Source organism: Streptomyces sp. NPDC026672, assembly GCF_040638185.1.
Classification (GTDB): Bacteria; Actinomycetota; Actinomycetes; order Streptomycetales; family Streptomycetaceae; genus Streptomyces.
Window position 1 is genome coordinate 1 of record NZ_JBEZXS010000011.1, and the last position, 228909, is coordinate 228909.

The 228909-nt window shown below is 71.1% G+C and carries 203 protein-coding genes, 14 tRNA genes, 1 other RNA gene, 7 pseudogenes and 1 riboswitch (1 of these 226 only partly in view); of the genes and pseudogenes, 104 read left to right on the plus strand and 121 right to left on the minus strand.

All coding sequences use genetic code 11. The annotated features are described in order from the left end of the window. Nucleotides 1–578 precede the first annotated feature (578 nt). The 5 genes from AB0F77_RS14820 to AB0F77_RS14840 form a co-directional block, all read right to left on the minus strand. Nucleotides 579–651: transfer RNA gene (locus AB0F77_RS14820), tRNA-Lys, on the minus strand. 94 nt (nucleotides 652–745) lie between these two features. Continuing rightward, nucleotides 746–2281: an amino acid permease gene (locus tag AB0F77_RS14825; RefSeq protein WP_361947146.1), complete on the minus strand. Its 1536-nt coding sequence runs from the start codon at nucleotides 2279–2281 to the stop codon at nucleotides 746–748. A gap of 160 nt (nucleotides 2282–2441) precedes the next feature. Continuing rightward, nucleotides 2442–4724, minus strand: coding sequence for a DEAD/DEAH box helicase (locus AB0F77_RS14830; RefSeq protein ID WP_361947149.1), 2283 nt, complete (start codon nucleotides 4722–4724; stop codon nucleotides 2442–2444). A gap of 207 nt (nucleotides 4725–4931) precedes the next feature. Next, nucleotides 4932–5447, minus strand: a complete 516-nt coding sequence (locus AB0F77_RS14835) for a hypothetical protein (RefSeq protein ID WP_361947152.1) — start codon at nucleotides 5445–5447, stop codon at nucleotides 4932–4934. Between the two features lie 78 nt (nucleotides 5448–5525). Then, nucleotides 5526–5876 (minus strand): metallopeptidase family protein, encoded by a 351-nt coding sequence (locus AB0F77_RS14840; protein ID WP_055637702.1) that lies wholly within the window; start codon nucleotides 5874–5876, stop codon nucleotides 5526–5528. Nucleotides 5877–5982: 106 nt separating this feature from the next. On the opposite strand from AB0F77_RS14840, the gene AB0F77_RS14845 reads away from it, so the two are divergent. The 9 genes from AB0F77_RS14845 to AB0F77_RS14885 all read left to right on the plus strand — a co-directional run bounded on the left by AB0F77_RS14845 (nucleotide 5983) and on the right by AB0F77_RS14885 (nucleotide 14846). Further along, complete coding sequence (locus tag AB0F77_RS14845) at nucleotides 5983–7635, plus strand: metallophosphoesterase (RefSeq protein WP_361947156.1); 1653 nt, start codon at nucleotides 5983–5985, stop codon at nucleotides 7633–7635. An 80-nt stretch (nucleotides 7636–7715) separates the two neighbouring features. After that, nucleotides 7716–7788, plus strand: a tRNA-Glu gene (locus tag AB0F77_RS14850). A gap of 37 nt (nucleotides 7789–7825) precedes the next feature. Beyond that, nucleotides 7826–7900: transfer RNA gene (locus AB0F77_RS14855), tRNA-Asp, on the plus strand. 24 nt (nucleotides 7901–7924) lie between these two features. Further along, a tRNA-Phe gene (locus AB0F77_RS14860) sits at nucleotides 7925–8001 on the plus strand. A gap of 229 nt (nucleotides 8002–8230) precedes the next feature. Continuing rightward, entirely contained in the window at nucleotides 8231–9523 is a 1293-nt protein-coding gene (locus tag AB0F77_RS14865) for an alkaline phosphatase (RefSeq protein WP_361947159.1), read from the plus strand. 178 nt (nucleotides 9524–9701) lie between these two features. Beyond that, nucleotides 9702–10031, plus strand: a complete 330-nt coding sequence (locus AB0F77_RS14870) for a hypothetical protein (RefSeq protein ID WP_361947162.1) — start codon at nucleotides 9702–9704, stop codon at nucleotides 10029–10031. 91 nt (nucleotides 10032–10122) lie between these two features. Then, nucleotides 10123–14076 (plus strand): ATP-dependent RNA helicase HrpA, encoded by a 3954-nt coding sequence (hrpA, locus tag AB0F77_RS14875; RefSeq protein WP_361947165.1) that lies wholly within the window; start codon nucleotides 10123–10125, stop codon nucleotides 14074–14076. 93 nt (nucleotides 14077–14169) lie between these two features. After that, a tRNA-Asp gene (locus tag AB0F77_RS14880) sits at nucleotides 14170–14244 on the plus strand. 404 nt (nucleotides 14245–14648) lie between these two features. Further along, entirely contained in the window at nucleotides 14649–14846 is a 198-nt protein-coding gene (locus tag AB0F77_RS14885; protein ID WP_361947168.1) for a DUF6274 family protein, read from the plus strand. Between the two features lie 481 nt (nucleotides 14847–15327). On the opposite strand, the gene bldC is transcribed toward AB0F77_RS14885, so the two are convergent. Next, on the minus strand, nucleotides 15328–15534 hold the full coding sequence (gene bldC / locus AB0F77_RS14890) for a developmental transcriptional regulator BldC (protein WP_003949541.1): 207 nt from the start codon (nucleotides 15532–15534) through the stop codon (nucleotides 15328–15330). 506 nt (nucleotides 15535–16040) lie between these two features. Further along, nucleotides 16041–16892 carry a hypothetical protein gene (locus AB0F77_RS14895; protein ID WP_361947171.1) on the minus strand — a complete coding sequence of 284 codons (852 nt, stop codon included), beginning with the start codon at nucleotides 16890–16892 and terminating at the stop codon, nucleotides 16041–16043. A gap of 255 nt (nucleotides 16893–17147) precedes the next feature. Here AB0F77_RS14895 and AB0F77_RS14900 point away from each other — a divergent pair, with 255 nt between their 5' ends. Further along, complete coding sequence (locus AB0F77_RS14900) at nucleotides 17148–18248, plus strand: Glu/Leu/Phe/Val dehydrogenase dimerization domain-containing protein (RefSeq protein ID WP_361947174.1); 1101 nt, start codon at nucleotides 17148–17150, stop codon at nucleotides 18246–18248. Nucleotides 18249–18537: 289 nt separating this feature from the next. Next, a complete protein-coding gene (locus AB0F77_RS14905; protein WP_361947177.1) occupies nucleotides 18538–18792 on the plus strand; it encodes a DUF3073 domain-containing protein in 255 nt (84 codons plus the stop codon). A gap of 68 nt (nucleotides 18793–18860) precedes the next feature. Here the strand turns inward: AB0F77_RS14905 and purM are convergent, their stop codons facing one another. The 7 genes from purM to purS form a co-directional block, all read right to left on the minus strand. Next, nucleotides 18861–19961, minus strand: coding sequence for a phosphoribosylformylglycinamidine cyclo-ligase (purM, locus tag AB0F77_RS14910; protein ID WP_361947180.1), 1101 nt, complete (start codon nucleotides 19959–19961; stop codon nucleotides 18861–18863). Nucleotides 19962–19995: 34 nt separating this feature from the next. Then, complete coding sequence (gene purF / locus AB0F77_RS14915; RefSeq protein ID WP_361947183.1) at nucleotides 19996–21525, minus strand: amidophosphoribosyltransferase; 1530 nt, start codon at nucleotides 21523–21525, stop codon at nucleotides 19996–19998. Between the two features lie 73 nt (nucleotides 21526–21598). Next, nucleotides 21599–21787, minus strand: coding sequence for an META domain-containing protein (locus tag AB0F77_RS14920; protein WP_361947186.1), 189 nt, complete (start codon nucleotides 21785–21787; stop codon nucleotides 21599–21601). Between the two features lie 15 nt (nucleotides 21788–21802). Further along, complete coding sequence (locus AB0F77_RS14925) at nucleotides 21803–22600, minus strand: sterol carrier family protein (protein ID WP_361947189.1); 798 nt, start codon at nucleotides 22598–22600, stop codon at nucleotides 21803–21805. Nucleotides 22601–22695: 95 nt separating this feature from the next. After that, nucleotides 22696–24954, minus strand: a complete 2259-nt coding sequence (purL, locus tag AB0F77_RS14930; protein WP_361947192.1) for a phosphoribosylformylglycinamidine synthase subunit PurL — start codon at nucleotides 24952–24954, stop codon at nucleotides 22696–22698. Further along, nucleotides 24951–25655 (minus strand): phosphoribosylformylglycinamidine synthase subunit PurQ, encoded by a 705-nt coding sequence (gene purQ, locus AB0F77_RS14935; protein ID WP_361947195.1) that lies wholly within the window; start codon nucleotides 25653–25655, stop codon nucleotides 24951–24953. The genes purL and purQ overlap by 4 nt, the downstream gene beginning before the upstream one ends. Then, nucleotides 25652–25915, minus strand: coding sequence for a phosphoribosylformylglycinamidine synthase subunit PurS (purS, locus tag AB0F77_RS14940; protein ID WP_015659417.1), 264 nt, complete (start codon nucleotides 25913–25915; stop codon nucleotides 25652–25654). The genes purQ and purS overlap by 4 nt, the downstream gene beginning before the upstream one ends. 280 nt (nucleotides 25916–26195) lie before the next feature. Here purS and AB0F77_RS14945 point away from each other — a divergent pair, with 280 nt between their 5' ends. The 8 genes from AB0F77_RS14945 (at nucleotide 26196) to AB0F77_RS14980 (ending at nucleotide 30875) form a co-directional block, all read left to right on the plus strand. Next, nucleotides 26196–26513: an Lsr2 family protein gene (locus AB0F77_RS14945; protein ID WP_133049042.1), complete on the plus strand. Its 318-nt coding sequence runs from the start codon at nucleotides 26196–26198 to the stop codon at nucleotides 26511–26513. A 137-nt stretch (nucleotides 26514–26650) separates the two neighbouring features. After that, nucleotides 26651–26722, plus strand: a tRNA-Gly gene (locus AB0F77_RS14950). An 80-nt stretch (nucleotides 26723–26802) separates the two neighbouring features. Next, nucleotides 26803–26875, plus strand: a tRNA-Gly gene (locus AB0F77_RS14955). 175 nt (nucleotides 26876–27050) lie between these two features. After that, a complete protein-coding gene (locus AB0F77_RS14960; RefSeq protein WP_361947199.1) occupies nucleotides 27051–27989 on the plus strand; it encodes an ABC transporter ATP-binding protein in 939 nt (312 codons plus the stop codon). A 68-nt stretch (nucleotides 27990–28057) separates the two neighbouring features. After that, nucleotides 28058–28801, plus strand: coding sequence for an ABC transporter permease (locus AB0F77_RS14965; RefSeq protein WP_361947743.1), 744 nt, complete (start codon nucleotides 28058–28060; stop codon nucleotides 28799–28801). 20 nt (nucleotides 28802–28821) lie between these two features. Continuing rightward, entirely contained in the window at nucleotides 28822–30168 is a 1347-nt protein-coding gene (locus AB0F77_RS14970; protein WP_361947202.1) for a histidine kinase, read from the plus strand. After that, nucleotides 30165–30779, plus strand: coding sequence for a response regulator transcription factor (locus AB0F77_RS14975; protein ID WP_361947205.1), 615 nt, complete (start codon nucleotides 30165–30167; stop codon nucleotides 30777–30779). Before AB0F77_RS14970 ends, AB0F77_RS14975 begins: the two co-directional genes overlap by 4 nt. A gap of 23 nt (nucleotides 30780–30802) precedes the next feature. Next, nucleotides 30803–30875 (plus strand) — tRNA-Gly (locus AB0F77_RS14980). Nucleotides 30876–30921: 46 nt separating this feature from the next. On the opposite strand, the gene AB0F77_RS14985 is transcribed toward AB0F77_RS14980, so the two are convergent. The 7 genes from AB0F77_RS14985 to ffs all read right to left on the minus strand — a co-directional run bounded on the left by AB0F77_RS14985 (nucleotide 30922) and on the right by ffs (nucleotide 40983). Beyond that, complete coding sequence (locus tag AB0F77_RS14985) at nucleotides 30922–31821, minus strand: phosphoribosylaminoimidazolesuccinocarboxamide synthase (protein WP_361947208.1); 900 nt, start codon at nucleotides 31819–31821, stop codon at nucleotides 30922–30924. Nucleotides 31822–31889: 68 nt separating this feature from the next. Continuing rightward, nucleotides 31890–33389 carry a N,N-dimethylformamidase beta subunit family domain-containing protein gene (locus AB0F77_RS14990; RefSeq protein ID WP_361947211.1) on the minus strand — a complete coding sequence of 500 codons (1500 nt, stop codon included), beginning with the start codon at nucleotides 33387–33389 and terminating at the stop codon, nucleotides 31890–31892. A 177-nt stretch (nucleotides 33390–33566) separates the two neighbouring features. Continuing rightward, complete coding sequence (locus tag AB0F77_RS14995) at nucleotides 33567–34532, minus strand: DUF1152 domain-containing protein (RefSeq protein WP_361947214.1); 966 nt, start codon at nucleotides 34530–34532, stop codon at nucleotides 33567–33569. A gap of 51 nt (nucleotides 34533–34583) precedes the next feature. Then, nucleotides 34584–36590 (minus strand): hypothetical protein, encoded by a 2007-nt coding sequence (locus tag AB0F77_RS15000; RefSeq protein WP_361947746.1) that lies wholly within the window; start codon nucleotides 36588–36590, stop codon nucleotides 34584–34586. A 429-nt stretch (nucleotides 36591–37019) separates the two neighbouring features. Further along, nucleotides 37020–38273 carry a phosphoribosylamine--glycine ligase gene (gene purD, locus AB0F77_RS15005; protein ID WP_361947217.1) on the minus strand — a complete coding sequence of 418 codons (1254 nt, stop codon included), beginning with the start codon at nucleotides 38271–38273 and terminating at the stop codon, nucleotides 37020–37022. 235 nt (nucleotides 38274–38508) lie between these two features. Beyond that, nucleotides 38509–40839, minus strand: a complete 2331-nt coding sequence (locus AB0F77_RS15010) for a DNA polymerase III subunit gamma and tau (RefSeq protein ID WP_361947220.1) — start codon at nucleotides 40837–40839, stop codon at nucleotides 38509–38511. 45 nt (nucleotides 40840–40884) lie between these two features. After that, nucleotides 40885–40983, minus strand: an RNA gene (gene ffs / locus AB0F77_RS15015) — signal recognition particle sRNA small type. Nucleotides 40984–41055: 72 nt separating this feature from the next. Between ffs and AB0F77_RS15020 the strand changes: the two genes are divergently transcribed. Further along, nucleotides 41056–41143, plus strand: a tRNA-Ser gene (locus tag AB0F77_RS15020). 169 nt (nucleotides 41144–41312) lie between these two features. Here AB0F77_RS15020 and AB0F77_RS15025 read toward each other — a convergent pair. From AB0F77_RS15025 to AB0F77_RS15045, 5 genes and pseudogenes are all read right to left on the minus strand, one after another. Continuing rightward, nucleotides 41313–41465, minus strand: a pseudogene (locus AB0F77_RS15025) (site-specific integrase); the annotation flags it as partial. 55 nt (nucleotides 41466–41520) lie between these two features. Then, on the minus strand, nucleotides 41521–42075 hold the full coding sequence (locus tag AB0F77_RS15030; RefSeq protein ID WP_361947223.1) for a hypothetical protein: 555 nt from the start codon (nucleotides 42073–42075) through the stop codon (nucleotides 41521–41523). Beyond that, the gene (locus AB0F77_RS15035; RefSeq protein WP_361947226.1) at nucleotides 42072–43895 is read right to left on the minus strand and encodes an alpha/beta hydrolase; all 1824 of its coding nucleotides are present in this window, start codon (nucleotides 43893–43895) and stop codon (nucleotides 42072–42074) included. The genes AB0F77_RS15030 and AB0F77_RS15035 overlap by 4 nt, the downstream gene beginning before the upstream one ends. 8 nt (nucleotides 43896–43903) lie before the next feature. Further along, nucleotides 43904–44371, minus strand: a complete 468-nt coding sequence (locus AB0F77_RS15040) for a hypothetical protein (protein WP_361947228.1) — start codon at nucleotides 44369–44371, stop codon at nucleotides 43904–43906. A gap of 430 nt (nucleotides 44372–44801) precedes the next feature. Continuing rightward, entirely contained in the window at nucleotides 44802–45233 is a 432-nt protein-coding gene (locus AB0F77_RS15045; RefSeq protein ID WP_361947231.1) for a DUF1877 family protein, read from the minus strand. 280 nt (nucleotides 45234–45513) lie between these two features. Between AB0F77_RS15045 and AB0F77_RS15050 the strand changes: the two genes are divergently transcribed. Further along, complete coding sequence (locus AB0F77_RS15050; RefSeq protein WP_361947234.1) at nucleotides 45514–45693, plus strand: hypothetical protein; 180 nt, start codon at nucleotides 45514–45516, stop codon at nucleotides 45691–45693. 123 nt (nucleotides 45694–45816) lie between these two features. On the opposite strand, the gene AB0F77_RS15055 is transcribed toward AB0F77_RS15050, so the two are convergent. Further along, a complete protein-coding gene (locus tag AB0F77_RS15055; RefSeq protein WP_361947237.1) occupies nucleotides 45817–47874 on the minus strand; it encodes a PA14 domain-containing protein in 2058 nt (685 codons plus the stop codon). A gap of 166 nt (nucleotides 47875–48040) precedes the next feature. Between AB0F77_RS15055 and AB0F77_RS15060 the strand changes: the two genes are divergently transcribed. Beyond that, complete coding sequence (locus tag AB0F77_RS15060) at nucleotides 48041–49507, plus strand: nitronate monooxygenase (RefSeq protein ID WP_361947240.1); 1467 nt, start codon at nucleotides 48041–48043, stop codon at nucleotides 49505–49507. Nucleotides 49508–49582: 75 nt separating this feature from the next. Here AB0F77_RS15060 and AB0F77_RS15065 read toward each other — a convergent pair whose 3' ends face one another. From AB0F77_RS15065 to AB0F77_RS15080, 4 genes are all read right to left on the minus strand, one after another. Next, nucleotides 49583–50128: a hypothetical protein gene (locus AB0F77_RS15065; protein WP_361947243.1), complete on the minus strand. Its 546-nt coding sequence runs from the start codon at nucleotides 50126–50128 to the stop codon at nucleotides 49583–49585. Continuing rightward, a complete protein-coding gene (locus AB0F77_RS15070; protein ID WP_361947749.1) occupies nucleotides 50112–50603 on the minus strand; it encodes an RNA polymerase sigma factor in 492 nt (163 codons plus the stop codon). Before AB0F77_RS15070 ends, AB0F77_RS15065 begins: the two co-directional genes overlap by 17 nt. 179 nt (nucleotides 50604–50782) lie before the next feature. Further along, nucleotides 50783–51409 carry a class F sortase gene (locus AB0F77_RS15075; protein WP_361947246.1) on the minus strand — a complete coding sequence of 209 codons (627 nt, stop codon included), beginning with the start codon at nucleotides 51407–51409 and terminating at the stop codon, nucleotides 50783–50785. Continuing rightward, the gene (locus tag AB0F77_RS15080) at nucleotides 51406–51801 is read right to left on the minus strand and encodes a sortase-dependent protein (RefSeq protein ID WP_361947249.1); all 396 of its coding nucleotides are present in this window, start codon (nucleotides 51799–51801) and stop codon (nucleotides 51406–51408) included. Before AB0F77_RS15080 ends, AB0F77_RS15075 begins: the two co-directional genes overlap by 4 nt. Nucleotides 51802–52027: 226 nt before the next feature. On the opposite strand from AB0F77_RS15080, the gene AB0F77_RS15085 reads away from it, so the two are divergent. After that, complete coding sequence (locus AB0F77_RS15085; RefSeq protein ID WP_361947252.1) at nucleotides 52028–52246, plus strand: hypothetical protein; 219 nt, start codon at nucleotides 52028–52030, stop codon at nucleotides 52244–52246. A 16-nt stretch (nucleotides 52247–52262) separates the two neighbouring features. On the opposite strand, the gene AB0F77_RS15090 is transcribed toward AB0F77_RS15085, so the two are convergent. From AB0F77_RS15090 to AB0F77_RS15115, 6 genes and pseudogenes are all read right to left on the minus strand, one after another. Further along, nucleotides 52263–52676, minus strand: a complete 414-nt coding sequence (locus tag AB0F77_RS15090) for a metalloregulator ArsR/SmtB family transcription factor (protein ID WP_361947255.1) — start codon at nucleotides 52674–52676, stop codon at nucleotides 52263–52265. A gap of 140 nt (nucleotides 52677–52816) precedes the next feature. Then, nucleotides 52817–53227: an ATP-binding protein gene (locus AB0F77_RS15095; RefSeq protein ID WP_361947258.1), complete on the minus strand. Its 411-nt coding sequence runs from the start codon at nucleotides 53225–53227 to the stop codon at nucleotides 52817–52819. Further along, the gene (locus AB0F77_RS15100; protein WP_361947261.1) at nucleotides 53227–55056 is read right to left on the minus strand and encodes a SulP family inorganic anion transporter; all 1830 of its coding nucleotides are present in this window, start codon (nucleotides 55054–55056) and stop codon (nucleotides 53227–53229) included. The genes AB0F77_RS15095 and AB0F77_RS15100 overlap by 1 nt, the downstream gene beginning before the upstream one ends. Then, complete coding sequence (locus AB0F77_RS15105; RefSeq protein ID WP_361947264.1) at nucleotides 55053–55406, minus strand: metalloregulator ArsR/SmtB family transcription factor; 354 nt, start codon at nucleotides 55404–55406, stop codon at nucleotides 55053–55055. Before AB0F77_RS15105 ends, AB0F77_RS15100 begins: the two co-directional genes overlap by 4 nt. 163 nt (nucleotides 55407–55569) lie before the next feature. Further along, nucleotides 55570–57597, minus strand: a complete 2028-nt coding sequence (locus tag AB0F77_RS15110; protein ID WP_361947752.1) for a copper resistance protein CopC — start codon at nucleotides 57595–57597, stop codon at nucleotides 55570–55572. Nucleotides 57598–57726: 129 nt separating this feature from the next. Beyond that, nucleotides 57727–57876, minus strand: a pseudogene (locus AB0F77_RS15115) (siderophore biosynthesis protein); the annotation flags it as partial. A gap of 111 nt (nucleotides 57877–57987) precedes the next feature. Here AB0F77_RS15115 and AB0F77_RS15120 point away from each other — a divergent pair. The 4 genes from AB0F77_RS15120 to AB0F77_RS15135 all read left to right on the plus strand — a co-directional run bounded on the left by AB0F77_RS15120 (nucleotide 57988) and on the right by AB0F77_RS15135 (nucleotide 59919). After that, a complete protein-coding gene (locus tag AB0F77_RS15120) occupies nucleotides 57988–58587 on the plus strand; it encodes an HhH-GPD-type base excision DNA repair protein (protein ID WP_361947266.1) in 600 nt (199 codons plus the stop codon). A gap of 62 nt (nucleotides 58588–58649) precedes the next feature. Next, complete coding sequence (locus AB0F77_RS15125; RefSeq protein ID WP_361947269.1) at nucleotides 58650–59318, plus strand: HdeD family acid-resistance protein; 669 nt, start codon at nucleotides 58650–58652, stop codon at nucleotides 59316–59318. Nucleotides 59319–59405: 87 nt separating this feature from the next. Next, complete coding sequence (locus AB0F77_RS15130; protein ID WP_361947272.1) at nucleotides 59406–59723, plus strand: hypothetical protein; 318 nt, start codon at nucleotides 59406–59408, stop codon at nucleotides 59721–59723. 70 nt (nucleotides 59724–59793) lie between these two features. Then, nucleotides 59794–59919 carry a hypothetical protein gene (locus AB0F77_RS15135; RefSeq protein ID WP_361947275.1) on the plus strand — a complete coding sequence of 42 codons (126 nt, stop codon included), beginning with the start codon at nucleotides 59794–59796 and terminating at the stop codon, nucleotides 59917–59919. A 29-nt stretch (nucleotides 59920–59948) separates the two neighbouring features. Here AB0F77_RS15135 and AB0F77_RS15140 read toward each other — a convergent pair whose 3' ends face one another. Next, nucleotides 59949–61550, minus strand: coding sequence for a helicase HerA-like domain-containing protein (locus tag AB0F77_RS15140; protein WP_361947278.1), 1602 nt, complete (start codon nucleotides 61548–61550; stop codon nucleotides 59949–59951). Nucleotides 61551–61655: 105 nt separating this feature from the next. Here AB0F77_RS15140 and AB0F77_RS15145 point away from each other — a divergent pair, with 105 nt between their 5' ends. Beyond that, nucleotides 61656–61952 carry a type II toxin-antitoxin system VapB family antitoxin gene (locus AB0F77_RS15145; protein ID WP_003999914.1) on the plus strand — a complete coding sequence of 99 codons (297 nt, stop codon included), beginning with the start codon at nucleotides 61656–61658 and terminating at the stop codon, nucleotides 61950–61952. 119 nt (nucleotides 61953–62071) lie between these two features. Then, nucleotides 62072–62704 (plus strand): LytR C-terminal domain-containing protein, encoded by a 633-nt coding sequence (locus AB0F77_RS15150; protein WP_361947281.1) that lies wholly within the window; start codon nucleotides 62072–62074, stop codon nucleotides 62702–62704. Nucleotides 62705–62803: 99 nt separating this feature from the next. Here the strand turns inward: AB0F77_RS15150 and upp are convergent, their stop codons facing one another. Continuing rightward, nucleotides 62804–63439: a uracil phosphoribosyltransferase gene (upp, locus tag AB0F77_RS15155; RefSeq protein WP_361947284.1), complete on the minus strand. Its 636-nt coding sequence runs from the start codon at nucleotides 63437–63439 to the stop codon at nucleotides 62804–62806. 94 nt (nucleotides 63440–63533) lie between these two features. Between upp and AB0F77_RS15160 the strand changes: the two genes are divergently transcribed. The 4 genes from AB0F77_RS15160 to AB0F77_RS15175 all read left to right on the plus strand — a co-directional run bounded on the left by AB0F77_RS15160 (nucleotide 63534) and on the right by AB0F77_RS15175 (nucleotide 65174). Continuing rightward, on the plus strand, nucleotides 63534–63710 hold the full coding sequence (locus AB0F77_RS15160) for a hypothetical protein (protein WP_361947287.1): 177 nt from the start codon (nucleotides 63534–63536) through the stop codon (nucleotides 63708–63710). A 301-nt stretch (nucleotides 63711–64011) separates the two neighbouring features. Beyond that, entirely contained in the window at nucleotides 64012–64548 is a 537-nt protein-coding gene (locus tag AB0F77_RS15165) for a hypothetical protein (protein WP_361947755.1), read from the plus strand. Nucleotides 64549–64604: 56 nt separating this feature from the next. Then, nucleotides 64605–65036, plus strand: coding sequence for a tRNA adenosine(34) deaminase TadA (gene tadA, locus AB0F77_RS15170; RefSeq protein WP_361947758.1), 432 nt, complete (start codon nucleotides 64605–64607; stop codon nucleotides 65034–65036). A gap of 53 nt (nucleotides 65037–65089) precedes the next feature. After that, nucleotides 65090–65174: transfer RNA gene (locus AB0F77_RS15175), tRNA-Ser, on the plus strand. Between the two features lie 65 nt (nucleotides 65175–65239). Here the strand turns inward: AB0F77_RS15175 and AB0F77_RS15180 are convergent. From AB0F77_RS15180 to AB0F77_RS15255, 16 genes and pseudogenes are all read right to left on the minus strand, one after another. Next, nucleotides 65240–66517 (minus strand): tyrosine-type recombinase/integrase, encoded by a 1278-nt coding sequence (locus AB0F77_RS15180; protein ID WP_361947290.1) that lies wholly within the window; start codon nucleotides 66515–66517, stop codon nucleotides 65240–65242. Between the two features lie 77 nt (nucleotides 66518–66594). Beyond that, nucleotides 66595–66828: an excisionase family DNA-binding protein gene (locus AB0F77_RS15185; protein WP_361947293.1), complete on the minus strand. Its 234-nt coding sequence runs from the start codon at nucleotides 66826–66828 to the stop codon at nucleotides 66595–66597. A 179-nt stretch (nucleotides 66829–67007) separates the two neighbouring features. Further along, nucleotides 67008–68156 (minus strand): DUF3631 domain-containing protein, encoded by a 1149-nt coding sequence (locus tag AB0F77_RS15190; protein ID WP_361947296.1) that lies wholly within the window; start codon nucleotides 68154–68156, stop codon nucleotides 67008–67010. Continuing rightward, nucleotides 68153–68500 (minus strand): hypothetical protein, encoded by a 348-nt coding sequence (locus tag AB0F77_RS15195; RefSeq protein ID WP_361947299.1) that lies wholly within the window; start codon nucleotides 68498–68500, stop codon nucleotides 68153–68155. Before AB0F77_RS15195 ends, AB0F77_RS15190 begins: the two co-directional genes overlap by 4 nt. Next, nucleotides 68497–69396, minus strand: coding sequence for a bifunctional DNA primase/polymerase (locus tag AB0F77_RS15200; protein ID WP_361947302.1), 900 nt, complete (start codon nucleotides 69394–69396; stop codon nucleotides 68497–68499). The genes AB0F77_RS15195 and AB0F77_RS15200 overlap by 4 nt, the downstream gene beginning before the upstream one ends. Continuing rightward, nucleotides 69393–69976, minus strand: a pseudogene (locus AB0F77_RS15205) (SAM-dependent methyltransferase). Before AB0F77_RS15205 ends, AB0F77_RS15200 begins: the two are co-directional and overlap by 4 nt. Continuing rightward, nucleotides 69973–70317: a hypothetical protein gene (locus AB0F77_RS15210; RefSeq protein WP_361947304.1), complete on the minus strand. Its 345-nt coding sequence runs from the start codon at nucleotides 70315–70317 to the stop codon at nucleotides 69973–69975. The pseudogene AB0F77_RS15205 and the gene AB0F77_RS15210 overlap by 4 nt, the downstream one beginning before the upstream one ends. 113 nt (nucleotides 70318–70430) lie before the next feature. Further along, nucleotides 70431–70640, minus strand: a complete 210-nt coding sequence (locus tag AB0F77_RS15215; protein WP_361947307.1) for a hypothetical protein — start codon at nucleotides 70638–70640, stop codon at nucleotides 70431–70433. 76 nt (nucleotides 70641–70716) lie between these two features. Then, nucleotides 70717–72621, minus strand: coding sequence for an FtsK/SpoIIIE domain-containing protein (locus AB0F77_RS15220; protein ID WP_361947310.1), 1905 nt, complete (start codon nucleotides 72619–72621; stop codon nucleotides 70717–70719). A gap of 355 nt (nucleotides 72622–72976) precedes the next feature. Next, nucleotides 72977–73285: a hypothetical protein gene (locus AB0F77_RS15225; RefSeq protein ID WP_361947313.1), complete on the minus strand. Its 309-nt coding sequence runs from the start codon at nucleotides 73283–73285 to the stop codon at nucleotides 72977–72979. Nucleotides 73286–73302: 17 nt separating this feature from the next. Then, a complete protein-coding gene (locus AB0F77_RS15230; protein ID WP_361947316.1) occupies nucleotides 73303–73626 on the minus strand; it encodes an RRQRL motif-containing zinc-binding protein in 324 nt (107 codons plus the stop codon). Between the two features lie 98 nt (nucleotides 73627–73724). Next, nucleotides 73725–74855, minus strand: coding sequence for a DUF2637 domain-containing protein (locus AB0F77_RS15235; RefSeq protein ID WP_361947319.1), 1131 nt, complete (start codon nucleotides 74853–74855; stop codon nucleotides 73725–73727). Beyond that, a complete protein-coding gene (locus AB0F77_RS15240; protein ID WP_361947322.1) occupies nucleotides 74852–75043 on the minus strand; it encodes a hypothetical protein in 192 nt (63 codons plus the stop codon). The genes AB0F77_RS15235 and AB0F77_RS15240 overlap by 4 nt, the downstream gene beginning before the upstream one ends. Further along, complete coding sequence (locus AB0F77_RS15245; RefSeq protein WP_361947325.1) at nucleotides 75040–75501, minus strand: Pycsar system effector family protein; 462 nt, start codon at nucleotides 75499–75501, stop codon at nucleotides 75040–75042. Before AB0F77_RS15245 ends, AB0F77_RS15240 begins: the two co-directional genes overlap by 4 nt. Continuing rightward, nucleotides 75498–75767: a DUF6284 family protein gene (locus AB0F77_RS15250; protein WP_361947328.1), complete on the minus strand. Its 270-nt coding sequence runs from the start codon at nucleotides 75765–75767 to the stop codon at nucleotides 75498–75500. The genes AB0F77_RS15245 and AB0F77_RS15250 overlap by 4 nt, the downstream gene beginning before the upstream one ends. Before the next feature lie 88 nt (nucleotides 75768–75855). Then, nucleotides 75856–76008 carry a hypothetical protein gene (locus AB0F77_RS15255; protein ID WP_361947330.1) on the minus strand — a complete coding sequence of 51 codons (153 nt, stop codon included), beginning with the start codon at nucleotides 76006–76008 and terminating at the stop codon, nucleotides 75856–75858. Nucleotides 76009–76898: 890 nt separating this feature from the next. Here AB0F77_RS15255 and AB0F77_RS15260 point away from each other — a divergent pair. The 6 genes from AB0F77_RS15260 (at nucleotide 76899) to AB0F77_RS15285 (ending at nucleotide 81592) form a co-directional block, all read left to right on the plus strand. Next, complete coding sequence (locus AB0F77_RS15260) at nucleotides 76899–77708, plus strand: GntR family transcriptional regulator (protein WP_361947333.1); 810 nt, start codon at nucleotides 76899–76901, stop codon at nucleotides 77706–77708. Beyond that, the gene (locus tag AB0F77_RS15265; RefSeq protein WP_361947336.1) at nucleotides 77705–78370 is read left to right on the plus strand and encodes a YdcF family protein; all 666 of its coding nucleotides are present in this window, start codon (nucleotides 77705–77707) and stop codon (nucleotides 78368–78370) included. Before AB0F77_RS15260 ends, AB0F77_RS15265 begins: the two co-directional genes overlap by 4 nt. Before the next feature lie 540 nt (nucleotides 78371–78910). Continuing rightward, the gene (locus tag AB0F77_RS15270; RefSeq protein ID WP_361947339.1) at nucleotides 78911–79090 is read left to right on the plus strand and encodes a hypothetical protein; all 180 of its coding nucleotides are present in this window, start codon (nucleotides 78911–78913) and stop codon (nucleotides 79088–79090) included. 11 nt (nucleotides 79091–79101) lie between these two features. Beyond that, nucleotides 79102–79395 carry a Dabb family protein gene (locus tag AB0F77_RS15275; protein WP_361947342.1) on the plus strand — a complete coding sequence of 98 codons (294 nt, stop codon included), beginning with the start codon at nucleotides 79102–79104 and terminating at the stop codon, nucleotides 79393–79395. A 158-nt stretch (nucleotides 79396–79553) separates the two neighbouring features. Beyond that, a complete protein-coding gene (locus AB0F77_RS15280) occupies nucleotides 79554–80387 on the plus strand; it encodes an RNA polymerase sigma factor SigF (protein WP_361947345.1) in 834 nt (277 codons plus the stop codon). A 299-nt stretch (nucleotides 80388–80686) separates the two neighbouring features. After that, entirely contained in the window at nucleotides 80687–81592 is a 906-nt protein-coding gene (locus AB0F77_RS15285) for an RNA polymerase sigma factor SigF (RefSeq protein WP_361947348.1), read from the plus strand. A gap of 169 nt (nucleotides 81593–81761) precedes the next feature. Here the strand turns inward: AB0F77_RS15285 and AB0F77_RS15290 are convergent, their stop codons facing one another. Then, nucleotides 81762–81956, minus strand: coding sequence for a hypothetical protein (locus AB0F77_RS15290; RefSeq protein ID WP_361947351.1), 195 nt, complete (start codon nucleotides 81954–81956; stop codon nucleotides 81762–81764). A gap of 243 nt (nucleotides 81957–82199) precedes the next feature. Between AB0F77_RS15290 and AB0F77_RS15295 the strand changes: the two genes are divergently transcribed. The 4 genes from AB0F77_RS15295 to AB0F77_RS15310 all read left to right on the plus strand — a co-directional run bounded on the left by AB0F77_RS15295 (nucleotide 82200) and on the right by AB0F77_RS15310 (nucleotide 86760). Then, nucleotides 82200–82733 (plus strand): MarR family transcriptional regulator, encoded by a 534-nt coding sequence (locus tag AB0F77_RS15295; protein WP_361947354.1) that lies wholly within the window; start codon nucleotides 82200–82202, stop codon nucleotides 82731–82733. Between the two features lie 20 nt (nucleotides 82734–82753). Next, nucleotides 82754–85300, plus strand: coding sequence for an MFS transporter (locus AB0F77_RS15300; protein WP_361947357.1), 2547 nt, complete (start codon nucleotides 82754–82756; stop codon nucleotides 85298–85300). A 119-nt stretch (nucleotides 85301–85419) separates the two neighbouring features. Continuing rightward, the gene (locus AB0F77_RS15305; protein ID WP_361947360.1) at nucleotides 85420–86241 is read left to right on the plus strand and encodes a YceI family protein; all 822 of its coding nucleotides are present in this window, start codon (nucleotides 85420–85422) and stop codon (nucleotides 86239–86241) included. Between the two features lie 48 nt (nucleotides 86242–86289). Continuing rightward, the gene (locus AB0F77_RS15310) at nucleotides 86290–86760 is read left to right on the plus strand and encodes a PPOX class F420-dependent oxidoreductase (protein WP_361947363.1); all 471 of its coding nucleotides are present in this window, start codon (nucleotides 86290–86292) and stop codon (nucleotides 86758–86760) included. A 46-nt stretch (nucleotides 86761–86806) separates the two neighbouring features. On the opposite strand, the gene AB0F77_RS15315 is transcribed toward AB0F77_RS15310, so the two are convergent. The 9 genes from AB0F77_RS15315 to AB0F77_RS15355 form a co-directional block, all read right to left on the minus strand. Continuing rightward, nucleotides 86807–87565 carry a TetR/AcrR family transcriptional regulator gene (locus tag AB0F77_RS15315; protein ID WP_361947366.1) on the minus strand — a complete coding sequence of 253 codons (759 nt, stop codon included), beginning with the start codon at nucleotides 87563–87565 and terminating at the stop codon, nucleotides 86807–86809. Nucleotides 87566–87678: 113 nt separating this feature from the next. Beyond that, complete coding sequence (locus AB0F77_RS15320; RefSeq protein ID WP_361947369.1) at nucleotides 87679–89778, minus strand: glycosyltransferase family 39 protein; 2100 nt, start codon at nucleotides 89776–89778, stop codon at nucleotides 87679–87681. Further along, nucleotides 89775–91106 carry a bifunctional glycosyltransferase family 2/GtrA family protein gene (locus AB0F77_RS15325; RefSeq protein ID WP_361947372.1) on the minus strand — a complete coding sequence of 444 codons (1332 nt, stop codon included), beginning with the start codon at nucleotides 91104–91106 and terminating at the stop codon, nucleotides 89775–89777. Before AB0F77_RS15325 ends, AB0F77_RS15320 begins: the two co-directional genes overlap by 4 nt. A 14-nt stretch (nucleotides 91107–91120) precedes the next feature. After that, a complete protein-coding gene (locus AB0F77_RS15330) occupies nucleotides 91121–92749 on the minus strand; it encodes a HAMP domain-containing sensor histidine kinase (RefSeq protein WP_361947375.1) in 1629 nt (542 codons plus the stop codon). Then, nucleotides 92746–93498 (minus strand): response regulator transcription factor, encoded by a 753-nt coding sequence (locus AB0F77_RS15335; RefSeq protein WP_361947378.1) that lies wholly within the window; start codon nucleotides 93496–93498, stop codon nucleotides 92746–92748. Before AB0F77_RS15335 ends, AB0F77_RS15330 begins: the two co-directional genes overlap by 4 nt. A gap of 169 nt (nucleotides 93499–93667) precedes the next feature. Beyond that, entirely contained in the window at nucleotides 93668–94570 is a 903-nt protein-coding gene (locus AB0F77_RS15340; protein ID WP_361947381.1) for an amidohydrolase family protein, read from the minus strand. 26 nt (nucleotides 94571–94596) lie between these two features. Next, complete coding sequence (locus AB0F77_RS15345; protein WP_361947384.1) at nucleotides 94597–95679, minus strand: DUF2797 domain-containing protein; 1083 nt, start codon at nucleotides 95677–95679, stop codon at nucleotides 94597–94599. Nucleotides 95680–96020: 341 nt separating this feature from the next. Continuing rightward, a tRNA-Arg gene (locus AB0F77_RS15350) sits at nucleotides 96021–96093 on the minus strand. A 176-nt stretch (nucleotides 96094–96269) separates the two neighbouring features. Further along, nucleotides 96270–96360, minus strand: a tRNA-Ser gene (locus tag AB0F77_RS15355). Nucleotides 96361–96575: 215 nt separating this feature from the next. Between AB0F77_RS15355 and AB0F77_RS15360 the strand changes: the two genes are divergently transcribed. Both AB0F77_RS15360 and AB0F77_RS15365 read left to right on the plus strand, forming a co-directional pair. Then, on the plus strand, nucleotides 96576–97088 hold the full coding sequence (locus tag AB0F77_RS15360; RefSeq protein WP_361947387.1) for an SSI family serine proteinase inhibitor: 513 nt from the start codon (nucleotides 96576–96578) through the stop codon (nucleotides 97086–97088). Nucleotides 97089–97417: 329 nt separating this feature from the next. Beyond that, on the plus strand, nucleotides 97418–103138 hold the full coding sequence (locus AB0F77_RS15365) for a PAS domain-containing protein (protein WP_361947390.1): 5721 nt from the start codon (nucleotides 97418–97420) through the stop codon (nucleotides 103136–103138). A 109-nt stretch (nucleotides 103139–103247) separates the two neighbouring features. Here AB0F77_RS15365 and AB0F77_RS15370 read toward each other — a convergent pair whose 3' ends face one another. From AB0F77_RS15370 to AB0F77_RS15380, 3 genes are all read right to left on the minus strand, one after another. Then, nucleotides 103248–104933, minus strand: coding sequence for a long-chain fatty acid--CoA ligase (locus AB0F77_RS15370; RefSeq protein WP_361947393.1), 1686 nt, complete (start codon nucleotides 104931–104933; stop codon nucleotides 103248–103250). Between the two features lie 193 nt (nucleotides 104934–105126). Next, a complete protein-coding gene (locus tag AB0F77_RS15375; protein WP_361947396.1) occupies nucleotides 105127–105699 on the minus strand; it encodes a SigE family RNA polymerase sigma factor in 573 nt (190 codons plus the stop codon). 397 nt (nucleotides 105700–106096) lie between these two features. Then, entirely contained in the window at nucleotides 106097–106408 is a 312-nt protein-coding gene (locus AB0F77_RS15380) for a hypothetical protein (protein ID WP_361947399.1), read from the minus strand. Between the two features lie 378 nt (nucleotides 106409–106786). Between AB0F77_RS15380 and AB0F77_RS15385 the strand changes: the two genes are divergently transcribed. Beyond that, nucleotides 106787–107656: a bifunctional DNA primase/polymerase gene (locus tag AB0F77_RS15385; protein WP_361947402.1), complete on the plus strand. Its 870-nt coding sequence runs from the start codon at nucleotides 106787–106789 to the stop codon at nucleotides 107654–107656. Between the two features lie 116 nt (nucleotides 107657–107772). Here the strand turns inward: AB0F77_RS15385 and AB0F77_RS15390 are convergent, their stop codons facing one another. Then, nucleotides 107773–108309, minus strand: coding sequence for a hypothetical protein (locus AB0F77_RS15390; protein WP_361947405.1), 537 nt, complete (start codon nucleotides 108307–108309; stop codon nucleotides 107773–107775). 476 nt (nucleotides 108310–108785) lie between these two features. On the opposite strand from AB0F77_RS15390, the pseudogene AB0F77_RS15395 reads away from it, so the two are divergent. Beyond that, a pseudogene (locus AB0F77_RS15395) lies at nucleotides 108786–108950 on the plus strand (NUDIX hydrolase); the annotation flags it as partial. A gap of 209 nt (nucleotides 108951–109159) precedes the next feature. Here AB0F77_RS15395 and AB0F77_RS15400 read toward each other — a convergent pair. From AB0F77_RS15400 to AB0F77_RS15430, 7 genes are all read right to left on the minus strand, one after another. Then, entirely contained in the window at nucleotides 109160–110233 is a 1074-nt protein-coding gene (locus tag AB0F77_RS15400; RefSeq protein WP_361947408.1) for a hypothetical protein, read from the minus strand. Nucleotides 110234–110266: 33 nt separating this feature from the next. After that, nucleotides 110267–112831, minus strand: coding sequence for an AAA family ATPase (locus tag AB0F77_RS15405; protein ID WP_361947411.1), 2565 nt, complete (start codon nucleotides 112829–112831; stop codon nucleotides 110267–110269). A gap of 371 nt (nucleotides 112832–113202) precedes the next feature. Then, the gene (locus AB0F77_RS15410; protein ID WP_361947414.1) at nucleotides 113203–113505 is read right to left on the minus strand and encodes a hypothetical protein; all 303 of its coding nucleotides are present in this window, start codon (nucleotides 113503–113505) and stop codon (nucleotides 113203–113205) included. After that, nucleotides 113502–114242, minus strand: a complete 741-nt coding sequence (locus tag AB0F77_RS15415; RefSeq protein WP_361947417.1) for a GntR family transcriptional regulator — start codon at nucleotides 114240–114242, stop codon at nucleotides 113502–113504. Before AB0F77_RS15415 ends, AB0F77_RS15410 begins: the two co-directional genes overlap by 4 nt. Continuing rightward, a complete protein-coding gene (locus tag AB0F77_RS15420) occupies nucleotides 114239–114463 on the minus strand; it encodes a hypothetical protein (protein WP_361947420.1) in 225 nt (74 codons plus the stop codon). The genes AB0F77_RS15415 and AB0F77_RS15420 overlap by 4 nt, the downstream gene beginning before the upstream one ends. Next, complete coding sequence (locus AB0F77_RS15425) at nucleotides 114460–114651, minus strand: hypothetical protein (RefSeq protein WP_361947423.1); 192 nt, start codon at nucleotides 114649–114651, stop codon at nucleotides 114460–114462. The genes AB0F77_RS15420 and AB0F77_RS15425 overlap by 4 nt, the downstream gene beginning before the upstream one ends. A 314-nt stretch (nucleotides 114652–114965) precedes the next feature. Beyond that, nucleotides 114966–115244: a hypothetical protein gene (locus AB0F77_RS15430; RefSeq protein ID WP_361947760.1), complete on the minus strand. Its 279-nt coding sequence runs from the start codon at nucleotides 115242–115244 to the stop codon at nucleotides 114966–114968. Nucleotides 115245–115322: 78 nt separating this feature from the next. On the opposite strand from AB0F77_RS15430, the gene AB0F77_RS15435 reads away from it, so the two are divergent. Beyond that, nucleotides 115323–116078: a GntR family transcriptional regulator gene (locus tag AB0F77_RS15435; RefSeq protein ID WP_361947425.1), complete on the plus strand. Its 756-nt coding sequence runs from the start codon at nucleotides 115323–115325 to the stop codon at nucleotides 116076–116078. 186 nt (nucleotides 116079–116264) lie between these two features. On the opposite strand, the gene AB0F77_RS15440 is transcribed toward AB0F77_RS15435, so the two are convergent. Together AB0F77_RS15440 and AB0F77_RS15445 are read right to left on the minus strand one after the other, a co-directional pair. Further along, nucleotides 116265–116351 (minus strand) — tRNA-Ser (locus tag AB0F77_RS15440). Nucleotides 116352–116412: 61 nt separating this feature from the next. After that, the gene (locus AB0F77_RS15445) at nucleotides 116413–117975 is read right to left on the minus strand and encodes a trypsin-like peptidase domain-containing protein (RefSeq protein ID WP_361947428.1); all 1563 of its coding nucleotides are present in this window, start codon (nucleotides 117973–117975) and stop codon (nucleotides 116413–116415) included. 287 nt (nucleotides 117976–118262) lie between these two features. Here AB0F77_RS15445 and AB0F77_RS15450 point away from each other — a divergent pair, with 287 nt between their 5' ends. The 3 genes from AB0F77_RS15450 to AB0F77_RS15460 all read left to right on the plus strand — a co-directional run bounded on the left by AB0F77_RS15450 (nucleotide 118263) and on the right by AB0F77_RS15460 (nucleotide 121217). After that, nucleotides 118263–119090: a glycerophosphodiester phosphodiesterase gene (locus tag AB0F77_RS15450; protein WP_361947431.1), complete on the plus strand. Its 828-nt coding sequence runs from the start codon at nucleotides 118263–118265 to the stop codon at nucleotides 119088–119090. A 267-nt stretch (nucleotides 119091–119357) separates the two neighbouring features. Further along, nucleotides 119358–119996, plus strand: coding sequence for an ATP-binding protein (locus tag AB0F77_RS15455; RefSeq protein ID WP_361947434.1), 639 nt, complete (start codon nucleotides 119358–119360; stop codon nucleotides 119994–119996). Between the two features lie 231 nt (nucleotides 119997–120227). Continuing rightward, complete coding sequence (locus AB0F77_RS15460; protein ID WP_361947437.1) at nucleotides 120228–121217, plus strand: DUF5926 family protein; 990 nt, start codon at nucleotides 120228–120230, stop codon at nucleotides 121215–121217. 234 nt (nucleotides 121218–121451) lie between these two features. On the opposite strand, the gene AB0F77_RS15465 is transcribed toward AB0F77_RS15460, so the two are convergent. Both AB0F77_RS15465 and AB0F77_RS15470 read right to left on the minus strand, forming a co-directional pair. Then, nucleotides 121452–122057, minus strand: coding sequence for a hypothetical protein (locus AB0F77_RS15465; RefSeq protein ID WP_361947440.1), 606 nt, complete (start codon nucleotides 122055–122057; stop codon nucleotides 121452–121454). Nucleotides 122058–122112: 55 nt separating this feature from the next. After that, nucleotides 122113–122778 (minus strand): bifunctional DNA primase/polymerase, encoded by a 666-nt coding sequence (locus AB0F77_RS15470; protein WP_361947443.1) that lies wholly within the window; start codon nucleotides 122776–122778, stop codon nucleotides 122113–122115. 609 nt (nucleotides 122779–123387) lie between these two features. On the opposite strand from AB0F77_RS15470, the gene AB0F77_RS15475 reads away from it, so the two are divergent. After that, nucleotides 123388–124797, plus strand: a complete 1410-nt coding sequence (locus AB0F77_RS15475) for a PP2C family protein-serine/threonine phosphatase (protein WP_361947446.1) — start codon at nucleotides 123388–123390, stop codon at nucleotides 124795–124797. A 253-nt stretch (nucleotides 124798–125050) separates the two neighbouring features. After that, nucleotides 125051–126517: an aminopeptidase P family protein gene (locus AB0F77_RS15480; protein WP_361947448.1), complete on the plus strand. Its 1467-nt coding sequence runs from the start codon at nucleotides 125051–125053 to the stop codon at nucleotides 126515–126517. 55 nt (nucleotides 126518–126572) lie between these two features. On the opposite strand, the gene AB0F77_RS15485 is transcribed toward AB0F77_RS15480, so the two are convergent. Together AB0F77_RS15485 and AB0F77_RS15490 are read right to left on the minus strand one after the other, a co-directional pair. Then, the gene (locus AB0F77_RS15485; RefSeq protein WP_361947451.1) at nucleotides 126573–127163 is read right to left on the minus strand and encodes a GNAT family protein; all 591 of its coding nucleotides are present in this window, start codon (nucleotides 127161–127163) and stop codon (nucleotides 126573–126575) included. After that, nucleotides 127130–127573: an ATP-binding protein gene (locus AB0F77_RS15490; RefSeq protein WP_361947454.1), complete on the minus strand. Its 444-nt coding sequence runs from the start codon at nucleotides 127571–127573 to the stop codon at nucleotides 127130–127132. The genes AB0F77_RS15485 and AB0F77_RS15490 overlap by 34 nt, the downstream gene beginning before the upstream one ends. 185 nt (nucleotides 127574–127758) lie before the next feature. Between AB0F77_RS15490 and AB0F77_RS15495 the strand changes: the two genes are divergently transcribed. The 9 genes from AB0F77_RS15495 (at nucleotide 127759) to AB0F77_RS15535 (ending at nucleotide 137648) form a co-directional block, all read left to right on the plus strand. Continuing rightward, entirely contained in the window at nucleotides 127759–128700 is a 942-nt protein-coding gene (locus AB0F77_RS15495) for a hypothetical protein (RefSeq protein ID WP_361947457.1), read from the plus strand. Between the two features lie 140 nt (nucleotides 128701–128840). Beyond that, nucleotides 128841–129578, plus strand: a complete 738-nt coding sequence (locus AB0F77_RS15500) for a YcnI family protein (protein WP_361947460.1) — start codon at nucleotides 128841–128843, stop codon at nucleotides 129576–129578. A gap of 90 nt (nucleotides 129579–129668) precedes the next feature. After that, entirely contained in the window at nucleotides 129669–130322 is a 654-nt protein-coding gene (locus tag AB0F77_RS15505) for an SCO family protein (protein WP_361947463.1), read from the plus strand. Further along, the gene (locus tag AB0F77_RS15510; protein WP_361947466.1) at nucleotides 130319–130777 is read left to right on the plus strand and encodes a copper chaperone PCu(A)C; all 459 of its coding nucleotides are present in this window, start codon (nucleotides 130319–130321) and stop codon (nucleotides 130775–130777) included. The genes AB0F77_RS15505 and AB0F77_RS15510 overlap by 4 nt, the downstream gene beginning before the upstream one ends. Before the next feature lie 13 nt (nucleotides 130778–130790). Continuing rightward, a complete protein-coding gene (locus AB0F77_RS15515; protein ID WP_361947469.1) occupies nucleotides 130791–132722 on the plus strand; it encodes a copper resistance protein CopC in 1932 nt (643 codons plus the stop codon). Nucleotides 132723–132730: 8 nt separating this feature from the next. After that, a complete protein-coding gene (gene efeB, locus AB0F77_RS15520) occupies nucleotides 132731–134014 on the plus strand; it encodes an iron uptake transporter deferrochelatase/peroxidase subunit (protein WP_361947472.1) in 1284 nt (427 codons plus the stop codon). Nucleotides 134015–134094: 80 nt separating this feature from the next. Then, a complete protein-coding gene (gene pheA, locus AB0F77_RS15525; RefSeq protein ID WP_361947475.1) occupies nucleotides 134095–135027 on the plus strand; it encodes a prephenate dehydratase in 933 nt (310 codons plus the stop codon). Between the two features lie 528 nt (nucleotides 135028–135555). Then, a complete protein-coding gene (serS, locus tag AB0F77_RS15530) occupies nucleotides 135556–136833 on the plus strand; it encodes a serine--tRNA ligase (protein ID WP_361947478.1) in 1278 nt (425 codons plus the stop codon). Next, complete coding sequence (locus AB0F77_RS15535; protein WP_361947481.1) at nucleotides 136830–137648, plus strand: HAD family hydrolase; 819 nt, start codon at nucleotides 136830–136832, stop codon at nucleotides 137646–137648. Before serS ends, AB0F77_RS15535 begins: the two co-directional genes overlap by 4 nt. A gap of 116 nt (nucleotides 137649–137764) precedes the next feature. On the opposite strand, the gene AB0F77_RS15540 is transcribed toward AB0F77_RS15535, so the two are convergent. The 5 genes from AB0F77_RS15540 to AB0F77_RS15560 all read right to left on the minus strand — a co-directional run bounded on the left by AB0F77_RS15540 (nucleotide 137765) and on the right by AB0F77_RS15560 (nucleotide 141585). Next, nucleotides 137765–137983 (minus strand): hypothetical protein, encoded by a 219-nt coding sequence (locus AB0F77_RS15540; RefSeq protein ID WP_361947484.1) that lies wholly within the window; start codon nucleotides 137981–137983, stop codon nucleotides 137765–137767. Nucleotides 137984–138074: 91 nt separating this feature from the next. After that, entirely contained in the window at nucleotides 138075–138794 is a 720-nt protein-coding gene (locus AB0F77_RS15545; RefSeq protein WP_361947487.1) for an ABC transporter permease, read from the minus strand. A 10-nt stretch (nucleotides 138795–138804) separates the two neighbouring features. Continuing rightward, a complete protein-coding gene (locus AB0F77_RS15550; protein WP_361947490.1) occupies nucleotides 138805–139716 on the minus strand; it encodes an ABC transporter ATP-binding protein in 912 nt (303 codons plus the stop codon). After that, a complete protein-coding gene (locus AB0F77_RS15555) occupies nucleotides 139713–140621 on the minus strand; it encodes an ABC transporter permease subunit (protein ID WP_361947493.1) in 909 nt (302 codons plus the stop codon). Before AB0F77_RS15555 ends, AB0F77_RS15550 begins: the two co-directional genes overlap by 4 nt. Further along, entirely contained in the window at nucleotides 140611–141585 is a 975-nt protein-coding gene (locus tag AB0F77_RS15560; RefSeq protein ID WP_361947763.1) for an ABC transporter ATP-binding protein, read from the minus strand. The genes AB0F77_RS15555 and AB0F77_RS15560 overlap by 11 nt, the downstream gene beginning before the upstream one ends. Nucleotides 141586–141829: 244 nt before the next feature. Here AB0F77_RS15560 and AB0F77_RS15565 point away from each other — a divergent pair. From AB0F77_RS15565 to AB0F77_RS15580, 4 genes and pseudogenes are all read left to right on the plus strand, one after another. After that, nucleotides 141830–142898: pseudogene (locus tag AB0F77_RS15565) on the plus strand (SDR family NAD(P)-dependent oxidoreductase). A 245-nt stretch (nucleotides 142899–143143) separates the two neighbouring features. Further along, nucleotides 143144–143716 (plus strand): RNA 2'-phosphotransferase, encoded by a 573-nt coding sequence (locus tag AB0F77_RS15570; protein ID WP_361947496.1) that lies wholly within the window; start codon nucleotides 143144–143146, stop codon nucleotides 143714–143716. 99 nt (nucleotides 143717–143815) lie between these two features. Continuing rightward, complete coding sequence (locus AB0F77_RS15575) at nucleotides 143816–144736, plus strand: LLM class flavin-dependent oxidoreductase (protein WP_361947499.1); 921 nt, start codon at nucleotides 143816–143818, stop codon at nucleotides 144734–144736. Between the two features lie 51 nt (nucleotides 144737–144787). Further along, nucleotides 144788–145708 carry a Cof-type HAD-IIB family hydrolase gene (locus tag AB0F77_RS15580; RefSeq protein WP_361947502.1) on the plus strand — a complete coding sequence of 307 codons (921 nt, stop codon included), beginning with the start codon at nucleotides 144788–144790 and terminating at the stop codon, nucleotides 145706–145708. Nucleotides 145709–145724: 16 nt separating this feature from the next. Here the strand turns inward: AB0F77_RS15580 and AB0F77_RS15585 are convergent, their stop codons facing one another. The 6 genes and pseudogenes from AB0F77_RS15585 to hisC all read right to left on the minus strand — a co-directional run bounded on the left by AB0F77_RS15585 (nucleotide 145725) and on the right by hisC (nucleotide 155142). Next, the gene (locus AB0F77_RS15585; RefSeq protein ID WP_361947505.1) at nucleotides 145725–146816 is read right to left on the minus strand and encodes a M23 family metallopeptidase; all 1092 of its coding nucleotides are present in this window, start codon (nucleotides 146814–146816) and stop codon (nucleotides 145725–145727) included. Nucleotides 146817–146915: 99 nt separating this feature from the next. Further along, nucleotides 146916–147089: pseudogene (locus tag AB0F77_RS15590) on the minus strand (histidine kinase); the annotation flags it as partial. 41 nt (nucleotides 147090–147130) lie between these two features. Next, entirely contained in the window at nucleotides 147131–150670 is a 3540-nt protein-coding gene (cydD, locus tag AB0F77_RS15595; protein ID WP_361947509.1) for a thiol reductant ABC exporter subunit CydD, read from the minus strand. A 60-nt stretch (nucleotides 150671–150730) separates the two neighbouring features. Next, entirely contained in the window at nucleotides 150731–151738 is a 1008-nt protein-coding gene (gene cydB, locus AB0F77_RS15600; protein ID WP_361947512.1) for a cytochrome d ubiquinol oxidase subunit II, read from the minus strand. Between the two features lie 17 nt (nucleotides 151739–151755). Next, a complete protein-coding gene (locus tag AB0F77_RS15605) occupies nucleotides 151756–153264 on the minus strand; it encodes a cytochrome ubiquinol oxidase subunit I (RefSeq protein ID WP_361947515.1) in 1509 nt (502 codons plus the stop codon). Nucleotides 153265–154062: 798 nt separating this feature from the next. Beyond that, nucleotides 154063–155142, minus strand: a complete 1080-nt coding sequence (gene hisC / locus AB0F77_RS15610; protein ID WP_361947518.1) for a histidinol-phosphate transaminase — start codon at nucleotides 155140–155142, stop codon at nucleotides 154063–154065. 438 nt (nucleotides 155143–155580) lie between these two features. Here hisC and AB0F77_RS15615 point away from each other — a divergent pair, with 438 nt between their 5' ends. From AB0F77_RS15615 to AB0F77_RS15625, 3 genes are all read left to right on the plus strand, one after another. Then, a complete protein-coding gene (locus tag AB0F77_RS15615; RefSeq protein ID WP_361947521.1) occupies nucleotides 155581–156693 on the plus strand; it encodes a LacI family DNA-binding transcriptional regulator in 1113 nt (370 codons plus the stop codon). A gap of 718 nt (nucleotides 156694–157411) precedes the next feature. After that, the gene (locus AB0F77_RS15620) at nucleotides 157412–158485 is read left to right on the plus strand and encodes a metallophosphoesterase (RefSeq protein WP_361947524.1); all 1074 of its coding nucleotides are present in this window, start codon (nucleotides 157412–157414) and stop codon (nucleotides 158483–158485) included. Nucleotides 158486–158676: 191 nt separating this feature from the next. Then, the gene (locus tag AB0F77_RS15625) at nucleotides 158677–159546 is read left to right on the plus strand and encodes a hypothetical protein (protein ID WP_361947527.1); all 870 of its coding nucleotides are present in this window, start codon (nucleotides 158677–158679) and stop codon (nucleotides 159544–159546) included. Between the two features lie 135 nt (nucleotides 159547–159681). On the opposite strand, the gene AB0F77_RS15630 is transcribed toward AB0F77_RS15625, so the two are convergent. Further along, nucleotides 159682–161100: a VWA domain-containing protein gene (locus tag AB0F77_RS15630; RefSeq protein WP_361947530.1), complete on the minus strand. Its 1419-nt coding sequence runs from the start codon at nucleotides 161098–161100 to the stop codon at nucleotides 159682–159684. A gap of 304 nt (nucleotides 161101–161404) precedes the next feature. Here AB0F77_RS15630 and AB0F77_RS15635 point away from each other — a divergent pair, with 304 nt between their 5' ends. Then, nucleotides 161405–162514, plus strand: coding sequence for a hypothetical protein (locus AB0F77_RS15635; protein WP_361947533.1), 1110 nt, complete (start codon nucleotides 161405–161407; stop codon nucleotides 162512–162514). Nucleotides 162515–162524: 10 nt separating this feature from the next. Here the strand turns inward: AB0F77_RS15635 and thiC are convergent, their stop codons facing one another. After that, the gene (gene thiC, locus AB0F77_RS15640) at nucleotides 162525–164372 is read right to left on the minus strand and encodes a phosphomethylpyrimidine synthase ThiC (RefSeq protein ID WP_361947536.1); all 1848 of its coding nucleotides are present in this window, start codon (nucleotides 164370–164372) and stop codon (nucleotides 162525–162527) included. After that, nucleotides 164365–164545: riboswitch (TPP riboswitch) on the minus strand. It overlaps the preceding gene by 8 nt. Nucleotides 164546–164616: 71 nt before the next feature. Here thiC and AB0F77_RS15645 point away from each other — a divergent pair. Continuing rightward, a complete protein-coding gene (locus AB0F77_RS15645; RefSeq protein ID WP_361947539.1) occupies nucleotides 164617–166110 on the plus strand; it encodes a YibE/F family protein in 1494 nt (497 codons plus the stop codon). A gap of 107 nt (nucleotides 166111–166217) precedes the next feature. Here the strand turns inward: AB0F77_RS15645 and AB0F77_RS15650 are convergent, their stop codons facing one another. The 5 genes and pseudogenes from AB0F77_RS15650 to AB0F77_RS15670 all read right to left on the minus strand — a co-directional run bounded on the left by AB0F77_RS15650 (nucleotide 166218) and on the right by AB0F77_RS15670 (nucleotide 168473). Beyond that, a complete protein-coding gene (locus tag AB0F77_RS15650) occupies nucleotides 166218–166655 on the minus strand; it encodes an SsgA family sporulation/cell division regulator (RefSeq protein ID WP_361947542.1) in 438 nt (145 codons plus the stop codon). An 11-nt stretch (nucleotides 166656–166666) separates the two neighbouring features. Next, a pseudogene (locus AB0F77_RS15655) lies at nucleotides 166667–166756 on the minus strand (hypothetical protein); the annotation flags it as partial. Then, a complete protein-coding gene (locus AB0F77_RS15660; RefSeq protein WP_361947545.1) occupies nucleotides 166755–167657 on the minus strand; it encodes a helix-turn-helix domain-containing protein in 903 nt (300 codons plus the stop codon). The gene AB0F77_RS15660 and the pseudogene AB0F77_RS15655, both read right to left, overlap by 2 nt. A gap of 154 nt (nucleotides 167658–167811) precedes the next feature. Then, nucleotides 167812–168024: a DUF5326 family protein gene (locus AB0F77_RS15665; protein ID WP_361947547.1), complete on the minus strand. Its 213-nt coding sequence runs from the start codon at nucleotides 168022–168024 to the stop codon at nucleotides 167812–167814. 131 nt (nucleotides 168025–168155) lie between these two features. Then, nucleotides 168156–168473 (minus strand): cupin domain-containing protein, encoded by a 318-nt coding sequence (locus tag AB0F77_RS15670; protein WP_361947550.1) that lies wholly within the window; start codon nucleotides 168471–168473, stop codon nucleotides 168156–168158. A gap of 60 nt (nucleotides 168474–168533) precedes the next feature. On the opposite strand from AB0F77_RS15670, the gene AB0F77_RS15675 reads away from it, so the two are divergent. From AB0F77_RS15675 to AB0F77_RS15695, 5 genes are all read left to right on the plus strand, one after another. Further along, nucleotides 168534–168914: a phage holin family protein gene (locus AB0F77_RS15675; protein ID WP_361947553.1), complete on the plus strand. Its 381-nt coding sequence runs from the start codon at nucleotides 168534–168536 to the stop codon at nucleotides 168912–168914. Between the two features lie 5 nt (nucleotides 168915–168919). Continuing rightward, complete coding sequence (locus tag AB0F77_RS15680) at nucleotides 168920–169411, plus strand: low molecular weight protein-tyrosine-phosphatase (protein WP_361947556.1); 492 nt, start codon at nucleotides 168920–168922, stop codon at nucleotides 169409–169411. Continuing rightward, nucleotides 169408–170556: a cystathionine gamma-lyase gene (locus AB0F77_RS15685; RefSeq protein WP_361947559.1), complete on the plus strand. Its 1149-nt coding sequence runs from the start codon at nucleotides 169408–169410 to the stop codon at nucleotides 170554–170556. Before AB0F77_RS15680 ends, AB0F77_RS15685 begins: the two co-directional genes overlap by 4 nt. Before the next feature lie 205 nt (nucleotides 170557–170761). Then, nucleotides 170762–171667 (plus strand): LysR family transcriptional regulator, encoded by a 906-nt coding sequence (locus tag AB0F77_RS15690; protein WP_361947562.1) that lies wholly within the window; start codon nucleotides 170762–170764, stop codon nucleotides 171665–171667. A gap of 87 nt (nucleotides 171668–171754) precedes the next feature. Then, the gene (locus AB0F77_RS15695) at nucleotides 171755–172237 is read left to right on the plus strand and encodes an NUDIX hydrolase (RefSeq protein ID WP_361947565.1); all 483 of its coding nucleotides are present in this window, start codon (nucleotides 171755–171757) and stop codon (nucleotides 172235–172237) included. A gap of 21 nt (nucleotides 172238–172258) precedes the next feature. Here the strand turns inward: AB0F77_RS15695 and AB0F77_RS15700 are convergent, their stop codons facing one another. Then, the gene (locus tag AB0F77_RS15700; RefSeq protein ID WP_361947766.1) at nucleotides 172259–173359 is read right to left on the minus strand and encodes a globin domain-containing protein; all 1101 of its coding nucleotides are present in this window, start codon (nucleotides 173357–173359) and stop codon (nucleotides 172259–172261) included. Nucleotides 173360–174625: 1266 nt separating this feature from the next. On the opposite strand from AB0F77_RS15700, the gene AB0F77_RS15705 reads away from it, so the two are divergent. After that, nucleotides 174626–175492: a GNAT family N-acetyltransferase gene (locus AB0F77_RS15705; RefSeq protein WP_361947568.1), complete on the plus strand. Its 867-nt coding sequence runs from the start codon at nucleotides 174626–174628 to the stop codon at nucleotides 175490–175492. A gap of 101 nt (nucleotides 175493–175593) precedes the next feature. On the opposite strand, the gene AB0F77_RS15710 is transcribed toward AB0F77_RS15705, so the two are convergent. Further along, a complete protein-coding gene (locus AB0F77_RS15710; RefSeq protein ID WP_361947570.1) occupies nucleotides 175594–176022 on the minus strand; it encodes a heme-binding protein in 429 nt (142 codons plus the stop codon). Between the two features lie 53 nt (nucleotides 176023–176075). Next, nucleotides 176076–177287 (minus strand): MFS transporter, encoded by a 1212-nt coding sequence (locus AB0F77_RS15715; RefSeq protein ID WP_361947573.1) that lies wholly within the window; start codon nucleotides 177285–177287, stop codon nucleotides 176076–176078. 143 nt (nucleotides 177288–177430) lie between these two features. On the opposite strand from AB0F77_RS15715, the gene AB0F77_RS15720 reads away from it, so the two are divergent. Both AB0F77_RS15720 and AB0F77_RS15725 read left to right on the plus strand, forming a co-directional pair. Further along, nucleotides 177431–177889 carry a MarR family transcriptional regulator gene (locus tag AB0F77_RS15720; protein ID WP_361947576.1) on the plus strand — a complete coding sequence of 153 codons (459 nt, stop codon included), beginning with the start codon at nucleotides 177431–177433 and terminating at the stop codon, nucleotides 177887–177889. 9 nt (nucleotides 177890–177898) lie between these two features. Further along, complete coding sequence (locus AB0F77_RS15725; RefSeq protein ID WP_361947579.1) at nucleotides 177899–178351, plus strand: GNAT family N-acetyltransferase; 453 nt, start codon at nucleotides 177899–177901, stop codon at nucleotides 178349–178351. Nucleotides 178352–178417: 66 nt separating this feature from the next. Here AB0F77_RS15725 and AB0F77_RS15730 read toward each other — a convergent pair whose 3' ends face one another. Together AB0F77_RS15730 and dnaB are read right to left on the minus strand one after the other, a co-directional pair. Then, complete coding sequence (locus AB0F77_RS15730) at nucleotides 178418–179842, minus strand: serine hydrolase domain-containing protein (protein ID WP_361947582.1); 1425 nt, start codon at nucleotides 179840–179842, stop codon at nucleotides 178418–178420. Nucleotides 179843–179926: 84 nt separating this feature from the next. Beyond that, complete coding sequence (dnaB, locus tag AB0F77_RS15735) at nucleotides 179927–181405, minus strand: replicative DNA helicase (protein WP_361947585.1); 1479 nt, start codon at nucleotides 181403–181405, stop codon at nucleotides 179927–179929. Between the two features lie 459 nt (nucleotides 181406–181864). Here dnaB and AB0F77_RS15740 point away from each other — a divergent pair, with 459 nt between their 5' ends. Next, nucleotides 181865–183202, plus strand: a complete 1338-nt coding sequence (locus AB0F77_RS15740; RefSeq protein WP_361947588.1) for an MATE family efflux transporter — start codon at nucleotides 181865–181867, stop codon at nucleotides 183200–183202. Nucleotides 183203–183340: 138 nt separating this feature from the next. Here the strand turns inward: AB0F77_RS15740 and rplI are convergent, their stop codons facing one another. From rplI to rpsF, 4 genes are all read right to left on the minus strand, one after another. Next, complete coding sequence (gene rplI / locus AB0F77_RS15745; protein ID WP_361947591.1) at nucleotides 183341–183787, minus strand: 50S ribosomal protein L9; 447 nt, start codon at nucleotides 183785–183787, stop codon at nucleotides 183341–183343. Between the two features lie 18 nt (nucleotides 183788–183805). Further along, a complete protein-coding gene (gene rpsR, locus AB0F77_RS15750; RefSeq protein ID WP_003949403.1) occupies nucleotides 183806–184042 on the minus strand; it encodes a 30S ribosomal protein S18 in 237 nt (78 codons plus the stop codon). 57 nt (nucleotides 184043–184099) lie between these two features. Next, complete coding sequence (locus tag AB0F77_RS15755; RefSeq protein ID WP_361947594.1) at nucleotides 184100–184684, minus strand: single-stranded DNA-binding protein; 585 nt, start codon at nucleotides 184682–184684, stop codon at nucleotides 184100–184102. A gap of 74 nt (nucleotides 184685–184758) precedes the next feature. Further along, nucleotides 184759–185049 carry a 30S ribosomal protein S6 gene (gene rpsF / locus AB0F77_RS15760; RefSeq protein WP_006604399.1) on the minus strand — a complete coding sequence of 97 codons (291 nt, stop codon included), beginning with the start codon at nucleotides 185047–185049 and terminating at the stop codon, nucleotides 184759–184761. Nucleotides 185050–185313: 264 nt separating this feature from the next. Here rpsF and AB0F77_RS15765 point away from each other — a divergent pair, with 264 nt between their 5' ends. The 3 genes from AB0F77_RS15765 to AB0F77_RS15775 all read left to right on the plus strand — a co-directional run bounded on the left by AB0F77_RS15765 (nucleotide 185314) and on the right by AB0F77_RS15775 (nucleotide 188032). Beyond that, the gene (locus AB0F77_RS15765; RefSeq protein WP_361947597.1) at nucleotides 185314–185625 is read left to right on the plus strand and encodes a hypothetical protein; all 312 of its coding nucleotides are present in this window, start codon (nucleotides 185314–185316) and stop codon (nucleotides 185623–185625) included. Nucleotides 185626–185803: 178 nt separating this feature from the next. After that, entirely contained in the window at nucleotides 185804–186925 is a 1122-nt protein-coding gene (gene femX / locus AB0F77_RS15770) for a peptidoglycan bridge formation glycyltransferase FemX (RefSeq protein WP_361947600.1), read from the plus strand. A gap of 75 nt (nucleotides 186926–187000) precedes the next feature. Further along, nucleotides 187001–188032 (plus strand): alanine racemase, encoded by a 1032-nt coding sequence (locus AB0F77_RS15775; protein WP_361947603.1) that lies wholly within the window; start codon nucleotides 187001–187003, stop codon nucleotides 188030–188032. Nucleotides 188033–188113: 81 nt separating this feature from the next. On the opposite strand, the gene AB0F77_RS15780 is transcribed toward AB0F77_RS15775, so the two are convergent. Both AB0F77_RS15780 and AB0F77_RS15785 read right to left on the minus strand, forming a co-directional pair. Beyond that, a complete protein-coding gene (locus AB0F77_RS15780; protein ID WP_361947606.1) occupies nucleotides 188114–189622 on the minus strand; it encodes a glycosyltransferase 87 family protein in 1509 nt (502 codons plus the stop codon). Between the two features lie 108 nt (nucleotides 189623–189730). Next, the gene (locus tag AB0F77_RS15785) at nucleotides 189731–192406 is read right to left on the minus strand and encodes a transglycosylase domain-containing protein (protein WP_361947609.1); all 2676 of its coding nucleotides are present in this window, start codon (nucleotides 192404–192406) and stop codon (nucleotides 189731–189733) included. Nucleotides 192407–192769: 363 nt separating this feature from the next. Here AB0F77_RS15785 and AB0F77_RS15790 point away from each other — a divergent pair, with 363 nt between their 5' ends. The 4 genes from AB0F77_RS15790 to AB0F77_RS15805 all read left to right on the plus strand — a co-directional run bounded on the left by AB0F77_RS15790 (nucleotide 192770) and on the right by AB0F77_RS15805 (nucleotide 196581). Then, the gene (locus AB0F77_RS15790) at nucleotides 192770–193453 is read left to right on the plus strand and encodes a PadR family transcriptional regulator (RefSeq protein WP_361947612.1); all 684 of its coding nucleotides are present in this window, start codon (nucleotides 192770–192772) and stop codon (nucleotides 193451–193453) included. A 43-nt stretch (nucleotides 193454–193496) separates the two neighbouring features. Next, on the plus strand, nucleotides 193497–194579 hold the full coding sequence (locus tag AB0F77_RS15795) for an inositol-3-phosphate synthase (protein WP_361947615.1): 1083 nt from the start codon (nucleotides 193497–193499) through the stop codon (nucleotides 194577–194579). 91 nt (nucleotides 194580–194670) lie between these two features. Continuing rightward, nucleotides 194671–195948: an MFS transporter gene (locus AB0F77_RS15800; RefSeq protein WP_361947618.1), complete on the plus strand. Its 1278-nt coding sequence runs from the start codon at nucleotides 194671–194673 to the stop codon at nucleotides 195946–195948. A 120-nt stretch (nucleotides 195949–196068) separates the two neighbouring features. Next, complete coding sequence (locus AB0F77_RS15805) at nucleotides 196069–196581, plus strand: hypothetical protein (protein WP_361947621.1); 513 nt, start codon at nucleotides 196069–196071, stop codon at nucleotides 196579–196581. 106 nt (nucleotides 196582–196687) lie between these two features. Here the strand turns inward: AB0F77_RS15805 and AB0F77_RS15810 are convergent, their stop codons facing one another. Beyond that, entirely contained in the window at nucleotides 196688–198130 is a 1443-nt protein-coding gene (locus tag AB0F77_RS15810) for a CCA tRNA nucleotidyltransferase (protein ID WP_361947624.1), read from the minus strand. Between the two features lie 254 nt (nucleotides 198131–198384). Between AB0F77_RS15810 and AB0F77_RS15815 the strand changes: the two genes are divergently transcribed. The 7 genes from AB0F77_RS15815 to trxA all read left to right on the plus strand — a co-directional run bounded on the left by AB0F77_RS15815 (nucleotide 198385) and on the right by trxA (nucleotide 208161). Further along, nucleotides 198385–200748, plus strand: coding sequence for a DUF6049 family protein (locus tag AB0F77_RS15815; RefSeq protein ID WP_361947627.1), 2364 nt, complete (start codon nucleotides 198385–198387; stop codon nucleotides 200746–200748). 47 nt (nucleotides 200749–200795) lie between these two features. Then, nucleotides 200796–203114 carry a murein biosynthesis integral membrane protein MurJ gene (gene murJ, locus AB0F77_RS15820; RefSeq protein WP_361947630.1) on the plus strand — a complete coding sequence of 773 codons (2319 nt, stop codon included), beginning with the start codon at nucleotides 200796–200798 and terminating at the stop codon, nucleotides 203112–203114. A gap of 118 nt (nucleotides 203115–203232) precedes the next feature. Then, nucleotides 203233–204957, plus strand: a complete 1725-nt coding sequence (locus AB0F77_RS15825) for a protein kinase family protein (RefSeq protein ID WP_361947633.1) — start codon at nucleotides 203233–203235, stop codon at nucleotides 204955–204957. A gap of 27 nt (nucleotides 204958–204984) precedes the next feature. Beyond that, nucleotides 204985–205710 carry an RNA polymerase sigma factor SigM gene (gene sigM, locus AB0F77_RS15830; protein WP_361947636.1) on the plus strand — a complete coding sequence of 242 codons (726 nt, stop codon included), beginning with the start codon at nucleotides 204985–204987 and terminating at the stop codon, nucleotides 205708–205710. After that, nucleotides 205707–206648: a hypothetical protein gene (locus AB0F77_RS15835; RefSeq protein ID WP_361947639.1), complete on the plus strand. Its 942-nt coding sequence runs from the start codon at nucleotides 205707–205709 to the stop codon at nucleotides 206646–206648. The genes sigM and AB0F77_RS15835 overlap by 4 nt, the downstream gene beginning before the upstream one ends. A gap of 170 nt (nucleotides 206649–206818) precedes the next feature. Continuing rightward, nucleotides 206819–207787 (plus strand): thioredoxin-disulfide reductase, encoded by a 969-nt coding sequence (trxB, locus tag AB0F77_RS15840; protein ID WP_361947641.1) that lies wholly within the window; start codon nucleotides 206819–206821, stop codon nucleotides 207785–207787. A gap of 41 nt (nucleotides 207788–207828) precedes the next feature. Then, entirely contained in the window at nucleotides 207829–208161 is a 333-nt protein-coding gene (trxA, locus tag AB0F77_RS15845; protein WP_361947644.1) for a thioredoxin, read from the plus strand. Between the two features lie 80 nt (nucleotides 208162–208241). Here trxA and AB0F77_RS15850 read toward each other — a convergent pair whose 3' ends face one another. The 9 genes from AB0F77_RS15850 to rpmH all read right to left on the minus strand — a co-directional run bounded on the left by AB0F77_RS15850 (nucleotide 208242) and on the right by rpmH (nucleotide 215196). Further along, entirely contained in the window at nucleotides 208242–208859 is a 618-nt protein-coding gene (locus tag AB0F77_RS15850) for a GNAT family N-acetyltransferase (RefSeq protein ID WP_361947647.1), read from the minus strand. A gap of 323 nt (nucleotides 208860–209182) precedes the next feature. Next, the gene (locus AB0F77_RS15855) at nucleotides 209183–210289 is read right to left on the minus strand and encodes a ParB/RepB/Spo0J family partition protein (RefSeq protein WP_361947650.1); all 1107 of its coding nucleotides are present in this window, start codon (nucleotides 210287–210289) and stop codon (nucleotides 209183–209185) included. Further along, the gene (locus AB0F77_RS15860; RefSeq protein WP_361947768.1) at nucleotides 210286–211359 is read right to left on the minus strand and encodes a ParA family protein; all 1074 of its coding nucleotides are present in this window, start codon (nucleotides 211357–211359) and stop codon (nucleotides 210286–210288) included. Before AB0F77_RS15860 ends, AB0F77_RS15855 begins: the two co-directional genes overlap by 4 nt. A 278-nt stretch (nucleotides 211360–211637) precedes the next feature. After that, a complete protein-coding gene (rsmG, locus tag AB0F77_RS15865; RefSeq protein WP_361947653.1) occupies nucleotides 211638–212354 on the minus strand; it encodes a 16S rRNA (guanine(527)-N(7))-methyltransferase RsmG in 717 nt (238 codons plus the stop codon). A 116-nt stretch (nucleotides 212355–212470) separates the two neighbouring features. Beyond that, entirely contained in the window at nucleotides 212471–212983 is a 513-nt protein-coding gene (locus AB0F77_RS15870; protein WP_361947656.1) for a R3H domain-containing nucleic acid-binding protein, read from the minus strand. 15 nt (nucleotides 212984–212998) lie between these two features. Beyond that, a complete protein-coding gene (gene yidC, locus AB0F77_RS15875; RefSeq protein WP_361947659.1) occupies nucleotides 212999–214312 on the minus strand; it encodes a membrane protein insertase YidC in 1314 nt (437 codons plus the stop codon). A 3-nt stretch (nucleotides 214313–214315) separates the two neighbouring features. After that, nucleotides 214316–214669 carry a membrane protein insertion efficiency factor YidD gene (gene yidD / locus AB0F77_RS15880; RefSeq protein ID WP_361947662.1) on the minus strand — a complete coding sequence of 118 codons (354 nt, stop codon included), beginning with the start codon at nucleotides 214667–214669 and terminating at the stop codon, nucleotides 214316–214318. Beyond that, the gene (gene rnpA, locus AB0F77_RS15885) at nucleotides 214666–215037 is read right to left on the minus strand and encodes a ribonuclease P protein component (protein ID WP_361947665.1); all 372 of its coding nucleotides are present in this window, start codon (nucleotides 215035–215037) and stop codon (nucleotides 214666–214668) included. Before rnpA ends, yidD begins: the two co-directional genes overlap by 4 nt. Nucleotides 215038–215058: 21 nt before the next feature. Beyond that, the gene (rpmH, locus tag AB0F77_RS15890; RefSeq protein ID WP_003956500.1) at nucleotides 215059–215196 is read right to left on the minus strand and encodes a 50S ribosomal protein L34; all 138 of its coding nucleotides are present in this window, start codon (nucleotides 215194–215196) and stop codon (nucleotides 215059–215061) included. A gap of 374 nt (nucleotides 215197–215570) precedes the next feature. Here rpmH and dnaA point away from each other — a divergent pair, with 374 nt between their 5' ends. The 10 genes from dnaA to AB0F77_RS15940 all read left to right on the plus strand — a co-directional run. After that, the gene (dnaA, locus tag AB0F77_RS15895) at nucleotides 215571–217472 is read left to right on the plus strand and encodes a chromosomal replication initiator protein DnaA (protein WP_361947668.1); all 1902 of its coding nucleotides are present in this window, start codon (nucleotides 215571–215573) and stop codon (nucleotides 217470–217472) included. 1085 nt (nucleotides 217473–218557) lie between these two features. After that, nucleotides 218558–219688: a DNA polymerase III subunit beta gene (gene dnaN / locus AB0F77_RS15900; RefSeq protein WP_361947671.1), complete on the plus strand. Its 1131-nt coding sequence runs from the start codon at nucleotides 218558–218560 to the stop codon at nucleotides 219686–219688. Nucleotides 219689–219828: 140 nt separating this feature from the next. Continuing rightward, nucleotides 219829–220704, plus strand: coding sequence for a phosphogluconate dehydrogenase (NAD(+)-dependent, decarboxylating) (gene gnd, locus AB0F77_RS15905; protein WP_361947674.1), 876 nt, complete (start codon nucleotides 219829–219831; stop codon nucleotides 220702–220704). A 52-nt stretch (nucleotides 220705–220756) separates the two neighbouring features. Then, nucleotides 220757–221878 (plus strand): DNA replication/repair protein RecF, encoded by a 1122-nt coding sequence (gene recF, locus AB0F77_RS15910; protein ID WP_361947677.1) that lies wholly within the window; start codon nucleotides 220757–220759, stop codon nucleotides 221876–221878. Beyond that, on the plus strand, nucleotides 221875–222417 hold the full coding sequence (locus AB0F77_RS15915; protein WP_361947680.1) for a DciA family protein: 543 nt from the start codon (nucleotides 221875–221877) through the stop codon (nucleotides 222415–222417). Before recF ends, AB0F77_RS15915 begins: the two co-directional genes overlap by 4 nt. A gap of 362 nt (nucleotides 222418–222779) precedes the next feature. Then, nucleotides 222780–224864, plus strand: coding sequence for a DNA topoisomerase (ATP-hydrolyzing) subunit B (gene gyrB, locus AB0F77_RS15920; protein ID WP_361947683.1), 2085 nt, complete (start codon nucleotides 222780–222782; stop codon nucleotides 224862–224864). Nucleotides 224865–224906: 42 nt separating this feature from the next. After that, nucleotides 224907–227501 carry a DNA gyrase subunit A gene (gyrA, locus tag AB0F77_RS15925; protein ID WP_361947686.1) on the plus strand — a complete coding sequence of 865 codons (2595 nt, stop codon included), beginning with the start codon at nucleotides 224907–224909 and terminating at the stop codon, nucleotides 227499–227501. Between the two features lie 19 nt (nucleotides 227502–227520). After that, entirely contained in the window at nucleotides 227521–228270 is a 750-nt protein-coding gene (locus tag AB0F77_RS15930; RefSeq protein ID WP_361947689.1) for a DUF3566 domain-containing protein, read from the plus strand. Nucleotides 228271–228394: 124 nt separating this feature from the next. Continuing rightward, nucleotides 228395–228471 (plus strand) — tRNA-Ile (locus AB0F77_RS15935). A gap of 368 nt (nucleotides 228472–228839) precedes the next feature. Next, nucleotides 228840–228909, plus strand: partial view of a PRC-barrel domain-containing protein gene (locus tag AB0F77_RS15940; protein ID WP_361947692.1) — the beginning only. Its footprint extends 287 nt past the window's final position; the window shows 70 of its 357 coding nt (coding positions 1–70); the start codon lies at nucleotides 228840–228842; its stop codon lies beyond the right edge, outside the window.

The following is a 228909-nucleotide window of genomic DNA, read 5'->3' on the forward strand; positions in this document are numbered from 1 at the left end:
CGACGACCCGACAGGTCACGACTCCCACGGAATCACCACTGCTATCCCCGACCAGCGGAAACGCACCGATCACGCCCGAAAAGACAACAGCTTCTGAGATGTCCCAGCGTGTCACAGCACCGGTGATCTCTTTGGCCATCAGCAGGAGCCCTCCGTGATTAAGCGTTGTGTACGTGCCCAAGCCTAGAGCGGCGTGGGATTCCGCTGTCCCGCACGCAGTAGCCCACTGAAGTTTGATGTTGAGGTGGCTGCCGTCAGTCATGACAGATCAGTTGGAAGGTGTGGGCCACTGCTCTGACTTCGCAGGCTGAGAAAACGACGGATGAGCTAGTTGGCTTCAGCTGCGGCCGGTCCATCGTCTATCGCAGCGCGGAGCGAGAGGCACCGCGCCGCTGCGACGCCTCGCAGACACACCCGCGAGGGATCTTGTCAGCATCACCCAACGTGCGGCCCTGATCGAACATCCGCTCACGCATCGCTCACGCAGAACCCCGAAAACGCCACAGCGCCCGACCCGACCGAAGCCGACCCGAGCGCTGCGTAGCAGGTCAGAAGGGGTTTCCCCTCCCCCGCACCGGTAGGCCCTGTGGGACTCGAACCCACAACCAATGGATTAAAAGTCCACTGCTCTGCCAATTGAGCTAAGGGCCCCGGCGGTGTTGCCTCCCCGAGCATAGCCGGACGAGGCCGGGTCTCCGATCGGGTATCGGGGACGCGGCCGCGTCGGGGCGTGGGACGGGCCGGCTCACGGCTCCGTCGCGGGCGTGCGGGACGCCCCCGGGGCCGCCGTGCGGGCGCGGTCCGGCCGCAGGAACCAGTGGCGGGCCGAGACCAGCCACCACGTCGCCGCGAAGCCCAGGACGACCAGGACGGCCACCGGCGCGTAGTTGAACGTCTCCCCGGTGACCGGGGAGACCTGCGGGAGCATGAAGAGGACCGTGATGACGCCGACCCACACCACCGACACCACCCCGATCGCCTGCGACCAGCGGCCCAGGTGCCACGGCCCCCGCTCGAACGCCGCGCCCTTGCGCACCCGCAGCAGCGTCGGGACCACGTACGCGATGTAGAGGCCGATCACGGCGATCGAGGTCACCGCCGCGTACGCCGTCACATTGATCAGGTACGGCAGCCCGAGCACCAGCGCGCCCGCCGCCGCCAGCCAGACCGCCGCGACCGGGGTGCGCGTGCGCGGGCTGACCGTGTGCCAGACCCGCGAGAAGGGCAGCGCGCCGTCCCGCGAGAAGGCGTAGATCATACGGCTGTTGGCCGTCACCGACGCCATCCCGCAGAACAGCTGCGCCCCGATCACGACCAGCAGGAGCAGCTTCCCGGCGGTGGCCCCCAGCGCGTCCAGCAGGATCTGGGCCGGCGGCGCCCCGGTCGGCGACGCCAGTTCCTTGTCGTACGACTGGATCGCGAAGGTGAAGCCCAGGAGGAGGACGAAGCCGGCTATCCAGGACGTCCAGATCGAGCGGACGATGCCCTTCGGGCCCGCCGTGGACGCGTCGTGCGTCTCCTCCGTCATGTGCGCCGAGGCGTCGTACCCGGTGAAGGTGTACTGCGCCATCAGGAGGCCGAGCAGGACGACGTACACCCCGCTGCCCCAGCCCGTGTTGTTCACGAAGTGCGTGAACACGAAGGACGCCGACTGATGGTGGTCCGGTACGAAGGCCAGCGCGCCGACGATCACCCCGACGCCCAGCACGTGCCACCACACGCTCACGCTGTTGAGGAACGCCACGATCCGCACGCCGAAGGTGTTCAGCAGGCCGTGCAGCACCAGGATCGCCGCGAAGAGGAGGACCGTACGGCCCGGTGTCACCTCGAAGTCGAACTGGAGGTTCAGATACGCGCCCAGGAACGACGCGGCGCCGAAGTCGATGCCCGCGGTCACCGCCACCTGGCCGAGCACGTTGAACCAGCCCGTGAACCACGCCCAGGCCGCCGCCGAGCGGGGCGGCGCGAGGCGGTGCGCCCAGAAGTAGAGGCCCGCCGACGTCGGGTACGCCGAGCAGATCTCGGCCATCGACAGACCCACGAACAGCGTCATCAGGCCGACCCCGACCCAGCCCCAGACGATCACGGCGGGCCCGCCGGTGTTCATCCCGAAGAGATAGAGGGTCAGGCACCCGGACAGGACCGAGATGATCGTGAAGGAGACCGCGTAGTTGGAGAAGGCCGACATGCGGCGGGCGAGGACCTGTGTGTAGCCGAGTTGGGCGAGCCGTTCCTCGTCGGACAGCCCGCTCGCTCCCTGGGGCATGGCGTCATCTGTCATGCCCCCAGCGATTCCCCCGTCGACAGCGTGACATGCGTCACTCCGTGGCCGGAACGCGCCGTCGTATACGCAATCGCCTTACGCCAGGCGTCGTACACACGCGAGCGGGCCCGCACGACCGTGTGGTCGTGCGGGCCCGCTTCACACGGTCCGGCCGGGGTCAGCCGTTGCGCTTCCAGCGCGGCTTGTCGTCCCGGCGGCCGAAGGAACCGGAGCCGGAGCCGGAGGAACCGCCGCGGTGGTCGTCACGACGGCCGTACGGGCGGTCGTGGCCGGAGGGGCGGAAGCCCGGACGGTCGCTGCCCTGCCGGTCGCGGTTGAACGGGCGGTCGCTGCCCCGGTGCCCACCGCGCTCGTCCCGGCGGAAGCCGCCACGGTCGTCGCGGCGCTCGAAGGAGCGGCCACCGCGGTCGTCACGACGGTCGTCGCGGCGGTCACGGTCACGGTCGAAGGAACGGTCACGGTCGAACGGACGGCGGTCGTCGCGACGCTCGAAGGAACGACCACCACGGTCACCCCGGTCGTCACGACGCTCGAAACCACGGCCGCCCCGGTCGTCACGGCGGTCGTCCCGACGGTCACGGTCGAACGGACGACGGTCGTCGCGACGCTCGAAGGAGCGGCCACCCCGGTCGTCACGACGGTCGTCACGGCGGTCACGGTCACGGTCGAAGGAACGGTCACGGTCGAACGGACGACGGTCGTCACGACGCTCGAAGGAACGACCACCACGGTCACCCCGGTCGTCACGACGCTCGAAGGAGCGGCCACCGCGGTCGTCACGACGGTCGTCGCGGCGGTCACGGTCACGGTCGAAGGAACGCTCCCGGTCCCTGCGCTCGTACGAACCGGTCCCCGCCGGGCGCTCCTGCCGCTCCTGCCGCTCCGAGCGGTCCACGTCCTGCGCGACCGGCTGCTCCGGCACGACCGCACCGGTCGGCGCGGTCGCCTCGGCGACCGTCTCCGCCTCGGCCACGACCTGTGCCTCGGCCACCGCGGCCTCGGGGTCCTCGCCCCGCTCGCGGGCGACCCGTGCGACGAGGCGGTCGGCCTCCTCGCGCAGCTCGGTGGCGCGGCGCTGGGCGCGCTCCAGCTCCTTGGTGAGCTGCGCGACCTCGCGCTCGGCCTGCTGGGCGGCGTTGCCCGCGGACTCGGCCTGGACTTCGGTCATGGACCGGGCGCCGGTGATGTCGGCGACCTCCGGGTCGAAGGCGGCGCCGCCCTGGATGATGTGGCGCGCGGCGTCGACGCCCGCGTCCTCCATCAGCCGGAAGATCTGGCGGCGCTGGTGCGGCAGCGAGAGGGAGACGACGGTGCCCGTGCGGCCGGCGCGGGCCGTGCGGCCGGCGCGGTGCAGGTAGTCCTTGTGGTCGCCCGCCGGGTCCACGTTCAGGACGAGGTCGATGCCGTCCACGTGGATGCCGCGCGCCGCGACGTCGGTGGCGACCAGGACGTTGACGTACCCGTCCTTGAAGTCGGCCAGCGTGCGGGTGCGCGCGCCCTGGGTCATGCCGCCGTGCAGCGCGTCGGCCTTCACACCCGCGTCGCGCAGCTGCTCGGCGACGCGGTCGGCGCCGAGCTGGGTGCGGACGAAGATGATCGTGCGGCCCTTGCGGGAGGCGATGGCCGCGGTGACCGGCGCCTTGTCCTTGGGCTTCACGATCAGGATGTGGTGGGACATCGTCGTGACCGCGCCCTGGGCGGCGTCGACCTCGTGCGACACCGGGTCGACGAGGTAACGCTTGACCAGCGTGGAGATCTCGTTCTCCATCGTGGCGGAGAACAGCATGCGCTGGCCGCCCGCCGGGACCTGGTCGAGCAGTTCGGTGACCTCGGGCAGGAAGCCCAGGTCGGACATCTGGTCGGCCTCGTCGAGGACGGCGATCTGCACGTCCTCCAGGGAGCAGGCGCCGCGGTTGATGATGTCGCGCAGCCGGCCGGGCGTGGCGACCAGGACGTCCACGCCGCGCTCCAGGGCGTAGATCTGGTTGCCCATGGAGGTGCCGCCGCAGACGACCTTCATCTTCAGGCCGAGGACGTCGCCGTACGGCTGGAGGGCGTCGGCGACCTGCATGGCCAGCTCACGGGTGGGCGTGAGGATGACGGCGCGCGGGCGCTTCTTCTCCGTGTGGCCGTCGGCCAGCGTGGCCAGCGTGGGCAGGCCGAAGGAGAGGGTCTTGCCGGAGCCGGTGCGGCCGCGGCCGAGGATGTCCTTGCCGATCAGGGCGTCCGGGATGGTCGCGGCCTGGATCGGGAAGGGGACGGTGACGCCGTTCTGCGCGAGCTTGCGCACCACACCCTCGGGCAGGCCGAGGTCGGCGAAGGTGGTCTGGGGGGTGTCAGCGGTCTCGGTGACCGGGGTCGCGTCGTCGTGAACGGTGTTCTCGTTCTCGTTGTTCGAGTTTTCGGACACGACGATGTGATCAGTACTGGACACGGACATGCGAATGCGAAACCTTCCGGAGTCTCGTCGGCACGCGCCCGTCAACTCCGTGATTCGTCTACGACCGCCTCTATGCGGTCAGCCACGGCAAAGGAGAGAACGCGCCACACGGCGCGCTCTGCGTTGGCGCCGGGCAAATGGGATCAAACGATCTACCACCATACGCACCCACCACCCCTCAAGGCAAACCGAGCCCATAGTCGCAGGTCAGACCGGCGCTCCGGCCGCGGGCGCCGGTTCCCGCCGGACCAGTTGCGGCCCCGTCTCCTCGTGGGCGGACGACGACGGTTCCGCGGTGGGGAGCGTGGGCGGGGAGGCCGGCGGCTCGGCGGGCGGCGGGGTCGGCGTGGGGTCCGAGGGCCGGGTGGGGGTCGGCTGCTCCTGGCTCGGGAGCTGGACGCCCGGACCGTCCGTACCGCGGCCCGGCCGCGCCGGCGCACCGGACGCGTCCGCCGTGCCGGACGGCGAGGCCGACGCGCGCCCCGACTCCCCCGGCTTCGCCTTGCCGCCGTGGCCCCGATCACCGTCTCCCGCCCGGCCGCCGTACCCGGCGACCCCGCCCGGCACGGCCGCGCCGCCGTCCGGCGCCTCACCGCCGCGCCGCCCCGCCGAGTGCGAGGGGCCGGCCCGGCCGGCGTCCTCACCCACGTTCACACAGCCGGCGGCCGCGGCCACGGTCAGCACCGCGGCGGCCAGTCGGACGGGTACGTACAAGGGGCGCACGGCGGCCACCTCCGGGGGCGGATCGGGAAGTCAAGCTGCCCAACTCCCGTCGCCCGCAAGAGGACACGCGTGCAGCACTCACCCGTAGCCGAGGGCGTGCAACCGGGCGTCGTCGATCCCGAAATGGTGGGCGATTTCGTGCACCACGGTCACCTCGGTCTCGGCGACGACCTCCTCGCGGGTGGCGCACATGCGCAGGGTCGGCCCGCGGTAGATCGTGATGCGGTCCGGCAGCACCCCCGCGTACCACTCGCCGCGATCGGTCAGCGGGGTCCCCTCGTACAGCCCGAGCAGCTCGGGGTCGTCGGCGGGCGGCTCGTCCTCGACGAACACCGCGACGTTGTCCATCAGCCGTGTCAGCTCCGGCGGAATCCGGTCCAGCGCCTCGGCGACCAGTTCCTCGAACTCCTCGCGCGTCATCTCCAGCACGAGCCCATTGTCCGGTACGCGCGGGCCGTACGAGAGTGCTCGCGCGGGTCGGCACGAGGTTCCGGAGTGCCGCATATCCGCCCGCGTGTCTGGGCATACGGCACGAATGGTCAGCGTCACCACCGTCCTCCTCGACCGCGTACGGAAGGCGATCCGCACCCGAACGGCCCGCCGCACGGCCCCCGGGCGCGACTCATCGGTCCCCGGGCGCGGCGCGACGACCCCCGGGCGCGACGCCGCAGGCCGCGGGCGCGGTGCGTCCCGCTCCCCGACGGCCCTGCCCGCCCTCGAACTCGCCGGCGCGCCGCGCCCGTGGGTGCGGGCCCTCGGGCTGACGGCGGTGGTGCTGGTCGGCGCCTGGCTGGGGCTGCTGATCGTCGGGAACGTGCGCGCGCCGGTCGGGCCGATGAACACGACGATGACCCTGCGCCCGTCCCTCACCGGCGGCACGAAGATCAACGTGTCGCCGCTGGGCGCGCTCACCCTCGACAGCCACGTGGCACCCGTCCGGCTCGACGTCAACGTCGACCAGCTCGACCCCGAACGCGCGCAGGCCCTGGTCGACCACCCCGAGCGCCTGTCCGGCCTCCAGGACGAGGTGGCGACGGACGTCGAGCACGGCACGCTCGACCTCGCCGTGCGCTCCTGCGTGGCCGTGGTGGGGGGCGCGACGGCGCTCGGCCTCGCCGTCTACCGCCGCCCGCGCCGCGCCCTGGCGGCCGGCGGCCTCGCGCTCACCCTCCTCGCGGCCTCGGGCGCGACGGCGTACGCCACCTGGAACCCCAAGTCGGTGCTGGAGCCGAAGTTCTCGGGCCTGCTGTCCTCGGCGCCCTCGGTGGTCGGCAACGCGCGCAACATCGTCACCGAATTCGACGTCTACCAGAAGGAGTTGGCCCGTCTGGTGACGAACGTGACGAAGCTGTACGACGTCACGTCCACGCTTCCCGCCTACGAACCCGACCCGACGACCATCCGGGTGCTGCACGTGTCCGACATCCACCTCAACCCGGCGAGCTGGAAGATCATCGCCTCGCTGGTGAAGCAGTACGACGTGAACGTGATCGTCGACTCCGGCGACACGATGGACCACGGCACGGCGGCGGAGAACGGCTTCCTGGACCCGGTCGCCAACCTGGGCGTGCCGTACGTCTGGGTGCGCGGCAACCACGACTCGCTGGAGACGCAGCGCTACCTGGCCCGCATGAAGAACGTGCGGGTGCTGGACGACGGGCGGGCGCGGACGGTCGCGGGGCTGCGCTTCGCGGGGATCGGCGACCCGCAGTACACCCCCGACCGCTCGGTGGTGCCGGGCGGCGACGCGGCGGAGCGGCTGGCCGGGGACCGGCTGGCGTCGGCGCTGCGCGACCAGAGGGCGGCCGGCACACCGGTGGACGTGGCGGTCGCCCATGAGCCGGTGGCGGCGCGGGAGACGGACGGCGAGGTGCCGATCGTGCTCGCCGGCCATCTGCACCACGAGGGCGACGAGGTCATGCGGTACGGCACCCGGCTGCGGATCGAGGGGTCGACGGGGGGCAGCGGACTGCGGGCCGTGGAGGGCAAGTACCCCGATCCGATCGAGGCGTCGATCCTCTACTTCGACCGGGACAGCCGCACGCTCCAGGCGTGGGACGAGATCAAGCTGGGCGGTCTGGGGCTGACGACCGCCGAGGTCAGCCGTCACCTGCCGGAGTCGAACCAGCCGGGGGCCACACCGAGCCCCCCGAATCCCTCCGGCACGGCCTCTCCCAGCGGTCCGTAAACCGTTTTGGCGATCCTCCCCGCCATCCCATATGCTTCTCACGTCCCCGACGCGCTGAGAAGCGCCCAGGCGGGCCGATAGCCCTCATCGTCTAGCGGCCTAGGACGCCGCCCTTTCAAGGCGGTAGCACGGGTTCGAATCCCGTTGGGGGCACGCAAGATCGTGTGCGACACTGTTGCACGCACAGCTTGGTCCTGTGGAGCAGTTTGGAGTGCTCGCCACCCTGTCAAGGTGGAGGCCGCGGGTTCAAATCCCGTCAGGACCGCTGAGGTTCCCTCGGGAACCTCGTGGCTGGGTAGCTCAGTTGGTACGAGCGTCCGCCTGAAAAGCGGAAGGTCGCCGGTTCGACCCCGGCCCCAGCCACCACAGCCCTCATCAGGGCACACACCCCCTCCGGGTTCTTTCGGAGGGGGTGTTTTCGTGTGCCGTGCGGCGGTCGCTCTCGCCTGACCTGTTCGGACAAGTTTTGGGTGGGGGGCTTTACCTTGCGCTGGAGGGCTCGTCGTGTTCTGGTCATCTTGACTTGGTCAATCACCCACCAAAGATCCTTATGTTCACGGTCAAGCAAAGGACAAGAACACCAACGGAGGATGTTGTGTCCCTGGATCTTCGTGGGGCTCGGCGATTCGCCGCTCCCGCGGCCGCCGCAGTCGCCGCGGCGGTCGTGACGATGGTGGTCAACCCGACGCTGGGCGCGTCGGCTTCGGCTCCGCACGACTCGGCCAAGGCCAAGAACCCGGCTGTCAAGAACGTCATCTTCATCAACGGCGACGGCATGGGCGCCGCCATGCGCCAGGCCGCCCGCCTGCACCTGAACGGCCTGGGCGGCCAGCTCGCGATGGACAAGCTGCCCGCCTCGGGCCAGCTGACCACCGAGCCGGACGACCCGAAGGCCGTCGTCACCGACTCGGCCGCCGCGGCGACCGCGTGGGCCACGGGCGAGAAGACCTACAACGGCGCGATCAGCGTCGACGTGGACGGCAACCCGCTGGCCACCCTCGGCCAGCAGGCCAAGGCGGCCGGCAAGGCCACGGGCCTGGTCACCACCGCCCAGGTCACCGACGCCTCGCCGGCGGCGTTCTTCTCGAACACCGCCAACCGCTCGGCGCAGGACGAGATCGCCCGCCAGTACATCGAGGTCAGCAAGCCCGACGTCATCCTGGGCGGCGGCGAGGACTGGTGGCTGCCCGCGGGCAGCGCCGGCGCCTTCAAGGACCAGCCCGCCGAGGACCCGTCCGAGGCGAGCAAGGGCACCAAGGGCGACCTGATCAAGAAGGCCCAGAAGGCCGGCTACTCCTACGTCAGCAACGGCGACCAGCTGAACCGCGCCAAGGGCGGCAAGCTCCTCGGCCTCTTCGCCAACGAGGAGATGTTCCAGCAGCGCGCCGAGGGCCAGGGCGACGTGTACAGCCCGGTGGTCGGTCTCTCCACCATGACCAGCAAGGCCCTGAGCACGCTGGACAAGAACAAGAAGGGCTTCTTCCTCATGGTCGAGGAGGAGGGCACCGACGAGTTCGCGCACTCCAACAACGGCACCCGCGTCCTGCAGTCCATGCAGGAGCTGGAGAAGGCCGTGGCCGTGGCCCGCGCCTACGTCGCCACCCACCCCGACACCCTGCTGGTCGTCACCGGCGACCACGAGACCGGCGGCCTGGCCGTCGAGGAGTCGGACGCCGCCGACGAGTCCGGCGACGGCATCTCCGCCGAGGACGGTCCCTTCACCATCCGCGGCAGCGAGAAGAACTTCTCCATCGACTGGACCACGTCCGGCCACACCGGTGTGGACGTTCCGGTGACCGCCGCGGGACCGCTGTCCGACCGCTTCACCGGCAAGCACGCCAACACCCACGTGTACGACGTGCTGCACCAGGCCCTGACGCGCCGCTGACCGCGTAGGACCCCCGCCCCGGCCACGCCCCTCGCCCCGCTCCACGGGTGTGAGGGGCGTGGCCGGAGTCCGTCGGTGGGGCAGGACGGTCGCTTGGTACGCAAGGGGCGCGGCGCTACGTTGTGCGGCGTCGGATCGGGAGTCGATCGGGAGTCGATCGGGAGTCGGGGGACGGGCGATGGCACGGGGCGGTACGGGAGTTGCTCAGGAGACCGAGCTGGAGAAGTACCGGGCGCGGTACGGACTGCTCGCCGTCATCGTCAGCAATCTCGCGATCACCGTGGTCGCCGTCTTCGGCGTCTGGCGGCTCGACGGCGACACCGCGGTCGTCGTCGGCGTACTGACCGCCGCCTTCACCGCGATGAGCAGCATGACCACGGCCTACCTGGGGATCAAGGCCATCTCCAACACCGCGCGCTCCATCGCCCTGGGCGACGGCGCCACGTCCCGGCGCGAGACCCCGGCCCCCGCCCCGCGCACCCCCGACCAGGCGCTGACCGGTCAGTGAACGGGTGATGACGAGGCGTTCCACATCATTCGGTCGCCACGGACAAAACCGTTCGCCAGCAATTTCCGCGGGGTGAGATCCTGGACCGCGTATGTCTACGCATCCAGCCCCCGCCCTCGGCGCCCTCGCCCCCCGCCTGACCGAGCTGTCGCTGCGCGACGCCCACCGGCTCGGACGCAGGCTGGAGGGTGCCCGCAGGATCCGCAAGCCCGAGGCCCGTGCCGCCGTCCTCGCCGAGATCGAGGCAGAGGTCGGCAAGGCCGAGGCCCGCATGGCCGAGCGGCGAGCCGGCGTGCCCCCGGTCGGTTATCCGGAGCAGCTGCCCGTCAGCCAGAAGAAGGACGAGATCGCGGCCGCCATCCGCGATCACCAGGTCGTCATCGTCGCCGGTGAGACCGGCTCCGGGAAGACCACGCAGATCCCCAAGATCTGCATGGAACTCGGCCGCGGCGTGCGCGGCATGATCGGCCACACCCAGCCCCGCCGCATCGCCGCCCGCACGGTGGCCGAGCGCGTCGCGGAGGAGCTGCGCACCCCGCTCGGCCAGGCCGTCGGCTGGAAGGTCCGCTTCACCGACCAGGTGAACCCGGACGCCACCTTCGTGAAGCTGATGACGGACGGCATCCTGCTCGCCGAGATCCAGACCGACCGCGAGCTGCGCGCCTACGACACGATCATCATCGACGAGGCCCACGAGCGGTCCCTGAACATCGACTTCCTGCTCGGCTACCTGGCCCAGCTGCTGCCCAAGCGCCCGGACCTCAAGGTCGTCATCACCTCCGCGACCATCGACCCCGAGCGCTTCTCCCGGCACTTCGGCGACGCCCCGATCGTCGAGGTGAGCGGACGCACGTACCCGGTGGAGGTCCGCTACCGGCCGCTCCTGGAGGAGACCGCCGAGGAGGAGGCGGACGCGGACCGGGACCAGATCACCGCGATCACGGACGCCGTCGAGGAGCTGATGGCGGAGGGGCAGGGCGACATCCTCGTCTTCCTGTCCGGCGAGCGCGAGATCCGGGACACGGCGGACGCGCTGGAGAAGAAGAGATACAGATTCACGGAAGTCCTGCCGCTGTACGCCCGGCTCTCGCACGCCGAGCAGCACCGGGTCTTCCAGCAGCACACCGGACGCCGGATCGTGCTCGCGACCAACGTCGCCGAGACCTCCCTCACCGTCCCCGGCATCAAGTACGTCATCGACCCCGGCTTCGCCCGCATCTCCCGCTACAGCCACCGCACCAAGGTCCAGCGCCTGCCGATCGAACCGGTCTCCCAGGCCAGCGCCAACCAGCGCAAGGGCCGCTGCGGCCGTACGTCCGACGGCATCTGCATCCGGCTGTACTCGGAGGACGACTTCCTCGCCCGCCCGGAGTTCACGGACGCGGAGATCCTGCGGACCAACCTCGCCTCCGTCATCCTCCAGATGACCGCGGCCGGCCTCGGCGACATCGAGAAGTTCCCCTTCATCGACCCGCCGGACCACCGCAACATCCGGGACGGCGTACAGCTCCTCCAGGAGCTGGGCGCCCTCGACCCGGCCCAGAAGGACGTGCGCAAGCGGCTCACGGACACCGGCCGCAAGCTCGCCCAGCTGCCCGTCGACCCGCGGCTGGCCCGCATGGTGCTGGAGGCGGACCGCAACGGCTGTGTGCGCGAGGTCATGGTGATCGCCGCCGCGCTGTCCATCCAGGACCCGCGCGAGCGCCCGGCCGACAAGCAGGCGCAGGCCGACCAGCAGCACGCCCGCTTCAAGGACGAGACCAGCGACTTCCTCGCCTATCTGAACCTGTGGCGGTACGTCCGCGAGCAGCAGAAGGAGCGCGGTTCCAGCAGCTTCCGCCGGATGTGCAAGCAGGAGTACCTGAACTTCCTGCGCATCCGCGAATGGCAGGACATCTACACACAGCTGCGCACGGTCGCCAAGCAGATGGGCATCCACCTCGACGAGGAGGATGCCCCGTCGGACCGCGTGCACGTCTCCCTCCTCGCCGGCCTGCTCTCGCACGTCGGGATGAAGGACGTGAAGGACGGCAACAAGAACGAGTACCTGGGCGCCCGCAACGCCAAGTTCGCGGTCTTCCCCGGCTCGGCGCTGTTCCGCAAGCAGCCGCGGTTCCTGATGTCGGCCGAGCTGGTGGAGACCAGCCGGCTGTGGGCCCGGGTCAACGCGAAGATCGAGCCCGAGTGGGTCGAGCCGCTCGCCGGCCACCTCCTGAAACGGACGTACAGCGAGCCGCACTGGGAGAAGGACCAGGCGGCGGTGATGGCGTACGAGAAGGTCACGCTGTACGGCGTGCCGATCGTCGCCCAGCGGAAGGTCAACTACGGGCGGATCGACCCCGAGGTCTCCCGCGAGCTGTTCATCCGCAACGCCCTGGTCGAGGGCGACTGGCGCACGCACCACAAGTTCTTCGCGGACAACCGCAGGCTCCTCAGCGAGGTCGAGGAGCTGGAACACCGCGCCCGGCGCCGGGACATCGTCGTCGACGACGAGACCCTGTTCGACTTCTACGACCAGCGGGTCCCCGAACACGTCGTCTCCGGCGCCCACTTCGACTCCTGGTGGAAGCACAAGCGGCACGAGCAGCCCGACTTCCTCGACTTCGGGCGGGAGATGCTCATCCGGGAGTCGGCGGAGGCGGTCACCAAGGCCGACTATCCGGACTCCTGGCGGCAGGGGCAGCTCAAGTTCCGGGTGACGTACCAGTTCGAGCCGGGGGCGGACGCGGACGGCGTGACGGTCCACATCCCGCTCCAGGTGCTCAACCAGGTCACGGACGAGGGCTTCGACTGGCAGATCCCGGGCCTGCGGGAGGAAGTCGTCACCGAGCTGATCCGCTCCCTGCCGAAGCCGATCCGCCGCAACTACGTGCCGGCGCCGAACTACGCGAAGGCGTTCCTGGAGAAGGCGGTGCCCCTCCAGGAGCCGCTGGCGGTGACCATGGCCCGTGAGCTGAAGCGGATGGTCGGGGTGCCCTTCGAGGCGGACGACTTCGACTGGGCGAGGGTCCCCGAGCATCTGAAGATCACGTTCCGGATCGTGGACGAACGGCGCCGCAAGCTGGCCGAGGACAAGGACCTGGAGGCGCTGAAGCTGCGGCTGCGGCCCAAGGCGCGCCAGGCGCTGTCGCAGGCCGCCGCGGCCACGGCGGAGCGCCGGGGCGGCGAGTCGCTGGAGCGCTCGGGCCTCACCGACTGGACGATCGGCACGCTCACCCGGGTCTTCGAGACGCGCCGGGCCGGGCAGCCGGTGAAGGCGTACCCGGCGCTGGTGGACGACGGCGACACGGTGTCCGTGCGGCTCTTCGACACGGAGGAGGAGCAGGCCGAGGCGATGTGGCGGGGCACCCGGCGGCTCGTCCTGCGCACCATCCCGGTGAACCCGGCGAAGTTCGCCTCCGAGCATCTGACGAACGCCCAGAAGCTCGGGTTGTCGGCGAACCCGCACGGGTCGATCCAGGCGCTGTTCGACGACTGCGCGATGGCCGCGGCGGACAAGCTGATCGCGGACTTCGGGGGGCCGGTCTGGGACGAGGAGTCGTACCGGAAGCTCTACGACAAGGTGCGGGCGGAGATCGTCGACACGACGGTCCGCACGGTCGGGCAGGTGCAGCAGGTCCTCGCCGCCTGGCAGGCCGCCGAGCGCCGTCTGAAGGGCGTACGGAGCCCCGCGCTGCTGCCGAACCTGACGGACGTGCGCACGCAGCTGGACGGCCTCGTGAAGCCCGGCTTCGTGACGTGGGCGGGGATACGGCGGCTGCCGGACCTGATGCGGTATCTGATCGCCGTGGACCGGCGGTTGCAGCAGATGGCGGCGAACGTGCAGCGGGACACCACGCGGATGGAGAAGGTGCACGAGATGCGGGACGAGTACGCGTGGCTCCTGGAGCAGCTGCCCCAGGGCCGGCCGACACCGGCCGCCGTGCTGGACATCCGCTGGATGATCGAGGAGCTGCGGGTCAGCTATTTCGCGCACGCGCTGGGCACGGCGTACCCCGTGTCGGACAAGCGGATCGTGAAGGCGATCGACGCCGCCGCTCCGTGACCGATCCCGTACGGAGGGTGAGTTCGACCCTGGGCTCACCCTCCTGTACAGTCTCTTCTCGCAGCGCAACGCACGAATGGCACTGCGAAACCAGGTCCTGTGGAGCAGTTTGGAGTGCTCGCCACCCTGTCAAGGTGGAGGCCGCGGGTTCAAATCCCGTCAGGACCGCACACGAAGGGCTCACCGCAAGGTGGGCCCTTTCTGCATGCCCCACACCGGGGGAGGCCGCGCCCGCGGCGGAGCCGCAATCAGACACAGCAAATCCCGTCAGGACCGCACGCGAAGGGGCTCGTCGGGAGGTGGGGTCGTCTGTGTGCACTGGGGGCCCACCACAAGGTGGGCCCTTTCTGCGTTTCCTCTTTTTCGGTCCGTTCGGCGGGAAGCGGGGGGTCCTGTTCTGTGTTCATGTCTTGGTGACGGGGGCGGGTGAGTGGGGTGAGTGGCGTTCGAGGGCGGTACGGCGGTTGTGCGGGCACGGGGCGGCCTCGGGGTCCCCGCACCTTGACGGAGTCACATTCGGTCGGTACGCAGGGAGGAGGGCCCGTTTTCGGGGCGGGCCGGGGAGGTGGCGCATGGCGACGTCCGCATCGGCCCGGCACGAGACACGCGCACTGCTCCGGGCACACCTGTCGGCCGCGTCCTCCTACGGGCACGTGACCCGGCACTGTCCCATCTGCCACCGCCTCCTGCGCCTGGCCATGGACGCGCCCCCGGGCACCGGCCGGCTCCCGGAGGACCCCGTCGAGGACGACGACCCGGCCCCCGCGTGAACGCGCCCGTCCGCTTCCGCCCCAACACCCGTGCCACGGTGGGTCGGTGGGCGGACGCACGGCCCTTTAGCGCACACAGGACGGCGCCAACAAGCTTCACGACATGTGACGGGTGTCACCGCATAAGTTCCTGAAGAGTACGTGCCCGCCACAGCCCTACAACCGGTCAATTTAATATGTGCAATTGCACCGGTTCCACAGCCCCTCCACAGCGGATCGAACACCGGCTCCCCACCCGTCCCCAGACTTCGACAGGCCCGCTCACGAACCGTCCGCAACCCGCTCCCCCGGCGCACAAAAAAGATCGCGCTGGACCCGGCGGAGTCCAGCGCGATCTACGACGCACCCTGTGCTGATGCCAGAACGTTCTTCTCGGCTTGGGCGTGGGCCCTGTTGGGGCAGGTCCCGCGTCGCTTGGAGCTAGGGTTTCGGGTGTGGCGACCAGTGGGGGACCGGCCGTTATGCCCGATTATGGAGTTGTTCAGGCCTCGCTGCGCTGCTGCGGGATGCCCGCGAGCAGTGCGCGGACCTCGGCCTCGCGGTAACGGCGGTGCCCGCCGAGCGTACGGATCGACGTGAGCTTGCCGGCCTTCGCCCACCGCGTGACCGTCTTCGGGTCAACGCGGAACATCGTGGCGACCTCAGCCGGGGTCAGCAGCGGCTCGGCATCAGGGGTGCGAGCGGTCATGAGCGGCCTCCTCGGGAGAACCGAACCTTCTCGGTTCTTTCCTCTAAATTCTGCACCTTGACCCGCGTTGCCCGAAATGGCGGACGCGAGTCGAGTCGGTTATAGGACGAACGGCTTGTCCTCGGCACTACAACTACACCATCTGTCCAGCCGCGTCGGCCAAACCGATGGAATTGCCCTCCCAGGTGTTCATCAGCGACGGAAGCCGATGGACCATGCCATAGCGGACAGTCACGCCACTGTGACGATCAGTCACAGTGGCGCGCAGGAGTCACCAGACCCCCCTAAAGCGTGCAATGCTGAGCCCTTCCCGAGCTCCTTGTCCTATTTTGGCATGAGGAGTGGCAAGAGACGCAAGAGCCGCGTAAGTGCGCTCCGTCACGCTTGACACATAAGCCCGGATCGGAACCAACGTCCCGTCAGGTCAGGGATGTGCGGTAGACCGTACGCGGTCACACGCTGTTTCGACCGTGACGTACGTCACATCAACCCCATTGATCGGCGCGTCAGTTCGCCGAACGCCGGTCCCGTACCGACCGCCACCGCTCCACGAGCCGCCCGTACGCCTCCCCGGCGGCCTCCCCGTCCCCCCGCCGCAGCGCGTCGATGCCCTCGGCGACGTCGGCCGCCGAGTGATCACCCTCCAGCTCGCCGGCCGGCAGCGCGTGCACCAGACCGCCGTAGTCCAACTCGACCAGCGAGCGCGGGTGGAACTCCTCCAGCCAGCGCCCCACGTCCACCAGACCGTCGATCAACGGCCCCTCGTCGATGGTGTCCTTGAGCGTGCGCAGCCCCCGCGCCACCCGCCGCCGCGCCTGCACCATGGGCGTGCGGTAGCGCAGCACCGGCGGCTCGCCCTCCGCCTCCGCGGCCCCCTTCGTGTACTGCCGCTCCTCGTCGGCGACCAGCACGAACCAGTTGAGCGGCACCTGCCAGGTCGCCGTGCGGATCCAGGGCCGGGCGTCGGGATTGCGGGCGAGCCAGCGCTCGTAGTCCTGGGTCGCCTGCCGGCGCACGACCGGCGGCAGCACCGCGTCCAGGACCGGCGGCGCCAACTCCTCCGCCAGGTCCCCGAGCGCCTGCCAGCCGCGCAGCCGGGTGCGCCAGGGGCACACGCAGACCACGCCGTCGACGTCCACCACGAAGGCCTCGCCGCTCTCGTGCACCGGAACCGCCACCGGAGGAGTGGGCAGCAGGTCGGCCAGCGAGCGCCGCAGCTCGTCCTGGTAGGAGGGGCGGTCGGGCCGGCGCGCGTAACGCGCCCAGTGGGTCCGCTCCGGCTCCGGGAAGGCGGCCAGGGGCTCGTAGACACGCAGGTACGTCGCATACGGGACGATCACCGAGGACACCTTGGGCACGCCTGCTCCCTCCCCACCGGACCCGGCTCGAAACCCGTACGGAACCCGCACGGGACCCGTACGAGCCGTGCTCGAACGGACGGGAAACCTCTGCAAATCGTGCCACGTCCATGCGTGCGCGCACGCCCTCGGAGGGTGATCCTGAACACTGCGCGGATGGCGGGCGGGCGCAGGCCCTACGCTCATGCCACGGCACCCGCCACCCGCACGGGAGCCCAGTCTCCACTCGCCGCTACTTACCCAGGAGTCACCACCGTGACCGACGTAACCGGCGCACCTGCTGATGTCCTGCACACCCTGTTCCACTCGGACCAGGGTGGCCATGAGCAAGTCGTGCTCTGCCAGGACCGGACCACCGGTCTCAAGGCCGTCATCGCCATCCACTCCACCGCCCTCGGCCCCGCGCTCGGCGGTACGCGCTTCTACCCGTACGCCACGGAGGCCGAGGCCGTCACCGACGCCCTCAACCTCGCGCGCGGCATGTCGTACAAGAACGCCATGGCCGGACTCGACCACGGCGGCGGCAAGGCCGTGATCATCGGCGACCCGGAGCGGGACAAGACCGAGGAACTGCTGCTCGCCTACGGGCGGATGGTGGCCTCGCTCGGCGGGCGGTACGTCACCGCGTGCGACGTCGGCACCTACGTCGCCGACATGGACGTCGTGGCCCGCGAGTGCCGCTGGACGACCGGTCGCTCCCCCGAGAACGGCGGCGCCGGCGACTCCTCCGTCCTCACCGCCTTCGGCGTCTACCAGGGCATGCGCGCCTCCGCCCAGCACCTGTGGGGCGACCCCTCGCTGCGCGGCCGCAAGGTCGGCATCGCGGGCGTCGGCAAGGTCGGGCACCACCTGGTCGGGCATCTGCTCGACGAGGGCGCCCAGGTCGTCGTCACGGACGTGCGCCGGGAGGCCGTGGGCCGGGTCTCCGACCAGTACCCGTCCGTGGCCGTGGCCGCCGACACCGACGCGCTGATCCGCGTCGAGGGGCTGGACGTCTACGCCCCGTGCGCGCTCGGCGGCGCCCTGAACGACGACAGCGTGCCCGTGCTCACCGCCAAGGTGGTGTGCGGCGCCGCCAACAACCAGCTCGCCCACCCGGGCGTGGAGAAGGACCTCGCCGACCGCGGGATCCTCTACGCGCCGGACTACGTGGTGAACGCCGGCGGCGTGATCCAGGTGGCCGACGAGCTGCACGGGTTCGACTTCGAGCGGTGCAGGGCCAAGGCGGCGAAGATCTTCGACACCACGCTGGCCATCTTCGCTCGTGCGAAGGAGGACGGAATCCCGCCGGCCGCCGCGGCCGACCGGATCGCCGAGCAGCGCATGCACGAGGCCGGTGCCGCCCGCGGACGCTGACGTTCCGCGGGGTTGGCCGGTACCCGCCGGGGGACAGTTGGAGAGAACTCTCACGTTCGTCGGCGGGTCGCCTGCCAAGAAGTGGTTAAAATCGCGGTTGACCAGCGGGGACGGGGCGCCCCGCGGGTTGGGGAGCTGGGCACGTGCTGCGGGCGACGTACCGTATGGGCGTGGGCTCAGGTACCGTGGAAGCCCTACGGACCGGCCTCTCTACGGAGAGTCCGTTCCGGATCATGAACGCGTGTCAGACTCTGGGGCCGTCGAGCCCCGTCGTTGAGGGGGTCGAGCCATGGGGCGCGGCCGGGCCAAGGCCAAGCAGACGAAGGTCGCCCGCCAGCTGAAGTACAACAGCGGTGGGACGGACCTCTCACGCCTGGCCGAGGAGCTGGGCGCATCGCCATCGAACCAGTCGCCGCCGAACGGTGACCATTTCGAGGACGATGAGCAGGACGATGACCTGTACTCACGTTACGCCGACCTCTACGAGGACGACGACGAGGAGGACGAGGACGACCAGTCCTCACGGCACCGTCGCGGAGCTTGACCTTGTACTGAGCACCCACCCGGTCGGTGACTTCGGTCACCGACCGGGTTCTGTGCTGCTTACAGGGATCAGCTCGCGTAGTCGCCCACCAGGGCGGCTCCCGTCGTGTGCGCACCGCGGTCGGTGATCTCGCCCGCCACCCAGGACCCGACCCCGCGGTCGGCCAGGGTCGCGAGGGCGACGTCCACCGACTCCTGCGGCACGACCGCGATCATGCCGACACCCATGTTCAGGGTCCGCTCCAGCTCCAGGCGCTCGACGTCGCCGGCCTTGCCGACCAGGTCGAAGACCGCGCCGGGCGTCCAGCTGGCGCGGTCGACGACCGCGTGCAGGCCGTCGGGGACGACACGGGCCAGGTTGGCCGCGAGCCCGCCGCCGGTGATGTGCGAGTAGGCGTGGACGTCGGTGGTGCGCAGCAGGGCCAGGCAGTCCAGCGAGTAGATCTTCGTGGGCTCCAGCAGTTCCTCGCCGAGGGTGCGGCCGAGGTCGTCGACGTGCGCTTCGAGGGCGAGGCCGGCCCGGTCCAGCAGGACGTGACGGACCAGGGAGTACCCGTTGGAGTGAAGCCCGGACGACTCCATGGCGATCACCGCGTCACCCTTACGGATACGATCCGCGCCGAGCAGCCGGTCGGCCTCCACGACGCCCGTACCGGCGCCGGCGACGTCGAAGTCGTCCTCGCCCAGCAGACCCGGGTGTTCGGCCGTCTCGCCGCCCACCAGGGCGCAGCCGGCCAGCACACAGCCCTCCGCGATGCCCTTCACGACGGCCGCGACACGCTCGGGGTGGACCTTGCCGACACAGATGTAGTCGGTCATGAACAGCGGCTCGGCGCCGCACACCACGATGTCGTCCATGACCATGGCGACCAGGTCGTGCCCGATCGTGTCGTACACGCCCATCCGGCGGGCCACGTCGACCTTGGTGCCCACGCCGTCGGTGGCGGAGGCGAGCAGGGGGCGCTCGTAGCGCTTGAGGGCGGAGGCGTCGAAGAGGCCGGCGAAGCCGCCGAGGCCGCCGAGGACCTCGGGGCGCCCGGTCTTGCGCACCCATTCCTTCATCAGCTCGACGGCGCGGTCGCCCGCCTCGATGTCGACGCCGGCGGCCGCGTAGGAAGCACCGGCGGAACGACCCGTCGCCGAAGAGGACTGATCAGACACAGCAGACATCGCCTGGGTTCTTTCGGGTTGGTTTCTACGGGGCTTACGGGCGACGGATCGCGTCGGCCGCGGCCGTGGCTGCCGGACCGGCGGCCAGCTCGGTCTCCAGGAGCTGCTTGCCGAGCAGCTCGGGGTCCGGGAGCTCCATCGGGTACTCGCCGTCGAAGCAGGCGCGGCACAGGTTCGGCTTGGCGATGGTGGTCGCGTCGATCATGCCGTCGATGGAGATGTACGCCAGGGAGTCGGCGCCGAGCGAGGTGCCGATCTCGTCGATGGTCATGCCGTTGGCGATGAGCTCGGCACGGGTGGCGAAGTCGATGCCGAAGAAGCACGGCCACTTCACGGGCGGGGAGGAGATCCGGATGTGGACCTCGGCGGCGCCGGCCTCGCGCAGCATGCGGACCAGGGCCCGCTGGGTGTTGCCACGCACGATGGAGTCGTCGACGACGACCAGGCGCTTGCCCTTGATGACTTCCTTGAGCGGGTTCAGCTTCAGCCTGATGCCGAGCTGCCGGATGGTCTGCGACGGCTGGATGAAGGTCCGCCCGACATAGGCGTTCTTCACCAGTCCGGCCCCGAAGGGGATGCCGCTGGCCTCCGCGTAGCCGATGGCGGCCGGGGTGCCGGACTCCGGCGTCGCTATCACCAGGTCGGCGTCCACGGGCGCCTCCGCGGCGAGCCGGCGGCCCATCTCGACACGGGAGAGGTAGACGTTGCGGCCGGCGATGTCCGTGTCCGGGCGGGCCAGGTACACGTACTCGAAGACACAGCCCTTCGGCTTCGCTTCCGCGAATCGCGAGGTGCGCAGGCCGTTCTCGTCGATCGCCACGAACTCGCCGGGCTCTATCTCGCGGACGTAGCTGGCGCCCGTGATGTCGAGGGCGGCGGACTCCGAGGCGACGACCCAGCCGCGCTCCAGGCGGCCCAGCACCAGGGGGCGGATGCCCTGCGGGTCGCGGGCGGCGTAGAGGGTGTGCTCGTCCATGAAGACGAGGCTGAAGGCGCCGCGCACCTTCGGGAGGACCGCGTGGGCGGCCTCCTCGATGGTCATGGGCTTGCCGTCGTCGTCGACCTGGCCCGCGAGGAGGGCGGTGACCAGGTCGGTGTCGTTGGTCGCGGCAACCCGGGTGGAGCGGCCGTTGGTGTCCTTCGGCAGGTCGGCGACCAGCTCGGCGAGGTGCGCCGTGTTCACCAGGTTGCCGTTGTGGCCGAGCGCGATGGAGCCGTGCGCGGTGGCCCGGAACGTCGGCTGGGCGTTCTCCCAGACGGAGGCGCCGGTGGTCGAGTAGCGGGCGTGTCCGACCGCGATGTGACCCTGGAGGGAGCCGAGGGAGGTTTCGTCGAAGACCTGGGAGACCAGTCCCATGTCCTTGAAGACGAGGATCTGGGAGCCGTTGCTGACCGCGATTCCCGCGGATTCCTGACCCCGGTGCTGGAGGGCGTAGAGCCCGAAGTACGTGAGCTTTGCGACCTCTTCGCCCGGAGCCCAGACACCGAAGACGCCACACGCGTCCTGGGGGCCTTTCTCGCCGGGGAGCAGATCGTGATTGAGTCGACCGTCACCACGTGGCACGGCACCGAGTGTAGGCGAGATCGCCCGCTGGGCCGAATGGGTCGGGCGGCCGTGACACTGTGTGCCTGCCTGGTCACAGAGGTGGGGCGACGAAGACGGTCTCGGTGTTTTCCCTGGTCAACGTGATGGCGCGAGGGCCGAGGCGGTAGGTGACGGCGCCGTCGGAGAAGCCCGGCGGCCGCTTTTCGGTGTGCATGAGTGAGGCGTCGCACATCATTCGGGTCGTCCTGGGAGTGCCCAGGGTGATTCGGGCGTCGCGCACCGTGGCGGGTGCGCCTCAGGCCATGAGCGGCAGCAGCGGGCCGAGGTCGGCGCGTTCCCCGCTCGCGCTGACCCGTGCCGCGTCGAGTGCGTCCGCCCAGGTCAGTCGGCCGGTGGCGAGCCGGATCCAGGTGAGCGGGTCGGTCTCGACGACGTTGGGCGGGGTGCCGCGGGTGTGCCGGGGTCCTTCGACGCACTGCACGACGGCGTACGGCGGGATCCGCACCTCGGTGGAGCCGCCGGGTGCCTTCAGGGCGAGCGCGTCGGCGAGCAGCCGGGTCGCGGCGGCGAGGGCCTGCCGGTCGTACGGGACGTCGAGCCCGGGGACGGCGTCGTTCAGGTCGTCGCTGTGGACGACGAGTTCGACGGTACGGGTGACGAGGTAGTCGGCGAGCGGCATGGGACCGGCGCCGGTGGCGAGCAGCCGGGTGCCGGGGTGCCGTTCCAGGTCCTCGGTGAAGCGGTGCCCGATGCCATCGAGGTAGGCGTCGGGGTCCGGGTTGGCCTCGGCGAGCCGGCGGCTCGTCTCCGCGATCCCGTCCGCGTTGACGGCGGTCGCGAACGGCCAGTCGAGGAGCGTGACGTCCTGGTGCGTGGGCGCGGGCAGGTCGATGAACCGGCTGACCACGCCGACGGCCATCCCGGTGTGGGCCACGAGGTCCCGCACGGTCCAGTCGCCGAGCCGCGTGGGCCCGTCCAGTTGCGCGGGAGTGAGGGTGCGCACCGCGTCCCGTACGTTCCCGAACTGGGCGAGCACGGCGGCCCGGATCTTGGCGGGGTCGTAGGTCCGTGCGCGCTTCTTGGCCGGTGGCATGCGGGTGAGCCTATGCCTCCGCGGAGCGTGCCCGGCACGGGGAAGGCCCCGCCCGGAACACCGGGCGGGGCCTTCCCCGTGCACCGCCGTCGCCGTCAGGCGAGCAGCGCCGGGATCGTGCCTTCGTGGAGCTCGCGGAGCTGGGCCAGGGGCAGCTCGAACTCGCCCTGGATCTCCACCGCGTCCCCGTCGACGACACCGACGCGCGTGGCCGGCAGGCGCCGGGCACCGCACATGTCGTTGAAGCGGACCTCCTCCGAGCGCGGCACGGCGACGATCGCGCGGCCGGCCGACTCGGAGAACAGGAAGGTGAACGCGTCGAGCCCGTCCGGTACGACCAGCCGGGCGCCCTTGCCGCCGAGCAGCGCCGACTCCACGACCGCCTGGATCAGACCGCCGTCGGACAGGTCGTGCGCGGAGTCGATCATGCCGTCGCGGGAGGCCGAGATCAGGATGTCGGCGAGCAGCCGCTCCCGCTCCAGGTCGACCTCGGGAGGCAGACCGCCGAGGTGGTCGTGGACCACCTGCGACCAGGCCGAGCCGCCGAACTCCGCACGCGTGTCGCCGAGGAGGTAGAGCAGCTGGCCCTCCTCCTGGAAGGCGACCGGCGTGCGCCGGGCCACGTCGTCGATGACGCCGAGGACCGCGACGACCGGGGTGGGGTGGATGGCCGCCTCGCCCGTCTGGTTGTAGAGCGAGACGTTGCCGCCGGTGACCGGGGTGCCCAGCTGGAGGCAGCCGTCGGCCAGACCGCGCACGGCCTCGGCGAACTGCCACATCACCGCCGGGTCCTCGGGCGAGCCGAAGTTCAGGCAGTCGGAGACCGCGAGGGGCCGGGCGCCGGTGGTGGCCACGTTGCGGTACGCCTCGGCGAGGGCCAGCTGCGCGCCCGTGTACGGGTCGAGCTTGGCGTACCGGCCGTTGCCGTCGGTCGCGATGGCGACACCGAGGCCGGACTCCTCGTCGACGCGGATCATGCCGGAGTCCTCGGGCTGGGCGAGGACGGTGTTGCCCTGCACGAAGTGGTCGTACTGCGAGGTGATCCACTTCTTGGACGCCTGGTTGGGCGAGCCGACCAGCTTGAGCACCTGGTCCTTCAGCTCGTCCGGCGTCGTGGGCCGGGGCAGCGCGTTCGCGTCGTCGGCCTGGAGGGCGTCCTGCCAGTCGGGGCGGGCGTAGGGGCGCTCGTAGACCGGGCCGTCGTGCGCGACCGTGCGCGGGTCGACGTCGACGATCTTGCCGCCGTGCCAGTAGATCTCCAGGCGGTCGCCGTCGGTCACCTCACCGATGACGGTGGCGATGACGTCCCACTTCTCGCAGATCTCCAGGAAGCGCGCGACCTTGGCGGGCTCGACGACCGCGCACATGCGTTCCTGCGACTCGCTCATGAGGATCTCCTCGGGCGAGAGCGTGGAGTCGCGCAGCGGGACGTCGTCCAGGGTGACGCGCATGCCGCCGGAGCCGTTGGAGGCCAGCTCGGAGGTGGCGCAGGACAGACCGGCCGCGCCGAGGTCCTGGATGCCGACGACCAGCTTCTCCTTGAACGCCTCCAGGGTGCACTCGATGAGGAGCTTCTCCTGGAAGGGGTCGCCGACCTGGACGGCCGGGCGCTTGGAGGGCTTGGCATCGTCGAAGGTCTCGGAGGCGAGGATCGAGGCGCCGCCGATGCCGTCGCCGCCGGTCCGGGCGCCGTACAGGATGACCTGGTTGCCCGCGCCGGACGCCTTGGCGAGGTGGATGTCCTCGTGCCGCATCACGCCGATGGCGCCGGCGTTGACCAGCGGGTTGCCCTGGTAGCAGGCGTCGAAGACGACCTCGCCGCCGATGTTGGGCAGGCCCAGGCAGTTGCCGTAGCCGCCGATGCCCGCGACGACACCGGGGAGCACCCGCTTGGTGTCGGGGTGGTCGGCGGCGCCGAAGCGCAGCGGGTCCACGACCGCGACCGGGCGGGCGCCCATCGCGATGATGTCGCGCACGATGCCGCCGACGCCGGTGGCCGCGCCCTGGTAGGGCTCCACGTAGGACGGGTGGTTGTGCGACTCGACCTTGAAGGTCACGGCGTAGCCCTGGCCGACGTCCACGACGCCCGCGTTCTCGCCGATGCCGACGAGGAGCGCGTCGCTCTGCGGGGCCTTCTCGCCGAACTGGCGGAGGTGGACCTTGGAGGACTTGTAGGAGCAGTGCTCGGACCACATCACGGAGTACATGGCGAGCTCGGCGCCGGTGGGCCGGCGGCCGAGGATCTCCACGACCCGCTCGTACTCGTCCTTCTTCAGGCCGAGTTCGGCCCAGGGCAGCTCGACGTCGGGGGTCGCGGCCGCGTGCTCGACCGTGTCCAGAGGCGTCCGGCTCATACGTTGACCAGCTTCTTGAGGATCGAGGTGAAGAACGGGAGGCCGTCGGTGCGGCCCGTGCCGATCAGGGGCTCGACGGCGTGCTCGGGGTGCGGCATGAGGCCGACGACGTTGCCCGCCTCGTTGGTGATGCCGGCGATGTCCCGCAGCGAGCCGTTCGGGTTGCCGCATCCGTCGGCGGCGTCGCCGTCGACGACGTAGCGGAACGCGACCCGGCCCTCGGCCTCCAGCTCGTCGAGCGTGTACGTGTCGGCGACGTACCGCCCGTCCATGTTCTTCAGCGGGATGCGGATCTCCTGGCCGGCGGTGTAGTCGCCGGTCCAGGCGGTGTCCGCGTTCTCCACCCGCAGCCTCTGCTCACGGCAGATGAAGTGGAGGTGGTCGTTGCCGAGCATCCCGCCCGGGAGCAGGTGGGCCTCGGTGAGGACCTGGAAGCCGTTGCAGATGCCGAGGACCGGGAGGCCGGCCTTCGCCTGCTCGATCACGGTCTCCATCACCGGCGAGAACCGGGAGATGGCGCCCGCGCGCAGATAGTCGCCGTAGGAGAACCCGCCGGGCAGCACCACGGCGTCGACCTGGTGGAGGTTCTTGTCCTTGTGCCAGAGCGCGACCGGTTCGGCGCCCGCGAGCCGGATCGCGCGCCGGGTGTCCTGGTCGTCGAGGCTGCCGGGGAAAGTGACGACGCCAATACGAGCGGTCACTTCGCGGCCTCCGCGACTTCCTCGACCTTGACGGTGAAGTCCTCGATCACGGTGTTGGCGAGGAAGGATTCCGCGAGATCATGGATGCGGGCGAGCGCGGCCTCGTCGACCGGCCCGTCAACTTCCAGTTCGAATCGCTTTCCCTGACGTACATCGGAGATGCCCTCGAAACCCAGGCGCGGCAGCGCACGCTGGACCGCCTGGCCCTGGGGGTCGAGGATCTCCGGCTTGAGCATGACGTCGACTACGACGCGTGCCACGGGCACTCCCGGTGGTGTGGTGCTGAGCAGGTTCCTACGGTTGGCCTCAGACTACCCGCACAAAATTTCTACGCGCGTCGACTTGGAGGAACCTACGTGACAGCGGTCACGGGCCCCCGGAGGCGGTGCCACCGGTGAAAAGTTCCGGGAAAGATCTGAGATCGACACCCGATACCTATTGCGTTCGGACACGCGGGAGGATTTAGTCGAGCTTCACAATGCATTGTCGGGCACGGTACAAATGAATTTGTCAACGTGCCGTACGAAGGGACCGATATTCGTGGCGCAGAAGGTCGTGGTCACTCTCTTTGACGACATCGACGGCTCGGAAGCGGCGGAAACGATCGCCTTCGGACTCGACGGCAAGTCGTACGAGATCGACCTGAACCAAGCCAATGCCAAGAAACTGCGTAAGGCGCTCGCGCCGTACGTGGAGGCCGGCCGCAAGCGGTCGAAGTCGGGCAAGGCCTACCGCCAGACGGAGGTCGCCCCCGACCCGGCGGCGGTCCGCGCCTGGGCACAGGCGAACAAGATGGACGTGCCCGCGCGCGGCCGGATCCCCAAGAAGGTCTACGAGGCGTTCAGCGAAGCGCAGTGACGGCGCCGTGACGGGGGTCCTCAGGGTCCGTCAGCGAGCCCTGGGGGCCACCGACTTGCGCTACCCCCCTGCTGATCAGCTAATGTCTGGAGCACGCCGAGGGGCGAGGCCGGAAGGCCGAAACCCACGGAGTACATGCGGGTGTAGTTCAGTAGTAGAACATCCCCCTTCCAGGGGGAAGGCGCAGTGTGCAATTCCTGTCACCCGCTCCGCATCGCCGTCCTCACCACTGTCGTGGGTAGGGTAGGCTGGTGCCCGCGCCGATCGGTGAGAGCCGGTCGGATGCAATGCGGACGTAGCTCAGTTGGTAGAGCGCAACCTTGCCAAGGTTGAGGTCGCGAGTTCGAGCCTCGTCGTCCGCTCGGGAATGAGACCCCGGTCCTTCGGACCGGGGTCTTTTCGTTGTGCATGATCCGGTGTCCATGATCCGGGTGGACCCGGTGATCCCGTCGGCCGCCGGTCCGCTCTGACATTTGTCATGCCGACCGATGACACCGCGCACTGCCCCCTGCTCCCCGCCGCCGGAACGCTGGAGGCATGGACTTCAACGAACACGAGCACGTGATCGAGGTCACCGACCTCCGTCGTGTCTACGGGGGCGGGTTCGAGGCGGTGCGCGGAATCAGCTTCTCCGTGGCGCGCGGGGAGGTCTTCGCGCTGCTGGGCACCAACGGGGCGGGCAAGACGTCGACCGTCGAACTGCTGGAAGGGCTCGCGCCGCCGACGGCCGGCCGGGTGCGGGTCCTCGGCCACGACCCCCACCGGGAGCGGGCCGCCGTACGCCCCCGCACCGGAGTGATGCTCCAGGAGGGTGGTTTCCCCTCCGAGCTGACCGTCGCCGAGACCGTGCGGATGTGGGCGGGCTGCACCACCGGAGCCCGGCCCACGGACGAGGCGCTGGCGCTGGTCGGGCTGGCCGACCGGGCGGGCGTACGGGTCAAGCAGCTGTCGGGGGGCGAGCGGCGGCGGCTGGACCTGGCGCTCGCGCTGCTCGGCGAGCCCGAGGTGCTGTTCCTGGACGAGCCGACGACCGGGCTCGACGCCGAGGGCCGCCGGGACACCTGGGACCTGGTGCGGGCGCTGCGCGACGGCGGCACGACCGTGCTGCTGACCACGCACTACCTGGAGGAGGCGGAGGGCCTCGCCGACCGGCTCGCGATCCTGCACCGGGGCCGCGTCGCCACCGCCGGGACCCCGGAGGAGGTGACCGCCGAACGGCCCGCGCGGATCTCCTTCGACCTGCCCGCCGGCTACTTCCTCGGCGATCTGCCCCCGCTCGCCGAACTGGGCGTGTCCGGCCACGAACTGGCCGGCCGCCGGGTACGGCTGAGCACCCGCGAGCCGCAGCGGACGGCCACCCGGCTGCTGGTGTGGGCCGAGCGGGCCGGTGTCGAACTGCGCGGTCTCGACGTGCGGTCGGCCTCCCTGGAGGAGGCGTTCCTCGGGATCGCCCGGGAGCAGGAGGCGGCGGCATGAGCACTCCGGCGTTCACCCCGGGGGCCGCGCGGACGTCGCCCCGTTCCCTCGCCCCGGCGGCCCGGCGGATGCGGGCGCTGGCGCGGGCCGAGCTCACCCTGCTCGGCCGCAACCGCGGCGCGCTGGTCACCGCGCTGTTCGTGCCGCTCGCGCTGCCGTTCAGCGTGCGGCCCGCCGCCACCCGGATGGACCTGAAGGCGGCCGGGCTGTCGGCCGGCGTGCTGATGCTGACGGCCGCGATCGGCTTCTCCCTCCTCTTCGCCGTCTACACGTCCCTGGTCGCCGCGTACGTCACCCGCCGCGAGGAACTGGTCCTCAAGCGGCTGCGCTCCGGGGAGCTCGGCGACACCGAGATCCTGGTCGGCACCGCCCTGCCCGCGGTCTCGGTCGGCCTCGCGCAGAGCCTGGTGCTGGCCGGCGGCTGCGCGCTGCTGCTGGACGCGGGAGCGCCGAAGGCGCCGTATCTGAGCGTGCTCGGCGTCCTGGCGGGTCTCGTGCTGTGCGCGGCGCTGGCCGCACTGACCGCCGCGTTCACCAGGACCGCGGAGAGCGCCCAGGTCACGGCGTTGCCGCTGGTGTTCCTCTCGATGATCGGCTCGGGCGTCGCGCTGCCCGTGGAGGTCCTGCCGGACCGGCTGGCGTCCGTGTGCGAGGTGCTGCCCCTGTCCCCGGCGATCCGCCTGGTCCGCGGCGGCTGGACCGGCGACCTGAGCGGGTACGAGGCGCTGGGGGCCGTACTGACCGCCCTGGCCTGGACCGTGGTGGCGGTGTTTGCTGTACGGCGACGGTTCCGCTGGGAACCTCGGCGCTGACGTACGGGGGGGGTACGGGGATGAGCGGGCCGGGCGGCTGGTGGCACCGGAAGAGCACACCGGCCAAGGTCGAGACGTACACACGCTGGTCGTTCCACTCCTTCGCGGTGATGGAGGCCGCGGTGCTCGCGGTGCCCACGTTCGGGCAGCCGGACCTGGCCCTCGCGGCCTGGGCGACACTCGCGCTGGTCACGCACGCCGCGCTCTGCGCGGTCACCGCCGCCCGGGCGCTCGACTGGACGCGCGGCCGGCGGGAGCGGCCCCTGCGGCTGCTGTGGACGCTGGGCGCGGTGACCTTCGCCGTGGCGCTCGCCGCCCTGCTGATGCACCGGTACGGGCCCTCGGACGTGGACGCCCGGGGCGCGGCCCTCTCCGTGTTCATCGGGGTGATGGTCTTCGGCGGAGGCGTCGTCACGCTCGGCGTGCGCGGCCGACGGCAGGCGCTCGCCGTCGTGACGGGCTGCGCGCTCGGCGCGGGCGCCCTCTCCTTCCTGCTCGGCATCCCCGGACCGGCCGCGCTGGTCTCGGCGCTCGTCGTGCTGCTCGGCGCCGGGTTCCTCGCCTTCACCTGCGTGTTCTCCATCTGGCTGCTCGACGCCGTGTACGAGCTGGACGAGGCCCGCGAGACCCGCGCCCGGCTGGCCGTGGCCGAGGAGCGGCTGCGGTTCGGGCGGGACCTGCACGACGTGCTGGGGCGCAACCTCGCCGTGATCGCCCTCAAGAGCGAGCTGGCGGTGCAGCTCGCCCGGCGCGGACGGCCGGAGGCGGTGGCGCAGATGGTGGAGGCGCAGCGCATCGCGCAGGAGTCGCAGCGCGAGGTCCGCGAGGTCGTACGCGGTTACCGCGAGGCCGACCTCGGGGTCGAACTCGCCGGTGCGCAGGGCGTGTTGGGCGCCGCCGGCATCCGGTGCGAGGTGACGGGCGAGGCGGCGGGGCTGCCGGCCGAGGTGCAGTCGGCGCTGGCCTGGGTGGTGCGGGAGGCCACCACGAACGTACTGCGGCACGGGAACGCGGCCCAGTGCCGGGTGGGGCTACGGGTGCGGGAGGGACGGGTGGTACTGACCGTGGAGAACGACGGGGTCACCGGAGTGGATGACACGGGGCCCGACGGCACGGGAACGGGCGGCACGGGAACGGGCGGCACGGGAACGGGCGGCACGGGAACGGGCGGCACGGGAACGGGCGGCACGGGAACGGGCGGCACGGCGGGGTCCGGGCTTGCGGGGTTGCGTGAGCGACTGGCCGCCGTGGCGGGGACGCTGGAGGCGGGTCCCGTCGGGGAGGACGGCTTCCGGCTGACCGCGCGGGTGCCGCTGGCGCCGGCCGGCGAGAGCACCGGCACGAGGGTGAGCGAGGTCACGTCATGAGCGCTCCGGTACGGCTGCTGCTCGCCGACGACGAGCATCTGATCCGGGGCGCGCTGGCCGCGCTGCTCTCCCTGGAGGACGACCTCGCCGTCGTCGCCGAGGCGGCCGGCGGTCCCGAGGCGCTGGCGATGGCGCGGGCGCACCGGCCCGACGTCGCGGTCCTGGACCTCCAGATGCCGGGGGCGGACGGTGTGAAGGTCGCCACATCCCTGCGGGCCGAACTGCCGGACTGCAAGGTGCTGATCGTCACCGGTCACGGACGTCCCGGACACCTGAAGCGGGCCCTCGCGGCGGGGGTACGCGGATTCGTGCCGAAGACGGTCAGCGCCCAGCGGCTCGCCGAGATCATCCGTACCGTGCACCGCGGAAACCGGTACGTCGATCCCGAGTTGGCCGCCGACGCGATCTCCGCCGGGGACTCCCCGCTGACCGCCCGGGAGGCCGAGGTGCTGGAACTGGCGGCGGACGGCGCGCCGGTGGCGGAGATCGCCGAGCGGGCCGCGCTGTCGCAGGGGACCGTGCGCAACTACCTCTCCTCGGCGGTCACCAAACTGGGTGCCGAGAACCGGCACACGGCGGTGCGTCTCGCACGCGAGCGGGGTTGGGTATAGTTGGCGTCGCGCCACGGCGCACTGCGGACGTAGCTCAGTTGGTAGAGCGCAACCTTGCCAAGGTTGAGGTCGCGAGTTCGAGCCTCGTCGTCCGCTCAGGGAAAAGGCCCCGGTCCACTGGACCGGGGCCTTCTTCGTGCCGTCAGCTCCAGCTGGTGCCGGTCAGCCGCTCGTAGGCTTCCACGTACTTGGCGCGGGTCGCCTCCACCACGCGCTGCGGCAGCGGCGGCGGGGGCCGCTCGCCCGTGCGGTCCCAGCCGGACTCGGCGGACGTCAGCCAGTCGCGGACGAACTGCTTGTCGAACGACGCCTGGGCGCGGCCGGGCTGCCACTCGTCGGCCGGCCAGAAGCGGGAGGAGTCCGGGGTGAGGACCTCGTCGGCGAGGACGAGGGTGTCGCCGTCGAAGCCGAACTCGAACTTGGTGTCGGCCAGCAGGATGCCCCGGTCGCGGGCGATGTCCCGGGCCCGGGAGTACACGGCGAGCGTGGCCTGGCGCAGCTGGGCGGCGGTGTCGGCGCCGACCTGCCGGGCGACCTCCTCGTAGGAGACGTTCTCGTCGTGCTCGCCGACCTCGGCCTTGGTGGCCGGGGTGAAGATCGGGGCGGGCAGCTCGGAGCCGTCGACGAGGCCCTCGGGCAGGGCGAGGCCGCAGACCGTGCGGGAGTCGTTGTACTCCAGCAGGCCGGAGCCGGTGAGATAGCCGCGGGCCACGCACTCGACCGGGACCATCGACAGGGACTTGCAGACCAGGGTGCGGCCCGCCCAGTCGGCGGGGGCGCCCTCGGGCAGCTCGGTGCTCAGGACGTGGTGGGGCACCAGGTCGGCGAGGCGGTCGAACCACCACAGCGACAGCTGGGTGAGGACACGGCCCTTGTCGGGGATCTCCGTGGGCAGCACCCAGTCGTACGCGGACAAGCGGTCACTGGCGACCATCACGAGGTCGCCCGCCTCGTTCCGGTACAGCTCGCGCACCTTGCCGGTGTGCAGGTGCACCAGACCCGGGACCTGGATCGGCTCGGGCTTTTCGACGAATCCGGACACGGTTCCTCCCCGTGGTTCTGACCAACGCGTCGATTCTCCCGTATCGGACAGGAGCCGATGACAGCGGGTCAGTCCCGTTTGCAGATTCGATCCAGCAGATTGGCGGTGGCCCGCTGGACACGCGGGTCGACGTGGCCGGGACGGTCCAGCGCGGGTGACCAGGCGAACGTCCCGGACGCGAAGACCAGGGCGCCGGAGGGGGCGCGGTAGAGCGAGGTCTCCTGGTGGCGCGGGGCGCCGTCGCCGTCGGTGTAGGGGGAGTGCGCGAGCAGGATGCGCTCGTCGTGCGCGGGCAGCGCGGTGCGCGGGAAGTAGCGGTCGGCCTCGCCCGCCACCAGCGACTCGATCTCGTCGCCCTCGCCCGCGCCGGTCGCCTCCCACAGCCAGTGGTCCGCGTTGCGCACGACCAGCGGGGACGGCTCGGGCACCCGGCCCGCGTACTGGATGCCGACCAGCTGCTGCTCGGGGCGGTCCACCTCGCGCCAGAGCACGGGCCGGCCGGGGCCCCGGCGTTTGCGGCAGGTCAGCAGGCGGCCGGGGACACCGGTGGGGGCGGGGCCCAACTCGACCTGCCAGTACATGGTGTTGGCGGAGAGGAAGACCAGCGAGGTGCCGCTGTCGCGGGCCAGCTCGACCGTGCGGCGCATCGGCAGGGACCAGTACTCGTCGTGGCCGGGGAAGACGAGGCCGCGGTAGCGGGTGGGGTCGACGCGGCCGGCGTGCAGGTCGCGGGCGTCGGCGTAGGCGAGGTCGTAGCCGTAGCGCTCGGCCCAGCGGATGAAGTCGTAGGCGTGGCCGACGTGCAGGGGCAGGCCGGCGCCCGCGTACGGCCGGTCGAAGGAGACCGTGGTCGCGGCGTCGGCCTCGCCGAGCAGCCGGCCCCGCTCGTCCCAGGCGTGGTAGAGGCTGGCGCCGGTGCGGCCGTCCTCGGGGTAGAGGTTGTACGCCTGCCAGGTGACGTCGGGCAGCAGCAGGAGCAGGTCGGCGGGTTGGTCGTCGCGGACCGTGAAGGGGATGTGGGAGCGGTGGCCGTCGGCGGTGGTGAGGACGGCGACGTACGCGCCGACGCTCCAGTACGAGGGGATCTGGAGCCGCCAGGACAGCCACCAGTGGTGGCAGGAGACCGTGCGGTCGGCGGTGAGCGGCGGGGGCTGGACGATGCCGGAGAGCCGAGGGCTGGTGGTGATCTTGGCCGCGCCGTCGCCGCCGTAGTGGCCGATGCGGTAGACGTCGACGCCGAACTGCTGGGGCGGGTCGACGGTGATGTGGAAGTCGACGGCCTCGCCGGGCGCGACCGTGTCGGTCGAGACGAAGCCCTTGATCTGGCGGTGCACGTCGTCGGCCGCGCGCGGGCCCACGGCGGCGGCGCGGGGGGCCGGGACGAGGGGAGCGCCGCCCGGGGGGAGGTGCGGCCGACTCGTGTCCACGTACCAGGGGACGACCTGGCCGGTGTCGTCGAAGTAGGTCTCGCCGCCGCGCAGCCAGGGGACGGGGCCCTGGCCGAAGGGGTCCGTGACGGCGTGCGCGAGTGCGCCCGACTCCCAGCGGCGGATCTGGTCCGAGGCCATGGCCGGTCCCCTCCTCGTTCCCCCGTGAGCCCTGTGCCCGGGCCTGATCGGCCCCAGCACATCACATTCCGCACGCGGATGGTCACTATTCGTCGCGGATCGGCAAAAGTGGAGGTTCCGGCTCCGGGGGACTTCGAGGCGGCTCCGGGCCGGCTCCTGGCCGCCCCGGAGGAAGGCTCAGTGCGGGAACGCCCGCGGCGGACGCTGTCGGGGCAGCGTGGCGCGGAACTCCTCGATCACGGAACTCACCTGCCGCATCAGCGCGGTCCGTTCCAGCAGACCGAGGTAGAGATTGCGGCGGGCCAGTCCGGGCAGGTCCACACAGAAGTACAGCGCCATCAGCGGGTTGACGAACAACTCGCCGTCCTTGGTCCGCTCCGTGAACCGGACGTCGCCGAAGTCACCGCGCACGGCGGCGGCCACGGATCCGTTCACGATGCTCGGGCGGCTCGCGGTGTGCCGCTGGGCGTGCGCCACCGCGTCGAGGTACAGCGCACCCTCCCGCCCGGCCCCGAGCAGCGAGAACGCGCCGAGATAGGCGCCGTCCCGGTCCAGGGCGGCCAGGTTCTCCAGCACGAGCGAGTGGTTCACGCCGTGATACGCGTCCACCCCGAAGCCGAGGCAGGCCACCAGCCGGTGCGGGACCTCGTCGAGCCCGCTCACGGCGGCCAGGCTCGCGATGTCCTCCTCCGGGGTGCCGAGACCGTGCTCGTCGCCGCGCATCAGGATGTCGGTGCCGCCGTCCACCAGCACGACCGCGTCGACACCGCCGAGATGTGTGATCAGCGCCCGGTAGGCCGCCCGCAGCGGACCGACCCCGATGCTCGGGAACGCGTACACGGTCGACGGCAGGTCCCGCGTCACGAGCCACCGGGCGAGCGTCCGCTCGGGGAAGTAGTCGCCGCGCAGGGGGGTGTCGGGCCCGACGGCCGCGACGTCCTCGGCCACCCACGCATCGGGGCCCAGGCCGTACAGGTCGGCGAAGGACAGGTTGGCGAGGTGCACCTCCTTGCCCGCCGACCGCAGCGCGAGGGCGAGCGGCAGCCCGGCGTACACGTCGAAGCCGCCGCCCGCACCGGCGACGAGCACGCGTCGCACATCGCGCATACGGGTGAAGAACGCGGGTTCCCCCAGAGAGATCATCGCAGGACGCTAGCAGGAGGGCGGTGAGCGGACGGCCGCGCTGCCGGGCGGTCAGCCGAGGCGCACCGGCTTCTCGGGCCGTATGCCCACCTCGACCAGCCAGTCGCGCAGCGGGCCCGAGTCGCCGTCCTCGGTCAGGCTGAGGACCCGCGCGGGGAGGTCGGCGGCACGCTCGCCGTTGACGAGGAGGGAGGGTCCGTCGAGCCAGTCGAGCCCCGGCACGGCACCGGCCGTGTCCATCGCCGCGCAGCAGACCATCGCCGTCACGTGGTCGGCGAGGAGTTCCCGGGCCGTGCGCGGGGGCTGGAGCGGGAAGAGGGGGAGGGCGCCGCCGTCCCAGAGGGCGGTGTCGGGGCCCTGTCCGCCGTTGCCCTGGCCGGGAGCGGAGCCGGTGGGCCGCAGTGCTTCCGCGGCGGCCTCCTCCCGGGCGAGCGCGGCGCTCAGGCCGGCGGCGAGGGCGGCACTGTGCTCGGGGCTCTCGGGCATGTCCGGGGCGTCGGGGGTGTCCGGGTCGTTCGGGGTGTTCAGGCCGTCCGCGTGCTCGTGGTCGTCCGGGGTCTCCCGGGCCGCGGGGGTGTCCGGGATTCCGTCGGTCTCCGGGGTTTCCGGGAGGCCGGGGTTCTTCTCGGTGGAGAGGCCGTGATCCGGCTTGGAGTTCCCCGCGGAGGAGCTGTCATCGGGGGCGAGGGCGTCGGGGGCGAGTCCGTCGGCGGCATTGGTGAAGGCGTCGTACGGGTCGAACGGTCCGTACGGGCCGCCCGTGCGGGTGCCCGGGACCGGGTCCGCGGGCAGGGACAGGTGGTCGAGGACACGGGCGAGGGTCGGGCCCTCCGGGTCGTCGTCGGCGGTCGCCGCGGGGCGTACGCCGAGGCCGTCCAGGACACGGTGGAGGCGGGCCGCGTCGATGCGCCACTTCCGGTCGACGACCTCCTCCGGGTACTCCTGCCAGTCCACCGGCGCCCAGTCGGGGCCGTTCTCCGCGGGGCCGCCGTGGAAGAGGCGCGCGGCGAGCAGCGAGGCGGCCTCGTCCACCGTGCCGGGCTCCTCCAGCAGGTCGCAGGCGGGGCGCTCGCCGAGCCGGGAGGCGAAGCCCTCGGCCAGCCGGTCGCGCCGGGACAGCTCGGTGAGCGCGGCGACGACCCCGGCGTCCAGCCGCGACGGCCAGCGGCCCATCCGCCAGGCGGGCAGCGCGACCCGGGTCAGCAGCCGGTCCCAGCCGGCGTAGGCGAGGCCGACCTGCTCCTGGGCGACGATCCGCACGCCGTAGTCCACGGCCTGGGCGCGCTCGGCCGCCGCGGCGGCCACGCCCCGTTCCATCTCGGCGGCGTGTTCCCGGCAGCCGCGCAGCAGCAGCCGGGTCACCCAGCCGACGCCCGCGAGCACCGTGCGGACGACCGGGCCGCGGCCGGGCTCCGAGGTGACGGCCACGGCCGCGTCCAGCCCGCGCACGAAGCGGCGGGCCGCGGCTATGTCCGGGTGCGCGGAGGGTCCCGTACCGGCGACGACCGGGGCGAGGACCGCGCGCAGTTCGCCCACACGCATCCACCACAGGAACGGGGAGCCGATGACGAGGACGGGCGCGGCCGGGGTGCGGCGGTGGGGGCGCCTGCCGGGTCCGGCCAGTTCGTCGTGGTCCTCGGGCGCCGGCGGGCCGTGCGCCGGGTGGGTGCGGTCCTCCAGCCAGCTGTCGCAGTCCGGGGTCAGGGCTATGGCGGAGGGCACGGGGACGTCGAGCCGCTCGGCGAGGTCGCGCACCATCCGGTACAGGTCGGGGGCGGACTCCTCGGCGATCGGGACCGTCGGCGTGAGGGCGGGGCGGGCGCGGGCGACGACCAGGGCGACGACCGCGGTGGCCAGCAGCACCAGCACGGCGAGCGCGCCGACGGCCGCGCGGGCGGTGTCCCAGCCGCCGCCGACGAGGTGCCCGGTGCTGCCGCCGGCCAGCAGGATCACCGCGGCGGCCGCGGGCAGCAGCGCCACCCCCAGTGCCCGGCCGCGCACCCGCAGCACGGCGAGTGCCCGGGAGCGCGCCAGTTGCGCACCCGCCTCGACTCCCATCCCGGTCACGACCGCCGGTCACCCCCTCGCTGTCCTGGCCCTGTCCTGGCGTTGCCCACTCCCCCACTGTGGCACCCGTCGGTGACATCGCAATGCCGGTGGGCCAAGTGCCGGAACGCATGCGCCGCACCCTAGTTGGGGCTCCGGCCCACGTCAGCCGTATGGGTGCTTCGCTCACTCGATGGAATGGCTTTGGTCAGAGGTGGATGACGGACAGCAAGGACAAGGCCCCGGATCTCTCCGGGGCCTCGGCGGTGCAGTGCGGTGCGGTGACCGGTATGTGCCGATGTCCGGCCCAGCGCGTCAGGCAGAGCCCGGCGCGCGGTCCGGCAGCGCCCCGCGGGGGCGCGGGGCGACCGCGCGACCAGCTACAGCAGGCCCGCAGGCGAGGGACGGCACAGTCGCGTCGCGGCCGACCCGGCGGAGGGCTTACGCGTCGGCCGCCGCCCGCGCCGCGATGTCCGTACGGTGCTGGGAGCCGTCGAGGCCGATGCGGGCCACGGCGTCGTACGCCCGCTCGCGTGCCTTGGTGAGGTCCTTGCCGGTCGCCGTGACCGACAGGACCCGGCCGCCCGCGCTGACCACGCCGGCGCCGTCGCGGCGGGTGCCGGCGTGCAGGACGTAGGCGTGCGGGGCGTGCTCGGCGGCCACCTCGTCGAGGCCGGTGATCGGGTCGCCGGTGCGCGGGGTGGCGGGGTAGTTGTGCGAGGCGACGACGACGGTGACCGCGCTGTCCTCGCTCCAGCGCAGGGGCGGCAGGTCGTCGAGGGTGCCGTTCGCGGCGGCGAGCAGCACGCCCGCGAGCGGGGTCTTCAGCCGGGCCAGGACCACCTGGGTCTCGGGGTCGCCGAAGCGGGCGTTGAACTCGATGACGCGGACGCCGCGGCTCGTGATCGCCAGGCCGGCGTAGAGCAGGCCGGAGAACGGGGTGCCGCGGCGGCGCATCTCGTCGACGGTCGGCTGGAGGACCGTCTCCAGCACCTCGTCGACGAGTTTGGGGTCGGCCCAGGGCAGCGGTGAGTACGCGCCCATGCCGCCGGTGTTGGGGCCCTCGTCGCCGTCCAGGGCGCGCTTGAAGTCCTGCGCGGGCTGGAGCGGGACGACCGTCCGGCCGTCGGTGATCGCGAACAGGGACACCTCGGGGCCGTCCAGGTACTCCTCGACGACGACGCGTTCGCAGTGGGCCGCGTGGGCCTTCGCCGCGTCCAGGTCGGAGGTGACGACGACGCCCTTGCCCGCGGCGAGTCCGTCGTCCTTGACGACGTACGGCGCCCCGAAGGCGTCGAGCGCGTCGGCGACCTCGTCGGGGGTGGCGCACACGTACGAACGGGCCGTGGGCACCCCGGCCGCGGCCATCACGTCCTTGGCGAACGCCTTGGAGCCCTCGATCAGCGCCGCCTCCCGCGAGGGGCCGAACACCGGGACGCCCGCCTCGCGCACGGCGTCGGCGACACCCGCGACCAGCGGGGCCTCCGGGCCGACGACGACCAGGTCGGCACCCAGTCCGGTGGCCAGCGCGGCGACCGCGGCGCCGTCCAGGGCGTCGACCTGGTGCAGCTCGGCGACCTCGGCGATGCCGGCGTTGCCGGGCGCGCAGTGCAGCGCGGTGACGGCGGGGTCGAGGGACAGGGAGCGGCACAGGGCGTGTTCGCGGGCGCCGTTACCGATGACGAGGACCTTCACGGGGCCAGCCTATCCGGCGTTCGCCACGACGGACGGCGGGCGGGGAGGTTGTGCATTCCTCCAAGCCGGGTGGGGGGGCGGCGTGCGGTCCGTGCCGTCCGCGCGGCCGGTGTGCGGTCGTGGAGGTGTGCCGGGGGAGGCTTGCCCCTGCTCAGCCGCTCCGCCACTCAATCACTCGGCGGCTCGGCCACTTGATGATTCGGCGGCTCGGTCACTCGATCACTCGGCGGCTCGATCACTCGTTGGTGAACTCCTCCATCACCGTCGCGCCCAGCTCCTTGACGATGAGGTCGTGGCCGGAGAGGGCCGACTCGTCGAGGTCGGGGTCGTCGTCCTCGGGGATGTCGTCCTCGGGGGCGACCGGGGGCGGCTCCGGTGCGGCTGCCGGCCGGGGCGCCGCGGAGGCGGGGGACGACGCGGACGGGTACGACGACGGTGCGGGCGCGGGCGCCGGGGCGGCGGCGGGCGGTCCTGGCTGGGCGGCGGACGGACGCGGGGCGGACGGGCTGCCGTACCCACCGGGGCCGCCGCCGGACGCGGGAGCGCCGCCGCCGTAACCACCGCCACCGCCACCGCCGCTGTACGACGAGGGGCCGGCGGACGGGGGCGGGGCGGAGCCGCCGGACGGGTCGACGATCGCCTCGATCTTCCACTGCACGTTGAACTGCTCGGCCAGCGCCTGCCGCAGCACCTCCTCGCTGCCGCTGCTCGCGAAGTTGTCACGGGCGCCGGCGTTCACGAAGCCGACCTGGAGCGTGGTGCCGTCGAAGCCCGCGACCTGGGCGTTCTGGCTGAGGAGGATCCAGGTGAAGCGGCGGCGGTTCTTGACCACTTCGAGGATGTTCGGCCAGAGCATGCGGGGGTCGAGGCCGCCCGGGGACGGCGGTGCGGAGGGCGGGGCGCTCGCGGGGGCGGCGGGCTGCGGGGGCGCGGGGTGCGATGGCGCCTGCGGCTGGGAGTGGGACGGCTGGGACTGGGGCTGCGGGGTGTGCGTCGGCTGGGCCTGGGGTTGGGGCTGGCCGCCGCCGGCGGGAGTCGCGGTGGGCCAGCCGCCCGGACGGCGTCCGCCACCGGCCGGGGCGGGGGTGGGCCAGGCGCCGGGGGTGGAGGCGGGGGGTGCGGTGGGCGGAGTCTGGGGACCCTGAGGGCTCTGGGGAGCCGCGGCCGGTGTGGGGGCGGGCGCTGGTGTCGGCGCCTGGGCGGGTGCCGGGGCCGTTGACATGGGCGCCGGCGTGGACGCGTCCGGTCCCCGTACGGCCGCCCGAGCCGCGGCAACCCCCCCACCGGGCGGAACCGGAGCCCCGCCACCGGCCATGGGGGCATTGGCGTTGTGGGCATGCTGGACGTTGTGGACGTCGGGCCCCGGGACGTACCCCGCCGCCGGGGCCGTACCCCCGCCGGAGAACTGGACGCCCCGCTCCAGGCGGTCGAGGCGGGCCATCATGGAGCGCTCGTCGCCGTAGGCGGCGGGCAGCATCACGCGGGCGCAGATGAGTTCGAGCTGGAGGCGGGGCGAGGTGGCGCCGCGCATCTCGGTGAGGCCGTCGTTGACGAGGTCGGCGGCGCGGCTCAGCTCGGCGGCGCCGAAGATCCCGGCCTGGGCCTGCATGCGCTCGACGACGTCGACCGGGGCGTCGAGCAGCCCCTTCTCGACGGCGTCCGGGACGGCCGCGAGGATCACGAGGTCGCGCAGCCGCTCCAGCAGGTCGGCGACGAAGCGGCGCGGGTCGTTGCCGCCCTCGATGACACGGTCGACGACCTCGAAGGCGGCGGCGCCGTCACCGGTGGCGAAGGCATCGACGACGGAGTCGAGCAGCGAGCCCTCGGTGTAGCCGAGGAGAGAGGTGGCCATGGTGTACGTCACACCGTCCGCCCCCGCGCCGGCGAGCAGCTGGTCCATGACGGACATCGAGTCACGCACGGATCCGGCGCCGGCGCGCACGACGAGCGGCAGGACGCCGTCCTCGACCGGGATGTTCTCCTTGCCGCACACCTCACCGAGGTAGTCGCGCAGGGTGCCCGGGGGGACGAGCCGGAAGGGGTAGTGGTGGGTGCGCGACCGGATCGTCCCGATGACCTTCTCGGGCTCGGTGGTGGCGAAGATGAACTTGAGGTGCTCCGGGGGCTCCTCGACGACCTTGAGGAGCGCGTTGAAGCCGGCCGACGTGACCATGTGGGCCTCGTCGATGATGTAGATCTTGTAGCGGCTGCCCGCGGGGCCGAAGAACGCCTTCTCGCGCAGGTCACGGGCGTCGTCCACACCACCGTGGGAAGCTGCGTCGATCTCGATGACGTCGATGGAGCCGGGGCCGTTGCGCGCGAGATCCTGGCAGGACTGGCACTCGCCGCACGGGGTCGGCGTCGGGCCCTGCTCGCAGTTCAGGCACCGGGCGAGGATGCGCGCGCTGGTCGTCTTCCCGCATCCGCGCGGCCCGCTGAACAGGTACGCGTGGTTGACCCGGTTGTTCCGCAGCGCCTGCTGCAACGGGTCCGTGACATGCTCCTGCCCGATGACCTCGGCGAAGGACTCCGGGCGATAGCGGCGGTACAGCGCGAGAGACGACACGCATACGAGGTTATAGGCGCCCACTGACAACCCACCCCGCCCGCGAACGCGAGCGCCCCCCACGCACCCGCCAGAGCCGACCTACCCTTGCTGCCTTCCGGCCCTGGGGGAGTTCAGTCAGATAGCGCCGCGTGAGGGGCTCCGCACACAGTACCCGATCGCGGCAGGTCGGAACGAGTTCGCGAGCACTCCTCTCGGTCATGTAATGTTTCCGGCGGAGGATTCGCCTAGAGGCCTAGGGCGCACGCTTGGAAAGCGTGTTGGGGGCAACCCCTCACGAGTTCGAATCTCGTATCCTCCGCCAGTGCCTCACCGGGCACGATGTCGAAGGGCCCCCTGGAAACAGGGGGCCCTTCGACGTTGCCGGTCCCAGTTCGCCTTCGGCGACTCCCGGAGGGCATCGCCGACTCACTGGGCGACCTTCCGCAGCAGAGCCCCAACGACGCGGGTGCAGCGAGCACGCCTACGGTCCGCTCCCCGGACTCCCAGCCCACGATCGCGTCGACCACGACGCCCGGGACGCCGAGGCTCAGGAGAACGGTCGCAGCGGTGTGGCGAGCGTCATGAAGACGACCGTCTCGTACGCCCGCGCCCCGCAGTAGTCGCTTCCAGTTGTGGACGTCGGTGGTCGTCGTACTCGGCTGCCAACTCCTCCGGGTCCTTGGCTTCCGGACACGTGCGTCAGCTCGTGAGGGGTGCCTCGCTCGACCAGAACGTCGACTTCACGTTCGGCGCCGGCAACTTCTGCTTCGAGTAGTCGGGGCCGTTCGGCTTGCTGGTCGGCTGAGCGACATCTGACTCGTCCACACACGGGGTGGTGACGCTCAGGTGAGCCTGGCCATTAGGTGCGATCAGGACTTCGAGCTGGAATCCGTCCTGTGTCTTGAAGTGGGCAGCCAGTCCGTTCGGGCTCGTGGCGACGAGGTTGTAGCCTTTCCCCTTCCAGTGGCGGTCCAGAACGCCGAGAAAGCTCCCACGCCGTTGGGCAGAGATAATCGTCATGACCGCACGATCTCGGTCGACGTAACAGTCGCCTGGCATGGAGTACCTATGCGTCCACTGAACGCCAGGCTTGATAGCTGCAAACGCCTCATCCAGGATCGTATCCGCCCTGTCGGCTGCCTCTTGCAGGTTCATCTTCGATTGGCTTTCCTTGCTTGAGGACGCGGAGCCCGTCGTACCGCATCCGGCAAGAAGCAGTGCCAGCACTGAGGCCGCTGCAACACTGTTCCTCATCGCGACGTCTCCCTCATGACGTATTCCGGATGTCCTGCGACAATGGCGGAGATGTTTTGGGCGGAGACCTTGTCCTTGCCTTCCTCCGGCGAGAAGTAATTGCTGTGAGCTTCGATATCCAAGGTCGAATTTAGAACGCCCGGGAAGGAAGGCTGAACCAACTCCGGTCCGGGCAGAGTCTCGAATCTGTTGGCGTCGAACGCTTCGCTCGCCGGATCCTTGCCGAACCAGATGTCGTCGTCACCCTGGTCGGCGATCTCCCCTCCGAGGTACGCGCCGACCGGCCCTGCCCCGAAGAACCCCACGGTCCCTGCCACAGCTTCCTTTGACGAAGGGAGCTTGGTGACGATGTCGTTCTCGGCCGCACCCACCCAGACGTGCTCTTTGCCCACCCCCAGGTGCTCCGCCTTGTCGACCCCGACGCCGGGACTTCCGACAAGAACGATGTCATCAGCGCCCGGAATTCCTCCCGCCTCCTGCGTCGCGGCACCTACTAGTCGAGAACCATAGGAATGCCCGATGGCAGTGACGTGAGGATCTGCGTTCTCATTGGTGGCCGCAATTCCACTCATGAAGCTGTTGTACGCGGGGGCGCCACGCTCGGCGTCGGCCGTAGTCATCACATCGATCGATTGAGGAGCGTCGTAGCCGAGCCATACGATCGCGGATGACGACCCATCGAATTTCTGGGCACCCAGCGCCGTATAGTAGGCACGCTTCACCGCTCCCTCGGCAAATTCAGAGTCGAGCTTTGTGCCCAGGCCAGGTACATAAGCCGAGACGTTTGTCGAGGTGTCCGGGTTCCCGTAGGAAATGATCGCCCTTCCATTTCCTTCGAGGCCGATGCCCAGGAGGTACATAGGTGGCTGGCTACCCGTGTTGAGCTTGTTCTGGATGCCTTTCAGACCTTCGAGCTTTTCTTTGGACGCCGCGTCGTGCTCGCCCTCCAGCTGTGCGATGAGGAGGTGGATGTTCTCCCGGTTCGCCTCGTCCCGGACCGTGGACGGGATCCCGTCCAAGTTGCCGATGATTCCCGGGAAGGCCGTCTTGTACTCCTCGCGCTCCTCGTCACTGAGGCTGTCCCACCACTCCTTGCGGTCGGCGGGCGACTTGTCCAACGGGATGTGGTCCTGAAGGTATTCAGTGGCCGCCGAGCTCACGGCACCGACATCGGATGCCGCATCCGCCCATGTCTTTGTGTCGACGTTCAGCCCCGACGGCGCCTTGAGCTTGTTCAGCGCCTTGCTGTACCGATCGTCGATCTCCTGCGCTTCCCGCACCGCGTGGGTGATGCGGTCGGCGATGTCCACGGCTTTGGCGTGGTGCGGGTTCGGGTTCTTGAGCTGGGGGTTGCTCGGTACCAGCCCCGGTGATCGAAGTCCTGTGTTGTTGCCCGTGATCAGGTCGTTCTTGCCCAGGACTGTGCCACCGGGAATCGGCTCGCCGGTGAGCTCGTTCTCACCGGCGGCGGGATACGTGACGGTGCCGTCCTTGTTGACGGTGTATGCCAGCGCTGCCGCATCGTCCAGTGCCTGCGTCAGGCGCCGCTTGGGGGCGGTGATCTCGGACGAGAAGCCGTCGAGGGCTCCGGTGATCAGGCCGCACTCGACCTGGGCGTAGTGGAAGTTCTCCGACAGCTTCCGCAGCTGCTTGAGCGCCGCGTCCGCGGCCTCACCCTCGTTGGCCTTCTGCATGGCCGCAGTGATCTGCTTGCCGATACGGTCCACGGCCGCGTCGGCCATGCGGCTGATCGCGCGGTACCCGTCCGCCGCCTCCGCGTACTCGGTCGGCTTGAGGGCCTTGAGCGTCAGGTGGTCCATGGGTCCGGTCACCGCACCTTGGCCAGGCCGTCGGCGGGCGGGTCCCCGTAGTAGTCGGTTCTCAGCTTGGCGATCTCGGCCTCGACGGCTTCGTCGGTCCGTAGCTGGTCGTGGCCCGCTTTCCCCAGCACGCCGGCAAGTCCGTCGCACACGCCGCCCACGTCGCTGACGTAGCGCTTCCAGGAGTCGTAGACATCCTGCTGAGCCGCCGCGGTCAGGCACCCGGTTCCCTTCCCGAGTCCCGTCTGGCCCAACTCCATCTTCGCCCACGCCTTGTCGAGGTTCTCCCGTAACGACCCGACGTCTTCCCCCGCCTTGGTCCACGCCGCCTTGTCGGACCTCAGGTTGAGCACTCCGCCGCCGCTGGCACCGGAATTGGGGGCGCCTCGGTCCGCGGGTAATTGGTCGAGCTGCATTTGCGTGGCGTGCCGTTCGGCGGCTACGGCCTTGAGCTGCTCCCATTCCTCCCACGCCATGCGGCGGTCCCTCCCCGTGTCCTGGTCGTGCGTCGCCGAGCGAATGTGAACCTGTGACCGCAGTGCCGTGGTGGCCGAGATGTACCGTAACGCCCCTACATCACCTGACTCATCCGTATCGGCCATCATGACGCCTGAGTGTCTGCACTCAGTTGGAGCCCGGTCCTCGATCGGGTGGCGTGACCCTGTCCGATGTTTCCGGAGGCGTGTGCAATTTCGACGTGAAAGTCATTGCCGCAGAGGTGAGTTGATCGGCGGCGGGCGCGGAGATCGGGAAGTGCAGCCGAACATGCCCGACGCCTGCGGACGACAGCAAAAGCTGCGATTACAACTCCGAGGAGTACGACAGCACCAATACCCACCGCGCCCCAGGGGTGAGGGGTACTGCCCTCCGTTGACGCGGATACCGTCGCGACGGAGTCGTGGTCCTTTACCGGAGTATCGGCGCCTGCGGGCGCCCCCACTCCAGCGAGCCGGGCTCACTCCATCCGAGTGGATACACCTCGGCGCCGGCCAGATCAGCGGGGTCCACCCCGCTGATCAGTTGGGCATAGGTGGTAGCCCGCAGGGCTTCCGCCGCGAGCCGGACCCGTTCAGGCCGCAGGTACTTCGGGGACTCGTACCCCCAATCCTCGTCCTCAGCGAACGGCTCCTCGCCGTGGATCACGTTCACGGGGAACTCGGCACGCGCCATCAGGAAGCGGAGCAGGTCCCAGGTCTTGTACGTGCTGAAGTGGCACGATTCGGCCGGCGCGGGCTCCGACTCCTCCTCGGCAATCCGGACCTCTGCGACGAAGTCCAGCGCCCAGTCGGGATCCTGGATCGCTCGGCCGAGCTCAGCAGCCGCGACGCAGGTACTCACCGATCACGCTCATGGCCGGAGGCTAGGCGAGGCCACTGACAAAGACCACAGGACAGACCGCCCCAGAGCGAGTTGCGCACCTGCCCTGTCAAGGGGGCAACACCCTGCGGATCACCGCGTCGAGTCGACAAAAGCGCGCCCCGGACCGGAGTTGCGGCGCTAACCCTCGCGTCCCTGATTCTCTGCACGCCGTCGGGAACCCCCGCGGTCCTTGGAAGGGGTGGAGTCCAGTCGCTCCGCCCGTGCGTGCAGACGGCACGCCCTGCTTGAAGGACGCCTGATGACCTTGAACATGCTTGTGCTCGTCGTGGTGGTCGTTGTTGTGACGCTGCTCGTGGCCCTGGCGCTCGGCGCGCTGGTGCGCACGCTCCCCACCCTGGCCGGGCCCGTCCAGGCCGCCATGACTGGCGTGACGGCGATGGTGGGCCTGATGGCCGTGCTCGTGGCCGTCACACGCTGACCGTCGAAACGGTGCGCACTGCGGTGACGTAGACACACCCCTGCTCGCTCGAGCAGGCGGAGAGCCCCGGCCCATGGTGGCTCGGGGCTCTCGCCTGTCATCGGGGTTGTCGCCCTGCCGGCGTCAGACCCGGTTCTGGAAGACGCAGTTCCAGGTGTGGGTGGCTGTTGTGGTGGCGTCGGGGCGTACCGCTTCCAACGTGTAGAAGTACGTGTTCCCCCGCGCCGCCGTGGTGTCCGTGTAGGTGCGGGTCTGCGCCGGCAGGAGGCCGGGGTGGAGGGGCTCGTACGTGTTCGTGGTCGGGTTCCAGCGGCTGATCCGGTAGCCCGTGACGGTGTCGCACTCGGCCGTTCTGTCGCACCGCCAGTTGATGGACGGCCCGTCCTCGTCCGGTCCGCCGATGACGGTGCCGTAGCCCAGGCTGCCGAGTTCCCAGTCCCGGGTGACCGTCACGGACGGCCGGACGTCCAGTTCGGTGGCCTCGACGACCGGGACGCCGGGGGCGTTCGGGGACAGCTGGTTGCCCCAGCGGTCGCGGGCGACGACCGCGTACAGGTACGTCTCACCGTCCGGCAGGTCGCCGCAGAGGACGGCGAGCGGGTCGGCGGTGCCCTCCGGGCAGGCGGTGGAGCTGAGCCACTTCACCGTGCCGTCGGCCTGCCGGACACCGGTCCAGGTCACGTAGCGCTCGATGTCGTCCTCGGGCGAGGCCGCCCAGCTCACCAGCACCCCGTCGGCACGCGGGAGGGCCTTCGGGCCGGTGACCGGGCCGGGCGCGACGCGGTCACCGGTGCGGACGGTGAGCGGGGCGGACGGGGCCGACTCGTTGCCGGCCGGGTCCACCGCGGTGACCGCGTACGTCACGTACGTGCCCGCGGGCACGTCCAGGTCCTGGCAGTGGCCACCCGCGCTGCTCACGTCGCTCCCCCCGGCGCAGGTCACGCGGGTGAGCGCGGCCCGGTCGAGGATCTTGCCCGGCGAGCGGTAGACGCGGTAGGTCCCGCCGTTGTCGTAGTCCTCGTCGAAGCCGTCGGGCCGCGTCCAGTACACGTCGGTGTAGTCGGCGCGGACGACGGAGTTCAGGGCGGTCGGGGAGTTCTTCGGCGGCGTCCGGTCGACGCCGTCGCCGGTGACCGTGGCGTACGCCGACGGGTTGCCGAGCGCGTCGAGGGCGCGGACCCGGTAGTACCGGACGGTGTTCACGGGTGCGTCGGTGCGGTACGACGTGGCGGTCGTCGTGCCCAGCCGGGTGAACGGGCCGGTGGCCGCAGGGGCGGCGTACACCTCGTACGTGGCGGCGTCGGCGACCCGTTGCCAGGCCAGGGTGGCCCACCACGCGTCGCCGACGACCGTCAGACCGGCCGGCGTCGCCGGTGCCGTGCGGTCCACGGTCACGACGGTGGCGTCGGCGCTGCCGGCGGACTCGCGGCCCGCCCTGTCGACGGCGCGGACCTCGTACAGGAAGGTCTGGCCCGTGGCGGGCGTCGCGTCCACGAAGGAGGGGGAGGTGAGCGGCGACGCACCGCTGACCTTCGCCCACGAGGCGGTGCCCAGCCGGCGGTACACGCGGTAACCGGCGAGGTCCATCTCCTTGTTCGCGGTCCAGCGCAGGGTGGTCCTCGCGGTGTCCCGGGCGTACGCGGCGGTGAGGCCGGTCACGGCGAGCGGCTTGACCGTGTCGACGGCGGCCTCGGTGCGCGGGGCGTACGTGAACGTGGCCTGGGCGACGCCGGTCCAGGCGACGTGGTCCACGCGGAGCGTGTGCTTGCCGGCCGGGACGGTCAGGTCCACGGTCCTGCGGGCCGTGGTGGAGACGTTCTTCCACAGGTCGATCTTCCGCACGCCGTCGACGTAGACGCGCATGCCGTCCTGCGTGGCGGCGGAGAGCCGGAAGGGGCCGCCGGAGCCGAAGTCCCGGGTGAGGGACCAGCGCACGGAGAAGTTGTCCTTGGGCAGCGTGACCCCGGGCGGGTCGCCGTACCCCCAGTTCTCGGCGACGGCGGAGTCGCAGGCGGTCAGCTTCGGCGTGCCGCTGAAGGTGGAGTTGCCGAAGTACTGCGCCTTCCAGACGGGAGAGGCGCAGGTGACGGCCGCGGAGGCCGGGGCGGCGGTGATCAGGCCGCCGGTGGCGGCGAGGGCGGCCGTCGCGGCGAGCGCCGTCAGCCGGGTGCGAGTCGTCACAGAGAGCGGGACCCCTTTCGGACCATGGGGAACGGACGATATCCGCCCGGCGCACGAGCCCGGAGGCGGGGTGTGGCCACCCGGGTGCGCACACATACCTACGGTGCCGTAAGTTACGGAACCGAAGGTTTGCTTCGCCGTACGGCGGCTACGTTTGCGAGGACCCATGCGCGCATCCCGGACGACAACGGATCTCCCCTGGCTGATCCAGGGCGGAATGGGCGTGGGTGTGTCCGGGTGGCGGCTCGCTCGGGCCGTCGCGCGCACCGGGCAGCTGGGGGTGGTCTCCGGCACCGCCCTCGACACGCTGCTGATCCGGGTGCTGCAGACCGGTGACCCGGGCGGTCATCTGCGGCGGGCGCTGACCGCCTTCCCCGTGCCGGAACTCGCCGACGCCGTACGGGAGCGGTACTTCGTGGCGGGCGGGATCGGTGCCGGTGAACGGTTCGCCTCCACTCCGCTGCTGACGGCCGACGAGGCGTGCCCGGCCCGGGAGTTGACCGTCGTCGCCAACTTCTGCGAGGTGTGGCTCGCCAAGCGGGGGCACGACGGCCCGGTCGGCGTCAACTATCTGGAGAAGGTCCAACTCGCCACGCTCCCCGCCATGTTCGGGGCGATCCTGGCGGGCGTCGACTACGTCCTGGTCGGCGCGGGCATCCCCGCGCAGATCCCACGGATCGCCGGCGGGCTCGCCCGGCGGGAGCCGGTCACCGCGCGGGTGGACGTGGACGGCGACGACCAGCCCCTCGAACTGCGCTTCGACCCGGCCGCGTTGCTGCGCGGAGCCGAGCCCGGCCCGTTGCGTCGCCCCCGCGTCCTGGCCATCGTCTCGCTGCCGGCCCTGGCCACCTACCTGAACCGTGACGAGGAGACCAGGCCGGACGGGTTCGTCGTCGAAGGCCCTCGCGCGGGCGGCCACAGCGCGCCGCCGCGCGGGCCCCTGCGCCTGGACGAGCACGGCGATCCCGTCTACGGCCCCCGGGACACCCCCGACTTCACGAAGATGGCCGCCCTCGGCCTGCCGTTCTGGATCGCCGGCGGCCAGTGCGGTCCCGAGCAGCTCCGTCGGGCCAGGGCGGCGGGGGCGGCCGGTGTTCAGCTCGGCAGTGTCTTCGCGTTCTGCACGGAGTCGGGCCTGGACCGGCGGCTGCGGGGAGAACTGGTCGAGCGTGAGCTCGCGGGCACGCTGACGGTGCGCAACGATCCGGCGGCCTCCCCGACCGCCTTCCCCTTCAAGGTCGCCGACCTGCCCGGCACCCTGGCCGACCCCGCCACGCGTGCCGCCCGCGCCCGCGTCTGCGATCTCGGCTATCTGCGCGTCCCGTACCGGACCGGCAGCGGTGGCGTCGACTACCGCTGCCCGGCGGAGCCTCGTGCGGCGTACGTCCGCAAGGGCGGGGTTCCCGAACAGACGGATGGACGGCAGTGCCTGTGCAACGGACTGCTCGCCGCCGTCGGGCTGGGCCAGCGCCGCCCGCGCGGCGTGGTGGAACCGCCCGTCGTCACCATCGGCCAGGACCTGGGCTTCCTGCGGCACATCGCCCCGGACGGCAGACCCTACGGCGCAGGAACCGTTGTGCGGTGGCTGTCCACCGGGCTGACGGAGGCGGAGGCAGCGCACGCATCCGTGTGAGCACCGTCCTGTGGGGGGCGGACCGTCTCCGGCTCGCGCCGCCACGCCCCCGGCCGCCGAGCCCCGGCGCAGATGTCACCCGCCCGGCCGGGACTCCTGCTCCACCGCCGCCGTCCGCCTGGACTCGGGGATGCCGGTGGCGAGTTGGGCCCGGGACGGGGTGGCGGCGGTCCGCTGGGGACCGGCGGTGGCGTCCCGCGGGGTGGGGACGGGAGCCCGTCCCTCGGGGACCCGACCGCGCGGGGGCACCGTACGGCCGGTGGTCGACGGGGTGTCGGTCGACGGCTCGGGGGACGAGGCCCTCGACGACTGGGTGGGCGAAGGAGAGGGCGCGGGGACGGAGGGGGGAGGCGGGGCGGGCGGGGGCGCCATCGGGATCGTGGGCGTCCTCGACGGGGCCGGGGACGTCAGGTGGGCGGGGCCCACGAAGAGGAAGGCCGCCGCGCAGGTCGCGACCACCGCCGCCGCCGTCTTCGCCGCCCGGCGGTTCCTCGCCCTGCGGCGGAGCGTCGTGTACGTGCCGGGGGGCGGGGTGAGGAAGTCGGCCGCGGGAGGGCGCAGGAGCACGGTGACGGGGTCGTCGGGGTCGAACTCCGGCTCGTCGTCAAAGCGTGTGGTCAAGGCTTCTCCTCAGGTGGGCGCGGAGCAGTTCGCGGGCCGCGTGCAGGTCGGCCTTGACGGTTCCTTCCTTGCGTCCGGTCAATGCGGACACCTCCCGGATCGGCATGTCGGCGTAATAGTGCAGCAGGATCGGGATACGGAGCCGGTCGGGCAGGGACTGGACCAGGAGCCGTACCGCCGGGTCCTCCTGCTCGGGGTGCGGGCGCAGCGCCGCCTCCGTCGTGGCGCGGCGCACCGCCCGGCGTTCGCGCTCCAGCTTGCGCCAGTGGTCGCGGACGATGTTGGCCGCGGTGACGTAGAGGAAGCCGCGGGGCTCCGAGACGGACGTCCACCTGGCCCACAGCCGGGTGAACGCCTCGGAGGCGATCTCGTGGGCCGTCTCGTCGTCGTCGACGAGCCGGCGGCACCAGCCGGCCAGGCGTGGGTAGACGGCGGCGAACAGTTCGGACGCCGCCGCCTCCCGCTCCCGGTCCACTGAACGGGACCGGGAGTGCGGCCGGGGCCAGGGCCAGGACTTCAACCGCTCTCCAGGGTCGAGGGGTGGGGGGCCTCACGCCGGGTGCTCATGACACGCCGGTTACTCATGAGGGGAGATGTCTCGGTCGGCGGGCGGGTTGGTCCGAAAAGGGGCCCGGTCCGGATCCGGGCCCGTTCTCAGCCGGCCGTGCCGCTCAGTGCCGCGAACACGATCACGTTGTCCTGGTAGCCCTCGCCGTCGCGGGGGCCGCCGCAGGTGATGACGCGCAGTTCGGGGCGGTCGACGTCGCCGTACACGTCGTCGGAGGGGAACGCGGCCTTGGCGACGGTGCGCAGGGATGTGACCGTGAACACCGGTGTCGTGCCGTTCTCCAGGCGTGCCTCGATCCGGTCGCCGCGGCGCAGCGTGGACAGGCGGCGGAAGACGCCGTCGCCGTACTCGCCGACCGTGACGTGGCCGAGGACGACCGACGGGCCGGTCTGGCCGGGCGTCGGCGAGTGCTCGTACCAGCCCGCGCGGTCGTGGGCCGTGATCGGCGGCACCTGGACCGTGCCGTCGGCCTCGAGTCCGAGCCTGATGAGCGGGGTGTCGACCCCGATCGCCGGGATGCGCAGCCGGACCGGTGCCGAGCGGGCGAGGGCGTGCGGTGCCTTCGCCGAAGCGGGCGAGGGCGGTGCCGTGCCGCCGTCGGCGCGGGCCGGGGCCGTCGCGCCGGGGGACGGTGTACGGCCGCCCGCGCACGCGGTGAGCAGGGCGGCCGGTGCCGCGAGGGCGAACGCGCGCCTGGAGAGCGGCGGGGTCATGCTCCGGTGGCCCGGCGGCGCACGATGAACACGGTGCCGCCCGCGGCGAGCAGCGCGGCGGCGGCGCCACCGCCGATCAGGGCGTTGGTGGAGCCGGAGCCGGTGGTGTCGGCCGCGACACCGGTGTCGGGGGCGCCCTTCGGACGGACGGAGACCTGGCCGCGGCCGTCGGCCGGGACGGGGGCCGGGGCGGGCCGGGAGCCCTGGGAGGGCGCGGCGTGCCCGTCGCGGGTGGGAGCGGGGACGGGGCTGGCCACGCGGGTCGGGACGGGAGTGGCGGTACGGCCGGCGGGGACGGGGGACGGCTGCGAGCCGTCGGCGAACGCGGGCACGGTGGTCGCCAGGACGGCGGTGCACGCGAGTGCCGCGGCGCTGAGGACAGTTCGGCGCATGGGATCGCTCTCTTTCGTCTCTCGCCCGGTGTGTCCCCGGTGAAGGGGAGGGGCGGGTTGTGATGCGGTCGGGCGGAGAGACGAGGCGGCGGCGGCGCGCGTTGCAAAGAGATGGCAAAGCCGTTTCCCGGGCCGATCCGTGGCTAGGCTTGAAGAGTTCTGCAATTGACAGAATCTTCTGATCATCAGGTGCCGTCGGACAGCGGCCTGCGGGGAGGCGTTCCGGATGGGTGGATCGGTGTTCGGCGAGGCGCTGCTGGAGCGGGTACGGCAGGCACGGCTGACCCTCGCCGCGGCACTCGCGGCCGAGGACGTCTACGCCGTGGCCGTCGCCCGGGACGAGCTCGACGACGCCGTACGGCTGGCGCGGGGGAACGGGGTCGACGTGGGGCCGCTCGACGCGGAGACGGGGGCGGAGGCCGGGGTGGAGCCGGCGGCGGAGTGACCGGGTGCGGGGCGCCTCAGTCGCCGGGCTTGCGCTCCCCTTCGGTGCCTCCCATGTCCTGCACGCCCTGACCTCCCTGCACGCCTTGTGCTCCTGGCGCGCCTTGTACGGCCTGGAGGTCGGCCAGCAGTTCCGCCTGGCCGGCGAGGAGGCCGGACAGGATGGTCCGGGCCACGCGCAGGAGTTCGGCGACGTGCGGGCTGGTCAGGGAGTAGTAGACGTTCGAGCCCTCCTTGCGGGTCTTGACGAGGTTGGCCCGGCGCAGCACGGCGAGTTGCTGGGAGAGGTTGGCGGGCTCGACGCCCATCTCCGGCAGCATCTCGGCGACCGCGTGCTCGCGCTCGCTCAGCAGCTCCAGGACGCGGATGCGGGCCGGGTGGCCGAGAGTCTTGAAGAACTCCGCCTTCAGTTGGTACAGCGGCGTGGTCACCGTGCCGTCCCCTCCCCGGCGCCGCGGCCGGGTCCCGTCGGCCGGACCTCGGCGCCTCGCGTCCACCCCATCGTCACGTACATGTGGCCCATCCTCGCCTGTGCCGACGCCTCAGCCGCATCCGCGCCGGTCGGAGCCGGTCACAGGGGAAGGGTGATCCAGATGCTCTTGCCGTTCTCGTCGGCGTCCGGGCGGACGACCGCGGTGCCGCCGAGGCCGGCGACGAGTTCCCGTACGGTGCCCAGGCCGCCCGTGCCGTGCAGCGGCGGCCGGTAGGGGTGGCGGTCGTGGACGGCGAGGGCGAGGCAGTCGCGGCCGGCCGCGTAGACGACGGTGACCTCGGGGGACAGGTCGGCGGCGTGCCGCACGCTGTTGGCGACCAGCTCGCTCAGGATCAGCAGGGCCGGGTCGACGGCCGGGTGGCGCAGGCCGATCCCCCATTCCACGAGGGCGAGTTCGGCGGTCTCGCGGGCGAGACGGACGGCACCGGGCCCGGCGGGCACGGTGAGCACATGGCGGTACGGCAGCGCCGCCGATCCGGCGGTCGCCATCACGCCCCCTCCCCGGCCGGGCCCACGGTGGCGGCCGACGGCACCTCGCCCGCCCCGGCCTCGGACACGGACGCCGGTTGCGGTCCGCCCGGCGACACCGACACCGGTCGCGGCCCGCGTGACCCCGATGTCCCCGGCTCCCTCGCCGTGCCCGGCGGCAGCACCCCCGTGTGTTCCAGGTGTTCGCGGGCCGCGCGGATGGCCTCCGGGGTCGTGGCGTAGTCGCCACCCTCGGCGCGCAGGAGGTCCAGGGCGCCCACCGAGGCGAGGACCTGGCGCTGGCCGGGCCGTACGCCCGAGGCGAGGACGAGGATGCCGCGGCGGCGGAGTTTCTCCACCGCGTCCTTGAGGACCAGCGCGCCGGTGGCGTCCATGGTCGTCACCCGGGACAGACGCAGGATCACGACCCTGACCTCGGCGACCTCGGTCAGCTCCAGCAGGAAGCGGTGCGCGGCGGCGAAGAAGAGCGGGCCGTCGATGCGGTACGCCACGATGTGCTCGCCGAGCAGCGCGTGTTCCTCGGAGCTGTGGTCGCCGCGCTCCAGCGGGACCTGGTCGAGGCGGGCCTGCCGGGCGACGGCGCGCAGGGCGAGGGCGCCGGCCACGGCCAGGCCGATGACCACCGCGTACACGAGGTCGAGGACGAGGGTCGCGGCGGCGGTCAGGACGAGGATGAGCGCGTCCGAGCGGGTGGCCCCGATCATCGCGCGCAGGGAGCCGACCTCGACCATCCGGATCGCGGTGGCCAGCAGGACGCCCGCCAGCGCGGCCAGCGGGATCCGGGCGACGAGCGGGGCCGCGGCGAACACGATCACGGCGAGGACGGCGGCGTGGACGAGGGCGGCCAGCCGGGAGCTCGCGCCGGTGCGGACGTTGACGGCGGTACGGGCGATGGCGCCGGTCGCCGGGACGCCGCCGAACAGCGGGGCGGCGATGTTGGCCAGGCCCTGGCCGAACAACTCCCGGTCGGGGTCGTGCCGTTGGCCCACGGTCATGCCGTCGGCGACCGACGCGGAGAGCAGGGACTCCAGCGCGGCGAGGGCGGCGACCGCGACGGCGGGTGCGATCAGGGTGCCCAGCGTGCCCGGGTCGAGGAAGGCGAGGGAGGGCGCGGGCAGCCCGGCGGGCAGGTCGCCGATCGGCGGGGCCGCGTCCAGGTGGGCCGCCTGTGCGACGACGGTGGCGGCGATCACGGCGACGACGGAGAACGGCACGGTCGGCCAGCGCCGGGCGCCGAGGAGCATCACGGCGGCGACCGCGGCGGCGAGGGCGAGGGCCGTCCAGTTCGGGGCCGCCGCGAACTCCCGGACCGCCCGCCAGGTCACCACCAGCACCCGGTCGCCCTCGGGCTTGGGCACACCGAGGGCGTTGGGGATCTGCTGGAGCCCGATCACGCAGGCGATGCCGAGGGTGAAGCCCTCGACGACGGGCGCGGGGACGTAGCGCATGGCGCGTCCGGCGCGCAGCACGGACAGGGCGACGAGCAGCACACCGGCCATGAGCCCGACGGTGAGGACGCCGGTGGGGCCGTACGCGCCGACGATCGGTACGAGGACGACGGTCATGGCGCCGGTGGGGCCGGACACCTGGAGGCCGGAGCCGCCGAACACGGCGGCGAGGGCCCCGGCGACGACGGCGGTCGCGAGGCCGGCCTCGGCGCCGAGACCGGAGGAGACGCCGAAGCCGAGGGCGAGCGGAAGGGCGACGATCGCCACGGTCAGCCCGGCGAGCAGGTCACGACGGGGGTCACGGCGCACCTCGACGAGATCGGCCCGCCCGGGAAGCAGCGCGACGATCCGGGAGACGACCCGACGGGTCCGGCCGGTCACCGCGCGCCGCCCTTCGTCGTGGGCTCGGGCTCGCGGAGGGCCGCGAGGAGCTCGGTGCGGCCGGTGATCATCTCGGTGAGGATGCGGCGGGCGGCCCGCATCAGGTCGGCCACGTCGCCGCCGGAGAGTTCGTAGACCACCGTCGAGCCCTCGCGGGTGGCGGTGACGATGCCGGAGCGGCGCAGCACCGCGAGCTGCTGGGAGAGGCCGGCGGGTTCCACCTCGATCGCGGTGAGCAGGTCGCGCACGGGTTTCGGGCCGTCCTGGAGCAGTTCGAGGACGCGGATGCGGACGGGGTGGCCGAGCATGCGGAAGAACTCGGCCTTGGCCTGGTACAGCGGTACGGACACGGTTCCCCGATCTCACCGGCGGCCCCCGCGCGGGGGTGATTGCAGAAGAGAGCATCTAGCGAATTGCATAATTTTGCAATTTGGCAGTTCGCAAGCGGCCCCTCCGCTTCCGCGCGAGGGCCTCCGCCGCCGGTCCGCCCGGCCCGCCCCCGCTCCGCCCGGCCTACCGCACCAGCGTCACCGGCCGCGCCACCGTCACCTGGTCGATGTCCGACACCCGCACCGTGACCTTCATCGTCCAGGTGCCGGGGATGGGCAGGTCGAGGTCTTCCGTGCCCCAGTAGCCGCCCTGGTCGGTGACCTTGGCGTCGAGGGGACCGAGCTTCTGGGCGGGCAGGGTGAAGGAGATCCGGAGCTCGGGGACGAGGGCGAGGCCGCCGTCGGCCCCGAACACCACCGCCTCGACGGAGTTGCGGCCCACGCGGCCCGGATCGAGGGTGACCTGCACCTTGCCGGACGACTTCCCGACGGAGAAGGGGACGTCGGTGACGGACGCGGCGGGGATGCCGGCCGCCGCCCCGGCCGCCGTCGACTCGGCCACGGCCCGGCCGGGCAGCGTGCTGGTCAGCACGGTCGTGACCACGAGGACGACGGCGCCGACGGCGACCTCGGCGAGGACGGAACGGCGCAGGGCCCGCTGGTGCGGCGACAGCGGGACGCTCCCGCCCCCGTCCTCCGGCGCCGCTCCGACCGCGTCCGACCCGCCCACCGCCGACGGCGCGCCCGATCCCGGCAACACGTCCGGCCTTGGCGACACGTCCGAGCCCGACGGCGTGCCCGAACCCGGCAACACGTCCGAGCCCGGCAGCGCGCCCGTGCCCGGCGACACACCCGAGCCCCGTGGCACGTCCGATCCCGGCGACACGCCCGAGCCCTGTCGCACGTCCGAGCTCCGTGGCACGTCCGCCGACGACCCGTCCGCCACCGGCGCCGTCACGCCCCGTCGCTCTCCCGCCCGTTCCTCCGCCGCGGCCGTCCCGGCGGCCCCCGCAGCTCCCCCGACCAGTTCCGGTACCCGCTCGGGCACGACCGCCGCCTCCGCGCCCGCGAGCCGCGCCGTCCAGCGGCGGGACTGCGCGGCCGTCGCCAGCAACAGCAGCACCGCGGCCAGTTTGAGCAGCAGGACCCGGCCGTACGAGGTGTCGGTGAGCGCGGCCCAGGAGCCGAGGCCGCGCCAGGAGAGATAGGCGCCGGTGGCCACCAGGACGGTGACCGCGCCGAAGGCGAGGCGGGAGAAGCGGGTGATCGCGGCCGGGGGCAGGGCGGCCGGGGCCCGGTGGAGCAGGACGAGCAGCGCGGCCAGACCGCCCAGCCACACCGCCATGGCCAGCAGGTGCAGCACCGAGGCGGTGATCGCCACCGGGACCTGGATGCCGGCGGAGGAGTGTTCGGCGGCGGCCCAGGTCAGGGCGAGGGCGACGGCGGTGGTGGCGCCCGCGGCGAGGGCGGTCCGGGAGCCGCGGCGCAGCCGGGGCAGCAGCACGGCCGCCACGAGCAGCAGGGCGAGCCGGGCGAGCAGGAGCTGTCCCGTGCGTCCGCCGGCCGTGCGGGCGAGACCGGCCGGGTCCAGTGCGGAGGCCGGTCCGGCGCCCGCCTCGTAGGGGGCGCGCAGGACGAACAGGGCGGCGGTCGAGGCGAGCAGCACCCACCATCCGGTACGCAGCGGGCGGTGCAGCGGCCCCGGGCCGGCGGGGGCGCACAGGGTCAGGAAGGCGGTGGCGCCGATCAGCAGGGCGACGGAGAGGTAGGCCAGGTAGCGGGCGATGTCGTAGAGGCGGCCGGTGACGGGGTCCTCGACCGGTGCCGCGGTCATGTTCGCCGTCGTGGCGGAGGGTTTGCCGACGGAGAAGGTGAAGGCGCCGGCGACCGGGTGGCTGTCCGCCGAGACGACCCGCCAGGCCACGGTGAAGGTACCGGTGCCGAGCTCGGGCGGCAGGCTCACGCGGGCGGTGTCCGAGCGGCCGGGGGCGTGTTCGGCCGCGCCGGTGGTGACCCGGTGGTTGCCGGGGTCGTAGACGCGGAAGGAGTCGTCGAGCAGGCCGACGGACTCGGTGAACGTCAGGGTGAGGTACGCGGGTGCCGCCTTGACGACGCTCCCGTCGGCGGGATCGGTGTCGCGCAGGGCGGCGTGCGCGGAAGCGGGTACCGCGGGGCCGAGCACGAGCAGCGCGAGCAGGGTGCCGAGCAGCAGCGGCCCGCGCCACCGCCGTGATCCGCCGTACGTGTTGTGCCGTTCGCCCACGTCACCGCTCCGTCGTCGAGTCCACGCCGCCCCGTACCCGTACGGACACGGTGGCGGCCGTGCTCACCGGGCGGTTCCTCAAGAGTCTTCCGGGAAGGCCACCGTGCGGGTGAGGAAGGCCAGTTGAGCCCGCTTTTCGGGCAAATGCCCGTCGGGGAGGTCCACTTCGGGGAGGGTGACCACCGGTCCGGGGACGCATCCCTGCTCGGGGAAGCGGGCGACGGCCTGCCCTGCCGCGCGGACCCGGCCCGGCACGAGAACCGCGGGGTGCCCCGGCGGCGGGTGCACGCCCCGGGCCACTGGCGCGCGGTCCGAGCCCGCGCGCGGGATCATCGACCCATGGACGTGACCGTGCACCTGGCCCAGGACCCCGACGCCGACGCCCTCCTCGGGCGCAGCCCGCTCGCCGCGCTCACCGGGATGCTGCTCGACCAGCAGGTCCCGATGGAGTGGGCCTTCAAGGGCCCGGCGACCATCGCCGGGCGGCTCGGCGCCGACGACCTGGACGCGCACGAGATCGCGGCGCGCGACCCGGAGGAGTTCGCCGCGCTCCTCTCCGAGAAACCGGCCGTGCACCGCTACCCGGGCTCGATGGCCAAGCGCGTCCAGCAGCTGTGCCAGTACCTCGTCGAGGAGTACGACGGTGACGCCGAGGCCGTGTGGCGCGGGGTCGCCGACGGCCCCGCGCTGCTGAAGCGGCTGGAGGCGCTGCCCGGCTTCGGCCGGCAGAAGGCGCAGATCTTCCTGGCCCTGCTCGGCAAGCAGCTGGGCGTGCGCCCCACCGGCTGGCGGGAGGCGGCGGGAGCCTACGGCGAGCCGGGGTCCTTCCGCTCGGTCGCCGACATCACGGGCCCCGACTCCCTGGCCGCGGTGCGGGCCCACAAACAGGAGATGAAGGCCGCGGCCAAGGCGGCCAGGGCGGCGAAGGGCACTCGGTAGCCCCGTCAGCCGACCGGCCCGTCCGAGTGGCGGCACCCGGCCCGGCGGCCCAAGCATGAGGCATGACCGAGCCACCCAACACCGGCTCCCCCGGCAGGCCGGGGTACGACGACCGCAAGGTCCACGCCGCCCGCGAGACCACCACGCACCATGAGCCCGAGCCGCCCTTCGAGGGCCCCCTGCACGCCCTGTCCCGAGCCACCTGGCAGGTCGTCCTGCTCACCGGGGCCGCCTCCCTGGTCCTCGGCGTCCTCGTCCTGGTCTGGCCCGGCCCCTCCCTGCTCGTGGCCGGCGTCCTCTTCGGCGTCTACCTGGTCGTCAGCGGCGTGCTCCAACTCGTCTCCGCGTTCGGCACCCACCGGGCGACCTCGCTGCGCGTGCTGGCCTTCATCAGCGGCGCCGTGTCGATCCTGCTCGGCCTGTTCTGCTTCCGCGGCCCCATGCAGTCGATCCTGCTGCTCGCCCTGTGGATCGGCATCGGCTGGCTGATCCGCGGCATCACCCAGACCCTGGCCGCCGCCTCCGACGGCGCCATGCCCGCCCGCGGCTGGCACGTGCTCCTCGGCGTGCTCACCTTCGTCGCCGGGATCGTGCTGATCGACGCGCCCTTCCGGTCGATCGCCGTGCTCACCCTGGTCGGCGGCGTCTGGCTGCTCGTGGTCGGCGTCGTCGAGGTCGTCACCGCGCTGCGCATCCGCGGCCGGGCCCGGCAGGTGCCGCGCACCGTGTGAACACCCTGTGACGGCCCGTACGCCGAGCGGGCGGTTTACGGGGCCACGGCGATGAACGTCCCACATCCGGCGGGGAGACGACCTTCCATGAGCACCCCACGACGCCCCCCACTCGGCCGCGCATGGCTGCGGGCATGGGTGCTGCTGCTCGCCCTGCTGGTGCCGGCCGCGCACATCGAGGCGCACACGGTGCGGACGGTGGCCGCCGACGTCGTCGAGCACGACGTCCCCGACCCGGGCGTCCGCCCGGTCTCCCGCACCGTCCAGCGGCCCCTCCTCCCCGTCCGTCCCGGCTCCCCGGGCGAGGCCCCGGCGCTCGTCGCGGGCGAGGAGCGTCCGCCGACGGCGCCGCACCCGCGGCCGTACACCGCGCTCGCCCTGCGTTCGGTGGTCCTGCGCTGCTGACGGGCCCGTTCCCCCCGGTCCGTCAGCACGAGCAAGCACACGCGAGGCCAAGAACGCGAGGAACACCGTCATGCCCTCAGATCCGTACGCCGTCCTGCGCGCTCTGCTGCGCGCGGAGGCACTGCGCAGCACGCCCAAGTCCGAGGCGGACAAGCCGAAACCGCCCCAGCGGCCCGTGAAGCGGGAACGCGACTGATGCGTGAGCCGGGCGCGGGGGCGTCCGGCTCACCGCCGACGGCGGGACGTACCGAACAGGGAGCGGGTGATCTCGCGGCCCAGTTGGGTGCCCACCGACCGTGCCAGGGACTTGAACACCCCGCTGCCGACGACCTGTTCGACGAGCGAGGGCTCCTCGCGGGGTGGTTCCTCGCGGGGCGACTCCGCACGGGGTGACCTTCCCGCCGCTCGCGACGGCCCGGTCCGTTCCGGCGCCGCCGTCAGCCGCTCGTACGCCGACTCGCGGTCCACAGCCTGTGCATAACGTCCGTACAGGGCGGACTCCCGCACCGCCGTGTCCAGCTCGGCGCCGTCCATCGGACCCATCAGGGACGACGGCGCGCGCAGCCGGGTCGCGGCCACCGGGGTCGGGGCGCCGTTCTCCCCGAGCACCGTGACCACGGCCTCGCCCGTGCCGAGCCCGGTGAGCAGTTCCTCCAGGTCGTACGCCGAGTCCGGGAACGTCCGCACCGTCTCCCGCAGCGCCTTGCGGTCGTCCGGTGTGAACGCGCGCACGGCGTGCTGGACACGGTTGCCGAGCTGGCCGAGGACGTCGGGCGGCACGTCCTTCGGCGTCTGGGTCACGAAGAAGACGCCGACCCCTTTCGAGCGGATGAGCCGCACGGTCCGCGTGATGGCCTCCAGGAACGCCCTGGACGCGTCGTCGAACAGCAGGTGCGCCTCGTCGAAGAAGAACACCAGCCTCGGCCTGTCGGGGTCGCCGATCTCGGGCAGGTCGTGGAAGAGGTCGGCGAGCAGCCACATCAGGAAGGTCGAGAACAGCTGGGGCTCCTCCTGCACGGCGGGCAGTTCGAGCACCGACACGACACCCCGCCCGTCCCCGGTCGTGCGCAGCAGCTCGGCCGTGTCGAACTCCGGCTCCCCGAAGAAGTACGCCGCGCCCCGCGCCTCGAAGGCCGTGAGGGACCGCAGGATCACCCCGGCCGTCGCGGTCGACAGGCCGCCGATGCCCTTCAGCTCCGGCCTGCCCTCGTCCGAGGTCAGGAAGGAGACGACCGCCCGCAGGTCCTTGAGGTCGACCAGTTCCAGGCCCTTGGTGTCGGCGTAGTGGAAGATCAGGCCGAGGCACTGCTCCTGGGTCGGGTTGAGCCGCAGCACCTTGGACAGCAGCACCGGGCCGAAGCTGGTGACCGTGGCCCGTACGGGGATGCCGTGGCCCTGTCCGCCCAGGGCGTAGAACTCGGTGGGGAAGCCGGCCGGTGTCCACGCCTGGCCCACCTCCCCGGCCCGCACCCGCACCCGGTCGTCCGGCTTCCCGGGCCGCGCGATCCCCGACAGGTCGCCCTTCACGTCCGCGAGGAACACGGGCACGCCCCGCGCCGAGAGCTGCTCGGCGACCAACTGGAGCGTCTTGGTCTTGCCCGTGCCGGTGGCGCCCGCGACCAGGCCGTGCCGGTTGAGCACGGACAGCGGCACCCGGACCTGGGCGTCCGGCAGGCACCGCCCGTCCCACAGCAGCGCGCCCAGTTCCAGCGCCGGCCCGGAGAAGGCGTAACCGGAGGCGACGGCACGGGCCGGTTCCGGGAGGGCCGTGGCGCTGCCGGAAGGCTCGTCGGCGGTGGTCCCGGGCTCGGTCCCGCTGTCGCTCATCTCGGACCCCTGTTCCCGCTTCGACCTGGTTCATGGCATCTTTTCCAGCGTCGCACTCGGCCGCCACGGCTGCGCCCGGAACGTGTTGGCCGGTAGGCTTTCCGTGTGATCTTCAAGCGCATCGGAAACGGCCGGCCGTACCCCGACCACGGCCGGGAGAGCACCCGGCAGTGGGCGGACGTCGCGCCGCGCCCGGTCCGCCTCGATCAGCTCGTGACGACCAAGGGGCAGCTCGACCTGGAAACCCTCCTCGCCGAGGACTCGACCTTCTACGGCGACCTCTTCGCGCACGTCGTGAAGTGGCAGGGCGACCTGTACCTGGAGGACGGCCTGCACCGCGCGGTCCGCGCGGCCCTCCAGCAGCGCCAGGTGCTGCACGCGCGCGTGCTCGAACTCGACTGACCTTTTCCACCGATCCTTCGGACACGCCCCGGTAATGCCTTGACCCTTTCGGGTTCTCCTGGGCGACGTCCAATGATCATCTAGTAGGCACGGCCGCCCCGGCGCACTACGCTGCGCCCATGAGCATGCTGACTCCCCCCGGCATGGGCGGCCAGTACCGGATCACGGGGGACAAATACCCTCGAATGCGCCCGCCCCGGCGGCGCGGCAGGCTTGTGTTCGGACTGGTGGCCTCGGTCGCCGCGCTCGGGCTGATCGGTTGGGGGACCTTGCAGCTCATCGACATCTTCACGGGCGGTGAGAAGGCCTCGGCCGTCGGCACGAAGAAGTGCGCCGCCGCCGCGAGCGCCGTGGCACATCCCGCGGTGGCGCTGCCGAAGCCCGCGACGATCACGGTGAACGTCTACAACGCGACGCCCCGCTCGGGGCTCGCCAAGGCGACGGCCGACGAGCTGAAGAAGCGCGGCTTCAAGGTCGGTGACGTGGGCAACGCCCCGGCGGAGTTCGACAAGAAGATCAAGGGCGCCGGCATCCTGCTGGGACCTCCGGCGTCCCTCGACACCTCACTGCCGGTCCTGGCCACCCAGCTGACCACGGCCGAGCGCCGCACGGACGCCCACCGCAAGCCACCCGCCCTCGACCTGATCATCGGCGACGGCTTCAAGTCCCTGACACCCAGGCCGGAGGCCGACAAGGCCGTCACGAAGCTGACGGCGCCGCCGCCCACGACCCCGCCGAAGAACGCCTGCTGACCCCCCACCGCACCGAAAGGGCCCCACCCGGCAACCGGGTACGGGGCCCTTGTCATACCGGTTCGCGGGCCGAGAGCTCCGCCGCCGGGCGGCCCGGGACTACTCCGCCGCCCCGTACAGGCGGTCGCCCGCGTCGCCCAGGCCCGGCACGATGTAGCCGTGCTCGTTGAGGTGGTCGTCGACCGCGGCCGTGACCACCGTGACCGGGGTGCCCGCCAGGTCGCGCTCCATGACCTCGACGCCCTCCGGCGCGGCCAGCAGCACCACCGCCGTCACGTCGTCCGCGCCGCGCTTGATCAGCTCCCGGATCGCCGCGACGAGGGTGCCGCCCGTGGCGAGCATCGGGTCCAGGACGTACACCTGGCGCCCGGAGAGGTCCTCCGGCATCCGGCTGGCGTACGTGGACGCCTGGAGCGTCTCCTCGTCGCGGATCATGCCCAGGAAGCCCACCTCGGCGGTCGGCAGCAGCCGCACCATGCCGTCCAGCATGCCGAGCCCGGCCCGCAGGATCGGCACGACCAGCGGACGCGGGTGGGACAGCTTGACGCCGGTGGTGGAGGCGACCGGGGTGGTGATGTCGACCTGCTCGGTCCGCACGTCCCGCGTGGCCTCGTAGGCGAGCAGGGTGACCAGTTCGTCGGCGAGCCGCCGGAAGGTCGCGGAGTCCGTGCGCCGGTCGCGCAGCGTGGTGAGCTTGTGGGCGACCAGGGGGTGGTCGACGACGTGGAGACGCATGCCCCCACACTAGCCGCGCCCGCGCGCGCCCCGTGCTGGCATCAAACCGCCCGTCCGGGGGAAGGTGGGAGGGACGGACAGGGGTGGTGAACCGATGCCTGAGCTGTCAGACCGCGAGTCCTCCGAGTCGGACGTCGAACGCCGGCGCCGCCGGGCGCGGTTCCTGCGCGAGCTGGCCGAGGCACGCCAACTGCGCGACCGGGTCCAGCCGCGACGCGCCAGGACCGCCCGGCTGCGCCACGCGATGCGCATGCGCACGTTCCGCTGGTAGGGAAGATCCACGACCGGTGGGGCGTTAACGGGGGCGGTCGTGCGTGGAGGTCGTGAAAAGCCGCGTACGATCCGCACGTGGCGGCAACGAGTGCGCTGGTGACTCCGGCACGGACGTGCCGAGGTCCCGGTGCGTACGAGCGATCGAAACTGCCGGACACAGGGAGCCGAAGACGCCCCCTGGCGGCCTTGTTTCTGCCACGATTCCGAGTGGGTGGGGCCCGGAGCACAGCTCTCCCCGCCCACGACCTCCGCCGGGGGGACCCCCAACCGGCACGCCTATGACCAGTGGGAGAGTCACGGTGTACTTCGCCGCACTGCTCGCGCGCACCGAAGACGGGTGGGAAGCGAGCGACACAGAGCTCGACGATGTGGAGAGCCTGTCGGATCTGGCCGACCTGGCCCGGGAAGCCTCCCCCGACGAGGACACGGTGCTCGTCCTGATCGAGCAGGAGGACGCCTGGTTCGGCGTCGTCCGCGTCGACGGCGAGGACGACCCCCGCATCTACGTCTCGGACGCCGCCGCAGCTGCCCGCAGCGCCTACGGCGAGCTGCTGCTCACCGACGAACTGCTCGGCCGGGAGCCCGGCTCCGACGGCCCCGACCTGGACGCCCTGGACCTCGACGGCACCGAGGACGGCGAGTCCGACGCGTCGGACGACGACTCCGAGGACGGCTCCGGGGCCGACGCCGTGGCCCACGGCCCGGTGGGCGACGGCGAGATCCTCGACGACCTCGGCGTCGGCGAGAAGGAGCTGCGGGCCCTCGACGCGGAGGACGCGCTGGGCTCGATCGCCGAGGCCCTGGGCGCCTCGGAGGTGCTGGAGACCGTCCGCTGACCGCACCCGAGGCGGCCGGTCCCCCGGACCCGGTGCGCGACCGCTGGCGGCCCGCCATGCGGCTCGCCCTGACCGAGGCCGAGCGCGCCGCCGACGGCGGTGACGTGCCCGTGGGCGCCGTCGTCCTGTCCCCGGACGGTACGACGGTGCTCGCCCGCGGTCACAACGAGCGCGAGGCCACCGGCGACCCCACGGCCCACGCCGAGGTGCTGGCGCTGCGCCGGGCGGCGGCCGTGCTCGGCGAGTGGCGGCTGGCCGGCTGCACGCTCGTGGTCACCCTGGAACCCTGCACGATGTGCGCGGGCGCGCTCGTGCAGTCCCGGGTGGACCGTGTCGTCTACGGCGCCCGCGACGAGAAGGCGGGCGCGGCCGGCTCCCTGTGGGACCTGGTGCGGGACCGGCGGCTCAACCACCGGCCCGAGGTCGTCGGGGGCGTGCTCGCCGAGGAGTGCGCCGGGCTGCTCACGGGTTTCTTCCGGAGCCGCTGACGTCCGGGAAACGGATTTCGGAGCACGGGCCACCGTGCTGTAAGGTCTCCCTCGGTAGCGTGTCCGAGCGGCCGAAGGAGCTCGCCTCGAAAGCGAGTGTGGCGCAAGTCACCGAGGGTTCAAATCCCTCCGCTACCGCAGGTAGACGAAGGGTCCGGCTCATCGAGCCGGACCCTTCGCGCTTCTCCGTCTCAGTTTCCGTCTCAGTTAGCCCGTACGAGGGCCCCGGCGGCCCCGTCGTCATCGTCGCCCGGTCCACCACCGGGTGACTTCCAGATGAGCCCGTCGACGCGTTCGGCCACCTCGTTCCGGACGGTGTCGACCATGTGCTGGTACCGCGCGGCCATGGCCGTGGTGGACCATCCCATGAGCCCCATGACGGCCCGCTCGGAGACTCCGAGGATCAGCAGCACTGTGGCAGCGGTGTGACGAGCGTCATGCAATCGCCCATCCCGGACCTTGGCATCGTCCAGCAACTCCTTCCAGTCGTCGTAGTCCGTTCGGGGCGAAGTGCCCCGGCCGGTCGGGGTCGCGAACAGCCATCCTTCGTCGGTCCAGTCGGCGCCGACCGCCGCGCGTTCGGCGTCCTGCCTGGCCCGGTGGACCCGGAGCAGGTCCACGAGCTGCGCGGGCAGGCCCACCGCTCGCCGTCCCGCCCGCGACTTGGTGTCGGCCGTCTCAGGGTTCGTGCGCTGACGCTGCGGGCAGTAGCCCGCCTTACGGCCGCACGTGTCTCCGCACCCGTGGGCGTAACGCGGGCGACGGCGACTCCGACGAACCATCAGGACACCCCGGTCCAGGTCGACATCCGCCCACTTGAGCCCCAGAGCCTCCCCCTGCCGAAGCCCGAGGGAGAGAGCCACCGCCCACCGTGCCGCGTTCCGACGCTCGTCGGCGGCCCGCAGTAGCCGTTGGACCTCTTCGACGGTGTACGGCTCCACCTCTTCCTCCCGCAGTCGGGGAGCCTTGGCAAGCTGGACAGGATTCCGTCCCAGGTGGCCACGCCGCACGGCTTCGTTCAGGGCCGTACGGAAGGTCCGGTGGATCTGGTGGATCGTGCCGGCCTTACGGCCGTCGGCCTGCATCTGCCCGTAGAAGCGCTCGATGTGTTCCGGTTGGAGCTTGTCCAGCCGATGGGCACCGAGGGCGGGGATCAGGTGCTTCCGGACTGCCACGCCGTAGCCGACCATGGTGTTCTCGTTCACCGCGAGCGGTGCGATGGTCTCCACCCAGTGCGTCAGCCACGCCTTGACGGTCCACGGCTTGCCAGGCTTGGCCAGGGTCTTGGCGTCGCGCTGTTTCTCCAACTCGCGGACGGCGGCCGTCACCTCGGCACGAGTCTTGCGTTCGACGTGGCGCCGGTCCGGCGTGCCGTCGTCGCGGATGCCGACGGTCACGCGGCCGTGCCACTTCCCGTCTTTGCCCTGGTAGATGGACGACCGGCCGTTCGGCTGCCGGGTGCGCTTCTTGTCTTCCGCCACGGGCGGACTCCTTCGGATGTGAGTGAAACAGTCGGAGCACCACCCCGTTGTGGGGTGGTGCTCCGGTGAGGGATGGGTCAGGCGGCGCGCTGTTCGGCGCGGCGGCGGGCGAGGTAGGCGGCCGGGGCGTCGGCGGGGACACGCCGAAGGCCACCGACCATCAGGGACTCCAGCTCCCCGGTACGAATGAGGGCGAAGCAGGTGGTCCGGCCGATGCGGAGGCAGTAAGCGGCCTCTTCGACTGTCAGGAGAATGGGGGCCGGACCGTTAGTCTCGGAGAGTCGGGGGGCGTCCACACTGGCGATGCTCATGCGGGGTCTCCTCGGGGCAGTCCTTCGGGGGTGCTCTCTGAAGGCCGCTACTTCCGCTACCGCCGCTACCGTGCAGGTCAGGGGCCTGTTCGGGATAGCGGGAAGGGGTAGCGGTAGCGGATGGGTAGCGGCGCGGTAGCGGCTTCCGGGGCGGGTTGCCGCTACCGCATCAGTGCTGGTCAGGCCACGTTTTCGGTGCCCGGTAGCGGAGGTAGCGGACTTTCCGGGGGTGGGGGGCAGTAGCGGGCCCACGCGTCCCACAGATCCGCGGCGTAGTAGCCCTTGAGGACGCTCCCGGCGGTCTTGATGTTGCGGGAGGCGACAGGCTCGTTGTCCGCCGTCATGTACTCCGCGAGCATCTTCGACAGGCGCCGGTTGTCGAGCGGCTTGCCGTGCAGATCGGCCCACGGAGCATCGTCCAGGGCGTTGAGCCGGTCCAGGACGGCGACCGTGGGAAGCCGGTCGATACCGACCATGACGTGATCCCGCAGGTCGGTCAGCAGCCGGACCCCGAGACTGCCCTTGTCGTTGGCCCGGGACGCGGTCACCAGCGCCACACACGCCTCCCGCGCCCGCGCCGGCCACTCACCGCCGACGGCATCAGCGATGGCGAGCAGGGGTTCCCACACGTCGGCGGGCCGGTCGGTGACCCCTTCGGGCATGTCCGGCCAGGCCCCGGTCACGGTGTCACGGGCGTGTTCGGCCCACTGTGCGAGGCGGTCGCGTAGCGCGTGGCCTTCTGCTTCGTGGGTGCGGGCGCGGAAGGCTTCCACGCGTTCGTTGCGGGCCCGTCGGCGCATGCGGATGACGACGGAGCGGGTGAGGATCGTGTCGGGGAGGGAGCCGAGTCCGGCGACTGCGACCGCGCAGTACGAGGGGAATGCCTGCACGGTCTGGTTGCCGCCGTCGCCGATGCACCGGTAGGTGACCCCGGTGCGGCGGTGCCCGGCGTTCAGGAAGCCGCGCAGTTCCTCGTTGTCCCCCGCTTTCGGGCCGAAGATTGTGTCGATCTCGTCGAACAGGATCGTGGGCCGGCCGTTGGGGTTGGACACGGAGCGGAAGAGGGCGGCGGCGGACGCGTTGACGGCCGTCATCGGCGCCGGTACGAGGGTTTCCACGATCTCCAATGCGCGGGACTTGCCGGACCCCGGCTCCGGGGACAGGAACGCCAACCGCGGGGTGGAGTCGAAGCAGTCGAGCAGGTGGGCGTGCGCGTCCCAGAGGGTCACGGCGACGTAGGCGGCTTCGTGGGGGAAGACGTTGAAGCGGCGGTGGAAGGCTTCCACCTCATCGAGCAGTGCGGCCCCGTCGATGGCCTTGGCGGTCATGCGGCGGTCCTTCCTTCCTGCGTGGGGGTGGTGTGGGGGCAGGTGCCGACGTGGACTCGGGTGGTGAGTTCGATGACGGCGGCGCGGCCCACTGCGCGTTCGTGGTGCCCGCACCTGCACAGCCAGTCGGCGACGGGCGGGTGTGTGAACCGGACCTGGAGGCCCGGCATGATGCCGCTGATCGTGACCGTGTGCGGGTCAGGGCGAAGGGCAGTGACGACGCCCTTGCGGGCGGCGCCTGTCGGCTCGCCCACGGCCGGCGTGTCCACGGGCTGTGGAGCGGCGGACGGCCCGGACGAGGTGGGGGTGATGCTCTTCAGAGGGAGGCGGGAGCGGGTGTTCATGCCGTCTCCCGCCTGGTCTGGTTGTGGGTGATGGACCAGTTGAGGGCGCTGCGGAGGGTGGAGCGGCACTCGGACGCGGACAGTCCGGCCGCCTCGCCCCCCTCCTGAAGAGCCTGCTCGACCACGTGCCGGGGGAGGTCGCCCCACGCGACGAAGCGCCCGAGAGCGCGCGCCGCGCGGAACAACGTGTCTTCCCGCGCCCCGTGTTGGGCCGTGGCGACGTTCCGGGTCTCGTTGGCGAGCGCTACATCCGCGTATCGCCGTGATTGCCCCGCTACGGCCGTCGAAGGGGGCTGAGGGGCCTTGGGAGCGGGTTGCAGGATGGTTTGGAGCCAGAGGGGCAGAGGGGCCGCCACGGGGCCGCACAGGGCTTCGTAGGCTCCGGCGGGGGTGGTGGAGCCGGCGGCGACGACGTATCCGCCCCATGCCCGGGTGTCGACCAACTCGCCGATGGTTCCTGCTGTGTTGGTCAGCCGGATGCCGGTCGGGGCGGTGAAGTACAGGTGCGTGCCGCCGCTCGCGGTCCGCACCCGGTAGGTGTCGGGGACGGGGTGTCCGGCGCGCTCGCAGAGCGCCCTGAAGGTCGCCGCGCCGCCAGGCGCGTCCCAACTGCCCTTGTCGTTGTCCTTGGGCATGTCCAGGTCGACCACCAGCAGACCGGACGGGCCGGTCGCGATACCGACGTTGAACGGGGCCCGGGACCAGGCGGCGCGGATGCGGTCCGGGTCGGTCGTGGCGCGCTGCTCCCACTTCCGGTGCCCGGCCGCGCACTCCCCGGTGCGGGGGCAGGACTTCTCTCCGTGCAGCGCCGGCGGCTTGCCTCCGGGCCGCAGCGGGAAGACGTGCCAGCCACGCTCGGCCGCATCCAGAGCGGCGTGCATCAGGTGCTCACTCATGCGGCGGCCCCCAGACGGTCCGTGGCGAGCAGGGCCAGGGCAGCCCTGCCGATCCAGTGGGTGTAGGCGGGCGGGATGCACTCGCGGATGCCGTCGCGGTTCATCCACGGCACCCCCAGCGCCCGGCGGGCGAGGTCGACGCCGGAGAAGTTGCCGACGAACTGCCCGTAGTGGCCGGGCGGAACATCTGCCCGCACAGCATCACCGGCTCGCGCAGCTTGGGCACCGCGCCGCGCACGTTCTCCATCGCCCAGGGCCGCCCGGCCGTCTCCAGGGCGGTGCGGGTGGGGGCGATCAGGTCGGGGTGGTTGTTGGCCTGGATGCGCTGGCACTCGCTGTCGTGCTGGCACGGCGGGGAGCCGTGGATGAAGTCGAACTCAGCGCCGTGTTCGAGGACGAACGCGATGGCGTCTGCCTGGATGAACCGGTACGGGTAGCGGGGCTGCGGGGTGTTGTCGATGCCGGTCACGTCGAACCCGGCGTCGGCGTAGCCCTTGGCGGCGCCGCCCTGGCAGCAGTACAGGTCCAGCAGGCGCGGCCTCCGGCCGGGCACGTGCCGGATACGCGCAGGCGTGGTCATGCCCTGCCCCCGTTCGTCCACAGGTGGTGCAGGCGGGCGGTGTAGGCGTCTACGGCGGTGGTGAAGGCGGTGGGGTCGTCGCTGTCGAGTGCGGCGAGCATGGCGGCGGCCTCGGGGCGCGGTCCGGGGTCCGGGATGTCGCGGTGTGCTCGCTTGAGGTCGTTGAGCAGGTAGCGGGTGAGGTGCTTGTCGAGTTCGAAAAGGTGCTCGGTCAGGATGTAGGGCCCGGTGACGGTGAGCAGGGCAAGGACGGTGCTGCCGTCGGGGCGTGGCTCGATCCGGTAGAAGACCGCCGGTACCGGCTCGTGGACCACTCGCGGATTGTCGGTGGATTGCGTCATCCTGGATGTCTCCAGTTCCTTGAAGGTGACTGGTTGGCGAGGGCGGCCCCGGATCTTTGCCGAGATGAGGGGGTCGCCCTTGGCGTAGCTACGAGGGGGCGTTGCCGAACTGGTCAGTCGCGGGGGGAGGGGCGCCCTGCCAAAGTCGCGGCGCAGTCGGAGCAGTTGACATGCGCGTAGTAGGGGAGTTCCTCCGTGATGGTGGCTCCGCACAGGCCGAAGAGCAGCCCGTTGAAGTCGCGGCGGGTGGGGGTCAGCCGGTGGATCAGGCCGTCGATGCCAGGGCCAGAGGCAGGCGCGAAGCGGTCGAAGTCCGTGGTCACGAGGTGATCCCCTGTCAGCCGTTGCGGTGGTCGTTGTGGGTGCGCGCGAAGATGCCGCGTGTGTGGGTGGCGGTGCTCATGCCGCCTCGCGGCCGGGCAGGAGCATGCCGTCGTCGCTCTTGCGGAGGGCTCCCGTAGTGGTGAGGGTTTTGATCTCGCGGGAGACGGTGCCCTTGTTGATCCCGGTCCTGTCGGTGATGTCCCGCAGGGTGCGGGCTCCGTCGTGGACGGCCTTCAGGACCCGGTCCCGGTTCGTCTCCGCCGTAACCGGTGCGTGTGCCGCTGTGTCCGCCGGGGTGACCGGGTCCTTGACCAGCCGGAGCGTGCGTCCCTTCGGCGCGGTGGGTCCGCGGTGCCATATGGGCCGGTCGGGCAGGGCGATGACGTCGGCGGGGGAGAAGGCGCGGGTGTTGATCGGATGGGGCTTGGCCTTGGGGCCGGAGCGGAGCATCGCGACGCCGGGCATGGGTAGTTCGTGGGCGTGCCAGCCCTTTTCGGTGGCGTCTTCGCCGAAGACGACGCGGGATTCACCGGAGGTGCTGAGGGCGAGGGCGGCCCGGTAGGTGATCTGTGCACTGATCTGCGGGTCGATGCCGCCCTTGGCGTCCATGGTCGGCTTCTGTGTGGCCCAGATCAGGATGATCTCGGCGGCACGGGCCATGCGGGCCAGGGTTCGCAGGTTCTCCATGATCCGGGACCAGTCCGGATCGCCCGGGTCCTCCTTCGTGGGCCGTGCCCGGGGTGTTGCGGCCATGGAGATGACCTCCGCGCCTTCGTCCACGAACACCGTGATCCGGGGCCGCTCCCGACTGATCGCAACCACGTCTTGGCCGCGTGGGATGAGCTCCAGACGCTCGTGCATCTCCGCGACCAGGTCATCGGTCACCTCCAGCACCTCCTCCAGGGTGATGGCGGTGCGGGCCCGGTGCTGCCAGTTCATGGCCTCCACCCGCTTGGGGTCGATGACGACCAGGCGGTGATCCTCAGCCTCGGAGCCCTCCGCGAGCAGGGCGCGGGTGGACCAGGACTTCCCGGACCCGGAGGTGCCGGCGACCAGCATCCGACGTCCGAGGGGGACCATGACCGTGTCGCCCGTGACCGTGTCGACGCCCCACGGCGCACCGGGCTCCCAGCCGGTCAGGTCGATGCCGTCGGCGGCGCTGCGGGTGCGCAGCGTGATCGTGGCCCGGTCGCCGTGGCTGCCGGAGGTGATCTCCATGCGCAGGTCGGTCCGCGCTCCGAGCAGGGCGCGGATCTCATCCGCCTTGGCCCGGAAGGTCTTCGGTGTCCACCGGCCATCCAGCCGCACGTGCGAGACCAGACCGGCAGGGGTGAGCTTCGCGGGGGTGGGCACGGTGCCCGACAGACCGCGCGAATCGGCGTTCTGGACCCAGAACGACGGGTCCAGGCGCGAGGCCAGGCGCCGCTCCTCCGCGGTCATGCCGTCCTCGAACTGCACCGCCGGCTGACGCCTGCCCAGCCACAGACCTGCGGCGTGCAGGCCGATCAGTCCGGCGGACACGGATGCCGGCCACACGGTGAGAGCGTGGCTGGCCTCCGACATCAGCCAGGTGGCCAGGCTGCCCGGCACCGCGTGTGCGGCGTGGGCCTGGACTGCGCGGGCGGTGAGGGTGGCGGGGTAGTTCTTCCGCGCCGCCTTCAGTCCGGCCCGCGCCTGGCTGTGGTGCTGACGCGCGGCCTTGTCCGCGGTGCGAGCGGCCCGGCGTTCCGCGGACAGCACGCCGGACGTCTTGCGAGCCGTGGTGCGCTGACTGCGCGCCATCGCCGCGGTCGAGCGGGCGGAGTTGTGCTCGCGCTGCGCCGTCATGAGCGCCTTCAGGTTCTCCGGCGTCCGGAGCTGCGCCCGCCGCTCCGACTCCCGGTCCCACCAGGCGGCGAACGGCCCGCACGCCGGGGCGAGCCCGTCCAACGCCGTATTGGCAGTGAGGGTGGTGGTCGACCATGCTTGCTTCCAGTCCACGGAAGAGTCCTCCAAGACGTGGATGAGGGCCGGTGCGCCGTTGCGTGGCGCCACCGGCCCGCCCGATTTGCGATGGTTGGCACTGCCGGTTGCGTCGACAGCGCCGGTTGACCCCTGCAACCCGCGCCTGACCTGCGGAGTTGCAGAGTTGAGGGACATTCGGGGGAGGGGCCCTACGCGCACGCGCGCGTAGAGGGCCGGAAAATGGGGCCGTGCAACCCCCTCGCGGGGTCCTGAACGGCCGTTCACGCCCCGGGGGGTCTGACCCCACACGCGAGGAGGACCGGACGCCCTGCGGGCCGTCTACGGCCTCCCCGTCCGTTGCGGGGCAAAGGGAGGCAGTAGGTGGGCCAGTTCAGCCCTTGGAGCGGGTGAGCTTGAGGGTGATGCCACCGACGCTGACCGGTCCGGCCACGCTGCCGATGGCGACCGCGGTGTGAACTGCGAAGTCGAGCAGTGCGATGAACGCGGCCACGAGGCCGAACACCCCTACGACACCGGCACCCGCGATGACGATGGGAAACAGGTAGTGGCGCAGCGGGCGCCCGTCCTGGTCAGTGGTGTGCACGACGATGACGACCGGTTGCCCGGTGGTTTCGGCGCGGCGGTAGGCGTCGGCGGGAATGTGCGGGGCGATGATCCCCGGCGGGTCACGGTGGGTCATCAGGGCTCTCCCTCGATTCAGTTGGAGTCGTGGCAGGGAACGCAGGCACCGAGCGCGGCGGGGATGACGTATCCGGCGTCGCGGCGGCATTCGGGGCAGGTGCGGCGGGCGGCGTTGGCCTTGGCCAGAGCGGCCCACCGGGCCGGGGTCATCGGGCGCACCGGCTTGGCGAGATCGATGCGGTAGAGATAGGCGACCAGAGGACTGCGCCGACGGCGGGGGCGTTCTACCTGCGCCGCGACGTCCTGTCCTCCGGGACGGAGCCCGAGGGCACGGAGCTGGCGGTACGTGGCGAAGCCGTCCGGGGCGAGCCGCCACCGGTAGACAGGCAGCGTGGCCATCACGCGAAGCTGAACGGGCTCATCAGGGGGTCCCCCTTCCGGTCCGGACTGTCCGGCTCCCCTCACCACCCGAAGACACCGGGTGGATCGGGCAGCCGTCAGGCCGCGACGGGAGAGCCGTCCTTGCGCGCTTCGGCGCGGCGGGCGGCGACCCAGCCGATGGACCAGCCGGTCATGCCGGCCAGGGTCCGCACGGAGTGAGCGGCGTTCACGGGGTCCGCGATGATGGCCCGCGCCACCTCTTCCGGCACCCGCTCCCCCTCGCTCAGGACCAGGGTGTTCACGACCGGCGGGGCGGTGTTCACGGCGGGCGCGGGGGTGTTCACGGGAGTGTTCACGCCCACGGCCGGACCCAGCGCGACGGGCGCCTTGCCGGTGTCGCCGGCGGGCGCGGCCGGTACGGGTACGGGGGCGTGGACAGGGGGCTGAACGGGGTGTTCACGGCGCTGTACGGTCTGCCGCTCGCGGGTGAGCCGTTCGTCCCGCGCGGCTTGCTCGCGGGCTTCCCGTGCCTGCTCAGCGGCCTTTTCGGCTGCCGCGCGGTCGGCGCGTTCGCGTTCCATGCGGGCGTCGTGCTCGCGCTGCTCGCGGGCTTGCCGGTCCTCGCGTTCGGCCTGCTCCTGCTGCATCCGCCAGGCGTGTTCACGCTCCTCGCGTTCACGGTGTTCACGGCGATCCGTCTCGCGTTCACGCTCCTCGCGCTCCCGCGCCTCCCGGGCCTCCCGCTCCTCCCGCGCGGCCCTGGCTTCGGCCTTCTGCTCGGCCCGTGAACGCTCCTGTTCAGCGTCCTGTTCACGCTTGAGCTTGGCCAGTCCCGCGGCCAGCGCCCGCCGGTAGGCGAGCCCTGCTTCAGCGGTGACGATCAGCAGGAGCGGCGCCACGGCATGCACGGCAACGCCGACCAGGTCACCGGCCAGGGCGCTGTGGCCGATGTTGAGGAGCAGGGTCATCAGGCCGGTCATCCACCGCAGCAGTGCCGGCCAGGCGCCCGCGCGCATCCCGAGGCGGGAGACAACGGAGTCCAGGCGGATCACGATGACCACGGCGGAGTCCACCACGATCGGCAGGATCGGCCCGGTCCAGTCCCACGCGTCCGGCGTGACTTCCTGGACCAGCGGCGTGACCGTGAGGACCGAGTAGAGGACGGCACCCGCGGTGATGGCCCATGTGCCGATGGACAGGGTGCGTTCCGCGCTCTGCACCTGCGCAGGGTCGAATGCCGTGGTCATCGGCGCACCCGCTCCCGTACCGCGTGCAGGCGCCAGCCGGCCGCCTGCGTGCAGCAGCCCACCGCCACCACCCACTGCCACACACCGTGGCCAGTGGCGACGATGCCGGCCAGACCCGCCAGGGCGAGGAGCAGACCGGCGACGACCAGGGCCAGCGCGAGACCGGAAAGGGGGGTCTGCATGCTCATGCCGCACCTGCCAGCGCGATCAGGACGGCGGCGAGGATCAGTCCGCCGCCGATGCAGGTCAGATCGACGGCGCGGCGCAGGCAGGTGTACTTGTCCACCGCGAGCCGGGACAGGCCGGCAATAGCGGTCGACAGGTCGCGGGCCACCGCGCCGGGGATCTCCTCCGTGGTGAGGGTCGCCCACAGCGGGAACCCGTGCCGGCCGCCCACCCTCCGGCCACCCAGGTTCGGGCGGACCGAGCGCAGCAGAAGCCAGGCGGCGGTCACCAAGGCCGCTATGCCGGTGCCGCCGACGATCGCGGCAGGCACGTTCAGGGGCAGATCACGGGCGACCGACCAAGAACCCGCCAGCACCGCCCCCACGAACGCCAGCAACAACGCGGTCTTGGAGTCCGTCCGCGCGATCTCCGCCTTCACTTCGGCGTGCGCGGCCTTCAAGCTCTCGCTGGGGACAGTCACGCCGCACCGCCCGGAAGGGTCGTGCCGGCGGTGCGGTTCGAGAGCTCCCGGCGGGCCGCGAGAACGCGGCGGCGGGCGCGGCGGATGCGGCGGGTGTCCAGCTCGGACGGAACGCGGTCCAGCGTGATGATCTGCGCGTCAAGGAGGTCGACGTCCGCCAGGATGACGGGCATCTCCTCCTCGATCGCGGCCAGCTCCCCGGCCGTGGGCTCGATCCAGTCGGCGAACGCCGTAACAGCGTCCTGAACAGTCACGATGGGGTTCATAGGGTCGTGGTCCTCTCGAAGGGTGAACGGCCCGAACAGCACCCCCGGAGTTCCAGCTCCGGGGGTGCGCGCCGTTGCGGGGGGGGTGTCAGTTGTCGTCGTCGGCCGGGGTGGTCGTGTAGGTGTTGCCGTGGGCGTCGGTCATGCACTGACCGTCGCTGAGCGTGATCGTGCTGTCCGCCTCGATGTCGTCGGGCAGCGGCGCGAACTCGCCGTCGTCGCTGAAGCCGAAGATCTTCACGCTGTGTCCTCCCGCAGGTGACCGGACCGCACATGGCGGCCCGCAGCGCCCCCGCCGGGAGTCGAACCCGGCGTCACGACCATCGGGGCAGTTAGTTCAGGACCCGCTCACACCGCGTGCGGGTGCGGGTGCGGACGCGGCGGACGGACCGGAAGCGGCGGCTTCGTCTTCCCGTGATCGTCGGCGGCCATCAACGGCCTCCCCGCACACGGGCGTTGTCCTCGCTCCGCTTGTTCGTCTCACCGTTCTTGCGCGACAGGTCCTCGCGCTCCTGGTCTGTCAGACTCGTCACCACAGGTGCCTCCGTTGCAGGCGTCTGTACGCGGTCCCTGGGGGGCATCCCGGGGACCGCTCTCGTGTCGAGCCGGGGGTTGTCCGGCTCCCCCCACCCCGCCCGGACAGAGACCGCGCACCAGGCGCGGTCTGTGCGGGCGGGGAGAGGCAACCGGCCGCGGCGCTAGCCGCCGCGATGGCAGGTCACGGGCCGACCGGATCGGCCGTGAGCGCGCGTTCCGCTCACCGGCACGGGGTGGTGCACAGGCGCCGCCGGCCGGTCGACCGCGGCGACGCCCAACGCTGTCGTTCACGCATCAGGACCCCTCATGCGAGGCGGATGTGAACAGGTCTCCTTCGGGAACACGAGCTCCCGTTTCAGGCGTATGGAGACGTGACCTTTCGGTCTGAGCCCTCCGGTTGACCAGGGGTCCGGGTCCCTCGGCCCGCTCTGTCCCGGGCCCCTGGCCGCAACGTGAAGGCAGTCCAAAGAGGACCCCTCCAACTCGCTGTCCTAGGACTGCGAGCGGCCTGAGATGAGAATGCATCACAGTCCTAGGACTGTCAACAGTCCTAGGACTGTGTGCTTCACTGGGACCTGTCGAGAGGAGTTCGGCGTGGCACCGAAAGCGCCAAAGTGGCGGGAACTGGCGGACCGGTTTGCCGAGCAGATCAGGAACGGCGACTACGGCCCCGGTGACCAGCTTCCGCAGATCAGGGACCTCGTAGAGGCGGGTGACGGCTCAAAGGCAACGGTCCACCAGGCATACAAAGCCCTTGAGGCCGAGGGGCTGGTGACGATGACCCGTGGCCACGGCACCGTGGTGAGGCCGAAGGCACCCCTCAAGCGGTTGGGTATCGCGCGGTACGACAAGGCCAAGTGGCGGGACGGCGATGAAGTCGCGTTCATCGCGGATCGGGTGGCGTCCGGCCGCACGTACCAACGAAACGAGCAGACCCAGACCGTCAGCCGGGTGAAAGCGCCGGCGGCCGTGGCCGCTGCGCACGGTTTGCCCGAGGGGGCCGACGTCTACGCGCGGGCCCGACTGGTGAAGGAAGGCGCGCAGCCGACTCATACCCTGACCAGCTACTACCGACCCGAACACGTCGAAGGAACCCGCATCGTCGACCCGACTCCGGGGCCCGCCGGGCGGGGCGGCGGGTTCCGCGTCCTCTACGACGCGGGATACGAAATCGACCACATGACCGAGGAACTCTTCGCGCGCGTGCCTACGCCCGAAGAGGCTCAGCTTCTCCAGCTCTCACCAGGCGAGTGGGTGGTAGAACTCCACCGGACCACGCGCACGGCAGACGGAACCGTGGTTGAGTTCGCCATCGGGGTACACGCGGCAACCCGGTTCGCATGGTCGTATGACTTCAAGGTGCCCGACTCGGCGCAGACGGAGACGGAGGGCGAGAGCAAGTGATCTCGGCTCAGGCATGGGCGGACGCACAGCGGCTCTGGGACTTCCAGCAGATGGGGCACGAGCCTCGCCCATGCTCCGTGGCCGTGGGACTCGGCAGTCACGATCTGGGGGTGGCCGACACGACAGCCGGCCTCTACCACGCCGGGATGGCGCCGCTCATCGTCTTCACCGGCGCGACCAGCCGAACGACGCATGAGCGGATGCCGCGCGGCGAAGCCGAGCACTACCGCGAGCGGGCTGTAGAGCTGGGGGTTCCCGAGGACGTCATCCTTGTGGAGCCGAGGGCGCGGAACACGGGTGAGAACATCCGCTTCTCGCGCGCGCTACTCGAAGAGCGGCATGTGCCCGTCTCGTCGGTCCTCCTGGTCAGCAAGCCCTACGAGGAGCGGCGCGCGTACGCGACCGCCCGGAAGCTGTGGCCCAGTGTCGAGTGGGTGTGCGCGTCCACCCCCATGACGCTTCCCGACTACGTCGATTCGATCGGGGACGCGCGCCTTGTGGTCGACATGTTGGTCGGTGCACAGCAGCGGCTCATGATCTACCCCCGACAGGGGTTCATGATCGAACAAAGGATTCCCGACGACGTCAGGACCGCGTATGAGCGGCTACGCGACCACGGCTTCACGAGTCGGCTCGTGCCGGAAACCGCAGATCAAGCCTGATGGTGCCGGGACGCTCTCCGTCTCAGTTTCCGTCTCATTCACCCCCGTCCGGAGCCGTCCACAACGGTTCACGCTCCGGGCGGGCGGACGGGAATGAACGGGGCTAAACGGCTGCGGATCATGCCCTGACCAGCACGAACAGACCTCGAAAGCGAGTGTGGCGCAAGTCACCGAGGGTTCAAATCCCTCCGCTACCGCTGTGGAAGGGCCCCGTCGGAAGACGGGGCCCTTCCGGCGTTCGGGGAGGTGGATGGGGGGCCGACATGTGTCCGGGCAGCAGGAACGGGGACGGAACCCAAGTACGCGGCGCCACCCGGGGGGAAAAAGCGCCGCGCACCCCGCAGTGGGGTCCGTCCCCGCCCCGTCGGTTCCTGCCGGATCCGCCGGGGTCGATGTCCATCCTCCGGTTCCGGGCGCCCGCACGGGACCGGCAAAGGGCCCCCGCCCGCGGGCCGTTGGTCCCTAAAGCCCATGTGAAGGCTAAACTCGCGGCCGCAACAGGGGTCCCGAACAGGCACAGCAGTCACAGGGGAGGCCGCGGTGGCGGTGAACGCCAAGAAGATCGCCGTGTACGTGCTCGTGGTCTTCGCGCTGTACGTGATCATCACCGACCCGGCCAAGGCCGCCGACTACGTCCAGATAGGCTTCGAGGGCATATCGGACGCCGCGAAGGCCATCGGCGACTTCATGACCTGGATCGCCAACGGAGCGAAGAACTGAGGGAAGTGCCCATGATCCGCCACCTGGTCCTGTTCAAGCTCAACGAGGGCGTCGAGCGCGACGACCCGCGGGTCGTCGCCGGTGACGAGGCGTTCCGGGCGCTGGGCGGGCAGATCGAGGAGCTGCGCTTCTGGGAGTGCGGCTGGAACCTCAGCGACCGCCCCATCGCGTACGACTACGCGATCAACTCGGCGGTGGACGACCCGGACGCCCTGAAGCGCTACCTGGAGCACCCGGCGCACCAGGCGGGCGTGGCGCTGTGGCGGGAGTTCGCCACGTGGGTGATCGCCGACTACGAGTTCTGAGTCCCGTACTCCCCGGGCCCTCCGCCGTGACGGCGGAGGGCCTTCGTGCGTTCCGGACCTCAACTTGCCCTCAACACGGTGTTATGCGGTGCTTGCACACAGTGCACATGTCTTGTGATGCTATGACCGCTTTTGACGGATGATTGAGCGATAAAGAGGTGGCGTTGACCGTGTCGGCCAGTACTGCGCCGCCTCAGGACGAGGCACAGGCCCCCGCTCCCGAGAAACGCCGCGGTGCGGACACCCGGGCCCTGACCCAGGTACTGTTCGGCCAGCTCAAGGATCTCGCCCCGGGCACGCCGGAGCACAACCGCGTGCGGGGGGCGCTCATCGAGGCGAACCTGCCGCTCGTACGCTACGCCGCCGCCCGCTTCCGCTCCCGCAACGAGCCGATGGAGGACGTCGTCCAGGTCGGCACCATCGGGCTGATCAACGCCATCGACCGGTTCGACCCGGACCGGGGGGTGCAGTTCCCGACGTTCGCGATGCCGACGGTCGTCGGGGAGATCAAGCGGTACTTCCGCGACAACGTCCGCACGGTCCACGTACCGCGCCGGCTGCACGAGCTGTGGGTGCAGGTCAACAGCGCGACCGAGGACCTCACCACGGCGTTCGGACGCTCCCCGACCACCGCCGAGATCGCCGAGCGGCTGCGCATCGGCGAGGACGAGGTGCTGTCCTGCATCGAGGCCGGGCGGTCGTACCACGCGACGTCCCTGGAGGCCGCCCAGGAGGGCGACGGGCTGCCCGGGCTCCTGGACCGCATCGGGTACGAGGACCCGGCCCTGGACGGCGTGGAGCACCGCGACCTGGTCCGCCACCTGCTGGTCCAACTCCCCGAGCGGGAGCAGCGGATCCTGCTGCTGCGCTACTACAACAACCTCACCCAGTCGCAGATCAGCGCGGAGCTGGGCGTCTCGCAGATGCACGTCTCCCGGCTGCTCGCGCGCAGCTTCCAGCGGCTGCGCTCGGCGAACCGCATCGAGGTGTAGCCGGGAACACCCGACCGGCCCCGTTGATCCATAACCGAAAGCCGGATCGAACCGTCACCGGTGAGAGCGAATCGCCCACCTGGGAAGATCCCGACACTTGAGCCCCGAAAACCTGTCAGACCCCCTCCTTCCAGGGCTGATTCGTCACTGACATGTCGACATGTCACTACAGCGTGTTGCCGACATGTGACATTCTGCGGGAGACGCGTTTGCCGCGGCTCCGGCTCCGGTATTCAGGTGAAGGCTGCGTTCCTCGACGGGACGTCGCCACGACCGTCCCGCGACCCAAAGGGGGTGGCATGTCCGTAGAACAGGGCAGCTCGAAGGTGCTGACGCCCACGCAGAGCGAGGCAGCGCCCAAGGAGCTCGACGCTCTCGACGTGCTCGCCGACGACACGACCCTCGAGGCCGCGCAGGCCACGGCCGCTCCGGCCGCCTCGGAGGCACTCGACACCCGCACCCTGTCCCGCTCCCTGTTCCTGCGGCTCGCCGCACTGGACGAGAACAGCCCCGAGCGCGCCTACGTCCGGGACACCCTGATCGAGCTCAACCTCCCCCTCGTGCGCTACGCGGCGGCCCGCTTCCGCTCCCGCAACGAGCCGATGGAGGACATCGTCCAGGTCGGCACCATCGGGCTGATCAAGGCGATCGACCGCTTCGACTGCGAACGGGGCGTGGAGTTCCCGACGTTCGCGATGCCGACGGTCGTGGGTGAGATCAAGCGCTTCTTCCGCGACACCTCGTGGTCGGTGCGCGTCCCGCGCCGACTCCAGGAGCTGCGCCTGGCCCTGACCAAGGCGAGCGACGAGCTCTCGCAGAAGCTGGACCGCTCCCCGACGGTCACCGAACTGGCCGCCGTGCTGGGCGTGTCCGAGGAGGACGTCGTCGACGGCCTCGCGGTGGGCAACGCGTACACGGCCTCGTCGCTGGACTCCCCGGCGCCCGAGGACGACGGCGGCGAGGGCTCGCTCGCGGACCGCCTCGGCTACGAGGACTCGGCGCTGGAGGGCGTGGAGTACCGCGAGTCGCTCAAGCCGCTGCTGGCCAAACTCCCGCCCCGCGAGCGACGGATCATCATGCTCCGCTTCTTCGCGAACATGACCCAGTCGCAGATCGGCGAGGAGGTCGGCATCTCGCAGATGCACGTCTCCCGCCTGCTGACCCGCACGCTGGCGCAGCTGCGGGAGGGCCTGATCTCGGACTGACGTCCCCCCGCGGGGCGCGAGCAGCCGGCCGTACGGGACTCGCCGTCGGCCGGAAGTGCGCCGCCCCGCGGCCGAGTTGACGCCGCCCGTCGCGACGGGCACAGCGAGGAGCGGGTGGTCGTGTCGACCCCCGCTCCATTCGGCGTGGGTGAGATGCCTGCCGGGGTTGTTACATCATCGCCAGCCATGCGACGGCGGCGACCACCACCACGGCGACGACGACGCCGAGGATGAGACCGATGCGCGGGCCGCGCTGCGCGGCCGCCTGCTGCTGCGCCGGGGGAGCGTCGTCGACGAACGCGCGGAACATCTGGGTGCTGCCGGCGGGGTCGTGGTTGCCCTGGGGGCCCTGGGTGTTAGCCATGGCCCGAGACCCTAGCGAAGACCCACCGGCCCGCCCAAGTGGGGTCCCGCGGAAGTAAAGAGGAGTTCACGCACTCCCCACACCACCCGGACCCTTCACGCCACCCGACGCGTCGGCCACCTGGGTGTTTACTTCCGCAATACTTGCCTTTGCCAAGTTTTTATTCCTGTGAGCCCCCTGTTTATTTGCCTGCGGCAACCAAACTTCGTACGGTTGCCCTAAGCAACGAATACGGGAGACGTGATGGCGGAGCAGACCCGGTTCGAGGAGCTGGCGCGCCAGCTCAGTGCCGTCGGCGCCGTGAAGCGGGACCTCGGACGGATCCTGCCGCACGACTGCCCGGCCGGGTCCGCCGCGGTGCTGACCCTGCTCGGCCGGCACGGCGCCATGCGCATGAGCAAGCTCGCGGAGTTGCTCGCCGTGGACATGTCGGTCACCAGCCGGCACGTGACGCACGTCGTCCAGCGCGGCTGGATCGAGCGGTCCCCCGACCCGGCGGACGGGCGGTCGCGCATCCTGCGCCTCACCCCGGCCGGCGAGGACCTGCTCGGCGAGCTGTCCCGGCGCAGCACCGCGCTGCTGGCCGAGCGGCTGAGCGACTGGACCGACGAGGAGGTGGACGACCTGATCCGGCTCATGTCCCGTCTGCGGGAGAGCTTCGGCGACTGCCGCCCCGGTCACAGCCACACCCGGCCGCACTCGCTCCCGCCCCCGCCCGGCGGCATCCCCGCCCCCGTGTTCGACCCCGAACCCACACCCACCCGTACACCCGCTTGAGGACACAGAAAAGGAAGCCCATGGCAACGACCACACCAGCCGGTGTGCGGGCTCACGCCAAGCACGGGGGAGGCTCCGACCAGGCCCCCATGACGCACCGGCAGATCATGGAGGCCCTGTCCGGGCTCCTGCTCGGCATGTTCGTGGCGATCCTGTCGTCCACGATCGTCTCCAACGCCCTGCCGCGCATCATCGGCGACCTCGGCGGCGGCCAGTCCGCCTACACCTGGGTGGTCACCGCCGCCCTGCTGTCGATGACCGCGAGCACTCCCCTGTGGGGCAAGCTCGCCGACCTGTACAGCAAGAAGGCGCTCGTCCAGATAGCGCTCGTCGTCTACGTCGTCGCCTCGATGGCCGCCGGCCTGTCGCAGAACCCCGGCATGCTGATCGCCTGCCGCGTCGTGCAGGGCATCGGCGTCGGCGGTCTGTCCGCGCTGGCGCAGATCGTGATGGCGGCGATGATCTCCCCGCGCGAGCGCGGCCGGTACTCCGGCTACCTCGGCGCCACCTTCGCCGTCGCCACCGTCGGCGGCCCGCTGCTCGGCGGTGTCATCACCGACACCTCGTGGCTCGGCTGGCGCTGGTGCTTCTACGTCGGCGTGCCCTTCGCCGTCATCGCCCTGATCGTGCTCCAGAAGACCCTGCACCTGCCGGTGGTCAAGCGCGAGGTCAAGGTCGACTGGGGCGGCGCGTTCTTCATCTCCGCCGCCGTGTCGCTGCTGCTGGTCTGGGTCACCTTCGCCGGTGACAAGTACGACTGGCTGTCGTGGCAGACGTACGCGATGGTCGGCGGCTCGATCGTCCTCGGCCTGCTGTTCCTCCTCGTCGAGTCCAGGGCGAGCGAGCCGATCATCCCGCTGCGGCTGTTCCGCAACCGCACCATCACGCTCGCGTCGCTCGCCTCGCTGTTCGTCGGCATCGCGATGTTCAGCGGCACCGTGTTCTTCAGCCAGTACTTCCAGCTGGCCCGGGACAAGTCCCCGACCATGTCGGGCGTCATGACCATCCCGATGATCGGTGGCCTGTTCATCTCCTCCACCGTCTCCGGCCAGTTCATCACCCGCACCGGCCGCTGGAAGGCGTGGCTGGTCAGCGGTGGCGTCCTGGTGACCGCCGGCCTCGGCCTCCTGGGCACCATCCGCTACGACACGGACTACTGGAAGATGGGCGTCTTCATGGCGATGCTGGGTCTCGGCATCGGCATGATGATGCAGAACCTGGTGCTGTGCACGCAGAACCAGGTCTCGCCCGCCGACCTCGGCTCGGCCAGCTCCACCGTCACCTTCTTCCGCTCCCTCGGCGGTGCGGTCGGCGTCTCCGCGCTGGGCGCCGTGATGGCCCACCGAATCACCGACTACGTCAAGGACGGCCTCGCGGGCATCGACCCCAAGTACGCCGCGGGGCTCGCCGGTTCGGGCTCCAGCGACGCCATCCCGGACATGAACGCGCTCCCCGCGCCGCTGCGCACGGTCATGGAGAGCGCCTACGGCCACGGCATCGCCGACGTCTTCCTCATCGCCGGCTGCCTGGCCGCGGTCGCCTTCCTGATCACGCTGTTCATCAAGGAGGTCCCGCTGCGCACCACGGGCGCCCTGGCCCAGGCCGCGCAGGAGCAGTCCGCCCCGACCGAGGAGATCACCGTGCAGGAGCCGGCCCAGGCGGGCGCACAGCCGTCCGAGCCCGTCGAGGAGAAGGTGCCCGGCTGGGCGTCGGCCGTGGTCGACGCGGGCGACGGGACCCTGGCCGCCGCGACCCGGCAGCCGACCGCCGTGGCCACCCTGCCCGTGCCGGAGCGGTCCGCGTCCGGCGGCGTCCCGGTCCACGGCTTCGTCCGCGGCGCCGAGAGCGCCCCGGTCCCACAGGCCGCGGTCACCCTGATCTCCCTCTCCGGCAGCCAGCTCGGCCGCTCGGTCGCACAGGGCGACGGCGCCTACTCGATGCGGGCGCCGGGCACGGGGACGTACGTCCTGATCGCCTCCGCCGACGGCTTCCAGCCGCAGGCGTCCACGATCGTCGTGGGCGAGGACCCGCTGGCGTACGACATCCTGCTCAGCGGCACCAGCGGGCTCAGCGGTGTCGTCCGCGGGGCCGGGAGCGCGCTGCCGGTCAAGGACGCCATGGTGATCGTCACCGATGTGCGCGGCGATCTGCTGGCCACCGGGACCACCGGTGAGCAGGGCGAGTTCTCCTTCGCCGAGCTGGTGCCGGGGGCGGTGACCCTCGCGGTGAACGCCGCCGGGTTCCGGCCGCGCGCGCTGCCCGTCGAGATCGCCGCGACCGGGGTCACCCGGATCGAGGTCGACCTGGACGCCGGCGCCCAGCTCCAGGGTGTCGTCCGCGCCCCGCACGGTCCGCTGGCCGACGCCCGCGTGACCCTGGTGGACGCGGCGGGCAACGTGGTCGGCACGTCCACCACCGGGCCGGACGGGGCGTACGCCTTCACCGACCTGAACAGCGGCGACTACACCGTCATCGCGACCGGCTACCCGCCGGTGGCCACCGCCCTGACCGTCTCCGGCACCGGAGTCGACGGGCACGACATCGAACTCGCCCACCCCGGCGAGTAGTTCGGCCCCGGCCCGTGGCACGCCCCCGCAGGGCGGCGTGCCACGGGCCGGTTCTGCTTCACCCGACCACTTTGCAGGGCTGCGCGAAGCCGGCCATGGCTTTTGAGGGAGAAAACGGGATGGGACTGACGGCGAGGATCCAGACCCGGGACGGCTGGGCCGTGTCGCACGCGGTCGTCACGCTGACGGACACGACGGGCCGGCAGGTGCTGCGCGCCGAGGCCGACGCGGAGGGCTCCGTACGGGACGCGACCGAGCTGGTCCCCGGGGCGTACACGGTGATCGTCACGGCCGTCGGGTACGCGCCCGCCGCCGCCGGGGCGATCGTCACCGCGAGCGGCCGCGCCGGCGTCGGGACGGTGACCCTGGCCCGCCAGGGCGGCACCGAGCTGCCCCCGCCCGGACCCTGGACCGTCGACCCGGCGCACTCCACGGTCGGCGCGGTCGCCCAGCACCTGGGGATCTCCAGCGTGCGCGGCCGGTTCACGGACTTCACCGCCACCGTCGAGATCGCCCCGGACGACGTCGCCAAGTCCCGCGTCGAGGCGGTGATCCGGGCCGCCAGCATCAACACCGGCAACGACATGCGCGACACCCATCTGCGCTCCGCCGACTTCCTGGACGTGGAGCGGTACCCGGAGATCACCTACCGCTCGACGGGGGTGAGCGCCGCGGGACCCGACCGCTGGACGGTGCACGGCGAGCTCACGATGCGCGGTGTCGTCCGCCCGGTCGACCTCGACCTCGCCTACCTCGGCACCGGGTCCGACCCCTGGGGCGGCACCCGGGCCGCCTTCCGCGCGACCACGGAGCTGCTGCGGGAGGACTTCGCGATGAACTACAACCAGATCGTCCAGGCCGGGATCGCCGCCATCGGCACGACACTCAAGGTCGAGCTGGACGTCCAGGCCGTACAGGGCGAGACACTCCCCCAGGCATAGGCCCAGCAGAATCAGCCGCAACGGGGCCACCGGCCCTAGGCTGCTGCCATGGCACCGAACATCGCGACCAACACCACCGTCTCGCTCGATGAGCTGCTGGACTTCGTACGCCCCCGCCACCGGGCCATCCTGCTCACCCGGCGGGCCGACGGCGGCCCCCAGGGGTCGCCGTTGACCTGCGGTGTCGACGACTCGGGCCGGATCGTGGTCTCCACCTACCCGGAGCGCGCCAAGACCCGCAACGCCAAGCGCGACGAGCGGGTCGGCCTGATCGTGCTGAGCGACGACTGGAACGGCCCCTGGGTCCAGATCGACGGCACGGCCGAGGTCGTCGACTCGCCCGACTCGGTGGAACCGCTCGTCGAGTACTACCGCAACATCGCCGGCGAGCACCCGGACTGGGACGAGTACCGGGCGGCGATGGTCAAGCAGGGCAAGTCCATCATCCGGGTGACCCCGACCCGCTGGGGTCCGGTGGCCACGGGCGGCTTCCCGGCCCGTCTGGTGTCCGGCGACTGATCCGGTCGGCGGTGATCCGACCCGGCGGTGGTCCGCCCGGCCGGTCTCAGGCGCGGGTGACCATCGCCTCGATGCCGGAGACCAGCAGTTCCAGGGCGAAGGCGAAGTCACGGTCCAGCATCTCCTGGACCGTGTCGCCGCCCCGGGCCGCACGGAGTTCGGCCCGCTCCCGCAGCACGTCCTCCGCCCCCGGCGCCCCGATCGCCGCGCTGAGCGCGGAGCGGTGGTACTCGTCCGGGGTCAGCCCGGCCGCCGCGACCCGGGTGGCGAAGTGGCCCTCGAAGGTGCCGTAGCCGTACACGAACTGGAAGACGGCCGAGATCGCGCCGGACACACCGTGCGCGGGCAGCCCCGTGCGGCGCACGACCTGCTGCACCCGGCGCGAGAAGGCCAGCGAGTCGGGGCCTATGTTGAGGAAGCGCCCGGCGAGCGGCGACAGCCAGGGGTGGCGCACCAGCAGGGCGCGGTACTCGGTGGCGAGCGTGCGCAACTGCTCCCGCCAGTCCGTGTCCTCGTCCTCCGCGTCCGGCAGCCCGAGTTCGCCGAACGCGGCGTCGAGGGCGAGTTCGAGCAGGTCGTCCTTGGTGTCGACGTACCAGTACAGGGACATCGCGGTCACGTCCAGCTCGGCGGCCAGGCGGCGCATCGAGAACCGGTCCAGCCCCTTCGCGTCCAGCATCCGCACGGTGGCACGGGTGATCCGCTCCCGGTCGAGGCCGGAGGGCGGGCCGCTGCGCGATCGCCGACGGGCCTTCTCCTGGAGCCACACACTGGCCCGCACCCCGCCCTCGGCTGCCGCAACCATCGGCGCCCCTCCCCTGAACATCTCGGTCCGCTTACCGAGATGCTAGGCCGGAACGCTCCCAAAAGGGGCGGTCGGCCGCGCCGCCGAGGTTCGGCCGCGCCGCCGACGCCTCGTCAACTCCCTCCGGCCGGGCGGGTGAGGTCGTAGAAGGTGTCCGAACCGGCCGTCACCTTCGTGAAGTTGGCCTCCACCCAGGTCGTGACGTCCGAGCCGCCGCCACGGCCGCCCCCTCCGACGAAGTAGTGGATCCTGCCGTCGGCCACGTCCTTCTTGAACTGCGCCAGGGTCGGGGAGGGGTCGGTGCCGTTGAAGCCGCCGATCGCCATGACCGGCTCCCCCGTGGCCAGTTGGTAGCTCGCCGCGTTCTGTGAGCCGATGGACGCGGCGACCCAGGTGTACTTCCCGGCGTCCGTCTTCAGCAGCTTCTTCGCCTCGGCGGAGACGGCGGTGCCGTCGAGGAGCCCGCCGAGCCCACCGCCGCCGCCCTCCCCGGAGGGGCCGCCACCGAGCGGACCGCCCCCGCCGGGGAACCCCGTTCCGCCCGGGAAGCCGTTGCCGCCGGGGGCTCCGGTCCCGCCCGGGAAGCCGGTCCCGCCGCCTTGTCCGCCGCCCGGGACCCCCGTCCCGCCGAGCCGCTCCCGCCCCGGGAAGCCGCCGAAGCGTCCCCCGCCGCCCCCGCCGAAGCCCATCATGCCCGCGCCCGCCGGACCGGCCGTCGGGATGGAGCCCGTGTGCGGGACGGCGACCGTGCTCAGCGTGTACGCCGTCGGCCCCGCCAGCGCCGCCACCAGGCCGAGGCCCGCCGCAGCGAGCGCCGCACGGCACGGCAGCCGGCCCGCGAAGACCAGCCCCAGCGCGGCCGCCAGTCCGCCGACCAGCACCGCCCACCGCAGCCAGGGCAGGTGGTCCGGGGTGCGGTGCAGCAGGACGTACCCCCAGGACGCGCCCGCCACGGCCGAGGCGGCCAGCACGAGCGACGCCCAGGTCTCGCCGCGCCGCCGCCACAGCAGCACCGCCCCCATGCCGACGACCGCCGCGAGGTACGGCGCGAGGGCCACCGTGTAGTACTGGTGGAAGATGCCCGCCATGTAGCTGAAGACGGCCATGGTGACGAGCAGCGCGCCGCCCCAGACCAGGAGCGCCGCCCGGCCGGCGTCCGTGCGCGGGGCCCGCCGGGTGGCCCACAGCGCGGCGACGAGCAGGATCAGCGCGGCCGGGATCAGCCACGACACCTGACCGCCGACCTCCGCGCCGAACATACGGTCCCAGCCGGTCGTGCCCCAGCGCCCGCCGCCGAAGCCGCCGGCACCGCCGCCTCCCCCTCCGCCGCCGACGCTCCCCGTCTCCTCGCCGCTGAGCCGGCCGAGGCCGTTGTAGCCGAAGGTCAGCTCCAGGAAGCTGTTGTGCTGCGAACCGCCGACGTAGGGGCGCGAGGCGGCCGGCCACAGCTCGACGACCGCCACCCACCAACCGCCCGACACGACCAACGCCAGGGTCGCCAGGCCCAGTTGGGCCAGCCGCCGACGCAGCCGCACGGGCGCGCAGACCGCGTACACGAGCGCGAGGGGCGGCAGCACCAGGAACGCCTGGAGCGTCTTGGCGAGGAACGCGAAGCCGATCGCCACCCCCGCCCACACCAGCCACCGGGTCCGCCCGTCCTCCACGGCCCGCACCACGAACGCGCAGGCCACCGCCATGAGCAGGGCGAGCATCGCGTCCGGGTTGTCGAAGCGGAACATCAGCGCCGCGACCGGGGTGAGCGCGAGCACCGCGCCCGCGATCAGCCCGGCCGCGTGCCCGTACCGCCGGCGCACGGACGCATGCACCACCGCGACGGCGGCGACCCCCATGAGGGCCTGCGGGGCGAGGAGCGCCCAGGAGTTGAGGCCGAAGATCCGTACCGACAGCTCCATCGGCCACAGGAAGGCGGCGGGCTTGTCGACGGTGATGGCGTTGCCCGCGTCCAGCGAGCCGAAGAAGAACGCCTTCCAGGAGGTGCTGCCCGCCTGGACGGCCGCCGCGTAGAAGGAGTTGGCCCAGCCGGAGGCGCTGAGGTCGTACAGGTACAGCAGCGCGGTCGCCAGCAGCAGGGCGAGCAGGGCCGGGCGGGCCCAGCGCGGGTCCGTCTCCGCGCGGGCGGTCAGCAGGCGCCGTACGAACGGCTGCCGGGGCCGGGCGAGGACGTGCCCGCCGTGGTGCGTGGTGGTGGTCATCGGGTGTCCTCCGCGGTGGATCCGGCGGCGGCCGGGCGGTACTCGGGGAACACCCAGGCGCGCAGCAGCAGGAAGCGCAGCACGGTCGCCGCGAGGTTGGCGGCGACGAGGACCGCCAGTTCGGTGGAGTGGCCCGGGTGGCCACCTGCCGCGTCCAGGGCGGCGAGCGAGCCGCTGGTCAGGACCAGGCCGATGGTGAACACGACGAGTCCCTGCGCCTGGTGGCGCACGGCGCCGGTCCGGCCGCGCACCCCGAAGGTGAGCCGCCGGTTGGCCGCGGTGTTGGCGACCGCAGAGACCAGCAGGGCGAGCCCGTTGGCGGCCTGGGCGCCGCTGAAAGCGCGGAAGGCGCTGTAGAGGAGCAGGTAGCAGAGGGTGGACAGGCCGCCGACCACGCAGAACCCGACCAGCTGCCGGGCGAGTCCGCGGGGCACGTCCGTGAGGTCGCGGTCGCGCGGGTCGTCGCCGAAGGGCCGTACGAGCCGGTCCAGGGGCAGCGAACCGGTGGCGAGGGCGCGGCCCACCCGCCACACGCCCCGCAGGTCGTCGGTGGCCGTCCGCACGATCCGCACCGTCGAGACGGGGTCGTCGATCCAGTCGACCGGCACCTCGTGGATGCGCAGCCCGGCCCGCTCGGCCAGCACCAGCAGCTCGGTGTCGAAGAACCAGCCGGCGTCCTCGACCAGCGGCAGCAGCACCTGGGCGACGTCCCGCCGGATCGCCTTGAAGCCGCACTGGGCGTCGGAGAAGCGGGCCTGGAGCGAGCCGCGCAGGATCAGGTTGTAGGCGCGGCTGATGAACTCCCGCCGGGGACCGCGCACCACGCGGGAACCGCGGCTGAGCCGGGAGCCGATGGCCAGGTCGGAGTGGCCCGAGATCAGCGGCGCCACCAGCGGCAGCAGCGCGTTGAGGTCGGTGGACAGGTCGACGTCCATGTAGGCGAGGACCGGGGCGTCGGAGGCGGACCAGACGGCGCTCAGCGCCCGGCCGCGGCCCTTCTGCTCCAGCCGCACCCACCGCACCTCGGGGAACCGCGCCGCGAGCCGGGCCGCGACCTGCGGGGTGCGGTCCGTGGAGGCGTTGTCGGCGATCGTGACGCGGAACGGGTACGGGAAGGTCCGCCCCAGGTGCTCGCGCAGTCCGCGCACACAGGGCCCGAGGTCCTGCTCCTCGTTGTGGACGGGGATGACGACGTCCAGGACGGCTGTGCCGGCGGGCGTGGCCGGGAGGTGTTCCCTGGCCGGGAGGTGTCCCCGATCGGGGAGGTGTTCCGGGGCCGGCAGGTGCTCCCGGGCCGGGAGGGGGCCGGGAGAGGGGTCGGTTCGCATGGCACCGACTGTGGTCAACCGCCCTGTTCCACCCGTGTGGTGGCACTGTGCCCCACCTGTGAGTGCGGCAGCGGACGGGGAACGGGGACGAGGTCAGGAGCGGAGGCCCGGTCGGCGGCGGGGGCGGGGGCGGGCAGGCGCACGGTGAACACCGTCCGCCCGGGGCCGCTGTCCACGGTGACGGCGCCGCCGTGCGCGCTCGCCACGGCCCGCACGATGGCGAGGCCGAGCCCGGTGGAGCCGGTGGCCCGCGAGCGGGCCGAGTCGCCGCGCGCGAACCGCTCGAAGACGTGCGGCAGCAGCGCGGACGGGATGCCGGGCCCGTCGTCCTCGACGTCCACGCACAGCCAGGGCCCGCGCCGACGCACCCGCGCGGTGACGGTCGTACCGGGCGGGGTGTGGGTGCGGGCGTTGGCGAGCAGGTTGACGAGGACCTGCTGGAGGCGGGCGGCGTCCGCCTGGACGGGCGCGGGTCCGTCGGGCAGGTCGAGCCGCCACTCGTGGCCGCGTCCGGCCGCGCGGGCGTCGCTGACGGCGTCCACGACGAGCGGTACGAGGTCGGTGTGCTCGAAGCACAGCGGCCGGCCTGCGTCCAGCCGGGCGAGCAGCAGCAGGTCCTCGACCAGCAGGGTCATCCGGTCGGCCTCGGACTCGATCCGGGCGAGCGCGTGCCGGGTGTCGGGGCCGACCCGTTCGCGGCCGCGCCGGGTGAGTTCGGCGTAGCCGCGGATGGACGCGAGGGGGGTGCGCAGTTCGTGGCTGGCGTCGGCGACGAACTGCCGTACCCGGGTCTCGCTCTGCTGACGGGCGTGCAGGGCGCCGTGCACGTGGTCCAGCATCCGGTTGAGCGCGGCGCCGACCCGGCCGACCTCGGTGTGCGGGTCGGTCTCGGACTCGGGTACCCGCTCGCGCAGGTTCACCTCGCCGGTGTGCAGGGGGAGTTCGGAGACCCGGGTGGCGGTGGCGGCGACCTTGCGCAGGGGGCGGGTGGCGACGCCGACGATGACGGTGCCGGCGAGACAGGCGGCGACGAGACCGGCGGCGGTGACACTGACCTCGACGAGGATCAGGGTGGTGACGGTGCCGTCGGCGTCGGAGGTGGGGGTGGCCACGTAGTAGGCGCCGTTGACGCCGCTCGTGTACTGGACCCGATAGCTGCCGAGGTCCGGGAGCCCGGCGGTGTGCGGCCGGCCGTCCCGGGCGACCGCGTCGAGCGCCGCGGTCTGGGCGGCGGTGAGCGTCTCGGCGTTCATGTCGAAGACACCGCTGCTGTCGCGGGCCTTCTCGCCGCGGCGCGCGTCGGTGACGGTGCCGCCGTGGACCGCGGCGACGACCGTGCCGGGCGGCTGCGGGCCCCGGGTGACGAAGTCGGCCAGGTCGACGGGCCTGCCGTGCTCGGCGGACAGCGGGGCCGGGGCGTCCGGGGCGTGCGGCGGTCCGAAGCCGCCCGCGGCCCGGGCGGCGACCTCGCCGAGCCGGTCGTCGAGCTGGGCGTACAGGTGCGAGCGCAGGGCGAGCGTGGTCACCGTGCCGATCACCGAGCAGACGACGGCGATCAGGACGACGGACGCGACGACCAGACGCGTCCGCAGGGTGCGCGGCCGGCGCGCGCGGCGCCGCCGCGGGCCCGGCCGCCCGCTCACGGGGCGGCGGGTGCCACGGCCGGCTTGATCAGATAACCGGCCCCGCGCCGGGTGTGGATCATCGGTTCACGGCCGGCGTCGATCTTCCGGCGCAGATAGGAGATGTACAGCTCGACGACGTTGGCCTGCCCGCCGAAGTCGTACGACCACACCCGGTCCAGGATCTGGGCCTTGCTCAGCACCCGGCGCGGGTTGCGCATCAGGAAGCGCAGCAGTTCGAACTCGGTCGCGGTGAGGTGGATGTCGTGGCCGCCGCGGGACACCTCGTGGCTGTCCTCGTCGAGGGTGAGGTCGCCGACGACGAGCACGGACTCGGAGCGCCGGTCGGCGGCGCCGGCGCGGCGGATGAGGCCGCGCAGCCGGGCGACGACCTCCTCCAGGCTGAACGGCTTGGTGACGTAGTCGTCGCCGCCCGCGGTGAGTCCGGCGATACGGTCCTCGACGGCGTCCTTCGCGGTGAGGAACAGGACGGGCACGTCGGGCAGTTCACGGCGCAGCCGGCCCAGCACGGCGAGGCCGTCCATGTCGGGCAGCATCATGTCCAGGACGACGGCGTCGGGCCGGAAGTCGCGGGCGCTGCTGAGGGCGCCCTGTCCGTCGCCCGCGCTGCGGATCTGCCAGCCCTCGTAACGCAGGGCCATGCTCAGCAGTTCGGTGATGGACTGCTCGTCGTCCACCACCAGCACGCGGACGGGGCTCCCGTCCGACCTCAGCAGTTCGGTGCGCCCCTGGGGCGAGGTCGTGGTCATGGTGGGCACTCTGGTCGTGCCCTCTGAGAACCGGCTTGCGCGGATCTGTGATTTTCCTGAGAAACGCACAGGGTGCTCTCAGGGAACTCCTGGACACCGCCGCGGCGGCCCCGGGCGCACTCACAGTCCGCGTTCCTCGTGGTGCCCTTGGGGTCCCCTGATGCCCCTGCTAGTGACCCTGCTGGTCCTGGAGGCCGAAGAGGCGGGCGCCGTTGTCGTGGCAGACCGCGCGCAGCCAGTCGTCGCCGAGGCCGAGCCGCTCCAGGGCGTGCAGCTGGTGGACGTACGGATAGGGGATGTTGGGGAAGTCGCTGCCGAGCAGCACCCGGTCGCCGAGGTCCGCGAGGCGGGGCAGCGCGCGCCGGGGGAAGGGGGCCTGCCGCTCGCTGAAGTCGGTGAACGCCATCGTGGTGTCGAGCCGCACCTCCGGGTGGCGCTCGGCGAGCGTGAGGAAGTCCTCGTACTCCGGCATCCCCAGGTGGGCCGTCACCAGCCGCAGCCGCGGGTGCCGGGCAAGGACACGCCCGACCGGCCCGGGGCCGGTGTACTTGCCGGGGTTCGGCCCGCTCCCGCAGTGGATCACGATGGGGACCCGGGCCTCGGCGAGCATGCCCCACACGGGGTCGAGGAGTTCGTCGGCCGGGTCGTACGCCCCCACCTGGACGTGCGCCTTGAACACCCGCGCGCCCGCGTCCAGGGCCTCCCGCACGTACTCCGGGGCGTCCTCCTCGGGGAAGAGGGTGGCGGTGTGCAGGCAGTCGGGGGTGCGGCGGGCGAAGTCGACGGCCCAGCCGTTGAGCCAGCGGGCCATGCCGGGCTTGTGCGGGTAGAGCATCGCGGTGAACGCCCGCACGCCGAACTCCCTGAGCCGGGCGGCGCGTTCGGGTTCGCCCTCGCGGTAGGTGATCGGCCACTCGACACCGCCGGTGAGCGGGCCGAGCGCGTCGAAGTAGGCCCAGACCTTGCGCAGGACGCGCTCGGGCATGAAGTGCGTGTGCACGTCGACCAGGCCCGGCAGGCCGAGCCTCCCCCAGAACTCCCGGACACCGGCGGCTTCCGTCTCCGTGCTCACGCCACGCTCCTCTTCACCCGTACCCGTCAGAACAACTGGTCCTGCACACCGGCCCGCTCCTTGATCCGCCGCGCGGGAAAGGCGGGTCGGCCGCTCCCGGCGACCGGGACGAGGGGCCATCCGGTCATGAGCCGAGTGTCCAGCACGACGGTCCCGCGCTCGGTACGCAGGTGCAGATCGGGCCCCGCGGCAGCCACCAACTCACCGTCGACACCGGCACCGGGGACCAGCTCGGTGACTTCGAGGAGGGCGGCGGTGGGGGGAGTCGGTCCGGCGACCGGGGCGAGGGCCGGCGCGCCGGAAGTCCGTTCGGTGGCCGCGCCCAGGACCGCCTTGCCGGGGGCGGACGAGTCCGCGGGAGCGGAGGCGGTGAGACGGCCGGAACCGGACGCGGTGACGGGACCGGAACCAGGCGCACTGGCACGGCCGGAACCGGAACCGGGATCGGACGCGGTGAGCGGGCCGGAACCGGGCGCGCGGACGTGGCCGAAGTCGGGGCCGAGGCCGAAGGCGGTGAAGTGGTCGACCGGCTGGAACGGCTCGCGGGTGAGGGCGTCCGGCCAGCCGTCGAGGGCGACGGCGCGCGGGTGCAGCGCCGCGATCTCGGCCGCGCGCTCGTCCGGGGTGGTGGGTAGGGCGGACCGTACGGCCCGCTTGGCGGCGTAGGGAATCCGGTCCGGCACCCCCAGGGCGGCCCTGAGCAGCTCCTCGGTGCGCCGCGCGGCCATCAGCGGACCGGCGCCGAGCCAGCTGAAGCAGACGGCGCCCTGTTCGAGCAGCCGAGCCGGACCGCGCTCGACGGCGGTGATGCCGACCTTGACCATGCCGGGCCCGAACCAGGCGAGGTACACGTGATACGGGCGGGGGTCGTCGGCGACGGTGTCGGCGGCCACGGAGTGCGCCCGGTCGAGCCGCGCGCACTCCTCACACCGCGCGCCGGTGCTGCGCCCCGACACGACGGCCCCCGTGGGGCAGGAGTGCCGCCGGGCCCCCACGCATCCACGCTGTGCTCCCTCGGCCACTCCGAAGGCCACCCGCTGCCCCCGGGCGAGCGCGCTCCGCCGCCCCTCGCCCCAGCCCAGCACGGGCCCGCCCCCGGCCCACGACATCCCGGAACATCTCCACACCTGTGCCATCACGCCCGAGGCTAGCCCGCCCCACCGACAACGCCCGGTGCGCGCTCAGAACCGCCGCTTCCGGTGTTCGATCCACAGCGCGGCGGAACTGGGCAGCAGGAAGCAGAGCGCCACGGCCATCAGCCAGACCGACCGCCCGGTGAAGTCACCCACAAGAAGCGCGACCCACCCCAGCCCGAACGCCCCGAACACCCAGCCACGCCCCCGACCCGAACGCCACCCAGCCACGCGCCCCCCTCAGCACCCCGGTCGAACCTTCTCCGGCGGACACCAGAAACCCCCCGAGATTATCCCGGGGGGCTCCTGAATCGATGTGCACTCGGCAGGATTCGAACCTGCAACCTTCTGATCCGTAGTCAGATGCTCTATCCGTTAAGCTACGAGTGCTTGTTCTGTTGTTGTCTCCGTTCCCTGCCTTGCGGCCCCTCGCGGCGACAGGAAGAACATTACATGACTGCCGCCGCCATGTGAAATCCATTGGCCGCACCCCTTGTGACCTGCGAAAACGCCCATGACGCACCGAAGCCCCGGTCCATGTGGACCGGGGCTTCGGTGATCAGGTGCGGAGGCGGAGGGATTTGAACCCTCGATGGGCTTTAAGGCCCAAACCGCATTAGCAGTGCGGCGCCATAGACCGGACTAGGCGACGCCTCCAGCACAACCTCCCACGCGAGCGCGTGAGTGGCGCGTGCAGATGATGACACAGTCGAGCGTGCTGTCACCAATCGGCTCCCACGGTACTAGGCAGCCGGGCCGCAGGGCAAAGCCCTTCTCGACCGTGCCGGGGCGTGCGCCGCCGCGTCGCGCCGCGATCCCGTCCGGCAGGGGGGCGGGCGCAACGTCCGGCGCCTTCGAGCGTTGATCAGGGCATGTCGTACGTCACCCCGCGCTCCCGCCTCACTCTGATCACTCTGGCCCACAGTGCCGTCCGCGCCGCCCTGGCCCCCGTGGCCGTCGGCCTCGCCGCCCTCGCCGTCACGCTCGGCGCCGTCGCACCCGCCTCGGCCACCGTCCCCGCCAGCGCCGCTCCGGCTCCCGCCGTACCCGCCCCGCCCCACGACCGCCTCACCGTCACCGTCCGGCACGCCGGCGTCGGGCGCGACGGGACGTATGCGCTGACCTGTCACCCGGCGTCCGGCAGTCACCCGGACGCCGGGGGCGCGTGCGCGGCCGTGGAGCGGAACACGCACTGGGGCAGCGACCCCTTCGCGCCGGTCCCGGACGGCAGCGTCTGCACGATGCAGTACGGCGGACCGGCCACCGCGCACGTCACCGGCGTCTGGGCCGGACGCCCGGTCGACGCGACGTACGACCGTGCGAACGGCTGCGAGATCGCCCGCTGGAACCGCATGGTGCCGCTGCTGCCCGACCTCGGCGGATAACCTCGGCGGATGACCTCGGCGACTGGTCCCGGTGGCGGGCACACCGCCCCGACCTGCGGTTCCGGCCCCCGGCAGGGGCTCCTGGGAGGCTGATGACGGTCGGCGGCGGGCCACGGCGTGACCGGGGTCGGGTAGAGGTCCGGCGGAGGTCTCGGGCAGACCGGGCACACGGTCACACGTTCCCCCTCACTTCGTCGTGCGACCTCCCTCTCATCCGGCGCCGCGACGTCGGCCGCTGCCCTTAGACTCCCTCGCGTGACACGTCGCGGGCCGGTTGGCAAGATGGCCGGAGCGGTGGGAAAAGTGCGGTAACAGGGAGGAAGCGTCTCGTGAGCAGCAGGCCATCCCGAGGCGCTGCTCGCCTCGCAGCCATACTGGACGCGCTCCCCGACGCGTTGGTGCTGGTCAACGCCAACGGGACCGTCGTCAACGCCAACACGATCGCCCTGGAGGCGTTCGAGACCCCGGGCACGGCCCTGGTCGGGCGCGGGCTGCTGGACCTGCTGCCGGAGTTCGACTCCAAGCTGATCCCGGGCTCCATGCGCCGCCCCGACCACATGGACCCGCGCGGGCGCACCAAGCCGACGCGGATGACCGCCCGCCGCACCGACGGCAGCGAGTTCCCGGTCGAGGTCACCAGCGCCAACCTGGAGAACGGGCAGCAGGCGTACGACGGTTACGGCTACACCGGCGACGAACTGCTGATGCTCGTCGTACGGGACCTGTCCGGGACCGTCGACACCGAGGCCGAACTCGCCCGCTCGCAGCGGCAGACCGAGATGATCCTGCGCGCCGCCTCCGAGGGCGTCGTGGGCACGGACACCGACGGCCGGATCGTCCTCGTCAACCCGGCCGCCGCGCAGATCCTCGGGTACCGGGCCGGCGAACTCGGCGGCAAGGCACTGCACGACCTCGTCCTGCACTCCCGCGGCGACGGCTCGCCCTTCCCGTACGAGGAGTCCCCGCTCGCCGACACCCTGCGCTCCGGGCGCAAGCACCGGGTGCGCGGCCAGGTGGTGTGGGCCAAGGGCGAGAAGGGCGAGAGGAAGGTCCCCGTCGACCTGACGACGGCCCCCGTGCGCGACGGCGACCAGCTCGTCGGCGCGGTGATGACCTTCACCGACCGGCGGCCGTACGACGCGCTCGCCGAGGAGAAGACCTCCGTCGAGAAGCAGCACGCCGAGGAGCTGGAGCGGCTCTCCGAGGAGCACGCCTCCGACCTCACCGCGCTGCGCCAGCAGCACGTGACCGAGCTGGAGGAGCTGCGGGAGGCGCACGCGGAGGAACTCGCGGCGGGCGAGGACCGGTACGCGGCGCTCGCCGAGCGCGAGAAGGACCGCTACGAGGCCCTGCACGGCCGTCACGAGCAGCTGCTCACCCTGCTGAGCCGTTCGCTGCGCGGGCCGCTGGACGAACTGCGCCGTGAGCTGGCCACCCTCGCCGCGGACGACGCCGGGCAGCTGTGGCCGGAGGCCAACCAGGTCCTGCACCACCTGAGCGCGGGCTACTCGCGCATCACCCAGCTCATCGACAACGTGCTCGGCTACCAGCGGCTCGACACCGGCGCGGACGAGATCACCCGCACGAAGGTGATGCTCGACGCCGTCGTGGCCGCCGGTGTGGACGGCGCGGTCGAGCTGATCGGGCCGGGACGGGTGCAGTTCGCCGTGCACGCGCCGCCCATCGAGGCCGAGGTCGACCCGCAGCGGCTGGCGACCGCGCTCGCGCACCTCGTCGCGGACGTCGCCGGTGTCGACGCGACCGGCAACGCGCCCGTGTCGGCGGGCGGTTACATGGACAACACGGTCGTCGTGGCCGCGGCCCAGCGCGGTGAGGTCGTCCGGATCGAGGTGCGCGGGCCGTACGCCGGGGGAGACCCGGTGCACGAGCCGATCGTGCGCGGGATCGTGCGGGCGCACGGGGGTGTGCTCCAGACGCACGAGGTGCCGGGGATGAGCGGCAACGCGTACGTCCTCGAAGTGCCGCTGGGCGGCGGTGCGGGGGCGGTCGCGCCGCCTGCGATGCCCGAGCTCCCGGCCGCGGCGGAGCCGGCTCCGGCCCCTGCGCCCGCACCCGCACCCGCACCCGCACCCGCCGAGCAGGGTGCCGGTGGCGGCGGGCGGCGGCGGGCCCGGCGGTCGTCGGTGGACGCCTTCCTGGAGAGCGAGGTCCAGAGCGGCGGCGCCGAGGGGGAGGCGCCCGCGCCGACCGGACGGCGCCGGCGGCGGGCGGCCGAGGCGGCCGAGGAGGCGGCCCTCGCCGCGCAGGCCCCGGCCGAGGGGACGGATGCCTCCGGCGGGTCCGGGCGGCGGCGCGGGCGGGCCGCCGAGAACGCGAGTGGCGGGGCCGACGCGGGTTCGGGTGCCGGTGAGCAGGGTGCGGGAGTGTCCGAGGGGGCCGTCGTGACGGCGGCCGAGCATGCCGCGGGGGCGGGTGCGGGGGCCGGTGCCTCCGGCTCGGGCCAGGGGCTCGGGGCCGTACCGCCGCAGGGTGTTCCCGCGCCGAGCGGTGGGCTTCGGGCCCACCGCGAGGGCGGTGAGATGCAGGCGCTTCCGCCCGCGTTGCCCGCGGCCGGGGAGTCGGCCGGGGCCGGTGCGGAGGACGCCGACGAGGCCGTGACCGGCCCGGACGGGCAGCCGACCGGGCGTCGGCGGCGTGCGCTGGCCGCGGCGGCGGAGCGTGCGGCGGCGCAGGAGGCGGGAGGCCGTCCGGTCTTCGCGCTGCCGCCCGCCGAGGCGGACCGCTCGCCCGAGCCCGGCGCGGAGGGTGTGCCCGCGGAGGACACGGGCCGGCACGACGCCGCGCCGCACGGCCAGGACGAGGACCACACACCGCCCCAGCCCCACCCGACGACCGCCCCCACGGGGCGCCGCCGCCGGGCCGGGGCCCAGGCCCAGGCCGGAGAAGCAGCGGTTCCGGTCCCCGCGCCGGGGGCTCCGCCGGTGCCGGCGGGTGCGGCTGCCGCCCAGGGTCCGGGCAGCGCCATGGCCCTGCCCGGAGCTACGGCGCCTGCCGCGGCCGGGGTCGTACCACCGGGCGGCGTGGTCGCGCCGGGCGGCGTGGTCGCGCCAGGCGGCATGGCCCAGGCCGGCGCGACGGCGGCCGGGCCGGGCAGCAGTGTTGCCGTGCCGGGGGGAGTGGCCGCGGCGGCGGGTGGAGTCGTGCCTGCGGGCGGGGTTGTACCGGCGGGTGGAGTCGCCCAGGCGGGCGGGGCCGTACCGGCGGGTGGAGTCGTACCCGCGGGTGGAGTCGTACCCGCGGGTGGAGTCGTACCGGCAGGTGGAATCGTGCCGCCCGGTGGGGCTGTTCCGCCCGGTGGAGTGGTCGCGCCGGGTGGGGTGGTCGCGCCCGGTGGAGTGGCTCAGGCCGGTGCCGTTCCTGGCCAGGGTCCCGGCGCCGGTGTTGCCGTACCGGGAGCGGTCGCCGCCGCGGGCGGAGTCGTGCCGGCAGGTGGAGTCGTCCCGGCCGGTGGGGCTGTTCCGCCCGGTGGAGTGGTCGCGCCCGGTGGAGTGGCTCAGGCCGGTGCCGTTCCTGGCCAGGGTCCCGGCGCCAGTGTTGCCGTACCGGAAGCGGTCGCCGCCGCGGGTGGGGCTGTTCCGCCGGGTGGAGTGGTCGCGCCCGGTGGGATGGTTCAGGCCGGTGCCGTGCCCGGTCCCGGCAGCAGTGTCGCCGTACCCGGAGCGGTCGCCGCCGCTGGTGGGGTCGTACCGCCCGGTGGAGCGGTCCCGCCCGGTGGGGTTCCTCCGCAGGGTGTCGCCGTGCCCGCGCAGGGTGCCGGTGGGCATGCGGGGGCCGTGCCGGTGGGTCCCGGGCATCCCGTTCCGGTTCAGGGCATCCCGGGTCAGGCGCTTCCGGTCGCCCCCGGTCAGCCCGTACCCGTCCCCGTGGCCGCGCCCGTGGCGCCGGGGCAGCCCGTCCCGGCGGTTCCGGTCGCGCCCGGCCAGCCCGTACCGCCGGCGCCCGTGGCTCCCGGTCACCCCGTCCCGGTCATGCCCGTGGTTCCCGGGCAGTCCGTACCCGCGCAGGTCGCCCCCGTCGGGCAGGCGGTTCCCACGGTGGCCCCCGGCCAACCCGTGCCGGCGGTTCCCGGTGTTCCCGGGCAGCCCGTGCCGACCGTTGCGGTGGCCCCCGGGCAGGCCGTGCCCGCACAGATCGCCCCCGCCGGACAGCCGGTTCCCGCGGCGGCGCCCGGCCAACCCGTACCCGCGGTTCCCGGCGCCCTCGGCCATCCCGTGCCCGGACTGCCCATCCCCGGGCAACCCGTGCCCGCTCAAGCCGTCCCCGGACAACCCCTCCCCGGGGTTCCCGTCGCCGTCGCTCCCGGCGTCCCCGTCGCCCCGGGTCAGCCCGTGGGCGTACCCGCGCAAGGTGCCGTGCCCGCCCTTCCTGGGCAGCCCGTCGCCGCTGCCGTGCCCGGCGTTCCCGGCCAGCCCGTGCCCGCCCAAGTGGCCCCCGGCCAGCCGGTTCCCGCCGTACCCGGCATCCCCGGTGCTCCCGGTGTGCCCGCCGTCCCCGGTGCTCCCGGCCAGCCCGTACCGGCCGCCGCCGTCCAGGTTCCGCCGACCCAGCCCATCCCCCCGCACGCGGTTCCCCCGGCCGGGCAGCCCGTGCCGGTGAACCCCGTCGGGGCGCAGCCACTGACCGTCGAGGCCGCTCAGGCGCACGCCGCCCAGGTACAAGCGGCGCAGGCACAGGCGGCCGGCGCCTCCGTCCCGCCCTCGTGGCCGGCCGGTGACGACGCCTCCGGTGGTGGGACGCCCACGCCGTTGCCGCCCGAGCAGGGCCGGGCCGCCCAGCCGTTGCCCGCCGAGGCCGGGGGCGCTCACATAGACCCCAACTCGACGCAGGGGCGCGCGATCAGCGTGCGGACCCTGGGACAGGGCGTGCCGTTCAGCAGGCAGGCCGCGCAGGTGCAGCAGCCCACGGCCACCCCGACCCCGCCGCCGCACCACCCGGGCGGTGCCGGCCGGCGCCGCAAGCTGGGTACGCCGCCCGACCCCGCCGCCCGCGCCGAACAGCACCCCGAGCCGGGCGCCCGCCCGCACCCGACCGCGGGGCACCCCACCCTCGGGCATCCGGCACCCGGGCATCCGGCACCCGCGCGCCCGACGACGACGCATCCGACGCCCCCGCAGTCCCCGCACTCCTCGCACTCCTCGCTCGGCGGACAGTCCCGCCCCGCCGCCACCCCCTCCGAGGGCGCCGGACGCTCCTACGCCATCGGCGCCCCGGACGAGAACGCCGCCGAGGGCCCCGAGCCGCTGGACGGTCCCGGCGGCGCGGTCGAGGTCGCGGACCCGCCGCGCCCGCAGCCGCTGGACGACGAACTGCCCCCGGAGCCGCTGGACAACCCGCGCCGGCTGCTGGTGTGGCCCGCGCCGGACGTCACGACGCAGCAGGCGCTCAGCGACCGCGGCTACCGTCCGGTGATCGTGCACTCGCGCGAGGAGGTCGACGCGCAGATCGCCGCGTTCCCGGCGGCGCTGTTCGTGGACCCGCTGACCGGGCCGATCACCCGTACCGCGCTCCAGTCGCTGCGGCAGGCGGCCGTGGCCGCCGAGGTGCCGGTCATGGTCACGGCCGGGCTCGGGCAGGCGACGCGCGAGGCGGCGTACGGCGCCGACCCCGCCGTCCTGCTGAAGGCGCTCGCACCGCGCGACAGTGAGCAGCACCCGCCGCGGGTCCTGCTCATCGAGGAGCACGCGGAGATCGCGCTGGCGCTGACGGCGGCGCTGGAACGGCGCGGTATGCAGGTCGCACGGGCCGCGAGCGACGCGGACGCGGTGACGCTGGCGAGCCAACTGCGGCCCAACCTGGTCGTGATGGACCTGATGCAGATGCACCGCAGGCAGGCCGGGATCGTGGACTGGCTGCGGGCGAACGGACAGCTCAACCGCACGCCGCTCGTCGTCTACACCGCCACCGTCGACCAGGCCGACCTGCCCCGGCTGGCCTCGGGCGAGACGGTGCTGTTCCTCGCGGAGCGGTCGACGACCGAGGAGGTACAGGGCCGCATCGTCGACCTGCTGGCCCGCATCGGCACCAACTAGTACCCCAACAGGCGACGCACGGGAATCGGATCGGCACCGGTCGACCCGATTCCCGTGGCAACCGGCCCGCGCCGCACCAGAGTTGCGGCGCGGCGGGTCCCGGTGGCCGTCAGAGCAGGGTCACGTCGAGTTGTCCCTCGGCGTAGCGGCGGCGCAGGACCTTCTTGTCGAACTTGCCGACGCTGGTCTTGGGGACGGCGGTGACGATCGACCAGCGTTCGGGGAGCTGCCACTTGGCGATGCCGCCCTCGTCGGCGAGGAAGGTGCGCAGGTCCTGGAAGCCGGTGGTGGCGCCGTCCTTGAGGACGACCGTGGCGAGCGGGCGTTCGCCCCACTTGTCGTCGGGGACGGCGACCACGGCGGCCTCGGCGACGTCCGGGTGGGCCATCAGCGCGTTCTCCAGCTCGACGGAGGAGATCCATTCGCCGCCCGACTTGATGACGTCCTTGGCGCGGTCGGTGAGGGTGAGGAACCCGTCGGGGGAGATGGTGCCGACGTCGCCGGTCTTGAGCCAGCCGTCCTCGCTGAACTTGTCGGCGGGCCTCAGAGGTTCGGCTTCGGGGCCGTTGTAGTAGGCGCCGGCGATCCAGGGGCCGCGGACCTCCAGCTCGCCCGCCGACTCCCCGTCCCAGGGGAGGCGTTCGCCGCCGGGGCCGGTGAGACGGGCCTCGACGCTCGCGGGGAAGCGCCCCTGGGTGACGCGGTAGGCGAACTCCTCGTCGGTGCCCACCGCGTGGGCCGGCGGCCAGGCGACCGTGCCCAGCGGGGACGTCTCGGTCATGCCCCACGCGTGGCACACCCGCATGCCGAGTTCGTCGAACGCCCGCATGAGGGCGGGCGGGCAGGCGGAGCCGCCGATGGTGACCTGCGTGAGGCAGGAGACGTCCCTCGGGTTGGCCAGCAACTCCCCCAGCAGTCCCTGCCAGATGGTCGGCACGGCCGCCGCGTGCGTGGGCCGCTCGGTCGCGATCATCTCGGCGAGCGGGGCGGGCTGGAGGAACCGGTCGGGCATCAGCATGTTGACGCCGGTCATGAACGTGGCGTGCGGCAGGCCCCAGGCGTTGACGTGGAACTGGGGGACCACGACGAGGGAGGTGTCCCGGTCGGTCAGGCCCATCGACTCGGTCATGTTGACCTGCATCGAGTGCAGATAGATCGAACGGTGGCTGTAGACCACGCCCTTGGGGTCACCGGTGGTGCCGGAGGTGTAGCACATGGCCGCGGCCCGGCCCTCGTCCAGCAGCGGCCAGTCGTAGTCGGTCGGCTTCCCGGCCAGCAGCCCCTCGTAGTCGTGCACCCGCACACCCGACCCACCGGACCCACCGGACCCGCCGGACGCGCCGGTGAGCGGTGCGCGGTCGCCGGGGCCGGACACGATCACGTGCTCCAGCGTCGTCAGCCGCGGCAGCAGCGGCGCCAGGAGCGGGATCAGCGAGCCGTCGACGACGAGCACGCGGTCCGCGGCGTGGCCGACGATGAACGCGAGCTGCTCCGCGGGCAGCCGCAGGTTCAGGGTGTGCAGCACGGCGCCCATGGAGGGGACCGCGAAATACGCCTCGACGTGCTCGGCGTTGTTCCACATCAGCGTGGCGACACGGTCGTCGTCCACCACGCCCAGGTCCTCGCGCAGGGCGTGCGCCAACTGGGCGGCACGGGCACCGATCTCGGCGAACGAGCGCCGTCGCGGTTCGCCCTCCCCGGTCCAGGTGGTCACCTGGGACGAGCCGTGGATCGTCGACCCATGGGTCAGGATCCTAGAGATCAGCAGCGGTACGTCCTGCATGGTGCTCAGCACGGCGTCCTCCCGGAGCGGCACAACCTACGCGGTGGTCAGGGTTGCGCTGATTCTGCGCACATACCATGTGGTATGTCACTAGGGCTCGGTGATCGATCACCGAGCCGGTTCCAGGACCGCCCCTGCTCCGACCCTGTTTCCGGCCGCGCCCCGCCCCGCTCCTTCCCCGCTCCTTCCCCGTCCGCTCCCCGGTTCACCGCACGAGCGTCAACTCCGGGTCCTCGCGCAGTTTGCCGAGCGCCCGCGACACCGCCGACTTCACGGTGCCGACCGACACCCCGAGCACCTCGGCGGTCTGCGCCTCGCTCAGGTCCTCGTAATACCGCAGGACGACCATCGCCCGCTGCCGCGCGGGCAGTTTGGTGATCGCCCGCCACATCGCGTCGTGCAGCGCCTGCCGTTCGGCCGGGTCGCCCTCGGCGGGCGAGGACTCCGGCTCGGGCAGCTCGTCGCACACGAACTCGTCGACCTTGCGCTTGCGCCACTGCGACGTACGGGTGTTGAGCAGTGCCCGGCGGACATAGCCGTCGAGCGCCCGGTGGTCCTCGATCCGCTCCCACGCCACGTACGTCTTGGTGAGCGCGGTCTGCAACAGGTCCTCGGCGTCGCTGGGGTTCGCGGTCAGCGACCGCGCGGTCCGCAGCAGCACGGGCTGGCGGGCCCTGACGTACGACGAGAACGACGGGTACGGCAACGGGTAGGGGCCGAACTGCCCGGCCGGGGTCGCGGTGGCGTCCGAAGCGCTGGTGCGGACGGATGTGGTCATGGCTCCACGCTAGGAGCGGGCGTCGTCCGGCGGATCGGTCGCAGGTCCCGAAGCCGGGTCCCCCTCAGGTTGTAGGGGTGGGGCTGTCTCCACCTCCTGAAGGTGGAGTACGCGAGGAGCCCTCCTCAGGGACGACCCCTCCGGGGCGCCTCCCGGCACCCGCTCCGGGCCGTGCCCCCGCCCGCCTCGGGACCGTGCCCTGCGCCCTCCGGCCGTGTCCCTGCGAACCATGTCCCTGCGAACCATGTCCCTGCGAACCGTATCCCTGCGGGCCGTGCCCCGGGCGCGCCGAGCCCTTCCCCGCACACGCCTGCGCGGCGGTACCGGAGTACCGCCGCGCCGACGTGCCACAACCCTGAAGCACACCCCATGCGGACCTCAGCCGGAGGTCACGAGGTCACCACAGGCGGGTGAAGTGGACGGCGACGTTCTCGTTGCCCTGCTGGATGGCGGTGAAGGCGGAACCGTCGACCTGCGCGCCGTTGCTCTGGTTCGACGCGCCGGAGCCGACGGCGTTCTGCTGCGTGGTGGTCGAGTTGCCGTGGTTGTCGTGACCGACCCCGCTGCCGACGATGCTGGACACGCCCGCGTTCGATCCGTCGTCCGCGAAGGCGCCGTTGTCCGCGGCCGCGACGCCGGCGAACAGCGCGGCTGCGAGCGGGAGCGCGGAGACGGCGGCGAGAACACGGGCGGTACGGATGCTTGCCATGTTGTTCCTCCAGAACGAGTACTCGTCGGCCGGTGGCCGGAAGTACGTCACGTAAGGCTGCTGCCGGGGGAGTTGGCCGACCGCCCCGGCGGTGCTGCACGACGTCGCGCCTCCAGAGTTGCCCACGGGATCCCCGGGCAACCACCCGGGAAGATCCGGTTCGCCCTCAAGTGTGATGACATATCGATAAACCCTTATCGCCATCATTAGTGATAAATAATCCGATCCCCGACTACTCCGGATCTCTCCCTCCCAAGCGACACAAGAGGGGAACCGTTCCGGCACCGCCCCGACGCCGTTCCGGCCATTCCGCGCGCCCCGGCCACCTCCGGGGCACCCCCTCTTCCCTTTCTCGAACATACGTACGAACATGGAGTCATGGCCACCACCGACCGGCAGGCCACGACGCTGGCCCTCGCACACGCCCTGTCAGCCGCCGAACGCGGACTGGCCGTCATCCCCCTGGCCCGGACGAAGCTCCCGGCCCTGCGCTCCCCGCACCGCAACCAGCCCGACCCCGGCCCCTGCCACGGCGAGTGCGGCCGCTTCGGGCACGGTGTGTACGACGCCTCGGCCGACCCGGACCGCATCCGCGCCCTGTTCGCCGCGGCCCCCTGGGCGACCGGCTACGGCATCGCCTGCGGACTGCCCCCGCACCACCTCATCGGCATCGACCTCGACACCAAGTCCGACACGGACTCCTCGGCCGCCCTGCGCGAACTGGCCCTACGGCACCTGTTCACGATCCCCGAGACGGTCGTGGTCCTCACCCCGAGCGGCGGACGCCATCTCTGGCTCACCGGGCCGCCCGACACGGCCGTACCCAACTCGGCCGGGCGCCTGGCCCCCGGCATCGACATCCGAGGCGCCGGCGGCTACCTCGTCGGCCCCGGCTCCCGCACCGAGCACGGCGTCTACGGCACGGCGCCCGGCACCGCCCATCTGGCGCCGGCCCCCTGCCCGCCCGCGCTGCTGCGCCTGCTCCTGCCGCCCCCGCGGCCCACCCACCCCGCGACGCATCCCTCGGCGGGCGACCACGGCCAGGGCCTCGTCGCCTTCGTCCTCGCCGCGCACGAGGGGCAGCGCAACACCCGCCTGTTCTGGGCCGCCTGCCGCGCCTACGAGAACGGCATCGGCCCCGCCCTGGTGGCCCCGCTCCTCGACGCGGCGATCAACACGGGCCTGACGGAACGCGAGGCCCGAGCCACCATGGCCTCAGCGGCCCGCATGACGGGCCACCGCCCCTGACCCACACCGACGGGCACCCACGGTGCTCGTGCTGACAGGCTTCCGATGCCCGATCCGGTCCCGGTCGCGCTGTTTGCCGAGCGGGCCGACGAACGCTGGTCCGTGGCAGTTCCTCGCTACTTGCCGGCCAGACCGAGGTTGACGCCGTCGCGGAGGTCCGGGAAGCCCTGGGCAAGGGTTGCCGCCGGCGCCAGGCACGCCCGGCGAGTGGCGGCCTTCACGGGATTCAGCTCGCAGCCCAACTGCCGATACGTGGCAGCGGCCTTCTGGATCTCCTGCGCCACCGAGCGCAGCGTGGCGAACCCTTCCTGACCGCTGATCCGGGTCAGGGCGAACGAGGCGTCGTCGTTCGTCGCCGTCACCGCGGCACCGCACGCCTGCGTGAACACCTCGGCCGAAGCCGTCGAGCAGGGCGACTTGCCTCCGGAGCCGAAACGCCCTTCGTGCACGGTGAGCCGCGACTCCACAGCGGACTTGACCGCTTCGGCCGTCGCCGCCTTCCCGGACACCGGCTCCACGGACCGAGCCACGGAACCCTTCACCGAAGGGACGACATCCGCACCCGCACCATCACCGGAACCACCACAGGCCGAAAGCAGCACACCCGCTGCCGCAACACCACAGGTCGCCAACCGCAGATGCTTCCGCTTCACGCGCTCTTACCCCCACATCGGACCTTGAGCGCACGACCTTAGCCCGTACCCGATCAAGCCCGACTCCCCTCCGGAGCGAGCCCCGCCGAGACCGCCCGCCGGACGGAAGACCATGCGGAAGGGGCGCCACTCCAAGAGTGGCACCCCTTCTGAACTGCAAAGCTTCTGAGCTGTGCGGTGGGTGTGGGATTTGAACCCACGGTGGCATCGCTGCCACGACGGTTTTCAAGATCTCTCACGGGCCGGAGGCTCCTGGGTCTCCTTCGCAGGTCAGACAGGCACCCGCGCCCCGGTGGAGCTGTCTCCGTCGTGGTCATGCCCGCTACCTGCCCCACGCTGGTGATCGTGTCCTCCGAGCTGAGCGCCCGGAGCCATCGGTACCCACGGTGCGGGGTTCCCCCACAGGTACGTTGTCCGGCATGGCCACGCAGATCTTCACCCTGGTCGGCGTCCTCATCGGCGCATTGACTTCCTACTCCGGCGGCACCGAACGCACCTCCACCGCGGTCACGTGGCTCACCCCGGACGAGGTCAGAGCCCGCATGTCCGAGGTCTTCGCGGTCCGGCTCCTGGACGCCCTCGACGGCAACTGCCCCCACGTCCGCAGCCACGACGGCAAGCGCCTCATCCCAACGGGATAAAACCTTCTCTCCATCATCAAGGCGGCTCGCTCCGCTCCCCGCGCGCGGCCCGACCCCCGGCCGGGCCTGCGCTCCTGTCTCCGCCCCGCTCCAGCCCGGCCGGCGCCCGTGCCGCGCTCACATCAAGCAGCCACCTGATGCCGGCAAAGAGATACCCCAAAGCCGCTCCGTCGACTTCTATGTAAGTTGACGCACTACGGCGAGTGGACCTACCAGAGGGAGGAAGTCTCGGGCAGCACGCGCGCCCGAACGCGAGTTCTAGACGTGCTGCCGAAGCTGAAGGATCCACCGACCATCTGCATGGTGTCGGCAATGAGCGAATCGTCGATCCGGATCAAACATCCGGGTTCAAGCCACGTATCACCGGGGACGGTGAACGAGGCATACTGGATGGCTCCAGGTTCCAAGTCAATTTCTGCAACTCTCCCGAGATCTACCGGGGAACCATAAACGGCGAGTTGGCCAAAAATATCACTAGCCGCGAGTTCGACTAGCTCGTCTGCGGCACCGAAGGCCTCCGCGAATTCGCGAGCCTGGCCAGTTAGAACGTCCAGCTCTTCCTCCAAGACAGTGCATCGATAGTCGTGCCGCGCCAAAGCACGACGAGGCTCGTGCGCGTCAATCATGCCGGGACTAAGCCGTTGTTTCACCCGAGCGCGCGCACCCCGGAGAGCCTCCCGATCAAAACTCCCTAGAGCGCTGCGGGCCGCGCCGAGACGCAACCATTCCTCACTTGACCGCAACGTTGAGGCAAGCGCGCGGGCGGTCTGACCGAGATTATGAGCCTGGCTTGCATTGGCTCGCAACCGGCGAGAAATGCCTGATGGAAAGTCTTGCAGTTGCAGGCCTTGAGCTTGCTCTTGGGCTTTCCATGAGAGTCGATAGGTGAACTCGGCGGTTGTGAGAGACGTTCCGGGTGCAAGATGAGGCGCGGGCAGTTGTGGGTAACCAGGCATGCGCGATCGCAGCCAAGCGATAGTTTCCCGATGAGCAATTTCGACTTGACTAGCCATCTGCAACCAACGCTGCAATTCACTCTCGTCATATGAGAGATCAAATGATTTGACAAGCTCGCCAAATCCGATCACAAGCCCCGTAAGCCGCAGGGGGGTACCTGCAATCTGGGCACCACCGGCCTGCAGCGCCTGTAGATATCCTGGCACTCCAACAGTGCGAGTTGAGGAATTGCGCGGCAACTGTTTCGCGAACTCTTGAACAAGCGAAAGCCCTGCCCAACATTCAGCTTGCCGGGTTACCGACCGCCAGATGTGTGAGTTTGTCATTCGGCATTTCCTATCGCTACTCTGGACCTCGGCTCACATGCCAAGCCATCCCTGGATTGTCAGACTTTCGATAGCCTTTTGGACGCGTTCAGCTGCCGCAGATGCAGGAGATTTATCCAACAAGTACTCAAGCGTCGTGGAACTTCCGCCCTCCGAGAAACTATTTCTCCCTGGCTCGGATTCAGCTCGCACGAGGATGTTACTCGCCCGCCCGTAACTCACGGGTAGGAATTTCCCAAATGGCCCATTCTCCTCTCGGCCAATAATCGCATGCAAACCTAGAGGACCCACCTGTGCAGCCAGCATGTCAACATGGCCAGGGGGCGCAACTCTTTCAATCAAGTCGCGAGAGATTTCGGCGGTCTTCTTGGCATGCGCCGCCAATACCTCGCAAGCAGTTTCTCCCGAGGCTGGACGTCGGATAGTTGGCGCAGAAGGAATGCGGAGCAGTGCTTGCATTTCCTTTCGCCATAGCCTTACTGCTACAGCAGCGGGACCAGCCGTCGCATCAACCACAATTGCACCGAACCTCTGCGCCAGCTCTCGTGCTTGTGCTTGCGTAATCCAACCGCGTCTATGACCTGGCTGACGGACGGCCATCACTCTATCGTCGCTTAGCCGACAAAGGGCGACAGTTTGGCCCTGCACTGGGGAAACCTTATCCAAAAGGGAAGCCACCAATTCAGGAGCATCTTTCTCTAGTCGCCTAGAGTCGAAAGATGATAGCAACACGGAGGTAAACGGGATGTCCCTAGCGACTAGTTCCGCTAGTACATGATCGACACCGTTTAGTTCTGCACAGAAGAGGATTCGTTGATCATCTCCCGCACTAAGCCTGCTAGGCAAAGGAGCAGCGCCGCTACCATGTGCCGCCCCTGCAAGATAGTCGGCGAACGAATCATGCATCGCAACCACGGTCTGATCCCAGCCCAGCGTTGTGATCAAGCCACAGCGGCGGGCCGCACTTTCGATGTCTTTGAGATCAACAATCAACCCGGCCTTACGCAAGGTCGCAGCGGCATCCGTCAGTATTTGGTGCCATTCGTAAAGGTCTGCGTAGCGACGCCCTTCATTCAATAGACGAACGAACGCTATCCCAAGGACTGTTCGCACCAAGGAGATTCCCGTGGCGCCGCTGCGCGCAACCAGCTTCTCAATGAAGGCTTTATAGAGTCCCGCCCTACCCCTACTTGATTCCGAGGCGTGGAGCGTGACAGCCATAGAGAACAGTAGCGGATTGCGTGCCGCATCACCGAGTGATGCACAAACCGAACGAACCGCAGCGTAGGCAGTATCAGGTTCTACTGACCTAGCGCCTTGGGTGAGTGTTTCTCTCGCGAGGTCAACCTGCCGTTCGTGATCGAGAGGCATTATTCGATAAACCGCCGGAAGAGCGCTGCTCGGTAGTAGAGATCGCAGAGCCGCAACGTCCCTCCCTACCACCACCACCCGTGCTCCATGTCCTGAAGCCACAGATGCAAGCAGGTCCAAATGGAGAGCCTGCCGCGTAGGCTCTGCGACTTCCGAAGCTCCATCAATGACGAAGGTAACCTGAGTATCCGAAAGGGCTTGTGCTCCCGTTGCCGTTGGGTAGTGCTCCCCAAGGACGGAAGCGATACCGTCCGCTGCGAGAGCCGCCAGTCGCCCTGGTAGGTAGCTCTCGGCATGGACCACAATGACTGCTTTGCCCTCGGCAGCTGATTTCTGACGCAAAATCCGAACTGCGGTTGACTTTCCAGTACCCGTACTGCCAGTCAGTACCACTGGCCCCGTTCCTTTCAGGAGTTGGTTAACATCCCGATTATCTCCATCGCCGGATTGCTGAGAATTTTCCCCGGAGGATCCCTCAAGGCTCGAAACTATCGGGGTGATGGCGCACTGGTCGCCCAGAGAAGCGGCCACTTCCAGGTATCGTGCTTTGGTAGTTGGCCATCTCTGAGCGGGCGTTTGGTTAGCTGGCACTCCAAGCAATGCGGCAATGATCTGGCGGTCAATGATACGCAGCCGAGCGTCTGAGTTGCTTGCATAGTCGAACAGAGAACGGAAAAGGCGGTCGACGGCTCCAGTCGCCTGCTGTCGGAGATCTTCCTCTGTTCGCGCAGAGGGGAGCATCTCAGCAACCTGGCTCTCAGCGCGCACCAGCAGCGCACCAGTGTTGTACGGGTCTTGGCGGATGCTCGCTCTTCCAAGCGCGACGCACACGGCATCGTTGACGCCCGTTCCCAGGAGCTGAGCAAGGGAAGCGGTACGCCCTTGCGCAGCCTCTTCAAGTGCTTGCTGTACACGTTGGCCACTGGGACCGAGGCGGCCGTCTGTGAGGAACTCGAAAGTTGCGTGCTCGGCGTCGGGGAGCACTGCCCAACGTTTCAAGACAGCAAGCAGTGCCGTTTCACCCCATGTGTAGTCGGGGGCACGCACCTTGACCTGTTTGGCGTGTCGCACTGTCCCGTCGCGGTTGAACAGCTCAATGTCGACGGCGTCGTCAGAGCCTTCCACGCGGATGCTGCCGAGGGTTGGATCCTCAAGCAGTCCTACTGCCGCCAAGACAGCTTGAGCCTGCTGATAGGCAATACCTCTGACTGTGTCTACCCCGCTCACAGCTCCATGCTTCCACGTTCCTCTGACACTCACGGGAGCTCCGGGTGACTTGACCGCACCCAGCGCAGCAGCCGACCCGGCCTAAATGACCGCAGCTTCCCAAGCTGGTGGCTCAAGCGCCGTCAGTACGTGCCGGCCCGTTGTGGCTGCTCTGGGGCGACAGAGCTGGCAGCGTGGTGGCGGCCTGTGGGGGTGCAGCGAGGCACACGCGCGCGTGGTCGGTCGGCGCACCCGCCGTCGTGGCTGACTTTCGTCAGCTGAGGATCAGCAGGCTGGCATAGCTCGGAGGGGGAGGAAATCCCTGGGTGATCGGGATCTCCTCCCCCTCCGAGCAGGTTTCAGGGGGCGAGTAGTACTCGCCCCAGCGCGGATCAAGTGTCGTGCGGCTCGCTCACCGCCAGGAGGTCACCGCGGCTGGTCGCAATGCGGAGGACGTCCCGCAGGGAGCAGGTCAGTTCGCGCGTCAGCCGCCGCATGTCGTCCAGGCCCGCCTTCTTGTCGTCGAGCAGGTCAGAGGCGAGGTTCAACAGCTGTGCCGCCGAACCGATCTGGATGGACCCGACGTTGTCGGCCAGACGGGACATGTAGCCGTCCCGGTCGTCGGTGCTCAGATAGCAGGGCTTGCCTTCCGGGCCCGACCACGGGAGGAGCCGGAGTTCCTTCGGTGGCGTCATCCTGACGTCTGCCTCTCGTCGTTCGCGTGGTGCGTGGTGAAGACCGCGTCGACTCGGTCCCCGGGGAATGCCAGGAGCGCCGCTTCCACGACTCGGCCTGCGAAGTCGGTCGACACGCGGGTGACCGCAAGGACCGGGGCTGCGGTGCCGATTCGGAGGGCCGAAGATTCGTCCGGTGTCGGTGAGCGGGTGCACACCGTCTCCCGGGTGGCGGCCGGCTGCGGGCCGAGGAGGGCGAAGCGGGTGAACGCCTGGCGGTCGGCGGAGTCGCCGTCGAGTACGGCAGCAGGAGCCAGGTCGCGCGGCATGTAGATCTTGGCAAGGCCGTGGGGTGTCTCCCCTTCGGTGCTGAGGCATGAGAACTCGGCGAGGGGGCTGCCCAAGGGCACCTTCAGCAAGGCCGCCAGATCGCCGTCAGCCGGGACAGTGCTGCTGCGGACGGAGACGCGCAACGCGGGTTCGGCAGCGGTCCAAGGGTCGAGCGTTCCCCAGCCGCCGACGTACATGATCTTGCGGTGGGGGCGGCGGACGAAGTTGCCCTTGCCGTGGATCTTCTCTACGAGGCCCTCGCCCTGGAGTGCCGCGAGGGCACGGCGCAGGGTGACCGTGCTGACCGCGTACCGCTCGGCCAGGACGAATTCGGACGGCAGGCGTTCGCCAGGCGGGATGCGACCGGTCGTGATCTGTTGCCTGAGGTCGTCGGCGATGTCGTGGTGGCGCGGCACTGTTCCGGTCACCGTTCCCTCAGGGTGCGCATGACGGCGAGGCGGGTGCACGTGTGAATGGTCAGGAGTTCACCCGACTCGAAGACGAGTTGCTTTGCACCCTGGGGGAGTTGGAACAGGTCCCGCACCCGGCAGGCTCGGCCCCCCAGGTGGATGATGTCGCCGCGCTGCACTGTGGTCGAGGTGACTTCGATGTTGACGACCAGGGCGCCGCCAGGAAGTCGTTCCTTCACTGGGCCACCGCCTTGATGCCGGAGCGGTCGCGCTCGGCGTGACACGGGCAGTCGCACGCCTCGTAGATCACCGGCACGTCGGCCGGCGCCATGGCCGGGGAGGACTCCGCGCAGACGAGGTGCGTACCGATGCAGCAGGCATCGGAGCGGTAGGCGTGGGCAGGGTCGTCTACGGTGCGTGGCGGCATCAGTGGGCCCCTACGAGCGTCGACCAGGCGTAGCCCGAGAGATGGGGCGCCACGACCACAGGCCGCCGCGACGCCCGCATCCGTGCATCCCAAGCCAGGACGTAGGGACGGACGAGGGCAACGTCCTCCCCCTTGAGTGGCTGTTGGTGGTCTGCCACCGCGGGGGCCCGGCCGAGCACGAGGGTCGAGGAGTCCGTAGCCCCAGGAGAGGCGGCAGAGGGCGGTAAGGGGCGGCGGTGCCTGCCCTTGGGGAGGGGCCGCGCTCTGGTGAGGGCAAGGACGCGGCGGATACGGTTGAGCACGCTGGTCAGCTCCTATCGCTGATCTCCCGGTCCCCCGACATCGCCCGTCGTGGGGACCGTTCTGCGTACGACCGCCCATAGGGTGCGGCCGTTCAAGCTGGTGGCGAGGAGCCCGAATCTGTCGGCCTCAGCGACCACGTCCAGGACCTCCCGCCATAACTCGGCGGAGAGCGCGTCCGGGATCTCGGCCTCCACCGACGTGTGCCGGGCGTATTCCTTCACTCGTGTGAGAAGCCCGAGGGCGGACAGCCGGGCGGCGAGGGCCGCCGCGCTAAATCCCGAAGCGGGCACAGGACAGCCTCCGTCACCAGCGATCACTTTGAGTGAAGCTAGTTAACTAGATTAGAGCTAGTGGACTAGATTTTCCATATGCCTGAGCAGCCGCCCTACCTCCGCATCGCCGACGAGCTTCGGCAGCGCATCGCGGAGCACGCATGGGAGCCGGGCGACCGTCTGCCCTCCCGCGCCCAGATCGGCCAGGAGTACGGCGTGGGCGAGAACGTGGTCCGCAGAGCTCAGGAGTTGCTGATCTCTCAGGGCGTGTTGGAGGGGCGGGCCGGTTCAGGTACGTACGTCGCCGAGCCGCGACAGCGAGTGCGGGTCGTTCGGTCGTCGGCACGGGAGCAGCCCAGCGGATCGCCGTTCCGCGCCGACATGAACGCCGTTGGCCGACAGGGCGATTGGGAGAGCCGTACAGATGCCAAGGTGCCGGCTCCTGCCGAGATCGCCACGCGACTCGGGATCGCCGAGGGCGAGTTGTGCGTCCGGACGACGTACGAGTTCCTGGCGGACGGCAAGCCGGTGCAGCTGTCCACGAGTTGGGAGCCGTACGACCTCACCGCGGGCTCTCTCGTCGTCCTTCCCGAGGGCGGCCCGCACGCCGGGGCCGGAGTCGTGAACCGCATGGCGGCCATCGGAGTTACCGTCAGCCACGCTGTGGAGCAGCCCGAGCCGCGAACGGCGACCGCCGAGGAGGCGTCGCTACTCGGCATCCAGAAGGCCGCGTTGGTCACCCACATCCGGCGGACCTACTACAGCGACCAAGGCAGGCCCGTCGAGACGGCCGACATCGTCGTCCCCACAGCCCACTGCGAGATCGTGTACGAGATCCCGATCAATCGCTGATCGCTCACCCCACGCATGAAGCGCCGTGCGCCAGGCGCATGGCCCAAGCGTCGCTCGCCGTGCCCTCCGTGTGCCCCATCCGTGCCCGATAGGGCGGGAGACCACGGGGAACAGCGGTGTGCGACGGGCACTCCGAACGGCAACGGCCCCCGACCAAACATGCTGGTCAGGGGCCGTATGCCACTGCGGTGGGTGTGGGATTTGAACCCACGGTGACATCGCTGCCACGACGGTTTTCAAGACCGTTCCCTTAGGCCGCTCGGGCAACCCACCCCGCGTCGCCGGACGGGCGGCGCGGGGACAAGACTAACCGTTCGGGGAGCGTGGTCGGGGGTCAGCTGTCGCCGACGCGGGAGCCGAGGGTGAGTTGGGCCGTGCGTTCCTGGCCGCCCCGCTTGTAGGTGATGGTCACCTTGTCGCCCGGCTTGTGGGTCCAGATCTCGCCGATCAGCGTCGGGCCGGAGTCGATCACCTGGTTGTCGAGCTTGGTGATGACGTCGCCCGGCTTGAGGCCGGCCGCCGCGGCGGGGCCGCCCGCCTCGACCGCGTCGGACCCGCTCGCGCCCTGGTCCGTGATCTTCGCGCCGCCCGTGCCGTCTTCCAGGGAGACGGACGCGCCGATCTTCGCGTACACCGGCTTGCCGGTCTTGATCAGCTGCTGGGCGACGTACTTGGCCTGGTTGATCGGGATGGCGAAGCCGAGGCCGATCGAGCCGGACTGCCCGGAGCCGCCGAGCCCGCCGCTGCTGCTCGACTGGATCGCGGAGTTGATGCCGATGACCGCGCCGCTCGCGTCGAGCAGCGGACCACCGGAGTTGCCCGGGTTGATCGACGCGTCGGTCTGCAGGGCGCTCATGTACGACGCCTTGCTGGACGCGCTGCCGTCGCTGGAGGCGACCGGGCGGTTCTTCGCGGAGATGATGCCGGTCGTGACCGTGTTGGACAGCCCGAAGGGGGCGCCGATCGCGATCGTCTCGTCGCCGACGGCCACCTTGTCCGAGTTGCCGAGCGCGAGCGGCTTGAGGTCCGACGGGGCGTTCTTGAGCTTGATGACGGCGACGTCGTAGCCCTGTGCGTGGCCGACGATCTCGGCGTCGTACTTCTTCCCGTCCGGGAACGTCGCCGTCAGCTTGCCGCCGTCGACGGCGTCGGCCACCACGTGGTTGTTGGTGACGATGTGGCCCTGGGTGTCGAACACGAACCCGGTGCCGGTGCCGCCCTCGCCGCTGGTGGACTCGGCCTCGATGGTCACGGTGCTGGGCAGCGACTTGGCCGCCACCGCCGCGATCGTGCCCGGTGAGCGCTTGACCTGGGAGGCACTGCCGCTGTCGGACGCGGAGACGGTGGTGGAGCCGCCGTTGTCGTTGTCCTTGGCCAGCGTGTAGCCGAGGCCGCCGCCGAGCCCGCCCGCGACCAGCGCGGCGACCAGGACGGCCGCGATCAGCCCGCCGCGGCCGTTGCGCGGCTTGGGGGCCGGCGGCTGGTACGACGAGCCCCAGCCGCCGTGGCCCGCACCGGCGCCGCCGTCCGCGTAGGCGGGCGTGGCGGGCGGCGGGGGCGGCCAGGAGCCGTCCGGGGCGGGGCCCGTGGGTCCGGCGGGCGCGGGACCGGCCGGTGCGGGGCCCGCGGGATAGGGGTTGCCCATGGGGTGCGGGGTGTCCCCCGGCTCCCCCGACATGTGCGCGGCCGGCGCCTGGCCGTACTCCGGCGCACCGGGAGCGCCCGGTCGACCGTACTCCGGCGCCCCGGGGGCGCCCGGCGGCACGGGCGGGAGCGGGGTCGTCGGCGTGCCTCCGTCGGGCGCGGCTGCCTGCGGGGAAGCAGCGGGAGATGCCATCGGCACGGGAGGTGCGGAAGGGGCCGGGGGTACCGGGTTGCCCTCGTTCTCGGTGCTCACAGCTCTTCTCCTCGATCCACGGCTGTTGTTCTCGGTCGCACTCGGTCACGCTCATTCACGCTTGCGCTCGGTCCGGCGCGATGCAGCTGTGCATGTGCTTTTGTCTGACGTCAGCTTTTCCCACGGGCCGTCAGAGCACCATAAGCCGTGCCTGTGGGTCCGGGGTCAGCCTTTATATAGGTCTTTTCCGACAAGCATTCCATTTAGGAAGGCGTCCGCGCCTCCGTTCGCTTCACGTACGCGCTCACGCTCCCACGCGTACCCCCTGGTGATGGCACCATGACGCGGTGACCCACGCAGCACGCCCCGCCGTCCAGGTCGTCGCCCACCGCGGCGCCTCCGAGGACGCACCCGAGCACACCCTCGCCGCGTACAAGAAGGCGATCGAGGACGGCGCCGACGCCCTCGAATGCGACGTCCGGCTCACCGCGGACGGCCATCTGGTGTGTGTCCACGACCGTCGCGTCAACCGTACGTCCAACGGCCGCGGCGCCGTCTCGGCCCTGGAGCTCGCCGAACTCGCGGCCCTGGACTTCGGCGCCTGGAAGACCCGTGAGAGCTGGCGCGCGCGGGACGAGGAACCCGACTGGGTGGAGCATCCCGCCGACCGCGCGGACACCTCCGTACTCACCCTGGAACGACTGCTGGAGCTGATCGCGGACGCCGGACGGCGGGTGGAGCTGGCCGTGGAGACGAAACACCCCACCCGCTGGGCCGGACAGGTGGAGGAGCGGCTGCTGCTGCTCCTGAAGCGGTTCGGGCTGGACGCGCCCGCCTCCGCCGCCGAGTCGCCCGTGCGGATCATGAGCTTCTCGGCGCGCTCCCTGCACCGGGTACGGGCGGTCTCGCCGACGATGCCGACGGTGTACCTGATGCAGTTCGTCTCGCCGCGGCTGCGCGACGGACGGCTGCCGGCCGGCGTGGGGATCGCCGGCCCCTCCATCCGGATCGTGCGCAACCACCCGGCCTACATCGAGCGCCTGCGGAACGCCGGCCACCGGGTGCACGTGTGGACCGTGAACGAGCCCGAGGACGTCGACCTCTGCGTGGAACTGGGCGTCGAGGCCATCATCACCAACCGCCCGCGCGCGGTGCTGCGGCAACTGGGCCGCTGAGCCGAGTCCGCCGGGCGCGGCACGCCGGTTCACCGGCACACCCATACGCAGGCACACCTGTACGCAGGCACACCCGTACGCCGGCGCGCCCTTGAGGACCGCCCGGCTCCGGTGAGAAACACGCCCCGGGTCCAGAAAGACTCGTACGTCCCTCTTGACCCGGGAGTCACATCCGTCCCATCCTCCAAGCGGTTCGCACCGCATAAATCCAGCCACCCCTTCACGGGGAGTGCTCCGGCGCGTTCGGGACGTGTTCGATCGTTGCGAATGCGTCACCGGACCCACCTTGGCCGGTTTCCGGCCCAGGCCGATGGGGCATCCACACCGTGGCGTGGGGCGAAGGAGGTCTCGGGGGTGGCGTTGGTGGTGGCACAGGAGGTGCCCACGTCGTCGAGCATGGCCGTACCCCATGGCCCTGCGGGCGTGGGGGAAGCGAGACATCGCATGCGCGACCAGTTGCGCACCGGCGGTGTGGCGGAATCGGTCATCGACGACGCCCTGTTGATCCTTTCCGAACTTTTGAGCAACGCATGCAAGCACGGTCGCCCCCTGGGCGACGCACAGGCCGGTGACGGCGACGTCCGGGCCGCGTGGCACGTGGACCGGCGCGGCCGGCTGACGGTCGAGGTGACGGACGGCGGCGGGCCCACCCGCCCGGCCCCGGCCACCCCTTCCGTGACCGCGCACGGCGGCCGGGGGCTGAACATCATCACCGCGCTGGCCGACGACTGGGGTGTCCGGGACGACATCCGGGGCGAGGTCACCGTCTGGGTCGTCGTCCACGACGACGTCCACGATCCGGACGCCGCACCGCGCCACCACCGTTTCGCTACGCGCGTCACGTCGCCGTCGGTCCGCATCCTCCCCGAGCTGGACCTCGCGGACGCGTTCGACGACCTGGACTGAGCCGACCCGCCCGGCCGGGACACCGTTCCCGGGACGAACCGGCGCCCCGGCCCCGCCGGATCCGGCCGCACAACAGCCCCGCAGCGGCCCCACGACAGCCCCCGCGGCGGCCCGTCCGCCCAGCACCCGACGCCGGTCCCGTTCACGTTGTCCACAGGTTCCCGTAGGCCAACGCGCGAACGGCTAGGCTCCCGCCAGTACCAGCCGAGCCGTACCCGGGAGACACCCAAGATGGCCAAGAAGCGACCCCAGACGAAGGCCAAGCGGCCGCAGACCGGCGCCGCGCCGCGCGCCCACGTCGTGGACGGTGAACTCCCGGTGGTCGGCGCCCGCGAACCCTGCCCCTGCGGCAGCGGCCGCCGGTACAAGGCGTGCCACGGCCGGGCCGCCGCGCACGCCGTGACCGAGCTGGTGCAGCGCCCGTTCGAGGGCCTGGCCGGCGAGAGCGACTGGGTGGCGCTGCGCGAACTGGTCCCCGCCGCCACGGCCGAGCTGTCCCTGCGGGACGGCCTGCCCGAGGACGTCCCCTCCGTCACGCTGGCCACGGTGCTGCCGATGGCCTGGCCCGCCCTGCGCCGCGACGACGGCTCGGTGCTCCTCGGCCTCCAGAACGACACGGCGTCGGGCGACATCAGCCGCGACCTCGCCGACACCCTCCGGCGCGCCCTCGTCGCCGAGCCGGGCACACCCGTCCAGGGCCGCCGCGCGCCCGCCGACGGCCCCCGGCTCCAGGACCTCCTCGACCCGGAGGGCGTGTTCGAGCCAGTCGTGCACACCGGGTTCGAGTTCTGGGTCCCGGAGCCGGAGAACGCCACGCCCGACGTGACCGCCTCCCTCGAGCGGGCCAACGAGGCCGCCATCCCGACGGTCAAGCTGGCCGGCGTCGACGCCGCGTACTGGTGCGAGACCCCGGAGAAGAACCATCTGCGCTGGGTCATGCCGCATCCGGAGGAGCGGCTTCTGGACGCTCTCGCGCGGTTGCACGCGGCGGGCCGCTCCAGCCTCGGCGAGGGCACCCGACTGGTCGGCTCCTTCCGGGCGCACGGGCTGACCGTGCCGGTGTGGGACCTGCCGAGCGGGGTCACCGCCGAGGACGTGGAGAAGCCGGCCGCCGAGTTCGCCGAGCGCCTCGCGGCCGCTCTGGCCTCGGACGCGCCGCTCACGGCGGACGAGCGCCGCGCGCGTGGCGGGCTGACCAACCGGCAGGTCACGCTCAGCTGACGGACGGGCCGTGGCTGACCGGTCGGTCAGCTGCGGCCGAGCCGTTGAATCGGGTGACTCCTGTCACAACTCCCCGATGTGACAGGCATATCGGTGTCCGAATAGCCGAGATCGAATTTGCTAACCGCCGATCTCTTGTTACCGTTCCAGTAGCCCGGTTGCTGGTGCATCCCCCGTCGCCAGCAACCGGGTCTTTCTGTGTCCGGGGGTTCCTGGGCGGAATGTACCGCTCCGTCAACTCCCGTCGAACGCCTCGGAGTTGCCCCTCTCGGCGTCACTCCCCGACCGCAGCAGCAGCGGCCCCGCCCCACCGCGCGAGACGAACTCAGTAACGGCCGTGTACGCCCCCAGGACGGCCCGTGAACGCTCCCGGGGCGTCTCGCACGCACCCGGCTCGTCGTCGGCGCTCACGGGGCAGTCCAGCCGCACCGAGCGGCCTCCGGGTCCCATGAGGCTCAGCACCGACTCCAGGGTCCGGCCACTGGTGTTGCGGTAGTAGGCACGCGCCCAGGTGGTCCCGCCGCGCGCCAGCACACAGGTCTGCGCCTCGACGCCTTCGGGGGAGGAGAGTTCGGGACCGCAGCGGGCGGTGGTGACGGGAACCGGGTCCTGGTGACGGTCCCGACCGGGCGCCGCGGGCGAGGAGTTCCGGCCGTCCTGCGCGCCGCGGCTCGTCCCGTCGTACGAGGTGCCGTACGCCGGTTCACCGGCGGGGATCTGCGCCGATCGGCGTACGGCGGGCCGCCCCCCGTCCTCCCCGGACCCCGCGGACGCGACGGCCAGGAGCAGTGCGAGCGCGAGGACCGCGAGACCCGCGAGGAGGGGCAGGCGCACGTTCATGCACCGGAAGATAACGAGCGGGGAGGGGCGAGCGGTTCGCGCGCGCCCGACACCCCTACAGCTCGGGCTGGCTCACACCCGTACGAGTGAGCGCGTCGACCGCGGCGTCCACCACGGCCTCCACGTCGGGGACCCAGGGCGAGGCCGAACCGGGCAGCGGAGCGCGCTCCCAGCGGATGGCGCCCTGACCGGTCTCGGACGGCGGCAGGGCGAGGTAACCGCCCTCACCGTGGAAGCGGAGCGAGCCGGGCACGAAGTCCTTGGCGTAGAGGAGTTCACCCAACTGCTCCATGGAGTACGGCTTGACGAGGATCGCCCAGCGGGTGGGCGCGGCGACGACCGGGCCGAGGCGCATGCCCCGCCGGTCGAGCGCTTCGAGGGCGCGGGCCGCCGCGGGGGCGGGCAGGCTGACCGCGCAGGGGGCCGTGCCGCCGGTGGCGAGCACGATGGGCGCGGCCGGCCGGTTGTTCCACCACCAGCGCACCATGCGCTCGTCGGTGGTGGCCGCGAGGAGGCCGGGGTCGAAGGGATGCGCGCCCGGCACCGTGCACTCCGGGTCGGGGCACGCGCAGCGCGCCCGCCCTTGCGGGTCCTGAGCCACACCCGGGAGTACGGGCCACTGCCATTCCGTCGCGAACGTCAGGGCCGCGCCGAGCAGCTCGGACCTTCCGCCGTTCCGCCTGGACAGGAGCCTGCGTCGCTTTCCGAGGATCTCGCGCATGAGCGCTCGTTCCTTTCCGTTGCACCGCTGGCAACACCGAGGACCACATCACACCATGTGTCGATCACTTCACTGTGCGTACCTGTTGGCGCATCACACCCCTGTTCCGCACAGGGGGAACCCCGAAGGGTCGAGCGTGGCCGTGTCCGCATCCAATACTGCGTCCATCAAAAGCACGGCCGTGGCGTGGGGTGGCGAAGTCTGGCGTTTCGCCGTACCGAGTTTCTCTCCGCCTCCGCCACGGGAGGATGGGGCACGGTCGTCGGTGGCTATGACGCCCGGGTCCATCGCCAGGTTCCGGGCGGTTCCCAACCACCCCTGGCCTTCTCCGAGTACGTACCCATCACGACCGCTGTGACGCTCCGTGGAGCAGGGCCAGTCGACCGCAATGAACCGATACCCGAGGCAGTTTCAAGCCAACTTCGCCGTGACGCAAGGGGTGCTGCGGAATCCCTCCGGTGCCCCATGGACACCAGGAATCCCCGCAGGACAATGCTGGACATCCCCTCTCGAGTGCGTGTACATGTGGAGACACTGCTAGCGGCGCAGAATGACATGGGGGTTTGCGATGCTTCTGAGCAATACGCACCGGTCTGAAGGCCGGACGCCATGAACGCCCCGCACCCTCCGAAAGTGGCTGGAATCGATTCAACGCTGCCCCCGCCCGCACACACTGTCGCGCCCGCCCCACCCGTCCCGGGCGCCCCTCCCGTCCCGGCTCCCACCGCCCCGGCACCGGGCACCGTCCTCCAGGACCGGCTGGCCGGCTGGGTCTCGGACCTGACGACGCTGCACGAACTCACCGAACGCCTGGTCCGCACCGAGTCGGTGGACGGCGCCCTCCACGAACTCCTGCGAGCCGGAGCCGCCCTGGTGGGCGCCCGGCGCGGTCTCGTCGTCCTGGAACCGGACGACGGCGAGGGTCCCCGCACCACGCTCGGTCTCGGTCTCGGCCACGCCGACCTGGGCCACATCGAGACCGTGCCGCGCGGCTGCCTCCCGCACGGCAGGCTCCTCGACACCGCGGCCGGACTCCCCGGCGGCGACGGCGAGATCGTCCGCCCCGACCTGTTCGCCGAGGACGGACTCGACCCCCGTCACCGCGAGGTCGCCGCCCGCCTCGGTTACGCCGCCAGCTACGCCCTTCCCCTGTCCACCGAGGGCGCGGGACGCCTCGGCGCCGCGGTGTGGCTGTACGACGAACCCGCCGAACCGCACGAGCGCCGGCGCCATCTCGTCGGCCTGTACGTCCGTTACGCCACCGAGCACCTGGCCCGGCTGGTCGAACTGGAGCGCACGCGCGCCTGCATGGCGACCGTCGCCGACGAACTGCTGCCCTCCCGGCTGCCCCGGGTGCCCGGCGTGCAGCTCGCCGCCCGTCACCGCACCGGACCGCGCGGCGGCGGCGACTGGTACGACGCGCTGCCGCTGCCCGACGCCGCGCTCGGTCTCGCCGTCGGCTCGGTGACCGGGTCCGGCCCGAGCGCGGTCGCCGCGATGGGCCGGCTGCGCGCGTCGCTGCGGGCGTACGCGGTGATGGAGGGCGAGGACCCGGTCGCCGTGCTGTCCGACCTGGAACTGCTGATGCGGCTGACCGAGCCCGCCCGTTCGGCGACCGCGCTGTTCGCGTACTGCGAACCCGCGCTGCGCAGGATCACGCTGGCCGGTGCCGGGCACAGCCCGCCGCTGCTGATCGGCGAGCGGCGCACCGAGTTCGCGGAGACCTCCGTGTCCGCGCCGCTGGGGATGCTCGCGTGCTGGGAGGCGCCGAGCGTGGAGTTCCGGGCCGAACCCGGAGAGACGGTTCTGCTCTACACGGACGGGCTGCTGCACCGTACCGGCGACGCCACCGACCGCGCCTTCGCCCGGCTGCACGCGGCGGCGGCCGGGGTGCCGAGGTCCGTGCGCGACGACCCCGGGGCCGTCGCCGACCACGTGCTGCGGGCCGTGCTGCCGGACGGGCTGGACACCGCGGACAGCACCGAGGACGTCGTACTGCTGGCCGCGCGCTTCGAGTGAGCGGGCGCACACGCCTCTGATGAGCGGGCGCCACGGCTCGAGCGGGCGGGCGCGCACGCCCCGGACGAGCGGCGACTGAACGGACGGTCAGTCCCGCGCGCGCATTCGGGCATCACGGTCCCCTGATCGGGCAGGCCGCCCCGGCCCTCCCTGGGCATTTCCCCGCACGACCGTACGATGAGGTCGTCCCCCTGCTCGAACGGAGCCGACGTCGTCCAGGGCGCGGGGAGGATTCCAAACCGTACCGAGGAGGATGACCGTGGCCGACGAGCTCATTCCGGAGACCCCGGAGACCGAGGCCGAAGAGCCGATCAAGCAGCGCAAGAACGGCCTGTACGCGGCCGTCTCCGACGAGCTCGCCGAGAACATGAAGTCCGGCTGGGCCGACACGGAGCTGCGCGACCTGAAGCCGGTCGAGCAGGCCGCCCACACCGCGCGCCGCCGGGCCGCGCTCTCCGCCCGCTTCCCCGGCGAGCGCATCGTGGTCCCCGCGGGCAACCTGAAGACCCGCTCCAACGACACCGACTACCCGTTCCGGGCATCCGTCGAGTACGTCTACCTCACCGGTGACCAGACCGAGGACGGCGTCCTGGTCCTGGAGCCCACCGGGGGCGGTCACACCGAGACCGTCTACCTGCTGCCGCGCTCCGACCGCGAGAACGGCGAGTTCTGGCTCTCCGGCCAGGGCGAACTGTGGGTCGGCCGCCGCCACTCCCTCACCGAGTCCGAGGCGCTCTACGGCATCGCGGCCTCGGACGTGCGCGAGCTGACGGACCGGCTGTGCGCGGCCGGCGGGCCGGTGCGGGTGGTGCGCGGCTACGACGCCGGCGTCGAGGCCGCGCTGACCGACAAGGTCACCGCCGAGCGCGACGAGGAACTGCGGGTCTTCCTGTCCGAGATGCGGCTGGTCAAGGACGAGTTCGAGGTCGGCGAGCTCCAGAAGGCCGTCGACTCGACCGTGCGCGGCTTCGAGGACGTCGTGAAGGTCCTCGACCGGGCCGAGGCGACCAGCGAGCGCTACATCGAGGGCACGTTCTTCCTCCGCGCCCGCGTGGAGGGCAACGACGTCGGCTACGGCTCCATCTGCGCCGCGGGGCCGCACGCCTGCACGCTGCACTGGGTGCGCAACGACGGCCCGGTCCGCTCCGGTGACCTGCTGCTGCTGGACGCGGGCGTCGAGACGCACAGCCTCTACACCGCGGACGTCACGCGCACGCTGCCGATCGACGGCACGTACAGCGAGATCCAGCGGAAGGTCTACGACGCCGTGTACGACGCGCAGGAGGCCGGCATCGCGGCCGTGCAGCCGGGCGCCAAGTACCGGGACTTCCACGACGCCGCCCAGCGGGTGCTCGCCGAGCGGCTCGTCGAGTGGAGGCTGGTCGAGGGTCCGGTGGAGCGGGTGCTCGACCTGGGGCTCCAGCGGCGCTGGACGCTGCACGGCACCGGGCACATGCTCGGCATGGACGTCCACGACTGCGCCGGCGCGCGGACCGAGACGTACGTGGAGGGCACGCTGGAGCCCGGGGTGGTGCTCACGGTGGAGCCGGGCCTGTACTTCCAGGCCGACGACCTGACCGTGCCGGAGGAGTACCGGGGGATCGGCGTGCGGATCGAGGACGACATCCTCGTGACGGAGGACGGCAACCGGAACCTCTCGGCGGGCCTGCCGCGCCGCTCCGACGAGGTCGAGTCCTGGATGGCCGCGCTGAAGGGCTGACCGCACGACCGCACGGAACGGCCGGGTGCCCCGAGGGCACCCGGCCGTTCCGTCGTCAGAGTGCCGGGTCCCGGTCGTGCAGGACGCGCTGGAACAGCCGGCAGTCCCGCCACGCGCCGTCGATGTGCAGATAGCGCGGGGCCGTGCCGATGGGCTCGAAGCCGCACTTCGTCAGCACCCGTTGGGAGGCGGTGTTGGTGACGAGGGTCGACGCCTCGATGCGGTGCAGCCCGACCTCGTCCCGCGCGGTCCCGCACACGCTCCGCACCGCCGCGCCGGCCAGTCCGCGGTTCTGCCGGTCGGCGGCGATCCAGTAGCCGAGGTGGGCGCTGCAGAAGGGGCCCCGTGTGATCCCGGTCAGCGTGATCGTCCCGACGATCCGCTCCCCGGACACGAGGACCCACGGCACCGCGGCGCCCTCGGCGAACTCCCGCAGCCGGGCCGCGATGCGCTCGGCCTGCCCCTCGGGTGTGAAGAACGACTCGGGGCGGCGCGGTTCCCACGGTGCGAGGTGGGCGCGGTTGCCGACGTACGCGGCGCTGAGGGCGGCGGCGTCGGCGGAGGTGACGAGCCGCAGGGTCACATCGGCGGCGAGTTCCGCGGGCGGCACGGTCAGGCCGTGAGCAGGGACGGGTCCTTTTTCCATTTGAGGATTTTGTCGAAGCTCACGATCGTGCCGCCGAGACCCGGCTTGGCACCGATGTGGACGTGGTCCGCGAGTTCGTGGATCAGGCCGAGCCCGCGCCCGTTCTCGGCGTCCGGGCGCGGCGCTCTGCCGGGCGCGCGCACGAACCCGGGTCCCGAATCGGCCACCTCGATGCGGCACTTCTCGCCGTCGAGGTAGGCCGTGACCCGGTACGCCTCGGACGAACCGCCGCGAACACCGGTCCCGCCGTGCTCGACGGCGTTGGCACACGCCTCGCTGAGGGCGACGGAGAGGTCGTAGGAGATGTCCGGGTCCACACCCGCCGTCTCCATCGTTCCCATCAGCAGCCGTCTGGCCAGCGGAACGCTCGCTGCCTCGCGGCGCAGATGGAGTGACCACCAGATGCTCATGCTCCAGCCTCCTGGCCGCGGCTCGACATACCGATACGTATTGCCGCCCAGGCGCGTCCATAAGCACATCAACGGCGGGCGACCGCCCATCCGGGGGATGCGTCCGGCCAAGAAACGGTGTAAGGAAGCCAGTTTCGGCCCCGCCATGTGACGCGTCTGGGGCCAGTGGGATGATGTGCGACGCCATGACTGCCCCCCACTGGCGCACGACGCGCTCCGGAGCGGGACTCCGGGTACTGCGGGCCGCGGTGTTCGCCGCGGTCTGTGTCGTGCTGGCCGCCGCGGGGCACACCCTGGCCTCCTGCGTCTCCGTCCCGCTGTGGACGCTGGGCGCGGGCTTCCTGGGCACGCTGGTGCTCGTGGTGCCGCTCGCCGGGCGGGCGCGCTCGCTGCCGGGGATCGCAACGGTGCTCGCGCTCGGCCAGACCGCGCTGCACACGCTGTTCGGGCTCGGGCAGCACGGGGCCATGGCCGCCGCCTCCGGTTCGATGCCCATGGGGTCCACAGGTTCCATGGGTTCCATGGGTTCCATGGGATCGGCGGGTTCGATGGCGTCCATGCCGTCCATGGCCGCCGTTCTGCCCTCCGCCGTCCTGCCGTCCGGCTCCCCCGCCTCCGTGTCCGGTCTGAGCGACGCCGCTCTCGTCGAGCGGGCCGCGCGGCTCGTCTGCGGAACCGGCGCCGCCGCGATCAGCCCGGCGCACGCCTACCGCCTGCTGACCGACGCGCGCCTGATCGACGCGTCCGGCACGGACATGGGCGGCATGCACCACACCACGGCGACGGGCGGTTCCTGGACACAGCTCCTGCCGTCCCTGCCGATGCTGCTCGCGCACGTCCTCGCCGCGGTCGCCGCCGGCTGGGTGCTGCGCCACGGCGACCTGGCCCTGCTGCGGCTGATCGAGCTGTCGGCCCACGGGGTCGCCGAGACGGCGCTCGTACGGTCCCTGCGCGCGGCGTTCACCCTGGTGCGCGCCCTGTGCGGTGGACTGCCCGCCGCTCCCGAGGCGCTCCGTGGTCCACGGCGCACCGCCGACGACGGACCACCCGCACCGCACACCACCGCACTCCAGCACACGGTGATCCGGCGCGGCCCGCCCGCCGCCGCGTTCCTCCTCGCCGCCTGACGCGACGCGACCACCCACCGAGTCCGGGTTCCGGACGGGAGCCGGCCGCCGTCGCGCGGCACGGCACGCGCGCGCACGACCGACCGACCGCGCGCGGCCCTCCCCCACACCGGAACTCACTCGAAGTGGAGTGCATCCCCATGAACGCTTCTCGTATCGCCGCAGCCGTCGCCGTCGCGGGCACGGCCGTCCTCGCCGTCTCCGCCCCCGCGTTCGCCCACGTCTCCGTGCAGCCCGAGGGCCCCGCGGCCAAGGGCGGTTACGCCGTCGTCGACTTCAAGGTCCCCAACGAGCGCGACAACGCGTCGACCACCAAGCTGGAGGTCAGCTTCCCGACCGACCACCCGCTGGCGTCGGTGATGCCGCAGCCGATCGACGGCTGGACCGTGAAGGTCACCAAGTCCAAGCTCGACAAGCCGCTCGAACTGCACGGCGAGAAGATCGACGAGGCCGTGAGCAAGGTCACCTGGACCGCCGACGGCAAGGGTGTCGAGCCCGGCTTCTTCCAGAAGTTCCCGCTGTCCGTCGGCGCCCTGCCCGAGGACACGGACCAGCTGGTGTTCAAGGCGATCCAGACGTACTCCAACAAGGAGGTCGTGCGCTGGATCGAGGTGCCGCAGGAGGGCCAGGACGAGCCGGAGAACCCGGCCCCGGTGCTCAAACTGACGGCCGCCACCGACGACGCCCACGGCGCGCCGGCCGCCTCGAACGCCTCCGACACGAGCGACAAGACCGAGAAGACGGCCGCCGACACCTCCGGCTCCGGCGCCTCCGACAGCGACACCACCGCACGGGTGCTCGGTGTGGTCGGCATCGTCGTCGGCGTGGCCGGCCTGGCGTACGGCGTGGTCGCCGGGCGTCGGCGGGCGGGCGCCTGACCTCTCCGAACCCGCCGCGCACCGGGGTCGTACGCCGACCGCGGACGACCCCGGTGCGCTCCGGGTCCCTCACATCTGGGACATTTTTCTATGCGCAAGAAGACGTACGCCGCGGCCGCGCTGCTCGCCGCCGCCACTCTGACCCTCTCCGCCTGCGGCAGCGGCGGCGACGACAAGTCGCCCATCGCCGTGGTCTCCGAGGAGTCCGGCTCCGACAAGGCCGCTACCGTTCTCGACCAGCCGTTCGAGAAGCCGGACCTGGTCCTGACCGACACCCAGGGCAAGAAGTACGACCTCCGCAAGGAGACCGCCGGGAAGCCGACGCTGATCTACTTCGGCTACACCCACTGCCCGGACGTCTGCCCGCTCACGATGAACAACATCGCGGTCGCCGACAAGGCGCTGTCCAAGGCCGAACAGGACGACCTGCGCGTGGTGTTCGTCACCACCGACCCCGATCGGGACACCCCCGCCGAACTCGGCAAGTGGCTCAAGGGCATCAACCCGGAGTTCGTCGGCCTCACCGGCGACTTCCCGACGATCCAGGCCGGCGCCCGCTCGCTGGGCATCGCGATCGAGCCGACCACCAAGGACAAGAACGGCAAGACCGTCTCGGTCCACGGCACCCAGGTCGTCGCGTTCTCCCCGAAGACCGACAAGGGCTATCTGCTCTACGGCGAGGACGCCACCGTCGACGACTACACCAAGGACCTGCCCAGGATCGTCAAGGGGGCGACACCGTGAGGCGGTCCACCGCGGCCGGGGCCGTCCTCGCGGGGGCCCTCGCCTTCGCCGTCACGGGCTGCGGCGGCTCCGGCGGCTCCGCGGCCGACCTGTCCGTCAACTCCTCCTACATGCCGCAGCCCATGTCGGCCGACATGGCCGCCGGGTTCCTCACGGTCGTCAACAAGGGCGGTACGAAGGACGAGCTGACCTCGGTCAGCAGCGCCGACGCCGGTGAGATCACCATGCACGACACCGTCGGCGGGGCGATGCGGGAGGTGGGCTCCTTCACCGTGCCCGCCCACGGCAGCCTCGTCTTCAGGAGCGGCGGCAACCATCTGATGTTCGAGAAGCTGAAGCACCCGCCCCGGCAGGGCGAAACGATCAAGCTGAAGCTGACGTTCGCGAAATCCGGCCCCCTCACCGTCGAGATGCCGGTGAAGTCGGCCACGTACAACCCGTCGACCGGCCACTGAGGGAGGGACCACCTTGTCGCTGACCATCACCCCCCGACTGCGCACCCTGGTGCTGTTGCTGCTCGCCGTCACCGGCGCGCTCCTCGCGGGTGCCGCGCCGGCCTCCGCGCACGCCGCGCTGACCGGCAGCGACCCCGCCCAGGGGGTGGTGGTCGACAAGGCACCCACCCAGGTGTCGCTCACCTTCTCCGAGCAGGTCGCCATGAACAGCGGCTCGCTGCGCGTCCTCGACCCCAAGGGCAACCGGGTCGACACCGGCGGGCCGACGAACGTGAGCGGGACGACGTACGCCGTGCAGCTCCACAGCGGACTGGGCGACGGCACGTACACCGTGACCTACCAGGTCGTCTCCGCCGACAGCCATCCCGTCGCGGGCGCCTACACCTTCTCCGTGGGCGCCCCCTCCAAGACCAGCGTCTCGGTCTCCGGGCAGACGGCCGGCGGCGGGGTCGTCGGCTGGCTCTACGGGTTCGGCCGCTATGTGTCGTACGCCGGATACATCGTGCTGGTGGGCGGCGCCGCCTTCGTGCTCGCCTGCTGGCGGCGCGGCTCCGGGGTACGGCCCGTGCAGCGGCTGGTGGTCGGCGGCTGGATCGCGCTGACCGCGGCCACCCTCTGGCTGCTGCTCCTGCGCGGCTCCTACACCGGGTCGGGGAAGGTCGGCGACATCGTCGACCTGGACCTGCTCGGCCAGGTGCTCCAGACCAAGAGCGGCGCCGCGCTGGTCTCCCGGCTGCTGCTGCTCGCCGCCGCCGCGCTGTTCATCGCGGTGCTGTTCGGCGCCTATGCCCACCCGTCGCCCACCACCACCCTGAACGACGGCGCTGCGCGCCGCCCATCCGATTCAGGCGACGACGAGGAGAAGCGCGATCTGACCTTCGGGCTCGCGATCGGCGGGACCGTCGTCGCCGCCGGGCTCGCCGCGAGCTGGGCCATGGCCGAGCACGCCTCCACCGGACTCCAGCCGGCCGTCGCCATGCCGGTCGACGTGGTGCACCTGCTGGCGGTCGCCGTCTGGCTCGGCGGTCTCGTCGCCCTCGTGGTGGCGCTGTACCGGGCGCCGGCCGAGACCCCGGTCGAGTCCGCCGCCGTCCGCCGCTTCTCGCGCCTCGCCTTCGGCTCGGTGCTCGCCCTGGTCGCCACCGGCGTCTACCAGTCCTGGCGCCAGCTCGGCGCCTGGTCGGCGTTCACCGACACCCGGTACGGACAGCTCCTGCTCGCCAAGATCGCCCTCGTGCTGGTGCTCGTCGCCCTCGCCTTCTTCTCCCGGCGCTGGACCGCACGGCTCACGGACGGCACGACCGCGGCGAAGCAGCCCGAGAAGGAACGGGTCACCGCGGCGGCGGCCGGCGGGGACGGCAAGCGGGCCGCCCAGCTCGCCCGGCAGCGGGCCGCCGTGGACACCGCGCGGCAGAAGCGGCAGCGGGACGCCGACGCCGAGCGCTTCGGACTGCGCCGCTCGGTGCTCGCCGAGGCGGGTGTCGCCGTCGTCCTGCTCGCCGTCACCACCGTGCTCACCCAGACCGAGCCGGGGCGCACCGAACTGGAGGCGAAGGCCGCCCAGTCCGCCTCGTCGTCGTCCTCGTCGGCGGCCGACTCCTCCGGGGCGCTCACCCTGGACATGCCGTTCGACACGGGCGGCAGGAACGGCAAGGGCCTCGTGCGGATCGACCTCGACCCCGCGCGCGTGGGCGCCAACGAGATGCACGTCTACGTACAGGACCCCGGCGGGAAGCCCTTCGACATCCCCGAGGTGAAGGTCGCCTTCACCCTGGAGGCGAAGAAGATCGGCCCCCTTCCCGTCACCCCCGACCACATCACCACGGGACACTGGGCGGCGAGCGGAGTGCAGCTCCCCATGGCCGGCGACTGGAAGGTCGCCGTGACCGTGCGGACCTCCGACATCGACCAGACCACGGTGTCCAAGAACGCGCAGATCGGCTGAACCGCACCATGCCCGACCAGTCCACCCCGGCCTCCCCCGACGTGATCACCCCCGAGCCGGACACCGCCCCGGAACGCTCCGCGGGCCTGTCCCGGCGCCGGCTGCTCGGCACCGCCGGTGCCACCGGGCTCGTGCTCGGCGCGGCCGGCGGCGCCGTGGGCTACACCGCGGCGCCGGCCGAGGCCACCCCGCTGACCTCGGTGGGCGCCGACCGCGCGATGTTTCACGGGAAACATCAGCCCGGCATCACCGAGGGCCTCCAGGCGTGCGGCCATCTCGCGGCCTTCGACCTGGCGCCCGGCGCGGGCCGCAAGGAGGCGGTCGCGCTGCTGCGCCGCTGGTCGGGGACGGCCGAGCGGCTGATGGCGGGCGAGCCGACCGGGCACGACGACACGGACGTGGCCCGGGACGCCGGGCCGTCCTCGCTGACCGTCACCTTCGGCTTCGGCCACGGCTTCTTCGGCAGGACCGGACTGGAACGACAGCGCCCCGGCGCGCTCGACCCGCTGCCCGACTTCTCCTCCGACCGGCTGGACAAGGCGCGCAGCGACGGCGATCTGTGGGTGCAGATCGGCGCGGACGACGCCCTGGTCGCCTTCCACGCCCTGCGCGCGATCCAGAAGGACGCGGGGAGCGCGGCCCGGCTGCGCTGGCAGATGAACGGCTTCAACCGCAGCCCGGGGGCCACCGCCCACCCCATGACGGCCCGCAACCTGATGGGCCAGATCGACGGCACCCGCAATCCCCGGCCCTCGGAGCCCGACTTCGACCGGCGGATCTTCGTGCCCGAGCCGGGCGAACCCGCCTGGATGGCGAACGGCTCCTACGCGGTCGTCCGCCGTATCCGCATGCTCCTCGACGACTGGGAGAAGCTGTCCCCCGGGGCGCAGGAGGACGTCATCGGGCGCCGCAAGGCCGACGGGGCGCCGCTGAGCGGGGGCGGCGAGACGACCGCGATGGACCTGGAGAAGGCCGACGCGCGCGGCCAGTACGTCGTCCCGCTCAACGCGCACGCCCGGATCACCCGGCCCGACCAGAACGGGGGCGCGGCGATGCTGCGGCGCCCGTTCTCGTACCACGACGGCTTCGGTCCGGACGGGACGCCGGACGCCGGGCTGCTGTTCGTGTGCTGGCAGGCGGACCCGCTGCGCGGCTTCGTGCCGGTGCAGCGCAAGCTCGACCGGGGCGACGCGCTGTCGCGGTACGTCCGGCACGAGGCCAGCGGGCTGTTCGCGGTGCCGGGCGGGGCGCGGGCGGGAGAGTACGTGGGCCAGGCGCTGCTGGAGGGGTGAAAGCGGTCGGGTTCACTCCGGGGTGGCGGCCACCGTGAGACACGTGGGCCGGGTCCGCCCAGGGCCATTAGGGTGAGGGCATGCCAGCGAGCTACGCGTATCTCGGTCCCGAGGGCACCTTCACCGAAGTCGCCCTGCGCACGCTTCCGGAGGCGGCCACCCGGGAGCTGATCCCGTACGTCTCCGTGCAGTCCGCGCTCGACGCGGTGCGCGGCGGGGAGGCCGAGGCCGCGTTCGTGCCGATCGAGAACTCGGTCGAGGGCGGCATCACCACGACCCTGGACGAGCTGGTCGCGGGCGCCCCGCTGACGATCTACCGCGAGGTGCTGCTGTCGATCACCTTCGCGCTGCTGGTGCGGCCAGGGACGGCGCTGTCCGACATCAAGACGGTCACCGCCCATCCGGCCGCGCAGCCGCAGGTGCGCAACTGGCTGCGGACCAACCTCCCGGACGCGGTGTGGGAGTCGGCGGCCTCCAACGCGGACGGCGCCCGGCTGGTCCAGGAGGGCCGGTACGACGCCGCCTTCGCGGGTGAGTTCGCGGCGGCCCGGTACGGTCTGGTGCCGCTGGAGACCGGCATCCACGACGCGGAGAACGCCCAGACCCGGTTTGTGCTGGTGGGTCGTCCGGCCCGGCCCGCGGCCCCGACCGGCGCCGACAAGACGTCCGTGGTGCTGTGGCAGAACGACGACCATCCGGGCGGGCTGCGTGATCTGCTCGGGGAGTTCGCCACCCGGGGCATCAACCTCATGCTGCTCCAGTCCCGGCCCACGGGCGCGGGCATCGGCAACTACTGCTTCTGCGTGGACGCCGAGGGCCACATCTCCGACCGCCGGATGGCCGAGGCGCTGATGGGGCTGAAGCGGATCTGTCTCCAGGTGCGTTTCCTGGGCTCGTACCCGCGTGCGGACATCACGGCGCGGGAGGCACGGCCGCGGCTGCCGGGGACCTCGGACGAGGAGTTCATGGCGGCGGCGGACTGGGTGGCCCGCTGCCAGGACGGCCGGTTCTAGCCGTCCGGACGGGCCCGACCTCCCCCTCTTCGTTATCCACAGAAGTTATCCACAGGCTTGCGTCTCGACCTGGGGACAAGTCGACACGGCGGAGGCATCAGGTCGACAAATCGGCCTGTGGGCCTCGGGAGCGGCCACCGTCCCGCGGGTCACCCTTCGTCCACCCGTTTCCGTTGGTTCATCTTTTGGGGCGACCCCTTTCCACCCGAAAGTGGGGATCACGCCGGTTTGTCCGGGGAATTCTTCCCTCCGGTCGACCTTGCGGGAAAGATCAATAAGGAAGTCCACAGATCTTCCGCACAGCCTGTGGATAACTCTTCGGGGGCTGTGGATCTCTGTGGACAACCACCGTCCCAAATCCCGTTCTCCACAAGGGAGTCGGGTCAACACACCGCTTCCGAGGTGCCCCGTTACGGGGAAGGGGCGCCTTTTCTTGACACGTCACGCAATTTCCTCACGGCGGTACACAAGCCGCCGTTCGGAATACTGGGTCGTGGGCCGGAACGCGACACCGGTAGCCTTGACCACGTGATTGACCTTCGCCTGCTCCGTGAGGACCCCGACCGTGTGCGCGCGTCGCAGCGCGCCCGTGGAGAGGACGTCGCCCTCGTCGACTCCCTCCTGTCCGCCGACGAACGGCGCAGGTCGTCCGGCGTCCGCTTCGACGAGCTGCGCGCCGAGCAGAAGCAACTCGGCAAGCTCATCCCCAAGGCCGCCGGTGACGAGAAGGCCGAGCTGCTGAAGCGGGCGGGCCAGCTCGCGGCCGACGTCAAGGCGGCCGACGCCGAGCGCGACGCGGCCGACGCGGAGACCCAGGAGCTGCTCCTCCGGCTCGGCAACCTCGTCCACCCCGACGTGCCCGTCGGCGGCGAGGAGGACTTCGTCACGCTGGAGGAGCACGGCACGATCCGTGACTTCGGCGCCGAGGGCTTCGCGCCCAAGGACCACCTGGAGCTGGGCCAGCTGCTCGGCGCGATCGACGTGGAGCGCGGCGCCAAGGTCTCCGGCTCCCGCTTCTACTTCCTCACCGGTGTCGGCGCCCTGCTGGAGCTGGCCCTGGTGAACGCGGCGATGGCCCAGGCGACCGCGGCCGGCTTCACCCCGATGCTGACGCCGGCGCTGGTGCGCCCCCAGTCGATGGCCGGCACCGGCTTCCTCGGCCAGGCGGCGCAGGACGTCTACCACCTCGACAAGGACGACCTGTACCTGGTCGGCACGTCCGAGGTGGCGCTCGCCGCCTACCACATGGACGAGATCCTCGACGCGGACCGGCTGCCGCTGCGCTACGCGGGCTTCTCGCCCTGCTTCCGCCGCGAGGCCGGCTCGCACGGCAAGGACACCCGGGGCATCTTCCGTGTGCACCAGTTCGACAAGGTCGAGATGTTCTCCTACGTCGCGCCGGAGGACTCGGAGAACGAGCACCGGCGGCTGCTCCAGTGGGAGAAGGACTGGCTGACCTCACTGGAGCTGCCGTTCCGGGTGATCGACGTGGCGACCGGCGACCTGGGCTCGTCGGCGGCCCGCAAGTTCGACTGCGAGGCGTGGATCCCGACGCAGGGCAAGTACCGCGAGCTGACGTCGACCTCGGACTGCACCGAGTTCCAGTCCCGCCGGCTGTCGATCCGGGTCCGTGACGGCAAGCAGGTCAAGCCGCTCGCGACGCTCAACGGCACGCTGTGCGCCGTACCGCGCACGATCGTGGCGATTCTGGAGAACCACCAGCAGGCCGACGGATCGGTGCGGGTGCCCGAGGTGCTGCGGCCGTTCCTCGGCGGCCGGGAGGTCCTGGAGCCGGTCACCACGTGAGCGCCGTGCTTCCCGCCGGGAGGTTTCCGTACAAGCTGATCGCCACCGACCTCGACGGGACGCTGCTGCGTTCCGACGACTCGGTGTCCGCGCGCACCCGTGACGCCCTCACCACGGCCGCCGCCGCGGGCGCCGCGCACATCGTCGTCACGGGGCGTGCGGTGCCCTGGACCCGGCACGTCCTCGACGACCTCGGCTACCGGGGGCTCGCGGTGTGCGGGCAGGGGGCACAGGTCTACGACGCCGGGGAGCACCGGCTGCTGACGTCCGTGACGCTGGACCGGCAGCTGGCCGGGGTGGCACTGGCGAAGATCGAGGCCGAGGTCGGTCCGCTGTACCTGGCGGCGAGCCGGGACGGGCTGGACGGCGACGTGCTCGTGGGGCCGGGGTACGCGGTGACCGGACGGCTGCCGTCCACGCCGTTCACGGACGCGGCGGATCTGTGGGCGGCGCCGCTGAACAAGATCTACATCCAGCATCCCGAGCTGTCGGACGACGCGCTGGCCGAGGTCGCGCAGCGGGCGGCGGGGGGCTTCGTCTCCGTCGCGATGGCCGGCGAGGGTGTCGTGGAGCTGCTGCCGCTGGGGCTGTCCAAGGCGACGGGGCTGTCGCTGGCGGCGCGTCGGCTGGGGGTGAAGGCGGCGTCCACGATCGCCTTCGGCGACATGCCGAACGACATCCCCATGTTCGGCTGGGCCGGTTGGGGAGTGGCGATGGGCAACGCCCATGAGTCGCTGCGGGCGGTGGCGGACGAAGTGACTTCGTCGAATGACCAGGACGGGATCGCGGCGGTGCTGGAACGTCTGCTGGGCTGAGGCGGCCGTCCTGGGGCGTCTGCCCGGCTGAGGCCGCCGTTCGTCCGCGGGCCGCCGGTGGCCGTTCGCGCAGTTCCCCGCGCCCCCGAAAGGGCGCGGGGCACGTGCCGTGGGTGTCAACGTGACCGACGGCGCCACTTCCGGCGGGCCTTGCTGAAGAACCAGCCTGCCGGGGGGTCGTCGGAGCGCCAGGGCTGGGGCTCGGGCTTCTGGGTGCGCCAGCGGGCCGCGAGCATACGGGCACGGGCCGACGGCTCGGTCGTCCCCGCGGAGCGTATGAAGTCCTCGTCCAGGACGACCCCGTCCCACTCGTCGCGTGGCGCCTCGTCCGTCATGCCCCTGCCTCCTGCCTGTGCGTCCCCTTGATTCAGTGTGCCCGCGGGGGCGTGAAGCCCCCGTCAAGGTCAGACCCCCGTCACCGCGCCGTCACTCCTCTCCGGCCAGGGTGAGCGCGCGCAGCTTCTGGCCCGCGTACCAGGTCGCGAGCACGGTCACCGCGACCAGCAGCACCGTCGCCGTGGTGATGCCGACGTCCGAGGTCACGAGGTCACCGCCCGCGACCTTGTGGGCGACGGCAAGGGACCACTGCTGGACGCTCAGCGTGCGCGCCCCGGGCACCAGGGAGCCGAACAGGGCCTCCCAGACGAGGGCGTAGACCAGACCGAAGACCACCGCGTGCCGCGACACCGTGCCGAGCAGCAGGAACACGGCCGCGTAGGCGATGGACGCGACCAGCGCGGCCACCGTGTACGCCACGGCGATCTGCTGGCCGTTGCCGTTGAGGATCAGTCCGGCGATCAGCGTGGGCACGGCCGAGAACACCATGGTCACCGCGATCGCGACGATCAGCTTGGTGAAGATGATCGTCGGCCGCTTCAGCGGCTTGGACAGCAGGTAGACCACGGAGCCGTCGTCGATCTCGGGGCCGATGGCGCCCGTTCCCGCAATGACGCCGATGATCGGCACCATGGTGGCGAGGGCGAGCCCGCCCAGCAGGTCCGACGCCGTCTGGTCGTCGGCGCCGGCCAGGCCGCGCACCACCACCGAGATGACGATCAGCAGCAGGGGCAGCGCCCCGAGGATGAGGGCACGGCGTCGGCCGAGCAGGGCCCGGTAGGTGAGCCGGGCCACTGTGGGGTCGTACATCTTCGGCCTCCTACGCCGCGACCAGGTAAGAGAAGACGGACTCGAGGGACTCGTCGGACGGCGAGACCGTGAGCAGGCGGATGCCCCGGTCGCGCGCGACCTTGGGCAGCAGCTGCGTGAAGCGGCCGAAGTCGACGGCCTGGACGCGCAGCGCGCCCTCCGTGAGGTCGACCTCGATGCCGGCCGTGGACGGGTCGGCGATCAGCGCTGCCGCGAGGGCGCGGTCGTCGCTGGAGCGCACCAGGTAGCGGTGCGGCCGGTCGGTCATCAGCCGGCGGATCCTGCGGAAGTCGCCGCTGGCCGCGTGGCGTCCGGCGACGACGACCTCGATGTGCCGGGCGAGCTGTTCGACCTCTTCGAGGATGTGGGAGGAGAACAGCACGGTGCGGCCCTCGTCGCCCATGCGCCGCAGCAGGTCCATGAGCTGCATGCGCTGGCGCGGGTCCATGCCGTTGAACGGCTCGTCGAGCAGCAGCAGCGAGGGGTCGTGGACGAGCGCGCTCGCCATCTTCACGCGCTGGCGCATGCCCTTGGAGTACGTGGAGATCTTCCGGTCCTGCGCGTACTCCATCTCGACCGTGGCGAGGGCCCGCTGGGCGGCCTTGGCGCCGAGGCCGTGCAACTCGGCGTTGGCGACGACGAATTCACGTCCGGTGAGGAAGTCGTACATCGCCTCGCGCTCGGGGACGATGCCGATGTGCCGGTAGATGTCCTCGTTGCGCCACACCTGCTGTCCGTCGAGGGTGACGGTGCCGGTGGAGGGGGCGAGGAAGCCGCCCATCATGTTGATGAGGGTGGACTTGCCGGCGCCGTTGGGTCCCAGCAGTCCGGTGACGCCGGGGCCGATGGTCATGGTGATGTCGTTGACGGCGACCACGTTGCCGAACCAGCGGGAGACGTGGTCGATGGAGAGCGTGGTCACAGTCCCACCTTCTTGTAACGGCGCAGCAGGAGCCCGTAGGTCGCGGCGATGAGGCCCAGGACGACGAGGACGTACACCACGCCCTGTCCGTTGGAGGGGCCGACGCCGCCGGGGAAGGCCGAGGAGGCGCCCAGGAAGGCGGACTGGAGACCGTCGATGAGCGTGATCGGCGAGAACAGGCCGATCCACGGGACCGCGCCGTCGCTGCCCTGGGTCTGGGCGATGGCCTGGAGGGTGGAGACGGCGCCGTAGGAGATGGTCAGGACGGCGATCACGGCCGCGATGCCGAAGCCGCGGCGCGGTGTGACGGCCGCGATGACCAGGCCGATCCCGGCGAACAGCAGGGAGAGCAGGGCCACGGAGACCAGCCCCTGGGCGAATCCCTCGGTCTGGTCGCCGAAGTCGAGCTTGGCCAGCAGCGCGCCCACGTAGAGCACGAGCAGCGGGGCCGCGGTGAGGATGAACAGCGCGGAGGCCAGGGCGGCGAACTTGGCTCGGACGTAGTCGGCGGTCTCGATGGGCCGCGAGAAGTACAGCGGCACGGTCTTGAAGCGCAGGTCGCGCGAGACCGACTGGGGCGCCTGCGAGGCGACGTACAGGCTGATGACGGCCTGCATGATGATCGCGTAGCGCGTGTAGTCGACGGGCAGGTCCTTCGCCTTGGTGAAGACGGCGACGGCGACCATGATGGCCGCGGGCACGCACATCACCACGAACAGCAGCATCGGCAGCACCTTGGACTTGACCGAGCGGCCGAGGCCGTAGGCGCCGCGCAGGGACTGCGAGTACAGGGAGCGGGTGGCGTAGGAGCGGCCGAGGCGGGGGCCGTCGTAGCTGCGGTAGCCGATGTTGTGGATGCGGGTCTGGTCCCCCGAAGGGGTGGTGAGGGGCTGCTCAACCGCCATGGCCGACGGCCTCCTTCCGCTGCTCGTCGTGGTCCGCGTCGTTCTTGAAGACCTCGGAGATGTGGTGCCTGCGCTGCTCCATGCGCACCAGGCCGAGGCCGAGGTCGGCGACGACGTCGCGCACGAGGTCGTACGTCTCGTCGCCGGTCGCGCTGAGCAGCAGGACGTGTCCGGCGCCTGGCAGGCCCGCGCCCTCGTCGTGGAGTTCGACCCCGCGCGCGTGCAGGGCCTCGCGCACCGCGCGGGTGCCGTCGGGGTGCGCGTCGGTGTCGGTGACCTCGATGGCCAGCGTGGTCGTGGTCTGGGTGAAGTCGCGGGTGGAGCTGGAGCGCAGGAGCTTGCCGCCGTCGACGACCACCACGTGGTCGCAGGTGCGCTCCAGTTCGCCCAGCAGGTGCGAGGTGACCAGGACCGAGATGCCGAAGTCGGTGTGGATGCGGCGGATCAGGCCGAGCATGTCGTCGCGGCCGACCGGGTCGAGGCCGTTGGTCGGCTCGTCCAGGAAGACCAGCTGGGGGTCGTGGACGAGGGCCTGCGCGAGCTTCACCCGCTGCTTCATGCCGGTGGAGTAGCCGCCGATGGGGCGGTACCGCTCCTCGTAGAGGCCGACGTGGCGCAGCGTGTCCGCGGTGCGTTCGCGGGCGGCGGTCGGCGGGAGTCCGGACATGCGGGCCATATGGACGACGAACTCGGTGGCCGATACGTCGGGCGGCAGGCAGTCGTGCTCGGGCATGTAGCCCACGCGCTCCCGGATGGCGGCGCCCTTGGTGGCGACGTCGAGGCCGAGCACCTCGGCGCGGCCCTCGGTGGCGGGGGACAGACCCAGCAGGATCTTGATCAGTGTGGACTTGCCGGCTCCGTTGGCACCCACGAGCCCCGTCACACCGGGTCCCACGTCAACGGAGAGCCGGTCAAGCGCGGTCACCCGGGGGAACCGCTTGCTCAGGCTTTCGGTCGCGATCACAGTCACGTCCCTGACGGTAGTGACGTACGCCACGGGGGTCGTCAGCCCGAAGAGCTGTCTTGGTGTCCCCCTTCAGTCGTACGGGTTCCCGGAGGACGCCCTGCTTGAGGGCTACGGGAGACGGGGCACGGCGGGTGCGGCGCCCGGCTCACGAGCGCGCCCGGGAGGTCGCGGCCCGGCCGGCACCGGGAGTGACCGAACACGAGGCCGATCTGCCGTACATGTGGCGCCGGGCGGGGGTCGCGTGACCGGACTGTCGGGCGCGCGGGAGCGCACGGTGCGCACGGGCGGGGTCGAGCCGTGCGTGGCGGAACTCGGGGACCCGGAACGGCCGACGGTCGTGCCGGCGCACGGCCGTCCGGACGGCAAGGAGGTCCGGTCCGAGGTCGCCGTCCGCCTCGCCGGACGCTTCCACGTGGTGCTGTACGACGTCCGGGGCCACGGGCGTTCGACGGCGCCGGTGCCGCTGCGCGGGGGCTTCACGCCGGCGAAGCTCACGGACGACTTCCTGACGGTCGCGGACACGGTCGGTCCGGGCCGACCGGTCCATCTCGTGGGCCACGAACGGGGATCGGTGCGGTCGTGGGAATTCACCGCGGTCGCCCGCACGGAGGGCCATGTCGCGTCCTTCACCTCGACCTCGGGTCCGTCGGCGCCCTGCGACGCGGCCAACGGCGCCCGGCTGTACCGGGACAACGTGCGCGCCCGGCTGCGCGAACCGCACCCCGACGCCCGCGCGCACACGCCCGTGCGGCGGCATCGGACGGGCGACGGCGTTCGCGTTCGCGGAGGCGGGCGCGCGGGTGGTGGCCGTCGACCGGGACGGCGAATCGGCGGCCCGGACGGCCGATTTGGCGCGGCTGCTCGGGGCGCCCGCAGCGTGGGGGGAGAGAGACGGCCGGACGTCTCCGACGAGCGGGTGATGGAGAAGCTCGGCGAGAAGGTCACGAGCGAGTACGGCGTGGTCGACGTGCTCCTCCAAGGCGGCGGTGCTGATGGTCGGCGAGTGCCTACGGGCCGAACTCGCGGGCGGGGGCGTCGGGGTGAGCGCGATCCGTCCCGGGATCGTCACCACGAACGTCACCTCGACGGCCCGCTTCACCGGGGTGGACGCGGCGGAGGAGAGCCGACTGCGCGAGCGCACGGCGCGGCTGTACGTGATGGGCAACTACCCGCCGGAGAAGGTGGCACGGGCGGTGGCGCGCGGCGAGGCGGTCGTGCCGGTGACGGCGGAAGCGCGGGGCGCGCGGTTCATGTCCCGCTTACTGCCGGGGGCGTTGCGGCGACCCGCCCGCGTCGAGCCGCCGCTGTGAGGCAAGGGCGGGGACAGCGCACCGAGTTGTGCCACCCTTGCCCAACGGCCCTTGTGCACAGGCTCGCTGACCGCCAGCGCCCCAAATCACGGCCCTGTTAACGATCTTGGCGAATCACCCTGAATCGCCCACGAGTTGTCCACACCTTCGTCAAATTCCCTGTGGATAACGCGACTTGGTTGTGGATCAAACATGGGGGCGAAAAATATCTGCGTGATCCGTGTCTCTCCCGTCACTCTGGGGGCATGAACACGAACAACAGCCCGGAGTGGGACGAGCGGCGCACCGTGAAGGTGTCGAAGTACCTCGCGAAACACCTGCGCCACCAGCCGGAGCGGATCGGGCTCGTCCTCGACGAGGGCGGCTGGGTCGAGATCGACGTCCTGCTCGCCGCGGCCGCCGCGCACGGCTTCCGGGTCGGCCGCGAGGAACTGGACCACGTGGTGGCCGTCAACGACAAGCGGCGCTTCGCCGTCGAGGGCACCCGCATCCGCGCCAGCCAGGGCCACACCGTCGAGGTCGACCTCGGACTGCCCCCGGCGACCCCGCCGGCGTACCTCTACCACGGGACGGTCGCGCGCAGCCTCGACTCCATCCGGGCGTCCGGGCTCACACCGATGAGCAGGCACGACGTGCACCTCTCGGCCGACCGCGAGACCGCGACCCGGGTCGGCGCCCGCCGCGGGCGCCCGGTCGTGCTGTCCGTCGACGCGGGGGCGATGCACCGGGACGGCCACGTCTTCCACATCAGCGCCAACGGCGTGTGGCTCACCCGGTCCGTACCGGTGCGCTATCTCCGGTTCCCGGACGCCCACTGAAACGGGTGGCTTGCCGGGGCCGCGGGGGCGCAGGGCCACGTGGGGCGGCTGGAGACCAGGGGTGCCCCTCGGCAGGGGGCCTTGTCGCCTCGTAAGGTCGTGCCCATGCGTCTGAGCACTGTCATCCTCCCCGTGCGCCGCTGGTCGGAAGGGGCGCGCGAGCAGTGGGTCCGGGCCGAGGAGCTCGGCTTCCACACCGCGTACACCTACGACCACCTCTCGTGGCGGTCCTTCCGCGACACGACCTGGTTCGGCGCCCTGCCCACCCTGACCGCGGCCGCCACCGCCACCACCCGCCTCCGGCTGGGCACCCTGGTCACCTCCCCGAACTTCCGGCACCCGGTGACCCTCGCCAAGGAGCTGATCTCCCTGGACGACATCTCCGGCGGCCGGATCACCCTCGGCGTCGGCGCGGGCGGCACCGGCTTCGACGCCACCGCGCTCGGCCAGGAGCCGTGGACCCCGCGCGAGCGTGCCGACCGGCTGGCCGAGTTCGTGCCGCTGCTCGACCGCCTGCTCACCGAGGACGCGGTCACCCACACCGGCACGTACTACTCGGCGGACGAGGCCCGCAACATCCCCGGCTGCGTCCAGCGCCCCCGGCTGCCCTTCGCCGTCGCCGCGACCGGCCCGCGCGGGCTGCGGCTCGCCGCGCGGCACGGGCAGGCGTGGGTGACCACGGGCGACCCCGCGCTGTACGAGACGGGTACGCCCGAGCAGTCCGTGGCGGCCCTGCGCCGCCAGGCCGAGCGGCTGGCCGAGGCATGCGCCGAACTGGGCCGGGACGTCGGCGAGCTGGACAAGATCCTGCTCACCGGCTTCACCCCGGACCGGGGCCGCCCCCTGGAGTCCGTGGCCGCGTTCGTCGACTTCGCCGGCCGCCACCAGGAGCTGGGCTTCACCGAACTGGTCGTCCACTGGCCGATTCCCGACTCCGACTTCGCCGCCGACGAAAAGGTGTTCGAGCAGATCGCCACGGAGGCCCGGGCACAGCTCGGCGGCTCCGGGAACCGGTCCTGATGAGTCATCCCTGTCTCATATGTGCGAAGAACCGCACAACCGTGCTGGCATATGCGTGAGAATGACCGGGTGACCTCAGCGACCCGACACCCCGAGACCCCGGCCTCCCCCCAGCTCTCGACCGAGCCGCCCGGCACGCCCCTCGTCCCACCGCGGCTGATCGCCACCGACCTCGACGGCACCCTGCTGCGCGACGACAAGTCGGTCTCCCCGCGCACGGTCGCCGCGCTGGCCGCCGCCGAGGAGGCGGGCATCGAGGTCTTCTTCGTCACCGGCCGCCCGGCCCGCTGGATGAGCGTCGTCAGCGACCACGTCCACGGACACGGCCTGGCGATCTGCGGCAACGGCGCCGCCGTGGTCGACCTGCACGGCGGCCCCGGCGCCCACCGCTTCGTGAAGGTCCGCGCGCTGGCCCAGGACAACGCCCTGGACGCGGTGCGGCTGCTGCGCGAGGCCGCGCCGGGCACGGTGTACGCGGTGGAGCAGACGTACGGCTTCCACCAGGAGCCGGACTACCCCGAGCTGCACATGGAGCGCCCCGACACCCTCGCGCCCGCCGAGGAACTGCTCGCCGACGGCGGTCCTGGCACCACCGAGCCCGTGCTCAAGATCCTCGCCTACCACCGGGAGCTGGACCCCGACGCGTTCCTCACGCTCGCCCGGCTCGCCGTCGGCGAGCGGGCCACCGTCACCCGCTCCAGCCCCAGCGCCCTGCTGGAGCTGAGCGGCCCCGGCGTCTCCAAGGCCAGCACCCTGGAGCTGTGCTGCGCCGAGCGCGGCATCTCCCGCGAGGAGGTCGTGGCCTTCGGGGACATGCCCAACGACGTGGAGATGCTGACCTGGGCGGGCCGCTCCTACGCCATGGGCAACGCCCACCCGGCCGCCGTGGCCGCCGCCTCGGGCCGCACCACCGCCAACAACGAGGACGGCGTGGCGGCCGTCATCGAAAGCCTCCTGGACGAACACCGCTGAGCCCCCGGTCGCGGCGTCAGTCGTGGAGCCGTACCCCGTGGTGGGTCAGCCACGGGATCGGGTTCCGCGCCGAGCCCGCCTCCGGGGTCGTGCGGACCTCGAAGTGCAGGTGCGGGCCCGTCGAGTTGCCGGTGGTGCCCGACTGGGCGATCCAGCGGCCCGCGGTCACCCGGTCCCCCTCCTCGACGGCGACGGCCGCGAGGTGCGCGTACTGCGTGTACGTGTCGTCGGCGTGCCGGATCACGACCTCGATCCCGAAGGGGCCGCCGCAGGACACCCGCACCACCCGGCCCGCGCCCACCGCCCGCACCGGCGTGCCGATCGGCACCGCGAAGTCCTGCCCGGTGTGCCGGTGGGCCCAGTGCGCGCCACCGCGGCCGAACCCGGCCGACAGCGTGTAGTCCTCGACCGGTGCGACCCAGGGCCGCCGCTCGGCGCGGGCGCGCGGCCGGTCCGGCCGTACCCCGAGCCGTACCGTGCCGCGGCAGGTACCCGCCGCGGCCGAGGCGTCCGCCCGGCGCTGCAACTCCGCGCGGGCCGCCCCGAGCCGGCGTTCGATCCGGTCGCGCAGCCCGGCGAGTGCGGCGGTCCGCCGCTCCGCCGCCCTCCGGGCCGCCTCCGCCTTCGCCTCGTCGGCCGCCAGCCGCGCCTCCGCCCGCAGGCTGCGGCCGACGGCGCTGTGCACGGCGAGGTCCGTCCGCACGAAGGCGTGCTGACCGCGCATCAGCCCGTCCGGTCCGTCCGCGAGCAGCAGTTGCGCGGCGAACGGCAGCCCGCCGCCCGTGCGGTACTGGGCGCGCGCGATACGGCCCAGGTCCTCGTGGAGCACGGCGATGCGCCCCCGCTCCCGGTCGAGGAGCCGCTCGGTGCGCCGCAGTTCGTCCCGCTGCGCGCCGGCCGCCCGCCGGCCCGCCTCGTACCGCCGGGTCATCGCGGCGGCCTCCCGGTCGAGCCGGACCACCCGGGCACCGACCCCGCCGGGGTCGCCTCCGGGGGCCTCACGGACACCGGGGCGGCCGGGGGCACCGTCGGCGTGCCCGGCCGCGAGTGCGGCGAGGGCGCAGAGCAGCAGCACGACGGCCGGCGGGCGACGGAGGGCGGAAACCATGCGAGCGATGGTGGCCCGCCCGCGTCCCCGAGGTCACGTCCGACTCGTACGCCCGGGGGACAGGGTTGCTGCGGACGGGTCAGCGAGGGCGCCCGGCAGCCCGCGTTCGAGGGCGAGGACAGCCGTGCGGATCTCCCGGATGGTGACGTCGAGTTCGTCGGCCGCCCGGCCGACCCCCTCGCGCACCTCGGGCACGACCGCGCCGCGCCGCGCCCTCTCCAGCAGCAGCCCGGTGGCGAACAGCCGCCGCACGACCTGGTCGTGCAGCTCCCGCTCCGCGCACGGCCCGGCCCGGCGGGGACCGTCGTCGCGGCTCACCGGACCCCCACCAGCAGCTCGGCCCGTGCCTCCCGCTCGGCCATCGCCCGCAGCGGCCCGTCCACGGCGGCCAGTTCGGCGTACGTCCCGCGCTGCACCACCCGTCCCCGGTCCAGCACGATCACCTCGTCGACCGCGTCGAGCCCGGCCAGCCGGTGGGTGATCAGCAGGGTCGTACGGCCCTCGGTGGCGGCCAGCAGATCGGCGGTGAGCGCGTCCGCGGTGGCCAGGTCCAAATGTTCGGCGGGCTCGTCGAGCACCAGGACCGGGAAGTCGGCGAGCAGCGCCCGGGCGAGCGCCAGCCGCTGCCGCTGACCGCCGGACAGCCGCGCCCCGTGCTCCCCGACGAGCGTGTCGAGTCCGTCCGGCAGCCCGTCCACCCAGTCGAGCAGCCGGGCCCCGGCCAGCGCGTCCCGCAGCGCGGCCTCGTCGGCGTCCTTGCGGGCGAGCAGCAGGTTCTCGCGCACGGAGCTGTCGAAGAGGTGCGCGTCCTGGGCGCACAGCCCGACCAGACGCCGTACGTCGTCGCCGTCGAGGGCGTACGCGTCGACCCCGGCCAGCGTGTAGGCGCCGGCCGTGGGGTCGAGGAACCGCAGCAGCGTCTGCGCGAGGGTGGTCTTGCCGGAGCCCGAGGGTCCGACGACCGCGACGCGGCGGCCCGGGGTGAGCGTCAGGTCGAGTCCGACGATCGCGTCCCGGTGCTGTCCGGCGTGCCGGGCGGTCAGCCCCTTCACGACGAGCGGGAAGGGCGACACGGGCGCCTGCCGCGGCCGCTCCGGCTCGCGTACGGGCGCGGGCGCGTCCAGCACCTCGTACACCCGCTCCGCGCTGCGGCGCACCCGCTGCCGGTAGCGGACGGCGACGGGCAGTCCCAGGACGGCCTCGAAGGCGGCGAGCGGGGTGAGGACGACAACCGCCGTGGTGACGCCGTCGAGCCGTCCCGCGGCGACGGCCTGGACGCCGAGCAGCGCGGCGGTCGCGACGGTCAGCCCGCACACGAGGGCGGTGAGTCCGTCGCCGAGCGCGGTGGCGGTGGCGGCGCGCGAGGCGATCCGGGTGAGCGTTCCGTCGGCGCGCCGCACGGACGCGGTACGGGCGGGCAGGGCGCCGGCGACGGTCAGTTCGGCGGTGCCGGTGAGCAGGTCGGTGACCCGGGTGGCGAGCACGCCCCGGGCGGGGGCGAGCCGCCGCTCGGCTCGTCGGGCCACCGCGGCGGTCAGCAGCGGTACGCCGACGCCGGCCAGGAGCAGCCCGGCCGCGAGCGCGGCACCCGCCTCGGGCAGCAGCCACGCGGTGAACGCCACCGACCCGGTGGAGACGGCGACCGCGACCCCGGCGGGCAGCAGCCAGCGCAGCCAGTAGTCCTGGAGGGCGTCCACGTCAGCGACGAGCCGGGAGAGCAGATCGCCCCTGCGGGCCGTCCGCAGGCCGGCGGGCGCCAGCCGCTCCAGCCGCCGGTACACGGCGACCCGGGTGTCGGCCAGCATCCGCAGCACGGCGTCGTGCGACACCAGCCGCTCCGCGTACCGGAACACGGCCCGTCCGATGCCGAAGGCCCGCGTGGCCGTCACGGCGACCATCAGGTACAGCACCGGGGGCTGCTGCGAGGCCCGTGAGATGAGCCAGCCGGAGGTGGCCATCAGCCCGACCGCGCTGCCGAGCGCGAGGCTCCCCAGCAGCAGGGCGAGGGCGAGCCGTCCGCGCCGGGGGCCGGACATCGCGCGGACCCGGGTGAGGACACCTCGCCGGGGCGCCGTGGTGTCGGCGGCCCCGGGCACGGCACCGGCGGGCGCCGCCGCCGGGGAGTGTGGGGCGCGGGGGCCGGCGGCGACCGACGCGGGCGCCGCACCCGCGGTCGCCGCGCCGCCGGGTGCCTCTGCGCCAGGTGCCTCTGCGCCAGGTGTCTCGGCGGCCTCCAGCCGCACCACGCGGTCCGCGACCTCCAGCAGGGCGGGCCGGTGGACGACGAGCAGGACGGTGCGTCCCGCCGCGAGCCGCCGGACCGCGGTCACGACCTCGGCCTCGGTCGCGCCGTCCAGCGCGGCCGTCGGCTCGTCGAGCAGCAGGACGGGCCGGTCGGCGAGGAAGGCGCGGGCGAGCGCGAGCCGCTGCCGCTGGCCCGCGGAGAGCCCGGCCCCGTCCTCGCCGAGCACGGTCCCCGCGCCCTCGGGCAGGGCGTCCACGAACTCCAGCGCCCCGGCGTCGCGCAGGGCCCGGCGTACGGCCTCGTCGTCCGCGTCGGGACGGGCCAGCCGTACGTTCTCCGCGATCGTCCCCGCGTACAGGTGCGGTCGCTGGGGGACCCAGGCGATCCGGGAGCGCCATGCCTCCAGGTCGAGGTCGGCGAGGTCGGTCCCGCCGACGCGGACCCGGCCCGCCGTGGGCGGTACGAAGCCGAGGAGGACGTTCAGCAGGGTCGACTTGCCGGCGCCGCTCGGCCCCACGAGGGCGACGGTCTCACCCGGCTCGACGGCGAAGGAGACCTCGGTCACCGCGTCCGAGGAGCGTCCGGGGTAGCGGACCGAGACCCCGTCGAAGGCCGGCGCGCCGGAGGGCACGGGTCGCGTCCCGGACTCGGGGAGCGGCGTCTCCAGTACGGCGAAGATCTCCTCGGCCGCCGCGAGCCCCTCCGCCGCCGCGTGGAACTGCGCGCCCACCTGGCGCAGCGGCAGATAGGCCTCGGGCGCCAGCACCAGGATGACGAGCCCGATGTACAGATCCATGTCGCCGTGGACGAGCCGCATGCCGATCGTCACCGCCACGAGGGCGACGGAGAGCGTGGCGAGCAGTTCCAGGGCGAAGGAGGAGAGGAAGGCGATCCGCAGGGTCCGCATGGTCGCCTGCCGGTACTCGCCGGTGATGCGCCGGATCGAGTCCGCCTGCGCCTTGGCCCGTCCGAACACCTTGAGCGTCGGCAGCCCCGCGACCACATCGAGGAAGTGGCCGGACAGCCGTGACAGCAGCCGCCACTGACGGTCCGTCCTGGACTGGGTCGCCCAGCCGATCAGCACCATGAAGAGGGGGATGAGGGGCAGGGTGGCGACGATGATCACCGCCGACACCCAGTCCTCGGTGACGATCCGCGCCAGCACCGCCACGGGCACGACCACCGCGAGCCCCAACTGGGGCAGATAGCGCGAGAAGTAGTCGTCGAGGGCGTCGACGCCCCGGGTGGCGAGGGTCACGAGCGAGCCGGTCCGCTGCCCGCTCAGCCAGCCGGGGCCGAGCGCGGCGGCCCGGTCGAGCAGCCGGCCACGCAGCTCCGACTTCACGGCCGCGCTCGCCCGGTGAGCGGAGAGTTCGGTCAGCCAGGAGACGAGCGCCCGGCCGGCCGCGACGGCGGCCAACAGCAGCAGGGGAGTGCGGAGTTCGGATGCCGACAGATGATGCTGGAAGGCACCGACCACCACCTCGGCGATGAGCATGGCCTGGGCGATCACCAGACCGGCCCCGAGGGCACCCAGCCCGACAACGGCCACCAGGAAGAGCCGAGTGGCACGGGCGTAACGGAGAAGACGCGGATCGATCGGTTTCACGTGAAACATGCCCTTCGGTCCCGGGAGGGGTGTTTCACGTGAAACACCCCTCCTCCAGACTCAGTGAGCGGCCTCGGCAGCGATGTGCTGCGTCCCGATCCGCTTGCGGAACACCCAGTACGTCCAGCTCTGGTAGAGCAGCACGAGCGGGGTCGCGACCCCGGCGCACCAGGTCATGATCTTCAAGGTGTACGGGCTCGACGACGCGTTGGTGACGGTCAGACTCCAGTCCTCGTTGAGCGAGGACGGCATGACGTTCGGGAAGAGCGACAGGAAGAGCATCGCCACGGCCGCCACGATGGTGAGGCCCGACAGCGCGAACGCCCAGCCCTCACGCCCGCGTTGGTTCGCCCCGAGGGCCGCGACCAGCGCGAGGACCGCCACCACCAGGGCCACGAGGCTCTTGCCGTCACCGCTGTCGGCCTGCGTCCACAGCAGGAAGGCCAGGGCGGCGACGGCCGTGAGGAGACCGACCCTCAGGGCCAGCTTCCGCGCCCGCTCCCGGATGTCCCCGACCGTCTTGAGCGCGGTGAACACCGCACCGTGGAAGGTGAACAGGGTCAGGGTCACCACTCCGCCGAGCAGGGAGTACGGGTTCAGCAGGTTCCAGAAGCTGCCGACGTACTCGAAGTGCTCGTCGATCTTCACGCCCCGCACGATGTTGCCGAACGCCACGCCCCAGAGGAACGCGGGCAGGAGCGAGGCCCAGAAGATGGCCTGCTCCCAGTTGCGCTGCCACTGCTCCTCGGGCCGCTTGGCCCGGTACTCGAAGGCGACGCCCCGGACGATCAGGCACACCAGGATGATCAGCAGCGGGAGGTAGAACCCGGAGAACAGCGTGGCGTACCACTCGGGGAAGGCCGCGAAGGTCGCGCCGCCGGCCGTGAGCAGCCAGACCTCGTTGCCGTCCCAGACAGGACCGATCGTATTGATGAGCACCCGCCGCTCGGGCCGGTCACGGGCGAGCAGCTTGGTGAGGATGCCGACCCCGAAGTCGAAGCCCTCCAGGAAGAAATAGCCGGTCCACAGGACCGCGATCAGGACGAACCAGACGTCGTGAAGTTCCATGACTGCGCTCCCTCGGCCTAGTAGGAGAAGGCCATCGGCTTGTCGGCGTCACGGGCTTCGCCGCCGATCTTCGTGGGCGGGTTGAGGTCGGCCTCGGTCAGTTCGGGCGTGCCGGCCTTGATGTACTTCACCAGCAGCTTGACCTCGACGACGGCGAGGATCGCGTACAGCGCGGTGAAGACGAGCATCGAGGTGAGGACCTCGCCCTGGGAGACCCCGGGGGAGACCGCCTGCCGGGTCTGGAGGACGCCGTAGACGGCCCACGGCTGGCGGCCCATCTCGGTGAAGATCCAGCCCCAGGAGTTGGCGATCAGCGGGAAGGCCAGGGTCCAGATCGCGATGCGCCAGGCCCAGGTGGTGAACGTCGGGCCGAGGGGCTTGCCCTTGAACAGGACCAGGTGCGGCACCTCGTCCTCACCGACCCTCAGGTGCTGCGGCAGCATGAACCTCTTGCGGGTCAGCCAGAGTCCGGCGATACCGAGGGCGAAGGACGCCATGCCGAAGCCGATCATCCAGCGGAAGGCCCAGAAGGTCACGGGGATGATGGGCCGGTAGTCACCGGGGCCGTACTTCTCCTGCTCCGCCTTGTTGGTGTCGTTGATGCCGGGGACGTGCGAGTTGAAGTTGTCGTCGGCGAGGAAGGACAGCACACCGGGGACGGACAGCTCGACCGAGTTGTGGCCCTTGCTGACGTCGCCGTAGGCGAAGATCGAGAACGGTGCGGAGTCCTGGCCGTCCCACAGGGCCTCGGCGGCGGCCATCTTCATCGGCTGCTGCTTGAACATGACCTTGCCGAGGGTGTCGCCGCTGACCGCGGTGAGCAGTCCGGCGACGACCACGGTGATCAGGCCGAGCCGCAGGGTGGTCTTCATCTCCCGGATGTGCCTCCTGCGGACCAGGTGGAAGGCGGAGATGCCGAGCATGAAGGCGCCGCCGGTCAGGAAGGCCGCGCTGAGGGTGTGGAAGACCTGGGCGAGGGTGGTGTTCTGCGTCAGGACCAGCCAGAAGTCGGTGAGCTCGGCCCGCCCCTTCGTCTCGTTGATCTTGTAGCCGACCGGGTGCTGCATCCAGGAGTTGGCCGCGAGGATGAAGTAGGCCGACAGGATCGTGCCGATCGAGACCATCCATATGCAGGCCAGGTGGATCCGCTTCGGCAGCTTGTCCCAGCCGAAGATCCACAGCCCGATGAAGGTGGACTCGAAGAAGAAGGCGATCAGCGCCTCGAAGGCGAGGGGGGCGCCGAAGATGTCACCGACGAAGCGGGAGTAGTCCGACCAGTTCATGCCGAACTGGAACTCCTGCACGATGCCGGTGACGACACCCATCGCGATGTTGATCAGGAACAGCTTCCCCCAGAACTTGGTCGCTCCGAGGTACTTCTCCTTCCCCGTGCGCACCCAGGCGGTCTGCAGGCCGGCCGTGAGGCCGGCGAGGGAGATCGTCAGGGGCACGAAGAAGAAGTGGTAGACGGTGGTGATGCCGAATTGCCAGCGCGCCAGTGTCTCCGGCGCCAGCGCGATTTCCACGTCGTCATCTCCTTACGTCGCCGTGGTCAAGCGGCGGCTTGCCCCTTATGTCCCCCACAGATCTGGAGCAACCGGGACACGCTTGTGAACGCGTTCACATTCACAAGCAAGTATGCCGCATGCTCGTTCGAGGGTGGAGGGGCGGGGGGTCCCTAATACGGACCAGCAGGCCCCAACCGCCTCGGGACCGGGTCTTCGGGCCCCGCGGGACCGCCGCACGACGCCTCCGCCGACGGGCCGCCCGCGGTAGATCTACGCGCTGTTCGCCTCAGGAACGCGGGGCCCGCGTCGGCGCCCGTCAGACCAGACGGTGCCGCGGCTACGGCCTCGGAGAGCCGGGGCATTCGCCGCCCGCGTCCGCGCTTCGGGAACACCACGAGCCCGCGCCGCCTCCGAAGCCGAAGGCGCCACCGCCGCGCCCGGGCTCGGAAACGCGAAGGACCCGCGGGCGGGGGTGCCGCCTCGCGGGTCCGGATCCTCCCTGCGTCGCGGGTCCGGATCCTCCCTGCGTCGTGGGTGCGGAGCTGTGATGCGTCGCGGGTCCGAGTCCGTGACACCTCGGGGGGGGCCGATCCGTGTCGCGCCGAAGGCGGCACCGGAATTCGCGCCCTCCCGGTTCCCCGGCCCCCGGGCCCCGCCGCGTCCCGGCCCCTCGACTCCCGGGCCCGCCGTGTGTGGCCCTCACCCCTGGCTCCCGGCGCTCCCCGCGTCCTCTCAGGTCCCGGGGCGTCCGGAGGGCTCCGCCACGGGACGTCCGGCACGGCCCCCGACGTGCCGCAGCCCCCGGAGGGACTCCGCTCACGGTTCCTTGTGGAACGCCTCCGTCACCTTCAGGAAGATGTCGTTCGCCTCGGTCTCGCCGATCGTCACCCGCACGCCCTCGCCGGCGAACGGCCGCACCACGACGCCCTGCCGCTCGCAGATCTCCGCGAACTCGGTCGTGCGCTCCCCCAGCCGCAGCCAGACGAAGTTGGCCTGCGTCTCCGCGACGGTCCAGCCCTGCCCCCGCAGCGTGTCGACCACCCGATTGCGCTCGCACACCAACGAGCCGACACGGCCGAGCAGTTCGTCCTCGGCCCGCAGCGAGGCCACCGCCGCGTCCTGGGCGATCTGGCTCACGCCGAACGGCACGGCGGTCTTCCGCAGCGCCGCCGCCACCGGCTCGTGCGCGATGGCGAACCCGACGCGCAGCCCCGCGAGACCGTACGCCTTCGAAAACGTGCGAAGCACACAGACGTTGGGCCGCTCACGGTAGATCTCCACACCGTCCGGCACCTCGGGGTCACGGATGAACTCGCGGTACGCCTCGTCCAGCACCACCAGCACATCGCCCGGCACCCGGTCGAGGAAGCGCTCCAACTCGGCCCGCCGCACGACCGTGCCCGTCGGGTTGTTGGGGTTGCAGACGAAGATCAGCCGGGTGCGGTCGGTGATGGCGTCCGCCATCGCGTCCAGATCGTGCACCTCACCCGCCGTGAGCGGCACCTGCACCGACCGCGCGCCGCTGATCTGCGTGATGATCGGGTACGCCTCGAAGGACCGCCAGGCGTAGATCACCTCGTCGCCGGGACCACTGGTGGCCTGAAGCAGCTGCTGCGCGACACCGACCGAGCCGGTGCCGGTGGCCAGGTCGGAGACCGGAACGCCGAAGCGGTCCGACAGTTCGTTCATCAGCCCGGTGCACGCCATGTCCGGGTAGCGGTTGAAGTCGGCCGCGGCGCCCGTCACGGACTCCATGACACCCGGCAGCGGCGGATACGGGTTCTCGTTCGAGGACAGCTTGTAGGCCACGGGGCCGCCGACCGCGGCGGGCCTGCCCGGCTTGTAGGTGGGGATACCCTCCAGCTCGGCGCGCAGCTTCGGGCTCGTCTCGCTCACCGCATCCTCCTCGCGACCACCGGCGGACCGTCCGCACCGCCGGCTTCCAATACTGCTCACCCTATGAGGATTCGGCACGGCTGCGTACAGGTGCGCGGGAGCGGGAAGCGATGAGGGGAAAACCACACGAACCCCACCGGCATCACGGGCATCACCTGACGAAGGCGCACGAAGTGGGGGGCGCGCTTCACATATATCTACGCGCCGGTGGCTCGCGCCGTGGCGCGCATCACCCGTGAAGGTGAGTTGAGACCTCTTCGAAACATCGGGTGCTTGGCAGGCCCATGTGCGCCGACACGTCACGTCTTGCCATTGGATCGTACAACTGACTTTTTTTCTAAGGTAGTTGACCTCTAATGACCATGCAGAAACGTGCCTGTCAACGCGTGCATATGCGTCCGCACTACCCCACCGCATGAGCCCTACTATCGGCTCGCCATGACAGCAGCAGGAAAGCACCAGGTGAGCCGCGCGGAAACCTCACGTCGAGGCAGCCGACCGGGTCGGGCGGGCATCAGAGACGTGGCCGCCGCCGCCGGAGTCTCCATCACGACCGTCTCCGATGCCCTGAACGGCAAGGGCAGGCTCCCGGACGCCACCCGCCGTCATGTCCGTGAGGTCGCCGACCGACTCGGGTACCGCCCCTCGGCCGCCGCCCGCACCCTCCGTACCGGCAAATCGGGACTCATCGGCCTGACCGTGACCACGTACGGGGATGAACCTTTCACCTTCACGGAGTTCGCGTACTTCGCCGAGATGGCACGGGCCGCCACCTCCGCCGCGCTCGCCCGCGGCTACGCCCTCGTGATCCTGCCCGCGACCTCGCGCCACGACGTGTGGTCGAACGTCGCCCTGGACGGCACGGTCGTCATCGACCCCTCCGACCAGGACCCGGTCGTCAGCGAACTGGTCCGGCAGGGTTTACCCGTCGTCTCCGACGGCCGCCCGGCCGGCTCGCTCCCGGTCACGGCGTGGGTCGACAACGACCACGAGGCGGCCGTGCTCGGCATCCTGGACCACCTCGCGGACGCGGGGGCCCGCCGCATCGGGCTGCTCACCGGGACGACGACGGACACGTACACGCACCTGTCGACCACCGCGTACCTGCACTGGTGCGAGCGGGTGGGACAGGACCCGGTGTACGAGGCGTACCCGGCGCACGACCCCTGCGCGGGCGCCGTCGCGGCCGACCGGCTGCTGGCCCGGCCCGACCGTCCCGACGCCGTGTACGGCCTGTTCGACCCCAACGGGACGGACCTGCTGGCCGCGGCGCGGCGCTACGGGCTGCGCGTGCCGGACGACCTGCTGCTGGTGTGCTGCAGCGAGTCCACGGTGTACGCGAACACCGAGCCGCCCGTCACGACGCTCTCGCTCAAGCCCCGGCGCATCGGCACGGCGGTGGTCCAGCTGCTCATCGACGCGATCGAGGGCGTGGAGTCGGACCACCCGGTCGAACAGGTGATACCGACGGAACTCATCATCCGCACGTCCTCCCAACGCCGCCCACCGCGCACCACGGTCAGTCCGCCGAGGGCCCCGGAAGAGAAGTAGGCCGCAGCCTCTGGCGGGGGGGCATGGCGTGGCTGAAGCGGCCGGGGGCGGGGCGCTCAGGGGGGCGGGTCGTCGATGCGGCCAGGGCAGAGTGCTCGGCGGGGCGCTGGGCGGGCGTCGAACGTGAGCGGGCCCGCCCGCACTCCTCCGACGTCTCCGGACAGCGACACGGGCGCCCAGCGCCCGGGACCCGGCGAACCACCGGCCGGGCGGCACCGGCCCCGCTCGGCCGCGCCGCGGGCCCTCCCGCCCGGCGTGTTCCGTCCCCCGTCCGGGCCTCCCGTACAGCAGACCTTCTCCCACGGCCCGCCGTACGTGAGGGCCCGCGGCCGACCGGCCACCGGAGCCGTCGGCCGACACGCGATGCCGTTCGACGCCGCGCCTCGCCACGCCACGGTCGGCCGGGGGGCGAAGGGCCGCCGCCGGACCCGTGCGGCGCCGGCGCACCCGTACGACGTACCCGCGAGGCGCCGGCGGAGTCACCGCGCGGCAGGGAGTTCCGTCACCGTCAGCGGAGCGTCACCCTGTCACCGGGTGGTCCTTCCGCCGCCCAAACAGGGGCGAAAGCCGCGCTGAACTGGAGTCCCGCCCCGATTCACCACCCCTGGGTCATCACACGGCGCGATCCGCATTCCTATGATGGGCCCACGGCACCGCGGGCCGCTGCGACCAAGCAGCCTCAAGCGGTGCAGATGCGGCGCGATGGTGGAGGGGTCGGATGACTCAGGGGGCCGGTCAGGGACCCGAGGTGGAGCGGACGGCGACGTTGCGCGACTTCCGGGTGCCCGCGTACGTCCACGAGTCAGGGCCGTACGCCCACATCCACCCCGGCGACACCGCCCCGCCCGTCGACGAGGCGTACCCCGACGGGTACACCCCCACCCAGCGCGACCTGCCGGTCATCAACCGCGGCGACACGCTCCAGATGCCCGTCGACCCCGCCCCCGCGCCGGCCCCGCCGTCCGACAGCGGCCAGGGCCCGCTGTACGTCGTGGGCGACGTCCACGGCTATCTCGACGAGCTGCTCGCCGCCCTGCGCGAACAGGGCCTCATCGACGACGCGGGCCAGTGGTGCGCCGGCACCGCCCGCCTGTGGTTCCTCGGCGACTTCACCGACCGCGGCCCGGACGGCATCGGCGTCATCGACCTGGTGATGCGGCTGTCCGCCGAGGCGGCAGCGGCCGGCGGCTACTGCAAGGCCCTCATGGGCAACCACGAGCTGCTGCTCCTCGGCGCCAAGCGGTTCGGCGACACCCCCGTCAACTCCGGCGCGGGCACCGCCACCTTCCAGGCGGCCTGGCTCCTCAACGGCGGCCAGAAGACCGACATGGACCGCCTCCAGGACCACCACCTCCAGTGGATGGCCCGCCTGGACGCCGTCGAGCAGGCCGACGGCTATCTGCTCGTCCACTCCGACACCACCGCCTACCTCGACTACGGCGACTCGATCGAGGCCGTCAACGACACCGTCCGCGAGACGCTCACCCGCAACGACGCGGACGAGTGCTGGGACCTCTTCCGCAAGTTCACCAAGAGGTTCTCCTTCCGCGACGAGGGCGGCGCGGACGCCGTGCGGTCGCTGCTCGATACGTACGGCGGCACCCGCATCGTTCACGGCCACAGCCCGATTCCCTATCTGCTGGGCGAGGTCGGCTCCGAGGACGGCGAGGACGGCACCGGCCCCAACGTCGCAGGACCGCACGTCTACGCCGACGGGCTCGCCATCGCGATGGACGGCGGAGTGACCATGGCCGGAAAGCTACTGGTCCGGAAACTTCCCCTGGCTGACTGAGCGTTCCCCGGGCAGACGCCTCCGGACGGAACACGCGCAGGCACGTGCAGGCCGGCACGCAATTTCCGGCAATCCCCTGTCACCGCGCGCCGTCACGGCTCTACCATCGGCTTATCCGTAGCAGGCTCCCCTCCGTTTCTGCCCGACGGCTCGCCGGCGTGCGAGCCCCAAGCCCTACGGAGCATCGGGGGATGCACATGAACAGCGTTCCGCAGCACCTGCTGAGCGAGGACCGCTTGGAATACGAGCGGATCCTCGATGAGGCGCTGCGCTCCGCACCACACCGACCCGAACTGGCCGGTGTCGGCCAGCGGCTCAACACCGAACAGCTGCGCACCATGGCGCTCAACGCCACCGTGCTGATCACGGCGGCCGCGGCGACCGAGTACCAGCACTACGTGAAGGTCCGCGAGGAACTGCGCCACCCGGCGTCGTCCACCCCGTCGTCCGCCCGCGAATCCCGCTCGGGGGAGCCGGGTTCGGGCGCGATGGGGCTCGCCACCACCCTCGGCGAGGCCGCCGAGACCGCCGGCGCGGGCGCCGTCGCCATCGTCGCGGTCCTGGCGCCCGTCCTCGCCGGAACAGCCGCCGCGATCTTCCTGCTCGTCGGCTACATCCTGAAGATGATCGACCCCGCGCCCGCGTTCGCCCAGACCATGATCACGACGGGCTGGGTGTTCGGCGCCGTCACCGCCGCGGCGATCCTCGTCGCCGCCGTCGGACTGCTGCTCACCGCCCTGCGCAACAGCCCCTCGCTGGAGGCCGGGGCGTACGACGAGGCCAACGCGGAAGTGGTCCGCGCCAGGGAGGCATGGCAGGAGGCGCTGCTGGAGCGCGGCATCGTGCCGTTCCTGCGGGACGCCCTGACCGGCCTGGCCGGCCCCGGAGCACCGGTGGTGCACCCCACGGCCCCCTCGGGACCGGCCGGCCGCATGCCCCGCCTCGGCTACGGCCGCCCGGGCTTCAGCAGCCCCGACGAGGGCGCGGGCTCCCGCCCGAGCTTCAGCAGCCCGGACTACACGAGCCCGGACTTCGGAGGCCCGGAACACCAGCCGGACTGACCCGGCTTGCGCCCCCACCACCGGGGGCGCAGGCCGGTCACCCGGCCCGGGGACGGGGGCGGTTTCCAGCCATGTTCCGAATGGCTTGGCAGCCAGCTCGCAGCCCAGCCGGACCCCGATGACCGTCGCCGCCGATCAGACGATGCCCGCCCGTCCGGCGGCAGCCACCCAGCTCGGGAACTCGGACAGGAGCCTGTCGTACAGGTCTTGGTCGGGGACGGCGCTGATGTCGTCGACGGCGAAGAACCCGACGTTGTCGACGCGCCGGCCCGGCAGCGTGTCGAAGCGCTCCAGAACTCCGTAGTTGGCGCGTCCCATGCCCACGAACTGCCAGAAGATCGGTTCCTCGACCGCTTCCCGGAGTTCCCGCTCGATCGCGGCGTCGCGGTAGACGCCGCCGTCGGAGAAGAACAGCACGAGGGTGGGAGCGGCGGCCGGGTTGTCCCTGACGTAGGCGCGGACCTCGGCGATCACCTTCTGCTCTTCGTTCTGGATGCCGACGGCGCGCATGTCGACCTGCCCGGCCTCCAGCCGTCTGCTCGCCTTCCGGCTGCGGCGGAAGAGGCTCAACTGCCCGACCCGGACGTGCAGCCGCAGCCATTCGGGAAGCTCCCCCAGCCGCAGATCGGGCAGCCGGGCGGGGTTCGAGGCGAACGTCCAGGCCTGCATCTCACCGTCGTCGTCGAGTTGCGCGGCCACCGCGGCCATACGTTCCACCACGTCGGCCACGACGCCCTTGGAGTAGAGGAGGGCCATGGAGCCGGAGGCGTCCAGGACCAGCACGACCCGGGCGGTGACCCCGGCCGCCCCGTGCTTCCGCAGACTCACCGCCACCTGCTCCTTGCGCAGCGACAGCCGCTTACGCATGTCCACGGGCAGCCGCTCCTCACCCTTGCCGAGGTGGGGAACGGCGGGTGCCGGGTGGGGGACGGGAGGCGCGGGAGGCTGCACGGGCGGAGCTGAAGGTGTTGAGGGAGCTGCGGGGACGTCGCCGACGACGTCACCGGTGGAGCCGGTGTCGCCGCTGTCGACGGTGATGCCGAAATCGGTCGCCAGCCCGGCGAGCCCGGAGGCGTACCCCTGCCCGACCGCACGGAACTTCCACTGCCCCGCCCGCAGATACAGCTCACCGCCGATGAAGGCGGTCTCGGTGCTCGCCTCCATGGGGAAGCGCGCGAGTTCGCTCCGTGTGCCGGCGTCCAGCAGCCGCAAGGTCAGTCCGGGCACCTGGCCGAACGTCCCACCGTCGGCCGACGCGCTGAGCACGACCCGTTCCACGGCGGGCTCCAGCAGGCCCAGATCCACCTGGACGGTGTCGGTCAGCACACCGGCGTCGCGCTGCTTCCCCAGGTGCGTCACGGCGTTCGACGGGTGCCGCGGCTGGTTGCAGAAGACGAAGTCCCCGTCGTCACGTACGCGTCCGGCCGAGGTGAGCAGCAAGGCCGAGGCATCAACGTCAGGCACCCCGACCCCGTCGGCCCAGACCAACTCCACACGCACAACGGAAGCACCAACAGAAAGATTCGCACCCTTGCTCAACGCCCTGCCGTCCATGTCCCCAGTCTGCCCACCCGAGCCAACACCAGGGACCCCTCTGGAGACCTCAAGGAAACGCAACCCGCGGCTGTCCAGCCCCGCGGCTATCGGCCCAGCCACCCGCGAAGTGCGGAGCCGCACGGAGTTGCATCGCCGAATCCACGGGTCCGCCGCGTGGAGTCACATGGTCTGTAGCAGAGCCAAGCGTCTCCAGCGGAGCAGAACGGCCCGCAACTCCTTCGCATGAGGCGCCTCCGCCGTGACGTCCTAGGATGCGTCAGTCCTCCGGCGGATCCGGATCATCGTGCGGCAAGGGGAGTCCATGCGCCTGTCCAGCTACGTCGGGAAGGCCGTCATGGGCGCGGCGTTGATACCCCTGCTCGCCGGGTGCACGGGGGAACAGGGCGCCGGCGGGGCCGTGGAGCGAGCCATGGAGAAGCCTGCCGCGGAGCGAGCCGCGAAGAGGCCTGCCTCCTGGACGGACCTGCCGGTGCGGACCGGCCGACGGGACGTCGTCCACACGGACACCGATCATCGGTCGTACGAAGTCGGGATCACGGTCAAGAGCCTGGTCCGGGGTTCGGAGGAGGACATGCGGGGGGCGCGCGTGGACGGTGAGCTGAAGGGCATGGTCCCCCACTACCTCACCTTCGAGGTCACCAACACCGGCCGGAAGGAGATCCCCGCCGCCTACAGGGTGGACAGCGACCTCGCCCTGAACGGCACCGACTGGACGCGCGGGGAGAAGGTCTACGTCAGCGGCGGCAGGCCGGGCGGGGTCGACCTTCCCTGCGCGGACACCGCGCCGAAGACGCTGGCGCCCGGTGACTCGTACGACACCTGTGTGACCTATGCGCTGCCCGAGGGCGTCGGCGTGCTGTCGGTGACGCACAACGCCGACGGCTACCTCGACGAGGGCGGCGCGGTCGCCACCTGGCCCGTCGAGGGCGGACTCAAGGCAGCATCCGCCGGACTGGCGAAGCCTGGCGACATCGTCCGCGTCCGGTGGGACGCCCGCGAGGACGGTGTCCTCGAACTGCCCGCCACGCTGGTTTCCGTACGCCGGGGCAGCGCGGCCGACCTCGCGGGCCTGGACCTCGACCTCAACGAGAACGAGCGGCGCGGCGTCCCGTACTACGTGTCGGTCACCTACACCAACACCGGGTCGAAAGACCTCTACGCCGACCAGGCCGACCGCGTCCGCCTGCTCACCCAGGGCGGTCGGCAGATACGGGGGAAGACCCCCTTCGTCCTCGACACGAAGATCCCCGGCTGTCCGTCCGACTGGGTCGCCCGGATGATCCCGCCGGGCGACAGCGTGACGGAGTGCAGCATCCACCTGGTGACGGACGACGGCGACAAGCCGTTCGCGGTGGGCTTCGCGGAGGCGGGCCGGCCGGGACTGGTGGCCTGGCGGGCCCCCCTCCGCTGAGGCGGCCGGGTCAGCCGGCCGAGCCACCGCCCGTCTCCGCGAGCGGCAGGTACACGCGGTTGCCCGCCGCCGCGAACTCCTTCGACTTCTGGGCCATGCCCTCCTCGATCTCCGCGCGGCTGCCGCCGTGCTCACGGCGGATGTCCTGGCTGATCTTCATGGAGCAGAACTTCGGGCCGCACATCGAGCAGAAGTGGGCCGTCTTGGCCGGCTCGGCCGGGAGGGTCTCGTCGTGGAACTCCCGTGCCGTGTCGGGGTCCATGGCGAGGTTGAACTGGTCCTCCCACCGGAACTCGAAGCGGGCGTCGGACAGCGCGTCGTCCCACTCCTGCGCGCCGGGGTGCCCCTTGGCGAGGTCGGCCGCGTGGGCGGCGATCTTGTAGGTGATGACGCCCGTCTTGACGTCGTCACGGTTGGGCAGGCCCAGGTGCTCCTTGGGCGTGACGTAGCAGAGCATCGCCGTGCCCCACCAGGCGATCATCGCGGCGCCGATGCCGGAGGTGATGTGGTCGTACGCCGGCGCGACGTCCGTCGTCAGCGGGCCGAGCGTATAGAACGGAGCTTCATCGCAGATCTCCTGCTGAAGGTCGATGTTCTCCTTGATCTTGTGCATCGGGACGTGTCCCGGGCCCTCGATCATCGTCTGTACGTCAAAACGCCTGGCGATCCGGTTGAGTTCCCCGAGCGTCCGCAACTCCGCGAACTGCGCCTCGTCGTTGGCGTCCGCGATCGACCCCGGCCGCAGACCGTCGCCCAGCGAGTACGTGACGTCGTACGCCGCGAGGATCTCGCACAGTTCCTCGAAGTTCTCGTACAGGAACGACTCCTTGTGGTGCGCGAGGCACCACGCGGCCATGATCGATCCACCGCGCGAGACGATGCCGGTCTTGCGGTTGGCCGTCAGCGGTACGTACGCCAGGCGCACGCCCGCGTGGACCGTCATGTAGTCCACGCCCTGCTCGGCCTGCTCGATGACCGTGTCCTTGTAGATCTCCCAGGTCAGCTCCTCGGCCCGGCCGTCGACCTTCTCCAGCGCCTGATAGAGCGGCACCGTGCCGATGGGGACGGGGGAGTTGCGCAGCACCCACTCGCGGGTCGTGTGGATATTGCGGCCGGTGGACAGGTCCATGACCGTGTCGGCGCCCCAGCGGGTCGCCCAGGTCATCTTCTCGACCTCCTCCTCGATGGAGGACGTCACCGCCGAGTTGCCGATGTTGGCGTTGACCTTCACCAGGAACCGCTTGCCGATGATCATCGGCTCGATCTCCGGGTGGTTGACGTTGGCGGGCAGTACGGCCCTGCCCGCCGCGATCTCCTCCCGGACGACCTCGGGAGCGACGTTCTCCCGGATGGCCACGTACTCCATCTCCGGGGTGATCTCTCCCCGGCGGGCGTACGCGAGCTGGGTGACCGCGCCGCCCGCGTGGCCGCGGCGCGGCTGACGCGGCCGCCCGGGGAACACCGCGTCGAGGTTGCGCAGCCCGCCCCGCGGCGACGTGTGCTTGAGACCGTCGTCCTCCGGGCGGACGGGACGGCCCGCGTACTCCTCGGTGTCCCCGCGGGCGATGATCCAGTTCTCCCGCAGCGGCGGCAGCCCCCTGCGGACATCGGTGTCGACGAGCGGATCGGTGTACGGGCCGGAGGTGTCGTACAGCGTGACCGACTTCCCGTTGGTGAGGTGCACCTGACGGACCGGCACACGCAGGTCGGGGCGCGAACCCTCGACGTACCCCTTGTGCCAGCCGACGGAATTCCCCGTCTCCCCGGCCTCCCCGTCGGACGAACCGTCGACGGAGTCGACAGCACCGTCCGTCGCGTTCTGCGTGGAGGCAGGCATGCGTGCGTCCTTGATGGTCATGAGACCTACTCCCTACGCCGGCATTACCCGGTAACAGGTTCGGCGGTCGACGCAGCGATATCCGTCAGTCGGTGTCCCGTGTGAAACATCACTCGTTGTTCCACGTGAAACATCGCCAATACGGAGGTCAGCGCCCTCTCAGCCCGGTGCTCCGAGCTCCCGCGTGTGCAAAGGTGGCTCCACGCTAGCGTCAATTCGGGCGCGGTGAACAGAGGGCCCCCACCCTCCTTGCGATGATCGGGCGGTGACCACGACGCATCAGCCCCCGTTCCCGCCGCCCGAGCCGCCGCGCGGGCCCGGCTTCGGACAGCGCGGCGGACACGGCCGCGACGGCCACGGCGCCGGTGACGGCCACGACCACCACCCCGGGTACGGCGGCCACGGCCAGGGCGGCGACACCGGCTCCGACGACGGGCACGGGTCCGGCGGCGGACACGGTCATGGGCACTCCCACAGCCATGGCCCCGCCGCGCCCGTCTCCAAGCATCTGCGCAAGGTCATCGCGGCCGTCCTGATCCCGTTCACCGCGGCCGTCGTGGTGGGTCTGGTCGTCCTCTGGCCCGGCGGAGCCCCGCCGCACGAGCGCACCGGTGTCGGCTTCGACCGCCAGACCCAGCAGGCCACGGTCACCCGGGTCGTCGGCGTGAGCTGCAAGTCGGTGAACGCCTCGGGGGGCACCCCGACCGGCGACACCTCCACCGCCGAGGGCAACTCCGCCCAGCAGCAGGCGAACGGCACCTGCAAGAAGGCCACGATCCGCGTCGACACCGGCAACGACAAGGGCCGTACGTTCACGGAGATCGTGCAGCCGGACCAGTCACGGCAGTTGTCCCAGGGCGAGAAGGTCGTCGTCGCGTACGAGCCCTCGGCCCCGAGGGAACTCCAGTACTCCGTCACCGACGTGAACCGGAAGTTCCCGATGGCGCTGCTCGCCGGCATCTTCGCGCTCGCCGTTGTGGTGGTCGGCCGACTGCGCGGTCTGATGGCACTGATCGCCCTGGCCGTCAGCTTCCTGGTGCTGACCCTGTTCATCCTGCCCGCGATCCTCCAGGGCTCGAACCCCCTGGTCGTGGCGGTGGTCGGGGCGAGCGCCATCATGCTGATCGCCCTCTACATGTGCCACGGACTGTCGGCACGCACCTCGGTGGCGGTGCTCGGCACCCTGGTCTCGCTGCTGCTGATCGGCTTTCTGGGCTCGGAGTTCATCAACTGGGCGGCGCTGACCGGCAACACGGACGACAGCACCGGCCTGATCCACGGCCTGTACCCGTCGATCGACATGAGCGGTCTGCTGCTCGCCGGCGTCATCATCGGTTCACTGGGTGTGCTGGACGACGTGACGGTGACCCAGACCTCCGCCGTCTGGGAGCTGCACGAGGCCAATCCGACGATGGGCTGGCGCGGGCTGTACCGGGCGGGTATCCGCATCGGCCGTGACCACATCGCCTCGGTCGTCAACACCCTGGTCCTCGCCTACGCCGGCGCGGCGCTGCCCCTGCTGCTGCTCTTCTCCATCGCGCAGAGCAGCGTGGGGGCGGTCGCCAACAGCGAGCTGGTGGCGGAGGAGATCGTGCGCACGCTGGTCGGCTCGATCGGTCTGGTGGCCTCGGTGCCGCTCACCACGGCCCTCGCGGCCCTGGTGGTCTCGGCCGACCGGCCCGGATCGCACCCGGAGGCCCTGGAAGCGGCCCAGCCGGCCGCGGCACGCGCGGGGCGGGGCCGACGCCGGAAGCGGTGACCCCCGCGAAGAAAGCAGGGCGGCCGAGCAGAAGCGTTCCTGCGTAGGCCGTCACTCCGTATGCGAACCACGATCGCCCCGCCGCACCGCCCCCGACGTCCAGCCCGCTAGCCCGCGCTCTGCTCCTCGGCCAGGATGCGGTCCAGGGCCTCCTCCAGATGGGCGTCGAAGTCCGCGAGGGCCCCCTCCTGCCCCAGCGGCACCAGCTTGTCCGTGCGGTCCAGGAACGCCACCAGCGGCGGCGCCGAGGAGCGGAACACCGCCTGGTCGCCGCCGACCTGGAGCCGGATCAGCACCTCGCCCAGCGTCTCGTGGTCGGTCGGCGCGATGTGCACATCACCGTCGCCGCACGGCCGGCCCACTCCGTCGATCAGCAGCTCCCGCCCGAACGCCCATGTCACCGGGGCGTCCCCGGGCAAATGGAAGGTCAGGCGCACGGCATAGGGATCGCAGGTCTCGTACCGCAGCTCCACCGGGATGCGGAAGGAGAGCTCCTCGGAGACGAGAAAGCTCATCATGACCTCTGCCTGTACGGACTCGCGCATCGCCTACCCCGTCATGTGACGCCGACTGGCCTGGAATGACCCCTTTGACACTGGTGGCATCTTGCTGAACGTGTACACCGGATCACAAGGAGTGATTTTTCAGATGCTGATAGAGAGGGCGAGGGACCCCAGGCGGCGCCCCACCTCGTCCTGCAAACGGTGTGCCGCTGACGTCAACCTGTCGCCCTGGTGGGACGGCAGGGAGAGGGCCACCGTGGCCACGGTGGTGCCGAAGGCGATCGGAACCGCGGCACAGATCGTCCCGAGCGCGTACTCCTGGCGCTCGGTCACCGGTTCGAGCCGCCGCATCCGTTCCAGCCGCCGCAGCAGACAGCGGCCGTCACGCACCGTGTACGGAGTGAGCGAGCGCACCGGGTAGCGGTCGAGGTGGTCAACACGGGCTTCCTCGTTCAGCTGGGACAGCAGGCACTGCCCCACCGCGTGCGCGTGCCCGGTCTCACGGAAGTCGGCCCACTCCTGGACCGCGGGGCTCGCCTGGCTGTCGGCGACGCTCAGGACCTCGATCTCGCCGTCGCGGTAGGCCGCGTAGTAGATCGCCGCACCGATGGAATCGCGCCACTGCGCCAGGGTGTCGGCGATGGTGCTGCGATATTTCTGCCGCGCCCCGCTGCTGTTCAGCCGCTCGGCCGCCTCGCCGAGGAAGAAGAGGCCCTTGTCGCGGCGCAGATAACCCTCGTGCACCAGGGTGCGCAGCAGGTGGTAGGCCGTGGGGAGGGCGAGGGCGGTCTCGCGGGCCAGTTGTTTGGCCGGGGCCCCGTGCTCGTGCCCGGCGACCGATTCCAGCAGCCGCATCGCGCGCTGCACGGACCCGATGAGCGTCGCGGACTGCGGCTGATCCGGGAGGGCCGTAGAAGGCGGTCTGCGCACGGCGGGCGGCGCGGAGCGGGGAACGGGGGGTGCGAGCGGTACTGCGCGGGCGGTGTCGACCGAGGCCAAGGGGCACTCCCGGAGCGCGAGGGGGCAGCCCGTGCGGAGGGTCATGGATGGGGTGTACGCCGGGTGCGGGGCCGCTGCGCCCCGACGGGGATTCCGGACTCTAACCGCCCTGAGCCGCCCGCGGACCGGTCGGCCCGGAAACTTCCCTCGCGCGGGGGAACCGGTGATTCCTGTTACCGTCACCGGCTTCCCGCGCGGCTCACCAGTCGTTGCGCGACGAGGAGCCGGCCGTGAACTTCCGCACGATGTAGATCAGTCCGCCGACCAGCGCCACGAAGACCAGCGCCTTGAAGAGCAGGCCGATCACGAAGCCGACCACGGTGGCGATCAGCCCGCCGAACACGACCAGGGCGATGACCGGCACCGCGACCCACTTCACCCACCACGGCAGTCCCGCGAAGATCTCTCGCATCGCCCTCGTCCTTTACGGTCTCGTCGTATCGATGTCCTGCTGTCGATGCTAGAGCCGCGCGGGGCCCCCGCGGACGCCTCGCGCCCCTTGTCCTCCCCTGACCGGTCCCCTAGGGAACCCCGAGGAACGGCTCACGCCTCAGGGGGAGAGAAGACCACCAGGACCCTCAGGTCCTCGCTGATGTGATGGAACCTGTGCGGGACGCCGGCCGGGACGTACACCACGCTGCCGCGCGCCACCTGTGTGGTCTCCTGGCCGACGGTGATCGCCGCGCGGCCGCTGACGACGAAGTACACCTCGTCCTGGTTGTGCGGCTTCTGCGGGTCGAGCTCGCCCGCGGCGAGGGCGTAGAGGCCGACCGACATGTTCCGCTCCCGCAGGAACTGAAGATAGGCCCCTTGGTTGGCGGCTCGCTCCGCCTCCAGTTCGTCCAGCCGGAATGCCTTCATCGCGCTTGTTCGCCCTCGCCCCACTGCTCGTCGCCGATCTGGTCTGCCACGATCAGACACATGAAGAATTTCGTAGTCAAGACGATCGCCAACGCGTGCGCCCTGGCGGTCGCCGTCTGGCTGCTCGACAAGATCACACTGACCGGTGACGGCACGGGCAAGAAGATCGGCACCCTGATCCTGGTCGCGCTGGTCTTCGGCCTTGTCAACTTCCTGGTCAAGCCGATCGTGAAGGTGCTGACCTTCCCGCTGTTCATCCTCACGCTCGGCCTCATCACGCTCGTGGTGAACGCGCTGATGCTGCTGCTGACGTCCTGGGTGTGCGACAAGCTCGACCTGAGCTTCCACGTGGACGGGTTCTGGACCGCCGTCCTGGGCGGTCTGATCATCTCGATCGTCTCCTGGGCCCTCAACGTCGTCCTGCCCGACGCCGAGGACTGAGGGCCATGACCTACCGCGTCTGTTTCGTCTGCACCGGAAACATCTGCCGCTCCCCGATGGCCGAGTCCGTCTTCCGGGCCCGTATCGCCGAGGCGGACCTGGGCGACCGGGTCGAGGCCGACAGCGCCGGCACCGGCGGCTGGCACGAGGGCGACGGCGCCGACCCGCGCACCGTCTCCGTCCTGGAGGCGAACGGCTACGACGGCGACCACACGGCCCGCCGGTTCCAGGCGTCCTGGTTCTCCCGCCTCGACCTCGTGATCGCCCTGGACACCGGCCACCTCAAGGCCCTGCGCCGCCTCGCGCCCACCGCGGAGGACGCGAGCAAGGTGCGGCTGCTGCGCTCGTACGACCCCGCCGCCGGGGACGACCTCGACGTCCCGGACCCCTACTACGGGGGCCTCGACGGCTTCGAGGAGTGTCTTGAGATGGTGGAGGCGGCGAGCGACGGCCTGCTCGCCGCAGTACGGAACCACCTGGAAGGACGGGCCGCATGAGCGATCACACCGTGGACGAGGGCATCACCGGCGACGGCACGCGCGCGGTGCGCGCCGGGCTGCCGGAGCCGGTGAAGAACGAGCCGACACTGCCCGGTCCGGTGTTCGCGGCACACTTCCACCTGCCGGGCGAGGTGTCGGGGCCCTATGCCTACGGCCGCGACGACAACCCGACCTGGACCCTGCTGGAGCGCGCCATCGGCGAGCTGGAGGCCCCGGACGCGGCCGGCGTCGAGACGCTGGTGTTCGCCTCCGGCATCGCCGCGATCTCCGCGGTCCTCTTCTCCCAGCTGCGCTCCGGCGACACGGTCGTGCTGCCCTCCGACGGGTACCAGGTGCTGCCCCTGATACGCGGCCAGCTGGAGGCGTACGGCGTCGAGGTGCGCACCGCGCCGACCGGCGGCGACGCCCAGCTCGACGTCCTCGACGGGGCCCGGCTGCTGTGGATCGAGACCCCGTCGAACCCGGGGCTCGACGTGTGCGACATCCGGCGGCTGGTCGAGGCCGCCCACGCGCGGGGTGCTCTGGTCGCCGTCGACAACACCCTCGCGACGCCGCTCGGGCAGCGTCCGCTGGAGCTGGGCGCCGACTTCTCCGTGGCCAGCGGCACCAAGCAGCTCACCGGGCACGGGGACGTGCTGCTCGGGTACGTCACGGGCCGCGACGCCGAGGCGATGGCCGCCGTACGCCGCTGGCGCAAGATCGTCGGGGCGATCGCCGGGCCCATGGAGGCATGGCTCGCGCACCGCTCCATCGCCACGCTCCAGCTGCGGGTGGACCGGCAGAACGCGACCGCCCTGACACTGGCGGAGGCCCTGCGGCAGCGGCCGGAGGTGAGCGGACTGCGCTATCCCGGGCTGCCCGACGACCCCTCGTACCCGATCGCCTCGCGGCAGATGCGGCGCTTCGGGTGCGTGGTCTCCTTCACGCTGCCCACGCGCGCGGCGGCCGAGCGCTTCCTGGAGGCGCTGCGCCTGGTGGACGACGCCACGAGCTTCGGCGGGGTGCGCTCCACGGCCGAGCGGCGGGTGCGCTGGGGCGGGGACGCGGTGCCGGAGGGCTTCATCCGGATGTCGGTCGGCGCCGAGGACGCCGACGACCTGGTGGCGGACGTCCTGCGCGCACTCGACGCGGCGGCGGACTGACCGGCGCACCTCCCGTACGACGGACGGTCCGAGCCTCCCCCCTCGTGGCTCGGACCGCCGCGGTCCCGCGCGCGAAGAACCGCGCCAACAAGGCTAGTTGACTCTCTGTCAGTGTCCAATCACCGTAGCGACAGCGACCTATCGACTTATTTATAGTTGGGCTCTGCCTGGGCCGGGACAGGCGGGGACAGGGGGACGACGCGCCATGGATCTGGCCTTGCTGCGTACGTTCGTGACGGTGCACCGCGCCGGCTCCTTCACCCGCGCCGCCGCCCTGCTCGGCCTCTCGCAACCCGCCGTCACCTCGCAGATCAGAACACTGGAGAGACAGGTGGGCCGCCCGTTGTTCCTGCGGCAGGCACGCGGAGTGACGCCCACGACCATCGGCGACGAACTCGCCCACAAGGCCGCACCCCATCTCGACGCCCTGGTGGAGATCGCCGAGACGGGTCTCGACGACGAGTCCTCGGTGCGGACCCTGCATCTCGCCGGCCCTCCCGAGTTCACCGCCGAACGCGCCCTCCCCGCCCTCACCACGCTGATCGGGGACGACGGCCAGGGCTACGCGCTGCGCGCCTCGTTCGGGAACGCCGAGGAGGCCCTGGAGGGGCTGGCCGCGGGGCACCACGATCTGGCCATCGGGACGGCCCGTCCGCGTGGCGCCCTGCTCACCGCGACTCCGCTCTGCGACGAGGAGCACGTCCTGGTCGCCGCTCCGCGCTGGGCCGAGGAGATCGCCTCCAAGCAGGTGTGCGGCAAGGGAGCGCCCACGCTGGAGAACCTGCCCGTCGTGGAGGTCCATGAGTCGATGCCCTTCGTCTCCCGCTACTGGGCCTCGGTCTTCGACTGCCGTCCGGCGGCCACGGGCACGGTGGTCGTCCCCGATCTACGAGCGGTGCTCGCCTGTGCGATCGCTGGCGCGGGTCTCGCGGTGCTGCCCCGCTATCTGTGCGCCCCGGCTCTGGCATCGGGCGAGGTGGTCGCCCTGCACGAGCCCGCGGTGCCACCGCTGCGGACGTACTTCCTGGTGGTGCGCACCGGCACACTGGCGATGCCGCACATCGCGCGGGCGCACGAGTGGCTGCTGCACGCGGCCGTGGAGTGGAGCTGAGCGCCCTCGGGCCTATCACACCCCAGGTGCTCGGACCGTGGGACTTTGCGATGTTTCACGTGGAACCAGCCGGGCCACATTCCCTCCATGACCGTCCGACCCGTGGTCAAGCGCACCGCCCGTGCCGTCCTGCTGGACGGCGACGACTTCATCCTGATCAAGCGCACCAAGCCCGGCGTCGATCCCTACTGGGTCACCCCCGGTGGCGGCGTCGAGCCCGAGGACTCCACCGTCGTCGACGCCCTGCACCGCGAGGTGCACGAGGAACTCGGCGCCAAGATCACCGATGTCGTGCCCTGCTTCGTGGACACCGTCGAGCACATCGGCGAGGACGGTGGGGCGACCGGTGTGAAGGTGCAGCACTTCTTCGTCTGCCGGCTGGAGTCCATGGACCCCGCCCTGCGGCACGGTCCCGAAGTGGACGAGCCCGCGGGTGAGTACGAGATCGTGCGTGTCCCGTTCACCCGCGTGGGCATCGCCTCGGTCCATCTCGTACCGCTGTCTCTGCGGCACTATCTGGACGGCAACATCGAGGGCGTGCGCGCGATGCACGCCCCGGACCTCGGCTGACGACCGCTCCCGGCCGACGGTTCAGTCCCCGATGACCACCAGTTCCTCGACGGAGTCGTGCCGTATCCGGTGGGCCGGGATGCCGATGTCGCGCAGCGTGTGGAGCCCGTTGCGGATCATCCCGGGCGGACCCGACAGATAGGCGTCGTACTCGTTCCAGGGGCCGAACTCCCGGACGGCGTCGGGGAGCTGGAGGTGCGCCTGCTGGTCGATCACCGCCCGGACCGACAGCCAGTGGTGGGTCTGCTGGAGCCGGAGCATCGTGTCGATGTCGTACAGGTCGTGGTCGGTGCGGGCGCCGTAGAACACCTCGACGCGGCGGCGTGTCCCGTGTTCGGCGACGTCCTCGACGAGGGCCTTGATGGGCGCGATGCCGGTGCCGCCGCCGAGGCACAGCAGGCCGTTGTCCGTGCTGTGGTCGACCGTCATGGAGCCGCCCGGCGGACCGAGCCGGATGACGTCTCCGGGGCGGGCCCGGTGCACCAGGGCGTTGGAGACCCAGCCCGCGGGCACGGCCTTCACATGGAAGGTCAGCAGCCCGTCCGAGCGGGGTGCGGAGGCGAAGGAGTAGTGCCGCCAGATCCGCGGCCACCAGGGGGTCTCCACGCTGGCGTACTGGCCGGCGAGGAAGGGGTAGGGCTGATTGGGGCGGACGGTGACCACGGCCACGTCCGGTGTCCTCAGGTCGTGGGCGACGACCTCGGCCTGCCACCAGGCGGGGGCGCGCAGTTCGTCGACGGCCGCTGCGTCGATCATGACCTGCGAGATCGTCGTGTACGTCCGCACCCAGGCCGCTTCCAGTTCCTCGTCCCAGACGGCGGCGGCGTACTTGCTCAGCGCGCCGATGAGGCATTCGCCGACGGCCGGGTAGTGCTCGGCCCGGGTGCCGTACTTGCGGTGGCCGCGTCCGAGGTTCTGGAGGTAGTCGACCAGCACGGGTGTGTTGTCGATGTGCTCGGCCGCGGTGAGCAGGGCCTTGAGCAGCCGGTCGCGCTGGGTGTCCATGGCGGCCGGGAACAGCGACCGCAGATCGGGGTGGCGGACGAAGAGCAGGGCGTAGAAGTAGGAGGTCACCTTGTCGGCGACGGGCCCGATCTCCGCCATGGTGCGGCGCACGGCGATGGCGTCGGGAGAGGCGTTCTCGGTGGCGGGCGCGGGGCGCTGCGGGGGAACACGGTCCTGGACGGGGGCGCCGGTGTGGTCCGTGCGCGCGGCGGGCGGACCTGCGGGAGCCGGGCGTACGGCGCCCTGGGCGGGGTCGGAGGGTCCGGGGGCCGGTATTCGCTCATGGCCCGCACGGGACGCCGGAGGGGCACCTGGGCCGCCGAAGGCTCCCTGCCCGCCAGGGCCCCCCGCACCGCCCGAGGTGGCCGGTCCGCCGGGAGCGACGGGAGGTGCGGGAACAGTGGAGGCCGCGGGAACGGTCGGAGCACCGGGGGCTGCCAGAGTGCTGGGAGCCGCCGGCGTGCCGGGGGCGGCCTGGGCCGCGGGGGCCGCGGGAGCGATCGGACGGCTGGGCATGCCCTGTGCCCCGGGGGAAGCCGGAGGTGCGGACGGGGCCTGTGCGGCCGGGGTGGCGCGGGGGGTTCCGGGGACCGTGCGGGGGGCGCCCTCGGTTGCGGGGCGGCCTACGGGTCGTACAACGGCCGGACGGCGGATCTCGTCCGGTTCCCGATCACCGGTCGGCGGCGCGTCCGGTTGGTGCTTGCGCGGGGTGAACCAGCCGCCCCCGCCGGACGTGCCGTTGTCGGCCGACGTGGTGGTCGGAGCGTCCATGGTGTGCCTCGCCTCGAACATCTTTCGGTCGGTCTGCGCACTTCCTCATTCGGAAGGTGCCTGCTTTCCCCCGCGGACGGCTGGCCATTTCCGCTCCGGCCAAGCGGCCGAAGAGGCCACCGCAGCATCGCATCCCGAACGGATGCTCCAGCCCCATACCGCGAATTGCGGTTCTTCGATCTCTCCGTCCCTTTAAGCTGCGTTGCCCTGCTCTGGATCAGTGCGGAGTCGTGCCACCCCGGACATCAACCGGAGTCGACCATACCGGGCGTCGCCCTCCACACAAGTCCCCCCTCTCTCCCCCACGATTCGCGGCGGGGACGAACGAGCATTTCCCTCAACTACAGGGTGTTGCGCACCACTTCACAGGCGGCCCATGGATTCCGCGCCGGTGCCCACCGGGCGAACCCGCACCGTTGACCACGAGACCAACCGGGGGGCTCCACGTCCGCACGACGAATCCGCAGGTCGCCCATCGTTCGCCGGTGTTTCACGTGAAACACCCCGCGCCCGTTCTCCTGTCGCGCGGACGGCGCGGGCATGGCCAAAAGGTCGTGCGTCTGTACCGAAACAGGTGGACGTGGAGGGTATCGGTCGGACAGCCTGACCTGCGTGCCGACTCCTTTCCTCGCCGCTCTGCCCATTCGCCGTCTGACTCCCCGTGATCTCACCGCCTGCGCGGACTTGTCACAGGATCGGGGGTGGCCACGGGAGGAACACAAATGGGGCTTCCTCCTCGCCGCGGGAAACGGATACGGCATCGACGACCCCGAGGGCGGGCTGGTGGCAGCGTGTGTCGTCACGGAGTACGGCCCGCGTGAACGCCCCCACCTCGGCGCCGTCGGCATGGTCCTGGTCGCCGAACGGCACGCCCGCCAGGGAGTCGGGCGCCGGCTGATGCGCCAGGTCCTCACGACGATGGGGACCACGCCGCTGACCCTGTATGCAACACCGTACGGCCGTCCGCTGTACGAGGAGCTCGGCTTCAAGGTCACCGGCCGGGCGGAGATGCTGCGAGGGCGGTTCACACCCGGCGGACCGGAGCCGCGGGTGATGACACGCGCGGCCACGGCCGAGGACCTCACGTCGATCGTGCGGCTCGACGAGGAAGTGTTCGGCCTCGATCGCACCCACATCATCACGCGGCTGCCCGCCTTCGCCGACCTGCTGCGCGTGGCCGAGGAGAACGGACGGATCATCGGCTACACGGCGGCCTGGCCCAACATGGACACCCATGTCGTCGGCCCACTGATCGCTCGTGACACGGAGACGGCCAAGGCACTGATCACCTCGCTCGCGGCCCACACCGACCGCCCGCTGCGCACCGACATCGACGTGCGGCACGAGGACCTGCTGGCGTGGGCGAAGGAGCGCGGGATGGCGGGCGTCTCCGCCAACTCCGTCATGACGTACGGCATCACGGACCTGCCGGGTGACTGGACCCGGCGTTTCGCACCGCTGACCGTGGCGGCGGGCTGAGCGGTCCCCTGACGACGACGCCAGCCCCCACTCCTCGGTGGGGGCCGGCGTTGTCATAGGGCCGCTCGGGTCTCGGTGGCCGTCGGGCGGCGGACGTGGGCTCAGGCGAGCTTCTCCACCTTCTCCACGGCGGTGAGGGCGAAGCCATGGTCCTGCTCGGGAGCGCCGCCGCCGACGCCGATCGCGCCGATCAGCCGTCCGTCGCGGTGGACCGGGACACCGCCGGCGATGAACAGCAGGGGCCGGTCGAGCGCGGTGGGCAGGGTGTGGAAGAGGCCGCCGGGCTGGACCGCGTCGACGAGGTCGGCGGTGGGCGCGTTCAGCTGGAGCGCGGTGTACGCCTTGCGGGTGCTGGTCTCGCCGGAGATCAGCACGGCGCGGTCGTCGCGCCGGAAGGCGAGCAGATGGCCGCCGGCGTCCAGGACGGTGACGCTGACCGTCACTCCGGCGGCCTCGGCCGCGCGACGGGCGGTGTCGACGAGGAGTTCGGCGTCCTGGGTGGTGAGCGGGGCGACGGTGATCGTGCTCATGAGGTGTGTCTCCTTGGGGTGGTGCAGAGGGGGTTCTTGGGGGTTGGAGGGGGTCAGGAGTGGTGGACCGCCGTCCGCTGCCCGGCAGGCGTGCCGCCGGCCACCACGGTGCCGGGGGCGCCGTGCCGGCGCTCCAGGGCGGCCGAGAGGACGGCGAGGACGAGGGCCGCGGCGGCGAGGACGGCGCCGACCCAGTTCGGGGCGGTGTAGCCGAGGCCGGCCGCGATCACGAGGCCGCCGAGCCAGGCGGAGAGGGCGTTGCCCAGGTTGAAGGCGCCGATGTTGACGGCCGACGCCAGCGTGGGGGCGCCGTGCGCCTGGTCGAGGACACGCTTCTGGAGCGGCGGGACGGTCGCGAAACCCAGGGCGCCGATCAGGGTGATGGTCACGGCCGCCGCGATCTTGTTGTGGGCGGTGAGCGTGAACAGGGCGAGCACAACGGCCAGGGCGCCGAGCGAGAGGTAGAGCATGGGCATCAGGGCGCGGTCGGCGAACCTGCCGCCGACGAGGTTGCCACCGACCATGCCGAGGCCGAAGAGGACGAGCAGCCAGGTGACGGAGTCGTCGGCGAAGCCGGCGACATGGGTCATCATCGGCGCGATATAGGTGACGGCCGCGAAGACGCCGCCGAAGCCGAGGACGGTCATCGCCATGGCGAGCAGGACCTGGGCGTTCTTGAAGGCGGCCAGTTCGTGGCGGAGACGGACTCCCTCGGGCTTCGGCATGTCCGGGACCAGCCGGGCGATGCCCGCCAGGCCGACCAGACCGAGCACGGCGACGATGCCGAAGGTGACGCGCCAGCCGACGTGCTGCCCGATGAGCGTGCCCAGGGGGACTCCGACGACATTGGCCACGGTCAGCCCGGTGAACATCATCGCGATGGCTCCGGCCTTCTTGTCCGGGGCGACCAGTTCGGCCGCGACGACCGAGCCGATGCCGAAGAAGGCGCCGTGCGCGAGTGAGGCGATCACCCGGCCCACCAGCATCACCGCGAAGACGGGGGCGACGGCGGAGATCAGGTTCCCGACGATGAACAGGCCCATCAGCAGCATCAGCATGCGCTTGCGGGAGACCTTGGTGCCGAGCACGGTCATCAGCGGGGCACCGGCCACGACACCGAGCGCGTAGCCGGTCACGAGCAGGCCCGCCGTGGGGATGGAGACCCCGAAGTCACCCGCGACCTCGGGCAGCAGACCCATGATCACGAACTCGGTCGTGCCGATGCCGAAGGCCCCGATCGCGAGAGCCAGAAGCGCGAGAGGCATGGAGGTACACCCTTCCCAGACGATTGCAGGAGCGCTTTGCGTGCGTCCACAATAGTTGCAGACGCTGGCTATAGGCAAACGAAGGATATTGCGAACCTGCTCTATCCTTGTTCTCAGCCGCTCCGGGACGGAGGAAACGCCACATGACAGCGACGGACCCCGCGCTCACCGCCCTCGCGCAGGGCTGGTCCGCCCTCGCACTGCTGCACGGCAGGATCGAGGCGCACATCGAGCGCGCCCTGCAAGCGGGGCACGATCTGAGCGTGCGCGAGTACTCCCTGCTCGACGTGCTCAGCCGACAGCACGACGGTGATGGGGGGCATCTGCAGATGAAGCAGGTCGCCGACGCCGTCGTCCTCAGCCAGAGCGCCACCACCCGGCTGGTCACCCGCCTTGAGGACCGCGGTCTCCTGGAGCGCTATCTGTGCCCGACCGACCGCCGTGGCATCTACACGAACGTCACGCCGGCCGGGCTCGCGCTGCTGGAAGCGGCGCGGCCCACCAACGACGCCGCGCTGCGCGAGGCCCTCGACGAGGCGGCGAAGAACCCCGAGCTGGCTCCGCTCGTGCGCGTCGTGGAGTCGCTGAACGTGCCCGCATAGGGTGCGGGCATGGGAGATCTTGAGATACGCGCCGCGGACGCCGACGACATCCCGGTGATCGTCGGGATGCTCGCCGACGACCCACTGGGCGCACAGCGCGAGTCACCGGACGACCTCGCTCCGTACCAGGAGGCGCTGGAACGACTGAGCGCGGACCCGAACCAGCATCTGGTGGTCGCCGTGCGGGAGGGCCGTGTGGTCGGCACGCTCCAGCTCACGATCGTGCTGGGGCTGTCCCGGCGGGGTGCGACAAGATCGATCATCGAGGCCGTCCGCATCCACGCCGACGAGCGCGGCAGCGGTCTGGGGACGCGGCTCATCGAGTGGGCGGTGGAGGAATCCCGGCGGCTGGGCTGCCAGTTGGTCCAGCTGACGTCCGACCGGACGCGGACCGATGCCCACCGTTTTTATGAGCGGCTCGGGTTCACGGCCTCCCATGTGGGCTTCAAACTCCCGCTCTGACAAGCCAAATCGGCAGGGAACGGAAGAAGCGGCCTGTTTCACGTGAAACAGGCCGCCTCCCACGCCCTACCCTGCGTCAGTCGGCGGCTGGCCGATGCCGCGCCACCCGTCGGGGTCGACACCACCGGGCACCGGAGCCCCCTGGTCGTACGGCTGACGCGTGAAGACGAACGAGCCGAGGTCGAGATGGCTCACGGACCCGTCAGGCCGTCGTACGGCCTTCAGGAGCTCTCCGGCGTAGTAGCCCTCGAGCCCGGTCCAGGTGCCGTCACCGTTGGCGCGGAACCGGGAGCGGCGGCCCTTCCCGGACAGCGGCTCCAGCGAGACCAGCCCGTCGGCGGTCACCCGGAGGGCGCAGCCGTGGGTGCCCCAGTACCACTGGCCCGCCAACTCCAGTACGGCCGGGTCCACTTCCCGCAGCGGCCGCCAGGGCTCGGGAATCCGGGGCTCTGCCTCGGCGACGATACGGACGAGATCGGCGCCGATCGCGGAGATCGGCGGGCCCGAGGTGCAGTTGGCCAGCACGACGGCGGCCACGTCGTCCTCGACGCTGAGGGTGAGGCTCGCCAGGAAGCCGGGCAGCGAGCCGGAGTGGCCGACGAGCAGCCGGCCGTCGCGGTGCTGGATCTGCATGCCGAGGCCGTAGGCGGCACCATCCGCGACGTCCGACGCCTCGGCCGGGGCCGCGGGCGTCCTCATCTCCCGAACGGACTCGGCGCTCAGCACACGGTCGTCGCCGTGGGCCAGGAAGACCGCGAACCGCGCCAGGTCGGCGGTCGTGGACCACAGCTGTCCCGCCGGCGCCATACGGCCGAGGTCCTCGACCGGCTCGGGCAGGAGGACGTCCGCCCACGGGTGCACGGCCCAGCCGCCCGCGTGGGGCGCCCGCGGCTGTCCGCCCGTGCGGTCCAGGCCGAGGGGTTCAAGCACCTCGCGCCGCAGCACCTCCTCCCAGGAAGCGCCGCGCACCTCCTCCACCAGGGCGCCCAACAGCGTGTATCCGGGGTTCGAGTAGTGGTGCCGCCGCCCGACGGGGTGCAGGAACGGCTGCGCACCGAGCACGTCGCTCAGCTCGGGGCGCAATGAGCCGGGCGTCCGCTCCCACCAGGGCGCGGGCGACTCCGCCGCCAACCCGCCCGTGTGCGCGAGCAGTTGAGCGACGGTGGCCTCCCCCGCGCCGGTGCCCGGCAGATGCTTCTCCAGCGGGTCCCCGAGGTCGAGCAGTCCCTCGTCGCGCAGCCGGAGGACGAGGACGGCCGTGAACGTCTTGGTGATCGACCCGATCCGGTACTGCACGTTCTCGTCGGGTCCGTGCCCGTCCACACTCGTGCGCGCCCCGTGCCACACCGCCCGTCCATCGCGCACGACGGCCGCCACCAGCGACGGCGCCCGCCCCTCGGCCTGCGCCACGGCGATCCGCCGCACCAACGCCCGCCGCGTCCCCGCAAGCAACCCGTCGCCGGCCACCACACCATCAGAAGAAGTCGTCATCCCCCCAGTCCATCCGCAGAATCCCCCGGGGTCGAATCCATTTCCCGCCCCGAGCCCCGATGCCGACAGGGCCGAGGGGACCGGTCAGGTCTGGGCCATGTCCACGAAGCGGGAGTAGTGGCCCTGGAAGGCGACCGTGATCGTGGCTGTGGGGCCGTTGCGGTGCTTGGCGACGATCAGGTCGGCCTCGCCCGCGCGGGGGGACTCCTTCTCGTACGCGTCCTCGCGGTGCAGCAGGATGACCATGTCGGCGTCCTGCTCGATGGAGCCGGACTCACGCAGGTCGGAGACCATCGGCTTCTTGTCGGTGCGCTGCTCGGGGCCACGGTTCAGCTGGGAGAGCGCGATGACCGGGAGCTCCAGTTCCTTGGCGAGGAGCTTGAGGTTACGGGACATGTCCGAGACCTCCTGCTGACGGCTCTCGGCCCGGCGGGAGCCGCCGGACTGCATCAGCTGGAGATAGTCGATCACGACGAGCTTGAGGTCGTTGCGCTGCTTGAGCCGGCGGCACTTGGCGCGGATCTCCATCATCGACAGGTTCGGGGAGTCGTCGATGTAGAGGGGCGCCGCGGACACGTCGGGCATCCGGCGGGCCAGCCGCGTCCAGTCCTCGTCGGTCATCGTGCCGGACCGCATGTGGTGCAGGGCGACCCGCGCCTCGGCGGACAGCAGACGCATCGCGATCTCGTTGCGCCCCATCTCGAGCGAGAAGATCACGCTCGGCAGGTTGTTCTTGATCGAGGCCGCCCGCGCGAAGTCCAGCGCGAGCGTGGACTTGCCCATCGCGGGACGGGCCGCGATGACGATCATCTGGCCGGGGTGCAGCCCGTTGGTGAGGGAGTCGAAGTCGGTGAAGCCCGTCGGCACACCCGTCATCTCGCCGCTGCGCGAGCCGATCGCCTCGATCTCGTCGAGCGCGCCCTCCATGATGTCGCCGAGCGGCAGATAGTCCTCGCTGGTGCGCTGCTCGGTGACGGCGAAGATCTCGGCCTGCGCGCTGTTGACGATCTCGTCCACGTCGCCGTCGGCCGCGTATCCCATCTGTGTGATGCGCGTCCCGGCCTCCACCAGGCGGCGCAGCACGGCCCGCTCGTGGACGATCTCCGCGTAGTACTCGGCGTTCGCCGCCGTCGGCACCGTCTGGACGAGCGTGTGCAGATACGAGGCGCCGCCGACCTTGTTGATCTCGCCGCGCTTGGTCAGCTCGGCGGCGATCGTGATGGGGTCGGCCGGCTCACCCTTGGCGTAGATGTCGAGGATCGCCTGGTAGATCGTCTCGTGCGCGGGCTTGTAGAAGTCGTGGCCCTTGAGGATCTCGACCACGTCGGCGATGGCGTCCTTGGACAGCAACATGCCGCCGAGGACGGACTGTTCGGCGTCGAGGTCCTGGGGCGGCACCCGCTCGAAGGACGCGCCCCCACCGTCCCAGTTGCCGTTCTCCCGGCCCCGGTCGTGCTGCTCGTCCCGGCCCCGCCCGCCGTCCCCGCGCCGGCGTGAGGCGGGCAGACGATCACTGGGTCCGCTGTCGGCCCACGGGTCGTCCAACGGCTCGGAAATGCTCACCGAGCCACCCCCTCCCGTCCGCCCGGCGGACCTAGCCGTGTCCTCAGTTCTACGGCACGGCACTGACATTCAGAGACGCCCGGCTCCGCCTCGAACGCGTCGGTTTTGTGAGGGTTCACAGGCCGACGAGGACAGCGGGCGCCGCACCACGTTAGGCCCCTCGGCACCCTCAGCCAATCTGGTTATCCACAGGCCATGTGGACGACGGCCCCGATGCTGTGGAGAACCCGGCAAAACCTGTGCACGACCCGGTGGACAGTGCTGTGAACAAGCCCTCGATCATCGTGATCAAGCACGTCTGACCTGCACTTTTCCCATCCACCGGCTGTGCAGAAGAAAAACTTCCCCAGTCGGACCAAGATCAGCTCGAACGGCATACGAGTGCACACGCCCCAAGACCCTGAGTAAGGGTCAGTGCTGGTTTGTATCCATTACCTGTGGACGATTAGATTAGTGCTCATGCCACAGGCCTCCGTGATACCCAGGGACACCCGGCGACGGCACGACCGGGAGATCGTCGCGCTCGCCGTCCCGGCCTTCGGCGCGCTGGTCGCCGAGCCCCTGTTCGTCATGGCCGACAGCGCCATCGTCGGCCATCTCGGCACGTCCCAGCTCGCCGGTCTCGGTGTCGCCTCGGCCCTGCTCACCACCGCGGTGAGCGTCTTCGTCTTCCTCGCCTACGCCACCACGGCGGCCGTCGCCCGCCGCGTCGGCGCGGGTGATCTCCCGTCGGCGATCCGCCAGGGCATGGACGGCATCTGGCTGGCCCTGCTGCTCGGTGCCGCCGTCATCGCCGTCGTGCTACCGCTGGCCCCCTGGCTCGTGGACCTCTTCGGCTCCTCCCACACGGCAGCCCCGTACGCGACGACGTATCTGCGGATCTCCGCTCTGGGCATCCCGGCCATGCTGGTCGTGCTCGCCGCAACCGGTGTGCTGCGCGGGCTCCAGGACACCAGGACCCCGCTCTATGTGGCCGTCGGAGGCTTTGTCGCCAACGGGGCCCTGAACACCGTATTGGTCTATGGCGCCGGCCTCGGCATCGCGGGCTCCGCCTGGGGCACCGTGATCGCGCAGTGCGCCATGGCGGCGATCTATCTCACCGTGGTGGTCCGGGGCGCCCGCAGACACGGGGCATCGCTGCGTCCCGACGCCACCGGCATCCGCGCCTCGGCCCAGGCCGGCGTCCCCCTGCTCGTCCGGACGCTCTCGCTGCGGGCGGTCCTTATGATCGCCACCGCCGTGGCGGCCCGTCTCGGTGACGCGGACATCGCCGCCCACCAGATCATCCTGTCCTTGTGGAGCCTGCTGGCCTTCGCCCTGGACGCCATCGCGATCGCCGGTCAGGCCATCATCGGGCGCTATCTCGGCGCCGACGATCCACAGGGCGCCCGGGACGCCTGCCGCCGCATGGTCCAGTGGGGCATCGCGACAGGGGCTGTCCTCGGCCTCCTGGTGGTGGCAGCCCGGCCGCTCTTCCTGCCATTGTTCACCGGCGACTCCCTGGTGAAGGACGCCGCACTGCCCGCCCTGCTCATGGTGGCGCTCTCCCAGCCGATCTGCGGTGTGGTGTACATCCTGGACGGCGTACTGATGGGTGCCGGAGACGGCCCATATCTGGCCGGGGCCATGGTGGTGACCCTCGTGGTCTTCTGCCCGGTGGCGCTGCTCGTGCCGAGCTTCGGAGGCGGTCTCACCGCGCTCTGGGGAGCCATGACCCTGATGATGCTGGTCCGGATGCTCACCCTCTGGGTGCGCACCCGCTCCGGACGCTGGATCGTGACGGGCGCGACCCGCTGACCGTTTCACGTGAAACACCGCAGGGCCGCACGTTTCACGTGAAACATGCCCGCCGATCAAGCGAGTTGAGGCACATGCAAGGGGCCGCACCCAGGAAGGGTGCGGCCCCTTGTGCACTGCTCAGACCGAGCGCGGCGTTCAGGCCGAGATGACCTCGACGCTGACCTTCGCGGCAACCTCGGGGTGCAGACGCACGGACGTCTCGTGAGAGCCCAGGGTCTTGATCGGCGAACCCAGCTCGATACGACGCTTGTCGACCTCGGGGCCACCGGAAGCCTTGATCGCGGAAGCGACGTCGGCCGGGGTGACGGAACCGAAGAGACGGCCGGAGTCGCCCGAACGGACGGCCAGGCGGACCTTCACGCCCTCGAGCTGAGCCTTCACGGCGTTGGCCTGCTCGATGGTCTGGATCTCGTGGATCTTGCGAGCACGACGGATCTGCTCGACATCCTTCTCGCCACCCTTGGTCCAGCGGATCGCGAAGTTCCGCGGGATCAGGTAGTTGCGAGCGTAACCGTCCTTGACGTCGACGACGTCGCCGGCGGCACCGAGGCCGGAGACCTCGTGAGTGAGGATGATCTTCATGAGTCGGTCACCCTCTCCTTAGCGCGCGGTGGACGTGTAGGGCAGCAGCGCCATCTCACGGCTGTTCTTGACGGCCGTGGCGACGTCACGCTGGTGCTGCGTGCAGTTGCCGGTCACGCGGCGGGCACGGATCTTGCCGCGGTCGGAAATGAACTTCCGCAGCATGTTCGTGTCCTTGTAGTCCACGTACGTGACCTTGTCCTTGCAGAAAGCGCAGACCTTCTTCTTCGGCTTGCGCACAGGCGGCTTCGCCATGGTGTTTCTCCTGTGTGATCAAGAAGTTGGGGTACGACCCACCTTCGACCGGAAGGTCTAGAAGGGGGGTTCGTCCGAGTAGCCGCCACCGCCGCCGCCGGAGCCTCCGCCCCAGCCACCGCCGCCCTGGCCGCCACCGGCCGGAGCGCCGGTCGCCCACGGGTCGTCGGCCGGAGCGCCGCCCTGCTGACCGCCGCCGGGGCCACCGCCCCAGCCGCCGCCACCCTGGCCGCCCTGGCCACCGCCGCCGTAACCGCCCTGGCCACCGCGGCCACCGCCGGCGGTCTTGGTGACCTTGGCCGTGGCGTTGCGGAGGCTGGCGCCGACTTCCTCGACGTCCAGCTCGTAGACCGTGCGCTTGACGCCCTCACGGTCCTCGTAGGACCGCTGCTTCAGCCGGCCCTGCACGATGACGCGCATGCCTCGCTGGAGCGACTCGGCGACGTTCTCCGCCGCCTGACGCCAGACCGAGCAGGTGAGGAAGAGGCTCTCGCCGTCCTTCCACTCGTTCGTCTGGCGGTCGAAGGTGCGGGGAGTGGACGCGACGCGGAACTTCGCGACCGCCGCACCGGACGGGGTGAAGCGCAGCTCGGGGTCATCGACAAGATTGCCGACGACCGTGATGACGGTCTCGCCTGCCATGGGGGAACCTCTCGGCGGGTTTGCTGCTGGCTGCTTGCTGCTACTCGAATCCCGAGATCAGCTGAGCGGAAGGCTCAGTGGGTCTCGGGGCGGAGGACCTTGGTCCGGAGGACCGACTCGTTCAGGTTCATCTGGCGGTCGAGCTCCTTGACGACCGCAGGCTCGGCCTGAAGGTCGATGACCGAGTAGATGCCCTCGGGCTTCTTCTTGATCTCGTACGAGAGACGACGACGGCCCCAGGTGTCGACCTTCTCCACCTTGCCGTTGCCCTCACGGACGACGGAAAGGAAGTTCTCGATCAGCGGGGAGACAGCGCGCTCCTCGAGATCGGGGTCGAGGATGACCATCACCTCGTAGTGACGCATGTGGAACCCACCTCCTCTGGACTCAGCGGCCACGGTCGTTCCGTGGCAGGAGGGTTGTGATGCGTACGCAACGGTATCGGCCACCACTGACAATCGGGGTGGTCCCTCGGGATTCCCGGCCAGGGCCTGGGCAGACACCGGTGCAGACGGTACAGCCTACCCGCACCCGCCCTTCCGGTTGAAATCCGGCCGCCGGGGCCGTCAATCTGTACACATCGGGTGTGTACGGCGCTACCGTGCGCCGCCTTCCGCAGGAGGTGCCCCATGGCACAGGCATTGCGACCCAACACCGCCGGCTCCCTGTTCGCCACCGACGGCAAGCCCCATCCGCTCCAGGACGCGCTGCTCGCGGTGACCGCGGCGCTCGGGCTGACCGCCTTCGTCTCGTCGTTCTTCCACAGCCTGCACCTGCTCAGCTCCTGGACCGGCCTGGTGGGCATCCTGACCGGCCTCTACGGCCAGTGGATCTCCGAGACCACGCGTGAACGGTTCGGCCTGATCCTGGGTCTCGGTGCCGCCGGCATCGGCTTCTTCATCGGCATGGCGCACGGTGGCCTGTTCGGCGGGCTCTTCTGACCCTCCGGACCCACCCTCCGGACACCCCGTCGCCCCCTCCGGAACGCCCCGGTGCCCCCAGGCCGGGGCGTGGGTTCCGTACTGCCCAGTCAGGGCGCTCGCGGGGCGCAGTAGGCTTCGGCGCGAGAGCCGGAGCCCCTGTACCCATGGGGACACACCAGCCCGAGGAGCCCCCCGAATGAGCCTGACCCTGAGGACGATCAGTCGCGAGCAGCACCTGGCGTACATCCAGAGCCTGCCGTCGGCGAGCCACATGCAGGTCCCGGCCTGGGCAGACGTCAAGGCTGAGTGGCGCTCCGAGAGCCTCGGCTGGTTCGACGACCGCACGGGTGAGCTGGTCGGCGCCGGTCTCGTCCTCTACCGGCAGCTCCCCAAGATCAAGCGCTATCTGGCGTATCTCCCCGAGGGTCCGGTCATCAACTGGTTCGCGCCGAACCTGGACGACTGGATCCAGCCGATGCTGGCGCACCTCAAGCACCAGGGCGCGTTCTCCGTGAAGATGGGCCCGCCGGTGATCATCCGCCGCTGGGAGGCCAACTCCATCAAGGCGGGCATCCAGGACCCGGACGTGAAGCGGCTGCGCGACATCGAGGCCGACTTCATCGAGCCGCGCGCCTTCGAGGTCGCGGACAAGCTCCGCCGCATGGGCTGGCAGCAGGGCGAGGACGGCGGCGCCGGCTTCGGCGACGTCCAGCCCCGCTACGTGTACCAGGTGCCGCTCGCCAACCGCTCCCTGGAAGAGGTCCACAAGAACTTCAACCAGCTGTGGCGCCGCAACATCAAGAAGGCCGAGAAGGCCGGCGTCGAGGTCGTCCAGGGCGGCTACCACGAGCTGGAGGAGTGGCAGCGGCTGTACGAGATCACCGCCGTGCGCGACCACTTCCGGCCGCGTCCGCTGTCGTACTTCCAGCGCATGTGGACGGCGCTCAACACCGAGGACCCCAACCGGATGCGGCTGTACTTCGCCCGGCACAACGGGGTGAACCTGTCCGCGGCGACCATGCTGATCGTCGGCGGGCACGTCTGGTACTCCTACGGCGCCTCCGACAACATCGGCCGTGAGGTGCGGCCCTCCAACGCGATGCAGTGGCGGATGCTGCGCGACGCCTACGCGCTCGGCGCCACCGTCTACGACCTGCGCGGCATCTCCGACTCGCTGGACGAGACCGATCACCTCTTCGGTCTGATCCAGTTCAAGGTGGGCACCGGTGGACAGGCGGCCGAGTACCTCGGCGAGTGGGACTTCCCGCTCAACAAGCTGCTCCACAAGGCGCTCGACATCTACATGTCGCGCCGGTGAGACCGGGCCTTCGGGTTCCATAAACTTGCCTACCTCTGAAACACGGCAGCCACGAGAAAGGTCCCGGGTCCGGCCATGGCGCTCACGCTCTACGTCGACACCGCGCGCTGGCGGGCGCACCACAAGCACGTGCAGGAGCAGTTCCCGGGACTCGTCCCGGTCTGCAAGGGCAACGGCTACGGTTTCGGGCACGAACGGCTGGCGGAGGAGGCGACACGGCTCGGCTCGGACGTCCTCGCCGTCGGCACGACGTACGAGGCCGCGCGCATCAAGGACTTCTTCGGCGGTGACCTGCTGGTCCTGACGCCCTACCGGCGCGGTGAGGAGCCCGTCCCGCTGCCCGACCGGGTCATCCGCTCGGTGTCGTCGGTGGACGGCGTGTACGGCCTCGTGGGGGCCCGTGTCGTCATCGAGGTGATGTCCTCGATGAAGCGGCACGGCATCAGCGAGCAGGACCTGCCGCAGCTGCACGCCGCCATAGAGAACATCCGCCTGGAGGGCTTCGCCATCCACCTGCCGCTGGACCGCACGGACGGCTCGGACGCCGTCGAGGAGGTCATCGGCTGGATGGACCGGCTGCGGGCGGCCCGGCTGCCGCTGCACACGATGTTCGTGAGCCATCTGAAGGCCGACGAACTCGCCCGGCTGCGCCAGCAGTTCCCGCAGACCCGCTTCCGAGCCCGCATCGGCACGCGGCTGTGGCTGGGGGACCACGAGGCCACGGAGTACCGCGGCGCGGTCCTGGACGTCACGCGGGTGACGAAGGGGGACCGGTTCGGCTACCGGCAGCAGAAGGCGGCCTCCGACGGCTATCTGGTGGTCGTGGCGGGCGGAACGTCGCACGGGGTGGGCCTGGAGGCCCCGAAGGCCCTGCACGGCGTCATGCCGCGCGCCAAGGGCGTGGCGCGGGCGGGCCTGGCCACGGTCAACCGGAACCTGTCGCCGTTCGTCTGGGGCGGCAAGCAGCGTTGGTTCGCGGAGCCGCCGCACATGCAGGTGTCGATCCTGTTCGTGCCGTCGGACGCGCCGGAGCCCAAGGTCGGCGAGGAGCTGGTGGCCCATCTGCGGCACACCACCACGCAGTTCGACCGGTCGGTCGACCGCTAGGCAGGTCCCGGGACAGCGGGAAGGCCGTACACGCGCAGTGCGTGTACGGCCTTTTTCACGGCCTGCCGACCGGCTGTTCGCTCAGAGCGAACCCTCGGCGGAGGGCGCCGGTCCATGGCTTCCCCACTGCACGGACGGCCCCTCGATGTGGGCGGCGTGCCGCGCCGGACGGGCGGCCGTGCCCAGGACGAAGACGTCCTCGGCGCCGTCGAGCACTCCTCCCGACGGGTCGTCGTCGCCGGAGCGGCGTACCACGTCCCGGTCCGGCAGCAGGATGTCCCGGACGACCACGGCGCACAGGTACAGCGTGCCGAGCAGATGCACGGCGATCGCCCAGTGGTAGCCGTGGGTGGGCAGGCCCTTGTGGGCGTCCCCGCTGGTCGTGTACGCGAGGTACATCCAGATCCCCAGGTAGTACGCGACTTCGCACGCCTGCCAGATCAGGAAGTCCCGCCACTTCGGCCGGGCGAGCACGGCCAGCGGCACCAGCCACAGGACGTACTGGGGGGAGTAGACCTTGTTGGTGAGGATGAACGCCGCGACGATCAGGAACGCGAGCTGGGCGAAGCGCGGCCGGCGCGGGGCCGTGAAGGTGAGGACCGCGATGCCGGCGCTGCACGCCACCATGAGCAGCATGGCGAGCGTGTTGACCGTGTCGGTCGTGGGCGGGGTGCTCGTGTTCTGGGCCCAGATCAGCCAGAACGAACCGAAGTCCACGCCGCGTTCCTGGCTGAACGTGTAGAACTTCGACCAGCCGTCGAAGGCGAAGAGCATCACCGGAAGGTTCACGACGACCCAGGCGACCGCGGCGCCGCCCAGGGCCTTGCCGAAGTCCCGCCAGCGGCCCGCACGCCAGCACAGGACGAGCAGGGGGCCGAGGAGCAGCACGGGATACAGCTTGGCGGCCGTGGCGAGCCCCAGGAGGACGCCGAACGCGAGGGAGCGGCCCCGGGACCACATCAGCATCGCCGCGGCCGTCAGAGCGACCGCCAGGAGGTCCCAGTTGATGGTGGCGGTCAGCACGAAGGCGGGCGCGAGGGCGACCAGCAGGCCGTCCCAGGGGCGCCGGGCCTGGGTGCGGGAGACGCAGACGGCGATGACGGCCGCGCACACCATCAGCATTCCGGCGTTGACGAACCAGTACCACTGCTCCTGGTGCTGGATGCTGCCGCTGCCGGGCGTGAGCCAGGCGGCCACCTCCATGAACACACCGGTGAGGACCGGGTATTCGAGGTAGTCCATGTCGCCCGGGAGCTTGTCGAAGTAGGGCACGAGCCCGTCCGCGAAGCCACGTCCCTGGTAGAGGTGCGGGATGTCCGAGTAGCACGCGTGCGTGTACTGGGAACTCGCGCCGAAGAACCAGGCGCCGTTGTAGCAGGGCGCCTTCTGGACGAGGCCGAGGGCGAACATGCCGATCGCCACGACAGCGACGACCCGGACGGGCGTCCACCAGGACGTCCCGAGCAGGGCGCGCCGCCCGATGGGGCCGCCGATCAGCTCACTGCCGGCCGCGGCGACCTCGTCCTCCCGGGTCGGTCGTACCGGCTCCGGCTCGTGGACGCTCGCGGGCGTCGTTTCTGCACTGGGCATGGGGCACATCCTGCCGTACGCGCCCCGGAATACGGCGAGGGCCGCCGCACCTCACAGGTGCGGCGGCCCATGTTTCACGTGAAACACCCGTAGCGGGCGATATCGCGGCTAGTTCTGGCCGTCTCCGGGGAAGATGCCTCCGTTGCCGCCTCTGGTGGTGCCGGTCGACTCCGTCGCGGTCGGCGTCGATGAGGGGTCCTCACCGCCCGGACCGCCCCCGCCGCCGGGACCACCGTTGCCACCGGGACCACCGTTGCCGCCACCGCCGTCGTTGCCGCCGTTCGAGCAGCCGAAGAAATTGCAGGACTCGGAGGTCGAGGGCGTCGGAGCACTCGGCGTCTCGCTCGGGGTCTCGCTCGGCGTCTCACTCGGGGTCTCGCTGGGCGTGACCGACGGGGTGGGCGACGGGCTCGGCTCGGCGTTCAGGACCTCACCGATGGGCTCCGGCGTCGGGAACTTCTCCACCGGCTGGCCCTCCAGCGCTTGGGACATGTAGTCCTGCCAGATCTGGGCCGGGAACGAGGCGCCGTGGATCTCCTTCTCGCCACCCGTTCCGTACATCTCCAAGAACGTACGGTTCTTGTTGTTCGCGTCGTCGTCTATCCGGAACATGCTGATCGCGGTGGACAGCTGGGGCGTGTAGCCGACGAACCAGGCGGACTTGTTGCCGTCGGTCGTACCGGTCTTGCCCGCCACCTCACGGCCGGGGAGCTGGGCACTGGTACCGGTGCCCGCCTTGACCACGGTCTGCAGCACGTTGGTCACGTTGTCGGCGACCTTCGCGGAGAACGCCGGCTTGGCCTCCGTCTTGTGCGTATAGACCGTCGCGCCCTGCTTCTTCACCTCGGCGACCGAGAACGGCGACCGCTGCTGCCCGCTGGCCGCGAAGGTGGCGTACGAGCCGGCCATGCGGATCGCGCTGGGGTCGGACGTACCGATGGAGAACGAGGGGAACCTGGAGCTGGCGAAGCTGCCCTCCAGTAGACCCGCGTCCAGAGCGGCCTGCTTGACCTTGTCCAGACCGACGTCCATGCCCAGCTGGACATAGGCGGAGTTGACCGAGAACTGCATGGCCTGACGCAGGTCGATCTTGTAGTCGGGCGGGTCGCCCTTCGACTCGTCACCATCGTTGGTCTGGAGCCACTCCTTGCCCTTGTCGTCCGTCCACACAGAGCCGTCGTACTGCCGGATCTTCAGCTTGTTCTTGCCGCTGTAGATGCTCTTCGGCGAGGCGATGGTGCGCTGGCCCGACCCGTCCGGGTCCTGTACACCCCACTGCATGGCAGCCGCCAGCACGAACGGCTTGAACGTCGACCCCACCTGGGCTCCGGTCGAGTCGGCGTTGTTGGTGAAGTGCTTGGTCGCGTCCACACCGCCGTAGATCGCCTTGATGGCCCCCGAGGCCGGGTCCACCGACGCACCGCCGAACTGGACGTACTTGTCCTTGTCCGGACGCAGCTCGGGCTTGATCTTCGCGTTCCGGACCTTGTTGACGGCGGCCTCGAGCTCGTCGACCTTCTTCTTCTCGAAGGTCGTCCGGATCGTGTAACCGCCCTTCTGGAGGTCGTCGGCGGTGATGTCCGTGTTGTTGACGATGTACGCCTTGGCGAGGTCGACCAGGTAACCGATCTGACCGCTCAGTCGGCTGTTCGAGCGCGGGCTCTGGGACTTGGGAAGCTCGCGGTACTTGTCCCGCTCGGTCGCGCTCAGATGGCCGTACTCGACCATCTTGCTCAGCGTGTCCTGCATCTGCCGCTGGGCCCGCAGCTGGTTGGCCTGCGGCGTGGCCGACGGGTCGAGCGACGTGGCGCCCGCCGGGTCGTAGTACGTGGCGCCCTTCAGCATCGCCGCCAGGAAGGCGCACTGACCCGGGTTCAGCGCCTGGGCGTCCTTGTCGAAGTACGCCCGCGACGCCGCCTGGAGGCCGTACGCGCCCCGGCCGAAGTACGCCGAGTTCAGATAGCCCGCCATGATCTCGTCCTTGGGGACCGTGGCGCCCACCTTGATGGCGACGAAGATCTCCTTGAACTTGCGGGAGATGGTCTGCGACTGGTCGTCCAGCATGGCGTTCTTGACGAACTGCTGGGTGATGGTCGAACCACCCTGCGTCTGACCGCCCCTGGCCATGTTGAAGACGGCGCGCGCGATGCCGTTCGGGTCGACACCGCTGTCGGTCTCGAACGTCTTGTTCTCCTGGGAGATGACGGCGTACCGCATCTCCTTGGGGATCTGGGAGTAGGGGATGATCTGGCGGTTGACCTCACCACCCGTGGCGACCATCGTCTCGCCGTTGGACCACTGGTAGACGTTGTTCTGGGCCGTCGCGGTCTTGGCGATGTCCGGCACGCCCACCATGGCGTAGCCGATGCCGGCCACCGCCACCAGGCCGCCCATGAAGCCTATGAACAGGCCCGTCACGAGCTTCCAGGACGGCACCCAGCGCTGCCATCCGTACCTGTCCGCGCGCGGATAGTCGATGAGCCGCTTCTTGCCGGGCGCGGCGGCGGCGCGGCCCCTGCCGCGGCCGGGGCCCGTCGGCCCGTCGGGCCCGGCCCCTCTGCGACGGCCGCCGCCGCTTCTCTGGGCAGCACGCCGAGCGTCGGCGCGGCCGCCGTACGGCCGCTCCTCTTCGGCCCCGGACCCCTCCTGTCCATAGGAGTCGGCAGGTGACCCGGTGGCGCCTCGCGGTGCCGCACGGCGACCGGCCGAGCCGGGCTGACCGCGTCGGCCCGCGGCGCGTCCGCCTCCCTGCGGCTGCGGCGGTTTGCGACGGTGCTCGCTCATCGAACGATTACTCCTCGGGCAGGCGCACCCGTGCGCGCCTGGAAACGGCGGCTGGTTTCCGGTCCCCCCGAAGTACGGATGTGGTCGTTCCCTCATTCACCCGTACTGCACCGACGACGATGACGTCCTCAAGCGTCACTTGGTTCCCGGCAGTCTGCATGCCGCACAGACTACGCACCGTCAAAACCCTCCTAGCGCCGAAGTTCACCCCAAACCAGGCAACTTGTTCACTACGAATCGGTGATGTGATCCCGTTCACCATTTCCCCTCTTGTCGCACACGGGAGGCCGTTCTATCGTCGTGATGTATCGAGTCGATACATCAGAGCGAGATAGCACGCGGTGACGACAGGAGGAGGCGACGATGAGCCGGCGTTCCGGGATCCTCGAGTTCGCTGTACTCGGCCTGCTCCGCGAATCTCCGATGCACGGCTACGAGCTGCGCAAACGACTCAACACGTCCCTGGGTGTCTTCCGGGCGTTCAGTTACGGAACGCTCTACCCCTGCCTCAAGACGCTGGTCGCCAACGGCTGGTTGATCGAGGAACCGGGCAACACCCACGAAGACGCCCTGGCCGCCCCCCTGGCGGGGCGCCGCGCCAAGATCGTCTACCGGTTGACGGCGGAAGGTAAGGAACACTTCGAGGACCTGCTCTCGCAGACGGGCCCGGACGCGTACGAGGACGAGCACTTCGCCGCCCGCTTCGCGTTCTTCGGGCAGACGTCGCGGGACGTGCGCATGCGCGTCCTGGAGGGCCGCCGCAGCCGGCTGGAGGAGCGTCTGGAGAAGATGCGCTCCTCCCTGGCGCGCACCCGGGAACGCCTCGACGACTACACGCTTGAGCTCCAGCGCCACGGAATGGAGTCCGTGGAGCGCGAAGTGCGCTGGCTGAACGAGCTCATCGAGAGCGAGCGGGCCGGACGGGACCTGACGGGTCCCGCCTCCGGAGGGACCGCTCGGCACGACACCACAACGGGAGCGACGGGCGGCCTGCCCCGTCCCGGGGACATCCCCGGGACGGATCCGCCCGGCGACACCACCACGTGAAGCCCAGCCAGGGCCTCACACGTACACACAGGGAGCAACCGGAATGGGTTCGGTTCGCGTAGCCATCGTCGGCGTGGGCAACTGCGCCGCGTCGCTGGTGCAGGGAGTCGAGTACTACAAGGACGCCGACCCGGCGTCCAAGGTCCCCGGACTGATGCACGTGCAGTTCGGCGACTACCACGTCCGTGACATCGAGTTCGTGGCGGCGTTCGACGTCGACGCGAAGAAGGTCGGCCTCGACCTCGCGGATGCCATCGGCGCCTCCGAGAACAACACCATCAAGATCTGCGACGTGCCCAACACCGGTGTCACCGTCCAGCGCGGTCACACCCTCGACGGTCTCGGCAAGTACTACCGCCTGACCATCGAGGAGTCCGAGGCCGAGCCCGTCGACGTCGTCCAGGTCCTCAAGGACAAGCAGGTCGACGTCCTCGTCTGCTACCTGCCCGTCGGTTCCGAGGACGCGGCGAAGTTCTACGCCCAGGCCGCCATCGACGCCAAGGTCGCCTTCGTCAACGCCCTCCCGGTCTTCATCGCCGGCACCAAGGAGTGGGCGGACAAGTTCACCGAGGCGGGCGTGCCGATCGTCGGTGACGACATCAAGTCGCAGGTCGGCGCCACCATCACGCACCGTGTCATGGCGAAGCTGTTCGAGGACCGTGGTGTGGTCCTCGACCGCACGATGCAGCTGAACGTCGGCGGCAACATGGACTTCAAGAACATGCTCGAGCGCGAGCGCCTGGAGTCCAAGAAGATCTCCAAGACGCAGGCCGTCACCTCCCAGATCCCCGACCGGGACCTCGGCGAGAAGAACGTCCACATCGGCCCGTCCGACTACGTGCAGTGGCTGGACGACCGCAAGTGGGCCTACGTCCGCCTGGAGGGCCGTGCCTTCGGTGACGTCCCGCTGAACCTGGAGTACAAGCTCGAGGTCTGGGACTCCCCGAACTCCGCGGGTGTCATCATCGACGCCCTGCGCGCCGCGAAGATCGCCAAGGACCGCGGCATCGGCGGCCCCATCCTGTCGGCGTCCTCGTACTTCATGAAGTCCCCGCCGGTCCAGTACTTCGACGACGAGGCCCGCGAGAACGTCGAGAAGTTCATCCGCGGCGACGTCGAGCGCTAGTCCTCCGCACCACAACTGCTCCTGCCAGGGCGAATGAGGGTCCCCGGGTTCCACGGCCCGGGGACCTTCCCCATGTGTGAGGCTGTGCCCCATGCCCGTCGTCCGTGACCTGCGCGTCCTGCTCCGCCTCCGGGACTTCCGCCGTCTGCTCGCCGTACGTCTGCTCTCGCAGGGCGCCGACGGCGTGTACCAGGTCGCGCTCGCCACCTACGTCGTCTTCTCCCCGGAGAAGCAGACCTCGGCCGCCGCGATCGCCTCGGCGATGGCCGTGCTGCTGCTCCCGTACTCGCTCGTCGGCCCCTTCGCGGGGGTCCTGCTCGACCGCTGGCGGCGCCGCCAGGTCTTCGTGCACGGCAATCTGCTGCGCGCCGTGCTGGCGTCGGCCACCGCGGTGCTCATGGTCAGCGACGTCCCCGACTGGCTGTTCTACGTCTCCGCGCTCTGCGTCACCGCCGTCAACCGCTTCGTCCTCGCCGGTCTGTCCGCAGCGCTGCCGCGGGTGGTCGACGCCGAGCGCCTGGTGCTGGCCAACTCGATCTCCCCGACCGCCGGCACGCTCGCGGCGACCGCGGGCGGCGGTCTCGCCTTCGTCGTCCGGCTCGTGGTGTCGGACTCCGACGCCGCGGTGGTGCTGCTGGGCGCGGCGCTGTACCTGTGCGCGGCGCTGGCGTCGCTGCGCATGGCCCCGGACCTGCTCGGCCCCGACCTGGCACCGGCGCGGCCACGGCTGGGGGCGACGCTCGCCGGCACCGCACGCGGTCTGCTGGCCGCCGTACGCCACCTCGGCTCGCCCCGGCGCCGGGAGGCGGCCTGGGCGCTGTTCTCGATGACGCTGATGCGCTTCTGCTACGGCGCCCTCCTGGTCCTCCTGCTGATGCTGTGCCGGTACGCCCTGTCCTCCGACACGGACGACGGGCTGCGGCTGCTGGGGCTCGCGCTCGGGGTCTCCGGGGCGGGCTTCTTCGCGGCGGCCGTGGTGACGCCCTGGACGGCGGGACGGCTCGGGCCCGGCCGCTGGATCGTCGTCTGCGCGGCCGCCGCCACGGTGCTGGTGCCCGCCCTGGGACTGCCCTTCGCCGTGGCCCCCCTGCTGACCGCGGCGTTCGTCCTCGGGCTGATCACCCAGGGCGCGAAGATCTCCACGGACACGATCGTGCAGTCCGCCGTCGAGGACGGCTTCCGTGGCCGGGTCTTCTCCGTCTACGACGTGCTGTTCAACGTGGCCTTCGTCGGCGCGGCCGGTGTGGCTGCCCTGATGCTCCCGCCGGACGGGCGCTCGGCGGTGCTGGTCATCACAGTGGCGTTGATCTATGGAGTGGTTGCTGTGTTTATGGCCCGCTTTGAACGCCGGAGACTGTCACAGCAGTGACACAGCGAACCCCTGGGACAGGGCGTTGTCAGTGGGAGCCGTTAACTTACGTGCGTCTTATCTCACGAGGTGCGCGGCCGTTTCCGTCCCGCGCGCCAAAGTTCCAGGGGGGACTTCCAAGTGACTACTCCGCCGCCGCCCCAGGGGGCCAACCCGTACGCCCAGACGCCGCCGCCTCCGCCGCCGGCCGGGCAGCAGCCCTACGGGCAGCCGGGGCCGGGCGTTCCGCCGCAGCAGCCGTACGCGCCGTTCCCGAACCAGGGGGCGCCCGGAGCGCCCGTTCCGCCGCCGGCCCCGGCCAGGCGCGGCAGCAAGAAGGCGCTGCGCATCCTCGGCGTGATCGTCGTCGCCGTCATCATCGGTCTGGTGAAGTTCGGCGCCGGCTGGTTCTTCACGCGGGACGACGCCGAGACGACGTCGGTGGGCTCCTGCATGCACAACAAGGGCTCCTACAGCAGCCCCGACCTCAATGAGGTGGACTGCTCGTCGGGCGACGCCCAGTACAAGGTGGTCCAGAAGTTCGACGGCTCCACCGACACCAACAAGTGCGAGACCGTCTCGGACGCCACGATCTCCTACGTCCAGTACGGCGGGGGCCACGATGTGGTGCTGTGCCTGAAGGAGACGAAGTAACACCGGAGCAACCCTGAGCAACAACGACGGAGGGCCGATGTTTCACGTGAAACATCGGCCCTCCGTCGTGGAGGAATCGGGGTCATGTTTCACGTGAAACATGACCTCAGTCCTGCTCGACCCACCACTCCTTGAGCGCCGACACCGCCGCGTCATGCTCCAGGGGCCCGTGCTCCAGCCGCAGCTCCAGCAAATGCTTGTAGGCCTTGCCCACCATCGGCCCCGGACCGACCCCCAGGATCTCCATGATCTGGTTGCCGTCCAGGTCCGGGCGGATCGCGTCGAGCTCCTCCTGCTCCTGGAGCTGAGCGATGCGCTCCTCCAGGCCGTCGTAGGCCCGTGACAGCGCGGTCGCCTTGCGCTTGTTCCGGGTCGTGCAGTCCGAGCGGGTCAGCTTGTGCAGCCGGCCGAGGAGCGGGCCGGCGTCGCGTACGTAGCGCCGGACCGCCGAGTCCGTCCACTCGCCGGTGCCGTAGCCGTGGAAGCGCAGGTGGAGTTCGACCAGACGTGAGACGTCCTTCACCAGCTCGTTGGAGTACTTCAGGGCCGTCATCCGCTTCTTGGTCATCTTCGCGCCGACCATCTCGTGGTGATGGAACGAGACCCGGCCGTCCTTCTCGAAGCGGCGCGTGCGCGGCTTGCCGATGTCGTGCAGCAGCGCGGCCAGCCGAAGGGTGAGGTCGGGGCCGTCCTCCTCCAGGGCGATCGCCTGCTCCAGGACGATCAGCGTGTGCTCGTAGACGTCCTTGTGCCGGTGGTGTTCGTCACGCTCCAGGCGCAGGGCCGGCAGCTCGGGCAGGACACGGTCGGCGAGCCCGGTGTCGACCAGCAGCGCCAGGCCCGTGCGCGGGTGCGCGGAGACGATCAGCTTGTTCAGCTCGTCCCGGACCCGCTCGGCCGAGACGATCTCGATGCGCCCGGCCATCTCCTTCATCGCGGTGACGACCTCGGGGGCCACCTCGAAGTCGAGCTGGGCGGCGAAGCGCGCGGCGCGCATCATCCGCAGCGGATCGTCCGAGAAGGAGTCCTCGGGTGTGCCCGGCGTGCGCAGCACCCGCGCCGCCAGGTCCTCCAGGCCCCCGTACGGGTCGACGAACTCCTTCTGCGGCAGCGCCACGGCCATCGCGTTGACGGTGAAGTCCCGCCGGACGAGGTCCTCCTCGATGGAGTCGCCGTAGGACACCTCGGGCTTGCGCGAGGTGCGGTCGTACGCCTCCGACCGGTAGGTGGTCACCTCGATCTGGTAGCCGTCCTTCTGGGCCCCGGCGGTGCCGAAGGCGATCCCGACCTCCCACACGGCGTCCGCCCACGGCCGCACGATCTTCAGTACGTCCTCGGGACGGGCGTCGGTGGTGAAGTCCAGGTCGTTGCCCAGCCGGCCGAGCAGCGCGTCCCGGACCGAGCCGCCGACCAGGGCGAGCGAGAACCCGGCTTCCTGGAAACGGCGGGCGAGATCGTCGGCGACGGGGGCCACCCGCAGCAGTTCGCTCACCGCGCGCTGCTGCACCTGGCTCAGAGTAGAAGGAGTGTCTTCATTGGCGTTCGGCACAACAGAAAAGAGTACGTGCCCCTGACGTCCCGAAGCGCCTCCATAAAGAGGGGAGGGACGGCCCACCGCATACCCCGACAGGAGCCGCTCTCGGGACGTACGGACACGCCGCCCTCGATACCGGACAAAGGGTGTGCCGAGCTGCTGTCTCCCGATCTTGGGTGCCGGACCGTGGCACTTCCCCTCCGCGCGCATCGTTACCATGCGTGGACGCACATTCCTACGACCACTGACGACGAGGGACGGACGAGCGCGTGGCCGACGCGGCAGACTTCCAGGGGACCGGTCCCTCACCTGCCCGCCGCTGGCTGCGGCGCACCGGGGCGCTGTGCGCCGGAGCGCCCCTGCTGGCGGGTCTGCTCCAGCTGCCTGCCGCCACACCGGCACAGGCGGCCTCCACGGGCACGGTGGCCGTGGCCGTGGACTCCCTGAGCCCGACCCTGCCCTCGGACGGGGACACCCTGACCGTCGCGGGCACGGTGACCAACAAGGGCAAGCGGTCGGTCACGGACGCCCACGTGGGGCTCCGCCTCGGCTCCCGGCTGACCACCCGCTCGGCCGTGGACCAGGTCGCCGGCGGCTCCGACGAGGTGCGCGCGGACGCCGGCGACGAGGTCGGCGGCAAGTACGTCCAGAACTTCGACAAGCTCTCCCCGGGCGTCTCGCAGCGCTTCAGCATCTCCGTTCCGGTCGACAAGCTCGACCTCGGCCAGGACGGTGTGTACGAGTTCGACGTCTCCCTGTCCGGCGAGACCTCCGCGCAGCCCTGGGAGCAGGTGCTCGGCGTCCGCCGGACGTTCCTGCCCTGGCAGCCGGGAGAAGCGGGCACCACCACGCGGACGACGTACCTGTGGCCGCTCGTCTCCCCCGTCCACATGACGGCGAAGACGGGGGCCGGGGAGCAGCAGACACCCGTCTTCCTCGACGACGACCTCGCCCAGGACCTCGCTCCCGGCGGACGGCTGGCGCAGATGGTGGCGCTCGGCAAGGACCTGGACGTCACCTGGGTGATCGATCCCGACCTGCTGGCGTCCGTGGACGCGATGACCCGCAGCTACCGCGTCCAGGGCGAGGGCGACACCACCACGGCCGGCACCCAGCAGGCCGTCGCCAAGCAGTTCCTCGCGGACCTCCAGAAGGCCGTGGCGGGCCGCGAGGTCGTCGCCCTGCCCTTCGCCGACCCGGACCTGGCCTCCCTGGCCCACAACGGCACGAGCGTCACCGGCTCCCTGAGCCACCTCAAGGACGCCTCCGTCGTCGCCGCGACCACGGTCAAGTCCGTGCTCCACGTCACACCGACCATGGACTTCGCCTGGCCCGTGAACGGAGCCGTCGACCCGTCGATCATCAAGGTCGCCACCTCCGCGGGCGCCGACAAGGTGATCGCCCGCAGCGACAGCCTCCGGGAGAGCAACAGCCTGTCCTACACGCCGTCCGCGGCCCGTCCGATCGGCGGCGGCACCACCGCGGTGGTCGCCGACGCACGGCTGTCGCGGGCGTTCGAGGGCGACCTCACCAAGGGCGGCCCGGCCACGCTCGCCGTGCAGGAGTTCCTGGCCCAGAGCCTGGAGATCAACCTCCAGACCGACGAGCAGCGCAGCATCGTGGTCGCGCCGCAGCGCATGCCGTCCGCGGGCCAGGCCCACGCGATGGCCGAGGCCGTCATGGCGCTCCAGAACGGCAACTGGTCCGAGTCGCAGAACCTCACCGAGGCGGCCAGGGCCAAGCCCGACTCCGGGGCGAGGACCCGCGTCCCGTCGACGTCGGCCTACCCCTCGTCGCTACGCAAGAAGGAACTGCCGCGCTCGGCCTTCGAGCAGATCGCGCGGACGCAGGACAAGCTCGACAACTTCCAGGTGGTCCTCAGCGACCGCTCCCGGGTCGTGACCCCCTTCGGGCTCGCCACGAACCGCGACATGTCCACCTCCTGGCGCGGCAGGCCGCGCGAGGCGGCCGTCTTCCGCAGCGGTGTGGAGTCCTGGCTGGACGACCTCACCCACCAGGTCAAGCTGATCGACAAGTCCGAGACCAAGCTCTCCGGACGCAGCGCCACGATCCCGGTGACCGTCCAGAACAACCTGGTGCAGGGCGTCGACCACCTGGTGCTGCGACTCAGCTCGACGATGCCGAAGCGCCTCAAGGTCGGCGGCAAGGTATACGCGGAACAGCCCGTCACCGTCTCCGGCGGACACAGCCAGTCCGTGAAGTTCAGCACGTCGGCGAACGCCAACGGCCGTGTGACGGTCATCGCCCAGCTGTACACGCAGGACGGCCAGGAGTACGGCGACGCGGTGCAGTTCGACGTGAAGGTCACCGAGGTCACGCCCACGGTGATGCTGGTCATCGGCGGCGGTGTGCTGCTGCTCGTCCTCGCCGGCTTCCGGATGTACACGCAGCGCAAGCGTGCCGCGGCCCGGCAGGCCGAGGACGAGGGTGACGGCGGCGCGGGGGAGGAGACCGAGGGGCCGCAGGACCCCGAGGGCCCCGCGGATCGCCGGGAGGAAGAGTCCGACGCCCGCTCCCGGGCAGACGACCCGGAGCAGCCGAGTGACCCGACACCGGACACCGCACCGGAAAGCACCGACCCGTCCGGCACGGGTGAGAGAGTGGACCGTTGAGCGATGTCGTGGCCGGTGGGCCCGGGGACGATGAGGTGGGGTAATCCATGAACGCGCCGTACGACGGTGACCGTGGCCAGGCCGCGGCCGGCTCGGGGTACCCCGAGCCGCCGCCCGAGCCCGGCCAGGTGCCGCCGCAGCACGCGGCGGACATGTACCTCCAGGACGCCTACGACGACGATCCGTACCGGGCGCAGGACCTCTCCGCCCAGGACCCGGTCGCCGAGGCGCTCTACGACCGGTCCGCGCATCCGCCGCCGCCTCCGGGGACGTACCCGCAGCAGCCGCTGTACGGGCGCCCCGAGCAGTCGCCGTACGCCCCCGACCCGCACGTGTGGGCGCAGACCCCGGCGCCCGAGCCCGCGGGCCCGACGCAGCACCTGCCGTACGGCGAGGACCCCCGGACGACCCAGTTCGTGGGGGTGGACGACCTGGTGACGCACTCCGGCGAGGAGCGGCACGAGCCGGACGCGTTCGCCCACCTCTTCCGCGACCAGCAGCAGGGCGGCACACGCCCGTCCGTGGAGTCCCCGGCCGTGCCGGGCCCGGCGGGCGCTCCCGGCCCGCAGAGCGGCGCACAGGGACCGGCCGGTCAGTACCCGTACCCGGGGAACCCGAACCAGGGCGGGGCGTACGCCGCCGCGCCGTACCCGCCCGCGCCGGGCCCGTCCGCATCTTCGCCCGCCACGGCCCCCGCCGCTCCGGCGGCACCTTCCGCCCCGGCGGCGCGCAAGGGCGGCAAGGCGGGCGGTCTGCTGAAGTCCAGCGCCCTCATGGCCGCGGGCACGATGGTCTCCCGTCTGACGGGGTTCATCCGCTCGGCGATGATCGTCTCGGCGCTCGGTGTCGGTCTGCTCGGCGACACGTTCCAGGTCGCCTACCAGCTGCCGACGATGATCTACATCCTGACCGTCGGTGGTGGTCTCAACTCCGTCTTCGTGCCGCAGCTCGTGCGCGCGATGAAGGAGGACGAGGACGGCGGCGAGGCGTTCGCCAACCGGCTGCTGACGCTGGTGATGGTCGCGCTCGGCGCGCTCACCGTGCTCGCGGTCGCCGGCGGCCCGTTGCTGATCCGCCTGCTGTCCGACCCGGTCGCCAGTGACCCGGCGGCCAACCACGTCGGCGTCACCTTCGTCCGCTACTTCCTGCCCTCGATCTTCTTCATGGGCATCCACGTGGTGATGGGTCAGATCCTCAACGCGCGGGGGAAGTTCGGCGCGATGATGTGGACCCCGGTCCTGAACAACATCGTCATCATCGTGACGCTCGGCACGTTCATCTGGGTCTACGGCACCGCCGCGAACTCCGGCATGAAGGTCACCAACATCCCGCCGGAGGGCCAGCGGCTGCTCGGCATCGGCGTGTTGCTGGGTCTGGTCGTGCAGGCCCTGGCGATGATCCCGTACCTGCGGGAGACGGGCTTCCGGCTGCGGCTGCGCTTCGACTGGCGGGGCCACGGCCTCGGCAAGGCGGCCACGCTCGCCAAGTGGACCGTGCTGTTCGTCCTCGCCAACCAGGCGGGCGCCATCGTCGTCTCGCAGCTGTCCACCGCGGCCGGCAAGGCGTCCCCCGTCGACGGCACCGGCTTCGCCGCCTACGCCAACGCCCAGCTGATCTGGGGCCTTCCGCAGGCCATCATCACGGTCTCCCTGATGGCGGCCCTGCTGCCGCGCATCTCGCGCTCCGCGGCCGAGGACGACGCGGGCGCCGTCCGCGACGACATCTCTCAGGGCCTGCGGACGACGGCGGTGGCGATCGTGCCCGTGGCGTTCGGCTTCCTGTCGCTCGGCATCCCGATGTGCACCCTGATCTTCGGCTCCTCGGGCACCAGCGAGGCCACCAACATGGGGTACATGCTGATGGCCTTCGCCCTCGGCCTGATCCCGTACTCGGTGCAGTACGTCGTCCTGCGCGCCTTCTACGCGTACGAGGACACCCGCACCCCCTTCTACAACACGGTCATCGTGGCCGCGGTGAACGCCGGCGCCTCGGTGGCCTGCTACTTCGTGCTCCCGGCCCGCTGGGCGGTCGCCGGCATGGCGGCCTCGTACGGTCTCGCCTACGCCATCGGCGTCGGTGTCGCCTGGCGCAGGCTCAGCAAGCGGCTCAACGGCAATCTCGACGGCGCCCGGGTCACCCGGACCTACGCCCGTCTGTGCATCGCCTCCGTGCCGGCCGCGCTGCTCAGTGGCGCCGTCTGCTACGGCATCGGACACAGCCTCGGGCAGGGTGTCGTCGGCTCCTTCGCCGCGCTGGTGGCGGGCGGGGCCGTGCTGCTCGGCGTCTTCTTCGTCGCGGCCCGCCGCATGCGCATCGAGGAACTCAACTCCCTCGTGGGCATGGTGCGCGGGCGTCTGGGACGCTGAAGCGGGGGTACGCGCACAACCATCGTCCGTCGTCGTGTGTCGTGCATAGCGGCGGACTGTGGGCACAATTGGTTTCGGCGTCGGACAGCGTGCAACGGATGGGGAGGCAGGGACGACGGTGGCGGAACGGAGCACGGCTGCCGTCGACGTGGCAGACAACAGTGGCGACAAGCCGCTGACCGCCAAGGCGGACCAGGCCACGGCCGACGGGGTGGCCCAGAACCCGGAGCGGGACACGGAAAGCGACGAGGTACAGGGAAACAACGGGACCGGGGGGTCCGGGAAGAAGACCTCGCCTCCCGAACTGCACAGCGGTCACAAACTCGCCAGACGCTACCGCCTTGAGGAGTGCGTCACCCGTCTGGACGGATTCAGCAGTTGGCGCGCGGTGGACGAGATGCTCCGCCGTGCGGTCGGCGTGCACATCCTGCCCGCCGACCACAGCCGGGCCCGTACGGTCCTGGCCGCGGCCCGCTCGTCCGCCCTGCTGGGCGACCCGCGGTTCGTCCAGGTCCTCGACGCCGTCGAGGAGAACGACCTCGTCTACGTCGTGCACGAATGGCTGCCCGACGCCGTCGAGCTGACCGCGCTGCTCTCCGCGGGCCCACTGGAGCCGCACGACGCCTACCAGATGGTCAGTCAGGTCTCCTCCGCCATGGCAGCGGCCCACCGCGAGGGCCTCGCCCATCTCCGCCTCAACCCGAACGCCGTGCTGCGCACGTCGACGGGCCAGTGGCGCATCCGCGGCCTCGCGGTGAACGCCGCGCTGCGCGGCGTCGGCTCGGACACCCCGCAGCGCACGGACACCGAGGCGATCGGCGCCCTGCTGTACGCGGCGCTGACCCAGCGCTGGCCGTACGAGAGCGACGCCTACGGCCTGTCCGGGCTGCCGAAGGACATCGGTCTGATCGCGCCGGACCAGGTGCGGGCGGGCGTCCACCGCGGGCTGTCGGAGCTGGCCATGCGCGCCCTCGCCAACGACGGCGCCACCGCCTCCCGGCACGAGGCGGCCTGCACCACACCCGAGGAGCTGGTGAAGGCGATCGGCGAGATGCCCCGCATCCGCCCGCCGGAGCCGACGTTCGCGGCACCGCCCGAGTACCAGCGCACGACGTACCAGCAGGGCACCTACGGCCGCACGCCGACGCCTCCCGGTGCGGCCCAGCCCATCCAGCCCCCGCCGGCCCCGCTCCAGAGCCGTACCGGCAAGGCGCTCAAGTGGGCCGTCTCGGCCCTCCTCATCGCCGCCCTGGGTCTGGGCAGCTGGCAGCTCGCGGACGCCCTGATGGACCAGGGCGGCACCCCCGACGACACGAACAACACCCAGATCACGGACGGCGGCGACAAGAACGGCGACCAGGCCAGGCCGCTCACCACGTTCAAGATCCGGGGCGCGCAGGAGTTCGTCGCGGAGGGCGACGCCCAGCACCCGGGCGACGTCGCCAAGACCTATGACGGCGACCCGTCGACGACTTGGCGGACCAAGACCTTCACCGGTGGTCCCTCGATCCCGCCGTTCAAGCCGGGTGTGGGCATTGTGTACGACCTGGGCTCGGCCAAGGAACTCTCCGCGGCCAGCATCGGGCTTCGCTACGCTGGCGACCACACCACGGTCGAGCTGTACGCGTCCGACTCACTGACACCGCCGTCGCTCACATCGCTGGAGAAGATCGGCAGCGTCAAGACGACCGGCACCACCGCCGCGGTCAGGCTCAGCAAGCCCGTGAAGACCCAGTACGTCCTCGTGTGGCTCACGGCCGTACCGCGCTCGGGCGCCGATCCCTCGTCCTACAGCGGCGCCGGATTCAAGCAGGCCATCACCGAGGTGAAGTTCACGGGCTGACATCACACCGGAGGCGGAGGGGGTCAGATGGCGCAGGGCGCCGGATTCGACGGAGTGAGCGATCAGGATCTGCTCGCCCGGCACGTCGAGGGTGACCCCGATGCCTTCGGTGAGATCGTGCGGCGCCATCGGGACCGGCTCTGGGCGGTGGCGCTGCGCACGCTGGGGGACCGCGAGGAGGCCGCCGACGCAGTGCAGGACGCCTTGGTGTCCGCGTACCGGGCCGCCCACACCTTCCGGGGCCAGTCGGCCGTCACCACCTGGCTGCACCGCATCACCGTGAACGCCTGTCTGGACCGCGCCCGCAAGGCCGCCTCCCGGAAGACCGCTCCGGTGGACGACACCGAGCGCCTCGAACAGCTCCTGGAGCCGCACGAGTCGGCCTCGGCGCCGGCCGAGCGCAACGACCTCCACCGCCAGCTCCTGGAGGCCCTGGGCACCCTCCCGCACGATCAGCGGGCGGCCCTCGTCCTGGTGGACATGCAGGGCTATCCCGTCGCCGAGGCCGCGCGGGTCCTCGATGTCCCCGTCGGGACGGTCAAGAGCCGCTGTGCGCGAGGCAGAGCCAGACTGCTCCCGCTCCTCACCCATCTGCGGCCGGAGAAGGCCGGCGAGGGAAAGGAGCGGGACCCGGTGCGGAACCGGGCGCAGGGGACATCCGTCCCACCCGCAGCGGGTCCTCGGAACGACGGGCCCCGGGGCACAGGGCCGAGTGATTCAGCCGCAGTGAAGGGCGGAGGTGGGCGAGCGTGACTTCCACGACAGATATGACCGGGCACCCGGACGTCGCCGAGATCTCCGACCTCGCCGAGGGCATTCTTCCTCCGGCCCGGACCACCGAGGTACGCGCGCATCTGGACGACTGCGCCCTCTGCGCGGACGTCTACACCTCCCTGGAGGAGATCCGCGGGCTGCTGGGCTCCCTGCCCGGACCGCCGCGGATGCCCGACGACGTGGCGGGCCGGATCGACGCCGCTCTCGCCGCCGAGGCCCTGCTGAGCGCCTCCGCTCCCGAGACGGCGGACACCTCGGCTCTGGTCTCCGTCTCCCCCGCGCTGTCCGACGAGGACACCGAGGCGCATGTTTCACGTGAAACATCGGCTCCCACGGACCGGCCTGCCGGACGCCCGCAGGCGGCGACCGGCCCCGGACGCAAGGACCGTCGGCCCGGCCGGCGCCGTCGGACGGTTGTCCTGGGTGCCGTGCTCACCGCCGCCGTCCTCGGGGCAGGCTCCTTCTTCCTTCAGTCACTCGGGGACGACACGTCCCACCCGACGGCTCAGGGCACGCCGACCAGTGCCTCCGGAACCTTCTCCGGCAGCCCGCTCAAGAGCGAGGTGACCGGCCTCCTCTCCACGCGGCAGCACTCCCAGCGCGGCTCGGACAGCGGACGACCCCGCACGGACATCGAGTCGGAGTCCACCGGCCCGCAGACGAGCGAGGGCGCGAACACCTTGATGGAGCCCTCCGTCACGGTCCCGGAGTGCGTGCGGCAGGGCATCAACCGTGAGGGTGACGTTCTGGGCGCGAAGAAGGGGACGTACAACGGCAAGGACGCGTACCTCGTTGTGCTGCCGGACGCGTCGGACAGCACGCGGGTGACGGCCTATGTCGTCGACATGGCATGCGTGGGCCGGGAGCCGATGCTCCCGGGGAAGGTCCTGTTGTCACAGTCGTTCGCCCGTTCCTGAGGCGTCCTCGATCCGTCCTCGATCCCGGCGAAGGCACATACCGGGTAGGGACCTCGTGCGCCCGGGCACACCGGGAATGCGGGCCCCGTAGGATCCGTTGGGTGGGGTGAGAGCTTCGAAAGAGGCTCGCACCGGTCGACTGACGCAGACCAGAGACGAGGAACCAAGCCGTGAGCGACGTCCGTAACGTGATCATCATCGGCTCCGGGCCCGCCGGGTACACGGCGGCGCTTTACACCGCGCGCGCGTCGCTGCAGCCTCTGGTGTTCGAGGGGGCTGTCACCGCGGGCGGTGCGCTGATGAACACCACCGAGGTGGAGAACTTCCCGGGCTTCCGCGACGGCATCATGGGTCCCGACCTCATGGACAACATGCGCGCCCAGGCAGAGCGCTTCGGCGCTGAGCTCGTCCCGGACGACGTTGTCGCCGTCGACCTGAGCGGTGAGATCAAGACCGTCACGGACACCGCGGGCAAGGTCCACCGTGCGAAGGCCGTCATCGTGACGACCGGCTCGCAGCACCGCAAGCTCGGTCTCCCGAACGAGGACGCCCTGTCCGGTCGTGGCGTCTCGTGGTGCGCGACCTGTGACGGCTTCTTCTTCAAGGACCAGGACATCGCCGTGATCGGTGGCGGTGACACCGCGATGGAGGAGGCCACCTTCCTCTCGCGGTTCGCCAAGTCCGTGACCATCGTCCACCGCCGGGACACCCTGCGCGCCTCCAAGGCGATGCAGGACCGCGCCTTCGCCGACCCGAAGATCAAGTTCATCTGGGACAGCGAGGTCGCCGAGATCCAGGGCGACCCGAAGCTCGCGGGCCTCAAGCTCCGCAACATCAAGACCGGCGAGCTGTCCGACCTTCCGGTGACGGGCCTGTTCATCGCGATCGGCCACGACCCGCGGACCGAGCTGTTCAAGGGTCAGCTGGACCTGGACGAGGAGGGCTACCTGAAGGTGGACGCCCCCTCCACGCGGACCAACCTGACCGGCGTCTTCGGCGCCGGCGACGTGGTCGATCACACGTACCGCCAGGCGATCACCGCAGCCGGCACCGGCTGCTCCGCTGCTCTCGACGCCGAGCGCTTCCTCGCCGCCCTCACGGACAGCGAGAAGGCCGAGCCCGAGAAGACCACCGTCTGATCCCCCTTCTCCCCACCCCTCGACCGAGTTAGGAGCCCGCCGTGGCCGGCACCCTCAAGCATGTGACGGACGATTCCTTCGAGCAGGACGTCCTCAAGAACGACAAGCCTGTCCTGGTGGACTTCTGGGCCGCCTGGTGCGGTCCGTGCCGCCAGATCGCCCCGTCCCTGGAGGCGATCGCCGCGGAGTACGGCGACAAGATCGAGATCGTCAAGCTGAACATCGACGAGAACCCGGGCACGGCCGCCAAGTACGGCGTCATGTCGATCCCGACCCTGAACGTCTACCAGGGTGGGGAGGTCGCCAAGACCATCGTCGGCGCCAAGCCGAAGGCAGCGATCGTCCGCGACCTCGAGGACTTCATCTCCGAGTAGTGGGTACCGCCGTCACTCCGACGGGCGCATGTTTCACGTGAAACATGAAGGGCCGACCCGGAAGGGTCGGCCCTTTCTTGTCACAGCGGCCGAAGCGCTGGTTCCTTCTGTACGGCCCCCAAGAGCCGGTCCAGGGCCATCTCCACGTCTTCCTTCCACGAGAGCGTGGTACGCAGCTCCAGCCGCAGCCGCGGGTATGTGGGATGAGGCCGTACGGTCTTGAAGCCCACCGCCAGCAGATGGTCCGCCGGCAGCACACACGCGGGTTCCTTCCAGCGGGCGTCCCCGAACACCTCGATCGCCCTGAAGCCGCGCCGCAGCAGATCCTTGGCGACCGTCTGGACCATCACCCGGCCGAGCCCCTGCCCCTGATAGCCGGGCATGATGAACGACGTCATCAACTGCACCGCGTCGGACGCCACCGGGCTCGTCGGGAACGCCATGGAGCGGGGGACGTAAGCGGGCGGGGCGTAGAGCACAAAGCCCACCGGTACGTCGTCGACGTACACCACACGGCCGCACGATCCCCAGTCCAGCAGGACCGAGGAGATCCACCCCTCCTTCTCCACGGCGGCCCTGCCCGCTCTTACCGCGGCCTCACCACTGACCGGGTCCAATTCCCAGAAGACGCACGAGCGACAACGCTGGGGAAGGTCCTGAAGGTTGTCCAGCGTGAGCGGTACGAGCCGACGGCCCATGAAGGCTGTTCCTCGCTTCCTTCGCCCGCGGCACCGCGGGCTGCCGACAGAGCGCTCCGTTCCCTGAGCAGACTGCCGACGAATCCGCCGACGGCGCCCAGTCCCAGACCCGCGCTCACCAGTCCGGTGCGGCTCATCGTTCGCATGGCCCCCGCCTCCCCCTCAGAGGTGCTGCCAGGTGGACGCGCCATACCTGCTTCGCATCGTATCCACGAAGGGATTCCACTGATACCGCCTGAAAGCAAAGAGCGGATCGTGTTCCGGTACACACCGGACACGACCCGCTCCGCCGCCCGATCGGGGCGATGGCCAACGGCCGATGCTCAGTCCTCGGCGTCCTCGACATCTTCGGCGTCCTCGTCGGGGAGGGCGCCCTGGAGGACCGGCCCCTCACCCGGGGCGAGCGTGCCGAGGATCCGCTCCAGGTCGTCCATGGAGGCGAACTCCACGGTGATCTTGCCCTTCTTCTGGCCGAGGTCGACCTTCACCCGCGTCTCGAAGCGGTCCGAGAGACGGGAGGCGAGATCGCTCAGCGCCGGGGAGACACGCGTCCCCGCACGGGGTCCCTTGGCCCGCTGAGCCGTCTGGGGACGCGATCCCATGAGGGTCACGATCTCCTCGACGGCACGCACCGAGAGGCCCTCGGCGACGATCCGGTGGGCCAGCCGGTCCTGCTCCTCCGAGTCCTCCACGGACAGCAGCGCCCGTGCGTGTCCGGCGGACAGCACCCCGGCGGCGACCCGGCGCTGCACCGCCGGCGAAAGCTTCAGCAGACGCAGCGTGTTGGAGACCTGCGGACGCGAGCGACCGATGCGGTCCGCCAACTGGTCATGCGTGCAGTTGAAGTCCTTGAGCAACTGGTCGTAGGCCGCCGCCTCTTCCAGCGGGTTCAGCTGCGCGCGGTGCAGGTTCTCCAGGAGCGCGTCCAGGAGGAGCTTCTCGTCGTCCGTGGCCCGCACGATCGCCGGGATCGCGTCGAGCCCGGCCTCACGGCAGGCCCGCCAGCGCCGCTCGCCCATGATGAGCTCGTAGTGCCCGTTGGCGATCTGCCGTACGACAACGGGCTGGAGGAGGCCGACCTCCTGGATCGAGGTGACCAGTTCCTGCAGCGCGTCGTCGTCGAAAACCTCACGGGGCTGACGCGGGTTGGGTGTGATCGAGTCGAGGGGGATCTCGGCGAAGTAGGCGCCCATGGGCGGGGCGGGAGTCTCCGCGACGCCGTTGACCGACTGCTCCTCGGTTTCCTGCGGAACCGATGTCAGCGTGGTCACCTTCGCCGCGGCCACCCCGCGATCGGTCGCGAGGATCGGCACCGCCGCCGGCGACGCGGGTGCCGCACCCCCCACAGCGGCCGATGCCGGGTTCTTGTCGGTCGGGCCCGGGATCAGCGCGCCGAGACCACGACCCAGCCCCCTCCGTCGCTCACTCACTGAAGCCCCTCCACCATGTTCGGATTGCCCTGGGCGCCGATGTGGGCCTGCGTCGGGTCGTAATGGATGCCGACACCCCTCAGCGCGATTTCTCGTGCCGCCTCAAGATAGGAGAGGGCACCGCTCGATCCTGGATCGTAGGTCAGCACCGTCTGCCCATAGCTCGGCGCTTCGGAGATACGGACGGAGCGGGGAATGCTCGTCCGCAGCACCTCCTCGCCGAAGTGGCTGCGCACCTCTTCCGCGACCTGGGAGGCGAGACGCGTCCGGCCGTCGTACATGGTGAGCAGGATGGTCGACACATGCAGGTCGGGGTTGAGGTGCCCCCGCACCAGGTCGACGTTGCGCAGCAGTTGGCCCAGTCCCTCCAGCGCGTAGTACTCGCACTGGATCGGGATGAGGACTTCGGCTCCGGCCACCAGCGCGTTGACCGTCAGTAGGCCGAGCGACGGCGGGCAGTCGATGAGGATGTAGTCCAGCGGCTGCTCGTACGCCTGGATCGCGCGCTGGAGCCGGCTCTCTCGTGCCACCAGGGACACCAACTCGATCTCGGCACCGGCGAGATCGATCGTGGCCGGGGCGCAGAAGAGACCCTCGACATCCGGAACCGGCTGGACGACCTCGGCCAGTGGCCTGCTCTCGACCAATACGTCGTAGATCGAGGGCACTTCGGCGTGGTGGTCGATTCCCAACGCGGTGGATGCGTTGCCCTGCGGGTCGAGGTCGATCACCAGGACACGAGCGCCGTGCAGAGCCAGCGAAGCGGCAAGGTTGACGGTCGTCGTCGTCTTGCCCACGCCACCCTTCTGGTTGGCGACCACCATCACGCGGGTCTGCTCGGGCCGTGGCAGGCCCTCACCGGCACGACCCAGTGCCTCCACCGCCAGTTGGGCAGCACGACCGATGGGAGTGTCGTCCATCGGAGGCGGTGTTTCACGTGAAACATCCGCCCCCATCGACTCGGTACGGGGACCGGGGACCGGATCGGTCATCGGTCCCGCGATGTTGGCGTCGGACCGCAAGGATTCACTCTCCTCGACTTCAGGCTCGCAATGAACAGAGCCTCCCATGCCTCCGGGGTCGCGAACCAGTGAGGCTTGTTGTTCTGTGGAGAAATCCACCTCTGTGGACAACTTCGATGCCCCTCCGAGTGACCCAAGAGGCTTCCGGTCTCGCGGTTCGGCCGCAGCCCGGCCGCGACTGATGATGCCGTGCAGGAGTGAGCGACGTTTCACGTGAAACACGATGCACAGCGACCGCGGCCCGAACGTCGCGACACTCCGGGTTGCGCGGGTTTGGCAGCTTGTGTGGAGTACGGATGCGAAGTGACGGTGACGACCCGGACGGATCAGCGACGTCGGCGTACCCGTCCCGTGCGGGCGGCCTTCGCCCGCTTGGCCGCGAAACGCACACCGCCCGGGCTCTCCCCGACCTCGACGCGTACAACGGTCGACAGCGGGTCCACCACGCCCTCGCCCACATGCAGGATGGACGTGGCCACCGCACCCAGCTTGCTCAGTGCCGTACCTGCCGCCTTCAGCTCCTCTTCGGCCGTGTCCCCCTTCAGGGCGAGCATCTCGCCGTAGGGCCGCAGCAGCGGGACGCCCCAGGTGGCCAGCCGGTCCAGCGGAGCCACGGCGCGGGCCGTCACCACATGCACCGGCGGCAGGGTGCCCATGACCTCCTCGGCGCGGCCACGGACGACGGTCACATGGTCCAGGCCCAGCAGCTCCACGACCTCCGTGAGGAACGTCGTACGCCGCAGCAGGGGCTCCAGGAGGGTGATCTTCAGGTCCTCGCGGACGAGCGCCAGCGGGATGCCCGGCAGGCCCGCACCGGAGCCCACGTCGCAGACCGTGACCCCCTCGGGGACGACCTCCGAGAGCACGGCGCAGTTCAGCAGGTGCCGTTCCCACAGACGGGGAACCTCCCGCGGCCCGATCAGACCGCGCTGCACGCCCGCCTCGGCGAGCAGCTCCGCGTAGCGAACCGCGTCGGTGAAGCGATCACCGAACACTTCCCGCGCCTGTTCGGGCGCAGAGGGGAGCTCCGCTGCCTCCGTCACGGGGACCGTCCTTCCGTACAGCGCCGGGCGTATCGCGCACCGGCCACAGACCTACAGGCTGACAAAGTACGGCCCCGTCTGCGCAACAGACGGGGCCGGTGGAACGCGAATGCCGATCAGGCAGGCAGTACGACGACGAACCGCTGCGGTTCCTCGCCCTCCGACTCGCTGCGCAGTCCGGCGGCCTTGACCGCGTCGTGCACGACCTTGCGCTCGAACGGGGTCATCGGGTCGAGCTTGACCGGCTCGCCGGTGTTCTTGACGTCGGCGGCGGCCTTGGCGCCCAGCTCGGACAGCTCGGCGCGCTTCTTGGCGCGGTAGCCGGCGATGTCCAGCATCAGCCGGCTGCGGTCTCCGGTCTCCCGGTGCACGGCCAGGCGGGTCAGCTCCTGGAGCGCCTCCAGCACCTCGCCGTCCCGGCCGACCAGCTTCTGCAGGTCACGGCCGCTAGCGTCGCTGATGATCGACACGGAGGCGCGGTCGGCCTCGACGTCCATGTCGATGTCACCGTCGAGATCGGCGATGTCCAGCAGGCCTTCGAGGTAGTCCGCCGCGATCTCGCCCTCCTGCTCCAGGCGGGTCAGGGTGTCTGCACCCTCGGCAGCGGCGGAGGTGGTGCCTTCCGTCACGGGATGGACTCCTTCTTACTTCTTGGACGGGGACTTGGGCCGCTGCGGGCCCTTGCGCTGACCGGACTGGGCCTTGCTGCGGCCACTGCTGCCGGGCTTCGCGGGCTGCTGCTTCGCGACCGGCTTGGCGTCCTGCGGCTCGGCCTTCTGCGGCGCGGCGTCCTCGGGCTCGTCGGACTTGGTGAGCGAGGTGACCGGCTCGGCGTCGTCGGCCGGGCGGGAACCGCCACCGGCCTGGCGCTGGGACTTGCTCTGGCGCTTGGGCTGCTGGCGCCGGGGGGCGGCCGTGGCCGTGGTCGTCGTGCCCGTGCCGTCCTCGGCCTGGGCGGCCGCCTGGCTCTCGCTCTTGATCACCGTGCCGTCGGCCTGAGCGGCGAGGCCCACCTTGCCGAGACCGGTGATGAACTTGCGCTCGAACTCGTTGCGGTCGCGGCCCTTGCTGACGATCGCCTTGACGATGGCCTTCTCGCGCCGGTTGCGGGTCTTGCCGTGGTGCGAGACGTGCTTGGTCAGGCGCTCCAGGTAGGCGGCCTGGGCCTTGGAACCCGGGGTCGGGTTGTTGTGGATGACGTACATCTGCTGGCCCATGGTCCACACGTTGGTGGTCAGCCAGTAGACGAGGACACCGACCGGGAAGTTGATGCCGAAGACGGCGAACATGACCGGGAAGACGTACATCAGCATCTTCTGCTGCTGCATGAACGGGGTCTTCACCGTGGTGTCGACGTTCTTCGTCATCAGCTGGCGCTGCGTGTAGAACTGCGACGCCGACATCAGCACGATCATGATGGCGGTGACGACCCGGACGTCGGTCAGGGAGGCACCGAGCTGGGCGACCTTGTCAGCGTTGTCCGTGAACTTCGCGGCGAGCGGGGCACCGAAGATGTGCGCCTGACGAGCGCTGGCGAGCAGCTGGTCGTCGATGACGCCGATCGTCTTGCCCGTCGCGATGCCGTTGAGCACGTGGTACAGGGCGAAGAAGAACGGGGACTGCGCCAGGATGGGAAGGCACGAGGAGAGCGGGTTGGTACCCGACTCCTTGTACAGCTTCATCATCTCTTCGGACTGGCGCTGCTTGTCGTTCTTGTAGCGCTCCTGGATCTTCTTCATCTCGGGCTGCAGGGTCTGCATGGCCCGGGTCGCCTTGATCTGCTTCACGAAGAGCGGGATCAGGCAGATACGAATCAGGATCACCAGGGACACGATGGACAAGCCCCAGGCCCAGCCGGTATCGGGACCGAAGATCTTCCCGTAGACCGAGTGGAACTGGACGATGACCCATGAAACGGGTGTCGTGATGAAGCTGAAGAGGCTGGCAATCGTGTCCACTAATCATGCTCCTTGGGCATGGGACGAGGTCTCTGCGGCCGGGCTCGGCGGGACACTCCCGTCGGTGGCCGGTTCGGCGGCGGAGGGCCCGCCCTTGTGTGCACGCCAGGCGTTGCGCAGCATCTCGTGCCATCGCGGACGCTTGCGCGGGGGAACGTGATCCACACCGCCGAGCGACCATGGATTGCACCGCAGGATGCGCCAGGCGGTGAGTGCCGTCCCCTTGATCGCACCGTGTCGGTCGATGGCCGTATAGCCGTAGTGGGAGCACGACGGGTAGTACTTGCACACCGGCCCGAGCAGCGGACTGATCGTCCATTGGTACAGCTTGATCAGAGCCAGCAGTGGGTACTTCATCGCGCGCCCCCTCCCAGCAGCCGTTCCAGGGCGGCGTCCAGGTCTCGGGCCAGCTGTGCATGGTCTGCGTCACCCGCTCCGGGCAGCGCTCGTACGACTACCAGGCTACCGGGGGGAAACAGGGCGACTCGGTCCCGCATCAGATGGCGAAGTCTGCGCTTCACTGTGTTGCGCACGACCGCGCCACCCACTGCCTTGCTCACGACGAAACCCGCACGCGTCGGGGGAGCGCTCTCCCCAGGCGCGTGCGGGTCCGTGGCACCGCTACGAAGGTGGACGACGAGGAGTGGGCGGCCGGCCCGACGCCCTCGTCGTACCGCGGTCGCGAAGTCCTCGCGCCGCCTCAGCCGGTTGTCGGTGGGCAGCACGACGTCACGACCTGATCGGGATCAGGCGGACAGGCGGGCGCGACCCTTGCTGCGGCGGGACGCGAGGATCGCGCGGCCGGCACGGGTGCGCATACGCAGCCGGAAGCCGTGGGTCTTCGCGCGACGACGGTTGTTCGGCTGGAAGGTGCGCTTGCTCACTCGGGGGCTCCAGAAATCAATCGGTGGTGGCGGGTGCCGTCCTGGCTGTCACCGTGCGCCCACGAGAAGCTCGCGTCACGCCCGAGTGCACCGCTTCCCGATCACCCGAAGTGATCTGTGCCCATCGGAGGCAGGCGGCAGCAGCCATCGACAACTCGACCTGGTTACGGTACGCGCGGCTACGCCATCCGGTCAAACCAACGACCCTCGGGAGACACTTGTCCACAGGCTGGGGACAACAACTTGAACCGCACCCGCCCCGCTGACTACCGTGACTGGACTCCGATTCGTTCCCTTATCCCCGCCCGACCCGATTTACATCCCGCCCCTTCCACGAACCACACGTTCGTGGGACCTGTGAGAGAGCGTGCCCTGTGGCTGACGTACCTGCCGATCTTGCCGCAGTGTGGCCACGAGTACTTGAGCAGCTCCTGGGTGAGGGCCGCGGTCAGGGCGTCGAGGCGAAGGACGAGCACTGGATCCGCCGCTGCCAGCCGCTCGCGCTGGTCGCGGACACCGCCCTGCTCGCCGTGCCGAACGAATTCGCGAAGGGCGTACTGGAGGGCCGGCTCGCCCCTGTGGTGAGCGACACCCTGAGCCGTGAGTGCGGCCGACCGATCCGTATCGCGATCACCGTCGACGACTCCGCCGGCGAGCCCCCGGCCCCGCCGGCCCCCCGGGTCCAGCAGCCGCGCTACGAGGAGCCCGAACTCCCGCCCGGGCAGGGCCAGTACGACGGGTACGGCCGGCACCGTGCCGAGCAGATGCAGGGCGGCCCCGCCGAGCAGGGCGGCCGTCCCGACCCGCTGCCCACGGCGCGCCCGGCGTACCCGTCCGAGTACCAGCGCCCCGAGCCCGGCGCCTGGCCGCGGCCCGCGCAGGACGAGTACAGCTGGCAGCAGCCGCGGCTCGGTTTCCCCGAGCGCGATCCCTACGCCTCTCCCTCGCAGGACTCGTACGGCCCGCCGCGCGAGACGTACGGATCGCCGGCGCAGGACACGTACGGCTCGCAGGACTACCGGCAGCCCATGGACCGGCCGTCGTACGAACAGCCGCGCTCCGAGTACGACACCGCGCGCGTGGACTTCGACCAGCGCGACGGCGGACGCCGTGAGCTGCCCGACCCGTCGGTCGGCTCCGGCCAGGCGCACCGGGGCGGTCCGGGAGGGGTGAACCTGCCGTCGCCCGGCGGGCCCGGACCGCTGGGCGCGCAGCCCGCGCCGGCGAGCGGTCCCGGTGAGCCCACCGCGCGGCTGAACCCCAAGTACCTCTTCGACACGTTTGTGATCGGCGCCTCGAACCGGTTCGCGCACGCGGCCGCGGTCGCCGTCGCCGAGGCGCCCGCGAAGGCGTACAACCCCCTGTTCATCTACGGGGAGTCGGGGCTCGGCAAGACGCACCTGCTGCACGCCATCGGGCACTACGCGCGCAGCCTGTACCCCGGCACGCGCGTGCGGTACGTGAGCTCGGAGGAGTTCACCAACGAGTTCATCAACTCGATCCGCGACGGCAAGGGCGACAGCTTCCGCAAGCGCTACCGCGAGATGGACATCCTGCTCGTCGACGACATCCAGTTCCTCGCGGACAAGGAGTCGACGCAGGAGGAGTTCTTCCACACCTTCAACACGCTCCACAACGCGAACAAGCAGATCGTGCTCTCCAGCGACCGGCCGCCCAAGCAGCTGGTGACGCTGGAGGACCGGCTGCGGAACCGCTTCGAGTGGGGTCTGATCACCGACGTCCAGCCGCCCGAGCTGGAGACGCGCATCGCGATCCTGCGCAAGAAGGCCGTGCAGGAGCAGCTCAACGCCCCGCCCGAGGTGCTGGAGTTCATCGCCTCGCGGATCTCGCGCAACATCCGTGAGCTGGAGGGCGCGCTGATCCGGGTGACGGCGTTCGCGTCGCTCAACCGGCAGCCGGTGGACCTGGGGCTCACGGAGATCGTCCTCAAGGACCTGATCCCGGGCGGCGAGGACTCGGCGCCGGAGATCACTGCGACGGCGATCATGGGGGCGACGGCCGACTACTTCGGGCTGACGGTCGAGGACCTGTGCGGCACGTCGCGGGGGCGGGCGCTGGTGACCGCGCGGCAGATCGCCATGTATCTGTGCCGGGAGCTGACGGATCTGTCGCTGCCGAAGATCGGGGCGCAGTTCGGGGGCCGCGACCACACCACCGTGATGCACGCGGACCGCAAGATCCGTGCGCTGATGGCCGAGCGCCGCTCCATCTACAACCAGGTCACCGAGCTGACGAACCGCATCAAGAACGGCTGACAGCCCCTTCCGTGCGGCGCCGAGGGCGCCCCGGGCCTCCATGGCCCGGGGCGCCCTCGGCTTTTCGGGGCGCGCCGGACGCGGCCACGGCGCGCTCGTCTCCCCACAGGCTGGGGACAGCCCCACGCGACCCCGGAACGGCCCCGGAACACCCGCGGAACGCCTCCGAAGCGCCTCCGGTGCGTCCCGGACCGCCTCCGGAACGCCTCCCGGAACGGCTCGCGGTGAGGCTCGGGGACGGCTTCCGGGCGGGGATCGGGGCGCTCCCGGAGCTGGGAGCCCGCCGGCCTCGCGCCGCCCGGTGTTCGAATGCGGCCGAGGTTACGGCCGTCCTCCACAGATTCGGGTACTTTCTTCCGTCCACACGCTGGGGACCACGAAGTTGTCCCGAAACTCATCCACAGGCTGTGCTGTTGAAGGACCATCAGTCCAGCTCAACAGGCTGTGGATTCGTGGACGAACGATCTCCACAGGTTGTGGACGAAGCGGTGATCCACAGGCTGTGCACAAAGTTGTCCACCGGTGCCCCACAGGCTGGGGACCGTTGTCCCCAGCGATCGGCCCGTTCTCCACATCCCTGTCCACTGTTCGGCAACGCGACGCGCCTCCTCACCGCGTCGAGTGAAAGGCGTCACACGAAGTTGCCGGGTTGGGCTGTGGGAAAGCCGGGTAAAGCTGGGGACGGAGCTGGGGAGAAGTGGCCCCTGCCTGTGCACGGGGTGTGCAGAACTTTCTGTTCTCCACAGAAACACCCGGTTGTCCACTGCCGTCACCCACAGGACCGGTGGACAAAATATCGCCTCTGAGCTGCGAAAACGTGGTTATCCACGGTATCCACAGGCCCTACTACTACTCCCAACTAGAGAGAGCTGGGAATCCGTTTCGAAGTGGGTCCTGTGCACAACTCGCTCCGAGCCGCCTGACCGCGTCTCGTCACGACTTGACCCCGAGGGGCACCGACTGTCAGTGCGGTGCGTCAGACTGGTCCCCGGTGTCCTTCCCCTCCCCGGGGCCCACGACACCGAGTCAGACGACGCAGGCGAAGCAGGGCGAGAAGCGCCGGCAACAGCAGGAGGCGGCTTACGGTGAAGATCCGGGTGGAACGCGACGTACTCGCGGAGGCAGTGGCGTGGGCGGCACGCAGCCTCCCGGCCCGTCCGCCGGCTCCGGTCCTCGCGGGCCTGCTGCTGAAGGCCGAGGACGGCCAACTGAGCCTGTCCGGCTTCGACTACGAGGTGTCCGCGCGCGTCTCGGTGGACGCCGAGGTCGAGGAGGAGGGCACGGTCCTCGTCTCCGGCCGGCTCCTCGCCGACATCTGCCGCGCCCTGCCCAACCGCCCGGTGGAGATCTCCACGGACGGTGTGCGGGCGACCGTGGTCTGCGGCTCCTCCCGCTTCACCCTCCACACCCTGCCCGTGGAGGAGTACCCGTCGCTGCCCCAGATGCCGAACGCCACGGGCACCGTCCCCGGCGAGGTCTTCGCCGCCGCGGCCGCCCAGGTCGCCATCGCCGCCGGGCGCGACGACACGCTGCCCGTCCTCACCGGTGTGCGCATCGAGATCGAGGGCGACCGGGTCACCCTGGCCTCCACCGACCGCTACCGCTTCGCGGTCCGCGAGTTCCTGTGGAAGCCGGAGAACCCGGAGGCGTCCGCGGTCGCCCTGGTGCCCGCCAAGACGCTCCTGGACACCGCCAAGGCGCTCACGGGCGGCGACAGCGTCATCCTCGCCCTGTCCGGCTCGGGCTCGGGCGAGGGCCTGATCGGCTTCGAGGGGGCCGGGCGCCGCACGACGACGCGGCTCCTGGAGGGCGACCTCCCGAAGTACCGCACGCTGTTCCCGACCGAGTTCAACTCCGTCGCCGTGATCGAGACCGCCCCCTTCGTGGAGGCCGTCAAGCGCGTGGCCCTGGTCGCCGAGCGCAACACCCCGGTGCGGCTCAGCTTCGAGCAGGGCGTGCTGATCCTGGAGGCCGGCTCCAGCGACGACGCACAGGCTGTGGAAAGGGTCGACGCGCAGCTGGAGGGCGACGACATCTCCATCGCCTTCAACCCGACCTTCCTGCTGGACGGACTCAGCGCTATCGACTCCCCGGTGGCCCAGCTGTCGTTCACGACGTCCACCAAGCCCGCCCTGCTCTCCGGCAGGCCCGCGGTCGACGCCGAGGCGGACGAGGCGTACAAGTACCTGATCATGCCGGTCCGGCTGAGCGGCTGACCCTCCATCCCGCAAAGCCGCAGGTGAGGGCGTACGTATGAGCGCGTATGCCCACAGGTGTGCACGAGCGTCCGAGGTTAGGCTCGGACGCGGCACGCAGGTGCCTCACGTGTCACACCGCAACCTAAGGAACACAGCAGATGGAGCTCGGTCTCGTCGGCCTCGGCAAGATGGGCGGCAACATGCGCGAGCGGATACGCCGCGCCGGCCACACCGTCATCGGGTACGACCGCAACGCCGACGTGGCGGACGTCCACAGCCTGGACGAGCTTGTGGACAAGCTTCCGGCACCGCGCGTGGTCTGGGTGATGGTCCCGGCCGGCGAGCCCACCCAGACCACGATCGACCGGCTGGCCGAGCTGCTGGAACCCGGTGACGTGGTCGTCGACGGCGGCAACTCCCGCTGGACGGACGACGAGAGGCACGCCGAGGAGCTGGCGGCCAAGGGCATCGGTTTCGTCGACTGCGGAGTCTCCGGCGGCGTCTGGGGCCTGGAGAACGGCTACGCGCTGATGTACGGCGGCGACGCCGGGGACATCAACAAGGTGCGGCCGTTCTTCGACGCCCTCAAGCCCGAGGGCGACTTCGGGTCGGTGCACGCGGGCAAGGTCGGCGCGGGCCACTTCGCGAAGATGGTCCACAACGGCATCGAGTACGCCATGATGCAGGCCTACGCCGAGGGCTGGGAACTCCTGGAGAAGGCCGACTCCGTGACCGACGTCCGGGAGGTGTTCCGCTCCTGGCAGGAGGGCACGGTCATCCGCTCCTGGCTGCTCGACCTCGCGGTCGACGCCCTCGACGAGGACGAGCACCTGGACGGGCTGAAGGGCTTCGCTCAGGACTCCGGCGAGGGCCGCTGGACGGTGGAGGCCGCGATCGACCACGCGGTGCCGCTGCCCGCGATCACCGCGTCGCTGTTCGCGCGGTTCGCCTCCCGCCAGGACGACTCGCCGCAGATGAAGATGATCGCGGCGCTGCGGAACCAGTTCGGCGGCCACGCGGTCGAGAAGAAGTAATCCACAGGGTCGCCCCGCGATCCACAACCCTGGGGGAGGTCGGCGCACGACCATGCACGTCACGCATCTCTCGCTGGCCGACTTCCGCTCCTACGCCCGGGTCGAGGTCCCGCTCGACCCGGGCGTCACCGCCTTCGTCGGCCCCAACGGCCAGGGCAAGACGAACCTCGTCGAGGCCGTCGGCTATCTCGCCACCCTCGGCAGCCACCGCGTCTCCTCCGACGCGCCCCTGGTCCGCATGGGCGCCGAGCGCGCGATCATCCGGGCGCAGGTCCGCCAGGGCGACCGGCAGCAACTGGTCGAGCTCGAGCTGAACCCCGGCAGGGCCAACCGCGCCCGCATCAACAGGTCCTCGCAGGTCAGGCCCCGTGACGTCCTGGGGATCGTACGGACCGTGCTGTTCGCGCCCGAGGACCTCGCCCTGGTCAAGGGCGACCCCGGGGAGCGGCGCCGCTTCCTGGACGAGCTGATCACCGCGCGCTCCCCGCGCATGGCGGGCGTCCGCTCCGACTACGAGCGGGTCCTCAAGCAGCGCAACACCCTGCTCAAGTCGGCCGCGCTGGCCCGCAGGCACGGCGGGCGCTCCATGGACCTGTCCACGCTCGACGTCTGGGACCAGCACCTCGCGCGCGTGGGCGCCGAACTGCTCGCCCACCGTCTCGACCTGATCGCGGCGATCGAGCCGCTGGCCGACAAGGCGTACGAACAGCTGGCCCCCGGAGGCGGTCCTGTCGCCCTGGAGTACAAGCCGTCGGCGCCGGGCGAGGCCCACACGCGCGAGGAGCTGTACGCCCAGCTGACGGCGGCGCTCGGCGAGATCCGCAAGCAGGAGATCGAGCGCGGTGTGACCCTCGTCGGCCCGCACCGCGACGACCTGGTCCTCAGACTCGGCCGGCTGCCCGCCAAGGGGTACGCGTCGCACGGCGAGTCCTGGTCCTACGCGCTGGCGCTGCGCCTCGCGTCGTACGACCTGCTGCGCGCGGAGGGCAACGAGCCGGTGCTGGTGCTCGACGACGTCTTCGCCGAGCTGGACGCCCGCCGCCGGGAGCGGCTGGCCGAGCTGGTCGCGCCCGGCGAGCAGGTCCTGGTGACCGCGGCGGTCGACGACGACGTACCGCATGTCCTGGCGGGGGCGCGGTACACGGTGTCCGAGGGAACGGTGGAACGCGTATGAGCGGCGACCAGGCAGGCCCGGAGCCGCGGCCGAGGACGGCCGAGCCCTCCGGCGTCGACCTGGCGCGCGTGGCGTTGCGCGCGGCCAAGGAGCAGGCACGCGCGCGCGGGGACGCGGCCCGGCAGAAGAAGCAGGCCCGGCGCGGCGGTCTGCGCTCCGGCGCGCGCGCCGACGGGCGCGACCCCATGGCACTGGGCGCCGCCATCAACCGGCTGATCACCGAGCGCGGCTGGGAGACGCCGGCCGCGGTGGGCGGGGTCATGGGCCGCTGGCCGCAGATCGTGGGCGAGGACCTGGCCAAGCACTGCGTGCCGCAGCGGTACGACGAGGACGAGCGGGTCCTGGTGGTGCAGTGCGACTCCACGGTGTGGGCCACGCAGCTGCGGCTGCTCGCGCCGACCCTGGTGGCCCGGCTCAACGAGGACCTGGGACACGGCACCGTGCGGCTGATCAAGGTCCTCGGACCCGGTGGTCCGGCCCGTCGCTACGGCCCCCTGCGCGCCCCCGGCAGCACGGGACCCGGCGACACCTATGGGTGACGTACATCACGTATTTGATGCGGCTTCGATGCGGCGCGGCGCCGTGTCACGGGACCGGACGCGGTTGCGAATCGCGTTCCGGCCCCGAAGTAGCCAAGGGTTGACAGCCCGAAGCGCTGAGTGCCGCTGTGAGCCTCTTGGAGACCCCTTCCGCATATCGGGACCCGGCGGAGACCGGTTGAGGGCGGCACATGGGGACTCAGGTACCGGCAAACCCCCATCACTGTCGGCGCTACCGGTAGACTGGAAGCAATCCCGCCCCGAACGTGGGGACCGCCCGGGAAAAGCTGAGCAACGCTGATCAAGGCTTACCAACGCAACATGCCGCAGCCGCTCCGGCAACCTGCCGCCGAGCCCGGCTCGTGCTGTGCCAGAAAGGGCGCTTCGTGGCCGATTCCGGCAACCCCAACGAGAACATCCCGTCCACCGACGCTGCCGTGAGCGGCGCGGTGACCTCGTCGAACGGCGAGGTCACCGCCTCGTACGACGCCAGCGCGATCACCGTCCTCGAGGGCCTGGACGCGGTTCGCAAGCGACCCGGCATGTACATCGGCTCGACCGGCGAGCGCGGTCTGCACCACCTCGTGTACGAGGTCGTCGACAACTCCGTCGACGAGGCGCTGGCCGGCTACGCGGACACGATCGACGTCACGATCCTCCCGGACGGCGGCGTGCGCGTCGTCGACAACGGCCGTGGCATCCCGGTGGGCATCGTCCCCTCCGAGAACAAGCCGGCCCTTGAGGTCGTGCTCACCGTGCTCCACGCGGGCGGCAAGTTCGGCGGCGGCGGCTACGCGGTCTCCGGCGGTCTGCACGGCGTCGGCGTCTCCGTCGTGAACGCCCTGTCCAGCAAGGTCTCCGTCGAGGTCAGGACGGACGGCCACCGCTGGACGCAGGACTACAAGATGGGCGTGCCCACGGCCCCGCTCGACCAGCACGAGGAGACGGCCGAGACCGGCACGTCGGTCACGTTCTGGGCGGACGCGGACATCTTCGAGACCACCGAGTACTCCTTCGAGACGCTGTCGCGGCGCTTCCAGGAGATGGCGTTCCTCAACAAGGGCCTGACGATCAGGCTCACCGACGAGCGCGAGTCGGCGAAGGCCACCACCGGGGCGGACGAGGCGGGCGCGGACGTCAAGGACGAGGTCAAGACGGTCACGTACCACTACGAGGGCGGCATCGTCGACTTCGTGAAGTACCTCAACTCCCGCAAGGGCGACGCGGTGCACCCGACGGTCATCGACCTGGAGGCCGAGGACAAGGACAAGAGCCTGTCCCTCGAGGTCGCCATGCAGTGGAACAGCGGCTACAGCGAGGGTGTGTACTCGTTCGCCAACATCATCCACACGCACGAGGGCGGCACGCACGAGGAGGGCTTCCGCGCGGCGCTGACCTCGCTGATCAACAAGTACGCGCGCGACAAGAAGCTGCTGCGCGACAAGGACGACAACCTCACGGGCGACGACATCCGCGAGGGTCTGACGGCGATCATCTCGGTCAAGCTGAGCGAGCCCCAGTTCGAGGGCCAGACCAAGACCAAGCTGGGCAACACGGAGGCGAAGACCTTCGTCCAGAAGGCGGTCTACGAGCACCTCAACGACTGGCTCGACCGCAACCCGGTAGAGGCCGCGGACATCATCCGCAAGGGCATCCAGGCGGCCACCGCGCGCGTGGCGGCCCGCAAGGCCCGTGACCTCACACGCCGCAAGGGCCTGCTGGAGTCGGCCTCGCTGCCGGGCAAGCTGTCCGACTGCCAGTCGAACGACCCGACCAAGTGCGAGATCTTCATCGTCGAGGGCGACTCCGCCGGCGGCTCGGCCAAGTCCGGCCGCAACCCGGAGTACCAGGCGATCCTCCCGATCCGCGGCAAGATCCTCAACGTCGAGAAGGCCAGGATCGACAAGATCCTCCAGAACCAGGAGATCCAGGCGCTGATCTCCGCGTTCGGCACGGGCGTGCACGAGGACTTCGACATCGAGAAGCTCCGCTATCACAAGATCATCCTGATGGCGGACGCCGACGTCGACGGCCAGCACATCAACACCCTGCTGCTGACCTTCCTGTTCCGCTTCATGCGGCCGCTGGTCGAGGCGGGCCACGTGTTCCTGTCCCGCCCCCCGCTCTACAAGATCAAGTGGGGCCGGGAGGACGTCGAGTACGCGTACTCGGACCGTGAGCGCGACGCCCTCCTGGAGCTGGGCCGCCAGCGCGGCAAGCGGGTGCGCGAGGACTCGATCCAGCGCTTCAAGGGTCTCGGCGAGATGAACGCCGAGGAGCTGCGCGTGACCACGATGGACCAGGAGCACCGGGTCCTCGGCCAGGTCACGCTCGACGACGCCGCCCAGGCCGACGACCTGTTCTCGGTCCTGATGGGCGAGGACGTCGAGGCCAGGCGCCAGTTCATCCAGCGCAATGCCAAGGACGTCCGCTTCCTCGACATCTGAGTCGGTCTCAGCTGACCGCACCAGGAAGGATCCCCACCAGCAATGGCCGACGAGAACACTCCCGTCACCCCTGAAGAGGGCGGCGACCTCGTGATGCGTGTCGAGCCCGTCGGGCTCGAGACGGAGATGCAGCGCTCGTACCTGGACTACGCGATGTCCGTCATCGTGTCCCGCGCGCTGCCCGACGTCCGTGACGGTCTCAAGCCCGTCCACCGCCGTGTCCTGTACGCCATGTACGACGGCGGCTACCGCCCCGAGCGCGGCTTCTACAAGTGCGCCCGCGTCGTGGGCGACGTCATGGGCAACTACCACCCCCACGGCGACAGCTCGATCTACGACGCGCTCGTGCGCCTCGCCCAGCCGTGGGCGATGCGGATGCCGCTGGTGGACTCCAACGGCAACTTCGGCTCGCCGGGCAACGACCCGGCGGCCGCCATGCGGTACACCGAGTGCAAGATGGCGCCGCTGTCGATGGAGATGGTCCGCGACATCGACGAGGAGACCGTCGACTTCACGGACAACTACGACGGCCGCTCCCAGGAGCCGACCGTCCTGCCGTCCCGCTTCCCCAACCTGCTGATCAACGGCTCGGCCGGCATCGCGGTCGGCATGGCGACCAACATCCCGTCGCACAACCTGCGCGAGGTCGCGGCCGGCGCCCAGTGGTGCCTGGAGAACCCGGAGGCCTCGCACGAGGAACTGCTCGACGCGCTGATCGAGCGGATCAAGGGCCCCGACTTCCCGACCGGCGCGCTGGTGGTGGGCCGCAAGGGCATCGAGGAGGCGTACCGCACGGGCCGCGGCTCGATCACCATGCGCGCGGTCGTCGAGGTCGAGGAGATCCAGAACCGCCAGTGCCTGGTGGTGACGGAGCTGCCGTACCAGGTCAACCCGGACAACCTCGCGCAGAAGATCGCCGACCTGGTGAAGGACGGCAAGATCGGCGGCATCGCGGACGTCCGCGACGAGACGTCGTCCCGGACCGGCCAGCGCCTGGTCATCGTGCTGAAGCGGGACGCGGTCGCCAAGGTCGTCCTGAACAACCTGTACAAGCACACCGACCTCCAGACGAACTTCGGCGCCAACATGCTGGCGCTGGTCGACGGTGTGCCGCGCACGCTGTCGCTGGACGCGTTCATCCGCCACTGGGTGACGCACCAGATCGAGGTCGTCGTCCGCCGTACGCGCTTCCGGCTGCGCAAGGCCGAGGAGCGGGCGCACATCCTGCGCGGCCTGCTGAAGGCCCTGGACGCCATCGACGAGGTCATCGCGTTGATCCGGGGCAGCCAGACCGTCGAGATCGCGCGCACGGGCCTGATGGGCCTCCTGGAGATCGACGAGATCCAGGCCAACGCCATCCTGGAGATGCAGCTGCGGCGGCTCGCGGCCCTGGAGCGGCAGAAGATCGTCCAGGAGCACGACGAGCTCCAGGCGAAGATCACCGAGTACACCGCGATCCTGGCCTCCCCGGTCCGCCAGCGCGGCATCGTCAGCGAGGAACTGGCCGCGATCGTCGAGAAGTACGGCGACGACCGCAAGACCATGCTGGTGCCCTACGACGGCGACATGTCCATCGAGGACCTGATCGCCGAGGAGGACATCGTCGTCACCGTCACCCGCGGCGGCTACGTCAAGCGGACCAAGGCGGACGACTACCGGGCGCAGAAGCGCGGCGGCAAGGGCGTGCGCGGCGCGAAGCTGAAGGAAGACGACATCGTCGACCACTTCTTCGTGTCCACCACGCACCACTGGCTGCTGTTCTTCACCAACAAGGGCCGGGTGTACCGGGCGAAGGCGTACGAGCTGCCGGACGCCGGGCGGGACGCGCGCGGGCAGCACGTGGCGAACCTGCTGGCCTTCCAGCCGGACGAGGCGATCGCCGAGATCCTCGCGATCCGCGACTACGAGGCGGTGCCGTACCTGGTGCTGGCCACCAAGGCCGGCTTGGTCAAGAAGACGCCTCTGAAGGATTACGATTCGCCGCGCTCCGGCGGTGTCATCGCGATCAACCTGCGGGAGCGGGAGGACGGGAGCGACGACGAACTGATCGGCGCCGAACTCGTCTCGGCCGACGACGATCTGGTGCTGATCAGCAAGAAGGCCCAGTCGATCAGGTTCACCGCCTCGGACGACACCCTGCGGCCCATGGGCCGTGCGACCTCCGGTGTCAAGGGCATGAGTTTCCGCGAGGGCGACGAGCTGCTCTCGATGAATGTCGTGCGACCCGGTACGTTCGTGTTCACTGCCACGGACGGTGGGTACGCGAAGCGGACCGCCGTCGACGAGTACCGCGTCCAGGGTCGCGGCGGCCTCGGCATCAAGGCTGCCAAGATCGTGGAGGACCGCGGTTCGCTCGTCGGGGCGCTGATTGTCGAGGAGAGCGACGAGATCCTCGCCATCACGCTGTCCGGCGGTGTGATTCGTACGCGAGTCAGCGAGGTCAGGGAGACGGGCCGTGACACCATGGGCGTCCAACTGATCAACCTGGGCAAGCGCGATGCCGTCGTCGGCATCGCACGTAACGCCGAGGCCGGACGCGAGGCGGAGGAAGTCGACGGCGAGGGTGCCGTGGACGAGACCGTCGAGGGTGCCGTGACCACCGGCACGGACGAGGGTGAGGCGCCCTCGTCCGAGTAGCACGAGGAGAGAAGTCATCGTGAGCGGAGCCACGGGCGCCGGATCGGCTGGTACCTCTGCGGGTACGGGAACGGACGGCGGCGGCCGTGGCTCCGCCGCGCGTCCGGCCGACCCGCACACGACCCAGCTGCGCAAGATCGAGCCGGCCACCCCCGACCCTCAGGCAGCCCAGGGGGGTGCCGTGACGGACGCCCGGGGCCAGCAGAACCAGCAGTACGCCGCGGGGGCCGCCGGGCAGGGGGCGCAGGCCGGCTCGCCGCTGCCCGGTGAGCGCATGGCGCAGCAGCCCGCCGGGCCGTACCACCCGCCGCAGGCGTACCCGGCGCAGGGCCCCGAGCAGACTGCGGAGCCGGGCGGCGCCGTGCGCCGTCCGCGCACCGGCGCCCGCACGGCGCCGCGCACCCGCAAGGCGCGGCTGCGCGTCGCCAAGGCCGACCCGTGGTCGGTGATGAAGGTCAGCTTCCTGCTGTCCATCGCGCTGGGCATCTGCACGATCGTGGCGTCGGCGGTGCTGTGGATGGTCATGGACGCGATGGGCGTCTTCTCGACGGTCGGCGGCACCATCTCGGAGGCGACGGGGTCCAACGAGGCCAACGGCTTCGACCTCCAGGCGTTCCTGTCGCTGCCGCACGTCCTGATGTTCACGACGATCATCGCGGTCATCGACGTGGTCCTCGCGACGGCGCTCGCGACGCTCGGCGCGTTCATCTACAACCTGTCCGCGGGCTTCGTCGGCGGTGTGGAGCTGACGCTGGCCGAGGACGAGTGACGTCCCTGGTCGGGGCGGTCGCCGGCATCCGCTGACGGTCCCCCGACAACGGATTTTGGGACTGCCCCGGTCGTGCGCTAATCTTCAGGAGTCAGCGCGCGGGACATACACCGCAGAGCGCGGCGGGGCTATAGCTCAGTTGGTTAGAGCGCATCCCTGATAAGGATGAGGCCACAGGTTCAAATCCTGTTAGCCCCACCAGCGAAAAGGCCCCCGGTCCACTGGACCGGGGGCCTTTTGGCACCCATGAACGCCTGTGAGGACTCGGTCTTGGGGTCCTTGCCGATCACCGTGGAGCGCGGCTCGCGGTCAGGGGGGATGCCTCCGGCGGGGGATCGGCCGACGCCGGGATGGAGGGGCGCCGTTCCCGACCGCTGGTCCGTAGGGGCGTACGGGACGGGAGACGGGGTCACTGGTGGGTCGGCGGGGAGGTGGCGGCCTGCGACCAGGCGTTCTCGACAGCATGCACCAGCGGTCAGAGTACGATGAAGGGGTGGTAAACCTCGCGTAGCCACCTCTCCTATTCGGACGCAGTGCCTGCGGGAGGTACGGGCCACAAGGAGCAAGGCATGATCCATTCAGCCGATATCCGCGAGTGGCGCAACCGGGACGTGATCGACCCCAGGGGACGCAAGATCG

Excerpts from the sequence above, each read along its gene's own strand:
- AB0F77_RS14825 (WP_361947146.1), bottom strand. The coding sequence starts at position 2,281 with ATGACAGATGACGCCATGCCCCAGGGAGCGAGCGGGCTGTCCGACGAG.
- AB0F77_RS14830 (WP_361947149.1), bottom strand. The coding sequence starts at position 4,724 with ATGTCCGTGTCCAGTACTGATCACATCGTCGTGTCCGAAAACTCGAAC.
- AB0F77_RS14845 (WP_361947156.1), top strand. The coding sequence starts at position 5,983 with ATGGTCAGCGTCACCACCGTCCTCCTCGACCGCGTACGGAAGGCGATC.
- AB0F77_RS14870 (WP_361947162.1), top strand. The coding sequence starts at position 9,702 with ATGGCACGGGGCGGTACGGGAGTTGCTCAGGAGACCGAGCTGGAGAAG.
- hrpA (WP_361947165.1), top strand. The coding sequence starts at position 10,123 with ATGTCTACGCATCCAGCCCCCGCCCTCGGCGCCCTCGCCCCCCGCCTG.
- AB0F77_RS14885 (WP_361947168.1), top strand. The coding sequence starts at position 14,649 with ATGGCGACGTCCGCATCGGCCCGGCACGAGACACGCGCACTGCTCCGG.
- bldC (WP_003949541.1), bottom strand. The coding sequence starts at position 15,534 with ATGACCGCTCGCACCCCTGATGCCGAGCCGCTGCTGACCCCGGCTGAG.
- AB0F77_RS14905 (WP_361947177.1), top strand. The coding sequence starts at position 18,538 with ATGGGGCGCGGCCGGGCCAAGGCCAAGCAGACGAAGGTCGCCCGCCAG.
- purM (WP_361947180.1), bottom strand. The coding sequence starts at position 19,961 with ATGTCTGCTGTGTCTGATCAGTCCTCTTCGGCGACGGGTCGTTCCGCC.
- AB0F77_RS14925 (WP_361947189.1), bottom strand. The coding sequence starts at position 22,600 with ATGCCACCGGCCAAGAAGCGCGCACGGACCTACGACCCCGCCAAGATC.
- purL (WP_361947192.1), bottom strand. The coding sequence starts at position 24,954 with ATGAGCCGGACGCCTCTGGACACGGTCGAGCACGCGGCCGCGACCCCC.
- AB0F77_RS14960 (WP_361947199.1), top strand. The coding sequence starts at position 27,051 with ATGGACTTCAACGAACACGAGCACGTGATCGAGGTCACCGACCTCCGT.
- AB0F77_RS14965 (WP_361947743.1), top strand. The coding sequence starts at position 28,058 with ATGCGGGCGCTGGCGCGGGCCGAGCTCACCCTGCTCGGCCGCAACCGC.
- AB0F77_RS14970 (WP_361947202.1), top strand. The coding sequence starts at position 28,822 with ATGAGCGGGCCGGGCGGCTGGTGGCACCGGAAGAGCACACCGGCCAAG.
- AB0F77_RS14975 (WP_361947205.1), top strand. The coding sequence starts at position 30,165 with ATGAGCGCTCCGGTACGGCTGCTGCTCGCCGACGACGAGCATCTGATC.
- AB0F77_RS14990 (WP_361947211.1), bottom strand. The coding sequence starts at position 33,389 with ATGGCCTCGGACCAGATCCGCCGCTGGGAGTCGGGCGCACTCGCGCAC.
- AB0F77_RS14995 (WP_361947214.1), bottom strand. The coding sequence starts at position 34,532 with ATGATCTCTCTGGGGGAACCCGCGTTCTTCACCCGTATGCGCGATGTG.
- AB0F77_RS15000 (WP_361947746.1), bottom strand. The coding sequence starts at position 36,590 with ATGGGAGTCGAGGCGGGTGCGCAACTGGCGCGCTCCCGGGCACTCGCC.
- AB0F77_RS15030 (WP_361947223.1), bottom strand. The coding sequence starts at position 42,075 with ATGAGGAACAGTGTTGCAGCGGCCTCAGTGCTGGCACTGCTTCTTGCC.
- AB0F77_RS15035 (WP_361947226.1), bottom strand. The coding sequence starts at position 43,895 with ATGGACCACCTGACGCTCAAGGCCCTCAAGCCGACCGAGTACGCGGAG.
- AB0F77_RS15040 (WP_361947228.1), bottom strand. The coding sequence starts at position 44,371 with ATGGCGTGGGAGGAATGGGAGCAGCTCAAGGCCGTAGCCGCCGAACGG.
- AB0F77_RS15050 (WP_361947234.1), top strand. The coding sequence starts at position 45,514 with ATGACCTTGAACATGCTTGTGCTCGTCGTGGTGGTCGTTGTTGTGACG.
- AB0F77_RS15060 (WP_361947240.1), top strand. The coding sequence starts at position 48,041 with ATGCGCGCATCCCGGACGACAACGGATCTCCCCTGGCTGATCCAGGGC.
- AB0F77_RS15075 (WP_361947246.1), bottom strand. The coding sequence starts at position 51,409 with ATGACCCCGCCGCTCTCCAGGCGCGCGTTCGCCCTCGCGGCACCGGCC.
- AB0F77_RS15080 (WP_361947249.1), bottom strand. The coding sequence starts at position 51,801 with ATGCGCCGAACTGTCCTCAGCGCCGCGGCACTCGCGTGCACCGCCGTC.
- AB0F77_RS15085 (WP_361947252.1), top strand. The coding sequence starts at position 52,028 with ATGGGTGGATCGGTGTTCGGCGAGGCGCTGCTGGAGCGGGTACGGCAG.
- AB0F77_RS15095 (WP_361947258.1), bottom strand. The coding sequence starts at position 53,227 with ATGGCGACCGCCGGATCGGCGGCGCTGCCGTACCGCCATGTGCTCACC.
- AB0F77_RS15120 (WP_361947266.1), top strand. The coding sequence starts at position 57,988 with ATGGACGTGACCGTGCACCTGGCCCAGGACCCCGACGCCGACGCCCTC.
- AB0F77_RS15125 (WP_361947269.1), top strand. The coding sequence starts at position 58,650 with ATGACCGAGCCACCCAACACCGGCTCCCCCGGCAGGCCGGGGTACGAC.
- AB0F77_RS15130 (WP_361947272.1), top strand. The coding sequence starts at position 59,406 with ATGAGCACCCCACGACGCCCCCCACTCGGCCGCGCATGGCTGCGGGCA.
- AB0F77_RS15135 (WP_361947275.1), top strand. The coding sequence starts at position 59,794 with ATGCCCTCAGATCCGTACGCCGTCCTGCGCGCTCTGCTGCGCGCGGAG.
- AB0F77_RS15140 (WP_361947278.1), bottom strand. The coding sequence starts at position 61,550 with ATGAGCGACAGCGGGACCGAGCCCGGGACCACCGCCGACGAGCCTTCC.
- AB0F77_RS15150 (WP_361947281.1), top strand. The coding sequence starts at position 62,072 with ATGAGCATGCTGACTCCCCCCGGCATGGGCGGCCAGTACCGGATCACG.
- upp (WP_361947284.1), bottom strand. The coding sequence starts at position 63,439 with ATGCGTCTCCACGTCGTCGACCACCCCCTGGTCGCCCACAAGCTCACC.
- AB0F77_RS15160 (WP_361947287.1), top strand. The coding sequence starts at position 63,534 with ATGCCTGAGCTGTCAGACCGCGAGTCCTCCGAGTCGGACGTCGAACGC.
- tadA (WP_361947758.1), top strand. The coding sequence starts at position 64,605 with ATGCGGCTCGCCCTGACCGAGGCCGAGCGCGCCGCCGACGGCGGTGAC.
- AB0F77_RS15185 (WP_361947293.1), bottom strand. The coding sequence starts at position 66,828 with ATGAGCATCGCCAGTGTGGACGCCCCCCGACTCTCCGAGACTAACGGT.
- AB0F77_RS15190 (WP_361947296.1), bottom strand. The coding sequence starts at position 68,156 with ATGACCGCCAAGGCCATCGACGGGGCCGCACTGCTCGATGAGGTGGAA.
- AB0F77_RS15195 (WP_361947299.1), bottom strand. The coding sequence starts at position 68,500 with ATGAACACCCGCTCCCGCCTCCCTCTGAAGAGCATCACCCCCACCTCG.
- AB0F77_RS15200 (WP_361947302.1), bottom strand. The coding sequence starts at position 69,396 with ATGAGTGAGCACCTGATGCACGCCGCTCTGGATGCGGCCGAGCGTGGC.
- AB0F77_RS15210 (WP_361947304.1), bottom strand. The coding sequence starts at position 70,317 with ATGACGCAATCCACCGACAATCCGCGAGTGGTCCACGAGCCGGTACCG.
- AB0F77_RS15225 (WP_361947313.1), bottom strand. The coding sequence starts at position 73,285 with ATGACCCACCGTGACCCGCCGGGGATCATCGCCCCGCACATTCCCGCC.
- AB0F77_RS15230 (WP_361947316.1), bottom strand. The coding sequence starts at position 73,626 with ATGGCCACGCTGCCTGTCTACCGGTGGCGGCTCGCCCCGGACGGCTTC.
- AB0F77_RS15235 (WP_361947319.1), bottom strand. The coding sequence starts at position 74,855 with ATGACCACGGCATTCGACCCTGCGCAGGTGCAGAGCGCGGAACGCACC.
- AB0F77_RS15240 (WP_361947322.1), bottom strand. The coding sequence starts at position 75,043 with ATGAGCATGCAGACCCCCCTTTCCGGTCTCGCGCTGGCCCTGGTCGTC.
- AB0F77_RS15250 (WP_361947328.1), bottom strand. The coding sequence starts at position 75,767 with ATGAACCCCATCGTGACTGTTCAGGACGCTGTTACGGCGTTCGCCGAC.
- AB0F77_RS15275 (WP_361947342.1), top strand. The coding sequence starts at position 79,102 with ATGATCCGCCACCTGGTCCTGTTCAAGCTCAACGAGGGCGTCGAGCGC.
- AB0F77_RS15285 (WP_361947348.1), top strand. The coding sequence starts at position 80,687 with ATGTCCGTAGAACAGGGCAGCTCGAAGGTGCTGACGCCCACGCAGAGC.
- AB0F77_RS15290 (WP_361947351.1), bottom strand. The coding sequence starts at position 81,956 with ATGGCTAACACCCAGGGCCCCCAGGGCAACCACGACCCCGCCGGCAGC.
- AB0F77_RS15295 (WP_361947354.1), top strand. The coding sequence starts at position 82,200 with ATGGCGGAGCAGACCCGGTTCGAGGAGCTGGCGCGCCAGCTCAGTGCC.
- AB0F77_RS15300 (WP_361947357.1), top strand. The coding sequence starts at position 82,754 with ATGGCAACGACCACACCAGCCGGTGTGCGGGCTCACGCCAAGCACGGG.
- AB0F77_RS15305 (WP_361947360.1), top strand. The coding sequence starts at position 85,420 with ATGGGACTGACGGCGAGGATCCAGACCCGGGACGGCTGGGCCGTGTCG.
- AB0F77_RS15310 (WP_361947363.1), top strand. The coding sequence starts at position 86,290 with ATGGCACCGAACATCGCGACCAACACCACCGTCTCGCTCGATGAGCTG.
- AB0F77_RS15315 (WP_361947366.1), bottom strand. The coding sequence starts at position 87,565 with ATGGTTGCGGCAGCCGAGGGCGGGGTGCGGGCCAGTGTGTGGCTCCAG.
- AB0F77_RS15320 (WP_361947369.1), bottom strand. The coding sequence starts at position 89,778 with ATGACCACCACCACGCACCACGGCGGGCACGTCCTCGCCCGGCCCCGG.
- AB0F77_RS15325 (WP_361947372.1), bottom strand. The coding sequence starts at position 91,106 with ATGCGAACCGACCCCTCTCCCGGCCCCCTCCCGGCCCGGGAGCACCTG.
- AB0F77_RS15335 (WP_361947378.1), bottom strand. The coding sequence starts at position 93,498 with ATGACCACGACCTCGCCCCAGGGGCGCACCGAACTGCTGAGGTCGGAC.
- AB0F77_RS15345 (WP_361947384.1), bottom strand. The coding sequence starts at position 95,679 with ATGTCGTGGGCCGGGGGCGGGCCCGTGCTGGGCTGGGGCGAGGGGCGG.
- AB0F77_RS15360 (WP_361947387.1), top strand. The coding sequence starts at position 96,576 with ATGTCGTACGTCACCCCGCGCTCCCGCCTCACTCTGATCACTCTGGCC.
- AB0F77_RS15375 (WP_361947396.1), bottom strand. The coding sequence starts at position 105,699 with ATGACCACATCCGTCCGCACCAGCGCTTCGGACGCCACCGCGACCCCG.
- AB0F77_RS15380 (WP_361947399.1), bottom strand. The coding sequence starts at position 106,408 with ATGGCAAGCATCCGTACCGCCCGTGTTCTCGCCGCCGTCTCCGCGCTC.
- AB0F77_RS15385 (WP_361947402.1), top strand. The coding sequence starts at position 106,787 with ATGGCCACCACCGACCGGCAGGCCACGACGCTGGCCCTCGCACACGCC.
- AB0F77_RS15400 (WP_361947408.1), bottom strand. The coding sequence starts at position 110,233 with ATGACAAACTCACACATCTGGCGGTCGGTAACCCGGCAAGCTGAATGT.
- AB0F77_RS15410 (WP_361947414.1), bottom strand. The coding sequence starts at position 113,505 with ATGACGCCACCGAAGGAACTCCGGCTCCTCCCGTGGTCGGGCCCGGAA.
- AB0F77_RS15425 (WP_361947423.1), bottom strand. The coding sequence starts at position 114,651 with ATGCCGCCACGCACCGTAGACGACCCTGCCCACGCCTACCGCTCCGAT.
- AB0F77_RS15435 (WP_361947425.1), top strand. The coding sequence starts at position 115,323 with ATGCCTGAGCAGCCGCCCTACCTCCGCATCGCCGACGAGCTTCGGCAG.
- AB0F77_RS15455 (WP_361947434.1), top strand. The coding sequence starts at position 119,358 with ATGCGTCACCGGACCCACCTTGGCCGGTTTCCGGCCCAGGCCGATGGG.
- AB0F77_RS15460 (WP_361947437.1), top strand. The coding sequence starts at position 120,228 with ATGGCCAAGAAGCGACCCCAGACGAAGGCCAAGCGGCCGCAGACCGGC.
- AB0F77_RS15465 (WP_361947440.1), bottom strand. The coding sequence starts at position 122,057 with ATGAACGTGCGCCTGCCCCTCCTCGCGGGTCTCGCGGTCCTCGCGCTC.
- AB0F77_RS15470 (WP_361947443.1), bottom strand. The coding sequence starts at position 122,778 with ATGCGCGAGATCCTCGGAAAGCGACGCAGGCTCCTGTCCAGGCGGAAC.
- AB0F77_RS15475 (WP_361947446.1), top strand. The coding sequence starts at position 123,388 with ATGAACGCCCCGCACCCTCCGAAAGTGGCTGGAATCGATTCAACGCTG.
- AB0F77_RS15480 (WP_361947448.1), top strand. The coding sequence starts at position 125,051 with ATGACCGTGGCCGACGAGCTCATTCCGGAGACCCCGGAGACCGAGGCC.
- AB0F77_RS15485 (WP_361947451.1), bottom strand. The coding sequence starts at position 127,163 with ATGGAAAAAGGACCCGTCCCTGCTCACGGCCTGACCGTGCCGCCCGCG.
- AB0F77_RS15490 (WP_361947454.1), bottom strand. The coding sequence starts at position 127,573 with ATGAGCATCTGGTGGTCACTCCATCTGCGCCGCGAGGCAGCGAGCGTT.
- AB0F77_RS15495 (WP_361947457.1), top strand. The coding sequence starts at position 127,759 with ATGACTGCCCCCCACTGGCGCACGACGCGCTCCGGAGCGGGACTCCGG.
- AB0F77_RS15500 (WP_361947460.1), top strand. The coding sequence starts at position 128,841 with ATGAACGCTTCTCGTATCGCCGCAGCCGTCGCCGTCGCGGGCACGGCC.
- AB0F77_RS15505 (WP_361947463.1), top strand. The coding sequence starts at position 129,669 with ATGCGCAAGAAGACGTACGCCGCGGCCGCGCTGCTCGCCGCCGCCACT.
- efeB (WP_361947472.1), top strand. The coding sequence starts at position 132,731 with ATGCCCGACCAGTCCACCCCGGCCTCCCCCGACGTGATCACCCCCGAG.
- pheA (WP_361947475.1), top strand. The coding sequence starts at position 134,095 with ATGCCAGCGAGCTACGCGTATCTCGGTCCCGAGGGCACCTTCACCGAA.
- AB0F77_RS15540 (WP_361947484.1), bottom strand. The coding sequence starts at position 137,983 with ATGACGGACGAGGCGCCACGCGACGAGTGGGACGGGGTCGTCCTGGAC.
- AB0F77_RS15545 (WP_361947487.1), bottom strand. The coding sequence starts at position 138,794 with ATGTACGACCCCACAGTGGCCCGGCTCACCTACCGGGCCCTGCTCGGC.
- AB0F77_RS15555 (WP_361947493.1), bottom strand. The coding sequence starts at position 140,621 with ATGGCGGTTGAGCAGCCCCTCACCACCCCTTCGGGGGACCAGACCCGC.
- AB0F77_RS15570 (WP_361947496.1), top strand. The coding sequence starts at position 143,144 with ATGAACACGAACAACAGCCCGGAGTGGGACGAGCGGCGCACCGTGAAG.
- AB0F77_RS15580 (WP_361947502.1), top strand. The coding sequence starts at position 144,788 with ATGCGTGAGAATGACCGGGTGACCTCAGCGACCCGACACCCCGAGACC.
- AB0F77_RS15585 (WP_361947505.1), bottom strand. The coding sequence starts at position 146,816 with ATGGTTTCCGCCCTCCGTCGCCCGCCGGCCGTCGTGCTGCTGCTCTGC.
- cydB (WP_361947512.1), bottom strand. The coding sequence starts at position 151,738 with ATGGAACTTCACGACGTCTGGTTCGTCCTGATCGCGGTCCTGTGGACC.
- AB0F77_RS15615 (WP_361947521.1), top strand. The coding sequence starts at position 155,581 with ATGACAGCAGCAGGAAAGCACCAGGTGAGCCGCGCGGAAACCTCACGT.
- AB0F77_RS15620 (WP_361947524.1), top strand. The coding sequence starts at position 157,412 with ATGACTCAGGGGGCCGGTCAGGGACCCGAGGTGGAGCGGACGGCGACG.
- AB0F77_RS15625 (WP_361947527.1), top strand. The coding sequence starts at position 158,677 with ATGCACATGAACAGCGTTCCGCAGCACCTGCTGAGCGAGGACCGCTTG.
- AB0F77_RS15630 (WP_361947530.1), bottom strand. The coding sequence starts at position 161,100 with ATGGACGGCAGGGCGTTGAGCAAGGGTGCGAATCTTTCTGTTGGTGCT.
- AB0F77_RS15635 (WP_361947533.1), top strand. The coding sequence starts at position 161,405 with ATGCGCCTGTCCAGCTACGTCGGGAAGGCCGTCATGGGCGCGGCGTTG.
- thiC (WP_361947536.1), bottom strand. The coding sequence starts at position 164,372 with ATGACCATCAAGGACGCACGCATGCCTGCCTCCACGCAGAACGCGACG.
- AB0F77_RS15650 (WP_361947542.1), bottom strand. The coding sequence starts at position 166,655 with ATGCGCGAGTCCGTACAGGCAGAGGTCATGATGAGCTTTCTCGTCTCC.
- AB0F77_RS15660 (WP_361947545.1), bottom strand. The coding sequence starts at position 167,657 with ATGACCCTCCGCACGGGCTGCCCCCTCGCGCTCCGGGAGTGCCCCTTG.
- AB0F77_RS15665 (WP_361947547.1), bottom strand. The coding sequence starts at position 168,024 with ATGCGAGAGATCTTCGCGGGACTGCCGTGGTGGGTGAAGTGGGTCGCG.
- AB0F77_RS15670 (WP_361947550.1), bottom strand. The coding sequence starts at position 168,473 with ATGAAGGCATTCCGGCTGGACGAACTGGAGGCGGAGCGAGCCGCCAAC.
- AB0F77_RS15675 (WP_361947553.1), top strand. The coding sequence starts at position 168,534 with ATGAAGAATTTCGTAGTCAAGACGATCGCCAACGCGTGCGCCCTGGCG.
- AB0F77_RS15680 (WP_361947556.1), top strand. The coding sequence starts at position 168,920 with ATGACCTACCGCGTCTGTTTCGTCTGCACCGGAAACATCTGCCGCTCC.
- AB0F77_RS15685 (WP_361947559.1), top strand. The coding sequence starts at position 169,408 with ATGAGCGATCACACCGTGGACGAGGGCATCACCGGCGACGGCACGCGC.
- AB0F77_RS15690 (WP_361947562.1), top strand. The coding sequence starts at position 170,762 with ATGGATCTGGCCTTGCTGCGTACGTTCGTGACGGTGCACCGCGCCGGC.
- AB0F77_RS15695 (WP_361947565.1), top strand. The coding sequence starts at position 171,755 with ATGACCGTCCGACCCGTGGTCAAGCGCACCGCCCGTGCCGTCCTGCTG.
- AB0F77_RS15710 (WP_361947570.1), bottom strand. The coding sequence starts at position 176,022 with ATGAGCACGATCACCGTCGCCCCGCTCACCACCCAGGACGCCGAACTC.
- AB0F77_RS15715 (WP_361947573.1), bottom strand. The coding sequence starts at position 177,287 with ATGCCTCTCGCGCTTCTGGCTCTCGCGATCGGGGCCTTCGGCATCGGC.
- AB0F77_RS15720 (WP_361947576.1), top strand. The coding sequence starts at position 177,431 with ATGACAGCGACGGACCCCGCGCTCACCGCCCTCGCGCAGGGCTGGTCC.
- AB0F77_RS15725 (WP_361947579.1), top strand. The coding sequence starts at position 177,899 with ATGGGAGATCTTGAGATACGCGCCGCGGACGCCGACGACATCCCGGTG.
- AB0F77_RS15730 (WP_361947582.1), bottom strand. The coding sequence starts at position 179,842 with ATGACGACTTCTTCTGATGGTGTGGTGGCCGGCGACGGGTTGCTTGCG.
- AB0F77_RS15740 (WP_361947588.1), top strand. The coding sequence starts at position 181,865 with ATGCCACAGGCCTCCGTGATACCCAGGGACACCCGGCGACGGCACGAC.
- rplI (WP_361947591.1), bottom strand. The coding sequence starts at position 183,787 with ATGAAGATCATCCTCACTCACGAGGTCTCCGGCCTCGGTGCCGCCGGC.
- rpsR (WP_003949403.1), bottom strand. The coding sequence starts at position 184,042 with ATGGCGAAGCCGCCTGTGCGCAAGCCGAAGAAGAAGGTCTGCGCTTTC.
- AB0F77_RS15755 (WP_361947594.1), bottom strand. The coding sequence starts at position 184,684 with ATGGCAGGCGAGACCGTCATCACGGTCGTCGGCAATCTTGTCGATGAC.
- rpsF (WP_006604399.1), bottom strand. The coding sequence starts at position 185,049 with ATGCGTCACTACGAGGTGATGGTCATCCTCGACCCCGATCTCGAGGAG.
- AB0F77_RS15765 (WP_361947597.1), top strand. The coding sequence starts at position 185,314 with ATGGCACAGGCATTGCGACCCAACACCGCCGGCTCCCTGTTCGCCACC.
- femX (WP_361947600.1), top strand. The coding sequence starts at position 185,804 with ATGAGCCTGACCCTGAGGACGATCAGTCGCGAGCAGCACCTGGCGTAC.
- AB0F77_RS15775 (WP_361947603.1), top strand. The coding sequence starts at position 187,001 with ATGGCGCTCACGCTCTACGTCGACACCGCGCGCTGGCGGGCGCACCAC.
- AB0F77_RS15780 (WP_361947606.1), bottom strand. The coding sequence starts at position 189,622 with ATGCCCAGTGCAGAAACGACGCCCGCGAGCGTCCACGAGCCGGAGCCG.
- AB0F77_RS15785 (WP_361947609.1), bottom strand. The coding sequence starts at position 192,406 with ATGAGCGAGCACCGTCGCAAACCGCCGCAGCCGCAGGGAGGCGGACGC.
- AB0F77_RS15790 (WP_361947612.1), top strand. The coding sequence starts at position 192,770 with ATGAGCCGGCGTTCCGGGATCCTCGAGTTCGCTGTACTCGGCCTGCTC.
- AB0F77_RS15795 (WP_361947615.1), top strand. The coding sequence starts at position 193,497 with ATGGGTTCGGTTCGCGTAGCCATCGTCGGCGTGGGCAACTGCGCCGCG.
- AB0F77_RS15800 (WP_361947618.1), top strand. The coding sequence starts at position 194,671 with ATGCCCGTCGTCCGTGACCTGCGCGTCCTGCTCCGCCTCCGGGACTTC.
- murJ (WP_361947630.1), top strand. The coding sequence starts at position 200,796 with ATGAACGCGCCGTACGACGGTGACCGTGGCCAGGCCGCGGCCGGCTCG.
- sigM (WP_361947636.1), top strand. The coding sequence starts at position 204,985 with ATGGCGCAGGGCGCCGGATTCGACGGAGTGAGCGATCAGGATCTGCTC.
- AB0F77_RS15850 (WP_361947647.1), bottom strand. The coding sequence starts at position 208,859 with ATGGGCCGTCGGCTCGTACCGCTCACGCTGGACAACCTTCAGGACCTT.
- AB0F77_RS15860 (WP_361947768.1), bottom strand. The coding sequence starts at position 211,359 with ATGGGAGGCTCTGTTCATTGCGAGCCTGAAGTCGAGGAGAGTGAATCC.
- yidD (WP_361947662.1), bottom strand. The coding sequence starts at position 214,669 with ATGAAGTACCCACTGCTGGCTCTGATCAAGCTGTACCAATGGACGATC.
- gnd (WP_361947674.1), top strand. The coding sequence starts at position 219,829 with ATGGAGCTCGGTCTCGTCGGCCTCGGCAAGATGGGCGGCAACATGCGC.
- recF (WP_361947677.1), top strand. The coding sequence starts at position 220,757 with ATGCACGTCACGCATCTCTCGCTGGCCGACTTCCGCTCCTACGCCCGG.
- AB0F77_RS15915 (WP_361947680.1), top strand. The coding sequence starts at position 221,875 with ATGAGCGGCGACCAGGCAGGCCCGGAGCCGCGGCCGAGGACGGCCGAG.
- gyrA (WP_361947686.1), top strand. The coding sequence starts at position 224,907 with ATGGCCGACGAGAACACTCCCGTCACCCCTGAAGAGGGCGGCGACCTC.